Origin of the sequence: Streptomyces sp. S186 (genome assembly GCF_051603415.1) — a bacterium.
Lineage (GTDB): Bacteria > Actinomycetota > Actinomycetes > Streptomycetales > Streptomycetaceae > Streptomyces.
This window is the reverse complement of sequence record NZ_CP193932.1, coordinates 3487994-3711282: the sequence shown is the minus strand read 5'-3', so window position 1 is coordinate 3711282 and position 223289 is coordinate 3487994. Positions and strand designations below refer to the sequence as shown.

Here is a 223289-nt window from a genome sequence, read left to right as displayed (position 1 = left end):
GTGTCGCTGCGGGCCCGGCTGCGGGCGCAGCGCGAGCGGCGGCCCGGCGCCAAGGGCGTCGATCCGCTGGTGGCCGCGCGGGCGGTGGTCTTCGGCCAGGCGAGCGCCCTGGTGGCCTCGCTGGTCGCGGGCCTGTACGGCGGCGTCGGGGTCTTCCTGGTGACGGCGGGGGTGGACGGCGCGCGGCGCACCCAGGCGGTGTACGCGGGCTTCTCGGTGCTGGCCGGGGCGGCCGTGGTCGCCGCGGCGATCTTCCTGGAGCGGGTCTGCAAGCTGCCGGAGGGCGAGGACGACGGCGAGGGCCCCGGGGCGGCGCGGACGTGACGGGTGCCCCGGCCGGGCCGCGCGGATCCGGCCGGGGCCCGGCCGCGGTTCTTCAGGTCCGCTGTCAGGCCCGCTTTCAGACCCGCGGAACGGTGTCCAGGGCGACCTCGTCGCGCGCGAGGTCGGCGGCGTCCGCGGTGGTGGCGCGGCGCAGCGCCCCGTGCAGTGCGGCGGGCGTGAGGACGCCGCGGTAGCGGTCGCCGTCGAGGACCGCGAGCCAGCCCGCGTCGTGCTGGAGCAGCGTGCTCAGCGCCTGCCGGAGCGGGGTGCCGAGCCGCACCGCCTCGGCCATCGGGCGGGCCCGGCCGCGGACGGTGGCGGGGCCGTCCGCGGCGTCGGTGAGCGCCTCGGCCGCCACCCAGCCGTAGGGCGTCCCGTCGGCGTCCAGGACGACGGCCCAGGGGGCGCCGGCGGCGGCGAGCGCCCCGGCGGCCCGCGCGGCCGGGTCGTCCAGGCGGACCACCGGCGGCTCTTCGAGGTCGGCGGCCTCCACGGGGGTGACCGCGAGCCGCTTCAGACCGCGGTCCGCGCCCACGAACTCCGCGGTGTACGGGGTCGCCGGGGCGCCCAGGACCGTCGCCGGGGTGTCCAGCTGCTCGATCCGCCCGGAGCCGTAGACGGCGATGCGGTCGCCGAGCCGGACCGCCTCCTCGATGTCGTGGGTGACGAAGAGCACTGTCTTGTGGAGCGTGGACTGCAGGCGCAGGAACTCGTTCTGGAGGTGCTCGCGGACGACCGGGTCGACCGCGCCGAACGGTTCGTCCATCAGCAGCACGGGCGGGTCGGCGGCCAGGGCGCGGGCGACGCCGACGCGCTGCCGCTGGCCGCCGGAGAGCTGGTCGGGATAGCGGTCGCCGTAGACGGACGGGTCCAGGCCGACCAGGTCGAGGAGTTCGGCGGCGCGGGCCCGGGCGGCCTTGCGCGGGCGGCCGAGGAGGTGCGGGACGGTGGCGGTGTTGTCCAGCACGGTCCTGTGGGGGAAGAGCCCGACCTGCTGGATCACGTAGCCGATGCGGCGGCGGAGTTCGACGGGGTCGGCGTCGGCGATGTCCTCGCCGTCGAGGAGGATCCGGCCTTCGGTGGGCTCGATGAGCCGGTTCACCATCTTCATCGTGGTCGTCTTGCCGCAGCCCGACGGGCCGACGAGGGTGATGAGTTCGCCCTCGGCGACCTCGAAGGAGAGGTCGTCGACGGCCGTGGTGCCGTCGGCGTAGCGCTTGGTGACGTGCTCGAAGCGGATCATGCATTCCCCCTGTGTGGACGGGCCCATTGTGTACGTGTCGTGCGCACGTGCCGTGAACGCGGTGTTGCGAGTGGAGACCGGGCCGCGGCGATTGTCAGTGGTGGGGGTTAGGGTCGCAGACAGTCACCACGGTATCGGCGAGCGGGGGAGGTGACGGCGGTGGAGGCACCGGTGCGTGCGGCCGAAGTGCTGACGGGCAATCAGGTATTGGCGCAGGGCGGTCCGGGCTGCCTGGAGCGGAACGACTGGATCTGCGGCGAGTATCTCCGCACCCGGAGCCAGGAGTTGATCGACGCCACGCTCCAGCACCTCGGCATCACGGTCGTGTCGGTGCTCCTCGGGTTGCTGGTCGCCTTTCCGCTGGCGCTGCTGGCGCGGCACCGGCGGGGCGTCGCGGGCCCGGTCCTGGGGCTGACGACGGTGCTGTACACGGTGCCGTCGCTGGCGATGTTCGCGCTGCTGACGCCGGTCTTCGGGGTCTCACCCTCGGTCGTCGTCACGGGCCTGGTGCTGTATTCGCTGACGATCCTGGTGCGCAACATCCTCGCCGGCCTGGACGCCGTCCCCACCGAGGTGCGGGAGGCCGCCCGCGGGATGGGATACGGCCCGGCCCGGCTACTGTTCGAGGTCGAACTCCCCCTCGCGCTCCCGGCGTTGGTGGCCGGCGTGCGGATCGCCACGGTCTCGTCGGTGGCGATGACGACCATCGGCTCGGTGGTGGGCTACGGCGGCCTGGGCAATCTCATAGCCAGCGGCCTGGAGGGCTTCTTCAAGGCCGAGGTACTGACCGCGTCGGTGCTGTGCGTGCTGCTGGCCCTGGTGGCGGATCTGCTCCTGCTCGGCGTGCAGCGACTGCTGACGCCGTGGACACGGGCACGGTCCGGGGGCCGCCGGGTGCGGCGCGGTGCGGCCGTGGCGAAGGCGGTGGGGTGAGCGTGGACGCGATCACGGGTGCCTGGCAGTGGCTGGCCACGGCCGCCAACTGGGCCGGGGAGAAGGGCGTATGGCACCGCCTCGGCGAGCATCTCTGGCTGAGCGGGCTCTGCCTGCTGCTGTCCTGCCTGCTGGCCCTGCCGGTGGCGCTGTGGCTCGGGCACCTCGGCAAGGGCGGCGCGCTGGCGGTCAACCTCTCCAATGTGGGGCGCGCGGTGCCGACCTTCGCGGTCCTGGTGCTGCTGACGCTCAGTCCGCTGGGGACGCACGGCGACTGGCCGACGATCATCGCGCTGGTGCTGTTCGCGGTGCCGCCGCTGCTGACCAACGTCCATCTGGGCATACGGGAGGCGGACCGCGACGTGGTCGAGGCCGCCCGGGGGATGGGCATGTCGGGGCCGCAGCTGCTGCTGCGGGTGGAGATACCGCTCGCCTACCCGCTGATCATGACGGGACTGCGGTCGGCGGCGGTCCAGGTGGTGGCCACGGCGACGCTGGCCGCAATGGCCGGCGGCGGGGGCCTGGGCCGCATCATCACCGCCGGCTTCGGCAACTACGACACCGCGCAGGTGGTGGCCGGCGCGGTCCTGGTGGCACTGCTGGCCCTGCTGGTGGAGGGGGTGCTGGTGCTGCTGGACCGGGCCTTCGACCCGATGCGGGGGCGGCGGCGCGCACCGCGCGGGAGCGCACCGGCCCCGGGGCCGGCCGTCAACCCTCAGGCCACGTCCGGCGTTTCCCCGGCCGAGGCCGGGAGTCACTCCCGGGCAGGCACGCTCGCCGCGGCGGGCGACGACGCCGGTCCGGCCGGTCCGTCCAGTAGGGCTGGTACGGCCGCGGCCGGTACGGGCGCCGCCGGCCGGCCCGCCGAGGGCGCGCACCGGACCCCGCCCGGCCCGCCTCCCGGGCGGACGACGGAAGTGTGACGACAGGGCCCGCCCGGCCCCGACCCGAGACGTCTCGACCGACCTGACCCCGAACGGACGGAGTGGATTTCCATGAGCAGCACAGCACGTACGGCCCGCACGGCGCGTACCGCGCTCGCCGCGGGGACGGTGGTGGCGCTGGCCGCCGGGCTGGCCGCATGCGGCGGGCAGAGCCTGGAGCAGAAGGGCGGCAAGGGCGGAGGGAAAGGCGAGATCGTCATCGGCTCGGCGGGCTTCACCGAGTCGAAGGTGCTCGCCGAGATCTATGCGCGGGTCCTGGCCGATGCCGGTTACCACCCACGGGTTCAGACGCTGGCCAATCGCGAGCTGTATGAACCGGCCCTGGAGAAGGGCCAGATCGACGTCGTTCCGGAATACGCCTCCACCCTCGCGGAATTCCTCAACGCGAAGAAGAACGGCCCCAAGGCGAAGCCCGTGGCCTCCAGTGACATCGGCAAGACCGTCACGGAGCTGAAGAAGCTGGCCGGGCCGCGCGGACTGAAGGTGCTGCCGGCAGGTGCGGCCACCGACCAGAACGCCTTCGCGGTGACCAAGGAATTCGCCGCCAAGAACACGCTCAAGACACTGTCCGACCTGGGCCGTTCTCATCAGAAGGTCAAACTCGCCGCGGGCGAGGAGTGCGAGACGCGGGTGTTCTGCAAGCCCGGTCTGGAGAAGGCTTACGGCATCACCGTCGCGGGCATCGACCCCAAGGGCGTGGGGACCCCGCAGGCCAAGCAGGCGGTCAAGGACGGCACCGACCAACTTGTGCTGACCACGACCACGGACGCCACTCTCGACAACTTCGGTCTGGTGCTTCTCCAGGACGACAAGAAGCTGCAGAACGCCGACAATGTGCTGCCGGTGCTGAATGCCAAGAGCGCCGGTGACAAGGAGATCGAGGCCGCGCTCAACAAGATCACGAAGACGCTCACCACCGAGGACTTGATCAACTTGAACCGCAAGATCGATGCCGAGCGCCTGAAGCCCGCCGATGTGGCGCAGGCGTATTTGGAGTCCAAGGGGCTGGTCAAGAAGTAACCAGCGGGGAACGGATCCGTATGCGGGGCCCCATAGGTCTCGCACGCACGGTAAGTTTCTGGCCATGCCACGAGGACGCCACCGCCATTCCCCACCCCTCCACCGGCTGCTTCCTCCATCGACGGTCGCCGGTGCGTCAATTGCCTGCGCCACGGGCGCGTGGTTCGTCGGCGACGACCTCGTGCAACGGGTGCTCGCCGCCGGTGCCGCGGCCGCCGCGGTCACCGGCGCCGTCCTGCTGCGGACCTGGGACCGCAAGGCCGGCAAGCGGGTCGCCGAGCTGACCCGGGCCCGGGCGCGCGACGAGTGGCGCACCGAGGAACGCATCGCGGAGCTGGAGACGGACATCGAGGAGGCGCGCGAGATCCGCGCCGCGCTGGACACCAAGCTCCGCGCCAAGCGCGCCGAACTCGCCCGGCTGCGCAGCGAGCACGCCGCTCTGCTGCGCCGCTACGCCAACGCCGAGACCGAGCGGGCCAGCGCCCTGGAGGGCCGCCGGCTGCTCGCCATCGAGACCGGGCAGCCGGGCGCCGACGGCGGGCTCGTCCCGGCCCGCCGCGAGCCGGCGACCGGCGGCGGCCGCCCGGTGCCGGACGCCAGGAAGGCGGACGGCGCGGCCGGGTCCCGTCCCACCGCCACGTTCGCGGAGGCGGACCGCGCGCTGCGCGAGCTGGCCCGCAACGCCGCCCGGCAGTGCGCCGCCGCACAGACCGCCGGCCGGCCCGACACCGGCGCTCAAGGACAACCCGAGGCCGCCGGCCAGGAGAAACCCGAGGCGACCGGCCAGGGGAAGCCAGGGGCGGCCGCCGCACAGGGGGTGGGCGGATCCGCGCTCCGCCCGGTGCCGGCCGCCGCCGCGATCGCCCCGGCCCGCCCCACCGTGCCCCGCACGCTCGGCGGCTTCGACTTCTTCGGCAACGCCACCGTCCCCCGCAACGAGCTGCCCGCGCCGCTGGAGGAGGACCTGGCGGACGTCGTCGGCGACGAGGCGGTAGCCGAGCAGTCGGCGCGCGCCAAGGCCCGTACGGACGCCCGCACGGAGGCTCGTACGGACGCCCGCGCGGTGCGTACGGAGACCGAGGGCTCTGAGGACTCCGGAGATTCCGGGGACTCCGCGGGCTCTGGCTCCGGGGACTCCGAGGACTCCGAGCACGGCGGCATAGACGGGCGCGAGGCATCCGGAGAGGAGACCTCCGGCGAAGCGGCCTCCGGCGATGACGCGGCGCCCGGTGGCGTGGTCGCCGACGGGGAGACGACGCACGGCGCCGGCGAGGTCATCGACCTGACCGCCCACGACGAGACCGAGCAGCTCGACCTCGCCGAACTGCGCAGCGCCATCTCCTGAACGCCGGAAGGCGGTAGCAGGAGAACGCAGGGCAGTCGAAGGCGGTAGAACGTAGCGAGCGGCGGGGAGGTGCCCGCCCATCCACAGCCTGTGGATGGGCGGGCACCTCCCCGCCGCCTACTTGTGCCTACTTGTCGATGTCGCCGACCACGAAGAACATCGACCCCAGGATGGCGACCATGTCGGCGACCAGGGTCCCCGGGAGCAGCTCCGTCAGCACCTGGATGTTGTTGTACGACGCGGAGCGCAACTTCAGGCGGTACGGGGTCTTCTCGCCCTTGGAGACCAGGTAGTAGCCGTTGATGCCGAGCGGGTTCTCGGTCCAGGCGTAGGTCGTGCCCTCGGGGGCCTTGAGGACCTTCGGCAGCCGCTGGTTGATCGGGCCGGGCGGCAGCTGCGCGATCCGGTCCAGGCAGGCGTCCGCGAGGTCGAGGGAGTTGTGCGTCTGCTCCAGCAGGCACTCGAAGCGGGCCAGGCAGTCGCCCTCCTCCCTGGTGACGACCTTGAGCGTGGACCCCAACTCGCCGTACGCGAGATACGGCTCGTCGCGCCGCAGGTCGAAGTCGACGCCGGACGCGCGGGCGATCGGCCCGGAGACGCCGTAGGCGTGCACCGCCTCACGGGCCAGCACGCCGACGCCCCGGGTACGGCCGCGGAAGATCTCGTTCCCCAGGACCAGGTTGTCGAAGACGTCCATACGGGAGCGGACGTCCGCGACGGCCTGCCGGGCCCGGCCGAGCCAGCCGGCGGGCAGGTCCTCCTTGAGGCCGCCGACCCGGTTGAACATGTAGTGCATCCGCCCGCCGGAGATCTCCTCCATGACGGTCTGAAGCTCCTCGCGCTCCCGGAACGCGTGGAAGACCGGAGTGATCCCGCCGAGCTCCAGCGGGTACGAGCCGAGGAACATCAGGTGGTTCAGGACGCGGTTCAGCTCGGCGAGCAGCGTGCGCGTCCACACCGCGCGCTCGGGCACCTCCATGCCCAGCATCCGCTCGACGCCGAGCACCACGCCCAGCTCGTTGGAGAACGCCGACAGCCAGTCGTGGCGGTTGGCGAGCATGATGATCTGGCGGTAGTCGCGGGCCTCGAAGAGCTTCTCCGCGCCGCGGTGCATATAGCCGATCACCGGCTCGGCATGCCGGATGCGCTCGCCGTCCAGGACGAGGCGCAGCCGCAGCACGCCGTGCGTGGAGGGATGCTGCGGGCCGATGTTCAGCACCATGTCGGTGCTCTCCGCCGCGCCGCCGATGCCGACCGTCGTCTCCGTCATGGGGACAGTGTCGCAGGGCGGGACGATGCGGAGCGGCGCGGTCCGTGGTGTGGAACGGGGGCGGCCGAGGGGTGGGCTGTGCAGGCGGGCCGTGTCTCTGGGGCGTGGTGGTGTTGTGCTCCGGGGCCTGGTGGTGCCGCGTGGTGGTCTCGCGTTCGGGGCGTCAGTCGGCGGTGCGGTCGGTGGTGCTGTCGGCGGTGCTGTGGGTGTTGCTCTCGGCGTCGGCGGCGAGCAGTCCCGCGCAGGCGGTGCCGCCGACCGGTTCCAGCAGCCAGCCGAAGGCGCCCAGGCCCGCCGGATCGGTCAGTTCCGCCGCGTCACCGGCCGCGCCGAGCGCGCGTACGTAGCCGGCCGGGTCGGTCGTGGCCAGGGAGAGCGGCGGGCGGCGGCCGGTCACCCCGAGGACGTGCAGCGCGGTGCGCTGGGTCAGCTGCTCGGCACCCGGGCCGGCACACGCGTCCAGCGCGACGTGCGCGGTGAGGTCGCAGCTGCCGTCCGGGACGGGCTGGACCTCGCGGCCCGCGCGGAAGCCGGTGAGGGTGCCGAAGGGCGGCCGGCCGGCGCGCCGGTGGGCGTAGTCGACGGCGACCGCGAGCCCGGCGCGCAGGGTGCGGCGGGCGCGCGCCCAGGCGGCGTCCCGGGGGCGGCCGATCTCGGCGCGCAGCCCGGGGGCGGGGCGGTCGGCAGCTCCCGGCGTGGCGCGCGGCCACCAGCGGGCGAGCCACTCCGCGTCCGGGCCGTCGACCGGCGGGCCGAGCCGTTCCGTGCCGTCGGCCCGTACCAGGACCCGGCGCGGTACGCCGTCGGCGTCGGTCTCGACGATGTCCAGCGGGACGTTGTCCAGCCATTCGTTGGCGAAGAGCAGTCCGGTGAGCGAGCCCGGTGCGGGCAGGTCGGCGCGCCAGGCGATGCGGGGGTCGAGGCCCTCGGGACGTGCGGCGCGTTCGACGGCATACGGGCGCAGCCGCCCGGCCGTCTCCTCGGGGAGGGCCGCCAGCACACCGGTCAACAGCTCGCCGTGGCCCGCGCCGACGTCCACCAGGGCCAGCTCGTCCGGATGCCCGAGGGCGGCGTCGACCCGGCGGAGGAGGGCGGCGACGGCGCCGGCATACAGCGGGGAGACGTGGACGGAGGTGCGGAAGTGGCCGGCGGGGCCGGGGCCGCCGGGACGGGTGTAGAAGCCGTCCGGGCCGTAGAGCGCCTGCTCGGCCGCCTCCCGCCAGCTACGCCAGGGGGAGTGGTGGGGGGTGGAGGCGGGTGCGGTGGGGGTGGCCGGTTCGGCGGGGGTGGCGGCTGTGGCCGGTCCGGCGGGGCGGGGGGCGTCGGCCGGCTCCCGTCGGGCCTGCCGGTGCTCGTTCGCCGCCGAACCGCGTCCCTGTCCCTGTCCCGCTGTCGTCCGTCGTCCCTCTGTCGTCACGGCACCACGGTACGGGGACCGGCGCGGCCCGTACGTGGAGGCAGGCACAGACCCGTACGGGGCGGTCGGCGGCACCGGGCGTCGACCCGTGGTGGGGCGGTCGGCCTGCGGTATGACCCGGTCCGGGGAGGAAACCCCTGGTCGTGGGCGTATTCCCGCGGACGGCACGGGCCCGCCGGGGCAGCGTGACCGCGGATCAACCCCAGGGCCGAAGCAATTGGCGCAGACCGCCTCCACCTAGCGGAGTAGGCCCCCTCGGAGAGGATCGCCCCTCCGGTTGACTCTTCTCTCTCCTCGCGCTGCCTACGCTGGGTTACGTGCAGCGCCTCTATGACTTCCTCCGCAGGCACCCGACGGGAGTGGACAGCTTCTGGGCTTTCCTCCTCTTCGGGATCACCGGGTTGTGGGTCATCTCCCAGCCGGGCCTCGCGGGCAAGGCCATCGGCCTGCTCATCGCCGTCGGCCTGTGCCTGGTCATCGCCCTGCGCCGGAAGTACCCGGTCAAGATGCTGCTGCTGACCATCGCCCTCGGCGTGGGCCAGCTGATCCTGAACGTCCCGCCCAACCCAGGCGACTTCTCGATGATGGTGATCGTCTACACCGTCGCCTCGGAGACCTCGGCCCGCCGCTGGGCCGCACGCCTCGCACTGGCCGCCGCGCTGATCGGCCCCGTGCTGTCCCAGCTCCGCTTCCGGGGCGGCCCCGCCCACCTGCCGCTCTGGGCCGTGCTCTTCTTCATGGCGCTGCTCACCGTGCCGTTCGTCCTGGCCTGGGTGCTCGGCGACTCGATCCGCACCCGCCGGGCCTACTGGGCGCAGCTGGAGGAGAAGGCCACCCGCCTGGAGAAGGAGCGCGAGGCCCAGGCCCGGATCGCGGTCGCGGCCGAGCGCGCCCGGATCGCCCGCGAGCTGCACGACGTCGTCGCGCACAACGTCTCGGTGATGGTCGTCCAGGCCGACGGCGCCGCGTATGTCCTCGACGCCGCGCCCGACCAGGCCCGGCAGGCGCTGGAGACGATCTCCGGTACGGGCCGGCAGGCGCTCGCCGAGATGCGCCGGCTGCTGGGCGTGCTGCGCACCGGTGAGCAGGCCGAGGGCGAGGAGTATGTGCCCCAGCCCGGCGTCGAGCAGCTCGCCGACCTCATAGACCAGGTCCGGGGCGCGGGACTGCCGGTCGACTTCCGGGTCGTCGGCGAGTCGCGCCCGCTGCCCAGCAGCGTCGAGCTGACCGCGTACCGCATCGTCCAGGAGGCGCTGACCAACACCCGCAAGCACGGCGGCCCCGGCGTCAGCGCCACCGTCCGCCTCACCTACCGGGACGACGACCTCGATCTGCTCGTCGAGGACGACGGCCGGGGCGCGCAGCACGAGCTCTACGAGGCGGGCGGCGCGGACGGGCTCGGCCACGGCCTGATCGGCATGCGCGAGCGGGTGGGCATGGTCGGCGGAATCCTCGACGCCGGTCCCCGCCCTGGCGGCGGATTCCGGGTCAACGCCGTACTGCCGCTCAAGGCGGAGCGGTGAGCAGGCCGCCCTCGGTACGGGCCTGGGTCCGGTGCACGGAGGATCGGTGCACGGATTCTCGGGCGGGCGGGGCCGGGGTCGAGGCCGGGACTGGGACCGGCGCCGGGGTCGAGTCCGGGTCGGGGGCGGGGGCCTGGGACCAGCGGCCTCAGGCCCGCCCGCTCCAGACCCGTCCATCCTGGCATCGTCCGCTCCAGACGCGTTCGCCCCAACCGCTTCAACGGCTCCAACCGCTCCGATCGTCCCAACGGCACCAGCCAGCCCAACTGCTCCTACCACCCCAGCCGACCCCGCCGGCCCCGCCGACCCGTGAAGGGATTCCCCTGCCATGACCATCCGCGTGTTGCTCGTCGACGACCAGGTGCTGCTGCGCACCGGCTTCCGGATGGTGCTGGCCGCACAACCGGACATGGAGGTCGTCGCCGAGGCCGGCGACGGGGCGGAGGCCCTGGAGGTGCTGCGTTCCACCGAAGTGGACGTGATCCTCATGGACGTCCGTATGCCGCGCCTCGACGGGGTCGAGGCGACCCGCCGGATCTGCGGGGGCGTTCAGCCGGAAGGCGCCCCGAAGGTGCTCATCCTGACCACCTTCGACCTGGACGAGTACGCCTTCTCCGCGCTGAAGGCCGGAGCCAGCGGCTTCATGCTCAAGGACGTCCCGCCGAACGAACTCCTCGCCGCGATCAGGGCGGTGCACAGCGGGGACGCGGTGGTCGCCCCGTCCACCACCCGCCGCCTCCTCGACCGCTTCACGCCCATGCTGCCCAACACCGGCGGCGAGCCCGCGCGGCCCGAGCTGGGGCGGCTGACCGAGCGCGAGCGCGAGGTGCTGCTGCTCGTCGCGCAGGGGCTGTCGAACGGTGAGATCGCGGCGCGGCTGGTGCTGTCCGAGGCCACGGTCAAGACCCATGTGGGCCGGATCCTGACGAAGCTGAGCCTGCGGGACCGGGTCCAGGCGGTGGTGCTCGCCTATGAGACGGGGCTGGTCCGGGCCGGGGGCGCCGGGGCGTAGCGCGTCGGGGAGGTGGCGGACGGGCGGGGCGGGCCGGCCAGTGGCGGCGGGTCGCCGGACCCGGCTGGGCAGTGCGCCGGCTGTTCGTGCCGGCGCCGCCCTGGGCCGCCCTGCGCTGCTCACGTCCCTGCGGCTTCTCTGCCCCCCCGCCTGGGCTGACGGGCTGGCTGCCGTCTGTCTGCCGGTGCCCACCCCTCAGCGCAGCACGCCCTCCAGGAAGTCGCTGCCCAGCCGGGCCACCACCTGGAGATCCAGCTGGTGGAGGACGTAACGGCCGCGTCGCCGGGTCTGCAGCAGCCCCGCCTTCTTCAGTACCGCGATATGCCGCGACACCTCCGGCGCCGTGATGCCGAACGCGGTCGCCAACTCGCCCGTGGTGTGCGGCCCGCGCGAGAGAGAGCGGCACAGCCGCATCCGCATCGGGTGGCCGAGCGCCTCCAGCCGCTGCTGGACGAGTTCCAGCGTGGCGTGCGCGGGCAACTCCGGGCTGGCGACCGGGTATTGGATCACCGGACGCCAGCCGGGGGCATGGCTGAACAGCAGGTGCGGCCAGCCGAACGACGTCGGCAGGAAGGTGACGCCGGGGTCGGCGGGGTCGGCATAGGCCGTCGTGCGCCCGCTGGCCAGCTTGTCGACCAGGATCCGGGTGCTTCCGCCGCCGTCCTGTGCCTCGTCCAGCGTCAACGCCCGCGAGGTCGCGGTCAGTGTCTCGGCCAGGCCCTTGCGGCGCAGCAGTTCGGTCTTGTGGCGGGCGTCGGTGGCCAGTTGGATGCCCACCCGCCGCCAGATGTCCCCGAAGAAGGCGTCCTCGCAGTCCTGGAACAGACGGCGCAGCCACACCCGCAGGCCGTCGGGGTCGGTCAGCATACGGTCCGTGAAGGCTGCCTGGCGCGGGCCGCGAGCCGCCGCCATCTCCCGTACGCGCGCCCGCTCACCCGCGTCGACCAGGGGCGACGGCGTGGGGCGGGTGTACCGGGGCGAGCAGTTGATCTCGAAGAAGGCGGCCACGAACCGCTCGTCGTCGATCTGGTCCAGCTGGTCCAGCTCCTCTGCCAGCGACGCCCCGGGGTGGGCGGGCAGCAGGATGTCGGAGCGGGAGGACCGCCACAGGAAGTCCGCCTCGCACAGCCGGTCCGCGAGGTCGGTCTTCAGCCCGGCGTTGGTCGCGGTGACCCAGCCGTGCAGGCCCGGGTGGTGGCCCGGCTCGGACAGCGCGTGCAGCGCCGCACTCAGCTCGGCCAGCGGCGAGGGCGCGAAGACGAGACGCTCCGGCGGCAGCCCGGTGATGTCGATGACGTTGGCCATGTACCCATCATGCGCGAGGCCGTGACCTGCGGTGTCGTCGATTGACGGCTCTCGTCAATCGACGCGCCAGGGGCGGCCCGGCCGCCCCACAGTGAGAGCCATGAACGCCATGCAGCAGCACCTCCTCGACAGCTACCGCGCCGCCCAGCGAGGCGAGGCCGCCCCGCCCGCCCCGGACGCGGCCGTCGTCCGTACCGCCCGGGAGATCCGGCAGTGGCGCCGCTTCCAGGCCGTGGTCACCGACCCCGCGGAACGCTGGTGGGGCCGCGAGGGACGGCTCGCTCGCCGGGGGGCGGCACTTTTCGGCCGCGGCTTCCGAACCTTGAACGCCGGCCCCGCCGCCCCCTCCCGCCCCGCCCCCGCCCCCTCCCACCCCACCCCTGCCCACCCCACCCCCACCAAGCCCCACGCCGAGCACATGCACACGCACCACGCAGGAACGCCCTGCACCTGAGCCCCGCCTCAGACACCGGCCGTACCCGCGCGCCGACAATGCAACGGCCCTCACCAGGCGAAACAAGCCCAAGCCAAGCAATCCCAGACCGGACAAGCTCAGACCAGGCAAGTCCTGGACCAGACCAGCCCAGACCGAGCCACGCCGGACTCGACCAGGCCACGCCGGCACAAGCGGCCAGTCTCGACTCGGCAGATCAGGCCCAACGCACCGGGCGACGACGCATCGCACCACGCCAACACCGCCCGCCCGGCACCGCCCCACCCCGGCACCGGCCCACGTACTCACCGGCTGCCGAAGAAGTCGACCGTCACCCCAACTCCAGGCCGCGGCCGGTCACATCACGTCGTATCGCCCACCATCCCTCCCCCCATCGTCCATCACCGCACCATGTCCCGACCGCCTTTCTGTCCCCCCCCGCACCGCATCCCTGACAGGGCCCCGCTATGCCGGGGCCTGCCCCTGGGGCGGATGTGGGCAGGCGCCCTCACCCTCCTTCGATATCTGGCTGTGGGCAGGTGCCCTCACCCCTTCAATCCGCAATGCGTCGGACGAAGTCGCCCACTGCCGTGCGTATGTCCTCCGCGGTCCATTCGAGTGCCGGCGAGGTGACCGTCACCTCCGTCATCGCCACGCCCGGCGGTCCGGGCGGGGCCGGCTCGTGCCACTTGCGGAAGAGCGTCGTCCGGGTCTCTTCCGCCTGACGGATGGCGGCCTCGTTCAGGACCTCCGGCGGGTGTGGCAGCCATACCTGGAACTCGTGGGTGTGCGGCTCCTCGGGGTGCACCCGGAACCACGGCACGCCGGCCTCCGTCAGCCCCTCCCGCAGTGCCCGGGCGACGACCTTGGCCTGGGCCACATACGCCGGCAACCGGGGCAGCTCGCGGTCCAGCCCGACCAGGGCGGCGAGCGCGATCGGCCACTGCTGGAACAGCTGGCCGCCGTAGCGGTGGCGCCAGGCCCGGGCCTCCGCGACGAACTCCTCGGTGCCCGCCAGCGCGGCGCCCGCCATGCCGTTCAGCGATTTGTAGAAGGAGACATAGACGCTGTCCGCGAGGGCGGCGATCTCCGGGAGCGGTCTGCCGAAGTGCGGGCCGGTTTCCCAGAGTCGGGCGCCGTCGAAGTGCACCACCGCGTCCAGTTCCCGCGCCGCGGCCACCGTCGACTCCAGCTCCTCCCAGCTGGGGAGGACGTATCCGGCGTCGCGCAGCGGGAGTTCGAGGGCGAGGGTGCCGAACGGCTCTTGGAGGTCGTAGATCTCGGCGGCCGTCGGCAGACGCGGGGCGTTCGTCGGATGCACCATGCGCAACCCGCTGACGACCGCGTAGGCATCGCGCTCGTGCACCTCCAGATGGGACAGCGGATGGCCGGCGACCGTCGTGTTGCCCGTGCGGCCCGCCCAGCAGCGCAGGGCCACCTGCTGCGCCATCGTGCCCGTCGGGAAGAACACCGCGGCGGCGGTGCCCAGGGCCTGGGCCGTCCGGCGCTCCAGTTCGCCGACGATGCCGTCGTCGTTGCCGTAGAAGTCCGGCCAGTCGTCGAGGTCGTACACGCCGGGGGCGTCAGCGGTCAGACGGGACAGTTGCTCGGCGAGGGTCTCCGGAGGGCGACCGCACAGCGTCCGCAGCGAACCCCGGTAGGCCGCGAACCGCCGCGCCCGATCGTCCCTCTCGTCCCACGTCCGCTCGCCGCCACCGCCCGTCTGCTCCCCGTCCTCGGTCGGCTGCTTTGCGGCCTCTGCTGTGTGCTTCCCGGCCTCGGTCATGATCCCCCGCCTCCGCGTCGCCCCGCGCCGTCCGCGCGGGCTGTGGCATCGATCATCACCCGGCCGCGGTCACCGCCGCGAGCCCTGTGGATAACTCTCCGAGCCGAGCCGGAGCGGAGCGTTTCGGCGTTCCGGCTCTGCTCCGAGACCCTCGTCTCACCCTCCGTGCAACTCTCAGGGCGGCGGGGCCTCCTCGCGTAGCATGGCGACGAATCGTCCGGTACCCCTCGCGGACTGGAACGGAAGGCCGTCGCCGCGTGAACCAACATTCCTCCATCGAGGCCCAGGACCGGCCCGCCCGGCTCACCGTCGGAGTCGTCGGGGCGGGCCGCGTCGGCCCCGCGCTCGCCGCGTCGCTGCAGCTCGCCGGCCACCGCCCGGTGGCCGTCTCGGGGGTCTCCGACGCCTCCCGCCGGCGCGCCGGTGAGCTGCTGCCCGGCGTCCCGCTGGTCCCCCCGGCCGAGGTGCTCGCCCGTGCGGACCTCGTGCTGCTGACCGTCCCCGACGACGCCCTGGCCGACCTGGTGAGCGGTCTCGCCGAGACCGGTGCCGTGCGGCCGGGCCAGCTGCTGGTGCACACCTCCGGCCGTTTCGGGACGGCGGTGCTGGAGCCGGCCACCCGGGCCGGTGCGCTGCCGCTGGCCCTGCACCCGGCGATGACGTTCACCGGTACGTCCGTGGACGTGCAGCGGCTGGCCGGCTGTCCGTTCGGGGTGACCGCGCCCGAGGAGCTGCGGATGGCCGCGGAGGCGCTGGTCATCGAGATGGGCGGGGAGCCGGAGTGGATCGCGGAATCCGATCGTCCGCTGTATCACGCGGCGCTCGCGATCGGCGCGAACTACCTGGTCACGCTGGTGGCGCAGGCCAAGGAACTACTGGCGAAGGCCGGTGTGCGGGCCCCGGACCGGATGCTCGGCCCGCTGCTCGGCGCGGCCCTGGACAACGCGCTGCGGTCCGGTGACGCCGCTCTGACGGGCCCGGTCGCCCGGGGGGACGCGGGCACCGTCGCGGTCCACGTGGCGGAGCTGCGCAAGCACGCCCCGCAGGCCGTCGCCGGCTATCTGGCCATGGCTCGTATGACGGCCGACCGGGCGCTGGCGCACGGCCTCCTCAAGCCGGAGCCGGCCGCGGAGTTGCTGGACGTGCTCGCGGGCCCGGCTCCCGACGGCGCCGCCGGCCGATCCGCTGCCGGCCAGGCCACGACCGCCGGAGAGCGGCTGCCGTCCGACGAGTCCTCCGGCACGCCCACCGACGCGCTCTCCGATACGCCCACCGACACGTCCTCCGGCACGCCCACCGAGGACGAGCCTGAGCACGACACCCCCCACGACGTCGACGCCCCGGACGACGACCCCGGCCAGCCCGGCACCCCCGACTCCCCCAACCCCGGCCCCCACGGAGGCGACTCATGACCTCCTCGCCCGTCAGCCCGACCCCCGACGCCTCCCGAGCGGCGTCCGGGCCCCAGCTCGTGCGCACTGCCGCCGATCTGCGGGCGCTGCCGCGCGGCGGCGGTGCACGGGCCGTTGTCATGACCATGGGCGCGTTGCACGAGGGGCACGCCGCCCTGGTCCGGGCGGCCCGGGAGCGGGTGGGGCCGCAGGGCCAGGTCGTGGTCACGGTGTTCGTCAACCCGCTGCAGTTCGGGGCGGGCGAGGACCTCGACCGGTACCCGCGGACCCTGGACGACGATGTGGTGCTGGCCGGCCGGGCGGGCGCGGACGCCGTCTTCGCGCCGTCGGCCGAGGAGGTCTATCCGGGCGGGGAGTCGCAGGTCCGTATTTCCGCGGGCCCCATGGGCACCGTCCTGGAGGGCGCCAGCCGCCCCGGCCACTTCGACGGGGTGCTCACCGTCGTCGCCAAGCTGCTCCATCTGACCGCGCCGGACCTGGCGTTCTTCGGGGAGAAGGACGCCCAGCAGCTCGCCGTGATCAGACGGATGGCCGCCGACCTGAATTTCCCCGTCGAGATCGTCGGCGTCCCCACTGTCCGGGAGACCGACGGACTGGCCCTCTCCAGCCGCAACCGCTATCTGTCCGGCCCGGAGCGGCGCACCGCGCTCGCGCTCTCGGCGGCGCTCTTCGCGGCCCGCGACCGGCTCACCGCCGAAGAGGCGCTGCGCGCCCGCGCCGCCTCCGCCGGGTACCCCGTACAGGACCGCTCCGCGGCGCTGGCCGCGCTCGGGGAGGACCGGGCGGCCGCCGACGCGCACGCCGTCGCCTACGCCGCCGCGGGCCCGCCGCACGGCCCGTCCGTGGCCCGCGCCGCGGCCGGCGCCGTACTGGAGGACGCCGCCCACCTGGACCCGCCGCTCCACCTGGACTACCTGGCCCTGATCGACCCCCGGGACTTCACCGAGGTCCCGGACGGGTTCGAGGGCGAGGCGATCCTCGCGGTGGCCGCCAAGGTCGGCACCACCCGGCTCATCGACAACATCCGGCTCGTGTTCACCCCGAGCACGGCCCTCACCGCGAGCACGGCCCCGCACCCGGACGCCGCCCAGGGACGGCGCACCGGCCCCCAGGGCGGGCCCGCCTCCGGCGCCACCCGGAAGACCAGGAAGTCCACCCCACCCCCAGGCCCCCTCGGAGCGACCCGATGACCGCTACCGGAACCGCCGCCGGCCCCACCGGCATACGTCTCAGCGCCCCCGCCCCCGGATGGTCCATCACGGCCGACGTCGTCGTGGTGGGCTCCGGCGTCGCCGGGCTGACCGCCGCGCTGCGCTGCGCCGCCGCCGGCCGCCGGACCGTCGTCGTCACCAAGGCCCGGCTCGACGACGGCTCCACCCGTTGGGCACAGGGCGGGATAGCCGCGGCACTGGGGGACGGCGACAGCCCCGAGCAGCACCTGGCCGACACCCTCGTCGCGGGCGCCGGACTGTGCGACGAGGAAGCCGTGCGGACCCTGGTCACCGAGGGCCCGGCCGCCGTCCACCGGCTGATCGCGGCCGGGGCCCGCTTCGACACCGCCCCCGGGAGCGACGAGATCGCGCTCACCAGGGAGGGCGGCCACCACCGCCGCCGGATCGCGCACGCCGGCGGCGACGCCACCGGGGCGGAGATCTCCCGCGCACTGGTCGCCGCGGTCCGCGCCGCCGGACTCCGCACCATCGAGAACGCCCTGGTCCTCGACCTCCTCACGGACGCCGAGGGCCGCACGGCCGGCGTCACCCTGCACGTCATGGGGGAGGGCCAGCACGACGGCGTCGGTGCCGTCCACGCGCCAGCGGTGGTGCTCGCCACCGGGGGCATGGGCCAGGTGTTCTCCGCGACCACCAACCCGGCCGTCTCCACCGGCGACGGGGTGGCTCTGGCGCTGCGTGCCGGCGCCGAGATCTCGGATCTCGAATTCGTCCAGTTCCACCCGACCGTGCTCTACCTGGGGCCGGAGGCCGAGGGCCAACAGCCGCTGATCTCCGAGGCGGTGCGCGGCGAGGGCGCCCACCTGGTCGACGCGGACGGCACCCGTTTCATGGTCGGACAGCACGAACTCGCCGAGCTGGCCCCGCGCGACATCGTGGCCAAGGCGATCACGCGCCGCGCCCAGGAGCAGGGCACCGAGCACATGTACCTGGACGCCCGCCACTTCGGCGCCGAGATGTGGGAGCGCCGCTTCCCGACCATCCTGGCCGCCTGCCGGGCGCACGGCATCGACCCGGTCACCGAGCCGATCCCGGTCGCCCCGGCGGCCCACTACGCCTCCGGCGGCGTCCGCACCGACCTGCACGGCCGGACCACCGTCCCCGGCCTGTACGCGTGCGGCGAGGTGGCCTGCACCGGTGTGCACGGCGCCAACCGGCTGGCCTCCAACTCCCTGCTGGAGGGCCTGGTGTTCGCGGAGCGGATCGCCGAGGACATCACCGCCGACGGGCCGCCGGCCCCGGCCACCGCCCCCGTGGAGGCCCGCGCCCCGCTGCCCCTCCTGGTGCCCGAGGCCCGTACCGCCGTCCAGCGGATCATGACCGCCGGCGCCGGGGTGCTGCGCAGCGCGGCCAGCCTGGCCCGGGCCGCCGACGACCTCGACCGGCTCCACCGGGAGGCCGTCGAGGCCGCCTCGGACCCCGCTCCCGCTTCTGTCAAGGCTCCCGAGCCGGGTGTGGAAGCCTGGGAGGCCACCAACCTGCTGTGCGTCGCCCGGGTCCTGGTCGCCGCCGCGCGGCGCCGCGAGGAGACCCGCGGCTGCCATTGGCGCGAGGACCACCCCGACCGCGACGATGCCTCCTGGCGACGGCACTTCCGCATCACCCTCGGTGCCGACCGCACCCTGGGTGTCCACACCACCGAGACCGCCGGCTTCCCGCCGACCGCCGGCCCCGCCCCTCAGTCCGCCCCCCTTCCCGATACGGAGCGCACCCCGTGAGCAGCACCCCCGACCTCCCTCTCCTCCAGATCGGCCGGCCCGGCGCCGCTCCCGAAGGTGGCTGCGGCGACGCCTGCGGGTGCGCCGCCGGCGACGGCGACGCCTACGAGCTGGACCCGATGACCTGCGGTCTCGACCCGGACCTGGCCGCGCTCCTGGTGGCCGCCGGCCTCGACCCCGTCCAGGTGGAGGACATCGCGCACATGGCCATCGAGGAGGACCTCGACCAGGGCGTGGACGTCACCACCGTGGCGACCGTCCCCGAAGACGCCGTCGCCACCGGGGACTTCACCGCCCGTGAGGACGGCACGATCGCCGGGCTGCGGATCGCCGAGGCGGTGCTGTCGGTGGTGTGCACCGACGAGTTCGCGGTCGAGCGGCACGTGGAGGACGGCGAGCGGGTGGTGGCCGGCCAGAAGCTGCTGTCCGTCACCACCCGGACCCGCGACCTGCTCACCGCCGAGCGCAGCGCGCTGAACCTCCTGGGCCGGCTGTCCGGGATCGCCACCCTGACCCGCGCCTGGGCCGACGTCCTCGAAGGCACCAAGGCCAGCGTCCGCGACACCCGTAAGACGACGCCGGGCCTGCGCGCCCTGGAGAAGTACGCGGTGCGCTGCGGCGGCGGCGTCAACCACCGGATGTCGCTGTGCGACGCGGCGCTCATCAAGGACAACCACGTCGTGGCGGCGGGCGGCGTCGCCGAGGCGTTCACGGCCGTGCGCGACGAGTTCCCCGGGGTGCCCATCGAGGTGGAGGTCGACCGGCTCGACCAGATCCCGCCGATCCTCGCCGAGGGCGCCGACCTGATCCTGCTGGACAACTTCACGCCCGAGCAGACCCGCGAGGCCGTGGAACTGGTCGCCGGCCGCGCGATGCTGGAGTCCTCGGGCCGGCTCACCCTCGACAACGCCCGCGCGTACGCGGAGACCGGCATCGACTACCTGGCGGTGGGCGCGCTCACCCACTCCGCCCGGGTCCTCGACATCGGCCTGGACCTGCGCGAGAGCGACGAGCCGGCCGACGCCCCGGCCGCCGCCCACGACGACGAGAGCCGCTGACCCCATGCTGCTGACCATCGACGTGGGCAACACCCGCCCACCCGTCTCCCCGCCCACCACCCCAGGCGAGCCCTTCGTGCGCGACGTGAACCGGAGGCGGTGCGGACCATGCTGCTGACCATCGACGTGGGCAACACCCACACCGTCCTGGGTCTGTTCGACGGCGACGAGATCGTCGAGCACTGGCGGATCTCCACCGACGCCCGGCGCACCGCCGACGAACTGGCGGTGCTCCTCCAGGGCCTGATGGGCATGCACCCGCTGCTCGGGGAGGACCTGGGCGACAACATCGAGGGCATCTCCATCTGCTCCACGGTCCCCTCGGTGCTCCACGAGCTGCGCGAGGTCACCCGCCGCTACTACGGGGACGTCCCGGCCGTCCTGGTGGAACCAGGCGTCAAGACGGGCGTGCCGATCCTCATGGACAACCCCAAGGAGGTCGGCGCCGACCGGATCATCAACGCCCTGGCGGCCGTCGAGCTGTACGGCGGCCCGGCCGTCGTCGTCGACTTCGGCACCGCGACCACGTTCGACGCGGTCAGCGCCCGCGGCGAGTACGTGGGCGGGGTGATCGCCCCCGGTATCGAGATCTCCGTGGACGCCCTCGGGGTCAAGGGCGCCCAGCTCCGCAAGATCGAGCTGGCCCGGCCGCGCAGCGTCATCGGGAAGAACACCGTCGAGGCGATGCAGTCCGGCATCCTCTACGGCTTCGCCGGCCAGGTGGACGGCGTGGTGCACCGGATGGCCCGGGAACTGGCCGACGACCCGGACGACGTGACGGTGATCGCCACGGGCGGGCTGGCCCCGATGGTGCTCGGCGAGTCCTCGGTGATCGACGAGCACGAGCCCTGGCTGACCCTGATCGGCCTGCGCCTGGTGTACGAGCGGAACGTCGGGCGCCTGTAACGGGGCGGCGGCGGAGGGGCGCGGCGGTTGTGTACTGGCGCGCCCGTGTGACAGGCGGCCCGCTGCCGCGCCATTGCGTGGCGAATTAAGCGGCTTTTGTCCGAATAGGTCGTAAAGTCGCCCCATGCCAATGCCATACGGATCCCGCGGCGGCATGGCCTTCGGCGCCGATGAGTTGCGTGTGCTCCGTCGCGCCCTCGCCCATGCCCTCCAGACGACCTCCTCCGCCGCGCCCCAGGGCGACTCCGGCACGGACGCGTCGCAGGACGTCCAGGAATACCTCCGGCTGGCCGAGGCGGTGGACGAGGCGGTCCGCGAAGGCGCCCGCCTGCGCGCCTTCCTGCTCGCCGACCTCGCCCGCTACCGCGACGCCCTGCCCGGTGCCGCCGCCGGCTATCTCACCCGGCTCAAGGAGGCGCTGGCGGCCGGCCACGTCCCCGCACCCGACGACCTCGCCGCACTGCGCTCGCTGCTCGCCCGGCCCGCCGCCGAGACCGAGCGCAAACGCCGCAGCGCCCTGCTGCGGCACTGCGAGCGAGTGGCCGACAAATCCGTACGGGTCCGCCTGCGCGCGCTGCCAGGCGGCCGCTCAGGGGCCTCCCTGGACGCCCCGGCGGGCGGCCGCACCGGCAGTCGGCCGCGGCCGACTGCCACCGCCTCGCGCGGCGTGGACTCCGGGGCGGACTCGGGAGCGGAACCCGGGGCGGAACCCAAGCGCGAGCCCCGGAGGGAGCCGCGCCCGGAGCCCCGACGGGAGCCGCCCAGGCCCGCGCGGCGCCCCCAGGCGCCGCGGCCGGACCGGCCCATCCCCACCCCCGGTGAGGTCTTCCCGCCCCGCCGGAAGCCCGCCCCGCCCCCGGAGACCCGGACCGCCTGAGCGCTGCGTACTCTGGCCCGGTATCGTCGCGGGCTCATGCCTTGAAGGAGGCCCATGCCATGGATTACGTCGCCGCGCTGCTCCCGCCCGTAGTGATGGCCGTTGCCTTCACCTGCCTGATCGTCACGATGATCAAGAGTCAGGGCGGCCAGAACAAGTCGAAGGAGGACGCGGCCGTCGACGAGGCGTTCGCCCGCGCCGAGGCCGCCGGGCAGGACCCCAAGCCCTTCGGCGCCTGAACCCCCGCCATTTCCGGCGGACCACCCGCACAGTACGGCCCGGGATTGCCCGTCCCGGGCCGTACTTCCTTTTTCCGGACCAAACGCAACGAGATCAACCGGCATTCGCGACATCTCCCACTATTCTTCTTGTGTGCCGAGACGCTTGGGTGATCTGGAAGACGCGGTGATGACGCGGGTGTGGGAGTGGAACCGCCCGGTCACCGTTCGAGAAGTTCTGGAGGATCTCCAGAAGGAACGGTCGATCGCCTACACCACCGTCATGACCGTATTGGACAACCTCCATCAGAAGGGCTGGGTGCGCCGCGAAGCCGAAGGCCGCGCCTATCGATATGAGGCGGTCTCCACTCGCGCCGCCTACTCGGCCGCACTGATGAACGAAGCATGGTCCGCCAGTGACAACCCCGCGGCCGCGCTGGTGGCCTTCTTCGGCATGATGTCGCCGGAACAGCGGCAAGCGCTCCGCGATGCCGTGCGGATGGTGCAGGTCGACGATCCCGCCGACGCGCAGCAAGAACAGACGGCGGCCCGGGAAGAACAGCCGGAAGCGCCGGTCGGCGAAGGAGATGAACCCGGAGCGGAGGCCGGCGGCAAGGGGCGATAGCGTCCGGGCATGCCAGCGCATTCAAAAGGGCTCACGGTCCGCCGGGCCCGGACCAGTGATGTACCGGCGGTACGTCGCCTCATCGACGCCTACGTGCGCGACGGGATCCTGCTCGACAAAGCGACCGTCACGCTTTACGAGGACATCCAGGAGTTCTGGGTGGCCGAGCGGGACACCGACGGCGAGGTCGTCGGCTGCGGAGCACTGCACGTCATGTGGGAGGACCTGGCCGAGGTCCGCACTCTGGCGGTGGACCGGAGGGTGCTGGGCACCGGGGTCGGCCACCAGGTCCTGGACAAGCTCGTGGCCACCGCGCGGTGGCTGGGAGTGCGACGCATTTTCTGCCTCACCTTCGAAGTCGACTTCTTCGCCAAGCACGGCTTCGTGGAGATCGGCGAGACTCCCGTAGACCGGGATGTCTACAGCGAACTGCTGCGTTCCTATGACGAGGGCGTTGCGGAGTTCCTGGGCCTCGAACGAGTGAAGCCCAACACCCTGGGCAACAGCCGCATGCTTCTGCACCTGTGATCAGCGTTCTATGTCCGAATCGCTCCCCTATCCCATGGCCGCGGAAGCATGCGTTCCCCGCTCTGTGGGCAAGTGAACCCTACCCAAGGGTTTGTGTTTTTCCCGGAAAAGCGGTTTGCTTTCCGTCGTAATCCACATTCGATGAAAGGGAATCCTGGTGGCACAGAAGGTTCAGGTTCTTCTTGTCGACGACCTCGACGGTGGCGAGGCCCACGAGACCGTCACGTTCGCTCTCGACGGTAAGTCCTACGAGATCGACCTCTCCGACGCCAACGCGGACAAGCTGCGCGAGTCGCTGGCCGACTTCGTGAAGGCCGGCCGCAAGACCGGTGGCCGTTCCGCGGGCCGCGGCAAGGCCCGTGCGGCGTCCGCCGGCTCCCCGGACACTGCGAAGATCCGTGCCTGGGCGAAGGAGAACGGCTACAACGTGAATGACCGGGGCCGCGTCCCCGCCGACATTCGCGAGGCATTCGAGAAGGCCAACGGCTGATCGCCGTACGCGCGATCCGATTGGCGATTACGAGCACGTACCAACCGGGCCCGGAGGCACTCGGTAGCCGCCGCGCTCACGAGCCGTACGAGGTCGGGGGCGCCCCCACCGTCCCCGATTCCTGTCCCGACCCCCGTGGTGGGCAGGCGATTTTCCGCCTCGTACCCAGGCCGGGGAGGCCGCACCCATCCCGCGGCCTCCCGCGCGCCGCAGCCGCCGGACGCCGGGCCCCCTGAAGGCGGCGCCGGTGCGGGCATCCGCCCCCCGGCCCCGCGGGCCGTGAGATCCGCGGCGAGTGCGCCCCACTCCAGCCATTCCAGGATTTCCGGCAGCTCCTCCGCGCCACCGGCCGCGATCAGCAGGAGCAGTTTCGGCCGATCCTCCGCCTGCTTCCCGCCCCGTGCGGGCCGCAGCAGCGCGACCGGGCCGGTGCGCGGCATCCGCCGCAGCACCGCACGCCCCGCGTCCGCGGGCATCTCCAGAACGTCGAAGCGCAGCCCCGTGAGCAGTTCCACCGGCTCCGTGCCGGTGGTCGGCCAGCCGAGCTCGTCCTCGTACCACCGGCGGACGGTGGAGAAGGGGGAGCGGGGTCGCGGAAGCGCGGTGGCCATGTCCGGTGCAACTCCCGACCCTGCGGAAGGTTACGTAGGGTGCAAGGGCTGTTGCGTTCCGTGTATTGCGGAGGGGGTGTGGAGGTATTCCGGGATGCGCGGGTGTTCGCCCGTAGCGGAGGGAAAGGGCCCGCGCCGCATGGAGTGTCAGTGGCGGCGGGTAAGACAGTCTCAGTGGGAAGAGACGCTGTGACCGGCGCCCTCGGCAGTTCGCCGCCGCCTTTGGCCGGCGGTGGACGGCGTGCCGGCAGGGCTCGCGTTCGCCACGGGCGTAGTGGCGGCATGCGTATATGCCTGGCCTGCGGGAACATCGTCTCGCACCATCGAGTTGGAGCAGATGTCAGCTGTTCGGCAGTAAATTTCCCCGTCGGAGCGGGGTGATCCGGACGGGTGTCGGCAGTTGGAATGAGCTGTCCCGCCCTGCGGGACTAGCATGCGGAAGGACAGGGAGGGGACCGACCCCTTACTGCCTGACCGCTCTGAGGAGCGATTAACGATGTTCGAGAGGTTCACCGACCGTGCGCGGCGGGTTGTCGTCCTGGCTCAGGAAGAAGCCCGGATGCTCAACCACAACTACATCGGCACCGAACACATCCTCCTGGGTCTGATCCACGAGGGTGAGGGTGTCGCCGCTAAGGCCCTGGAGAGCCTCGGCATTTCGCTCGAGGCGGTCCGCCAGCAGGTGGAGGAGATCATCGGCCAGGGCCAGCAGGCCCCGTCCGGCCACATCCCCTTCACGCCCCGTGCCAAGAAGGTCCTGGAGCTGTCGCTCCGCGAGGCCCTCCAGCTCGGCCACAACTACATCGGCACCGAGCACATCCTGCTCGGCCTGATCCGCGAGGGCGAGGGCGTCGCCGCCCAGGTCCTCGTGAAGCTGGGCGCCGACCTGAACCGGGTGCGGCAGCAGGTCATCCAGCTGCTCTCCGGCTACCAGGGCAAGGAGGCCGCCACCGCCGGCGGCCCCGCCGAGGGCACGCCCTCGACCTCCCTCGTCCTGGACCAGTTCGGCCGCAACCTCACGCAGGCCGCCCGGGAGACCAAGCTCGACCCGGTCATCGGGCGCGAGAAGGAAATCGAGCGGGTCATGCAGGTGCTGTCCCGCCGCACCAAGAACAACCCGGTCCTCATCGGCGAGCCCGGCGTCGGCAAGACGGCGGTCGTCGAGGGCCTGGCCCAGGCCATCGTCAAGGGCGAGGTGCCCGAGACCCTCAAGGACAAGCACCTCTACACCCTCGACCTGGGTGCGCTGGTCGCCGGCTCCCGCTACCGCGGTGACTTCGAGGAACGCCTGAAGAAGGTCCTCAAGGAGATCCGCACCCGCGGCGACATCATCCTGTTCATCGACGAGCTGCACACCCTGGTCGGCGCGGGCGCCGCCGAGGGCGCCATCGACGCCGCCAGCATCCTCAAGCCCATGCTGGCCCGCGGCGAGCTGCAGACCATCGGTGCCACGACGCTCGACGAGTACCGCAAGCACCTGGAGAAGGACGCGGCCCTGGAGCGCCGCTTCCAGCCGATCCAGGTCGCCGAGCCGTCGCTGCCGCACACCATCGAGATCCTCAAGGGCCTGCGGGACCGCTACGAGGCGCACCACCGGGTGTCCATCACGGACGCCGCGCTGGTCGCCGCGGCCACCCTGGCCGACCGCTACATCTCCGACCGCTTCCTGCCGGACAAGGCGATCGACCTGATCGACGAGGCCGGTTCCCGGATGCGGATCCGCCGGATGACCGCGCCGCCGGACCTGCGCGAGTTCGACGAGAAGATCGCCGACGTCCGCCGCGAGAAGGAGTCCGCGATCGACTCGCAGGACTTCGAGATGGCCGCCGGCCTGCGCGACAAGGAGAAGCAGCTCCTGGCCGCGAAGGCGAAGCGGGAGAAGGAGTGGAAGGCCGGCGACATGGACGTCGTCGCCGAGGTCGACGAGGAGCTGATCGCCGAGGTCCTGGCCACGGCCACCGGCATCCCGGTCTTCAAGCTCACCGAGGAGGAGTCCAGCCGGCTCCTGCGGATGGAAGACGAGCTGCACAAGCGCGTCATCGGCCAGAAGGACGCCATCAAGGCGCTCTCGCAGGCCATCCGCCGCACCCGCGCGGGTCTGAAGGACCCCAAGCGCCCCGGTGGCTCGTTCATCTTCGCCGGCCCGTCCGGTGTCGGTAAGACCGAGCTGTCCAAGACCCTCGCCGAGTTCCTCTTCGGCGACGAGGACGCGCTGATCTCCCTCGACATGTCGGAGTTCAGCGAGAAGCACACGGTGTCGCGGCTCTTCGGTTCGCCCCCCGGCTACGTGGGCTACGAAGAGGGCGGCCAGCTGACCGAGAAGGTCCGCCGCAAGCCGTTCTCCGTCGTCCTCTTCGACGAGGTCGAGAAGGCCCACCCGGACATCTTCAACTCGCTGCTGCAGATCCTGGAGGACGGTCGCCTGACCGACTCCCAGGGCCGGGTCGTGGACTTCAAGAACACGGTCATCATCATGACCACCAACCTCGGCACCCGGGACATCTCCAAGGGCTTCAACCTGGGCTTCGCCGCCCAGGGCGACGTCAAGACCGGCTACGAGCGGATGAAGGCCAAGGTCAACGAGGAGCTGAAGCAGCACTTCCGCCCCGAGTTCCTCAACCGTGTCGACGACACGGTGGTGTTCCACCAGCTCTCCCAGGACGACATCATCCAGATCGTCGACCTGATGATCGCCAAGGTGGACGAGCGCCTGAAGGACCGCGACATGGGCATCGAGCTCAGCGGCGAGGCCAAGTCGCTGCTGGCCAAGCGGGGTTACGACCCGGTGCTCGGCGCCCGTCCGCTGCGCCGCACGATCCAGCGCGAGATCGAGGACGCCCTCTCGGAGAAGATCCTCTTCAACGAGCTGCGTCCGGGCCACATCGTCGTCGTCGACGTGGAGGGCGAGGGCGAGACCGCCACGTTCACCTTCCGCGGCGAGGAGAAGTCGGCGGTGCCGAGCGCCCCGCCGGTCGAGTCCGCGACGGGCGGGCCCGGTCCCAACCTGAGCAAGGACGCGTAAACGCATAGCCGGCGATATACGCAAAGCCGCCCCGGAACCGTTCAACGGTTCCGGGGCGGCTTTGTGTTGGGCCAGGGCGGCGTCGTGGGGCCCGTTGCGGCTGTGCGGGAGGCAGCCGCGGCGGCCGACGTCGCTTGGTGCAGACGGCGGTCAGCGGGGGCTGCTCATAGGTGTCCAGGCGGGCGGGGCCCGGTCCGTCGGCGGTCCGTCGGCGTCGTGGCGGGCGGGGACCGGGCTGGCGTTTTTTTGGATTCGCATCCGCCCGCCCATTCCGAATTGCGTAACGCAGGTCACAGATTTTCTCGTAACGCGGGTCACAGCGCTTCCCGGAATTGTGTAACGCGGGTCACTTCAAGGCGCTGAATAATCGTGACATGGCGCACAGGAATTTGCGTCCTACTAGTGGGGGTAGGGGTATTCCCGGGGGTGGTCGGGAAGTGCTCCGGAGGAGCAAAGTTGCAGGTCAGAGGCTCAGTGGCGGGCCGTCGTAAGCGACGCGACCGCCGCCTGCGGTCCTTCTCCTCTTACACGCTTCGGTAGTAGAAAGCGGCCCTTGGCGGGGCGGCGGAGGCGGGTTACCAAGGAATGGCTCTCCCGGGCCGCAGCCGGGAAAACCCTTTCACTTCTCTCCGGAGGAAAAACCCGCATGTCGAAGTTCGCCGCGATACGTAATTCCAGGAAGTCCGCCAAGGCCGGTAAGTACGCGCTGCGTCATCGGGTGGCCGTTGTGGCCGCCGGTGCGGGTGTCACGGCCGCGCTGGGCGCCGGTGTCGCCACCGCCGCCGACGGCGGGCTGCTGCACCTGACCGCGGGCGCGAGCAAGGCCGTGGCCGCACAGGCCGACGCGCAGGCCAAGGCCGCCACCGACGCCAAGGCCGACGCGGCGAAGAAGGCCGACGCCTGGGTGAAGCCGGTCGAGAAGTACGTACTCGGCGAGCCCTTCGGTATCGCGGGCAGCCACTGGGCGCACAAGCACAGCGGCCAGGACTTCGTCGTGCCGACCGGCACCCAGGTCCACGCCGTCCACGAGGGCACCGTCGTCAAGGCCGGTCCGAACGGCGGCGGCGACGGTCCCGCCTACGGCAACGCGATCGTGATCAAGCACGCGAACGGGATCTACACCCAGTACGCGCACCTGTCACAGATTCAGGTCCAGGTGGGGCAGCAGGTCTCCACCGGCCAGCAGATCGGCCTGTCCGGCAGCACCGGCAACTCCACCGGTCCGCACCTGCACTTCGAGGTCCGCACCGGCCCCAACTACGGGTCGGGCATCGAGCCGACCGGATTCCTGCGGGCTCACGACGACGCCGTCTGAGTCGAGTCCGGCCGGGCTGGCCGGCGGCCCGGCGGGTTGGCCGCCGTGACCAGCTCCGTGGCGACCCTGAGGATGGCCTCGCGCTTCTCCTCGGGGTCGCCCTCCATGTCCTGCATCGCGAACATCCCCGCGTGCATGGAGAACAGCGCCGTGAGGCAGCGCACCTGGTCCACCAGCTCCGCGTCGTCCTCCCTGAGCAGGCCGTAGAGGGTCAGCATCCGCTCCTTGAAGCGCTGGCCGATGGTCAACTCCCGTACCGTGGCCTGGTTTTCCTGCATGAAGCGGAAAAGGGGCTCGGCGGACCGCAGCGACTCGTGATACCGCCGGATGACCTCCTGCTTGTTCTCCAGGGTGCGCGGCTGCTCCTGCGCCCAGGCGATCAGCTCGTCGATGGGCCGCCCCAGGTCCTCGAAGAGGCCGATGACGATGTCTTCCTTGGTCTTGAAGTGGTAGTAGAGCGCGGCCTTGGTGACGTCGAGCCGCTCGGCGATCTCGCGGAGCGAGGTCTTCTCGTAGCCGTGTTCGGAGAACAGCTCCAGGGCGACGTCCTGGATGCGCTGGCGGGTGTTCCCCCGGCGCGGCTGTGGTGCGCTGCTCATGCTGTTCTCCTGCGTGACTACGGCGTCGGTGCGGGCCTCGGTACGGACCGGGCCCGGCCCGTTTCCCGGCAATCATCTGTTGCCCCGCTGGTCACGGACCTACCCACCCCCGCGCAAAGAAACTTACTTGACGCCCGGCTAGTAGCTAGCTTACCTTCTGCACGGTACGAAACTAGCCGGGCGGCAAGTAAGTAAGAAGCGATGGGGAAGTGATAGGGGATGTCGCGGAAAGCGGCCCCGACGGGGGAAATACCGGAGCCGGCGCAGGGCGCGGGCAGAGGCTCGGCCAGCGTGCGGATGGTGGTCTTCGCGCTGATGATCGCGATGCTCCTCGCGATGCTGGACAACATGATCGTCGGCACCGCGATGCCGACGATCGTCGGTGAACTGGGCGGGCTGGAGCACCTGTCCTGGGTCGTCACCGCCTACACACTGGCCACCGCGGCATCCACGCCGATCTGGGGCAAGCTCGGCGACATGTACGGCCGCAAGGGCGTCTTCCTGACGTCCATCGTGCTCTTCCTGATCGGCTCCGCGCTGTCCGGAATGGCCCAGGACATGGGCCAGTTGATCGGCTTCCGCGCCGTGCAGGGCCTGGGCGCCGGCGGTCTGATGGTGGGCGTCATGGCCATCATCGGCGACCTCGTCCCGCCGCGGGAGCGCGGCAAGTTCCAGGGCATGATGGCCGGCGTCATGGCCATCGCGATGATCGGCGGACCGCTGGTCGGCGGCACCATCACCGACCACCTCGGCTGGCGCTGGAGCTTCTACATCAACCTCCCGCTCGGCGCGATCGCCCTGGTCATGGTCACCGCCGTGCTGCACCTGCCGAAGAAGCGGTCCCAGACCCGCATCGACTACGCCGGCGCGGCCCTGCTGACCATCGGCATCACCTCGCTGGTGCTGCTCACCACCTGGGGCGGCACCGAGTACGACTGGCTGTCGAAGCAGATCGTGGGCCTGGGCGTCCTCGCCCTCGTCGCGCTGATCGCCTTCGTCCTCGTCGAGCGCAAGGTCAGCGACCCGGTCCTGCCGCTGCGGATCTTCCGGAACGGCAACTTCTCGCTCGTCACGGTGATCGGCTTCCTGGTCGGCTTCGTGATGTTCGGCTCGATGACCTTCCTGCCGCTGTTCCAGCAGACCGTCCAGGGCGCCTCGGCCACCAACTCCGGCCTGCTGCTCCTGCCGATGCTGCTGTCGATGATGGCGGTGTCGCTGGTCGCCGGCCGGGTCACCACCCAGTCCGGCAAGTACAAGATCTTCGTCACCGGCGGCGGCGCGCTGATCACCCTCGGCCTGGCCCTGCTGTCCCTGATGGACGTCGGCACCACGCGCTTCACCTCCGGCCTCTACATGGCCGTACTCGGCGCCGGCATGGGCTTCCTGATGCAGACCACGATGCTGATCGCGCAGAACAGCGTCGAGATGAAGGACATGGGCGTCGGCTCCTCGTCCGCGACCCTGTTCCGGACGATCGGCGGCTCGTTCGGCGTCGCCGTCCTCGGCGCGCTCTTCACCAACGAGGTCACCTCGACGATGACCGCCCGACTCGGCGCCGCCGCCGGCAAGATGACCGGCGGCGCCCAGATGGACCCGAAGAAGCTGCCGACCCTCCCGGCGCCCGTGAAGGACGCGTACGCGCACGCGGTGGCGTCCGGCGCGCACCAGGTGTTCCTGTGGGGCGCGATCATCAGCGTCGTCGGCTTCGTCGCAGCCTGGTTCCTCAAGGAGGTCCCGCTGCGGGGCGGCCCGTCGTCCGCCAAGCCGAACGAGGCTGACGCCTCGGCTGATCGGCCGATGGTGGCCGAGGCCGTCTGACGGCCCGCCCGTCTGCGACGGCGAACGGCCCCTGGTGCACGTGCGTTACGTGCGCCAGGGGCCGTTTCCGTTAGGCGCTGGGCAGTTGGCCGCTCTTGACGGCCGTGACGAATGCCGACCAGTTGGTGGCCGGGAAGACGAGCGCCGGGCCGTGCGGGTCCTTGCTGTCGCGGACGGGAACAAGGTCGGGGAGAACGTCGGATACCTCGATGCAGTGGCCACCGTCGCCGTTGCTGTAGCTGCTCTTGCGCCACGTGGCGGCCGCGAGGAAGTCGTCTGATACCTCGATGCAATTGCCGCCGTCAGGGTTGCTGTAGCTGCTCTTGCGCCAGGTGGCAGTGCTCAGGTCAATCCTGTAGCTGCGCTTCATGTCGATAGCCCTTCGCCGCTTCTTCGATCATGGGCAGGGACGCCTCAGGCGGCAGTGCGGCAGCCCTGAGCAGATCGTACGACCTCCGATACTCCGTCACGAGCGGGGGGAAGTCGATGATTTGGCCGCTGTGGACGTTCTCGGTGTAGGCGATGGTGGGCGCATCAGGGAAGGCCATGACTCGCAGGTCGCCCATCATGTTGGGGCCTGTTGCCGCTGCTTCGGGCAAGAGTTGAAGAACGCTCCCGCTGTTCCGGATCACTGCGACGATGTGGTCCAGCTGGTCGGCCATCTGGTCGGGCGGCAGAGTGGGTCGACGAATGAGCGATTCATGCAGGATGCCCCAGTAGTAGGCGTGGTCGTCGCGCTTCCAGAATTCGGCGCGTGCCATTCGTGCGCGGACAAGCTTCTCGACCTCCTTGGCCTTCAGCCAGGGTTTGCCCATCCGTACGAGTTGCCGGACGTAGGCGTCGGTCTGCAAGAGTCCAGGGAAGACGCCGGGTGCCCACTCCTCGATCGTCGTCGCGCGGACTTCCATTTCCACGACGTCTGCGAAGTACGCGGCGATGCCGGAGCGTCGCGCCTGTTGCACGTTCTCACAGTGGCGCTGGAAGAAGCCGCCCGTCTTGAGCCTCTTGTCGATGTGCACCGCAAGGTCCATCGGCATGCCGAGTTCGCCGCGCTCAATTCGGCTGAGCAGTGGTGCGCCGCGGAAGCTTCCCTCTACCAACTGGTCGAGTGTGAGGCCCGCGCTCTCCCGCAAGTAGCGCAACTCGGCGCCGTAGAAGGACGGGACACTCGACGACGGGTCGGGATCCTTGCGCGGGGACATGACTCACCACCACCACTTGTCAGTTGGGCGTTAAACGCCGATTCCCTTCCGAAGGTACGCCGCATCACGTCACGCTGTGAGCGTTTCGTCACGATGCGCCACTGGAAGGTGAAGGACCATGAACGACGTGCACGAATGCGCCGAGGAACTCAGGGACGCGCTGAAGGTCCACGGCATCACGCTCCCTTCCCTCGGCATCGAACTCCCCTCGTTCGCAGGGGCGTATCCACCACCCCTCGTCGCGCTCGGCAACTGCAACATGGCCACCGCCCGCCAGTTGGCCGAGGTGCTGTGGAAGGCGGCGGCGCGGTGATGACCGTACGGCTGCTCGCCGTACCGAAGGAGGTCCCGCTGCTGCGGCGGGCCCTCCGCGCACATCTCGGCACGGCGGCGACCTGCGAGGTCGAACTGTGCGTCAGCGAACTCGTCGGCAATGTGATCCGGCACGTGGGCGAGGGCACGCCCGTCACCGTCCACGTAGGCCGGACCGGGGACGGGCGGATGCGGATCGAGGTCATCGACCCCGAGCCGCGGGCCCTGCCCGTACTGCTCCGGGCCGCCGCGGACGACGAGGGCGGGCGCGGGATAGCGCTGTTGGACGCCGTCGCGCTGCGGTGGGGCGTGCGGCAGGAGGAGGCCGGCAAGACGGTCTGGTGCGAAGTGGCGGGAGAGTCGGCGACGGCGTAGGCCGGAGGGGATGTCCCGGGGTGCGCCCGCAGGATCTGGAGCGAACGCCGGGGTATTCGTCATCTACGTACCAGATGCGCCCGCACCGAGGACGTACCCCGGGGCAGCCCCTCCGGCCCCACCCACGGCGGGAAACCGAGGCCACGCCCGCCCCCACCGGACGGAAGCCGGAACCCGTAACGAGGCCCGCCAGCAGCCCTCAGCGCTCCGGCAGCTGAATGACCGGAAAGCTCCCGGTCGACGTAGGCGCGTTCTCCGGGAGCCACAGCACGGAGACCGCGCCCGTCGACCCGTCCGTCAGCTGGTCCGCGTTGCGGAACGTCAACCGCGCGCCCAGCACCCGCGCCTGGCCGACCGCGATCGTCAGCCCCAGACCGTGACCGACGCCGGCCCGGTCGCTGCTGCCGGTACGGAACCGGCTCGGCCCCTCCCGCAACAGAGCCTCCGGAAAGCCGGTGCCGTGGTCGCGGACCCGGATGACGCGGCCCTCCACCGTGACCTCGATGGGCGGCTTGCCGTGCCGCGACGCGTTCGCGATGAGGTTGCCGATGATCCGCTCCAGCCGGCGCGGGTCGGTGGAGACCTCCGCGTCGCGGATGACCTCGACCGCGACGCCGGGGTCGAGGGCGCGCACCCGCCGCGTGACGAACTCGCCCAATGCGACGTCCTGAAGCTCGGCACGCTCGGCGTGCCCGTCCAGCCGCGCCACCTCCAGCACGTCCTCGACGAGCGTCCGCATCGCCTGGGCCCGGTCGCGGACCAGCTCGGACGGCCGCCCGGGCGGCAGGAGTTCGGCGGCCGTCAGCAGCCCGGTCACGGGCGTACGCAGCTCGTGCGCGATGTCCGCCGTCACCCGCCGCTCGGCCTCGATGCGCTGCTGGAGGGCGTCGGACATGGCGTCCACCGCCCACGCCAGATCGTCCGTCTCGTCATGGACCCGGCCGCCGCCGACCTCGTCGCGGATCCGGACGGAGGTGTCACCGTCGGCCAGCTTCCCGGCCGCCGCGGCCGCCTTCCGCAGCCTCTTGGAGAGCCGCCCGCCCACCAGGACGCCCAGCGCGCAGCCGCCGACGACCACGGCCGTGGAGCCGATCAGCAGCGCCTGGTCGAGGTCGTCGAGCACCGCGAAACGGTCCGGGAAGCGGTCGTGGAGGGACAGTACCCGGCCGTTGCCGAGCGGCGAGGCGGCCCACACGTCGGGCGCGGTCTGCCCGGTGTCCTCCAGGTACGTCGCCTTCTCGCCCTGGGCGACCTCCTTGCGGAGATCCTTCGGCAGCCTCGGATCGTCGATCTTCGCCCCGAACTGGAGACGATTGGTCGACTCGAAGATCTTCTGGGTGAAGTTGAGCCGCTCTATCTGGACGTCGCGGCTGTTGTCGAGCATGGACACCCGCGCGGCGTTGTGCACGACAAGGCTCAACGCCACCGCGACCAGCGCCCCGACGAGCGCGATCGCGGCGCTGAGTTTCCATCTCAGGCCCGTTCGCAGGGCCAGTCTGACCACCGGAGGTGTCAGCCTCTCAGCTTGTATCCGAAGCCGCGGACCGTCTCGATCCGGTCCTGGCCGATCTTGCCGCGCAGCCGCTGGACGTGGACGTCCACGACCCGGGTGTCACCGCCCCAGCCGTAGTCCCAGACCCGCTCCAGCAGCCGGTCGCGGGAGAGGACGGTGTTCGGCGCGGTGGAGAACTCCAGCAGCAGCCGCATCTCGGTCGGCGTCAGCGCGACGTTCTCGCCGCCCTTGCGGACCTCCATGCCCTCGGTGTCGACCTCCAGGTCGCCGAAGCGCAGCACGGTCTCCGCCAGGTCGTCGGCGTCCGCCGCGCCGGCGCCGGCCCGGTCCGGGCCACTGGCGTGGCCGAAGCGGCGCAGCACGGCGCGGATCCGGGCGACCAGCACCGCGCCGTCGAACGGCTTGGTGACGTAGTCGTCGGCGCCGGCCTCCAGCCCGAGCACCACGTCGATCGAGTCGGCGCGAGCCGAGAGCATGATCACGGGGACGGTGGACTCGTCACGGATGCGGCGGCAGAGGCTGACGCCGTCCAGCCCGGGGACCATCACGTCGAGCAGCGCGATGTCGGGACGGTTGGCGCGGAACGCCTCCAGGCCCGCGAGCCCGTCGGGCATGGCGGTGACCACGAAGCCGTCCCGCTCCAGTGCGAGCTGGGTGGCCTCGCGGATGACGTCGTCGTCCTCGACGAAGAGCACGTGGGTGTCGGCCATGTGGTTCTCTCAGCCCTCCGGTGCCGTGGTTCCGTCGGCGGTCTCGGTGGTCGGGTCGGTGGTCGTGTCGGGGTCGGCGCCGGTGGTGGCGTCGTGGTCCGGCGTGCCGCCGACGGTGGTCTTGCTGTAGTCGGTGTGGTACCGGTCGTACTCGGTGAAGTGGTCGTTCGCCCAGTGGTACGTCATGACATCTTCCCCCGAGGGGCAGCACACCTTGTCGGCCGCCGCGTAGGTCTGCTTGGAGACCTCCAGCTCGCCCTTGCTCACTCCGGCGTAGACCGACGGCTGCTCGTTCGCATACACGTTGTCATACCCGTTCCGGGCGCCCGCCCGCTCACGGTAGACGTACGCGCCGAGTCCGACGGAATCCGCGCAGGTCATGACGTTGACGATCACGTCGGGGGCCTTGTTGCCGGTCAGTGAGGCGTAGGTCACCTCGATCGGGTACTCGTCGGCCGCGCACGGCTTGGCGACCGCCCGCTTCACGTCCGCGCCCACCTTCGGGTCGGCGGTGAGCAGCTTGACCGCGTTGACCTTCTTGTAGTGCGTGCCGGACGTGGGCGCCGGCGCGGACGTCACCGCGCCCCGGGGCACGGGGGTGTGACTCGCGGAGCCCTCCTTGCGTATGCCCTCGCCACCGGGATTGCAGCCGGCAAGCAAAAGGCCGACGGCGGCCACACCCGCCGTGGCCGCGCCGCCCTTGGTCCATCCGTTTCTGGCCAGGCTTCTGGTCAGCCTGTATCTGGACAATCCGCTCCCGCTCACCGTGCCGCTCGCACAGCCGCCGTTCCCGCTGCCGCCGTGGGCCCGGGCGCTGCTCCTGAGGAGATTGTCGCGCGCCGAGCTGTGAGCCGGGCTGTGGGCTTGGTTACGCCGCCGGCCGGGCCGGCGGAAGTGCTCGCCGTCGCGCCGCCGGTCAGGCCGCGCACCGCTCCCGCTCCTGCTCCCCGCGCTCCAGGATGCGGGCGTCTATGTCGCGGTTCTCCAGCTCCTGGCGGAGGCGGGCGAGGGCCCGGTGCAGAGTGCTCTTGACGGTGCCGGTGGACATGCCGAGCGCGGCCGCGGTCTCCTCAGTACTCATCTGCTCCCAGTGGCGCAGCACGACGACGCTGCGCTGCTTGGGGGCGAGCACGCCGAGGATGTCCATCAGCAGGGCCCGGTCGGCGCGCTGCTCGGTGCCGTCGTCGACGCTGGCGTCCGGGAGCTGCTCGGTGGGCACCTCCTCCAGCTTGCGGGCGCGCCACCACTCGGTACGGGTGTTGATCATGACGCGGCGCAGGTAGGCGTCGGCCAGCGACTTGTCCGCGATGCCGTCCCAGCGGCCGTAGGTGCGGACGAGGGCCGTCTGGAGCAGGTCCTGGGCGTCGACCGGGTCCGGCACCAGGCGCCGGGCGCTGCGCAGCAGGGCATCCTGCCGGGTCCGCACGTACTCTTCGAAGTCCAGTACCTTGCCGCCGCTGGTCGCCATTCCGACGCCTCCGATCCGCTTTCGTTTCCCCGCGTTGTCCGTGCCGGCAGTCATCTCCAGCACGGGAATGACGCTACGGAGGGGGTGTTGCGGCGTAATGTGCGTCGGCCCCTCAACGAGTGCACGGAAAACCCTCGGTTGTGTAACAGCCCGCCGGGCGTCATACCTCGGACGGACCGGGGCCGGGACGGCGTCATACTCGCGGCGGATGTACGGCCCGGGGGAGAGGGACGAAGGTCCCCCGGGAACCGCGTGCGGTTCCGGCGGCCGCCGACGGGACGCGGAACGCGTCGTATAGGGGCGCTTTCCGGCCATTCTGCTGGCGGTCGGTTTCCTTCGGTGAGCCGAAGCCGACGGGCGCGGCCCCCGGGGAAGGGGGTCGCGCCCGTGAAGACGAAGGGAACGGCGAAGTCGTTACATGACGGGACCGTGACATAGATGACGGTCGACGGGCCGGGGGCCCAGTGCGGCGGCGTCCTGGTGCCGCCGCGGCGGGTCAGGCGTGCGGCAGGCGGTAGCGGCCGCCGCCCAGCGGCTCCACCAGGCCGTCCGACACCAGCCCGTCGAGCGCGCGGGCCCGCTGCACCGGCTCGTCCCACACCGCGTCCAGCGCGCCCTGCGGAACGGGCGTGACCGCGTCCCGCAGGACCGCCAGCAGCTTGCCGCGCACCTGGCGGTCGGTCCCCGCGTACGCCTGGGTGCGGCGCGGCGGACCGTCGTGAGCCGGCGCCCCGGCCAGCCGCCAGGCGCACTGCGCGGCGATCGGGCAGCGGTGGCACTCCGGGGCGCGCGCGGTGCAGAGCAGGGCGCCCAGCTCCATCGTGGCCGCCGCCCAGCGGGCCGCGAGGCCCTCGTCCTCGGGGAGCAGGGCGCGGGCGAGCTTGCGTTCGGCGGCGGTGGTGGCGTTCGGCGGGTACTGGCGGCCGGTGACGGCGCGGGCGAAGACCCGCCGGACGTTGGTGTCCAGCACCGCGTGCCGCTGCCCGTAGGCGAAGGAGGCGACGGCCGCCGCGGTGTACTCGCCGACGCCGGGCAGCGCCAGCAGCTGGGCGTGTTCACGGGGGACGTCGCCGCCGTGGCGCTCCTGTATGGCGGAGGCCGCGGCGTGCAGACGCAGCGCGCGCCGCGGATAGCCGAGCCGGCCCCAGGCACGCACCGCCTCGCCCGGCGGCTCCGCGGCGAGGTCGGCGGGCCGCGGCCAGCGGGCCAGCCACTGCTCGTACACCGGCAGCACACGGCTCACCGGGGTCTGCTGGAGCATGAACTCGCTCACCATCACACCCCAGGCGCCCGCCTCAGGGCGGCGCCAGGGCAGGTCGCGAGCGTGCTCGGCGAACCAGTCGGTGACCGGGCCGTGCAGCCCGGTCCCGTCCGTGGCCTCCGCGGCCGATGCGGCGGCGGAGGCGTTCTCGGCGACGGCGGTCATGGCACTGGGAATGGCAGGCGTGGAAGTCATGGCACTGCCGATCCTGGCACGCCCGCCCGCCCCCGGGAAACGCACCCGCCCCGCCCCGCCGCGCGCCCACCCGCACGCAGGAAGGCCGGCCGGCGGCGGGCGGGGGATACCGGCGGTCGCACCCGTCCGGAGGTCCCGGGCCGGTGCGCGTGGGGCGGCGGGGGCGTACGAGGATGCAGATATGGAGGAGACGAGCGATTCACAGGGTGCCGGAGGCCGGGCGGACGCGGGCGGGAAGGCGGCCGCGGACGCGGTGCGGGACGTGGTCCGGGACGGAGGAGGGGACGTGGTGGGGGACGTGGCCGGGGACGGAGGCGGGGGCACGGGCGCGGTCGGTGGGGTGATCGGTGGAGTGACCGGCGCGGGGGCCTGCCCGGCCGGTATCCGGCGGGCGCTGGACGGGCACACCACGGTGACGCTGGCGTACGTGGACGAGGACGGGCCGCAGGCGTGCGCGGTGCTCTACGCCGCCGCGGCGGCCGCCGACGGGGCGCCGGTCCTGTACTTCGTCACCGCGGCGAGCACCCGGCACGGCCGGGCCCTGGGGAAGCCGGGCGCGCGGGTGGCGTTCACGGTGCAGCGGGACGGCCAGGAGTGGAGCGGGCTGACCGGGATTCAGGGGCGCGGCACCTGCCGCCCGTTGAGCGGGGACGAGCGGGCCGCCGGCTGGCGCGCCTACACCGCGCGCTTCCCGTTCGTCGAAGCCGACGACCGGCTGCGCGCGGCCCTGGAACGCACCGCGCTGTGGGAACTGCGCCCGGACTGGCTGCGGCTGATCGACAACGCGCGGGGGTTCGGGCACAAGGAGGAGTGGCGGGGGTAGGGCGATACGGGGGTGGGGGTGCGGGGGAGTGTCAACTGGCGGCGAGTCAGTTTGGCGGCTGTCGAGCTGAGGTCGGGGCCGGGACCAGGACCAGGACCAGGGTCGGGGCCGTAGGGGCGGAGGCCGGCGGGGTGGCGGGCGCGATGGCGGGTACCGGTGCCCGGGTCGGGGCCGGGGACGCCGGTGTGGTGCGAGCAGCCGTGGACGGGCTATCACCGGACCGATGATGTGAAAAGTTGCAGCCCGATGCGGCGGGTACTGGCCGGTGCCGGTGCGGATCTCTCGTAGAGTTTTCGCGTGGGATCACTGCGCAATCCGATCGGGCCGCTTCCCTCCTCCATCTACTGGCGGCGGAGGGCCGTTGCGCTGGCCGTCCTCGTCCTCCTGATCGCCCTGGTGGTGTGGGTGCTCACCATGGGCGGGGACGACGAGAAGACGGCCAACGAGGGCAAGGGCGCGCAGGGATCCGGGCCCGCCGCCTCCATCACGCCGGGGCCCGCGCCCACGGGCCCGGTGAATGACCAAAAGCCCGGTGGGCGCGACGAGTCGGGCGCGGGAGGCGCGTCGGGGTCGGACGGCGGCTCGGGCGCCGGATCGGCGGGCGGCGAGGGATCGGACAGCGGGAGCGGTGGCGTCAGCGGGGGCTCCGGTGGCCGTTCCGGAACGGGCGGTGCCGGTTCCGGTGGCGCGGCGATCGGTGTGCCCGCGGGCGGCGACGTCGTCGCGGCGGGCCCGTCACTCCCCAAGTGCGGCCCCGGAACGGTGAAGTTGACGCTGAAGAGCATCAAGGACAGCTACCCGCCCGCCGACAAGCCGAAGTTCCGGCTGACGGTGGAGAACTCCGGTGGCGCGGCCTGCAAGGTAGACCTCGGGCGCAAGGCGGCGGTGCTCACCATCACCGACACCGCGGGCGACGACCCGGTGTGGGCCTCCGACGACTGCGCCACCGGTGCCGCCCCGGCGTTGCTCCAGGTGCCCGCCAAGGGCGCGGTGACCCGCACCGTCGAGTGGGACCGCCGGGCCAGCGGCCCCCAGTGCGCGACGCCGAGCACGGCGGTGGTGCCGGCCGGCGAGTACCTGATCCAGGCGAAAGTACCGGGGCTGGCCCCGGCCCACACGACGTTCGAACTGGCCCAGGACTGAGACGGGGGCGAGGTCGGGGCCCTCGGACACGCCCTAAGGGGCCGAAGGAGGCCCCAGGGAACCCCACCGGGGGTATCGAAAGTGGATCTTGTTGATGCGCTTGCCTTACCTCGGAGGTAATCGTCTCGGTCTGCCTGTGCAGGCAGGGTTGGTGATCTCTCCGCGTCGGCATGACGCGGACCAGGACGGAGGGGCAGTCGTGTCGATAGCCGCGCCCATGAACACGCGCAGTGTGGTTGAGGAATTGCTGCACAGGATTGGCGAGGGCGATCCCGAGCGCATCGCTGAGCTGTATGCCGAGCGGGGCGATTGGAAGCTGGATTGGCCGGAGGCCGAGCACGGTCGCCCCGCCACGCCATGGATTCGTCACCGGTCCACCCGGACCGACGCGGCTGCCCACTATCGCGAGCTTGCCGAGCACCACGTGCCGGAACACGTGGCGACTGAGATCGAGCGCATCCTCGTCGACGGAAACGATGCGGTCGTGCTCGGGGAGATCCGCCAGACCGCCCGGTCCACCGGACGTGCGTATCGTGCCCGGTTCGCCCTGCACCTGACTGTCGAAGACGGCCTTGTCACCCGGCACCATGTCTACGAGGACAGTCTCGCCGTCGCCCAGGCATTCGAGGCAGGGCATCAGTAAGGGCCACCAGGCCGCTGGTCACAGCCACTTGAGGAGCCGCCGGAAGAGGCGCCTCCAGATGTTCCGCTCGTAGGGGATTCGCTCAGAGCGTGGCCCGGTGGTGGCGGGTGGGCCGCTTGGGCACAGTCCCCGGCATGAAGCTACTGATGCTGGGCGGTACGGAGTTCGTGGGGCGGGCGCTGGCCGAGGCGGCGCTGGCCCGGGGATGGGACGTCACGGTCTTCCACCGGGGGCGGCACGCGGCGCCCGAAGGGGTCGCCGTGCGCCACGGCGACCGGTTGGCCGAGGGCGGGTTGGCCGCCCTGGAGGACGGCGAGTGGGACGCCGTCGTGGACACCTGGAGCGCCGCGCCGGTGGCGGTCCGGGACACCGCCCGGCTGCTGGCCGGCCGGGTCGGGTCCTATGCGTACATCTCCAGCGGCTCGGTGTACGCGTACCCGCCCGGCCAGCGGATCAGCGAGTCGGCGCCGCTGGTGGCGGGCTCGCCGGACGCCACCGACGCCGACGACTACGCGCAGGCCAAACGGGGCGGCGAGCTCGCCGCGGTCGAGGCGTTCGGGGACCGCGCGCTGCTGGTCCGCGCGGGGCTGATCCTCGGCCCGTACGAGAACAGCGGGCGGCTGCCGTGGTGGCTGAAAAGAATCGCCCGCGGCGGCCCGGTCCTCGCGCCGGGGCCGCGCGACCTGCCGCTGCAGTACATCGACGTGCGCGACCTCGCGGAGTGGACCCTGGACGCCGTACGGGACGGGCGCTCCGGCGCGTACAACCTGGTCAGCGAGTCCGGGCACGCCACGATGGGCGAGCTGCTGGAGAGCTGTGCGCGGGTGACCGGCGCATCGGCCGAACTGCGGTGGACGGCGCCGGAGGACGTGCTCGCGGCGGGCATCGAGCCGTGGACGGAGCTGCCGGTCTGGCTGCCTCCGGGCGAGCTCCACGACGCGCTGCACGGCGGCGATGTCGCCAAGGCGGTGGCGGCCGGGCTGCGCTGCCGGCCGGTCGGCGAGACGGTGGCGGACACGTGGGCGTGGCTGCGCGGCATCGGCGGGACCGCGCCCCAGCGGCCGGACCGGCCGGCACCGGGCCTGCCGGCAGAGAAGGAGGCGGCGGCGCTGGGGTAGACGGGGCGGGGCGGTGGGCGGGGGGCCACGGGGGCGGGGCCCTAAGGGGGATGCGAACGGATCCCGTAGGGGTCGCGAGCGCCCCCTGCGGGGCCTCAACGCGCCGGCGGGGGCAGGGTATTCCCGCGGGGCGGGCACATGCACCACCCCGCGGGCCATGCGTACTGCCCCGTGGGCCATGCGTACGGCGCGCCTCAGACCCGCAAGGCGCCGGTCTCCGGTCGCCTACACGTACCGTTCCAGGATCGAGGATTCCGCCAGGCGGGAGAGGCCCTCGCGGACGGAGCGGGCGCGGGTCTCGCCGACGCCCTCGACGGCCTGGAGGTCGTCGACGCTGGCCGCGAGGAGCTTCTGGAGGCCGCCGAAGTGGTCGACCAGGCGGTCGATGACCGCGCCGGGGAGACGGGGGACCTTGGCCAGCAGCCGGAAGCCGCGCGGCGAGACCGCCGAGTCCAGCGTCTCGGGAGAGCCGCTGTAGCCCAACGCGCGGGCCACGATGGGGAGTTCGAGCAGCTCGGCGTGGCTGAGGGCGTCCAGCTCGGCCAGCGCCTCGGCGACCGTGCGGGAGCGCTTGGCGGTGGGCTCGGGGACGTAGTCGCGGGCGACCAGTTCGCGCTCCGGCTCCACCCCGGCGATCAGCTCCTCCAGCTGGAGGGCCAGCAGGCGGCCGTCGGTGCCCAGTTCGACGACGTACTCGGCGATCTCGGTGGCGATCCGGCGGACCATCTCCAGGCGCTGGGCGACCGCGGAGACGTCGCGGACGGTGACCAGGTCCTCGATCTCCAGGGCGGAGAGGGTGCCGGCGACCTCGTCGAGGCGGAGCTTGTAGCGCTCCAGGGTGGCCAGCGCCTGGTTGGCGCGGGAGAGGATCGCCGCGGACTCCTCCAGGACGCGGCGCTCGCCGTCCACGTAGAGCGCGATCAGGCGCATGGACTGGCTGACCGAGACGACGGGGAAACCGGCCTGGATGGAGACCCGCTGGGCGGTGCGGTGGCGGGTGCCGGTCTCCTCGGTGGGGATGGAGGCGTCGGGGACGAGCTGGACCCCGGCGCGGAGGATCTTGGTGATGTCCTTGTCCAGCACCAGTGCGCCGTCGAGCTTGCACAGCTCGCGGAGGCGGGTGGCGGTGAACTCGACATCGAGCACGAAGCCGCCGGTGCACATCGACTCGACGGTCTTGTCGAAGCCGAGGACGATCAGGCCGCCCGTATTGCCGCGGAGGATGCGCTCCAGGCCGTCCCGCAGGCCCGTACCGGGCGCGACGGCGCTCAGCGAGGCGCGCATCAGGCTCTCGGTGCCGCTCCCCGCGGACCTGCCGGGAGACGACGCCCGGTCGTTCGCTGCCACTGCACTCCTCCGTCGCATGGTCTGTCGGTCCGGGCCGCCCGGCCGCTGCCGCGGTGCGTACCACTCGGAGCGTACGTGGCCGGCGGCGGAACGGCGGTGCGGGGCTGGGCCCTGGGCCCGCCCCATCGGACACGCCCTAGACCGGGGCAAAGTCTACCGGCGCGCTTCCTCCTCCCGCGGGGCCTCCCGGCGGACCCGCTTGGGCAGCACGGACAGTGCCTGGCCGACGTCGGCGACCTCCAGCACGCGCATTCCGTCGGGGATCCTGCCGGGGTCGGAGGGAACCAGGGCGTGCGTGAAGCCGAGCCGGGCGGCCTCCGACAGGCGGCGCTGGACGCCGGTGACCCGCCGGACCTCGCCGGCCAGGCCGACCTCGCCGATCGCGACGAGGTTCTTCGGCAGCGGGGTGTCGCTGGCGGCGCTGGCCAGGGCGAGGGCGACCGCGAGGTCGGCGGCCGGTTCGCTGAGCTTCACCCCGCCGACCGTGGCGCTGTAGATGTCGCGCTTGCCGAGGGCGCTGATCCGGCCGCGCTGCTCCAGGACGGCGAGCATCATCGAGACCCGGGAGGTCTCCAGGCCGGAGGTGGTGCGCCGGGGGGAGGGGATCTGGGAGTCGACGGTCAGCGCCTGGACCTCGGCGACCAGCGGGCGGCGGCCCTCCAGGGTGACCGTCAGGCACGTCCCGGGCACCGGCTCGTCGCGGCGGGTCAGGAAGAGGCCGGAGGGGTCGGCGAGGCCGGTGATGCCCTCGTCGTGCAGTTCGAAGCAGCCGACCTCGTCGGTGGTGCCGTAGCGGTTCTTCACGCCGCGGACGAGGCGGAGCCGGGCGTGCCGGTCGCCCTCGAAGTGCAGGACGACGTCGACCAGGTGCTCCAGGAGGCGGGGGCCGGCGATCGCGCCGTCCTTGGTGACATGGCCGACCAGGAGGGTGGACATGCCGCGCTCCTTGGAGGCCCGGATCAGGGCGCCGGCGACCTCGCGGACCTGGGCCATGCCGCCGGGGGCGCCGTCGATCTCCGGGGAGGCGACGGTCTGTACGGAGTCCAGGATCAGCAGCGAGGGCTTGACGCCGTCCAGATGGCCGAGGACGGCGGAGAGGTCGGTCTCGGCGGCCAGATAGAGATCCTCGTCGAGGGCGCCGATGCGGTCGGCGCGCAGCCGGACCTGGCTCGCGGACTCCTCGCCCGTCACATAGAGCGTGCGGTGCTCGGCGGAGGCGGCCTTGGCGGCGACATCCAGGAGGAGGGTGGACTTGCCGACGCCGGGCTCGCCGGCCAGCAGCACCACCGCGCCGGGGACCAGCCCGCCGCCCAGGACGCGGTCCAGCTCGGGCACGCCGGTCGAGCGGGCGGTGGCCTGCCTGCCGTCGACCTGGCCGATGGGCAGGGCGGCGGTGGTGACCCGGCCGGGCGCGGTGGTGCGCACCGCGGGGGCGCCGCCGAACTCCTCGACCGTGCCCCACGCCTGGCACTCCGGGCAGCGGCCGAGCCACTTGGCGGTGGTCCAGCCGCACTCGGTGCAGCGGTACGAGGGGCGCTCCTTGGCCGACGATTTACGAGTTGCCATGACGCCACCGTAGCGGCGGGGTATGACAGCGGGTGCGGCAGCGGACGTTCCCGAGGGCTCCTGACGGGCGGAGCGGACGCCGTGGCGGGAGATTGCGCCGTCCGGGTGGCGTGCGCCGTGCGCGTGCGACCGGCATTTAGCAGATATGTGTCCCCTTTTGAGGGAGATGGTCACCCGTACGGGTTAAAAGTGGGCCCGCTACACAGGAGCGGCTGCATCATCCGCCTACCGTCGCCGGGGTGATGAGCAGCAGGCCCGAGCACCGTACGCACACCACCGGCGCACACCGGTCGCGCATCGCCGCGCCGCGCCGGCACCGGACGCAGACGCCGACCGACGGGCTGCCCGCCCGCCCCGAGCACCAGGACCGCTACGAGCCCCATCTGGACGGGTTGTTCACCTACTGCCTGTCCGTGCTGTGCGAGCACGACGCGGCCGCCGCGGTCCTCGGCGAGACCCTCGCACTCGCCGAGCGCCAGCACGGCCGCCGCCCCGGCGACCCGGCCCTCTTCCGCCCCTGGCTCTACGCCCTGGCCCGCTGGGCGTGCCTGCGGCGGCTCGCCGAGCAGGCCGCCCCGGACGCCGTCGGCCCGCCCGATCCGGACCGTACGCCGGCGCGCCGGCGCGAACTGGCCGCGCTGGCCTGGCCGGAGGCCGCCGGCACCACCCCCGAGCAGCGCGAGGTGCTGGAGCTGTCGGTACGGCACCGGCTGGCACCGGAGGAGATCGCCGCGGTGACGGGCGCCGACCCGGCCGCCACCAGGACGCTGCTGGGCGCCGCGTCCTGCGAGGTGGAGCGGACCCGGGCGGCGCTGGCGGTGGTCGAGTTCGGGCGATGTCCGGACGTGGCCCGGCTGGCCGGGGACAGTCAGATGCTGCTGGGCGCGGCGCTCCGCCGGGAGCTGGTGCGTCATGTCGACGACTGCGCGGAGTGCCGCCGGACCGCCGAGCGGGCCACCGCCGCCGGGCCGTGGCCGGGCACCGCGCCCGCCGGCCAGGGCGCGCTGCCGCTGGTCACCGCGGACCGTTCGGCGGTGTGCGCGGCGCTGGCGGCGGCGACGGAGTCCCGGTCGGGGCGGGCCGAGGGCGTGCCGGGGGCCGCGCCCGTGAAGGGCGGCCGGAGCGGGGGAGCAAACGGTTCTCCACGCTACGACCGCAGGGGTTTCCCGGTCGCCCCCACGGACCGCTCGGCCCGCCGCCGGCGGCGCCGCAACCGCGTGCTGACCAGCACCGTCGTGGCGACGGTGCTGGCGGCGCCGGTGCTCGCGCTGTGGGCGGCGTACCACAGCGCCCCGGAGACGGGCGAGGCGGACGTGCTGCCGGCGGTGGCGGCCAACGAGGTCGCGGGGCCGGGACCGGGGGACGGCAAGCGGCGCGGCCATCCGTACGAGAACGCGGGCAACGCCCGGCCGTCGGCGCCGCGTCTCCCCGGCCTGCCGTTCGGTGACGGGCCGGGCGACGGGCTGTCGGACGTCTCCGTCGCGGTGCTGGGCGCGGGCGCCGGCCCGACGCCGCCCGGCGGCCAGGAGGAGAAGAGGGGGCCGGGCCGGCTGACGGTCGACGCGCAGCCGGCCGAGGGCCCGACCACCGTCATCACGATCCGTGCCTCCGGCGGCACCCCGGTGCACTGGCAGGCGTCGACCGGTGCGCCCTGGCTCCAACTCAGCCGCACCGCGGGGCAGTTGGAGCCCGGCCAGACCACGAAGGTCACGGTCTACGTGGACCACGACCGGGAGCCGGACGGGAACTGGCGGTCCGCGATCGCCATCGAGCCCGGCGGTACCGTCGTCAACCTCAAGGGGCACGGGGCGACCGAGCCCACGCAGGAGCGGGGGCCCTCGTCCGGCAGTTCGCATCCGGCGCGGCCGCGGCCGCAGGCGTCGCAGTCGCCGCAGCCGTCGTCGCGGCCGAGGCCCGGCGGGTCGACGCGGCCCGCGCCGACGCCGGCCCCGACGCGTCCGACCCATCCGGCGTCGTCTCCGTCGGCTCCGTCGTCTCCGGCGCCGACGCGTCCCGGGTCGACCGGGGGACCGGCGCCGGCGTCGACGCCGAGCGCGAGGGCGACCCCGCCGTCGGATTCGCCGAAGCCGCCGAAGCCGTCGCAGACCGCTCGGCCGCCGCGATGAGGACCGCTGTGGCTACTGTGCGTCGGCCCGCCGCAGCCCCGGGTCGGCCGGGTGGGGGGCCAGCGGGAGTTCGGACGCCAGCCGCTGCTCGCACAGTTCGGCGAGCTTGGCGTAGCCGGCCTTGCCCATCAGCTCGGTCAGCTCCGGCTTGTACGTGACGTAGACCGGTTCGCCGGCGCCGTGCGCGGAGGTCGCGGAGGTGCACCACCAGTGCAGGTCGTGGCCGCCGGGGCCCCAGCCGCGGCGGTCGTACTCGCCGATGGTGACCTGCAGGATCTGGGTGTCGTCGGGCCGGTCGATCCAGTCGTAGGTGCGCCGCACCGGCAGCTGCCAGCAGACGTCCGGCTTGGTCTCCAGCGGCTCGCGGCCCTCGCGCAGCGCGAGGATGTGCAGCGAGCAGCCGGCGCCGCCCTTGAAGCCGGGGCGGTTCTGGAAGATGCAGGAGCCCTGCCAGCGGCGGGTCTGCCGCTCGCCGTCCTCGTCCTCCTCGATCCACCCGGTCTCGGTGCCGACGTCGTGGAACTGCCACAGGTCGGGGGTGAGCCGCGCCACGTGCTGTGCGACCCGCTCCTCGTCCTCCTCGTCGGAGAAGTGGGCGCCGAGCGTGCAGCAGCCGTCGTCCGCGCGGCCGGCCTGGATACCCTGGCAGCCGCTGCCGAAGATGCAGGTCCAGCGGGACGTCAGCCAGGTCAGGTCGCAGCGGAAGAGCTGCTCGTCGTCGCCCGGGTCGGGGAAGGTGACCCAGGCGCGGGCGAAGTCGAGGCCGACCTCGTCGGCCGTGGCCCCGTCGCCGGACCGCGCGTCGCCGGACTGCGCGGCGGATTCCGCGGCCGCGGCGGCCTTGGCGCGCCGCTTTTCTTCCTTCTTCAGGGCCTTTTCGTGCTTCGCCTGTTTCGTCTTTGCCACGGGTCCAGCGTACGGCCGCCGCCGATTGTCTCCCGTCGCGGCAGTAGGTTTCCCCGTATGAGACTCGGTGTCCTCGATGTGGGTTCGAACACGGTCCACCTCCTGGTGGTGGACGCACACCCCGGCGCGCGCCCGCTGCCCGCCTACTCGCACAAGGCGGAACTGCGCCTGGCCGAACTCCTCGACGAGGACGGCGCGATAAGCGAGGCCGGCATCCACCGCCTGGTGGTCACCATCCAGGAGGCGATGCAGGTCGCGGAGGACAAGGGCGTCGAGGACGTGCTCCCGTTCGCCACCTCCGCGATCCGCGAGGCCAGCAACGGCGAGGGGGTGCTGCGCCGGCTCGCCGACGAGACGGGCGTCACCCTCCAGGTCCTCTCCGGCGAGGACGAGGCGCGGCTGACCTTCCTGGCCGCCCGCCGCTGGCTCGGCTGGTCGGCCGGCCGGCTGCTGGTCCTGGACATCGGCGGCGGTTCGCTGGAGATCGCCTACGGGCTGGACGAGGACCCGGACGTGGCGGTCTCGCTGCCGTACGGAGCCGGCCGGCTGACCGGTACGGACCTGCGGGACGATCCGCCGGACGCGGAGGACGTGCGGGCGCTGCGGCGCCGGGTGCGCGCCGGGATCGCGCGGGTGGTCAGCGAATTCTCCCGGCACGGCACGCCCGACCAGGTCGTGGGGACGTCCAAGACGTTCAAGCAGCTGGCCCGGATCGCGGGGGCGGCGCGTTCCGCGGAGGGGCTGTACGTCCAGCGTGACCTGCCGCGCAAGAAGCTGGAGGAGTGGGTGCCGCGGCTGGCCCAGATGAGCGCCCGGGAGCGGGCCGCGCTGCCCGGGGTGTCCGAGGGGCGGGCGCGGCAGCTGCTGGCGGGGGCGTTGGTGGCCGAGGCGGCGATGGATCTGTTCGGGGTGGAGAGTCTGGGGATCTGTCCTTGGGCGTTGCGGGAGGGGGTTATTTTGCGGCGGTTGGATCATCTTCCGTAGGGGTTGGCTTCCCGCGAGGGGTGGCTTCCCACGTTGTCTTCTGCGGGGCCGTGCCGGCTGGGGTGGCCTCGCCCACGGCTGGTGGGTGGGGTCGGAGGGGCTGCCCCGGAACCCGTCCTCGGTGCGGGCGCATCTGGTCCGTAGATGACGAATACCCCGGCGTTCGCTCCAGATCCTGCGGGCGGGCTCCGGGACATCCCCTCCGACCTGGCCGGCACGCGGCTTTCCCGCCGTCTCGGTGCCGGGCGGGCGGCTGACGTGGGGCGTCCCCGGAGGTCGGTGGCCGGGTGCGGTCCGGTGGGGATGCGTGGGCCCTCCCTGTGGATGCGGCGGAGATCACACGGGGGGCGTGGAGCGGGACGTCACACGCGTCGCAGAGGTTCTCGGGGGTCACAGGGGTTGCGTGGGGGAGTCGTGGCGGTGCTCACGTCCTGGCCCTGTGCCGGAATTCGGCCCGTACGCTGTCCCTCGTGACAGAGCCAGTGGTGCGCATCCCTGACGCGAAGGTCGCGCTGTCCACGGCTTCGGTCTATCCGGAGTCGACGGCGACGGCCTTCGAGATCGCCGCGCGCCTGGGCTACGACGGCGTAGAGGTCATGGTGTGGACCGACCCGGTCAGCCAGGACATAGAGGCGCTGCGCCGGCTCTCGGACTACCACGGTGTGCCGGTGCTGGCCGTCCACGCGCCGTGTCTGCTGATCACCCAGCGGGTCTGGTCCACCGACCCGTGGGTCAAGCTCCAGCGCGCCCGCACCGCGGCGGAGAAGCTCGGCGCCTCCACGGTCGTGGTGCACCCGCCCTTCCGCTGGCAGCGCAGCTACGCGCGGGAGTTCGTCCGCGGCATCTGGCGGATGGAGGGCGAGACGGACGTCCGGTTCGCGGTGGAGAACATGTACCCCTGGCGCTACCGCGACCGCGAGATGCTCGCCTACGCACCCGACTGGGACCCCACCAACGACGACTACCGGCACTTCACCGTCGACCTGTCGCACACCGCCACCGCCCGCCACGACGCGCTGGCGATGGTCGGGCGGATGGGCGACCGCCTGGCGCACGTCCACCTCGCCGACGGCAACGGGTCCGCCAAGGACGAGCACCTGGTGCCGGGCCGCGGCAGCCAGCCCTGCGGTGAGCTGCTGGAACGGCTGGCCGCCAACGGCTTCGACGGGCATGTGGTCGTCGAGGTCAACACCCGCCGGGCGATGTCCGCCGCCGAACGCGAAGCCGACCTGTCCGAGGCGCTGGCCTTCACCCGCCTTCATCTGGCGTCCCCGACCTGGGTTCCCGGCAAGTAGCCGCAAGTAGCGCCTTGTCCGCACTGCGGTCGGGCGTCTCACATGCCGGAGACGGTGTCCGGATCTTGGATCAAGAGCGTAATCTCGGGGACAGCTGCTGTATGGCCTCGCCGTACCTGCTGAGCCTGCTGTGCCTGGCGCAGGGCGGCGCGCCGTACGTCCGTTTCCCGAGGGAGTGACCATCGTGCCCGAGCTGAGGTCCCGCACCGTTACCCATGGCCGCAACATGGCGGGCGCCCGCGCCCTTATGCGAGCCTCGGGCGTAGCGAGCGAGGACATCGGCAAGCCGATCGTCGCGGTCGCCAACTCCTTCACCGAGTTCGTGCCCGGCCACACCCATCTCGCCCCGGTCGGCCGGATCGTCTCCGACGCCATCCGGGCCGCGGGCGCCGTGCCGCGTGAGTTCAACACCATCGCGGTGGACGACGGCATCGCGATGGGCCACGGCGGCATGCTGTACTCCCTGCCCTCCCGCGACCTGATCGCGGACAGTGTCGAGTACATGGTGGAAGCCCACTGCGCCGACGCGCTGATCTGCATCTCCAACTGCGACAAGATCACCCCCGGCATGCTGATGGCCGCGATGCGCCTGAACATCCCGGTCGTCTTCGTCTCCGGCGGCCCGATGGAGGCCGGCCAGGCCACCCTGGTGGACGGCACCGTCCGCAAGCTGGACCTGATCAATGCCATCGTCGACTCGGTCAACGACAGCGTCTCCGACGAGGACGTGCTGCGCATCGAGGAGAACGCCTGCCCGACCTGCGGCTCGTGTTCCGGCATGTTCACCGCCAACTCCATGAACTGCCTGACGGAGGCCATCGGCCTCTCCCTGCCCGGCAACGGCTCGGTGCTCGCCACCCACACCGCCCGCCGTGCCCTCTACGAGAACGCCGGCCGCACGGTCGTGGAGATCACCAAGCGCTACTACGAGGACGGCGACGAGTCCGTCCTGCCGCGCAACATCGCCACCCGCGCCGCCTTCGAGAACGCCATGGCCCTGGACATCGCCATGGGCGGCTCCACCAACACGATCCTCCACCTGCTGGCCGCCGCCCAGGAGGGCGGTCTGGACTACGACCTCAAGGACATCGACGCGGTGTCGCGCCGGGTGCCGTGCCTGGCCAAGGTCGCCCCGAACGTCGCGCCCGGCGGCACGTACTACATGGAGGACGTGCACCGCGCCGGCGGCATCCCCGCCATCCTCGGTGAGCTGTACCGCGGCGGGATGCTCAACGAGGACGTGCACTCCGTCCACTCCGCCACCCTCGCCGAGTGGCTCAAGACCTGGGACGTGCGCGGGGGTTCGCCGTCCGCCGAGGCCGTCGAACTGTGGCACGCCGCGCCCGGCTGCCAGCGCTCGGCCACCGCGTTCTCGCAGTCCGAGCGCTGGGACACCCTGGACGTGGACGCCGCGGGCGGCTGCATCCGCTCCGTCGAGCACGCCTACTCCAAGGACGGCGGCCTGGCCGTCCTCAAGGGCAACATCGCCGTCGACGGGTGTGTGGTGAAGACCGCCGGCGTCGACGAGTCCATCTGGACCTTCGAGGGCCCGGCCGTCGTCTGCGAATCGCAGGAAGAGGCCGTCGACAAGATCCTGAACAAGCAGGTCAAGGAGGGCGACGTCGTCGTCATCCGCTACGAGGGCCCCAAGGGCGGCCCCGGCATGCAGGAGATGCTCTACCCGACGTCGTTCCTCAAGGGCCGCGGCCTGGGCAAGGCATGCGCCCTGGTCACCGACGGCCGTTTCTCCGGCGGCACCTCCGGCCTCTCCATCGGCCACGCCTCCCCCGAGGCGGCCTCCGGCGGCACCATCGCCCTCGTCGAGGACGGCGACCGCATCCGCATCGACATCCCCAGCCGCTCCATCGAACTCCTGGTGGGGGAGGGGGAGTTGGCCGCCCGCCGGGAGGCTCTGGGCGGCGTCTACGCGCCGAGGAACCGCGACCGCAAGGTCTCGGCCGCCCTGCGCGCGTACGCGGCCATGGCGACCAGTGCCGACAAGGGCGCGGTCCGGGACGTGAGCAAGCTGGGCTGAGCGCCGGGGCGCGCCTCCGTCGTACGGGCCCCGCCCGCCGTGACTTCCGGCAGGCGGGGCCCTTCGCTACGCCGATTACATCGGTCTTTCATGGCGGTCGTCCAGGATGGCGTCGAGCCATCGCCATCCTGAACATCCCGAAAGGAACGACACGTGATCGGTAGGACCGGAAAGTCTGGAAAGTCCGGGAAGGTCAGGAAGATTCGTACGGCGTCGGGGCTCGTCGCGGCCCTGGCGCTCACCGGCTCCCTCGGCGCCGTCGCGGCCACCGCACACGCCGACGCGCCGTCGGCCCACCGCCAGGCGGCCGAGCAGCCCCAGACCAAGCGCGTCTACAACGGCATGCAGATCGCGTTCCCCCCGAACTCGACCGATCTCTTCTGCACCATCGGGGCCGTGGGGACCGACGACCACCAGCGCAAGATAGCCATCTCGGCAGGCCACTGCATTCGTGACAAGTCGGGGAAGTACGCCGACCACGAGATCCCGGACAACATCATCCCCGTCGTCGACCGCAACGACCCGAAGTACGGCCCCATCGGCTATGTCCGTTACTTCAAGGACCCCGAGGGCTCACAGACCGGCCACGCCACCAAGGACTACATGGTCATCGAGCTGGTTCCGCAGGTGACGCTCTCCTCGCAGGGGCCGCACCTGAAGCAGACCGGCGTGCTGAAGTACCCGAAGGGGCCGGTCAGCCCGAACGCCATGAATCCCGCGCGCGACGACGAGCGCCTGCTGACGACCGGCAACAACGAGATCATCACGTCCGGGCAGACGGGCACGTGGTACGGCACCGTCATGAACAACGACAACGGCATCTACCGGGCGCCGGCCGTGAACAAGGCCGGCGACTCGGGCGGCCCGGTCATCTGGCACGTCCCGGGCACCGATCTCCCGTCCCAGGCCAACAAGTTCCAGGCGGCCGGCCCCTGGGCCGGAATCACCAAGGCGGTGACTCTCCAGTTGCCGCCCTTCAACTACACCAGCTCGGCGAACATCCTGGCCGACCTGCGCACCCGCGAGGCCGCCGCCCCCAACCACGACATCTACGGCGCGGGCTTCGAGGTGACCCCCAACCCCTAACGCCCGTAACGCCCCTTGACGCCGGCGACGAAGGCCCCCCAGGCCGCCGCCTCGAAGACGAGCGCGGGGCCCTGGGGGTCCTTGCTGTCACGGACGGGCACGAGGGCGGGGGAGGCGGTGACGTTGTCGGCGACCTCGATGCATTGGCCGCCGTCCGGATTGCTATAGGTGCTCTTGCGCCAGGTGGCGGTGCTCAGGTCGATGGATCGCACGGCACTTCCTCCAACATCCGCATGACGAACTTCCGCGATTCGACCGGGCTCAAGGCCAGGTCGCGAACGGCATCGTACGCTTGTTGCAGACGTTCAACCGAGGCCGTTTCTTGGATGAGTTCGCCTTGATACGCGTTCTCCGTATAGGCGACGGTGCGACCGTCCGACAGCCGGAGGAACATCACGTCGGTGCTCACCAAGCCATGGGGCCCCGATCCGTAAGGCAGCACCTGAACGGTGATGTTCGGGCGCTCCGCAGCCTCGATGAGGTCTTCGAGCTGCGTCCGCCATTGCTCAGTGTCCGCCAGTGACATACACAGCACGGCTTCGGACAGGACGGTGCGGAAAGGTGGCGCGTCTTCACCCACTAGCAACTCACGGCGCCCTGTCCGTGCTTCGACTTGTTGCATCAGCTCAGAGCCCTTGGTTCCGCTCGCAGCGAGTACCTCGTGTGCGTAGCCTTCGGTCTGAAGCATGCCGGGCAGGATGCTGACGCCGTAGTGCCACAAGCTCACCGCCTCGGCCTCCAGGGCCATGTAGCGCCGGTACTGCTCCTTGAACTGCGAAGGGTTGGCCGCCGCCAACTCCCATAGCGCCAGCAGCAGTCCAGGCGTCCCGTAGTAATGGTCAAGGGCCTCGGCGACCTCTGGGCTGCCCAAGGTCTGGCCCTTCTCCATCTTGCCGAACAGGGACCAGTCCCAGCCGAGCGCCTCCCCGAGCTGCCGCAGGCTGTCGCCCTTCTGCAGGCGCAGTCTGCGCAGTTCCTCCGTGAGCCGCTGGCGTGGTTCCTGGCTCCGTCCGCTGATTGCTCGTCGCGGTGGCATGGTTTCTGCCCTCCGTGGAAGGTGTGGCACGGTCCGGCTCGGGGCGAAGCAACGCAGTCCGCAGACGGTGTCCGCACGCCTTTCCTTCGCCATTCTCGTAATGGCCGGAACACGTACGGTAGTCGTGCTCCGGCGTCTCCGGCAGGGAAACGGCAGAAGGAGCAGCCCCATGACGAAAGAGAAGATCGCCGACGCCGAAGCGGCGCTCGACGTGTTGGCCGCCGCGCTGGAGCGGTGCGGCATCGTGCTGCCGTCGCTCGGTCTCGACCTGGTGACGTACTGCGGTCAATCGCCGCGCCCGCTCATCGAGTTGGGGCGCTGCAACCCGCAGACCGCGCGGCGGCTGGCCGCCGTCATCGGGGATGAGGGTGCGCCGTCGTGAGCGACTGCGGCCCGGCTAAGGGCGAGATCGTGCGGGACCGGCTGAGGGACCGGGTCGGGCGGGTCATGGATCGGGAGGGGGCGTGTTTCCAACTCCGGCCGCTGGGTGGCGGGGTGGAGTGGGACGCGGCTCCCGAGGACATCGAGCCGGTCGCGGTGTCCGCCGCGCTGAGCGGCCACATCGCGGAACTCAACCGGCACAGCACGCGGCCGGTCTGACGGGCAAAGTATCCGGCGATCACTGATTCAGGTGCGCTAGGATTTATCTAAGTAGATAAATCCTAGCGGGGAAGGTCATGGCGCAGACCGGGAAGACGGAGCGGACGTTCACCAACGCGGCGCGGAGGGCGCAGATCGTGGCGGCGGCGATCGAGACGATCGCCGAACTCGGCTACGCCAAGGCGTCGTTCGCCAAGATCACTGAGCGGGCCGGGCTGAGCAGCCCGCGGATGATCTCGTACCACTTCGCCGACAAGGACGATCTGATGCACCAGATCGTGCGGGAGGTGTTCACGGCCGGGGCGGAGTTCATCGGCGCCCGGATGGCGGCGGAGGAGACGGTGGCCGGCAAGCTGCGCGCGTATCTGGAGGCCAATCTGCAATTCCTGCGCGAGCACCCGCGGGAGATGGTGGCGCTCACCGAGATCGGACCGCATGCACGTGATGCGGGCGGAGCGCCGTACACGTCGCAGGGCGCGCAGGAACCGAGCGTGCGCGGGCTGGAGGAGCTGCTGGTGGCGGGGCAGCGCAGCGGTGAGTTCCGCGACTTCGACGTCCGTTCGATGGCGGTGTTGATCCGCGGTGCCGTCGACGCTGCGGCCCAGCGGCTGCGCGGGGAGCCGGGGCTGGACTTCGATGCGTACACCCGCGAGCTGGTCACCGCGTTCGCGCTGGCCACCCGCTCCGCCTGACCCCGCCGCTCGGACACCCGCCCTTGAGAATCCACGTTCAGGAAGGTTGTGTTGTGGCAGAGAGCTCAGTCGCGCAGCGCCCCGCACGGTCCGGCGGGGGCTTGAGCCGCGTCCTGCTGGTCCATGTGATCGTTCCGCTCGCCCTCTTCTATGGTCTGCGCTGGTTGGGGGTGAACCAGTTCCTCGCGCTGCTGGCCGGTGCCGTGATTCCCGCAGCCGGCATGGTCCGTGGCCTCGTCACCGAACGCCGGATCGGTGGGTTGCAGCTCTTCATGCTCGGCGCGATGGGCCTGAGCGTGGCGATGTCGTTCGTCACCGGCAGCCCGCGGCTGCTGCTGATCCGCAACGGCTGGGGCATGGCCGCGATCGGGTTGTGGATGCTGTGCACCCTGCTGTCCCGGCGGCCGTTTCTCTACGAGGCGACCCGGATCGTCGTGGACGAGGACAAGCAGCGGACGCTGAAAGCCTGTTGGGAGCGGTTTCCGGCGTTCCGCCGGATGCTGTGGATCTGCAGCGCGGTCTGGGGCGTTGCCTGCCTGATCGACAGCGCGGTGCGGGTCGTCTTGGCGATGACCCTGCCCGTCGACCTGGTGCCGCTCCTCGACGATGTGCTGCTGGGGGTGACCCTGCTGGCAATCCTGGCCTTCCAGCGGTTCTACGGGCGTGCCTACCTGCGCCGCAACGGGCTGCACAGCCGCGGCCTGACGATCACGCCCATCGCCGCCACCGCCGGGCAGACGGCGTGATGGCCGAACAGACCGAGGGCAGGGTCGCGCTGATCACCGGCGGCGCCTCGGGCATCGGAGCCGCCACCGCGCGGCGGCTGGCTTGCCGGGGATGGCGCGTGGTCGTCGCCGACACCGACACCACCCGCGCCACAGCTGTCGCCGGAGAGTGCGGCGCACTCTTCGTCGCCACCGACGTCGCCTCGCCCGACGACAACGAGCACGTCATGGCGCGCACCGTCGAGGAGTTCGGCCGACTCGACGCGGTCATGCTCAACGCCGCGATAGCGGGCCAATGCGGGCTGGACGACTTCACGCCGCAACGCTACCGAGACACGATGCGTACCGACCTGGACAGCGTCGTCTACGGTCTGCACGCCGCCCTGCCCCGGCTGCGGCAGCAGGGTGGCGGGCACATCGTCGTCACCGGCAGCATCGCGGGGCTGACCGGCTCACCCGACGTCTTCTACGCCACCGCCAAACACGCCCTCATCGGACTGGTCCGCTCAGCCGCACCACTACTGGAAGCGGACCATATCCGCCTCAACATCGTCTGCCCCGGACTGGTGGACACCCCCGCCCTCACGTGGCTACGCACCGCCCTGCTCACAAACGGACTACTGCTCGCTGATCCCGACGAGGTCGCCGCCACCATCGAGGCCCTCCTCGACGACGAACACACCGGCCGCGTCTGGACCGTCCAGGCGGGCCTACCCGCTACGCCCGTCGAGTGGCCCACGATCCCGCTCGCAACACGGTAAAGACCACAGCTGCGACCGGCCGGCTTCAGGGGCATCCTGGCTCACGGCCGCCCCGGCTCGTTCCGCACCCGCCACATTCCCGTGTGCCTTTAACTCCACACGTCCGCCGGAAACTCGCCGACGATGTCTGCCATCGTCTCCGCGAGCCCGACGACTCGGTCGAATGGCTTGTAGTCGTGGATCCAGCCGATCATTTGGTTCTCGTGCAGTCGCCATCCCATCTTGGCTTCGGCCGTCATGCGGACTACTCGTTCCGTGACGACCGACTTGGCGAAGGCGTGGTCGACGGAGCACATGATCATGCGGGGTTTGCGGCGCGGGGGCAGGTAGACGGGGGGGCCGGCGCGGGGCGGGAGGGGGTCCGTATTGAGGCTGTAGACCAGCCTGCCTAGGGTGACTGCCGTGTCGGGGAGGTGTCCCAGGAGGGTCAGCACCGCGACCGAATAGTAGTAGGTGCCGTGTTGGCTGGCCCGGCACACAGCGGCGAGGTGGAAGAGCGTCGCCTCATATCCCCGTACCTGCCCTTGCAGTACGTGTCTGGTGTAGTTGCGTTGCGCGCCGAAGGGATAGGCGGGTCGCCCGAACTGGCGGTACCAGTCCGCGGATTCCCACTTCCGGTAGCCGTACCACGCGGGGTCCTGGCGATACTGACGAACGCTCTTCCACACTCGCCCCCACATTGCTGTCTGCTCCCCTCAGCCGTCGTAGGCGCCGTTGGGATCGGTCAGTGGAGAGCGAGGATTGTCGAACGGGTTGTCCGGATGGTCGGTGGTCTGATCAGTCTCGTTGGCGTTGAAGTCTCCGTACACCACGCCACTGGTGGCCGCTTGTCGTCCGCGATCGAAGTTCGGACCGGTATCGGGGTCGCGGTGCCGCCCCACTGCGCCGAATCCGCCGCGCTCGTACCAGGATTCGCCGGCGTGTCCTGCCCCTCCAGCCACCGCGCCGCCGAGGGCACTGGTGATCAGATCGGGGATGAGGCTGTCGGGTGTCTTGTCGCCCGCGTGGTTGTTGGCGATATCGACCCCGTCGGCCGCCATCTGGCCGGCCCCGCTGGTGACCGCACCGTGGGCCGACTGCCCCCAGAACCCCTCATTCCTGAAGGCCCTGCCGAGCCCGCCGGTCATATTGCGGCCCAGCGCCTTGCCGCCCGCTCCCAGCAAGGTGCCCGTGCCGCCGGCCATCGCCGCGTCCAGGAAGTCCTGCCCCACGTCGATGTCTTGGCCGGTGAACGCCTGGTTCAGCACGTTTCCGACGAAGTTACCCGCGGTGTTGGATGCGAAATCCAGGCCGATTTCCAGGAGTTTGTTGCTCTTCTCCAGTTCCCGAAGGGTCTTCAGGGCCGTTTCGATCTGCTTGAGCAGCCTGCCGAGCCGGGCAACGATGGTGCCCGCCTCGGCGACTTCGGCTGCGGCGCCGGCGGCAGCCACCGCGTCGGAAAAGCCAGCGGTGATGACGGTCAGCCCAAGGCCCACGGCCGCGGTGACCGCGAGTTCCTCCAGGACGTGCTCGACCTGTTTGTTGGTGTCCTCGATATGGTCCGCCGCCTGATCCAACTCCTTTGCCACTTCGTGGAATCTGGGCAGCGAGTGATCGAGCTGCTGTTTCGTGTGCGCCCAGTGCGCGCGGAATCCGGCGGCGGCCTGGCCGTCCCAATCGGACTTGTCCAGATCCTCCACCTGCCGGTTCAGATCCGCGCCCGCCGTCCGAAGGTCATCGGCCATCTCCCGCCAGGCCGCCGCGCACTTCCGCAGTACCTCGGGATTCCCGCCGGGCTTGAGGATGTTGAAGCTTTTCTCGATGTGCTGCTGCTGTTCCTCCGCCACGTCCGCTACGCCCCCTTGAACATGGTCGCGTGCTGCGCGTCGGTGAACTCGTACCCGGCGGCCGAGTGGTCGAGACCGCCGGCATATCCGGCCAGTTGCTTACGGAGCTGCTGGAGGCTGTGCACCGTGGCCTTCGTCATCTCCACGTACTGCGCCAGGGCTTCGGTGGATTCGCTGAGTACTCCGAACGCGTCGTCCACGTTCTCCGCCTTGTCGGCGAAGCGCGCGACCTGTTCGTCGAGCCGGTCGCCCGTGTTCGTGAAGTCCTTGGACAGTGCCCGGAGTTTGTCCGGGTGCACGGTGAAGTGTTCGTGCGTCATGAGTCGCCCCCCACTGGCTCTCCGCGATGAACGTGCTCTTCGTTGGCCTGCTCTGCGTTGGGCTGCTGGAGGGTGTCGGCGGTGTGGTCCAGCCGCTCGGCGACGATGGCGAAGTGCGGCAGGAGTTTCTCCGCCTGCCTTCTGGTGTTGGTCCAGCGGGCGCGGAAGGAATCGGAGGCCGCGCCGGTCCAGTTGTCGCCGAGGCGGGCGACCTCCTGGTCCTGGCCTTCGATCGTGGCCTTCAGGTCATGGGCCATGCGCCGCCAGGCTTCGGCGTAGGTCCGCAGGACGGACGGGTCGGCGCCGGTGGTGAACAGGTCGAGGGCCTTCTCGATCTGGTCGGTCTGGTCGGCCTGGCGGGTCCGGTCGTGCTGTTCGTGTTGCTTCTCTTGCTGCTGCTGGGTGGCCATGTCACTTCCCCCAGAGCTGGGTGCGCGCGTCTTCGGTGACCTGGTAGGAGGCGACGGCATCGTGCAGACCGGCGGTGTGGTCCCGTAAGGCCACGGATATCCCTTTGAGGGTTGTCGCCGTACGGCGGGTCAGCTCCATGTACGGGGAGAGGCCCGCGGCAGATTCGGGCGTCGCGTCGAGGGCATCGGTCATGCTCGCGGCTTGCGTGGCGAACTCGGCGACGCGACCGTCGAGTTGGTCGGCGGAGGAGGTGAAGCCCCTGGCCAGTGCGGTGACTGGTGCGGGACGGAAGGAGTAGGGCTTATGCGTCATTACCGGCCCCCGTGATGACATCGTAAACGATCATTACGACTGGGAGGCTAGGCCGGTGGACAGCATGGACGGGGCCCACCGGCGGTGGAATTCACGGACCCTTGACGCTGTGCCCAACTGCTGGGCGCGGCGGGTCAGGACTTCTTGACCACGCTGGACTTGAGCTGCATCGCGCCGAAGCCCTCGATCTTGCAGTCGATGTCGTGGCCGGCCACGCCTGACACGAGGCGGATGTTGCGCACCTTGGTGCCGGCTTTGATGCCGGTTGGGTGTCCCTTGACCTTGAGGGTCTTGACGACCGTGACGGTGTCGCCGTCGGCGAGGACGTTGCCGACCGCGTCCTTGATCACCTGGTCACCGCCCTCGCTGTCGCCGGCCGTGGGCTCGCCGGCCGCCGGCGACCACTCATGGCCGCACTCGGGGCATACGAGGAGTGCGCCCATCTCGTAGGTATACCCGCCGGAGCACTGGGGGCACGGCGGCAGGTTCTCGCTCATACCTGCAGTTTATTCCGGTTTTCCGGCCCTGGCCTCGGCTCCGGCTCTGGCCTCGGCTCCGGCCCTCGTCCCTGCCCGGGCCGTGCTGGAGGGAGGGCTTCACCAGCGTGCCGGGTTCTCACCACCGTGCCGGGTCCGCCGTCGATACGCCGAAGACCGTGCCGTCCGGGGAGGACGCGTAGATGTGGCCTTGGGCGGCGTCCAGGGTGGGGGCCGGGACGGCCTGGAGGAAGCCGTTGCGGCGGGTGGCGGTCAGGCGCGGCGGGGTCTGGCCGAGGAGGGCGCCGGAGGTGGTGTCGACGGCGAGCAGGCGGCCGTCGGCGGCGGTGAAGTAGAGGCGGTCGCCGCTGATGACGGGGGCCGAGCCGCGGCTGACGGACGTCTCGGTGTCCCAGGTGCGGGCGCCGACGGCCTGGAGGTCGCCGCCCTCGGCGAGGAGGTAGGCGGTTTCGCCGTGGACGGCGGCGGAGACACCGTGCAGGGGCGCCGCGAGCGGGAGCTTCCGGGTGCGGCGGGTGGCCGGGTCGAAGCGGAGTACGCCGGTGACGGAACCGTCGTAGGTGGGGTCGCCGATAGTGAGGAAGAGGGCGCCGGTGGTGGTGGGGCCGGCGAGGGTGAGGGTGCCGGGGAGGCGGTGGGACCAGTGGACCGCGCCGTCGGAGGGGTTGATGGCGGTGAGTTGGGTGGTGGGGGCGGGGCCGGTGGTCAGGGTTTCGGCGGCGTAGGCGGTGTGCGGGTCGCCGTAGAGGGTGAAGTGGGGGAGGCGGTGGCCGGGGAAGCGCTTGCGCCACCGCTGGGTGTGCGTGGTGGTGTCCAGGGCGGTGATCGTGCCGTCGACGGCGGTGAGGAGGATGCGGTCGCCGACCACCGCGGCGCCGCCCTCGTAGGGGGAGACGTCCAGGCTCCAGCGGAGGGCGCCGTTGCCGTGCGGCGACGGGTCGAGGGCCAGCAGGCGCTTGCCGTCGGCGGTGAAGACGTAGAGGAAGCCGCCGGAGAGGACGGGAGCGGTCGGGGAGACGGCTACCGGGCCTGCGGGGGCGCCCTTGTGACGCCATGTCACTTCGCCGGTGCCGGGGGCGAGGCGGGCCGCCGGCATGCCGGACTGGCCGCAGAAGACGGCGTCGGCGCCGGCCGTGCAGTAGGGCATCTCGGCGTCATGACCGGCGGGCCGTTCGACGATCGTGGTGCGCCAGGGGTGGAAGGTGGTGCGCGGGACGCGTGAGGCGTGGGTCTGGAGGGCCGGGTCGTCGTCGGAGGAGGGGGCCAGGGCCCAGGTGGCGGCCGCCGCGACGGCGACGGCGGCGGCGAGGGCCGTGGCGGCCCAGAGGAGGCGTCGGGCCTTCCGGGAGCGGCTGGTCGGGGGGCTCTTGCGGGGGGTCTTCCCGCGGGCGTTCCCGGAGTCGGGTCCGGCGTCGCGTCGGGCGTCTCGTACGGAATCTCGGCTGGGGGCTTCCCCGGCGACGGTCCCCGCGGCTTCCTCTGTAGGGGACGGGCCCCCTGTACGGGCCGGGCCCGCACTACGGGAAACGTCCGGGTTACGGGAGACATCCGGCGTACGTGCGCGGACATGGGTCGTCTCGGCGCGCGGCGGGGTGGACTCGGCGCGGACCGGCTGCCACGGTGCGGGTATCCGGGTGCCGGTGACCGTCTCCGGCAGCGCCTCGCCGTGGGACGCGAGGTCGGCCGGCAGCGTCATCGGCGCGTCCGTGCACAGCAGTTGCATCAGCCGGTCCGGCGTCGGGCGGTCCGCCGGGTCCTTGGCCAGGCAGCTCTCGACCAGCGGGACGAGTTCGTCCGGTACGCCGGACAGCTCCGCCTCGTCGTGCACCACCTGGTACGCGACGAGATACGGGCTCTCGGAGTCGAACGGGCCGCGGCCGGTGGCGGCGTGCACCAGCACCGAGCCGAGCGCGAAGACGTCCGCGGCGGGGCCGACCTCGCGCGGCCGCTGGAACTGCTCGGGCGCCATGAACGGCGGGGTCCCGATCAACTTCCCGGTCTCGGTGCGCATCTCGCTGTCGTTGGGGCGCGAGATGCCGAAGTCGATGACCTTGGGGCCGTCGGCGGCGAGCAGCACGTTGCCGGGCTTGAGGTCGCGGTGCACCACGCCCGCGCGGTGGATGTCGCGCAGCGCCTCGGCGAGCCCGGCGCCCAGCTGCCGCACCTCGGCGGGGGCCAGCGGGCCGTTCCGCTTCACATGGGCGGAGAGGGTCGGGCCGGCGATGTGGAGGGTCGCCATCCAGGGGCGTTCGGCGTCCGGGTCGGCGTCCACGACGGGGGCCGTGAAGGCGCCGCTGACCCGCCGGGCGGCGGCCACCTCCTGGCGGAACCGCCCCCGGAACTCCGGGTCTTGGGCGAACTCGGCGTGCACGACCTTGACCGCGAGCAGCAGTCCGGAGGAGGACCGGGCCAGGTGGACCACGCCCATTCCGCCGGAGCCGAGCCGCGCCTCCAGACGGTATTGCCCGGCGTATTCCGGACGCTCCGCTTCCGGGCCGGACCCGGAATCGCGCAGCGGCGGCATCGTTCCACCCCCGTGTCTCCCCGTGCGAAGCGCTGTGCTGTTCGCTGTTGCTTTTCGGCGTGCGTTTCGGTGTGCGTTTCGGTGTGCTTTTCGGTCGCAAGTGCGACGCGCGGAGCCTAGTCCATGGCACGTCCGGGACGGGTGAGGCTTGCTAGCGTGCGCGTCGTGGGCATCGAACGGATGCCCGGCTACGCACTGCCCCCGGCAACGGCGGGCAGCCATCCGTCAACGGGGGGAAGCAGCATGACCACGCAGGATTTCCAGGGGAGCGCCGGATCGGACGCGGGGACGACCTACCCGGTCGCGCCCGGCTACCGCGTCAACGTCCGCCAGGGCGCGGGCACCAACACCGCGCTGGTCCGGCAGCTGCCGGTGGGCGCGCGTGTCCAGATCCGCTGCCAGATGCGCGGCCAGTGGGTCGTCGGCCCGTACGGCACCTCCAACCTCTGGGACAACATCGGGCCCGGCGAGTACGTCTCCGACACCTATGTCCACACCGGCAGTAGCGGGATGGTCGCGCCCAGCTGCGTCAACTGACGCCGTCCGGCGCCCGGGGATAATCGAGGGCATGAGCGACACGCAGCGGTCCGTGGCCCCGGGCGAGCCGGAGCCGGAGGAGATCCGTTTCTTCGGCACCACCTGGGTCGAGCACGACGGCGGCTACGGGCTGCGCCGGGTCGGTGTCGCGGTGGGGTCGCTGGTGCTCGCCGCGCTCGGCGGGCTGGTGCTGCGGTTCGCCTTCCAGGGGCTGGAACAGGCTGCCGTCGGCGGGTTCGTGAACGTGCTGGTGGTGGTCGGCGTCGCGGTGTGCAGCGCGCTGGCGTTCCGCCGCACCTGGGACGGGTTCGCGCGCCGCTCGGACCTGCCGGCCGACAGCGCCTCCGAGCGCTCCATGCAGAGCCTGATGCTGATCGGCTTCCTCGGCGCGCTGCTCGCCTACTTCTGCCGCAGCCTGACCGAGGCGCCAGGTGAGAAGCTCCGCCGCGCCGAGTACGAGGCGGCGCGGGAACGGCACGCCCGCCGCCGCGAATCCCGCGCGGGGAACCCGGCGGCGCGTGCGTCGAGGGGCACGGGGACACCGAAGGGCAAGGGGACGGGGAAGAAGCGCCGTTAGGGGCCGTTAGGGGCTGGGCTCGGCGCCCGGCTGGGCTCGGCGCCCCGAAGCCGCCGTGCCGTTCTTCCGGGCGCCGCCGTGGGCAGGATGCCTGCCATGACGTCACCGCAGTCGCCACAGCCACAGTCGTCATCACAGTCACAGTCACAGCCACAGGCGCAGCCGCAGCAGTCGGCACGGCAGATGTCCGGGCCGCCCGAGCGCACCACCCACGCCTTCGACTCCGTCGCCGCGCAGTACGCGGCCGCCCGGCCCGGCTATCCGCCGGCCCTGTTCGACGCCGTCGAGGAGCTGGCCGGGTGGCCGCTCGCCGGCGCCCGGGTGCTGGACGTCGGCGCCGGGACCGGGATCGCGAGCGGGCTGCTCCGGGCGCGCGGCGCACGGGTCACGGCCGTCGAGCCGGGCGCGGCGATGGCCGCCGAACTGCGTGCCGGGCACCCGGGGATCCCGCTGGTGCGGGCCGGCGGCGACGCGCTGCCGTTCGCCGACGAGGCCGGCTTCGACCTCGTCGGCTATGCGCAGGCGTGGCACTGGACCGACCCGGCCCGTTCGGTCCCGGAGGCGATGCGGGTGCTGCGGCCGGGCGGTGCGTTGGCGCTGTGGTGGAACGTGCCCGACCCGGACGTCCCGTGGGCCGCCGCCCAGGAGGCCCGGCTCGCCCGCCGGCTCCCCGGTTACTACGCCCACGGCGCCGCGCCCGAGGCCCCCGAGGTGATCCGTGGCCTGGGGCTGGGCCTGCGCCCGGAGACGAGGGTGCTGCACTGGACCCGTACCGTCCCGCTCGCCACCCATCTCGCGATGCTCGGCAGCCGCTCGTACTTCGCCGTGCTCGGGCCGGAGGCCGCCGCGCCCGTTCTGGCGGACGAACGGGCCGCGCTCCTGGAGGTCTTCTCGGACGGCCGGGTCGAGGAGGCGTACGCGCTCGACCTCACCGTCGTCCGGCGGCCTGGCCCCTGACCTCCCAGCCCTGAGCTTTCACCCCTGGCCCCCCGCCCCTGATCCCCCGTCAGTTCGCACCCGGCCCCGGACCCCGCTTGTCACACTCCACCCCGTAGCGTCGTCCCCGTCCCGGAGGCCGCCGGTGAACGGGCCGCGGCCGAGGGCCAGGGAGGCGGGAGCAGACGATGGCGGAGCGGGGACGCGGGGCGGCGGACGAGCGGGTCCGGGCGGAGCGGCTGGCGCAGTTCGAGGAGCACCGGGGCCGGCTGTGGGCCGTGGCGTACCGGATCATGGGGACGGTCAGCGACGCCGACGACGCGGTGCAGGAGACCTGGCTGCGCTGGCAGGCACTGCCCGCCGAGCCGCCGGTGGAGAGCCCGCGCGGCTTCCTCACCACCGTGGTCAGCCGGATCTGCTACGACCTGCTGGGCTCGGCCCGGGCCCGCCGCGAGCTGTATGTCGGGCCGTGGCTGCCGGAGCCGGTGTTCGGGGGCGCCGCCGGCGGGCCCGCGGGGGTGGGCGGCACCGGTGTGCCGGACGGCCCCGAGGACCGGGTGACCCTCGACGAGTCCGTGGGCATGGCGCTGCTGACCGTCCTGGAGCGGCTCACCCCGGCCGAGCGGACCGCGTTCGTCCTGCACGACGTTTTCGCGGTGCCGTTTCCGGAGATCGCCGAGGCGGTCGGCCGCACTCCGGACTCGGTGCGGCAGCTGGTCTCCCGCGCCCGCCGCCGGGTGCGGGCCGAGGCGCCGCGCCGCACCGTCGACGCGGCCGAGCACCGGCGCACCGTCGAGGCGTTCCTCTCCGCCGTCATGGGCGGGGACTTCGAGGCGCTGCTGAACGTCCTCGACCCGGAGGTGGTGTGGCGCTCGGACGGCGGCGGCAAGGTGTCCGCGGCACGCCGGCCGGTGCTGGGCCGGGAGAAGGTCGCCCGCTTCGTCTGGGGCCTGGTCACCCGCGGCTTCGACCCGGCGGCCATGCGGCTGGACGTCCGGGAGGTCAACGGGGCACCGGGGATGGTCTTCACCGACGGGACGGGGGCGTACTCGGCCGGGGTGCTGTCCTTCACGGTGCACGGCGGGCTGATCACCGAGGTGGACGCCGTGCTCAACCCGGACAAGCTCGGGCACCTGGACCTCGGGGACCTTTGAGCCGGGTGGGCACGGGCGGGGCGCCGGTCGAGCGCCACGGGGCCGCCGCCCGCCCGCTCCTCGCGCTCAGGCCGCCTCGTACTCCCAGTCCGGCCGGCCCTCCCCGTAGAGCCAGTCGTCGAACAGGTCGGTCAGATCCTCGTCCGTGCGCTGCTCGCAGAAGGAGACGAAGTCCTCGCTGTCGGCGTTGGTGTGCCGGTACTTCTCCGGCCACTCCTTGAGGATCGAGAAGAACGTCTTGTCGCCGACGGCGTTCCGCAGCTGCTGAAGCACCATCGCGCCGCGCTCGTAGACCGGTGTCTCGGTGACGTCCCCCGGCGACGGAACCAGGCCCGGCGGGAAGTCCCAGCGGTCGTCGTTCTCGTCGGAGTCGTAGAGCGCGTCGAACTGCTGCTGCGGGGTGCGGCCGCCCTCGTGCTCCTCCCACAGCCACTCGGCATACGTGGCGAAGCCCTCGTTGAGCCAGGTGTCCCGCCAGGTCTTCGGCGTCACCGAGTCGCCGAACCACTGGTGGGCGGTCTCGTGCACCACCGTCGAGGTGTCCGGCGCCCCGGCGTAGACCGGCTTGGTCTGGGTCTCCAGCGCCCCCCAGTCGATCCGCTCCGGGGTGTGGTCGACTATCGCGCCGGCCGACGAGAACGGGTACGGGCCGAAGAGCTTGCTCTCCCACGCGACGATCTCCGGCAGCCGGGACAGCGGCTCCTTGCTGGCCTTCGCCTCCCGCGGGTCCACCGCGAGGTAGACGGGCAGCCCCTGCGGCGTACGGGACTCCTGGACGTCGAACCTGCCGATGGTCGCGGTGGCGAGGTAGCTGGCCATCGGTTCGGCGTTGTGCCACGCGTAGGTGGTCCGCCCGCCGGTGGTGCGCTTCGACTTCAACTCCCCGTTGGCGACTGCGGTGTAACCCTCCGGCACGGTGATCCGGAAGTCGTAGGCGGCCTTGTCGCTGGGGTGGTTGTTGCCGGGGAACCACGTCATCGTCCCGGCCGGCTCCCCGGAGACGAACGCGCCGTCGTCGGTCTTGACCCAGCCCTCCGAGCCGCCGCCCACGTCGTGCATCTCCTCCGGCGTCCCCCGGTAGCTGACGGTCGTCCGGAACTCGTCGCCCTTGCCTATCCCGGCGGACGGGCGGACCACCAGTTTGTGCCCCTTACGGCTGAAGTCGGCTTCCCGGCCGTCGACCCGGACGCCGGTCACCGTCATCCCCTGGAGGTCGAGCTGGAAGGAGCGCAGGTTCTCGTCCGCCTTGGCGGTGATCGCCGCGGTCCCGTCCAGGTGCCCCTTGGCCACGTCGTAACTGAGGTCGAGCCCGTAGTGGCGGACGTCGTAGCCGCCGTTGCCGAGCGCCGGGAAGACCGGATCGCCCACTCCGCCGCCGCCCGCCTTCCCCTTGACGGCGTTGCCGGCCTCGCTCCCGGACGTACAGGAGGACAGCAGCAGGGCGGCCGACAGCGCGGCGACGGCACCGCAGACACGGATGGGACGACGCTTCAAGGGGCTCCTCGGGCCGGGGACGGTGTGGACGGTGTGGACGGACAAGTTCACCGACCTTACGGTCAATTCCGGCAAAACCGAACGCCGCGCCTTACGAATGCGACGCGAATCACGCCGCGGAGCGGGGCGGACCGACGCATGAGGGCCGCCGGCGCCCGTCAGGACCACCGACGGCCGCGGGACCGCCCGCTCCATGGACGCCCACCACACGCCCCTCCCTTCCGGTCCCTTCCGGTGCGAGGATGACCCCGACAGCTCACGCACCACCGGCGAGGTGAACGCATGACCCAGAAGGTCGCCGTACTCGGCACCGGAAAAATCGGCGAAGCCCTGCTCAGCGGCATGATCCGCGGCGGCTGGGCACCCTCCGACCTGCTGGTCACCGCCCGCCGCCAGGAGCGCGCCGATCAGCTCCGCACCCGCTACGGCGTCGAGGCGGTCAGCAACGCCGAGGCCGCCAAGGCCGCCGACACCCTGATCCTCACCGTCAAGCCCCAGGACATGGGCGCCCTGCTGACGGAGCTGGCCCCGCACGTCCCCGCCGACCGCCTGGTGATCAGCGGCGCCGCCGGCATCCCGACCGCGTACTTCGAGGAGCGGCTGGCCCCCGACACCCCGGTCGTCCGGGTCATGACGAACACCCCCGCCCTCGTCGACGAGGCGATGTCCGTCATCTCCGCCGGCACCCACGCCACCGGCGCGCACCTCACCCTCGCCGAGGAGATCTTCGCGACCGTCGGCAAGACGCTGCGTGTCCCGGAGTCCCAGCAGGACGCCGCCACCGCCCTCTCCGGCTCCGGCCCGGCGTACTTCTACTTCCTCGTCGAGGCGATGACCGACGCCGGCATCCTGCTCGGCCTGCCCCGCGACAAGGCCCACGACCTGATCGTCCAGGCCGCCATCGGCGCCGCGGTGATGCTCCGCGACAGCGGTGAGCACCCCGTCAAGCTCCGCGAGAACGTCACCTCCCCCGCGGGCACCACCATCAACGCCATCCGCGAACTGGAGAACCACGGCGTACGCGCCGCCCTGATCGCCGCCCTCGAAGCCGCCCGAGACCGCAGCCGCGAACTAGCCACCGGCAACGGCAACTAACCCCCGGCTCCCTACACCTATGGGACCGGCCCCAGCAGCCCGGACCTCCTGCACCTCTCGGACCCCGCAGCCCCGGTTCCCTGCCCCCGCCGGTCCCGTGCTCCCGCCGGCTCGCTGCCGCCCCGGCCCCTGCGTAACGCCCTGGCCCCCTGCGGGAATACGCCCCGACCCCTCACCGTTGTGGCCCCGCAGGGGGCCCTCGCACCCCTTACGGGATCCGTTCCCCTTCCCTTACGGGCACGACAGCCGCGGCGGCCGTGGTCATGCATGCCCTACCCCTGCGGCCGCAGTCAGACGGATCACCACAGCTGTACGAGCACATGCGGTCAAGCCCTCAACGCACCCAGCCGCCCCTTCTCCCACAGGGGTTTGAAGCACCCCATCCGCTCGTGTAGTGTTCTCCGAGTTGTCACGGAGCCGACGGCCCCGGACAGCCATCCCGCCGCTTCGCGGCAACCCACTACTGCACGGCCCCTCAACGGGACTGAATTCCGCATGCCGAAATTCGTTCCGGACACCTGATTAGGCGTCACCGAGGAATTCCGCTAAAGTAGTGAACACCCCGCCGACAGGGGAATCGGATCGAAATTCGAACCGCCCGCAACTCACCGAGAAGCGGACCGGAACGGAAAGAAGATCTGATAAAGTCGGAAAGACCGGAAAGCGAAAGCGAAACGGCCGACCCCGCTCCAGCAGGGGGCCAGAGACGGAAACGGATCTGGTAAGGTTGGAACCGCGAGAAAGCCGAAAGGCCGGATCGCACCGGCGAAAATCAGAGCCGAAAGGATCTGATAGAGTCGGAGACGCAAGACCGAAGGGAAGCGCCCGGAGGAAGCCCGCAAGGGCAGGCCGAAGGAAGCGTCCGTTCCTTGAGAACTCAACAGCGTGCCAAAAGTCAACGCCAGATATGTTGATACCCCGTCTCCAACATCACGTTGGGACGAGGTTCCTTTGAAAGACCTTCCGACCTGTTCGGGAGGCACACACAGCGAGGACGCTGTGAACCGTCGGGATTATTCCTCCCGACGGTTCCGCTCTCGTGGTGTTTTACCCCGATCACGGGGAAGCATTCACGGAGAGTTTGATCCTGGCTCAGGACGAACGCTGGCGGCGTGCTTAACACATGCAAGTCGAACGATGAACCGGCTTCGGTCGGGGATTAGTGGCGAACGGGTGAGTAACACGTGGGCAATCTGCCCTTCACTCTGGGACAAGCCCTGGAAACGGGGTCTAATACCGGATATGACGCGCGACCGCATGGTCTGTGCGTGGAAAGCTCCGGCGGTGAAGGATGAGCCCGCGGCCTATCAGCTTGTTGGTGAGGTAATGGCTCACCAAGGCGACGACGGGTAGCCGGCCTGAGAGGGCGACCGGCCACACTGGGACTGAGACACGGCCCAGACTCCTACGGGAGGCAGCAGTGGGGAATATTGCACAATGGGCGAAAGCCTGATGCAGCGACGCCGCGTGAGGGATGACGGCCTTCGGGTTGTAAACCTCTTTCAGCAGGGAAGAAGCGCAAGTGACGGTACCTGCAGAAGAAGCGCCGGCTAACTACGTGCCAGCAGCCGCGGTAATACGTAGGGCGCGAGCGTTGTCCGGAATTATTGGGCGTAAAGAGCTCGTAGGCGGCTTGTCGCGTCGGATGTGAAAGCCCGGGGCTTAACCCCGGGTCTGCATTCGATACGGGCAGGCTAGAGTTCGGTAGGGGAGATCGGAATTCCTGGTGTAGCGGTGAAATGCGCAGATATCAGGAGGAACACCGGTGGCGAAGGCGGATCTCTGGGCCGATACTGACGCTGAGGAGCGAAAGCGTGGGGAGCGAACAGGATTAGATACCCTGGTAGTCCACGCCGTAAACGTTGGGAACTAGGTGTGGGCGACATTCCACGTCGTCCGTGCCGCAGCTAACGCATTAAGTTCCCCGCCTGGGGAGTACGGCCGCAAGGCTAAAACTCAAAGGAATTGACGGGGGCCCGCACAAGCAGCGGAGCATGTGGCTTAATTCGACGCAACGCGAAGAACCTTACCAAGGCTTGACATACACCGGAAACGTCTGGAGACAGGCGCCCCCTTGTGGTCGGTGTACAGGTGGTGCATGGCTGTCGTCAGCTCGTGTCGTGAGATGTTGGGTTAAGTCCCGCAACGAGCGCAACCCTTGTTCTGTGTTGCCAGCATGCCTTTCGGGGTGATGGGGACTCACAGGAGACTGCCGGGGTCAACTCGGAGGAAGGTGGGGACGACGTCAAGTCATCATGCCCCTTATGTCTTGGGCTGCACACGTGCTACAATGGCCGGTACAATGAGCTGCGATACCGCGAGGTGGAGCGAATCTCAAAAAGCCGGTCTCAGTTCGGATTGGGGTCTGCAACTCGACCCCATGAAGTCGGAGTTGCTAGTAATCGCAGATCAGCATTGCTGCGGTGAATACGTTCCCGGGCCTTGTACACACCGCCCGTCACGTCACGAAAGTCGGTAACACCCGAAGCCGGTGGCCCAACCCTTTGTGGGAGGGAATCGTCGAAGGTGGGACTGGCGATTGGGACGAAGTCGTAACAAGGTAGCCGTACCGGAAGGTGCGGCTGGATCACCTCCTTTCTAAGGAGCATCTAGGCAGTCGCAAGACTGTCCAGAGCCACTACGTCGGCGAGTGTTCGACGGTGGTTAGCTCATGGGTGGAACGTTGACTATTCGGCGCGATTGGTGAGGGTTCATTAGTACTGCTTCGGCGTGGAACGTGAGCTGTGAACTGGTCGGGTCGGGCACGCTGTTGGGTGTCTGAGGGTACGGACTACGGTCTGAACCTTCGCGATGCCGGCCCCAGTGAACTCAGCCTTCGGGTTGGGGTGGTGGGTGGCTGGTCGTTGCTTGAGAACTGCACAGTGGACGCGAGCATCTGTGGCCAAGTTTTTAAGGGCGCACGGTGGATGCCTTGGCACCAGGAACCGATGAAGGACGTGGGAGGCCGCGATAGGCCCCGGGGAGCTGTCAACCGAGCTTTGATCCGGGGGTGTCCGAATGGGGAAACCCGGCAGTCGTCATGGGCTGTCACCCGCTGCTGAACACATAGGCAGTGTGGAGGGAACGCGGGGAAGTGAAACATCTCAGTACCCGCAGGAAGAGAAAACAACCGTGATTCCGGGAGTAGTGGCGAGCGAAACTGGATGAGGCCAAACCGTATTGGTGTGATACCCGGCAGGGGTTGCCAGTGCGGGGTTGTGGGATCTCTTTTTTCTGCAGTCTGCCGGCTGTGGGACGAGTCAGAAACCGTTGATGTAGGCGAAGGACATGCGAAAGGTCCGGCGTAGAGGGTAAGACCCCCGTAGCTGAAACGTCAGCGGCTCGTTTGAGAGACACCCAAGTAGCACGGGGCCCGAGAAATCCCGTGTGAATCTGGCGGGACCACCCGTTAAGCCTAAATATTCCCTGGTGACCGATAGCGGATAGTACCGTGAGGGAATGGTGAAAAGTACCGCGGGAGCGGAGTGAAATAGTACCTGAAACCGTGTGCCTACAAGCCGTGGGAGCGTCGCGTTGAGTCTTTGGCTCAACGTCGTGACTGCGTGCCTTTTGAAGAATGAGCCTGCGAGTTAGCGGTGTGTAGCGAGGTTAACCCGTGTGGGGAAGCCGTAGCGAAAGCGAGTCCGAAGAGGGCGGTTTGAGTTGCACGCTCTAGACCCGAAGCGGAGTGATCTAGCCATGGGCAGGTTGAAGCGGAGGTAAGACTTCGTGGAGGACCGAACCCACCAGGGTTGAAAACCTGGGGGATGACCTGTGGTTAGGGGTGAAAGGCCAATCAAACTCCGTGATAGCTGGTTCTCCCCGAAATGCATTTAGGTGCAGCGTCGTGTGTTTCTTGCCGGAGGTAGAGCACTGGATAGGCGATGGGCCCTACCGGGTTACTGACCTTAGCCAAACTCCGAATGCCGGTAAGTGAGAGCGCGGCAGTGAGACTGTGGGGGATAAGCTCCATGGTCGAGAGGGAAACAGCCCAGAGCATCGACTAAGGCCCCTAAGCGTGTGCTAAGTGGGAAAGGATGTGGAGTCGCAGAGACAACCAGGAGGTTGGCTTAGAAGCAGCCATCCTTGAAAGAGTGCGTAATAGCTCACTGGTCAAGTGATTCCGCGCCGACAATGTAGCGGGGCTCAAGTACACCGCCGAAGTCGTGTCATTGCAGCATTACTCCTAACGGAGGCTGTGATGGGTAGGGGAGCGTCGTGTGCCGGGTGAAGCAGCCGCGGAAGCGAGTTGTGGACGGTTCACGAGTGAGAATGCAGGCATGAGTAGCGATACAAGAGTGGGAAACTCTTGCGCCGATTGACTAAGGGTTCCTGGGTCAAGCTGATCTGCCCAGGGTAAGTCGGGACCTAAGGCGAGGCCGACAGGCGTAGTCGATGGACAACCGGTTGATATTCCGGTACCCGCTTTGAAGCGCCCAGTACTGAATCAGGCGATGCTAAGTCCGTGAAGCCGCCCTGAGCTCTTCGGAGTGTAGGGGAGTGGTGGAGCCGACGGACCAGACTTGTAGTAGGTAAGCGATGGGGTGACGCAGGAAGGTAGTCCAGCCCGGGCGGTGGTTGTCCCGGGGTAAGGGTGTAGCCCGAGAGATAGGCAAATCCGTCTCTCATGTAAGGGTGAGACCTGATGCCGAGCCGATTGTGGTGAAGTGGATGATCCTATGCTGTCGAGAAAAGCCTCTAGTGAGTTTCAAGGCGGCCCGTACCCTAAACCGACTCAGGTGGTCAGGTAGAGAATACCGAGGCGTTCGGGTGAACTATGGTTAAGGAACTCGGCAAAATGCCCCCGTAACTTCGGGAGAAGGGGGGCCATTTCCGGTGATCACTCTTGCAGTGTGAGCTGGGGGTGGCCGCAGAGACCAGCGAGAAGCGACTGTTTACTAAAAACACAGGTCCGTGCGAAGCCGTAAGGCGATGTATACGGACTGACGCCTGCCCGGTGCTGGAACGTTAAGGGGACCGGTTAGCTCCATTTCGGTGGGGCGAAGCTGAGAACTTAAGCGCCAGTAAACGGCGGTGGTAACTATAACCATCCTAAGGTAGCGAAATTCCTTGTCGGGTAAGTTCCGACCTGCACGAATGGCGTAACGACTTCTCGACTGTCTCAACCATAGGCCCGGTGAAATTGCATTACGAGTAAAGATGCTCGTTTCGCGCAGCAGGACGGAAAGACCCCGGGACCTTTACTATAGCTTGATATTGGTGTTCGGTTCGGCTTGTGTAGGATAGGTGGGAGACTGTGAAGCGCCAACGCCAGTTGGTGTGGAGTCGTTGTTGAAATACCACTCTGGTCGTGCTGGATGTCTAACCTGGGTCCGTGATCCGGATCAGGGACAGTGTCTGGTGGGTAGTTTAACTGGGGCGGTTGCCTCCTAAAGGGTAACGGAGGCGCCCAAAGGTTCCCTCAGCCTGGTTGGTAATCAGGTGTTGAGTGTAAGTGCACAAGGGAGCTTGACTGTGAGACTGACGGGTCGAGCAGGTACGAAAGTAGGGACTAGTGATCCGGCGGTGGCTTGTGGAAGCGCCGTCGCTCAACGGATAAAAGGTACCCCGGGGATAACAGGCTGATCTTCCCCAAGAGTCCATATCGACGGGATGGTTTGGCACCTCGATGTCGGCTCGTCGCATCCTGGGGCTGGAGTCGGTCCCAAGGGTTGGGCTGTTCGCCCATTAAAGCGGTACGCGAGCTGGGTTTAGAACGTCGTGAGACAGTTCGGTCCCTATCCGCTGTGCGCGTAGGAGTCTTGAGAAGGGCTGTCCCTAGTACGAGAGGACCGGGACGGACGGACCTCTGGTGTGCCAGTTGTTCTGCCAAGGGCATGGCTGGTTGGCTACGTTCGGAAAGGATAACCGCTGAAAGCATCTAAGCGGGAAGCCTGCTTCGAGATGAGGGCTCCCTCCCACTTGATGGGGTAAGGCTCCCAGTAGATGACTGGGTTGATAGGCCAGATATGGAAGACCGGTAACGGTTGGAGTTGACTGGTACTAATAGGCCGAGGGCTTGTCCTCAGTTGCTCGCGTCCACTGTGTTGGTTCTGAAGCCACGAACAGACCAACGGTTGTTCTAAGTTTCATAGTGTTTCGGTGGTTTTAGCGTTAGGGAAACGCCCGGTTACATTCCGAACCCGGAAGCTAAGCCTTTCAGCGCCGATGGTACTGCAGGGGGGACCCTGTGGGAGAGTAGGACGCCGCCGAACAAATTTTGATAAAGCCTCGTTCCCCGAGTTTCGACTCGGGGGACGAGGCTTTTTTGCGTTGTGCCGCAGGGAAGCCCGGGTGGGTCAGGCGGGGCGGGGGACGGTGGTGGCGGTGAGGAGGATGCCGTGGGCGGTGTGCCAGCGGCCGGGGAGGACGGGAGCGGGGATGCCGGCCGTCCAGGGGAGGAGGAGACGGGCGGTGAAGGTGCGGGTGTCGGGGGTGAAGGTGATTTCGGCGTCATCGAACTGGAGAGGGCGGGGGGAGAGGGGGGCGCAGGTCTTGTAGACGGATTCCTTGGCGCTGAAGAGGAGGCGGTCCCAGGGGATGTCGGGGTGGGTGGTGGTGAGGTCCTGGAGGTGGGTGCGTTCGGTGGGGGTGGTGATGCCGTCGCGGACGACGGGGGGCAGGGGGGCGTGGGGTTCGGCGTCGATGCCCAGGTGGGGGAGGTCGGCGGTGCGGGCGACGGCGGCGGCGCGGTAGCCGTCGCAGTGGGTGATGCTGCCGGTGATGCCGGGGGGCCAGGCGGGGGCGCCGGTGGGGCCGGGCGGGACCGGGGTCGGGGGGAGGCCGAGGCGGGTGAGGGCGCGGTGGGCGCACTGGCGGGCGGTGACGAAGTCGCGGCGGCGCTTTTCGCCGGCGTGGGCGATCTCGCGTTCCTCGACGGGGAAGAGGCCGGTGGGGTCGGTGGGGGGTGGGTCACCGAGGGCGTCCTCGCCTACGGCGTGCGGGGGGAGGACGTGCTCGATGAGCATGGGGGGCTCAACTCCTCGGGTGGGGGCCGGAGGTGATGGCCCGTGGGGTGACGACTCTATGTGACGGGGGCGACAACGGCGGACGTTGCCGATTCTAGGTCGCGTGACCTAGTGTCTGCGGTGTGGACGATGACCTCCAGCTTGATGTGAATGGTCCGGTGCTCGTGGTCGGCGGTTATGGGACCGTCGGCGGCGATCTGACTCGGCTCGCCGCCCCCTCGTGGCCGTTACTGCTCACCGGGCGTACGCCCGGGAAGGGGCAGGTGCTGGCCGACGAGGTCGGGGCGGAGGTGCGGCGCTGGGACCTGAGCGATCCGGAGCCGTTCGCGGCGAAGGTGCGGGCCGTGATCAGCACGGTGAACGACCCGGACGACCGGGTGATGCTGGCCGCCATCCGGGGCGGGGTGCCGTATGTGGACATCACGCGGTGGACGGCGCGGTTGCAGCGGGCCACGGCGGTGGCGGCGGTGCATCCGCCGACCGCGCCGGTGCTGCTGTCGTCGAGCTGGATGGGCGGGGTCAGCGCACTGGTGACCGCGGCGCTGGCGGCCGAGCTGGGCGGGGCGGCCGGGGTGCAGATCGCCATCCGGTACGACCTGAAGGACCGGGCCGGCACCGACTCGGTGGAGTTCATGGACCGGCTGGGGCTGGACTACGAGGTCACGGAGAACGGCGAGCGGCGGATGATCATGCCGCTGAGCGATGCCGGGTTCGTGCAGATCGGCGAGCACCGGACCAAGGTGGCGCGGATCGACACGCCGGAGCAGTTCACGCTGCCGCTGGTGCTGGGGGTGGACACGGCGATCACCCGGATCGGGTTCAGTGCGAACTCGTCGACGTCCACGCTGCTGGCGCTGAAGAAGACCGGGTTCTTCCGGTGGGGGCGGGGCGACTCGTTCGAGAAGACGCGGCGCGGGATGCTGTACTCGCCGGGTGAGGGCGGCTGCGCGCTGCTGCGGATCGATGTCCGCGGGCGGGGCGGGGAGCGGCGTACCGCGGTGGTCAGGGATGACGCCGGGCAGGCCCATCTGACCGCGCTGGGCGGGCTGTTGGGGCTGCGTCGGGTGCTGGGTGCGGACGGCGCGAAGGCGCCCACCGGGGTGGTGTTCCCCGAGATGACGCCGGTGCCGCAGGATGTCCTCTCCGCGCTGGAGAAGGCAGGAGTCGAGGTCACGGTGTCATGAGCGAGGAGAAGGGCGGCGGCAAGCCGCAGCTGACGCGGCAGGGGAACCTGCGGCGGACGAGTCTGCTGGATGCCGCCGAGTCCGTACTGGTCGCCAAGGGCAACGCGGATGCGTCGCTGCGGGCCATCGCCGGTGAGGCGGGGGTGCGGGTCGGGCATCTGCAGCACTACTTCCCGACCCGGGCGGATCTGATAAAGGCCGTGCTGGAACGGGCGTTGGACCGCTCGCTGGAGCGGCTGGCGGAGACCACCGGGCTGCGGATGAGCCGGGCGGACCCGTCGGTGATCGAGGTGCCGGAGGGCGGCCGGGCGGAGCCCGCCGAGGTGGTCGCGGTGGTCCTGGCCGAGCAGGAGGACCCCCAGCTCGTCCGGCTGTATGTCGAGGTGTGGGCGCTGGCGGCGCGGGACGACGAGATCGCCGCGGTGGTCCGGGAGTTCTACCAGAAGTACGTGGCGCACGTTGAGGCGTATGTGCAGCAGGGGCGGCCGGAGTGGTCCGCCGGTTTCTGCCGGGCGCGGGCCGAGACGTTCGTGGCGTTGGTCGAGGGGGCGGCCCTGATGCGGTCGGGGATCGCCGGAAGCCGGTCGGGCGCGATGGACGAGCAACTCGCGCGGCAGGCCGTTCAGTTGCTGCGGGACTAGGTACGGCTGCTGCGGGACCAGGCACGTCCTGGGGCCCGGGCGTTTGTTTCAGCCGCCGGACGTCGGTGGCCGGTGTGTTTCAGCCGTCGGACAGCGGTGTCCGGGGCGGTTTTCTCGGGGTCGGTCGGCTCATCGCTGTGGCGTGTGTGCGCCGCGCGTGGGCCGGCGGCCCGTCATTCATGGCACGTCCAGAAGGCACATCCAGAGGGCACATCCAGGGGGAGTTCGTCATGTCCGAGGCAATCGATCTGGCCGAGCTGGCGGCCACGGCGGGTCTGGAGCGGGAGCTCGCACGGCTCGCCGCGGACCACGACATCATCCGTACGCGGCAGTTGAGCGGGCAGGAGACCTGGACGGTGCTGAGCGCGCCGCTGACCCGGGAGCTGCTGAGCGATCCGCGGCTGTCCAACGACGTGCACACGCACGCGCCGCACGGGGCGCTGGTGCCGGGGCTGCAGGTGATGCTGCTCGAACAGGACGATCCGGGGCACGCCCGTTACCGGCGGCTGGTGACCGCGGCGTTCGCGTCGAAGGCGGTGCGGCAGCTGGAGCCGCGGATCGTGGAGATCAGCCGGCAGCTGCTGGAGAAGCTGGGCGACAGCGGGACGGTGGACTTCATCGACGCGTTCACCTACCCGATGCCGCTGGAGGTGATCTGCGATCTGCTGGGGGTGCCGCACGAGGACCGGGATCCGTTCCGTAAGTGGGCGATGGACATCTCCGCGGCGCCGTCGCTGGAGGCGATGCAGGCGTCGGCGGGCGAGCTGTTCGCGTACTGCATCGGGCTGATCGGGGCCAAGCGGGCGGAGCCGACGGAGGACCTGCTCGGTGAGCTGATCGCGGCGGGGTTCGAGGACGGCAGCGGGCTGACGGACGAGGAGCTGTCGTCGTTCGCCGCGGTGCTGCTGATCGCGGGGCACGACACGGTGACGAACCTGCTGGCCAACGCGCTGCACGAGCTGCTGACGCATCCGGAGCAGCTGGCGGCGCTGCGCGCGGACCGGTCGCTGGTGGGGGCGGCGGTGGAGGAGGCGCTGCGGTTCCGGGGGTCGGCGATGACCACGGTGAACCGGGTGGCGCTCACGGACATCGAGGCCGGTGGGGTCACCATCCGTAAGGGCGAGCTGGTGCGGTTCCTGCTGAACGCGGCCAACCGGGACGCGGAGGTGCGGGCGGACGGCCACACCTTCGATCTGGGGCGGGCCACCGCGCAGCATGTCGCGTTCGGGATGGGGCCGCACTTCTGCCTGGGGCAGCGGCTGGCCCGGCAGGAGGCGACGATCGCGCTGACCGAGATCCTGGACCGGTTCCCGACGCTGGAGCTCGGGGTACCGGCGGACCAGGTGCGGTGGCTGGCTTCGGATGCGATCCGGGGGCTGGAGGAGCTGCCGCTGCGCTATGCGCGGGCGGCGGTGGCGGAGTAGGGACGTCGACGATGGTCGGCGGGGTCGTTCTTCTGTCGCGTAACTGACTTGATATACAGGGGAGTTGGGGGACATGGCGGTGCGGATCACGGTCGATTACGGGCTGTGCGACGGGCTGGGGCAGTGTGCGCTGGTGGCGCCGGAGGTCTTCGCGCTGGACGACGACGAGCAGTTGGTCGTCGCGCCGGACCCGGCGCCGGAGCTGGCGGGGAAGGTGGCGGCCGCGGCGCGGGCGTGCCCGGTGCGGGCGATCTCGGTCGAGGGGGCCTGAACCTTGCGTGAGGTCGTGGTGGTGGGCGCGGGCCTGGCCGGCGTCCGGGCCGCCGGGGAGCTGCGGGCCCGGGGGTTCTCCGGGGCGCTGACCGTCGTGTCGGACGAGGCGGAACTCCCTTACGACCGGCCGCCGTTGACCAAGCAGGTGGTGGCCGGGACGCTCACCGCTGACGACATCCGGCTGGCGGGCGCCGAGGACTTCGGCGCCCGCTGGGTCCGGGGGACCGCGGCCGTGGGGCTGGACCGGGAGCGGCGCCGGGTGCGGCTGGCCGGCGGTGCGGAGCTGGCGTACGACGGGCTGGTGCTGGCGACCGGGGCGCGGGCGCGGGCCTGGCCCGGGGAGGTACCGGCCGGGGTGCTGACGGTGCGGGGGCTGGGCGACGTCCGGGCGCTGCGTGCGGCGGTCGACGGCGGGGCCCGTGAGGTGGTGGTCGTCGGGGCGGGGTTCGTCGGGGTGGAGCTGGCGTCGTCGCTGGCCGGGCTGGGGCTCGGGGTGCGGGTGACGTTGGTGGAGCCGTTCGGGCGGCCGTTGCGGGCGCTGGGCGGGACGGTGCCGGATGTGGTGGCGGGGGCGGCGCGGCGGGCCGGGGTGGTGCTGCGGCTGGGCACGGGCGTGACGGGTTTCCGTGCGGAGGGGGCGCGGGTCGCCGGGGTCGGGTTGACCGACGGGAGCGTGCTGCCGGCCGAGGTGGCCGTGGTGGCGATCGGGATGGCGCCGGCCACGGGGTGGCTGGCGGGGGCCGGGCTGGCGCTGCCGGGCGGGCGGGTGCACTGCGACGAGCGGTTGTTCGCGCGGACGGCGGGGGAGGCGGGGACAGCAGGGGCGACGGGTATGACGGGAGCGGCGGGAGTGGCGGGGGCGGCCGGGGTGGTCGATCCGCGGATCGTGGTGGCCGGGGATGTGGCGCGTTGTGATGCGGTGCGGTCGGCGGACGGGCCGGTGGCGCTGGAGCACTGGAGCAATGCGGCGGCGCAGGGGGAGTTGGCGGCGCGGAATCTGCTGGCGGGGCCGGCGGCGGCCGAGTCGTATGCGCATGTGCCGTCGTTCTGGACGTCGGCTTTCGGACTGCGGATCAAGTCGGTGGGGCTGCCGGGGACCGGGGACCGGGTGGTCGTCGAGGAGGGGGAGCCCGGGGCGGAGAAGTTGGTGGAGGCGCACTACCGGGCGGCCCGGCTGGTCGGTGCGGTGAGTGTGAATCTGGGGAAGCGGCTGGCGGGGTATGCGCGGCGGCTCCAGGAGGAGCGGGGGCGGCGGAGGTGGCCGGCTGAGCGGTATCCGGCCAGTGGCCGGAAAGCGATGGGAAGTAGGGGGGTTTATGGGGGGTAACCCCCGACGCCTCTGGTTCGAACAGTGAACCCCTATCAATATGAATGGCGCGTTAAGTTTTCCATTATCACGGAACATTTATTGCCGACCTCTTCCTGTGCGCTCTGGGTCAAGTGACCTATCGCACAAACGAGTGACGGTCATGGGTGGCTCTGGTAGCGTTTTTAGTGCGCCTCCAGGAGAGGCGGAGCAGGCTTTGTGAGTGCGTCACGACGAGGTGACCGCCGACGATGGACAGCCTGTTCTTGTGCAAGCAGGTGTCGGGGGATCATTTGCTATCGGGGGATGGTCATCATGTGTAACGCCTTCTGCGGCGTGTGAATCGCGGCTTCCGCATCTCCGGAAGCGTTTCCTTTCTCTTGTGCCCGTAGGGTGCGTCCTTCGTTCTTGACGGCGCCGAATCCTGCCTCGGGCGCGTCATTCATCATCAATCGTCCGCCGAGCGGACTTCCTTCATCGCATCCGTCATCGCATCCACGGTGTCCTGTGCATTTCCGGGGCGCTGGTGCGAGCTTTCGGCAAAACCCTGCCGGGTAATTTCTGCTGCCGTTTTCCGCGAATTTCCATGGCTGGTGGACGATTTCCATGGCCGGTCGACGGTGGTCTTCAGAGTGCTCAGAAACGAGGAGAGAATCATGCAGAACCCCTACGAGCCGCAGCAGATCCAGGAGATTGTGCGGGAGGGACTCGCCCAGGTCCTGGGCACCGGGACCGACGAGATCACCCCGGACGCCACCCTCGTCGGCGACCTCGGCGCGGAATCCCTCGACCTGGTCGAATTCCGCTTCGAAATGGAGACCAAGCTCGGCGTGGCGCTGCCGAAGTCCAATGTCCTGGACCAGCTCGCCGGTGTGCTCGGCGGCTCCGAGCGGCTCTACGACGAGCGCGGCGGCATCACCGAACTGGCCGCCGAGGTGCTGCGCCGCAGCGCGTTCGGCTACTCCGCCGAGCAGGTGCACGCCGGCCAGCGGCCCTACGAGGTCGCCGCGGCGGCCACCAGCGCCCACTGGGCCGCCTTCACCCACGCGATCTTCGACCACCTGCCCGAGAACTGCACCGAGTGCGGCGCCGACAAGGCCGAGCCGGCCGCGTCCGGCAAGGCGGTCTGCGCCGGCTGCGGTGCCGCGCTGGAGGCGGCCACCGGCGACGAGGTGATGGCCGAGGGCGTCCGCAGTGCGCTGGCCGCCCTCGGGCACGCCCAGCCCGTCGGCTGACCGGCCGGCGGCCGGTGCGGAAGGCGTCGCTCGTCGTGCGAGTCGTGCGAAAGGAATGCAAGTGACACCCCAGATATCCGAGATATCCGACGGGGCCGAACACGAGGTCGTGGTGACCGGGATCGGCCTGGTCGCCGGGCAACTGACCGACCCGGAGGCGCTGTTCGACCACATCGCGGAAGGACGCACGCTCATCGCCGAGCACCCCCTCCACAAGGAGTGGGGCGTCCCCTGTGCCGTCTCCGCCCACATCGACCCCCACGTCCGGCAGGCGCTCGCGGACGCGGCGCCCGAAGAGGCCGGGCCGCTGGGACCGGCCGGCGTCCTCGCCTGGCACGCCGCGGCACAGGCATGGCAGCGCAGCGGACTGCCGCGGCGGCTGGACAGCGAGCGCGGCGGCCTCTTCCTCGCCTGCAACCGGATGGTCATGGAGCCGGGCGAACTCACCGCGCTGGCCGCCCATGTGGACCACGAGGCCGGGGCCCTGGACCTGGACGGCTACCTGGACGCGCTCGACGGCGCCGCGGCGGCCGGCGGAGCCGACGCGGCCGGCGCCGGCGGGCTCGACCCGGACCGGCACACGCGGATCCAGCCGGACACCGCCACCGCCGCGCTCGCCGACTACTTCGGCGCGGCCGGCGTCCTGGAGACCCACGCGGACGCCTGCGCCGCCGGCGGCATGGCGATCGGCAGCGCCTACCGCTACATCCGCAGCGGGGCGCTGGACGTGGCGCTCGCCGGCGGCGCCGAGAGCCTGACCACGCTGACCTCGATCACCGCCTTCCACGGGGTGGGCGCGCTCGCCCCGGTGGACGGGCGGGACCCGGCGCGGATCAGCCGCCCCTTCGACAAGGACCGCTCCGGCTTCGTCATCGGGGACGGCGCGGCCTTCCTCGTCCTGGAGTCCCGGGCGCACGCCGAGGCGCGCGGCGCCCGCATCCTGGCCAGGGTCGCCGGGTACGCCGGGGTGACCGAGGCGGTGAAGATGACGTCCAGTTCGCGGGACGGCTCGGACTACGCGGAGTGCATGCGGGCCGCGCTGGCCGACGCCGGGCTCGGGCCGGACGACATCGACCACGTCAACGCGCACGGCACCTCGACCGAGGCCAACGACACCTGCGAGGCGGCGGCCCTGCACACCGTCTTCGGGGCGCGCGCCGCGACGCTCCCGGTCACCGGCAACAAGTCCGCCATGGGGCACTCGCTGGCCAACAGCGGGGCGGCCGAGGCGGTGCTGTCGGTGCTCAGCCTCCGGCGGCAGACGCTGCTGCCGACGCTGAACTTCACCGAACCGGACGAGGTGACCGCCGGGCTGGACGTCGTCACCGAGCGGCGCCCGGCACGGGTGACCACGGTGCTGTCCAACTCCTTCGGATTCGGGGGCCAGAACTGCTCCCTGATCCTGGCCGAGGCGGGGTGAGCGCGGCGATGACGGCGATGACAAGGCATCACGTACGGCTGACCGCGCCCGGCCTCTACACCGCGGCCGGCACCGGGCCGGGCGACCTGTGGGAGGCCCTGGTCGCCGGCAAGGAGACCCGTGGTCCGGTCGAGGCGCTGGCGGGCCCGTGGCCGGAGTTCGACACCGCCTTCCTGGTGGACGACCCGGACGCGGCCACCCTCGGGGTGCACCGCAGGGTCCTGCGCACCTCGGAGAAGCAGGCCCGGATGGCGCTCTACGGGGCGCGGCTGGCGCTCGCCGGACCGACGGAGCGCGGCCCGGTAGGCGGCCCCGGGTGGGGGCTCTACCTCGGACTGCCCACCGTGGACGAGGAGTTACTGCGGTTCTCCGCGCTGGACCGGCTGCACCAGGCCGCCGGTTCGCCGGCGGAGGTCGCCGCCCTCTACGGGCGGGAGGTGCCCCCGTTCAGCGGGCTGTCCCACCTCAACAGCACGGCGGCCGCGCACATCTCGGCGGTGTTCGGGCTGACGGGGGCGATGGCCGCGTACTCGCCGTTCTCCGACGCGGGGCTGCAGGCCCTGGTCGACGGGGCGCTGTCGGTCGCGGAGGGGGAGAACGAGGCGGCGCTGGTCGGGGCGGTGAGCCCCAAGGTGCATCCGCTGCTCTTCGCGCAGTACGAGGAGCTGGGCTGGAACGGGGCGGTGCCGGGGGAGGGGGCGGCCTTCCTGCTCGCCGAACGGGCCGGCGGCGGCGCCGTGGGCTCCGTGGCGGGCGAGGACGCTCCCGGGGCGCGGCTGGCCGGTTACGGGCGGGCATTCGGCGCCGGGCCCGAGGACCGGGCCGAGGCGATCGCCGAGGCCGTCCACGCGGCCCTGGAGACGGCCGGCACGGACGCCGGCGGGATCGGCTGGGTGCTGCCCGACGCCGCCTGGACGGCGGACACCGCACGGGCCCAGGACGCAGCCCTGGACCGGGTCTTCGCGGGCACCGCGGACCGGCCCGCCGCGTTCACCGCCGAGCGCGCCACCGGGGTGCTGGGCCCCGCACACCCGCTGGCGCACACGCTGCTGGCGCTGCACGGCCTGGCCACCGGGCGGCGGCTGGCCGCCGACGGCGACGCGGTGCGCGAGGAGGCGCTGCCCGCCCCGCGGGCCCTGGTGCTGGCCTGCGGCGCGCGCGGCCAGGTGTGCGCCGTCGTACTGGAAGGAGTCGGGAAATGAGCCGCCGCGTCGTGGTGACCGGGCTGGGCGCCGTCTGCGGACTGGGGCTCGACTGGCAGACCATGTGGGAGGGGCTGACCGCGGGCCGGTCGGCGATCCGCGCCTGGCGGCCGCCCGGCGTCGACGACTTCCCGGTGCGCTACGCCGCGCCCGTCGACGACGCGGAGTTCGCCGCGCGGTACGGCGCCGAGGCGGACCCGGACCGGCCGCTGGAGCGGCGCGCCCGCTTCGGGCTGGCGGCCGCCGCGCAGGCGCTGGCCGACGCCGGCATCGACGCCCCGGGCGCAGTGGGCCGGATCGGCACCGCCGTCGGCTCGGGCGTACCGGAGCGGGACCCCTACGAGCTGCTGCACGCGATCGGCGAGGACGGCCGACCCAGTTGGCAGACGCTGTTCGCCCGGCGCGACCGGCTGGACCGGGCCAGCGGCCTGTTCTGCACCAACGACGCGCTGGCCGCCGGGATCGCTTCCCGGCACCGGCTGCGCGGCCCGGCGCTGAACTTCTCCACCGCCTGCGCCGGCGCCACCCACGCCATCGGCCACGGCCTGCGGATGATCCGGCGCGGGGAGGTGGACGCGATGGTGGTGGGCGGCGCCGACTCGGTGCTGAACCTGCCGACCATGACCGGGCTGTACCTGCTGGGCGCGCCGTCCACCTCCGAGCTGTTCGGGGACCGGCTGTGCCGGGCCTTCGACCGGGACCGCAGCGGGCTGGTGGCCGCCGAGGGCGCGGCCATGCTGGTGCTGGAGAGCGAGGAGAGCGCCCGCCGCAGGGGTGCGGCCGTCTACGCCGAACTGGCGGGTTTCGGCAGCTCGTTGGACGCCTACCAGGTCACCGCCCCGCACCCCGAGGGGCACGGCGCGGCGCTGGCGATGAGCCGGGCGCTGGCGGACGGCGGGGTGGCGCCGGACGCGGTGGACTCCGTCAACGCGCACGGCACCTCCACCCCGCTGAACGACCCGATCGAGACCCGGGCGATCAAGGATGTGTTCGCGGCCGGCGAGCACTACCGGAAGCTGGCGGTGACCGCCAACAAGACGATGCTCGGGCACCTGATCGCCGCCGCCGGCGCGCCCGAGCTGATCGCCACCGTGCTGTCCGTCCGGGACGGCATCGTGCCCCCGACGCTGAATCTGGAGAACCCGGATCCGGCCTGCGACCTGGACTACGTGCCGGACAAGGCGCGGTACCAGGAGGTGTCGGCGGCTGTGAGCAATTCCTTCGGCTTCGGCGGACTCAACGCCAGTCTGGTGGTGCGTGGTTATGAGCACTGACATCGTTTCGAGCACTGACAGCGCTTCGAGGACCGACACGGTTTCGAGCACCGGCATCGTCCCTGACACCGTCCCCGGCGCCGCGCCCGGCGCCTTCGACCCCGACGCGATCGTCGTCACCGGCATCGGCGCTGTGCTGCCCACCGGGCGCGGGCCCGAGGCCCTGTGGACGGCGTGGCGGGAGGCGCGGACCGCGCTCTCGCCGTACCAGGACCCCTACGTCCGGACGAGCAGGATCACCCACTTCGGGCACGTCCCCGCCGAGCTGCAGCGGCTCAGCCGGGACAGCGTCCCCCACAAACTGCGGAAGTTCGGCACCGCGTTCACCTTCAACGCGGTGCTGGCCGCCGAGGACGCCATGCGGCAGGCCGGCGAGAGCTGGCAGGCCGTCCCCGAGGAGCGGCGCGGCCTCTACGTCGCCCAGGACGACTCCACCGAACTGAGCGTGGCCGCCTTCCACAAGGCGCTCGACCAGGCCCGTACCGACCCCTCGCCGCAGGTCGGCGCGGACCTCACGCGGGTGGTGGCGGAGGCGTTCGGCAACGCCGCGACCTTCAATCCGTTCACCGTCATCCGGGCGCTGAACAACAACACCCTGGCGCTGGTCAGCATCGCCCGGCGGTTCCGCGGCGACTGCGCGGCCTTCGTCCAGGACGCCGGGGCCGCGCTGGGCGCCCTCCAGCGGGCCGCGTTCAGCCTCCGCCACGGCGACTGCGACACCGCGCTGGTCGTCGGCGCCGGCAGCTACAACGAGCCGCTGAAGCTGGCCGCGCAGTACCGCGCCGGCCACCTCACCGCCGGCGCCGACGGCGCCGCCCCGCTGCGCAGCTTCGACGCCGGCCGGGACGGCACGGTGCTGGCCGAGGGCGCGGTGGCGCTGGTCCTGGAGCGGGCCGGGGACGCCGCGGCGCGCGGGGCCCGCCCGCTGGTCACGGTGCTCGGCGCGGCGCTGCGGCCGGCCGTGGACAGCGGCGTCGGCCCGGCCACGCTGGCCGAGAGCGCCCGCGGGCTGATGGCCGCGCACGGGGTGACGCCGGACACCCTCGGCGCCGTCCTCGCCGACGGCAAGGGCACCGTCCACCACGACGCCGCCGAAGCCGAGCTGCTGCGGGCGCTGCTGAAGGACAGCGGTGTCCCGGTCAGCTCGGTGCGGCCGGTCACCGGCACCCTGGGGGCCGCCGGGCCGCTGGCCGAACTGGCGCTGGCGCCCAGCCTGTTCGCCGCCGGCGAGCTGCCGCCGATCGCGCACCTGGCGGCCCCGCCGGACGACGGCACCGACTTCGTCACCGGCACGGCCCGCAAGCGGCGGATCGACACCGTCCTCAGTCTGCACAGCAGTTTCAACGGGTTCGCGGGCGCTCTGCTCGCCGAGCGGCCGCACCTCGTCTAGGAGACCACCAGTCATGTCCACCACGTCAGCGTTCACCGAGTTCGTGCAGCCGCAGATGGGACGGGTGTTCACCGCCCTGGGGCTGGACGTCGAGTACGAGCGGGCCGAGGGCAACACCCTCTACCACCGCGACGACCAGGGCGAGTTGGTGCCGGTCCTGGACCTGATGGGCGGCTACGGCTCGCTGATCCTCGGCCACAACCACCCGGAGATCGTCGCGCACGCCAAGGAGCTGCTGGAGCAGAACCGGGCCGTGCACGCGCAGTTCTCGCTGCGCGGCGAGGCCGGCCGGCTCGGCGCGGCGCTCAGCGACGTCGTCCGCCGGGAGACCGGTATCAAGGAGCCGTACCTGGCCACCTTCGGCAACAGCGGCGCCGAGGCCGTCGAGGCGGCCGTCAAGCACGCCGAGCTGGTCCGGGTGCGTACGGCCATGGCGCTGGCCGAGGAGGTCGCCGCGCACCTGGAGGCGGCCCGGGACGCGGTCCGCCGCGGCGCGGCCACCGTCGACCCGGACGCCTACCAACTGCCGGCCCTCCAGGGGCAGGCCGCTCCGGCCGCCGGCACCGAGGCGCTGCTGGCCGCGATCGGCGCCCACAACGCGGCGGCGCTGGCGACCAAGCCGCTGTTCCTGGCCCTGGAGCGGTCCTTCCACGGCAAGCTCGTCGGCAGCGTCCAGCTCACCTACAACGCCGGCTTCCGCGCCCCGTTCCAGAACCTCGGCACCCGGGTCCGCTTCGTCCCCATGGACCGGCCGGAGCTGCTGGACCGGATCGCCGAGGACGAGCGGGTGGTGCTGCTCGACACCGAGCTGGCCGACGGCCGGGTGCGGGTCGTCGAACGGGACTTCCCGGCCATCACCGCCTTCCTCGTCGAGCCGGTGCAGGGCGAGGGCGGCATCCACGCGCTCACCGCCGAACAGGGCCGCGCCATCCGGCTGTTCTGCAACAAGGTCGGCACCGCGCTGATCGTCGACGAGGTGCAGAGCGGCATGGGCCGCTGCGGCGCCTTCCTGGCCAGCTCGCTGATCGGGCTGCGCGGCGACTACTACACGCTGTCGAAGTCGCTGGGCGGCGGCCTGGCCAAGATCTCCGCGATGCTGGTCCGCCGGTCGCTGTACCAGGGCGAGTTCGACCTGATCCACAGCTCGACGTTCGCCATGGACGACTTCTCCTCGTCCGTCGCCCGCAAGGTCGTCGAGATGCTGGAGGCCGACGACGGGAAGGTGTACCGGCAGGTCGCCGAGCGCGGCGAGCGGCTGGTGGAGATGCTGGCCGACCTCAGGTCCGCCTATCCGGACGTCATCGAGGACATCCGCGGCAAGGGCCTGTTCGTCGGCGTCCAGCTGCGCGAGCAGGGCGAGGCACGCTCCATGGTGCTGCGCGGCAGCGCCTACACCGGGGCGCTGGGCTATCTGCTCTCCGGCTATCTGCTGCGCCAGGAGCGCATCCGGATCGCGCCGACCGGCAGCGCCGGCAACGTGCTGCGCATCCAGCCGTCCGCGTTCCTCACCGACGAGGAGATCGAGCGGCTGCGCGGCGCGCTGGACCGGCTCTGCCGCATCCTGCGCTACGAGGACACCCTGCACCTCGTGCACCCCGCCAGCGACCGGACGATCCCCAAGCCGCGGGCCGAGATCCGCGACTTCCGCGGCGCCATGGAGGGCTACGAGCAGCCCGCGCCGCGTGCGGTGACCGGCCCGGTCCGCAAGGTGGCGTTCGTCAACCACCTGATCACCCCGGCCCATCTGCGGCAGGTGGACCCGGCGCTGGCCGACCTGAGCGACGCCGCGCTGCGCTCGTTCGTGCTCGGCATGGACCCGGTGAAGAAGGCGGCGCCCTACCCGGGCGTGCGGATCGACTCGCCGCTCGGCAGCGCCGTGGAGTTCGCGCTCTACCCGCTGATGGTGGGCTCCGAGCAGATGGGCGGCTATCTGGCGTCCGGGGATGTCGCCGGGATCCGGGCGGACGTCGAGGAGCGGGTGCAGGCGGCTCGGGAGGACGGCTGCGAGGTCGCCGGACTCGGCATGTACACCTCGATCGTCACCCATAACTGCACCTCGCTGAACGTCCCCGGCATCGCGCTGACCTCCGGCAACGCGCTGACCGTCGCCATGGGCGTACGAGCCATGGAGCGCGGCGCGCGGGACCGCGGCTTCGCGGTCGCCGACGCCACGCTGGCGGTGGTCGGCGCCGCCGGCAACATCGCCTCCGTCTACAGCCAGCTGTTCGCCGAGCGGCTCAGCCGGATCGTGCTGGTCGGCAGCCGCCGGGACGGCTCCGCGCGGCGGCTGCGCACCACCGTGCACGGCATCTACCAGGAGGCATGGGCGCGGATCGTGGAGGGCGGCGAACTGGCCGGCATCCCGGCCCGGCTGGCCGAGGAGCCGCTGATCGCCAAGTGGCTGGCCGACGGCCCGTCCGCCGAGGACCCGGCCGACGCCGACCGCGGCAAGGAGATCGCCGCCTACCTGGAGGAGCGGTACGGCCAGGACCCGTTCCTGACCGTCACCCAGGACACCGAGGCGCTGCACAAGGCGCAGCTGGTGCTGTGCGCCTCCAACAGCCCCGAGCCGTTCCTGACCGGCGAGGACTTCGCGCCGGACGCGGTGGTCTGCGACATCGCGGTCCCCAACAACGCGGTGCCGGAGCTGACATCGCAGCGGCCCGACCTGGCGTACATGCTCGGCGGCATCGTCGCCACGCCCCACGGCGAGAGCCTGCACCCCTCGGCGCGGGCCTTCCTGGAGGCCGGCCAGCTCTTCGCCTGCATGGCGGAGACCGCGCTGATGGGCCTGGCCGGCATCGACCGGCACTACTCCTACGGGAACATCAGCCGCCGGCAGGTCATCGACATCGCCGCACTGGCCGACGCCCACGGGCTGCGGTTGGCCGACTACAAGAGCGCGCACTCCGTATGAGCCCCGGGCGCCGCACGCGACCCGTCGCAGGTATCACCGCGTGCGGCGCCCGGCCCTTCGTGCCGTACCGCCCAAAGGACTTGACCCCAAAGGGCTGGGACCCCAAAGCACTTGAGAGGACGTCAGCGTCATGGAATTCGCAGGCCAGGTGGCACTGGTGACCGGCGGCAGCCGGGGCATCGGGCGCGCCATCGCCGTCAGGCTGGCGGAGGAGGGCTGCGCCATCGCCCTCAACTACCGCAGCGCCACGGCGGAGGCGGAACAGGCCGCCGAGCAGATCGCCAAGCTGGGCCGGAAGGTCGAGCTGTTCCAGGGGGACCTCGCCGACCCCGAGGTGCCGCAGCGGATCGTCTCCGGCGTCCGCGCCGCCTTCGGACGGATCGACGTCCTGGTCAACAACGCCGGGATCACCCGCGACGAACTGCTGGTCAACCAGCGGCTCGCGGACATCGAGGACGTACTGCGCACCAACCTCGTCGCCCCCATGCTCACCGTCCAGGCGGTGGCGCCCGCGATGCTGCGGCAGCGGTACGGGCGGATCGTCAACATCTCCTCGTCGTCCGCCTCCAAGCCGGGTCGCGGCCAGTCCAACTACGCGGCGGCCAAGGGCGGTCTGGAGTCCTTCACCAAGGCGATGGCGGTGGAGCTGGCCTCCCGGAACATCCTCGTCAACGCGGTCGCCCCCGGCGTGATCAACACCGAGATGACCGACACCATCCGCGCCCACGGCGAGGACGAGATCATGAGCCGGCTGCTGCTGAAGAAGTACGCCGAACCCGAGACGGTCGCCGACGCCGTGGCGTACCTCGCGAGCCCGCGCAACACCTACACCACGGGCGAGGTACTGCACGTCGACGGCGGCCTGAAGATGGCGTGAAGGGGCCGGCCATGAGTGACATGAATGACATGAGTGAACTGGACGCCCCCGTCCTGGCCCCGGTACCGGGCGAGCTGGCCGGCCGGACCGCGGTCGTCACCGGCGCCGCCCAGGGCATCGGCCGCGAAGTGGCCCTGCTGCTGGCCGAGTCCGGCGCCGCCCGGCTCGTCCTGCTCGACCGGGACGCCGCACAGCTGGACACCGTCGCCAAGGAGGTGCGCGACCTCGGCGCACAGGCCACCGCGCTCGCCGCCGACCTGCGCGACCGGGCGGCGGTCCGCGGCGCCCTGCGCACCGCGCTGCGCGCCGCCGGGCCGCTGCACATCCTCGTCAACAACGCCGGCGTCGCCGACGAGAACGGCCCGGACGACGAGGAGACCTGGCTGCGGGTGCTGGAGATCAACCTCCACGGCACCTTCGCGGTCACCGCCGCCTGCCTGGAACACCTCGTCGACAAGGGCCGGATCGTCAACGTCTCGTCGATCCTCGGCAAGGCCGGCAAGATGCGGAACACCGCCTACTGCGCCTCCAAACACGGCCTGATCGGCTACACCAAGGGCCTCGCCCTGGACCTCGCCGCCCGCGGCATCACCGTCAACGCCGTGCTGCCGGGCTGGATCGACACCCCGATGCTGCGCCGCGAGATCGCCGCCTCCGCCGAGGAGATCGGCGCCGACCCGGCACGGATGCTGCGCCAGGCGCGCAAGTCCATCCCGCTGCGGCGGCTGGTCGAGGCGCGGGAGGCCGCCGAGCTCATCGGCTTCCTCGTCTCCGACCGGGCGGCCGCGATCACGGCGCAGTCCCTGACCGTCGACGGGGGCTACACCCGTGGCATGTGACACCACCACGACGATCACCCTGCCGCGGCCCCGCCCGGCCCCCGCCGCCGACCCGTGGCTGCGCCGGCTGCGCCCGGGCCCGGTGCACCCCGCCTCCGCCGCCGCCCGGATCGTCTGCTTCCCGCACGCGGGCGGCGGCGCCGGCACCTACCGGCCGCTGGCCACCGCCGTCGCCGCCCGCACCGCCGGCGGCCGCCCGTACGAGGTGCTGGCCGTCCAGTACCCGGGCCGCAACGACCGGATCCGGGAGGCCCGCGTCGAGGACCTGCGGGCGCTGGCGGCCGGCGTGCACCGGGCGGTGGCGCCGCTGGCCGGCCGCCCGCTGATCCTGCTGGGGCACAGCATGGGCGCCCTGGTGGCCTACGAGGTGGCCCGCCTCCTGGAGCGCGACGGGAGCGGCCCGGCGCATCTGCTCGTCTCCAGCGCCTGGGCGCCGTCCCGGGTGCGCGGCGGCACCGTCCACCTCCGGGACGACGACGGTCTGATCGACGAGATCCGGCGGACCCGGGGCACCGACCCGCGGCTGCTGGACAACCCGGACGTGCTGGCCATGGCGCTGCCGGTGGTCCGCAGCGACTACCGGGCGGTGGAGACCTACCGGCACCGGGCCGCCCCGCCGCTGGCCGCCCCCGTCACCGCGCTGACCGGCGACGACGACCCGCTGGTCGACGTCGGGGACGTGGCCGCCTGGCAGGAGCACACCGCCGGCGGCTTCCGGCTGCGGGTCTTCCCCGGCGGCGACCACTTCTATCTCTCCGGCCACTGGGCGGAGTTGGCCGACCACCTCGTCAGCGCGCCGGTGCGAAGTCCTGCGGCCAGCGGGCCCGGGCCTGCTCGCGGGAGCGCATCGTGGCCAGCGTCAGCAGCCCGCGCGCCCGGCCCGTCTCCAGCAGGCCCGGCAGCGCGGGCAGCGGGGCCAGCGCCGCGATGTCGTCCAGGACGAGGGTGAGTGGTGGGTCGAGCCGACCGTCGGATGACCGTTCGGCCATGCGGCGGCCGTGCTCGACCACGTGCGAGAGGAGTGCGGTGAGCAGCGGCATCGCACCCGGGTCGGTACGCGGGTCCTCAACGGACTCGCCCACCACGTACAGCGTTCCCCCCTCGGCGATGAATGATTCGAGAACGAGCACATCCGATCGAACCGGATTGCTGGCGTCACGGATATGGAGCGAGGAGAGCGCGGTCAGTGCCCGGCCGACCAACTCCACTGCCAGTTCCCGGCGTTCGGCGTACGCCGTGAGCACCGACTCCAGCTCCCCGGCCTGCCCGGCGGCCGCCTTGGCGTGGGTGCGCAGGATGCGGACCGGCTCCTGGGCGCCGCCCGGCGCGTGCGCCCAGCGGTGCAGCTGACGGAACGGCCGGCCGTCCAGCGCGGCGGCGTGCAGCCAGCAGCGCAGCAGGGTCTGCGCGGCGTCCGCGACGGCCGAGTCCAGGGCACTGGCCGGCCGGACCGGCGCCAGCAGCGCCACCGCCCGGGCGGCCGCGGTGCCGATCTCCTCACAGCCCGTGGTGGGCGACCAGCGCAGCCGGGCCGGGGTGTCCAGGCGGTGCGTGGGGTCGTAGACCGGCACCGGGCCCAGTTTGGCGCGGGCGTCCTTGGTCTCGGCCCAGAGCGCCGGATCGGTGGTGGCGACGACCAGCGGGCCGGGGGCGGCGGTGGCGACGGCCAGCGCGGCGGCCCGGGCGGCGGCGCGGTCGGGGGTGAACGCGAGGCGGGGGAGGGTGGGTTCCGGCCCGGCGGGCGCGGGCGCCGCGGCCTCGAACGGCCCCTGCGGGACGACGGGCGCGGGGGGCGCGGTAGGCGCGGCCGCGGGCACGGGAGCCGCCGGCGCCGCCGGCGCCGCGGTCGGCTGTGGCGCGGCCGGGACGGCGGCCTGCGGACCGATCGGCGTGACCGGCACGGCCGGCGCGACAGCCGCCGTCTCCGTACCGCCCGTCTCCGTACCGCCCGTCTCCGTACCGCCCGTCTCCGTCCCCCGCGCCCGCCGGGCCGCCCGGACGGCGCGGTACCGCGCGACCGTCCCCAGCACGAAGATCCCCAGCACCAGCAGCACCAGCAGCTCGCCGACGAAGAGCCCCCAGAACAGCCCGTAGCCCGACAGCTCCTGCTTCGGGGTGTGCGGCCAGGCCGCCGCGATGTCGTGCGGCGCGGCGACCAGATGCCGCAGCGCCACCGGCGTACCGCCGAATGTCACCCCCGACGGCCAGCCGCCGTGTGCGAACAGCCCGGCCAGGCCGGTCGCCGTCCACACCACCACCGTCAGCCCCAGCAGAAAGCCGATTACCCCCACCAGCAGGGCGTCGGGCACGCCCCGGCTCCTGGGACGGCCACCGCCGCGGCCGTCCCCGCGGCCGTACGCGTACCCGTCCTCGTCGTCGTATCCGCGACCCACGCCGTATCCGCGACTCACGCCACCGTCTCGCTCGACTCGTCCCGCAACTGCCGTTCCAGCGCGATGGCTTCGGCACGCGCCTCGGCCTCGGCGTCCGCCGCCAGCGAGAGGGCCCGGGCCTCGTCCGTCGGCAGGGAGGCCGACTCGGTCATCGCGCGGTCGGTGTAGACCAGCGGCCGCTCGGCCTCGGTGATGAGGTGCTTGACCACCTGGACGTTGCCGTTGACGTCCCAGACCGCGATGCCGGGGGTCAGGGTCGGAATGATCTCCACCGCCCAGCGCGGCAGCCCCAGCACCAGCCCCGTGGCGCGCGCCTCGTCGGCCTTCTGCGCGTAGATCGTCCGGGTGGACGCCATCTTGAGGATCGCCGCGGCCTCCCGCGCGGCCGCGCCGTCCACCACGTCGCTGAGGTGGTGGACGACGGCCACGAACGACAGGCCCAGCCGGCGGCCGAACTTCAGCAGCCGCTGGAAGAGCTGGGCCACGAACGGGGAGTTGATGATGTGCCAGGCTTCCTCGACCAGGAAGATCCGCTTTTTGCGGTCCGGGCGGATCCAGGTGTGCTCCAGCCAGACGCCGACGATCGCCATCAGGATCGGCATCGCGATGGAGTTCCGGTCGATGTGCGAGAGGTCGAAGACGATCAGCGGCGCGTCCAGGTCGATGCCGGCCGTGGTCGGGCCGTCGAACATGCCGCGCAGGTCGCCGTCGACCAGCCGGTCCAGCACCAGCGCCACGTCCAGGCCCCAGGCGCGGACGTCGTCTATGTCGACGTTCATCGCCTCGGCGGACGCCGGCTCGGGGTGCCGCAGCTGCTCGACGATGTCGGAGAGCACCGGCTGCCGGCCGCGGGACGCGCTCCGCGCCCCGCCCTCCCCGTCGTCCCCGGCAGCCCCGTCGTCGTATGCGTCCTCGTACTCGTCCTCGTAGGTGCTGAGCACCGCCGCGTGCGCCACTTTCAGGGCGAAGCCGGAACGTTCGTCCAGACCGTGCCCCATGGCGACCTCGATGATCGTGCGGAGCAGGGCCAGTTGGCCGGTGGTGGTGATCGACGGGTCGAGCGGGTTGAGGCGGATACCGCCGTTGAGGGCGGCGGCCGGGTCCAGGCGGATGGGCGTTATTCCCAGCTGCTGGGCGATGAGGTTCCACTCGCCGACGCCGTCCTCGCCCTGGGCGTCCAGGACGACGACCTGCCGGTCCCGGAAACGGAGCTGCCGCAGGACGTACGTCTTCTCCAGCGCCGACTTGCCGTTGCCGGACTCGCCGAGGACCAGCCAGTGCGGCGCCGGCAGCTGCTGCCCGTACAGCTGGAACGGGTCGTAGATGTACCCCTTGCCGGAGTACACCTCCCGGCCGATGATGACGCCCGAGTCACCCAGGCCCGGCGCCGCCGTCGGGAGGTAGACCGCCTGCGCCTGGCCGGTGGAGGTGCGTACGGGCAGCCGTGTCGTCTCCACCTTCCCGAACAGGAAACTGGTGAAGGCTTCGGTGAGGGCACCGAGCGGATCGAACATGGCCATGACGTACGCGCCTCCCAGGGCTTACAGCGGCGTTGGCGGCGACCAGCCGCGCTAGCGGCGGATACCGGTCGCGAACGGAAGGGTGTTCACAAACGCCCGGTGGTGTTCCCGGTCGCACCACTCCAGCTTGAGGTAGGACTTGCCCGCCGAGGCGCGGATGGTCCGCTTGTCGCGGGCCAGCGCCTCGGGTGAACGGGACGAGACGGTGAGGTAGCCGACGAGGTTGACCCCGGCCGCGCCGGACGCCAGGTCCTCGCCGCGCTGGTCCACCCGCCCGTGGTGCGCGACGTCCCGCGGGTCGACGACCCGGTTCATCTTCGCCGCCCGGCTGGCCTCCGCGTCGTCGTTCGTCTTCTCCGTCAGCATCCGCTCGATGGCCACCTCGGTGGGCTCCAGGTCCATGCAGACCGCGACCGTCCGGATCACGTCCGGGGTGTGGACGAGCAGCGGCGCGAGGAAGTTGACGCCCACCGGGGTCAGCGGCCACTCCTTGACCCAGGCGGTGGCGTGGCACCAGGGCGCCCGCGTCGACGACTCCCGGGTCTTGGCCTGGAGGTACGTCGGCTCGGTCGCGTCCAGCTCGGCCGGCCAGGCGTTGCGCCGGCTCATCGCCTGGATGTGGTCGATCGGGTGGTCCGGGTCGTACATGGAGTGCACCAGCGACGCCAGCCGCGCCTGCCCGAGGGGCTGCCGCACCCGGATGTCCGCCTCCGTCAGCCGGGCGCAGATGTCGGTCAGTTCACGCGCCATCACCACCGCGAGACCGGCGTCCCGGTCCAGCTTCCGGCGCAGCAGCCCGGTGTGCTGGGCGGCCGCGGCCCGGGCCATGGTGACCGCCTCGGCGGCCAGTTCCCGGGTGTAGTGCATGCACGCGACCAGATAGGCCCGGTGCTGCTCGGAGGAGGTGGACACCATCGACTGCAGCTGGTCGTAGGACTCCTGCAGCCACCGCGGGGAGTCGGCCGCGCCCCGCTGTGCGACGTCCTTGGCGTGTGCGTCCGGATCGGCGGGCAGCGTCCGCGCCAGCATCTGCAGCCGCGTCACGAAGCCGTCCCCGTTGGCGACGTGCTTCAGCAGCGTGCCGAACCGGTCGACCAGCGCCTCCTGGTCCTCGCTGTCCCGCAGCCCGACGCCCGGCCCCTCGATCTCGATCGCCGCGGTCACCGTCCGCCGGTCGGCGTGCAGCAGCACCGCGATCTCGTCCGGCCCGAACGGCGCCGACAGCCAACTGATCCGCCCGATACCGGGCGGCGGCCCGATCTCCACTTCCCTCCCGTCCAGTCGAACGCCGGCTTCCATCGCCCCGGAGCGGTACACGGCCCCTCCCTTGCGCACCGTCCGCCGGAAACTCCGCCGGATCTCGAACCACTTGTAGTACGTGCGCCCCCGGTACGGCACGTAGACCACGGCCAGCCCCAGGAGCGGGAAGCCGGTCAGCGAGGCGATCCGCAGCGGGAGCGAGGGGACCAGCAGCCCGCACATCATCCCGAGGAACGCACCGGCGATGATCAGCGCGACCTCGCCGGTCTCCCGGTTCTTGCCGATGACGGCGTGGGGCCGGGCGCGCCCGATCAGATACGTGCGCCGCGGCGCGATCGGCTGGGACGGGGTGCTCAACGCCCCTCACCTCCAGGTGCCTTGCCGGGGCGGGCGCCGCCGCCGGTAGTGGGGTTCGTCCGGGGCGACGGGACCGCCGGGGCCGACGGCGCCGAACGGGAGCCGTGCGCGGCGACGCCGCCGGAGACCGCGTCGGCCGGCCGGGACTGCCCGCCCTGCACGCCGCCGCCATCGCCGCCCGACCGGCGGGAGCTGTGCGTCTTGATGCCCTGCGACACCAGCGCCGCCGGCGACGAGATCATGGCGGCGGCCTGACTCCCGTCCGTCGCCCGCCCCTTGCTGCTGCGCGCCGACACCATCTCGTCGCCGAAGCCCGGCACGAAGCGGTAGATCACCGCACTGGCGAAGATCGCCAGAACAATGATCGCCAGCCCGGACACCACCGCCGAGAAGGCGTTCGGCCCCTTGTCCCCGGACAGCGCGCCGGCGATGCCCAGCACGATCACGATGACCGGCTTCACCATGATCACCGCGATCATGATGCCGGCCCAGCGCCGCACATGGCCCCACATGTTCTTGTCGACCAGCCCGGCGTACACCACCGTCCCCAGCAGCGCCCCGACGTACAGCAGCGCGGCCCGGATGACCAGTTCCAGCCACAGCACACCGGCGGCCAGCACGGACACCAGCGAGACCACGATCAGCATGATCGGCCCGCCGCCGATGTCGGTCCCCTTCGTCAACGCCTGCGAGAACGCCCCGAAGAACGTGTCGGTCTGCGCCCCCGTCCCCTTCGCGATGATCTCGGTGACCCCGTCCGTCGCCGACACCACCGTGTACAGGATCAACGGCGTGAACGCGGACGCCAGCACCGTCAGCCACAGGAACCCGACCGCCTCGCTGATCGCCTCCGTCAGCCGCACCCCCCGCACCGCCCGCTTGGCGACGGCCAGCAGCCACAGGACGAGCGTCAGCACGGTGGACGCGGCGAAGACCACCGCGTACTGCCGCAGAAACGCCGAATTGGTGAAGTCCACCTGCGAAGTGGCCTTCACCGCCTCCGACAACTTGTCGACAATCCACGCGGCGGCTTTGGCACATCCCTGCGCCAGGGATCCGAGGGGGTCGAGGGGGTTGGAACTCGTGAGGCCGCCGCCCGTGTCGGAGGCGCCGGTCCCGCCGCCCGTTCCGCCGCCCGTACTCCGCTGCAGGCAGAGCTCCTTGGCCTTGTCCGTGAGCAGGTCGCAGGGGCCGTCGGAGGGTTGCGGCGAGGGCGACGGCGAAGGCGCCGCGAAGGCCCGTGCCGACAGCACCACGAGCGCGGCCTGCACCCCGGCCAGTGTTGACGCGACCCCGAGGATCCGACGCCGGTTGTCACCTCGCATAGGTCAACCCTCCGAACCCTTGGACGGCCTTGGAAATGGCGTCGGCCGTGGCGGCGGCCTGGTCCCCGCCGACCGGGGCCGGCCCGGCGCCCGTCGTGAGCCCGGCGATCTTCCAGTCGCCGTTCACCCACTGCAGCTGCATCGTGGCCGTGTACCAGCTCTCCGCGACCGGATTCTGGGAGCCCTGGCCCGCGAGGCCGAACAAGAGGGAGTACCAGACCGAGATCTTGGCGGTCGCGCCCTCGAACGCCTCGGTCCTCGTGCCGACCGGATTGGCCCTGGAGACGAAGGTCATGCCCTGCGGGGCACTGCCGTCGGCCTTGAGGCCGGCCTGGGCGAGGAACTTCGGGTCCGTATAGGACTTGCGCAGGCTCTCCTTGCGGGCCGTCGCCGCGGAAGGGGTGTAGACCGCGTCCACGATCGCGTCCCGCCGGTCGGCCTGGTACATCCCGTCGCCGGACAGCGCCACCACATAATTCGCCGCCGCCGACTGGGCCCCCTGTTCCGTCTTCGGGAAACCCGTGGCGATGCCCGCGGACTTGCCGGTGACCGGTTTGGTGCCGGTGGGGGCCGTGGGCCGGGACGCGGCCTGGTCCTTGGGGGAGCCGGTGGAGCCGGTGTCGGTCTCGCTGTTGCCGCTGCCGCCGCGGTTGGCGAAGGCGATGGCCGCGATCAGCAGGACGACCACGCCGACGACCGTGACGAGGTTGCGGCTGGAGAGGCCGGACCGGCCGCGGCGGGGCGTGCCGTAGGTGTCGCTCTCGCCGTCCGGGAGTCTGGTTCTGGTCTGGCCCGTGCCGGAGCCGCGGCCGTCGCCGTAGCCTCCGTCGTCGCCGATACTCATCGCGCCTGTGCCCCCTCTGCCGCCATCGCCGCTGCCGCCCTCGCCGTCCGTGCCGTTGGTGTGCCGCCTTCATATGACCGTAGCCGCGCGGGCGGCGGCTCGGGTGAAGTGGTACGAGTACATCTCACCGTGACGGTTCCTCAGTTGCTGGGCGACGGGGGCGAATGGGGGACTCTGGGCGGTTTGTTCCCATGGTCCGTCGCGCGCCCGCCGCGGACTGCCGGTCTCCGGAAGCACCTGTCCCCGCGACGCGGGCGGCCCAATCGGCCCGCTGGTGGCGGGCGTGGTCACGGCGCGGCTCAGGGACCCGCGGGCCGGGGTGTGGGGGCGTCAACATGGGGCCTCGGGCAGGGGGGTGGGACATGTGGGGGGTACGGGAGGGCACGGGACGGCGGAGAGAGGAAGGGCGGGGGCGCACGCGGTGCGGCGCCGGGACGGACGCGTGCCGACGTGCGCGGTGTGGCGACCGTTGGCGGCGGGCAGGGGCGAGGGATGTGGCCCCCTGCGGCCTTCCCGTACGCCTGGACCCGTACGCCTGGACGGCGCGGAGTCCGGGCCGGGTTGTCGGGGCGGGTCGGTGGGACGAGTCGGCGGGCGGGGTGTCCGCCGCGCCGGACCGGCCCCGCGCCGGCCGACTGGACCGCCATCCCGTAGACGATGCCGGCTAGTACGGCGTACTAGACCGCCATCCCGTAGACGATGGTGAACAGCGTGCCCAGTGAGCCGATGATGAAGACGCCGGTGAGGCCGGCCACGATCAGGCCCTTGCCCTGTTCGGCGCTGAAGGTGTCGCGGAGCGCCGTGGCGCCGATGCGCTGCTTGGCGGCGCCCCAGATGGCGATGCCGAGGCAGAGCAGGATCGCCACCGCCATGATGACCTCGACCATCACACGGGCCTCGTTGCCCAGGCTGCCGAACGGCCCCCAGTTCGGGGCGATTCCGCCGATGATGGTGGTGATGTCGCCCTTTTCGGCCGCAATGAACATGTGTGAACTCACCGCCCCATTATGGGTAGTTGCTGAACCGTGCCGTTCGGCACGGGATCAGTCTCCGTCTTCGCCCTCTATCTTCGCCGACGAAGGCACCATCAGGCATCGACTCGGCGGCAGACTCGGCGGCATTCTTCGACGGATCCGGTGGGGGAGTGGTGTCCGCGCGTCCCCGCGTCGCCTGCCCCCTCCTCCTTCTCACCGTGTGTATCACGGGCTGTAACGCTGAGCAATGACTGCCGGGTTGGGCGGTAGCGGTGGGGCGGCGGCCCGGTGGCGGTGGGGCGGCGCTCCGGCCGCGCCGGAGCGCGGATGTGACGGGAATCGCACACCGTTCGAAGCGCCCCGTGCGCCGTCCCGTGCGCCGCGGTGCGGCCGCCCCCTGTCCGACGGCCGGCGAAAGGGCTGTGAACCGCGCCTGAATGGGGGAGGGTTGGGGGGTGCGGAAATTCTGGGTGGGCGGCGGGATCGGGGTGGGGCTGATGCTCTGCCTGGTAGGGCTGCTTGTGATCGGTACGTACGGGGCGGCGGCCGGACTGGCGGGGGCCGCCGGCCGGGCGGTGGGCCTGGCCAAGGGCGCGGTGCCGGCCGCGTACCAGTCGCTGGTGCAGAAGTGGGGCACGCTCTGCCCGGCCATCAACCCCGCGCTGCTGGCGGCCCAGCTCTATCAGGAGAGCGGCTGGAACGCGCGGGCCCAGAGCCCCGCGGACGCCCGCGGGATAGCGCAGTTCATCCCCGGGACGTGGGCCACCCACGGCATCGACGGCAACGGCGACGGCAAGAAGGACATCTGGGACCCGGAGGACGCCATCCCGTCCGCCGCGTCGTACGACTGCGAGCTGGCGAGCTATGTGAAGGGCGCGGCGGGCGACGCCACCGCGAACATGCTCGCCGCGTACAACGCCGGCGCCTACCGCGTCATCCAGTACAACGGCGTGCCGCCGTACCGCGAGACGCAGGACTACGTGAAGACCATCACGACGCTGGCCAGGAGCTTCGAGGCGCCCACCGGCCCGGTGGCGCCCTCCCGGCAGGCCGCGGCGGCCATCTACTACGCGCAGAGCAAGCTCGGTACGCCGTATCTGTGGGGCGGCAACGGCACCGCGGACCAGGGCGGGCGGTTCGACTGCTCCGGGCTGACCAAGGCCGCGTACGAATCGGTGGGCATCGGGCTGCCGCGGGTGGCCAACGACCAGTGGAACGCCGGCCCGCACCCCAGGCGGAACGAACTGCTCCCGGGCGACCTGGTGTTCTTCGCCCACGACCTGAACGACCCGCGCTCCATCCACCACGTGGGCATCTACGTCGGCGGCGGGTACATGATCAACGCGCCCTACACCGGAGCCGTCATCCGGTTCGACAAGATCGACACGCCGGACTACATCGGCGCCACCCGCGTCACGTCCGATGGCGCGAAAGCGCTCCCCACCGGGAACGGCGGGTGAACATAAGTCCTGAACTGCGGTGACGTGTCAAGCTTCGATAACGTCCTGGTGATCATCCCGTGGAGAGTGGAACGCCGGGGGTGCGCGGCGCGTTTCCCTGGCGTGGGGACACAGCAGCGCGCACGGCGGCACGGGCTCGACGGCCACACAGATCGGCAACGGGGGTTGGTAGCACTAGGCGGCGCTCGCGTGGCGCGCGGAAGATAAGGGGCCACGGTAGATGGCTGGACTCGCATTCGAGGGGCCGAACCCCGACGTCGACGTGCTCGACGGCATCAACGGCCTCGCGAAGGACGCCCCGCACTGGGTGAACGGCGCGATGGAGTTCATCGGTGAGTACGGCATCATCGCCGCCCTCGGAGTGCTGTGTCTGCTCGCCTGGTGGGGCGCCCGCCGCCGGCCGGACGGGGCGGCCGCGATCGCCGGGCTGGTCTGGGCGCCGCTGGCCGCCGGGCTGGCGCTGCTGGCCAACATCCCGATCCGCGGATTCGTCGAGCGGCCGCGGCCGTTCAAGGACCACGCCGGGCTCGCGGTGCTGATCCCCGGCAAGAGCGACTTCTCGTTCGTCAGCGACCACGCCACGCTCACCATGGCCGTCGGCGTCGGGCTGTTCATCGCGCACCGCCGCTTCGGACTGGCCGGGATCGGGCTGGCGCTGCTGGAGGGCTTCTGCCGGGTCTACATGGGCGTGCACTACCCGACGGACGTGATCGGCGGGTTCGCGCTCGGCACGGCCGTCGCGCTGCTGCTGGCCCCGCTCGCGCAGGCGCTGCTGGTGCCGCTGACGACGGCGGTCGAGCGCTCGCCGCTGAGCCGGCTGGTGCGGGCCGGGGGCCGCCCGGCGGAGCCGGCGGCGGACGGCGCCGAGGACGAGGCCGGGGCCGGCCCGGTGGTCGCCGCGGAGCCGGCGCCGCACCACCCCGAGCGCGACAAGGACCTGGCCGCCTGACGACGGACCGAACCGACGGTCCTGACGGAACGCAGGACGATGGCCCGGCCCCTGGGAAGGGGGCCGGGCCATCGGCTTGTCGCGGGGCGTACGCGACGTACGCGACGTCAGAGGGCCTGGGCGAAGGTGCTGAACAGCCGCTGGGGGTCGTAGGTCTGCTTGACCTTGTCGAGGCGGGCGCCGGCCGCCCCGTAGTAGGCGGACTTCCAGTCGGACAGGCCGGGGTCGGTGTAGTTCTGGTACGCCGCGCCCGAGGAGTGGCGCTGCATCGCGGTGTGGAAGCCGTTCAGCCAGGCGGTGCGGGTGGCGCCCGAGCCGCCGGCCTGCCAGGACGTCAGGTACTGGGCGAGGAAGCGGGAGCGGCGGTGGACGAAGGCGGTGTCGCCGGTGCCGACGCGGTTGATCGCGCCGCCCAGCGCGGTCAGCGCGACATTGCCGGCGACGCCCTTGCGGCCGCCGGCCTCGATCTGCGCCAGCAGGGTGTGGATGCCGGCCGCGGACAGCGAACGGTCGAAGAAGTGCGAGCGGGCGGCGTAGGTCTCCCGGCCCAGCGTGCCGGCGCCGGTGTGGCCGGGCAGCGTGCCCGGCATGTGGCACTGGGCCTGGGACTTCTTCGAGCAGCCCGCGTACGACTCCATCGCGTCCAGGTAGCCGATCGGGGTCAGGCTGACATGGGCGGCCGGGCCGGGGCCGCCGGGCTGGTCGGCGAGCTTGTCGAGGGCGTTCTTGAGGTCGCCGTACGAGCCGAGGGAGAAGGCCGCGACGGAGACGGCCGGTGTGCCGCCGGGGCGGGCGTCGAAGTGGGCCGCGGACCATATCTCGTCGGCCTGGTCCGGGCCCCACTTCTGCCAGGAGCCCAGGACCGCCGCGGCCTTCGACCACGGCCAGGTCAGATACGCCATCACGGCGCGGGGCGCCGGGTGGGTGCGGAAGCGGAGTTCGGTGACCACGCCGAAGTTGCCGTTGCCGGCGCCGCGCAGCGCCCAGAAGAGGTCGGGGTGGTGGTCCTTGTCGCAGTCGACGGTCTTGCCGTCGGCCGTGACGACGGTGGCGCCGACCAGGCTGTCGCAGGTCAGCCCGTACGCCCGGGAGACCACACCATGGCCGCCGCCCAGCGTCAGGCCGGATATGCCGACGGTGGGGCAGGAGCCGCCCGGCACCGTGACGCCGTGCGGGGCCAGGCCCTCGTAGACGTCGATGAGCTTGGCGCCGGCGCCGATCCGGGTGACGCCGCCGGAGGGCGCGCCGACCTTGTTCAGCGCCGAGACGTCGATGACGAGCTTGCCGTCGCCGCTGGAGTAGCCCGCGTAGGAGTGGCCGCCGCTGCGGATGGCGACCGGGGCGTTGTAGCGGCGGGCGAAGGCCAGGCACTCGGCTATGTCGCCGGGGTGCTTGACGTAGGCGAGGGCGGACGGCTTGAGGGTGTCGAAGCGGGTGTTGTAGAGGCGCCGGGCGGAGGCGTAGGAGGCGTCGGTCGCGCGTATCAGGTCGCCGTCCAGGCTCTTGCCGAGCGCGTTCCAGGCGGCCTGTGTGGCGGGGCTCTTGGCGGCGGCCGCGCTGTTCATGGCGTTCCCGGCCGTGCCGGTGGCCGCCGCGGCGCGCTCGCCGCCCGGGCCGTCGCAGCCGGTCGCCCAGGCGAGGGAGGTGGCCGCGAGTCCGCCGCCGGCCGTCAGGAGTGTGCGCCGCTTCACTGGGATGAATCCCCCTTGGTTGTCGTACGGTCCGGCCCCGGCCCGCCGGTCGTCCGGCCGTCGGTCGCGGGGCGTGTACGGGGCACCGCACCGGGTGGGACAACCGCACCCGGCGGGACCGGCCGGGCACGCCCCCGTTGTGCCGTTACGTCCGATACCGCAAGTGAAGTCCGTTGTCGCACGGTGCTGTTGTGACCCTCACTACCTCATGAGGATGCGCCGCGGGGGGTGCGGGGTTCCGGAACGGACCGGGTCATTCCGCCGGATGTTCGAAGCCGGTGCCGGAGTCGTCCCGCACGGCGGCCAGATGCCGCTCGGCGTCGGCCCGCGCCTGGGACCGGGCCCGCCGGGCCATCCCCGTCCACCCGCAGTCGCAACGGGCCAGACAGAAGGAACCGCGCTCGGTGGTGAAGGTGCGGTGCACGACGGATTCAGGCACCCCGCCACGCTACGCGCTCCCTTCCCCCGTGCGTGACGAGGCCCCCCAACGGTCGTTGAACGGAGCGGTCGACGCACCGTCAGACGAGTCGGGGCGGGACGTCCGACCGTCCCGGGGGGACCGGCCGGCCCAGGCGGTCCCGGACACAGCGGCCGAGGGGGCTCGTACGCATGGTGGTGCAGGACAGGCGAGGGGGCGCGGTCGCCGCGGCCGTGGCGTGCGGGACGGGTCTGATGGCGGGGCTGCTGGTGACGACGGGCTGTTCCCCGGACGGGGCGGCGGCGGACGACCAGGTGGTGCCCGGTCCCGCGGCGGCCGCGGTGCAGCTGCGGCGGAGCGTGGAGGCGCTGGTCCGGGCCGGCACCGCCAAGGTGCGCACGGTGATGGAGACGGTCAGCGGCGGGACGCGGGTGGCGATCCGGGGCGCCGGGGGCTATGACTTCGGGGCCGCGAGCGGGCAGCTGCGGGTGGTGCTGCCGGATCTGAAGGGCAAGCCCAGCGGCGGCCACCAGCCGATCACCGAGATCCTGGCGCCCGGCGCGCTGTTCATGAAGAACCGCGGGGCGGGCGTGCCGGCCGACAAGTGGGTGCGGGTGGACACCGCGACGCTCTCCGACGGGAATCTGGTCACCGGCGGGGCCACCGATCCGCTGGCCGCCGCCGAACTCCTGCGCGCCGCACGGGAGGTGACGTACCAGGGGGAGGAGCGGCTGGGCGGTTCGGTGGTGCGGCACTACCGCGGGACGACCGAGCTGACCGCGGCCGCCGGTGCGGCGTCGGCGCGCAGCAGGCCCGCGCTGGTGGCCGCGGAAAAAGGGTTCACCACCGACGTGGTGCCGTTCGACGCGTATCTGGACGACGCCGGGCGGCTGCGCAAGGTCCGCCAGCGGTTCCACTTCGCCAACGGGGCGCCGGCGGGGGCGGCGGTGACGTCCACGACCGAGCTGTACGGGTTCGGCTCCAGGGTCGCGGTGCGGCTGCCGGACCGGCGGGACATCTACACCGGGAAGATCGCCTCGGCGTCCTCGTAGGCGCGGGAGGCGGGGGGAGCGCCGGGCCGCCGGCGCGGAAATGGTCCTTCCGTGCCATGTGCGCGGCGGGCGGCCCTCCCTACGCTGGCGGTAACCACCGCGGCGTGGGAAGGCGCTCGAAGGGAGGAGGTGTCGGACGTGCCCGCCCATCGCCATCCGACGGTTCAGGAGCAGGTGGCCCTCGCCGAGATCGATCTCACCGGTGAGTTGATGATCGCGGCGGCGGCCGCGAGCGAGGACCGGCTCAGCACCGACCGGATCGACGAACTCCTGCACGTGGCCGGGCCTCCGTGGGACGGCGGGGCCGAGCGGGAGGCCCCGGACCCGCCGTGACGTGCCGGCTCCGCGGCCGTCAGCTCCGCAGCATCCGCTCGATGGCTCGGGTCGCCTCCTGGACCTTGGCGTCGATGGCGTCCGGCCCCTGGGCGGCCGCGTCCGCGACGCAGTGCCGCAGGTGCTCCTCCAACAGCTGGAGGCCGAAGGACTGCAGGCCCTTCGTGCTCGCCGAGACCTGGGTGAGTATGTCGATGCAGTAGACGTCTTCTTCGAGCATGCGCTGCAGGCCGCGGATCTGGCCCTCGATGCGGCGCAGTCGCTTGATGTGCGCGTCCTTTTGCTTGGCGTAGCCGTGGCCGCCCGGCGCCGGAGTGTCCACAGCGGTATCGGTCACAGATTCCGGCCCGGTGCGGGGGGCGGATTCCGGCTGGGGGCCGTGGCAGGCCGGTGCGGCTGCGGTGCCGCCGCCGGTGCCCGCGTCCGTGGTCGTCATGGCCATCTCCCGTGGTATTCAGGCGATCCGTATACCCCCGGCGGGTATATCGTACCGAAGTTTGCGGGCACCCGCGGTACCCCGTGCAGAGCATGCTGCCCGATGGGCGACACTGAAGGAATGCCGGTTAGCCGGGTTAGCTGTGGCCGGATGATGCGCCTAGCATCAACTCGACCGAATCCGATGTACCCCGAGGATTACACGTGCGCTTTCGTCTGACCCCCAGGGAGACGAGCTTCTACGACATGTTCGCGGCGTCCGCGGACAACATCGTCACAGGCTCCAAGCTCCTGATGGAACTGCTCGGGGCGGACGCCTCCGCACGGGCCGAGATCGCCGAACGGATGCGGGCGGCGGAGCACGCGGGGGACGACGCGACGCACGCGATCTTCCACCAGCTCAACTCCTCGTTCATCACGCCGTTCGACCGCGAGGACATCTACGCCCTCGCCTCGTCGCTCGACGACATCATGGACTTCATGGAGGAGGCCGTCGATCTGGTCGTCCTCTACAAGATCGAGGAACTCCCCAAGGGCATCGAGCAGCAGATCGAGGTGCTGGCGCGGGCGGCCGAGCTGACCGCCGAGGCGATGCCGAACCTCCGCACGATGTCGAACCTCACCGAGTACTGGATCGAGGTCAACCGGCTGGAGAACCAGGCCGACCAGATCCACCGCAAGCTGCTCGCGCACCTCTTCAACGGCAAGTACGACGCCATCGAGGTGCTCAAGCTCAAGCAGATCGTGGACATCCTGGAGGAGGCGGCGGACGCCTTCGAGCATGTCGCCAACACCGTCGAGACCATCGCGGTCAAGGAGTCCTGAGCCCTAAGCCATGGACACCTTCGCGCTCATCGTGACCATCGGGGTCGCGCTCGGATTCACCTATACCAACGGCTTCCACGACTCGGCCAACGCCATCGCGACCTCGGTCTCGACGCGGGCGCTGACGCCGCGGGCCGCGCTGGCCATGGCGGCCGTGATGAACCTCGCCGGTGCCTTCCTGGGCAGCGGCGTCGCCAAGACGGTCAGCGAGGGGCTGATCGCGACCCCGCACGGTGACAAGGGGATGGGCATCCTCTTCGCCGCGCTGCTCGGCGCGGTGGTCTGGAACCTCGTCACCTGGTACTTCGGTCTGCCGTCGTCCTCCTCGCACGCGCTGTTCGGCGGCATGGTCGGCGCGGCGCTGGCCGGCGGGACGGAGGTGATCTGGTCGGGGGTGATCTCGAAGGTCGTCCTCCCGATGTTCATCTCGCCGGTGATCGGGCTGGTGCTCGGCTACCTCGTGATGGTCGTGATCCTCTGGCTGTTCCGGAAGGCCAACCCGCACAAGGCCAAGCGCGGTTTCCGCATAGCGCAGACGGTCTCGGCGGCGGGCATGGCGCTCGGGCACGGCCTCCAGGACGCCCAGAAGACCATGGGCATCGTGGTGATGGCGCTGGTCATCGCCGATGTCGAGAAGGCCGACGACGCCATTCCGCTGTGGGTCAAGCTGGCCTGCGCGATCACCATGTCGCTGGGCACCTACGCGGGTGGCTGGCGCATCATGCGGACGCTGGGCCGGCGGATCATCGAGCTGGACCCGCCGCAGGGCTTCGCCGCGGAGACCACCTCCGCCTCGGTGATGTACATCGCGTCCTTCATGTTCCACGCGCCGATCTCCACCACGCATGTGATCACCGCCTCGATCATGGGCGTCGGCTCGACCAAGCGGCCGCGGGCGGTGCGCTGGGGCGTGGCCAAGAACATCGTGATGGGCTGGTTCATCACCATGCCGGCCGCGGCGCTGGTCGCGGCCCTGGCGTTCTGGCTGATCAAGCTGGCCTTCGGCTGACGGCTGACGGCTGACGGCCGGTGCCCGGCCACTCGTAGCGCGGCGAAAGGGCCCGCCCCCACTGGGAGGGGGCGGGCCCTTCGTCCCGCGGTGGCACCGCCATGCAGCACCGCGGGACACCGGGGGCGGCCGCCGGCAGTCGCGCCCGACCGGCCGGGCCGGAGCCGGCCTAGCCGAAGCGGCCGGAGATGTAGTCCTCGGTGGCCTGGACCGAGGGGTTGGAGAAGATCCGCTCGGTCTCGTCGATCTCGATGAGCTTGCCGGGCTTGCCGACCGCCGCCAGGTTGAAGAACGCGGTGCGGTCCGAGACGCGGGCGGCCTGCTGCATGTTGTGCGTCACGATGACGATCGTGAAGCGCTCCTTCAGCTCCCCGATGAGGTCCTCGATGGCGAGGGTGGAGATCGGGTCGAGCGCCGAGCAGGGCTCGTCCATCAGCAGCACCTGCGGCTCGACCGCGATGGCGCGGGCGATGCACAGCCGCTGCTGCTGGCCGCCGGAGAGGCCGGAGCCGGGCTTGTTCAGGCGGTCCTTGACCTCGTTCCAGAGGTTGGCGCCCTTCAGGGACCGCTCGACGATGTCCTTCAGCTCGCTCTTGCGGTACTTGCCGTTCAGCCGCAGCCCGGCCGCGACGTTGTCGAAGATCGACATCGTGGGGAACGGGTTGGGGCGCTGGAAGACCATGCCGACGGTGCGGCGGACGGCCACCGGGTCGACGCCCGAGCCGTAGAGGTTCTCGTCGTCCAGCATCACCTTGCCCTCGACGCGACCGCCGAGGGTGACCTCGTGCATCCGGTTCAGGGTGCGCAGGAACGTCGACTTGCCGCAGCCGGAGGGGCCGATGAAGGCGGTCACCGAGCGGGGCTCGATGGTCATGGAGATGTCGTCGATGGCCTTGTGGGCACCGTAGTACGCGTTCAGGCCGCTGACGTCGATTCGCTTGGCCATGGGATCACTGCTTCTTTCGTGTCGCTGAGCGGCCGCGTCAGCGACCGGCTTTGGGGGCCTTCCAGCGGGCTATCCCGCGGGCCACCAGGTTCAGGACCATGACGAAGGCGATCAGCACGAGTGCCGCGGCCCAGGCCCGGTCGTAGGAGGCGTCGGAGCCCTGCTGCCACTGCTGGAAGACGTAGAGCGGCAGGGACTGCTGGGCGCCTTCGAAGGGGTTGTTGTTGATCGTCTTGGCGCCCCACACCAGCAGCAGCACCGGAGCGGTCTCGCCGGTGATGCGGGCGATGGCGAGCATCACGCCGGTGGTGATGCCGCCGATCGACGTGGGCAGGACGACCTTGAGGATCGTGCGCCACTTGGGGACGCCGAGGGCCAGGGACGCCTCGCGCAGCTCGTTCGGGACGAGCTTGAGCATCTCCTCGGTGGAGCGGACCACGACCGGCATCATCAGGATCGCCAGCGCCATCGAGCCGGCGAAGCCGGACGGGCCGAAGCCGAGGATCAGGATCCAGACGGAGAGGACGAACAGGCCCGCGACGATCGAGGGGATGCCGGTCATCACGTCGACGAAGAAGGTGACGACCTTCGCGAGCGTGCCGCGGCCGTACTCGACGAGGTAGATCGCGGTCAGCAGCCCGAGCGGGGCGGCGATCAGGGTCGCCAGGCCGACCTGTTCCAGGGTGCCGATGATCGCGTGGTAGACGCCGCCGCCGGGCATCGCGTCGGGGAGCGTGCCCATCGAGTGGGAGAGGAAGTAGCCGTCGAGGACCTTGGTGCCGCGGGCGACGGTCTCCCACAGCAGCGAGGCGAGCGGGACCACGGCGAGCAGGAAGGCGGTCCACACGACGCTGGTGGCCAGCCGGTCCTTGGCCTGGCGGGTGCCCTCGACGGCCGCGGTCAGCACGAACGTCACGACGACGAAGAGCAGCGCGGCGATCAGGCCCCACTGGACGGTCGAGTCCAGGCCGGCGGCCAGCCCGGTGCCGCAGCCGGCGCCGACGGCGGCCAGGGCGAGGACCGGCAGGGTCCAGCGGGGGAGCCGGGACTGCTTCAGGCCGAGCGAGAGGTGGCGCGGCTCGGCGACCTTGCGGTGGCGGTGGCTGGTGGCGACGGTCATGCGGAGGCCCCCGAGTACTCCTTGCGGCGGGCGATGATCAGCCGGGCGGCGCCGTTGACGAGCAGGGTGATCACGAAGAGGACGAGGCCGGAGGCGATCAGGGCGTCCTGGCCGAAGGTGTCGGCCTCGCTGAACTTGCTGGCGATGTTCTGGGCGAAGGTGCCGCCGCCCGGGTCCAGCAGGCTGGCGCTGATCAGGAAGCTCGGGGAGAGGACCGTGGCCACCGCCATCGTCTCGCCCAGCGCGCGGCCGAGGCCGAGCATGGAGGCGCTGATGACGCCGGAGCGGCCGAAGGGCAGCACCGACATCCGGATGACCTCCCAGCGGGTGGCGCCCAGGGCCAGCGCGGCCTCCTCGTGCATCCGCGGGACCTGGAGGAAGACCTCCCGGCTGACGCTGGTGACGATCGGCAGGATCATGATCGCGAGCAGGATGCCGACGGTGAACAGCGAGCGGGCCGCCCCGTTGCCGTAGCTGAAGATCCCGGTCCAGCCGAGGTAGTCGTTGAGCCAGCCGTAGAGGCCGCCCAGGCGCGGGACGAGGAAGAGCGCGCCCCACAGGCCGTAGACGATGCTGGGGACGGCGGCGAGCAGGTCGATGACGTAGCCCAGCGGCGAGGCGAGTCTGCGGGGCGCGTAGTGCGAGATGAACAGCGCGATGCCGACCGCGACCGGCACCGCGAGGAGCATCGCGATCAGCGAGCTGACGACCGTGCCGAAGGCCAGCACCGCGATGCCGAACCTGGGCTCGGTGCCGGTGGCGTTCCAGTCGAGGGTGGTGAAGAAGTTGCTCTTGTCGCCGGAGATGGCGAGGACCGAGCGGTAGGTGAGGAAGGCCGCGATGGCGGCCATGATCACCAGGAGGGCGATGCCGGAGCCCCGGGAGAGCCCGAGGAAGATCCGGTCACCGGGGCGGACCGCCTTGCCGGAGACCGGGCTCGCGGCGGGTGGCGGTGCGGGTGTGTCGGGTATCGGCGAAGTCGAGTAGTCCATGGGTTTCTCCGGTCTGCGGAGCCCGCGGGGGGCTCCGGCGCGGCGGTGCACCGGAAGGGCGGCGGCCCGGGGGAACCGGGGCCGCCGCCGGCGGGTCAGGAGAGCGTCGCGACGGTCTTGCGGACCTTGTCGGCGATCTCGGTCGGGAGCGGGGCGTAGCCGAGGGCCTTGAGGGCGTCCTGGCCGTCCTTGCCGGCGACGTAGGTGAGGAAGGACTTGGTGGCGGGCAGGGTGTCGGCCTTGTTGCCCTTGTCGCAGACGATCTCGTTGGTCACCAGGGTGATCGGGTAGGCGCCCTCGGCCTTGGTGGCGTAGTCGAGCTTGAGCGCGAGGTCGTTGCCCTGGCCGGCCGGCTTGGCCGCGGCGATCGCCGTGGAGGCGTTGTCGACGGTGGCCTCGACCGGGGCCTTGGCGCCGGTGGCGACCTTGACCGTCGGGATCTTGCCGGCGGTGGCGTAGGACAGCTCGAAGTAGGAGATCGCGCCGCTGGTCTGCTTGACCTGCGAGGAGACGCCGGCCGAGCCGGACGCCGCCTGGCCGCCGGTGCCCTCCCACTTCTTGCCCGGCTCGTGCTTCCAGGCGCCGCCGGAGGCCGCCTTGAGGTACTTGGTGAAGTTGTCGGTGGTGCCCGAGTCGTCGGAGCGGTGGAACGCCTGGATCTTCAGGTCGGGGAGCTTGGCGCCCGGGTTGAGCTTCTTGATCGCGGGGTCGTTCCAGTTGCTGATCTGCGAGTCGAAGATCTTCGCCAGGGTCGGCGCGTCGAGGACGAGGCTGTCCACGCCGGGGACGTTGTAGCCGACCGCGATCGGGCCGCCGACCATCGGCAGGTCGATCGCCTGGCCGCCCTTGCAGAGCGTCTTCGACTTGGTGATCTCCTCGGGCTTGAGCGGGGAGTCGGAGCCGGCGAAGGCGGTCTGGCCCTGGAGGAAGGTGGTGACACCGGCGCCGGAGCCCGTGGGCTGGTAGTTGATCTCGGTGCCCTGGCAGGCGCCCGCGTAGTTCTGCACCCAGACGTCCATCGCGTTCTTCTGCGCCGAGGAGCCGGAGGCGAGCAGCTTGCCCTTGCCGTCGCACTTGATGTTGGCGGCCTTGGCGGAGCCGGCGCCGCCGCCGCTGCCCCCGGAGGTGTTGTCGGAGCCGCACGCGGTCAGGGCCAGGGCACCGGAGACGGCGAGAGCGCCAACGGCGAGGGCGCGAACCCGGTTCTTGCGCTGAAGCTTCACTGTCGAGAGTTCCTTCCTGGTGCGCGCCGATTCCGCGGCGTGCGGGGTGTGACAGGACGAGGCGGTGCCGCCTCGCCGCTTCCGGCGTGACGCGCACCGAGCACGGCCGAAATTAGGCACATCAGGTGAAGCGGCCGATGGGGCGGAGTGAACGTGCGGTGAACCTCGGCCGTCGTCTGAGTGCGGTGCCAGGGCCTGCCCTGGGCAACCGGCGCGGGCGGCCGTTTCCGGGGCGTGTGCAGGGGCGGGGCGCGGTCGTGAAGCGCCGCCGGGGAGCGCCCGGTTCCCGGTGGGCGGCGCCGCCCGGAGTGCCTGGTTCCGGGTGGACGTCCCCCTTTCCCCTCCGCCAACCGGCCCGTCGCTCTGTTGGATTACCGGCCGGTATGGCAGCATCCGCGCCGAAGGCGAGCACACGAATCGGTGCGGAACGACCGGAGGTGACTGGTGGGGAGCCAGGGGGCACAACAGGGCGTTCGGGACGCGGGTGAGGGGTGGGGCCTACGGGGCGGCCGGCTGGCGGTCTGCACCGCGGTCGTCCTCTGCGCCACGGGACTGCTCGGCGGGACGGCCACGGCGGCGCAGCGGTCCCCGGACCCGGTGCCGCCCCCCGACGGCGAGGCCCGCCACCTCGACCAGGTGCGCAAGGAGATCGAGGGCCTCTACCGCACCGCGGAGCGGGCCACCGAGGACTACAACGCCGCCGAGGAGCGGGTCCGGCTCCAGCAGAAGAAGATCGTCCAGCTGGCCCGCACCATCGACTCCGGCCAGCAGCGGCTGGCCGCCCTCAAGCGCCGCGCCGGTGCGCTGGCCAGCGCCCAGTACCGCACCGGCGGCATTCCCCCGGAGGCTCAGCTGCTGCTCAGCCCCGACCCCGAGACCTTCCTCGCCAATGCCGATCTGGCCCGCAAGGGGCAACAGGCCGTCAAGGGCGTGATCAGCCAACTCGCGCACCTCCAGAACGACTTGCAGGGCTACGCCCGGGACGCCAGTCACCGCTGGGAGCAGCTGGAGGCCGACCTCAGGAAGAAGGACGCCGCCCGCACGGAGATCAACAACCGGATCGACGCGGCGAAAGAGCTGGAATCCCGGCTGGCCGCCAAGGAAAAGGAACGGCTGCGGAAACTGGAGGACGACCAGGCCCTGCTCGCCCAGCAGAAATGGCTCGACTCCGGCGTACTCCGGGATATCACCAGCAAAGCCTCCGAGCAGGGCAAGAAGGCGATTTCGTACGCCACTTCGCAGATCGGCAAGGATTACGTCTGGGGTGCGGTGGGCCCGGACACCTTCGACTGCTCGGGACTGACCCTGCGGTCCTGGCAGGCCGCCGGGCGGACGATTCCGCGCACCTCGCAGGAACAGTGGCGGCAGCTGCCCCGGGTGGCACTCAAGGATATGCGGCCGGGCGACCTCATCATTTATTTCTCCGACGCCAGCCATGTCGGGATGTACGTCGGTGACGGCGCGATCGTGCACGCCCCGCGGCCCGGCCGGCAGGTGACGCTCACCGGCGCCGGCTCGATGCCCATCCTGGGCGTCGTCCGCCCGGACGGCGACCGGGCCCGCTGAGCGGACGCCGCCCATGCCGCCCCGACGGCCGCAGGGAAAGATTCCGGACATTCTCCGGCCGCGCCTTCCGTGCCCTCCGCCCCTTCCGTTCCACCCACCGCTTCCGCGCTTTTCCGTTCCGGGCGAGCGGAATGCGCGGAATGCGGGGCGGCGCCGGATGGCGTAGCGCGGCCGGATTGTTGAATTCCGAAGAGCGGGTCCGTGGAAGCGGCCGCAGGATGTCTTTCCGTAGTGCCGTGGTAGCTGTCCGACAGCGGAATGCGTCCGGCCGGGGTGATGTTCGTCATTCCCCCTCCCGGCCTTCGCAGGTGAAATGCCCGCTCGGCTCTGGCATATGACGAAGGCCGCGTGCCAAAGGGCATTCCATGCCCCGTGGTCCGGACGCTATGGTCGCCCTTCGATGCCCGATGGCGCCCCCGCTCAGCCGACCGACGAGCGGGAGCGGACCGGGCACGGCGGTGTGCCGGTCGGCATGCCGCCGCACCCCTCGGGGGGAGGGAAGGAAGCAGACCCATGCCCGTACCCGTACCGCGCCCGCGGACGGACGTGCTGCCGCACCAGGCAGGACCGGTGGACCCCGGCTGCGCGGAGACCGCCCGCGCCGCCGCCGTCGGCATGCCGGCGCACGGGGGCTGCTCCGGGGCTTCCCACCCGCCGCGGACCGTGCCCGAGGCGCCCCGGACGCCCGTCGCCTCCGCCCCGCTGCCCCGGGACCTGCCGGCGGCCGAGCTGCCGCGCCCGGCCGCGGACCACCGGCTCCCGGCCGGACGGACCGCTGCCCGCCCGGCGCCCGGTCATGCGCCCGACCCGGCGAACGGCACCGTGTTCTCCGCCACATCCGCCACATTCGACGCCCCGGCCGCCGCCGAGCCGCTGCCGGTCCCCCCGTCCGAGCCGCCCGCCCAGGGGCTGACCCTGCTCCTCATAGGCGAGGACCCGAACAGCCACGTCCCGGAGATGTGGGACTGGGCCGGCCGCAAGGTCCGGCTGCGCACCGCCCGCAACCTCACCGAGGCCGAGCGGCTGCTCACCGACGACGTGCACTGCATCCTGCTCGACCTCACCCCCACCGAGCCGCACGGCCGCGAGGAGCCCAATGCCGCCGGCGCCTCCGGCGACGAGCTGGCCGCCCTGCGGGCCGTGCTGCGCCTGGCGCCCTCGAAGGCCGTCGTCGTCCTCACCTGCGAGACGGACGCCGAGCGGGCCGCCGACGCGGTGCGGGTGGGCGCCCAGGACTACCTCTTCCGCGACGAACTGGACGGCAAGGTGCTCAGCCGCGCGGTGCGCTACGCCGTGGAACGCAAGCGCGCCGACCTCGCCCAGCGCCAGCTCACCGAGTCCCGGCTGCGCGCCGAGGAGAACGCCCGCCTGGAGCGTGGCCTGCTGCCCACCCCGCTGCTCGACGGCTCCGAGCTGCGCTTCGCGGCGTGCTACCGGCCCGGCCGCAGCCGTGCCCTGCTCGGCGGCGACTTCTACGACACCGTCCGCACTCCGGACGGCACCGTCCACGCCATGATCGGCGACGTCTGCGGCCACGGCCCCGACGAGGCCGCGCTCGGCGTCGAACTCCGCATCGCCTGGCGGGCGTTGACCTTCGCCGGGCTGTACGGCGACGAGCTGCTGGCCACCCTCCAGAAGGTGCTGGAGAACGAGCGCTCCGACGACGAGATCTTCGCGACGCTCTGCACCGTCGACATCTCCGAGGACGGCCACCGGGCCGGGGTGTGCCTGGCCGGCCACCCCGCGCCACTGCTGGCCCGCGCCGGGGAACGGCCCGAACTGCTGCCGTACGAGTTCGGCGGCCCGGCGCTCGGGCTGCTGCCGGAGGCCCGCTGGCCGCGGCGCCAGGTCGAGCTGGGCGCCGCCTGGAGCCTGCTGATGTACACCGACGGCCTCATCGAGGGCCGCATCGGCGAGGGCAACCGGCGCCTGGGCCAGGAGGGCATGACCGAGCTCGTCGCCCGCCAGATGGCGAACGGCCTGCACGGCGAGGAGCTGCTGGCGGAGTCGGTGCGCGAGGTCCGCGCCCTCAACGGCGGCGAACTCACGGACGATGTGGCGGTCCTGCTGCTGGACCGGCGCTAGCCGACCCGGTCCGGCCGGGCCCGGAGCGGAGACGGGCCCGGCCGGACCGGGGGGACGACGGCTCTGGATGGCTCACTCATCCAGGGGTGAGTCATCTACCGGCCGCCGTTGTACGGCCCGTAGGGGCCGTCCGAGCTGGAGCCGCGGCGCGGGCCGCGGCCGCCACCGGCCACCGCGCGCAGCGCCGGCCGGACGTCGACGGTGTAGACGATCACCGCGATCACGCCGATGATCGGCAGGAACGAGAGCATCGGCAGCAGGAACAGCAGCGCGGTGGCCAGGCCCAGGAAGATCAGCCACATGCCCTTGTTCTGCTTGTCGGCCGCGCGGTAGGCGTCCTCGCGGCGGGTTGCCGCGTCGATCAGCATCACGGCGGAATAGACGCCGAGGGCGAGCTGAACCCAGCTCAGAATGCTCTGGAATCCGTCAATCAGCACGCCGTCCACCTGCCGTTAGCCGTTCGCCCTGGGAGTCGGGCTGTCATCGGGGTCGTGTGGGTCCTGGAGCCCCACCGTACCGGGACAACGGGCCGGGCACGTGGGAAGTGCCCGGCCCGCCCGATGGCCGCTGCTCACCGGCGGCTCACTTCGCCGACGACGGCGGGGTGCTCTTCTTCGCCGGGCCCGCGGCGGGCTTGCGCTGGGCGGCCGGCTTCTTCGCCCCGGCGGCCTTCGGCTCGGTGGAGGCGGTGGCCTTCGCCTCGGGGCGGGTGCCGTTGGCCGGCACGGTCTTGGCGCGGCCGCCGGTCTCCGCGCCGTTCTTGGTCTCGGCCTTGCGCGCCGGCTCCGGCTCGATCGCCACCGCCAGCTCCTCGACCTGCTCGGCGGCGCCGCCGCGCCAGGTCTGCACCGCACCGCGGCCGCGCTCGGCCAGCTCGTCGTAGGTCTCGCGGGCCTGCACGGCGACCTCGGCGGCCCGGCCGACGCCGCGCAGCGCCAGCTCCTGTGCCTGGTCGCGGACCTTCTTCACGTCCCCGTCCAGCGACCCCAGCAGCTGGGTCAGCCACTCCTGGGCCTCCTTGGCCTGCTTGGTGACCAGGGCCTGGATGTCCTTGGGGTCGGTGCTGCGGACGGACTCGATGCGCTTGGGCGCCTCGGCCTTGATCTTCTCGACCAGCTGCGGCACCTCGCCCAGCTTCTCGGCGGCCAGGTCGGCGGTACCGGCCAGGACGTACAGCGGGGTCGCGTCGGTCAGGGCCTTGCGGAGGTCATCGGTGGTGATGGCCATGACGTGGTTCCTCCTGGAAACGAATGGGGTTGCTCAGGTGGCGTGCGGGCCGCCGTCGGCCTCTGTCTCATGGGGGTGGTCGCCGTCCTCGGGCCCGTCTCCGGACCGGGGCGCGGTGCCGCCGTCCGGGACGCCGCCGCCGAGCCCGTTCTCCTTGCGGAAGGACTCGTAGATCTGCAGCAGAACCTGCTTCTGCCGCTCGTTCAGCGACGGGTCGGTGAGTATCGCGGTCTGCACCCCGGAGCCGTCCGGGACGCGCCGTTCGTCCAGGATTCCGGCCTGGACGTACAGCGTCTCGGCGGATATCCGCAGTGCCTTGGCGAGCTGCTGGAGGATCTCCGCACTCGGTTTGCGCAGACCGCGCTCGATCTGGCTGAGGTACGGGTTGGACACCCCCGCGGCATCCGCCAGCTGCCGCAGGCTCAGCTGCGCGGTGCGCCGCTGCTCCCGCAGGAACTCGCCGAGATTGCCGACGTTGAGTGATGCCATGTATCGATACTGCACGGTAGTGCTAACTATTGCAAGCAAGCGCTAGCAAGAGTGGCGTGTTCCTCACGGACGGGCGCCGGCCCGCTGCCCCGGACTGCCTTCTTCTTCGATCAGCGGACGAAGCACTCGTTCAGTGTCTGCGTCCGTGGGCGCCGGACGATCCGCCACGCGTTCACCGAGGCGCGGGGCTGATGGCGTCGGCTCGGCAGGCTCCACAGACCTGTGCGGGGCCGCCTTCCGTACGCACCAGGGCAGCGGCGGCGGCGACGAAGGCGCGGATCCGGGCGTTGTCCGCCGCTGTCCGCCATACCGCACCGAACTCGGCGGGTGGCGCGTCCGGATAGGGGACAAAAGCGATCGTCGGGCGGGTCTGGTACACCGCTGTCTGGCTCGGGACGGGATGGACGCCATGGCCGGCGCCGACCCGGGCCAACGTCTCCTGGAGCGAGCCGGCCGGCAGCACGCTCTCGCCGGCGAGGTCGCCTGCGCCGACCGCGTCGCGGCGGGCCAGCCGGTGGCGGGCGGGCACGGCGAGCATCACGGCGTCGGATATCAGCACCGGCCCGGCAGTCAAGTCCGGCTCGCTGACGGGGAATCGGACGATGGCCAGGTCAGCCTCGCCGGACCGGAGAGGGCCGTACGGATCGCCTTCGGGGACCTCATGGAGTCGCACCTCGCACTCGGGGTTGCCGGCGCGCAAGGCGGCCTGGACGGAGAGCACCAGGTCACCCTGGAGCGCCCCGGAGAAGCCCACATGCAGCGGTCCGGCAACACCCCGACCGGCCTCGGTCGCACGCGCGATACCTTCCTGGATACGTGCGAACGCCGGGCCGATGTCGTCCTGGAGGCGACGGCCTACCGGGGTGAGGGCGACCCGCCGGCTGGTCCGCTCGAACAGCGCGGTGCCGAACCGGCGCTCCAGCTTCTTGATGGTCTGGCTGACCCGGGCCTGCGAGACGAGCAGCCGCTCGGCGGTGCGCGCGAAGTGCAGTTCCTCGGCGAGCGTCAGGAAGATCTCGATCTCACGGCTTTCCATAATCCTCAGGTTATCGATCGTTGCGGGGTTCGGCATTGTTCGGAAGTCGCCGCACGAGCAGGGTTGATGACGTCACCTCCGCAGGTCCCGCCCGGAGGCGGTATCCAGAAGTCATGAGGAATGGAGCACGCCATGGCACAGCCGCTCATCGTCATCACCGGCGCCGGTTCGGGCATCGGCGCGGCCACCGCACGCGCCTTCGCCGACCGCGGTCACCCGCTCCTGCTGCTCGGCCGTCGTCTCGACCGGCTCACCGGCCTGGGCCTACCCCACGTGCTGGCGCGGGCGGTTGATGTCACCGACCGCTCCGCGGTGGCCGCCGCGGTCGCCGAGGCTGAGGCCGCCTTCGGTCCCGCCGATGCGATCGTGAACAACGCCGGGACGATGCTGCTCGGCGAGGTCGCCGCCCAACCAGCGCAGCAATGGGACCAGATGGTGGACGTGAACGTGCGCGGCCTGCTCAACGGTGTTGCCGCGGTACTGCCCGGCATGGTCGACCGTGGAACCGGCACGGTGATCAACATCGGCTCGGTGGCAGGTCTCAAGAGCTACCCGAAGCACACCGTCTACAGCGGCACCAAAGCCGCGGTGCACGCGATCTCGGAGAGCCTGCGCGAGGAGGTCGCCGCGCACGGAGTGCGGGTGGTGACCATCGCCCCGGGCGCGGTCCGTACGGACCTGCTGTCGCACACCACCGACGAGGCCGCCAAGGCCGATTACCAGGCATTCAAGGACGCGGTAGAACTGCCGACGGCCGATGAGATCGCGGAGGCGGTGCGTTGGGTCTACGAGCAACCACAGCGGATCACCGTCCGCGAACTGGTACTGGCCGCGACCGGGCAGGCCGCGTGACAGGCCGGGAGGGGGAACCGTCGAGCGTGCGGAACCGGCCCGCCGGCCGACACCACCGGCAAGACCCGATCTTGGTGACAACAAGCGCGCAAAGTGCGAGAAGACGGCAGACAGAACGACCGAATGGTGACAACCACCGCGCTCAGAACTGCCTGAAACTCCAGGTCGGCCACCACCCCGAGTGACAACTACCTCGACCGGTCACATCCTCACGGACGGGCGCCGGACCGCTGCGTCGGGACGGGTACCGGCCCGCCGTATCGGGCCGCGGGGCGGGCGCCTAGGGTGGCGGGCGACAGGGATCGTTCGCGTACGGACAGACGGGGGTCGCCATGGTGCGCAAGGCGGAATCAGGACAGATACGGCGGCGGCTGCGCTCCGGCACGGTCGTCCTCGGTGGCATGGGGGCGCTGGCTGCGGCCCTCACCTCTTGCGGATCGGAGCCGGACAAGCGCTGCGTGGACCCCAGGAGCTACGACAGCGCCCACGGATACCGCGTGCTCAGCCCGGCGCAGTGCTCCTCGCCGGGCGGGACCACCGCGTCCGGCCGCTGGTACTACGGCTCCGGCGGCTCCGGCCGCTACGCCAAGGGCGGCACGTTCGACAAGAGCGCCGCCGTCACCCGCGGGGGCTTCGGCTCCGGACACGGCTCCTCGGGCGGCTGACGCCGGATGCGCCGCCGCACCATCGAGCCCCGCCCCGACTGGCAGAACATCGTCGAGGCCCAGGGGCTCATCTACCCGCTCACCCGTTACCCCGACGACTCGCTGCGCCCCTACTGGGACGAGAGCGCGTACTACTCCTTCTCGGCGGCCGAGATCGACGCCCTGGAGGAGGTCGTCGAGGAACTGCACGGCATGTGCCTGGCCGCCGCCGAGCACATCGTCGCCCACGACCGGTTCGCCGACCTCGGCCTCACCGATCCGCGCCTGACCGCCAAGGTCGCCGAGGCATGGCACCGCCGCGCCGAACTCCCCTCCGTCTACGGCCGGTTCGACCTCCGCTACGACGGCACCGGCCCGGCCAAGATGCTGGAGTACAACGCCGACACCCCCACCTCCCTGGTGGAGGCCGCCAGCCCGCAGTGGTTCTGGATGGAGGACCGCTTCCCGGCCGCCGACCAGTGGAACTCGCTGCACGAACGGCTGGTGGCCGCCTGGAAGCGGCAGGCGGCGCTGCTGCCGCCCGGCGCACCGCTGCACTTCGCGCACTCGGCCGCCGACGAGCTGGGCGAGGACCTGATGACCGTCGCCTATCTGCGCGAGACGGCCGAACAGGCGGGCCTGGCCACCGAGGCGATCGCCATGGAGGAGATCGGCTGGGACCGGCTCTCCGGCCGCTTCGTCGACCAGCGGCTGCGCTTCGTCCGTGCCTGCTTCAAGCTCTACCCCTGGGAGTGGCTGACCACCGACGCCTTCGGCCCGCACGTCCTGGACACCCTCGACAACGGCGGCGCCACCGGCTCCACCCTCTGGATCGAACCCGCCTGGAAGATGCTGCTCTCCAACAAGGCGCTGCTGGCGGTCCTCTGGGAACTCTTCCCCGGCCACCCCAACCTCCTGCCCGCCTATCTGGACGGCCCCCGCGACCTGCCCGCCGGCCCCGGTTACGTCGCCAAACCGCTGCTGGGAAGGGAAGGCGAAGGGGTCACCGTCCACCCCCCGGGGACCGCCGCCGTCCGGCGCGACGAACCCTGCTGCTACCAGGAGTTGGCGCCGCTGCCGGACTTCGACGGCAACCGGGTGGTGCTCGGCGCCTGGGTCGTCGACGACGAGGCGGCCGGGCTCGGCATCCGCGAATCGGCCGGGCTGGTCACCGACGCGTACGCCCGCTTCGTGCCGCACCTCATCGCCTGACCGCGCCTCATCGCCTGACGGACCTCATCGCCTGACCGCACCTCGTCGCATGAGAAATCCGGTGCGGGCGCCGGGGGTGCCCTGCTACGGTCTGCCGCATGCAGCGCGCAGGTCTGTTCTTCACGACGACGCCGGAGCCAGTCCCGGCGCGCTGACCGCTGACTTCCGAGTCGTCAAGCCCCGGGGCGAGTGCCCCGGGGCTTCGCCGTGTGGTCACTCGCCGCCCGTACACCACGCGAGGAGACCACGATGAATGCCACCCCCGTCCACGACCACCGTCGGCTCGGCCGCGAGCTGGACCTCTTCGACACCGATCCGCTGATGGGCGCCGGACTGCCCTACTGGCTGCCGGACGGCGCCGCGGTGCGGCACGCCCTGGAGGAGTACATCCGCGAGACCGAGCGCCGCGCCGGATACCGGCACGTCTACTCGCCGGTCCTCGGCAAACGCGAGCTGTACGAGATCTCCGGGCACTGGGACCACTACCGCGACGACATGTTCCCGCCCATGGACCTCGGCGGCGAACAGGTCGTACTGCGCCCCAGCCTCTGCCCCCACCACGCCCTCATCTACCGCGCACGCTCCCGCAGCCATCGCGAACTCCCGCTGCGCATCGCCGAGTTGGGCGGAATGTACCGCTCGGAGCGCTCCGGGGTGCTCGGCGGCCTCACCCGCGTCCGCGCCATCCAGCTCAACGACGCGCACATCTTCTGCACCCTCGACCAGGTCGCCGACGAGGCCCGCGCGGCCCTGGACCTGATCCGCCGCGCCTACGCCGACCTCGGCATCCGTGCTGCCCGATACCGCCTCTCGCTCCCCGGCGAGGGCGGCAAGTACGTCGCCGATCCCGCGATGTGGCGGCGCGCGTCGGCCCTGCTGACCGAGGTCCTGGACGGCTCCGGGGTGGACTACGAGGCCGCCGGGGGCGAGGCCGCCTTCTACGGGCCCAAGATCGATGTGCAGATCGCCGACCGCGCCGGCCGCGAGGCCACCCTCTCCACCGTCCAGGTGGACCTCCACCAGCCGCGCCGCTTCGACCTGTCCTACGTGGGCCCCGACGGCGCCCGGCACCGGCCCGTGATGGTCCACCGCGCCGTCATCGGCAGCATCGAACGCGCCGTCGCCCACCTCATCGAGGAGCACGGCGGCGCCTTCCCGGCCTGGCTCGCCCCCGTGCAGCTCGCGGTGCTCCCGGTCTCCGAGGACGAACTGCCGCACGCCGAAGGGCTCGTGCGGCGCTGCCTGGAACGCGGCCTGCGCGCCGAACTCGCCGGCCCCGCCCAGGGCACCCTCGGCGCCCGGATCCGCGCCGCCCGGCACGTCCCCTACCAGGCCGTCATCGGCCCCCGCGAGGCCCCCGCCGACCTCGTCGCCCTCCGCCTGCGCGACGGCCGCCGCCCGGCACCGCTCCCCGCCGCTGAGGCGCTGGCCCGTATCGCGGCCGTGGTGGCGGACCGCCAGGGAGAACTCTGGCCTGATGCCTGATGCCTGATGCCTGATGTCTGATGCCTGACGTCCTGTCGCGCGGCCCCGCGCCCTCTCACTCCCCGTGCCCCCTCACTCCCTGAGCCAGCAGCCGACGGCCTCCAGCCAGGCGTCGAGCAGCGGGGCCTCGCCGAGGATCTCCACCGGTCCGGTGCCGGCGGCGACCGGGGCGGGGGCGGGGCCGCGGGCGGGGAGCCGGCCGTAGACGAGCAGCAGCAGATCGTTCAGCGCGCCGCGGACGGTGGTGGTGGCCGGTGTGGCGAGAAGGGCGGGGGAGGGCGGCCGGTGCCAGGTGAGGGCGTCGGCGTCGAAGCCGACCAGCCAGTCCGCGGCGGCCTCGGGGGTGCCGTCGGTGGCCTGGAGGCGGAGGGTGCGGCCGGTGCCCAGGAAGGCGGATATGCGGGGACCGCGCTCCAGCACCGCCGGCAGGGAGCCGAAGGACATCCACTCGTCGAGGGCGTCCACGGCGACGTCCTCCACGACCGCGAACGGGCGGTCGGCGATGGCCGGGCCGTCCGGGGCCTGTGCGGTGGCGAAGGCGGCGTCCGCGCGGTGCACCACCGTCTCGTGCGCCATCCGCCGGGCCCAGAACGCCGGCGTCCCGCCCGGGCCCGACGCCGGCACTGCCGACTCGGGGCCGGCGGCGCGCAGGGTGTCGGCCAGCCGTCCGGCGCCCTCCGTCAGCCAGGCGCCGAGTGTCGACCCGTCCCCGTCCCCGGTCCCGTCCCCGTCGACGGGACCGGGGACGTCGCAGGCCGGGGGGCCGTAGGGGACCGGCCCCTCGGGAACCAGACCCTCGGGGACCGGGCCGGTCGCTCTCGTCCGGACGAGCGTCTCCGCCCGGCGGTGCGCCCCGCCCAGATGGCGCAGCAGCCGGGCGAGGGTCCAACCAGGGCAGGTGGGCACCGGCGCGGAGAGGTCCGCACCCTCGACCCGGGTCCTCAACAGGGCGGTCTGGGCGACGATTTCGGCACAGTGGCGGTCGTAGCTCATCGAAGCCATACGACCACCGTACGGCGCGCCACCGACAATGCTCAGAGGGTTTCCACTCCGGCCGCGGCGGGCGGGCGGGTGCCGATCACGACCGTGGCGCAGAACTCGTCGGAGGCGGCCACGCGGGGGAGCAGCCCGCTGCGGCGGAAGGCCGCGACGGCCCGCTCCGCCTGCCGCTCACCGGTCTCGACGAGCAGGTGGCCGCCCGGTGCCAGCCACCGGGGCGCCTCCGCCGCCACCCGCCGCAGCACGTCCAGCCCGTCCGCGCCGCCGTCGAGCGCCACCAGCGGCTCGTACTCCCGGGCCTCCGGCGGCAGCAGGCCGACCTCCTCGGTGGGGACGTAGGGGACGTTCGCCGTCAGGACGTCGATCCGTCCCCGGAGGCCGACGGGCAGCGGGTCGAACAGGTCGCCCTCGTGGACCCGGCCGCCGGCCGCGGCCACATTGTGGCGGGCGCAGCGCACCGCGGCCGGTTCGATGTCGCAGGCGTGCAGTTCGACCGTGCCCAGTGCCGCGGCCAGCGCGGCCCCGACGGCGCCGGAGCCGCAGCACAGGTCGACCACGACGGGGCGCCGCCCGCGCCGCGCGGCGGCCCGCCCGAGGGCGACGGCCCGCCCGAGCAGGAACTCGGTGCGCCGGCGCGGCACGAAGACCCCGGGGTCCACGCGCACCCGCAGGCCCCCGAACTCGGCCCAGCCGAGGACGTGTTCCAGGGGATGGCCGGCCACCCGCCGCTCCACCATGGCGGCCAGGCACTCCGGTGTGCGGGCCGCGGCGACGAGCAGCGCGGCCTCGTCCTCGGCGAAGACGCAGCCGGCGGCACGGAGTCGGGTGACGACGGCGGACGGGAGCGCGGGCAGGGGCGACGACAGGGATGACGACCGGAACGACGATGGGGATGACGACGGGGACGACGACATGGTGGTGAGCCTTTCGGGATGCCGAGGGCGCTTCCCGGGTCACGGATGTCGGGCGGTCACCTGAGAGGGACGGAGGCACGGACGTGAGCCGGGAGCACCTGCCGGAACTGGCGGGAAATCGGTCTCACCTCCTCGGGGCCGCTGCGTACACGGGCGAACGCGGAACCCGCCGGCAACCACACCCGGGCCGCCGACGGCCGGAGCCACAGTACCCGACCTGGTGATCAACGGTCAGAAGGGGAGCGGCCCGCCCGTCGCAGCGTCAGGCCGGCTTACGCAGAAAGTACTTGTCACTTTGGAAAGTTCTTGTCAGCATGGTGAGTGTCGAAAGCGTGAGCGATGGCAGGGGGCAGGGCTGATGAGGGGGATGGGCATGGGTATGGGGGAGTGCGCGTCCGGCGATGCGGCGGCGGCGCTGGCCCGCGCGGCGGAGTTGGGGGCAACGGTCCGCAAGAGCGCGAAGTGGTTCGTGTGGTATCAGGTCGGATTCGGCTGTGCCACGGGGCTGCAGATGCTCGCCGCAGGGCTGCTGAAAGCCCCGTTCGGGGCGTCGTTCAGCGGTGCGATCTTGGGTGTGTCCATGGCAGGACTGGGGGTCTACGCGGGTCGGCGGCCCGTCGTCCGGCAAGGGTACGGAAGGCGGATGGCCGCCATGATGGGCTTCTGGGGCCTGCTCTATGGGGCGGTGTTCATCCCCGGACTCATCTTCTTTCAGGGAGTGGCGGCTTGGTGGGTGCCAGGCGCCGTGGCCGTTGCCCTCCCCGGCCTCATAGGCGGATATCTGGAGGCCCGGAGGTGACGGAGGCGCACAAGACTTCCGCTGCCGGCAGCCATCCGCGCCACGGCCTGGACGAGGTCATCCACGCCCCGGTCCGCTTCTCCATCGTGGCGACCCTGGCGGCCGCCGAGAAGGCCGAGTTCGCGTTCGTCCGCGACACGGTCGAGGTGAGCGACTCGGTGCTGTCGCGGCAGGTCGCCACCCTGGAGAAGGCCGGCTATGTCGCCGTCACCAAGGGCTATGTCGGCAAGCGCCCGCGCACCTGGCTCGCCCTCACGGCGGACGGCCGGACCGCCTTCGCCGCGCACTGCCGGGCTCTGCGCGCCATAGCGGGCGCCGACGACTGACCGGGCGCCGACGGCTGATGTGCCCCATCAAGATCGGTTGACTTCGAGTGCACTCCAACTCCTACCGTCATGAACGGGTCGAGGGGCGGCGGCAGTCCGTTCCCTCCTCGGCTCTTCCCGTTCGTCGTACGGCCAGGAGGCAGCAGCATGATGGAGATTCCCACCCGCCACCTCGGGGGGCTCGCGGTGTCGGCGCAGGGGCTCGGGTGCATGGGGATGAGCCACGGCTACGGCGCCTCGGACGACGCCCAGTCGATCGCGACCCTCCACCACGCGCTCGACCTCGGCATCACCCTGCTGGACACCTCCGACTTCTACGGGGCGGGCCACAACGAGGAGTTGATCGGCCGGGCGATCGCCGGGCGGCGCGACGAGGTGGTGCTGGCCACCAAGTTCGGCTTCGCCAACCGCCTCGGTGAGCCGACGAAGATCCGCGGTGACGCCGCCTATGTACGCGAGGCGTGCGACGCCTCGCTGCGCCGGCTCGGCGTCGACCACATCGACCTCTACTACCAGCACCGCGTCGACCCCGACGTGCCGATCGAGGAGACCGTCGGCGCGATGGCCGAGCTGGTCGCCGCGGGCAAGGTGCGCCACCTCGGCCTCTCCGAGGCGAGCGCGGAGACCGTCCGGCGGGCCCACGCGGTCCACCCGATCGCCGCGCTGCAGAGCGAGTGGTCGCTGTGGACCCGCGAACTGGAGCAGGAGATCGCGCCGGTCTGCCGTGAGCTCGGCATCGGTCTGGTGCCGTTCTCGCCGCTCGGCCGCGGGTTCCTGACGGGCCGCTACACCTCGGTGGAGGGCCTGCCGGAGTCGGATCTGCGCCGCACCCAGCCGCGCTTCGCCGACGGCAACCTGGAGCAGAACCTCGCGATCGTGGCGACGCTGGAGAAGCTGGCCGCCGAAAAGGGCGTCACCACCGGCCAGTTGGCGCTGGCCTGGGTGCAGCATCGGGGTGAGGACGTCGTGCCGATCCCCGGCACCCGTCGCCAGAAGTACCTGGAGGAGAACCTCGCGGCCCTGGAGGTGCGGCTCTCCACCGAGGAGCTCGCCGCCATCGACGCCGCGGCCCCCGCCGACCGGGTCGCCGGCACCCGCTACGACGCGACGAGCCTGTCCTTCGTCAACAAGTGAGCCAATGGGCCGGTGACATCACCTCGTAGAGATGGCCGTCGGCGTCGCGGAAGAACAGGCCGCGGGCGCACAGCGGGTGGTCGGTCCGGCCGTTGTCCGGGTGGCCCGGCTCGTTGCCGAAGGGGATGTCCGCCGACCGGAGGCGGTCGAGGATCCCGTCGAAGGTCTCGGGATCGACGTCGAAGGCCAGGTGGTGGCCCTGGGCGTCCGGGACGGCCATGAAGTCCAGGGTGAGCGTCTCGTTCACCCGGACCGGGGCGAAGTGGCCGTCGCGGCCGTCCGGCGGAAGCTCCGGCAGGCCCATGACCGAGGCGAAGAAGCGGGCCGCCGCGCGGTGGTCGGCGGCCGGGACGATGGTGTGGTTGAGGGTGACGGGCATCAGGCGCTCCGGGGGTCGGTGAGGGTGCCGTGGAGCAGCACGGAGACGAGTTCCTCGGGGGCGAGCGGTCCGTGGGCCGGGCCGGCGGGTGACGGCAGCCGGCTGAAGAGCAGGCCCAGGAAGGCGGCGGCGACCCGCTCGGGGCTCAGCCGCAGCGCCTCCCGGTCCGGTTCGATCAGCTCGACCACCGCGTCCCGCATGGCGAGGAAGGACCGGGTCCGGGGGTCCTCCGGTGGCGCCTCGCCCGCATCGGGCTCCGGCGGATGCGGACGCTCGCGGCGGTGCCCGGTGGCGTAGAGGCTGCGGACGACGGTGCCCATGCGCTCCATGTGGGCGCAGAGGGCGTCGGCGGCCTCGGTGAGACGGGCGGTCAAGGGCTGGTCGAGGGGGACGGAGGCCAGCTCGCGCAGGACGTGGTCGACGCCCACCGCCTCGGCCACACAGGCGTCCAGCAGCTCGTCCTTGTCCTTGAACGCGCGGAAGACCGTGGCCTCGCCGATCCCGGCGGCGCGGGCGACCTGGCTGGTGGTGACGGCCGCGCCGTGCTCCGCGATCAGCGGGAGGGCGGCGGCGACGATCATGGCTCGGCGCTGCTCGACGCTCATACCGGGGGCGCGGCGGCGGGGTGGACGACTGTCTGTTGGCCGAGTGTCTGCTGGCTGGCTGTCTGTGGATGTCGATGTGGATCGGTTCGCTGACGACATGACGCCAGAGTACGGAGTGAGTACTCACTCCGTCAATGGTTCGGGCGTGCCGAGGCCGGTCAATGGCCGGTGTGCGGAAGCCCGTCAATGGTCTGCGTCGGAGTCGGTGTTGGCGTCGGAGTCGGTGTACGGGAGGCGTGGCCGCGCGGCCCTCCCTAGACTTCTGAAAAGGCGAGAGACCTCAGAAAAGGCGAGCGGAGACCTCTCAAGGGCGGGCGGCCCAGGGTGGGCGACCGACACACTCCGGCCGAGGCGGGCGACACACCATGAAATGGAAGCTCGAACTGGTGCCGATTCCGGTGAGCGACGTGGAACGCGCGAAGCGCTTCTACAGCGAGCAGGTGGGCTTCGCCGTCGATCTCGACATCCGGCTCGACGACGGCGTGCGGATCGTCCAGCTCACCCCGCCCGGCTCGGCCTGCTCGATCGTCCTGGGCGCGGGCGACGGCGTGACCCCGGCGCGGCCCGGCTCGGTGCAGGGGGTGCAGCTGGTGGTGCCCGATGTGGCCGCGGCGCGTGGGGAGTTGCTCGCCCGCGGGGTGCCGGTCGGCCCCGTCCGGCATGTGGAGAACGGGGCGCTCGCCGACGGCCCCGGCGGCGCGTGGAACTCGTTCGTCTACTTCAGCGACCCGGACGGCAACGGCTGGGCGGTGCAGGAGGGGCCTGGGGAGGCGCCTGGGGAGCCGACCGGCGCGCAGCCCGCCGGGCCCGTCGGCGACGCGTCTCGCCCCTCGTTCACGCCGCCCCGTCCGGGTGCCGCCGCGGATGGGTGGCCTCCAGATGGGCCATGTGCCGCAGACCCCAGGCACCCAGCGGCACCAGTGCCTCGTTGAGCGAGGTGCCCAGCTCGGTCAGCGTGTACTCGACCTTCGGGGGGACCTGGTCGAACACCTCACGGTGGACGATGCCGTCCGCCTCCAACTCGCGGAGCTGCTGGGCGAGTACCTTCTCGCTGACCCCCGGCAGCTCCCGGCGCAGCCGGCCGAACCGCCGGGGCCCCTGGGCCAGCGCCCACAGCAGCAGCACCTTCCACTTGCCGCCGATGACGTCCACGGCGGCGTCCAGGCCGCACTCGTAGGGGCCCTTCCGCCCGCCCACGTCGATCCCCCTCGCGTTCCCGCGCGGACCGCGCCGCGCCACCGGGCGCGCCGGTGCGCGCGCCCCCGCGTCCAGTATCGGCGATCGGCGATCGGTGATCGAGGGCGGAGCCGGACGCCCGCCCGCGCGGCGTCCGGCGCGAGGACGCCGGCTCAGTTGCCGTACGGGCGGGCTAGGCGCGCCTCCCGCAGGGCCACCGCCCACCAGGCCAGCTGGTTCAGCAGGGCGTCGGCGGCCTGGGCCGGCGGGACCGGGTCGTGCAGCCGGCCCGCCTCGTCGAAGAGGCCGCCGGAGAGTGCGAAGCTGACCGTCTCCCGGATCGTCGTGGCGTGCAACTCGGCGAACACCAGCCGCAGTTGCTCGACCGCGCGCAGGCCGCCGGAGATCCCGCCGTACGAGACGAAGCCGACCGGCTTGGCCTGCCACTCGGAGTGCAGCAGGTCGACGGCGTGCTTGAGCGGGGCCGGGAAGGAGTGGTTGTACTCCGGTGTGACGACCACGAACGCGTCCGCCTGCTCGACGCGCTTGGCGTAGGCGAGGAACTCCTCGCTGCCGTACCGGAGTTCGTAGGGCCGGACCTCGTCCAGATCGATGACGTCGACGGTCAGCTGCGGGTGGGAGGTGCTGATGTGGCGGGTGAACCACTCGGTGATGACGGGGGCGAAGCGGCCCTCACGGGTGCTGGCGACGATCACGGCGAGGGTGTAGCGCGGTGCGGACATCTCGGGCCCTTCGTGGCGGGGTGAGTGCGACGCCGATGACGCTAAGACCTCAATCGAGCTTGAGGTCAAGCGGCCGGGGAACGGCGGGGCGAGAGGGGGTGACTCGCCCCGGTACCGTCCGTCGCCCCGCGCCGCGGACCGCCGTCACTCCGCCCCGAACGGCTGCCCTCACTCCGCCCCGAACAGCCGCCGTCACTCCGCCCCGAACTGCTTCAGCAGCTCCGTCTTCTGGAACATCCGGGCCGTGTCGATCGCCGACGGCGTCCCGGCGGCCGGATCGGCACCATGCGCCAGCAGCACCTTCACGACCTCGTCCGCGCCCTTGAACACCGCGCCGGCGAGGGGCGTCTGGCCCCGGTCGTTGGCGCGGTCCGGGTCGCCGCCGCGCTGCAGGAGGGCCTCCACGGTGGCCGGATGGTCGTGGTAGGCGGCGAGCATCACCAGGGAGTCGCCCCTGTCGTTGGTCAGGTTGGCGGGCACGCCCGCGTCCACATAGGCGGCGACGGTGTCGGTGTCCCCGTGCCGTGCCAGGTCGAACACCTTGGCCGCGAGCTGCAGCACTTCGGGGTCGTGCGCGTGCTCGATCGCCTCGGGTCCCCGCGGCTCGGAATTCGCGTCGCTCATGGTCGCCGGCCTCCTGCTGTGGTCGTGGGTACGCGTGATGCGTTACGGATGCACGGCCACTGTAGGTTTTCCCGGCCCCCCGCGGGGTGGATGCGGGGGGCGCGGATTCCGCCGGGTCGGGGCCGGCGACCGGTCGCCCGACCAGGGCCGCGGCGGGCCGCCGGCCACCGGATCACCGGCCCGCGCGAGCCCTCGGCCCGGGCTCCGACCCGGTTGAGCACCGGCCCAGGGCCGCCCGCCCGGCGCCCTCCGGCCTCAGAACGCCGCCCGGATCTCCCCCACCCGGCTGCCGCCCCCGTGCAGCGGCACGTCCTCGATGCGCGCGAGCACCGGGTCGTCGACGCCCAGGCCCCGAAGGACCCGCGCCAGGACCGGCCCCAGGGTGCGGCCCGCACCGTCGTCGATCTTGAAGGCCACGGCCCGTCCGTCCGGCAGGGCCAGCGCCTGCACCGCTTCGGCGCCCATCTTGGAGAGGGTGCCGGGGAGGGCCCGCATCAGCCAGGTGTCGGGCCGGCGGGTGCCCGCGACGTACTCGGGGTGGGCCCGCATCGCGTCGGCCACCCGCCGCTCCGGCGTGCCCGGCTCGGCGAGGACGAAGTGGCGGTAGGCCCGCGCCAGCCCGGTCAGCGACAGCGACATCAGCGGCGCCCCGCAGCCGTCGGTGCCTATGTGGGCCACCTCCTCGGCGGCCGCGGTGCGCACCATGTCCAGAACCAGCTGCTGGAGCGGGTGGTCCTGCTCCAGGTACGTCTCCAGCGGCCACCCGTTCAGCGCGCAGGCTGCGAGCATCGCGGTGTGCTTGCCGGAGCAGTTCATGGCCAGCGGCTCGCGGACGTGGCCGGCGGCGAGGTAGCGCTCCGCCTCCTCCGGGTCCAGCGGCAGGTCGGGCGGCGTCTGGAGGTGCTCGGTGGTGAGCCCGTGCTCGGCGAGCATGGTCCGTACCAGATCGAGGTGGAACGATTCGCCGGAGTGGCTCGCCGCGGCCAGCGCCAGCCGCTCCCCGGAGAGCTCCAGGCCCGCCCGCAGGATCGCCGCCGCCTGCATCGGCTTGTTCGACGACCGGGGGAAGACCGGCGCGGCCACGTCGCCGAGCGCCTGCTCGACGCTCCCGTCGGCCGCCAGCACCACCAGCGACCCCCGGTGCCGCCCCTCGACGAAGCCGGAGCGGACGACCTCGGCGAGCACCGGCGACGGGATCGCGGGACCCGACGGGACGGCGGTCGCCGCGGACGGCGCCGGCTCGGATATCGGGGTGGACGAGGACGAGGTCTGCGACGAGGTCACGGCCGGCCTTCCGGGAGACGGGGACCCGCTCCCCCGGAGGCGGCTCGTGACCGGTCAGGACAGCAGGTCGTCTACTTGTGCTTCGCCTTCACGGTACCTTCGCGCGATTTCCGCACTGCAATCGTCGGTCGTGCGCTGAAGGGACTGCCGGCGCAGCGAGATCTGCCGCTCGTAGCGGATCAGCCGCCCCATCCCGTCCTGCAACTCCTCGTCCGTACGGGCCGTGAGGTCCGACAGCTCGACCTCGCCCAGCATCTCGTCGGCGAGCCGGCGGTACTCCTCGCTGTGCGGGGTGCCCAGCGTCACATGGCGCGCGGACGAGCGCTGGCGCGACGGCAGGTCGGTGAGGATCTCCGGCAGCCGGTCCAGCAGCGGCGAGTGCGAGCCGGTGCGGCGGGCGGTCTCGGCGCGCAGGATGTCGATCCGGCCCTGCAGCAGCCGCCGCAGATAGCTGAGGTCGGCCTCCTCCTGCTGGCAGTCGCGGCGCACCACGCGCAGTTCGGGCAGGCTCAGCCCGGACAGCTCGGGCGAGCCGGCCGGCCGGAAGCGGTCGCGCTGCTGCGGGGGGCGGGCACTCGGTGCCTGGCCTGCCTGGAGCATGGGGTCGTCCTTGGTACGGGCGGGCGCGGCGGGAGCCGGCGCCGGGGTGGTGGTGGTCGGTGCGTGCGGGGCCTCCGGGGCGGTCGGGGTCTCCGGGGCTGCCGGTCTCGTACCGCCGGACGGCGGGGCGGGGCGGGCCGGCGGCGGGCTGCCGGCCGGTGCAGTACGGGCGGTTGGCACGGGGCCGGGTGTCCGGCCGGCGCCGAGTGTGGTCATGGATCGTTCCGTCCCCTCGTCCGGTGCCGCATCCAGGGCATGGTGTCCGTGAAACGCACCGCGTGCACGCATCGTGCCACTGTGTGCGGGCCGTGTGCAGGGCCATGGCACTCGAACGGCCCTTGTGGGGGTACCCGCGCGGGGCGCCCGGGACGGCCGGGCATCATGGCGGGTATGCGAGCTGTGGTGCAGAGGGTGAACGGCGCACGCGTCGACGTGGCGGGCGAGACGGTCGGGGAGATCGTCGGGGAGGGGCTGTGCGCCCTGGTGGGCGTCACGCACGACGACACCCCGGAGAAGGCCGCACAGCTCGCCCGGAAGCTGTGGACGCTGCGGATCCTCCAGGGCGAGAAGTCCTCCTCGGACAACGGGGCGCCGCTGCTGGTGATCAGCCAGTTCACTCTCTACGGTGACGCGCGCAAGGGCCGTCGCCCCACCTGGCACGCCGCCGCCCCCGGCCCCGTCGCCGAACCGCTGGTCGACGAGGTGGTCGCCCAGCTGCGGGCGCTGGGCGCGCAGGTGGCGACCGGACGGTTCGGCGCGGACATGAAGGTGTCGCTGACGAACGACGGGCCGTTCACGGTGCTCGTCGAGGTCTGAGGGGGCGTGGGGGGCGGGCGGCTCGTAGGGGGAGGGGGAACGGATGCCCTAGGGGACGCGAAGGCCCCCTGCGGGGCCACAACGGGGCAGGGGCGGGCGGTATTCCCGAGCCACAACGGGGCGAGAGGCGGTGCGGGGCGAGGCGGGGCGGCGGTTTCCTCGGCTCGTAACGGAACGGGCCCGCAACGGCACGAACCGCGGCGGCACGAACCGCGGCGGCACGGCCCGCAACGGGACGGAGCGGGCGGGCCGGACCGATTCCCGGAGGCCTGCCCCCCGTCATGGCTCGACCACGACCTCCTGGGATGCCGCGGTGGTGCCCGCGATCAGGGGGGCGTCGGTCGGTACGTTCCGCTTGACCAGGGCCAGGGCGATCGGGCCGAGTTCGTGATGGCGGGCCGAGGTGGTGACGAAGCCGAGCTGGCGGCCCTCCTCGCCGTCCGCGGCCAGCCGGATCGGCGTCCCGTGCGGCGGGAGGTGGACCTCGCTGCCGTCGAGGTGGAGGAAGACCAGACGGCGCGGCGGCTTGCCGAGGTTCTGGACCCGGGCGACGGTCTCCTGGCCGCGGTAGCAGCCCTTCTGGAGATGGACCGCGCTGCCGATCCAGCCGACCTCGTGCGGGATGGTGCGGTGGTCGGTCTCCAGGCCCAGCCGCGGGCGGTGCGCCTCCACGCGCAGCGCCTCCAGCGCCAGGACGCCGATCGCGGGCCCGTGCGCCGCGGCGAAGGACTCCAGCTCGGCGCGGGGCAGGAAGACGTCGCGGCCGTGCGGGGTCTCCCGGACGACGGTGCCCTCGGGGGCCTCGGTGATGGAGCCGGCCGGGAGGTGGACGACGGCGAACTCCCCGGTGCGGTCGGCGACCTCGACCCGGTAGAAGAACTTCATGCTCTCCAGATAGGCGAGCACCGCCTCCTGTTTGCCGGGCTCGGTGTGCATCCAGGTCGTCGCGCCGTCGTCGACCAGGTAGAGCGCGTGCTCGACATGGCCGTGCGCGGAGAGGATCAGCGCCTCGGTGGCCTGGCCGGGCGGGAGTTCACTGACGTGCTGGGTGAGCAGCAGATGGAGCCAGCTCAGCCGCTCGGGTCCGCTGACGGTCAGCACGCCGCGGTGCGAGAGGTCCACGAAGCCGGATCCGTCGGCGAGGGCGCGCTGCTCCCGGAACAGGTCGCCGTAGTGCGCGGCGACGCCTTCGTCGGGGGCCTCGGCGGGGACGGCGCCGGGCAGCGACAGCAGAGGGCTGGCGGATGAATGTCGCAGCATGGGGCCAGCCTACGACCAGCGGCGCCGGTCCTACTCGTTCCCCTTGGCGCGCTCGCCGCCCTGCGCCGCCCGGTCCGTGCAGGCCGTGCACCGGCCGAAGATCGCGAAGTGCTTCAGGTCGGTGTCGAAGCCGAACTGCTCGCGGAGGGTGGCGGTGAACGGCGCGGCGACCGACACGTCCGCCTCGATGACATCGGTGCAGTCCCGGCACACCAGGTGGAGGTGGTGGTGGCGGTCGGCGAGGTGGTAGGTGGGCGCCCCGTGCCCGAGGTGGGCGTGGCTGACCAGCTCCAGCTCCTCCAGCAGCTCCAGCGTGCGGTAGACGGTGGAGATGTTGATGCCGCCGGCGGTCTTGCGCACCTCGGTGAGGATGTCGTCCGGCGTGGCGTGCTCCAGCCTGTCGACCGCCTCCAGGACGAGTTGCCGCTGCGGGGTCAGGCGGTATCCGCGCCTGCGGAGGTCGCTCTGCCAGTCGGTGGTCACCACACGGCCAGTGTAGGAGGGCGGCCGGGCGCGGCGCATGCCCCCGAGTCGGCCATCCCTGCCGTGCCCCCGGACCGCCTCCGCGCCGCCCCGGGATCAGCCGGTGTGCACGCCCCGCAGATAGCGGGCCAGGTCGCTGATGGCGGTGGGGTTGCGGGGGCTCTCGACGAGTTCGGCGTAGTCCATGACGTAGATGCGGTGGTTGCGGATCGCGGAGACGTCGGCGAGCGGGGGGTAGGACTCCAGGAACGCCTTCTTCTGTGCGGCGGTGGTGTCCCCGTAGTTGTTGATGACGATGACGTCGGGGTCGCGGGCGACGACGGTCTCCCAGCCGACGGCGGTCCAGGAGTCCTTGAGGTCCTTCATGACGTTGTCGCCGCCGGCCTTGGTGATGATGTCGTGCGGGCCGGCGTACCGGCCGGCGGTCAGCGGCTTGTCGCGGCCGTCGTCGTAGAGGAAGACGGTGGGGCGGTGGGCCGGGGCGTGCGCGGCGGCCTCGGCGACCTGCTTCTTGTACGTACGGATCAGGGCCTGGGCGCGGTCCTCGACGTCGAAGATCTTCCCGAGGGCGGCGAGGTCGGCGTAGAGCGCCTCCAGGGGCGGCATCACGCCGCGGGCGCCGCCGTCGGTGCCGTTGTGGCAGGACTCGGTCAGCACATAGGAGCCGATGCCGAGCTTCTTCAGGGCGGCGGGGGTCAGGCCGTTGCCCTCGCCGAAGCCGTAGTTCCAGCCGGCGAAGACCAGGTCGGCCCTGGCGTCCAGGGCCATCTCCTTGGTGAGGGCCTTGTTGGAGAGCCGGGGGACTTTGCCGTAGGCGGCCTTCCAGGGGACCTTGGACAGGTCGCCCTTGTCGTCGGGCATGGCGTAGCCGGCCATCCGGCCCTCCAGGCCCAGCGCGAACATGATCTCGGTGATGCCGACGTCGTTGGTGACCACGCGGCGCGGGGCGTGCGTATAGGTGGCCGGGGTGCCGCAGTTGGTGACGGTGACGGGGTAGTGCCCGGAGGCGCGGTCGCCGGTGTCGTCGCCGGCGACGCGCTCCTTGGCGACGTGGGCGCCGCAGCCGGTGAGGGCGAGGGCCAGGGCGGCGAGCAGGGCGGCGGGGCGCAGGCCGCGGCGGGCGGCGCGGGAGGCGTTCGGCATGGGGGCTCGGGTTCCTCGGGGGCTCAGGAGGCGGGCAGGCGGTCGAACAGCAGCTGGACGGCGCCGGTTTCGGGGTGGCGCACGCGGTGCGCGCGGACGCCGAAGACTGAAGCGAGCAGCTCGGCGGTGAGGACGTCGTGCGGCGCGCCGGAGGCGACGATCCGGCCGCCGGCGAGGACGTACAGCTCGTCGCAGTGCACGGCGGCGAGGTTGAGGTCGTGCAGCGCGGCGAGCACCGTCGGCCCGCTGTCCCGGACCAGCGCCAGGACCTCCAACTGCTGTGCGATGTCGAGGTGGTTGGTGGGTTCGTCCAGGACCAGCACCCGCGGCTCCTGGGCCAGCGCGCGGGCGATCAGCACCCGCTGCTTCTCGCCGCCGGAGAGCCGCAGGAAGCCGCGTTCGGCGAGGTGGGCGGCGCCGACCCGGGCCAGCGCCCGGTCGCAGATCCCGCGGTCCGCGGCGCTGGGCCGGCCGGAGCCGCGCTGGTGCGGCAGCCGTCCCATCGCGACGACCTCGGCGGCGGTGAAGTCGAAGTCGGTGCCGCCCTCCTGGGGCAGGGCGGCCAGCAGCCGGGCGGCCTCGCGGGCGGTGAGCCCGTGCAGGTCGGTGCCGTCGAGCCGGACGGTGCCGGCGGCCGGGCGCAGCGCGCGGTAGACACAGCGCAACAGGGTCGACTTTCCACTGCCGTTGGGGCCGACGAGCCCGACGATCCGCCCGCTGTCGGCGGTCAGGCCGATGTCGTGGACGAGGTGCCGCCCGGCCACCGCCACCGACAGCCCGGTGATGTCCAGCCGCATCAGGCACCGCCTCCGAAGGTGTAGCCGCGCCGCCGCATCAGCAGCACGAAGCAGGGGACGCCGACCACGGCGGTGAGCACCCCGACGGGCAGCTCGACGGGGGCCAGCAGCACCCGGGAGAGCAGATCGACCCAGACCAGCAGCACCGCGCCGAGCAGCGGCGCGACGGCCAGCACCCGGCGGTGGTCGGCACCGACCAGCATCCGGGTGGCGTGCGGCACCATCAGCCCGACGAAGCCGATCGCGCCGCTGACCGCGACCACCGCGCCAGTGGCCGCGGCCGCCACCACGAACAGCTCGCGGCGCAGCCGCTCGGGGTCCACGCCCAGCGCCGCGGCGGTCTCGTCCCCCATGGCCAGGGCGTTCAGCCGGCCCGCGGAGAGCAGCAGATGGGCCAGGGCCGCGGCGACCGCCACGGCGGCGATCGGGACCGAGCCCCAGCCGGCCCCGCTGAGGCTGCCCAGCAGCCACATCATCGCCGAGCGGGCCGCCTCGCCGCGGTCGGCGGTGAACACCATCAGGGTGGTGATCGCGGAGAAGCCGTAGTACATCGCGGTGCCGGTCAGCACCAGCCGCATCGGGGTCAGCCCGTGGGCGGTGCGGGCGGCCGCGTAGACGAGGGCCATGGCCAGCAGCGCGGAGACGAAGGCCGAGGCGGACAGCGCCCAGATGCCGAGCGCGCCCAGCGCCCCGAAGAGCAGGACGGTGTTGGCGCCGACCGCGGCGCCGGAGGAGATGCCGAGCACGAAGGGGTCGGCGAGGGCGTTGCGGACCAGGGCCTGGACGGCGACGCCGATGGCCGAGAGGCCGGCGCCGACGACGGCGGCGAGCACCGCGCGGGGGAACCGCAGCTCCCAGACGATGGTGTAGGCGGAGACCTCGTCGGGGCGTATGGTGCCGCCGGTCAGGCCGGCGCCCAGATAGCGCAGGACCTGCGGCCAGCCGATGCCGGCGGCGCCCAGGGCGGTCCCGCACAGCAGCGAGGCGAGCAGGACGGCGGTGAGAGCCGCGGCCAGGGGGAGGGTGCGGGCGGGACGTGCCAAGGGTGGTCGGACCTTCGGCTCGGGCCGCGTGTGTACGTAAGGAGCGGCGGCCCGTGCCGGGCGTCGGCGGCGTCCCCTCGCAGTCCACGGCGAGTCGGTGCGGATGCGGCGCCGCCGCGGGCGATCGGGCTTGCGGAACGCGCCCCGTGCGGGGCGTCCGCTTACCGTTGCGGGTCAGCGCCGGACTCTCACCGGACTTCCCCCGCGGGGCGCGTCATGCGTGATGGTTGCGGGCCGGGCGGCCCCGGGCGTCAGCCCTCGTACGGCGTGCCGTCCGGGCGGAAGAAGGCGACGCCGTCCGGCATGTCGTCGGGCAGGCTCTCGGCCCACTCCTTGAGGTCGGTGACCTTCTTCAGCTGCGCGGACATGTACGGGCGCAGCGGGACCTCCGGCGTGGACTTCTCGCCGACCCACATCAGGTCGCCCTTGACGTAGCCGTAGAGCCGCTTGCCGCCGCTGTACGGGCTGGCCGCGGCGGTCCGTGCGATGGCGTCGGTGGCCAGGTCGATCTGCGGCTTCTGGTCGGCCAGCTCGCCGTACCAGATCTCGACGACGCCCTGGTCGCGGGTCATCACGACCTCGACCTTGCGGTCCGCGTCCACGCGCCAGAAGCCGTTCTCGGTCTCCAGCGGGGCGACCTTCTTGCCCTCTTCGTCGAGCACCCAGGTGTGCGAGGTGTACTCGAGGAAGTCGCGGCCGTCGTGGGAGAAGACGACCTCCTGGCCGAAGTTGCACTTGTCGACGCCGGGAGCCTGTGCATCGGCGTCTCCGACACGGGCGAAGACGCCGGCGCCCTCCCAGCGGCCGAGGAGGAAGGCCAGCGGGACCAGCGACGGGTTCAGGTCGGACGGGATCTCGATCATGAGCTCAGGCGATCTGTGGGGCGACGGGTGGGCGGGGTCAGCGCTGGCCCTGGTACAGCTTCTTCCAGGTCAGCCCGGCGAACGCGATCACGCCGACGGCGACCAGAACCAGCAGGGTGGTGAAGAATGCCTCAAGCACGAGCGCGCTCCTTGGGCGGAGTGAGGTGTTACGGACCGCCTGCGAGTCTAGTCGGCGCCCCCGGCGGCGGCGCTGTGAGGTCCGCGTGAGGTCCGCCGCGCCTACGCTGGGCCCATGGCGAAGAAGCTGGTGATCAAGGTGACGGCGGGCGCGGACGCGCCCGAGCGGTGCTCGCAGGCGTTCACGGTGGCGGCGGTGGCGGTGGCCAGCGGTGTCGAGGTGTCGCTGTGGCTGACCGGGGAGTCGGTGTGGTTCGCGCTGCCGGGCCGGGCGGCGGAGTTCGAGCTGCCGCACGCGGCGCCGCTGCCGGAGCTGATCGACGGGATCCGCGCGGGCGGCGGGGCGATCACGGTCTGCACGCAGTGTGCGGCGCGGCGCGGCATCGAGGAGAAGGACCTGATCGAGGGGGCGGGCATCGCCGGCTCCCAGCTGTTCGTCAGCGAGATCATGCCGGACGGCGTGCAGGCGCTCGTCTACTGACGCCAGGGGGCGCGGGCTCTAGCTCCGGCGGCGGTCCGCTAGCTCCGGCGGCGGTCCTCGTCGTCGCGGTCGTCCAGCTCGCGCCACCAGCGGTCGGACTCCGGGTCGCCGGACTCGTCCCACCAGCGCTCACCGGGCTCGCGGCGGTTGCCGACGACGGCCGCGCAGGGCGGGATGACCATGGCGACGACGCACATCGCGACCGCGGCCGGCACGGACCACAGCCGCACCACGCTCCACGCCAGCACGAACAGCATCAGGCACACGCCCATCAGGACGAAGTACCTGCGGTGGCGGCGCTGCGGCGGGGTGAGCCGGCGGTGCGCATGCGCGGACATACCTCCACGGTAAGTCCGCCGTGCCCCGGAAAGAAGCCCGGAGGAGGGCCCGCGCGGGCGGCCCGCCGCACCGCAACAGCACGGAGGGCCGCACCCCACAGCCAAGGCGTCCAAACCCCTGGGGTGCGGCCCTCCGGCCGTACGGACCCGGATCGCGGGTCCGTCGCGCGCGTGCCGTCAGACGGCGATGGCGACCTCCGCCACCCCGCCCTCCTGGACGACGACCTTACGGTCCGCGGTGCCGCCCGGCACGAGGGCGCGTACCGTCCAGTCGCCCTCGGCCGCGTAGAAGCGGAACTGTCCGGTCGCGGAGGTGGGGACCTCGGCGGTGAACTCGCCGGTGCGGTCCAGCAGGCGGACGTAACCGGTGACGGGCTGGCCGTCGCGGGTCACGCTGCCCTGGATGGTGGTCTCACCGGGCTTGATGGTCGAGGCGTCCGGGCCGCCGGCCTGTGCTCCACACATGGGGGTACTTCCTTGAGGGGTAGGGAGGGGGCTCTCGGGATTACTTGTTGGCGCCGAGCTCGATCGGGACGCCGACCAGCGAGCCGTACTCGGTCCAGGAACCGTCGTAGTTGCGGACGTTGGTCTGGCCGAGCAGCTCGTGCAGCACGAACCAGGTCAGCGCGGAGCGCTCACCGATCCGGCAGTAGGCGATGGTGTCCTTGGCGAGGTCGACGGCCTCCGCCTCGTAGAGGGCCGTGAGCTCGTCGTCCGACTTGAAGGTGCCGTCGTCGTTGGCGTTCTTCGACCACGGGATGTTGCGGGCGCCGGGCACGTGGCCGGGGCGCTGCGACTGCTCCTGCGGCAGGTGCGCGGGGGCCAGCAGCTTGCCGCTGAACTCGTCGGGCGAGCGGACGTCGACGAGGTTCTTGGTGCCGATCGCGGCGACCACGTCGTCACGGAAGGCGCGGATCGAGGTGTCCTGGGCCTTGGCCTTGTACTCCGTCGCCGGGCGCCTGGGGACCTCGGAGCCGTCGACCAGGTCGCGGGAGTCCAGCTCCCACTTCTTGCGGCCGCCGTCGAGCAGCTTGACGCTGTCGTGGCCGTAGAGCTTGAAGTACCAGTAGGCGTACGCCGCGAACCAGTTGTTGTTGCCGCCGTAGAGGATCACCGTGTCGTCGTTGGCGATGCCCTTCGCGGAGAGCAGCTTATCGAAGCCCTCCTGGTCGACGAAGTCGCGGCGGACCGGGTCCTGGAGGTCCTTCTTCCAGTCGATCCGGACGGCGTTCTTGATGTGGTTCTTGTCGTAGGCCGAGGTGTCCTCGTCGACCTCGACGAGCACGACCTTCGGGTCCTCCAGGTGGGCCTCGACCCAGTCGGCGTCTACGAGGACGTCGCTACGGCTCATGGTCTTCTCTCCTCCGGGGCAGTTGCGGGGGGGCGGGCTTGAGGGGTGCACGCGTACGCCGGACGGCGCGGCGCGATCGGGCGCGCGGCGCTGTACGGGGGACCGGTGACGGGGAGGCGGGCGGCCTCAGAGGGCGGCCGGCCGGCTGGGGTGACGGGGACGAACGGCCCGTCAGACAGGGCGACAGAGCATGGCGGCGACGCGGCACAGGTCGACTGCCCGCCGCTTCGTCAGTACCGCCTGTCCCCGTGGACGGAGACCGCTCAATGCGCTCTGCATGGGGCCGATGGTAGGGAGGCGGAGCGCGGCATGTCACCGGTGTGTCAAATGGCGAGATGTGATTGTCCGCGATGCGGGATGCGTGCGCCGGGAGGAGCGGCGCGGAACGCGCGGCGGAGCGCCGCCGCAGGTGGGGGTCTGGCGTACGGACCGGGGCGTCTCAGGAAATGGACCGGGGCGGTGGGCCCGGGCGGCGGCCGGTGGGGCGGTCCGCCACCCGGGGGCGGCTCAGTGGGTGAGCTTGACGTCCGTCCCGGACGCGGTGACCGTGATGCCCTGCGCGGTCGTGGTGACCTTCTCCAGCTTCAGGCTGCCCGGCAGTTGGTCCAGCTTCCAGCCGTGGTCGGTCTGGTCCCGCACCTTGCGCTCGCAGCCGGGGAGCGCCCGGCACATCGCGGGGATGGCGCCGGCCCGCACCTGGACGGTGTCGCCGTGGACGATCTCGATCGAGCCGGTGATGTCGAACGAGCTGAGCAGCGGGATGTTGGGGGAGATCTTGACCTGCGCGCGGCCGTTCTTCTCGCCGCCGTAGGAGATCTTCACGCCGCCGCCGGCCGCGGCGGTCATGTCCGCGAAGCTGATCTGGGCGGTGGCGGTCGCCGAGGCGGCGCTGTCGATGGAGGTGTAGTCGCTGGTCAGCGCGACGTCGTGGAACTGCGCCGAGAGGTGCTTCAGGGTCAGCGTGCGGCCCTCGGAACGCGCCGCCACGTGGTCGAGCTCGGCGTCCACCTCGTCGAGGTTCCGCCCGGCGACCTGGGTCAGGAACGGGAAGCCCTTGATGGAGACCTCGGGCGTCGAGGTGATCCCGTTCATGCTGCGGAGCTTGTCCGCGGCCTTGCTCTCGGCGAGATTGACCGCCACGCGGTCGGCCGCCACGAACAGCCCGCCGAATATCACGACGAGCACCAGCAGCACTTTGAGTGCGCGCATCGAATCACTACCCCCACTTGTGACAGCAGCCGGACCGGGGCCCGCCCCGACTGCGTGGCGTCAAAATCCGTCAAATCCGTCAAATCCGTACGCGGGCCCCCAGCCCGCGCTTCCGGGGAACCCTAGACGACCCGGTCCCCGGAACGGCAGCGGCGGCCGTGCCGGGGCGCGGAACCCTGCGCTCCGTACGGCCGCCGCGGCGCTGCGTGGTGGCGGGCCCGGGCTATCCCAGCGCCCGGCCCAGGACGTAGACCGCGGGGGCCGCGAGGGCCAGCGGCAGGGCGACGCCCGCGGTCATGTGGACGAACTTCGACGGGTAGTCGTAGCTGGCCACCCGCAGGCCGATCAGGGCGCAGCCGCCGGCGGCCAGGCCCAGCAGGGCGCCGGCGGTCCCCATGCCGGTCAGCTGGCCGGCCGCGATGCCGCCGCCGACGCCGGCCAGCAGGCCGAGCACCAGGGTGAGCGGGCCGGGCAGCGGCAGTGCCCGGGCGAGCGCCGCCAGGGCGACCGCGGTGGCGCCGACCACCACCGCGTCCGGGTCGGCGGCCAGCTGGCCGGCGGCGAGCACTGCCAGCGCGGACGCCGTCAGGCCCGCGGTGAGCGCGTACATCCGCTCGTCCGCGCCGGAGCGGTTGCGCAGCTGCAGGACGATGACCAGCAGGCACCACACGCCGAGCGTGCCGATGGCCACCAGCGGCGCGTCCTCGTGCGGGGTGGCCAGCAGCCCGGCGTCGGTGGCCAGTCCGCCCAGGAAGGCCAGCGCGATGCCCTGACGGGCCGGCCACATGCCGTTGAGCCGGAACCAGCCGGCGGCGGTGACGGCCTGGAGCAGCACCACCGGAACCGCCAGGACCGGGCGGGCGACCGGGGCGGCCAGCGCCAGCAGCAGGGCGAGCAGCGCGGTCAGCGCGGCCGGCTGGATACCGGGCGGGATGATCGGCGAGCGGCCTTCGAGGCGGGCGAGCTGGTTGGGCTTCAGCGGGGCCGTAGGGGCGGCGGCCGCGGCGGCCGGCGGCTCCGGGTGGCCGGCCGGCACCGGCTCGGCGGTGGCGGTGGCCCCGTGTGTGATCCCCTGCGTGGCCTCGGCGGCCTCGTAGGGGGGCTGGGGTGCGGCGTGCCTGCCCTGGTGCGGTGGGGGCGCCGGGGCGGCGTAGGCGTCCTGCCCGTAGGTGTCGTGCCCGTGTCCGTAGGCGTCCTGGCCTTCGTAGGGCGCGGTGGGGTGGTGCGGCTGCTGCTGCCCGAATGCCTCGTAGCCGTACGGCTGTTGGGGCTGGTGCTGTTGGGGCTGGGGCTGCTGGGCCTCGGGGTGCTGCGGCTGCTGGGGCTGCTGCAGATAGGGGTCGTAGGGCTGCTGCCCGTACGAGGTGCCATAGGGGGCCTGAGGGTCGTACTCAGGCGTAGGAGCGTAGCGGGAGGTGTCGCCGTGCAACGGTGTCGTTGAGGGGCGGTGGTCGGGTGACGGGTGGGCATACGGGTCGTACCCGTCGTACGGGTTCTGGTGCTGCGGCTGGTTGTCGCTCATGGCCCTCTGCTCATCCTCCGGCGAACGGCGGCAGGACCTCGACGGTGCCGCCCTGGGTCAGCGGCACCTCCGCATGATCGCGGGAGCCGACCTGGGCGCCGTCCACCAGGAAGGAACAGCGCAGCAGGACGCGCGCGAACTCCGGGTTCGCGGCGTGCGCGGCGCGGGCCGCGTCCAGCGCCTCGGCGAGCGTCGCCGCCGCGTACGGCTCCTCTGCGGCGCCCGCGGCGGCCTTGGCCGCGGCCCAGTAGCGCACGGTGCCAGTTGTTGTCACGGCGGCCTCTTCATGTCGGGGGCTCTTGCCGCCTCCATGATGGCGTACGCGGCGGCCGGTCCGGTTCCGGGCAAGTCCGGGCAAGTTCGAGTAAAGACTTTCCGGCGATCCGTGCCGATACCTGCGCTGTTCGGAGAAATTCGGTTGCCGAAGGCAAGCGTTCGCATAGGCTTTCAGGCTGTGTTGCTCCGACTCGCGCGGGCGCATCTGCGGCCCTACAGGCGCTCCATATCCCTCGTCGTCCTGCTCCAGCTGATCCAGACACTGGCCACGCTGTATCTGCCCACCCTCAACGCCGACATCATCGACAACGGTGTCGTCAAGGGGGACACCGGCCACATCCTCCGCGTCGGCGGCTTCATGATCGCGGTGACGGTGCTCCAGATCGCCTGCGCGATCGGCGCGGTCTACTTCGGTGCCCGTACGGCCATGGCGCTCGGCCGGGACGTCCGGGCCGCCGTCTTCGACCGGGTGCAGTCCTTCTCCGCCCGCGAACTGGGCGGCTTCGGCGCCCCGTCGCTGATCACCCGCACCACCAACGACGTCCAGCAGGTCCAGATGCTGGTCCTGCTGACGTTCACGATGATGGTCTCGGCGCCGATCATGTGCGTCGGCGGCATCGTCATGGCGCTCAACCAGGACGTGCCGCTGTCGGCGCTCCTCCTGGTCATCGTCCCGGTACTCGGGATCCTCGTCTCACTGATCGTGCGCCGGATGCGTCCGCTGTTCCGCGGGGTGCAGGAGCGCATCGACACCGTCAACCGCGTGCTGCGCGAGCAGATCGCCGGCATCCGCGTCATCCGCGCCTTCGTCCGCGACGGCTACGAGCGCGAGCGGTTCGCCGGGGCCAACACCGATCTCTACGACGTCTCGATGCGCGCCGGCCGGCTGATGTCGATGATGTTCCCGCTGGTCATGCTGATCGTGAACCTCTCCAGCGTGGCCGTCGTGTGGTTCGGCGGACTGCGCATCGACGCGCGGGAGATGGAGATCGGGGCGCTGACGGCCTTCCTCAGCTACCTGATGTACATCCTGATGTCGATCATGATGGCGACGTTCATGGTGATGATGCTGCCGCGCGCCGAGGTCTGCGCCGAGCGCATCCAGGAGGTGCTGGCGACCGAGTCCAGCGTCACCCCGCCCGCCGAGCCGGTCACCGCGCTGCGCCGGCACGGTGAACTGGAGCTGCGGGGCGTGGAGTTCCGCTTCCCCGGCGCGGAGCAGCCGGTCCTGCGGGACATCGACCTGATCGCCCGCCCCGGCGAGACCACCGCCGTCATCGGCTCCACCGGCGCCGGCAAGTCCACTCTCCTCGGGCTGGTGCCCCGGCTGTTCGACGCCACCGGCGGCACGGTCCTGGTCGACGGCGAGGACGTGCGCACCCTGGCCCCGGAGACGCTGGCCTCCGTGATCGGCCTGGTGCCGCAGAAGCCGTACCTCTTCTCCGGGACGGTCGCCAGCAACCTGCGGTACGGCAACCCCGACGCCACCGACGAGGAGTTGTGGCACGCGCTGGAGATCGCGCAGGCCAGGGACTTCGTCGAGCGGATGGCGGGCGGTCTGGACGCGCCGGTCGCGCAGGGCGGCTCCAACGTCTCCGGCGGTCAGCGGCAGCGGCTGGCGATCGCCCGCGCCCTGGTCCGCAAACCGGAGATCTATCTCTTCGACGACTCCTTCTCCGCCCTCGACTACGCCACCGACGCGGCCCTGCGCGCCGCGCTGGCCCGGGAGACCGACCGGGCCACCGTGGTGATCGTCGCCCAGCGGGTCGCCACGATCCGCGGCGCCGACCGGATCGTGGTCCTGGACGAGGGCCGGATCGTGGGGACCGGCACCCATGCCGAGCTGATGGCCGGCAACGAGACCTACCGGGAGATCGTGCTCTCCCAGCTCACCGAGCAGGAGGCGGCATGACCAGCGCGGGCAAAGCAGACGAACAGGGCCCGATAGCCGACGCGGACGGGGCTTCCGAGGGGCCGCCCGCCGGCGCCGCCGGCCCGGCCCCCGCCTCGGCGCCCCGCCGCGGCCCGGCCCCCGGCGCCGGCCCGATGGCCCGCATGATGGGCGGCCCGATCGACAAGTCGATGGACTTCAAGGGCTCCGGCAAGCGCCTGCTGGCCCAGATGCGCCCGGAGCGCGGCATCATGGCCGTCGCGCTGCTGCTGGGCGTGCTCAGCGTGGCGCTGACCGTCGTCGGGCCGAAGGTCCTGGGCCGGGCCACCGACTTGATCATGGCCGGCATCGTCGGCCGTCATCTGCCCGAGGGCCTGACGAGGGCGCAGGCCGCCGAGTTCCTGCGGGCGCACGGTCAGGGCGGGCTCGCGGACCTGGTCGCCGGCATGCCGGTGGACCCGAGCCCGCACACCGACTTCGGCGCGGTCGGCACGGTCCTGCTGTGGGTCGTGCTGATCTACGCCGGCTCGGCGCTCTTCGGCTTCGTCCAGGCCCGGATCGCCACCCGCGTCGTCCAGCGCACCGTCTTCCGGCTGCGCGAACAGGTCGAGGAGAAGCTGGCCCGGCTGCCGCTGAGCTACTTCGACCGGCAGCAGCGCGGCGAGGTGCTCTCCCGCGCCACCAACGACATCGACAACATCCAGCAGACGCTCCAGCAGACCCTCAGCCAGATCGTGGTCTCACTGCTGACGATCGTGGGCGTGCTGGTGATGATGTTCTGGATATCCCCGCTGCTGGCGCTGGTCGCGCTGCTCACGGTGCCGGTCTCGGTCGTGGTCGCCACCAAGGTCGGCAAGCGCGCCCAGCCGCAGTTCGTCCAGCAGTGGAAGACCACCGGCAAGCTCAACGCGCACATCGAGGAGATGTACACCGGGCACTCGCTGGTCAAGGTCTTCGGCCGGCAGAAGGAGTCCGCCGAGCTCTTCCGCGAGCAGAACGAGGCGCTCTACGCGGCGGGTTTCAAGGCCCAGTTCATCTCCGGCATCATCCAGCCCGCGATGATGTTCATCGGCAACCTCAACTACGTGCTGGTGGCCGTGGCCGGCGGCCTGCGCGTCGCCTCCGGCGCGCTGTCCATCGGCGACGTCCAGGCGTTCGTCCAGTACAGCCGCCAGTTCAGCCAGCCGCTGACCCAGGTCGCCTCGATGGCCAACCTCGTCCAGTCCGGCGTCGCCTCCGCCGAGCGGGTCTTCGAACTCCTCGACGCCGACGAGCAGGACCCGGACGCGGCGGCGCCGGCCCGCCCCGGGCAGGTCACCGGCAAGGTCGCCTTCGAGCACGTCTCCTTCCGCTACGACGAGAGCAAGCCGCTCATCGAGGACCTCTCGCTCACCGTCCGCCCCGGCCAGACCATCGCCGTCGTCGGCCCGACCGGCGCCGGCAAGACCACCCTGGTCAACCTCCTGATGCGGTTCTACGAGGTCCGCGGCGGCCGGATCACCCTCGACGGCGTGGACATCGCGCAGATGTCCCGCGAGGAGCTGCGCGGCCATATCGGCATGGTCCTCCAGGACACCTGGCTCTTCGGCGGCACCATCGCCGAGAACATCGCCTACGGCGCCCCCGAGGGCACCTCCCGCGACAAGGTCGTCGCGGCCGCCCGGGCCACCCATGTCGACCGTTTCGTGCGCACCCTCCCCGACGGCTACGACACCGTCATCGACGAGGAGGGCGGCAATGTCTCCGTCGGCGAGAAGCAGCTGATCACCATCGCCCGCGCCTTCCTCGCGGAGCCGGCCATCCTCGTCCTGGACGAGGCGACCAGCTCCGTCGACACCCGCACCGAGGTCCTCATCCAGCAGGCCATGGCCCAACTCCGCAGCGGCCGCACCAGTTTCGTCATAGCGCACCGCCTCTCCACCATCCGGGACGCCGACCTCATCCTGGTCATGGAGGACGGCTCCATCGTCGAACAGGGCACCCACGACACGCTTTTGGCCGCGGACGGGGCGTACGCCCGCCTGTACGCGGCCCAGTTCGCGGAGGCGGTCGTGGAGACGGGCTGACGCGCGGCGGGCCGGCTCCCTGCCCCGAGCTCCCCCGAGCTCTCAAGGAGCAGGGGGCGGGGGCACCCCCGTCCCGGCCCGCGCCACCGCCCACGCGCCGATCCGCCGCAGCAGCTCCGGCCCGGCGGCGTTCTCCGCGTGGCCGAAGCCCCGTTCCAGCCAGAGCGCGGTGGTGGCGGGGTCGGCGGCGGCCATCAGCATGCGGGGGTGGTCCACCGGGAAGTAGGGATCGCGGTCGCCGTGGACGAGGAGCAGCGGGGTCGGGGCGATCAGCGGGACGGCCTCGGTGGGGGAGAGCGGCACCGGGTCCCACTGCTCGGGGTGGATCCGGGTGCGCAGGCCGACGCGGGAGACCAGGCGGCCGGTCGGACGCGTGACGGCCCAGTGGAGGCGGCGCATCGACGCGGTGCCCCGGTAGTACCACCGGGCGGGGGCACTGACCGCGACCACTGCATCGGGGCACGCACCCGTGCGCTCCCCGTGCTCCCCCCGGCCGCCGTCCGGCCCCCGCCGGCCGTGCAGGGCGGCCTGCCGGAGCACGACCGAGCCGCCCATGGAGAAGCCGACGGTGACGATCCGGCGGTGGCCCAGGGAGCGGGCCCAGCGGATCGCGGCGGTCAGGTCGTGGACCTCGCGGTCGCCGACGGTGGAGCGTCCGCCGGACCCGCCGTGTCCCCGGAAGGAGAACGTGATCACGTCCGCATGCTGGGACAACGCGGCCGCGGTGCGGCGCAGCGCGGGCCGGTCGAGGGAGCCGGTGAAGCCGTGCGCGAGCACCAGGGCGAGGTCGCCCACGGGCGCGGACGGCGGCCCCGGGGAAGGCGCGAAAGGGGCCTGTTGAAGCGGGACACGGGGGGTGCGCGCGGCCTCGATGCGCACGCCGTCGTCCGTCAACAGCACCGCCCGCTGACCACTCGAAGTGATCGACGGAACACAAGAAGGTGCGAAGTCGGCCTCGGGTCCGCAGCTCATGTGAGCTATTCTGCTGGGCAAGAAGGATCCGGGCAGCGTCGCCCCCGGGTCCTTTTGTGCTTTCACGCACGCAAAGCGTGTGACCGGGAGCACCCGTACGAAGCAGTGCCGCAGACCCCCGGCCAGGGCCGGGTGGTGCCCCCGTCGCAGGGACCGAGGAGGAACCAGACGTCATGGGCAAGCGAAGCGTGCAGGACAGCGAGCCTTTCAGGATGAAGCTCGCCGGAAATCGGGTAGGTGGTCGGAAGTGAGTTCGCTTCTGCTGCTGACCAACGCCCTCCAGCCATCGACGGAGGTGCTTCCGGCGCTCGGCCTGCTGCTGCACAGCGTCCGGGTGGCCCCCGCCGAGGGCCCGGCCCTGATCGACACCCCAGGGGCCGACGTCATACTGATCGACGGCCGCCGTGATCTTCCGCATGTGCGGTCCCTGTGCCAGCTGCTGCGCTCCACCGGGCCCGGCTGTCCGCTGGTGCTGGTGGTCACGGAGGGCGGACTGGCCGCCGTCACCGCCGACTGGGGCGTCGACGACGTGATGCTGGACACCGCCGGGCCGGCCGAGGTGGAGGCGCGGCTGCGGCTGGCGATGGGCCGCCAGCAGATCACCACCGACAACGGCCCGATGGAGATCCGCACCGGCGATCTCTCCGTGGACGAGGCCACCTACAGCGCCAAGCTCAAGGGCCGGGTCCTGGACCTGACCTTCAAGGAGTTCGAGCTGCTGAAGTACCTGGCGCAGCACCCGGGCCGGGTCTTCACCCGCGCCCAGCTCCTCCAGGAGGTGTGGGGCTACGACTACTTCGGCGGTACGCGCACGGTGGACGTGCACGTCCGGCGGCTGCGCGCCAAGCTCGGCCCCGAGCACGAGTCGCTGATCGGCACGGTCCGCAACGTCGGCTACCGCTTCGTGGTGCCGGAGAAGGTGGAGCGGGCCGCCGCGGAGGCCAAGGCACAGGAGGACGTCGCCCAGGGCGCGAAGAAGGACGGCGGCGCGGACGAACCGGCCGCCGGCCGCGCACCCGCGCGTTCTTCCACGTCGGACGGGAAATCCGCGTCCGCGCAGCCTGCCCGCCGGTAGGACCACCCGCGTAGACTGCCGCGCGTGGCCAAGGTGACGCGGGATGATGTGGCAAAACTGGCGGGGACGTCCACCGCCGTCGTGAGTTACGTCATCAACAACGGACCGAGGCCGGTCGCCCCGGCCACGCGCGAGCGGGTGCTCGCCGCCATCAAGGAGCTCGGCTACCGGCCCGACCGGGTCGCGCAAGCCATGGCGTCCCGCCGCACCGACCTCATAGGTCTGATCGTGCCGGACACCCGGCAGCCGTTCTTCGCGGAGATGGCGCACGCCGTCGAACAGGCCGCGTCCGAGCGCGGCAAGATGGTGCTGGTCGGCAACGCCAACTACATCGACGAGCGCGAGGTGCACTACCTCCGCGCGTTCCTCGGGATGCGGGTGGCCGGGCTGATCCTGATCAGCCAGGGCCCCAGCGAGCACGCCGCCGCGGAGATCGAGGCGTGGGACGCCAGGGTGGTGCTGCTGCACCGCCGGCCGGACGCCATCGACGACGTCGCGGTGATGACCGACGACATCTGGGGCGCGCAGCTGGCGACCCGGCACCTCCTGGAGCACGGCCACGCCTACGTCGCCTTCCTGGGCGGCACCGAGGAGACCCCGAAGTCCGGCGACCCGGTCACCGACCACGTCGAGGGCTGGCGGCGGGCCATGCTGGAATCCGGGCGCTCGCCGGAGGGCCGCTACTTCCAGGCGCTCTACAACCGCTACGACGCCTACCAGGTCGCGCTGCGGCTGCTCGCCGGGCCGGACCGGCCGCCGGCCATCATGTGCGCCACCGACGACCAGGCCATCGGCGTGCTGCGGGCCGCCCGCGAGCTGCGCATCGACGTCCCCGGCGAGCTGGCGGTGGCCGGCTTCGACGACGTCAAGGAGGCCGCGCTCACCGATCCGCCGCTGACGACGGTGGCCTCGGACCGGCAGGCGATGGCCCGGGCGGCGGTGGACCTGGTGCTGGACGACGGCCTGCGGGTGGTCGGCTCGCGCCGCGAGCGGCTGCGGCAGTTCCCGTCGCGACTGGTGGTGCGACGGTCCTGCGGCTGCGGGGGCTAGATCAGGGGTGGGGCCGCCTGTCCGTCGCCGGACGGGACCGGCCCAACGGCCTTCCAGGTGCGCGGCCTTATACCGGGCATACCCACTTCTGTTGGGTCTCTCAGGGCGTTCTCAGACGGTTCTCATGCAGCGGCCGCAGAGTCGTGGGCATGACCGAGAGCTACCGCCGCAGCGGCGATGAGATGCCCCAGGACCGGCCGTACGCCTACGGCACCGAGTACGGCACCGGCCACAGCAGCGACCACGGCGCGGACCGCTTCCGCGGTGACGTTCCGCCGCCGCCCCCGTACACGCCGGACGCGTCGGCGGCGGGCGCTCCCGGTGCGCCGGAGCCGCGGCGCCGGGCCCGGCGGCCGATCGCGCTGATCGCCGCGGTGGCCCTGGCCTCGGGTCTGATCGGCGGCGGCAGCGCGGCGCTGATCGCCGGTGCCACGCAGCAGGGCGGCACGACCGGCGGCGTCTCCACCCCGCTCGTCAACGCCGGGCAGAACACCGGCGGCGGCAGCGGGGTCGCGGGGGTGGCCAAGGCGGTCAGCCCGGCCATCGTCGAGATCAAGGCGCGCACGGCGGGCGGCCAGTCCACCGGCTCGGGCGTGGTGATCACCAGCAGCGGCGAGATCATCACCAACAACCACGTGGTGGCAGGCGCGCGCCAGGTGAGCGTCACCTTCAGCGACGGCAGCAGGAAGACCGCGACGGTCGTCGGCACCGACCCCGGCAAGGACCTGGCGCTGATCAAGGTCGCGGGCGCCAAGGGGCTGACGCACGCGGTGCTCGGTGACTCCAGCAAGCTCGTGGTCGGCGACCCGGTCGTCGCGATCGGCTCGCCGGAGGGCCTCACCGGCTCGGTGACCAGCGGCATCGTCTCCGCGCTCAACCGCGATGTCTCCGTCCCCAAGGAGGACGGCCAGAGCCAGGGGCAGGGCCAGGACCAGGGCGGCGGTCGCGGCTTCTTCGGTGGTGGCGGTGGCTGGCCGTTCGAGTTCGGCGGCAACCAGTACAACGGCGACCCCGGCCCGTCCAAGACCACCTACAAGGCGATACAGACCGACGCCGCGCTCAACCCGGGCAACTCCGGCGGTGCCCTGATCAACATGCAGGGGCAGATCATCGGCATCAACTCGGCCATGTACTCGCCGAGTTCGTCGGACAGCAGCCAGGCGGGCAGCGTCGGCCTCGGCTTCGCCATACCGATCAACACCGTCAAGGCCGACCTCGACACGCTGCGCAGCGGGGGCAGCGGCAGCGGTGGCAGCGGCGGGAACAGCGGGGTCTGAGCGGGGGCGGGAGCCGGCCAGGGGCGCCGGCCGGTGGATATCCACAGGCGGCTGTCCACGACGGTTATCCACAGGGCGACCGTCCGCGCGGCATCCGTGTCAGGCTGAAGCCAGCACAGGTCCAGCCGGTCGTCAGCAACGTCAACCGAGGTAGTCACGCACATGAGCCCCGCCGAGCACGGTGATCACCCCGCCCGCATCCTGATCGTCGACGACGAGCCCGCGGTCCGCGAGGCGCTCCAGCGCTCCCTCGCCTTCGAGGGGTACGGCACCGAGCAGGCCGTCGACGGTCTGGACGCGGTGGAGAAGGTCGCCGCCTACGACCCCGAACTCATCGTGCTGGACGTGCTGATGCCCCGGATGGACGGGCTGACCGCCGCCCGCCGCCTGCGGGCGAGCGGGGTGACCGTGCCGATCCTGATGCTCACCGCGCGCGACACCGTCGGCGACCGCGTCACCGGCCTCGATGCCGGCGCCGACGACTATCTCGTCAAGCCCTTCGAGCTGGACGAGCTGCTGGCCAGGATCCGTGCCCTGCTGCGCCGCAGCTCGTACGCGGCGGCCGGCACCGCCCGGCCCGACGAGAGCGAGCTCCTGGGCTTCGCCGATCTGCGGATGAATCTCGCCACCCGCGAGGTCACCCGCGGCAACCGCCCGGTCGACCTGACCCGCACCGAGTTCACGCTCCTGGAGATGTTCCTGGCCCACCCCCGGCAGGTCCTCACCCGCGAGCAGATCCTCAAGGCCGTCTGGGGCTTCGACTTCGAACCGACCTCCAACTCCCTGGATGTGTACGTGATGTACCTCCGCCGCAAGACGGAGGCGGGCGGCGAGCCGCGGCTGGTCCACACCGTGCGCGGGGTGGGCTACGTCCTGCGGCTGGAGGGCGGTGCGGAATGAGCGGCACCGGCGACGCCCACGCGGCACACGGCCGTCCGGAGGACGAGCCTGCGACGGACGAGCGGGCGACGGGCGGCCGTCCGGCGCGGGGCCACGAGGTGCAGGGCCATGAGGCGCACGGCCATGAGAGGCAAGGCGCGTCCGGTGGCGAGGCGTCGCCCCCGACCGGCGGCGTGCCCGGGCTGACGCGGTTCCGGCAGCTGCCGCTGCGCTCCCGGCTGGCGCTGCTCATCGCGGTCGCGGTGGCCTTCGCGGTGGCGCTGTCGGCCGCCGCCTGCTGGCTGATCACCCGCGACCGGCTCACCGAGCAGCTCGACACCACCCTCAGCACGGTCGACGTCCCCGGCGACTACGTCCAGGCGCTCGGCGCCCGCTGCGCCGGCACCCCGCTCAACGTCCGCTTCCAGCCCACCCCGTACACCATCCAGCTCGTCACCCCCTCCGGCTACGTCTGCACCTCGCCGAACAAACAACCCATCCCCGCCCAGCGGATGGACGAGGCGGTCGCCGACGGGCGGCTGGCCAGCGCCGTCCACACCACCAAGGACGAGAACGGCACCCCGATGCGGGTCTCGACCGTCCCCTACCGCGGCCCGCTCACCGACATCCAGGGAAACCGGCTGGCGGTCTCCGTCGCCGCGCCGATGGACCAGATCACCGACCCGCTCAACCAGCTCGCGCTGGTGCTGCTGGTCGTCGCCGGGGTCGGGGTGCTGGGCGCGGCGACGGCCGGCCTGTGGGTGGCCAGGGCGGCCCTGAAGCCCGTCGACCGGCTGACCGCCGCCGTCGAGCAGGTCGCCCGCACCCAGGACCTCACCATCCGCATCCCCACCGACGGCGAGGACGAGATCGCCCGCCTCTCCCGGTCGTTCAACGCGATGACCGCCGCGCTGGCCGCCTCCCGCGACCTCCAGCAGCAGCTGATCGCCGACGCCGGCCACGAGCTGCGCACGCCCCTGACGTCGCTGCGGACCAACATCGACCTCCTGGAGCGCAGCGAGCGCTCCGGCCGCCCGATCCCGGCCGCCGACAAAGAGGCCCTGCTCGCGTCGGTGAAGGCCCAGATGGGGGAGCTGGCGGCGCTCATCGGCGACCTCCAGGTCCTCTCGCGCCCCCCGGAGACGGGCACCACCGGCGGCACCGCGTCCGTCCGCGTGGTCGCCCTCCACGACATCGTCGGCACCGCGCTCGAACGAGCCCGGCTGCGCGGCCCCTCGCTCACCCTCACCGCGGCCCTCGACCCCTGGTACGTCCGCGGCGAACCGGCCGCGCTGGAGCGCGCGGTGGTCAACCTCCTCGACAACGCCGTGAAGTTCAGCCCCTCCGGCGGCACGATCGAGGTCCGGCTGACGGGCGGCGCGCTGACCGTGCGGGACCACGGCCCTGGCATCCCGCCCGAGGAACTCCCGCACGTCTTCGAGCGCTTCTGGCGCTCCCCGTCCGCCCGCAGCCTGCCCGGCAGCGGCCTGGGCCTGTCCATCGTGGCCCGCACGGCCGAGCAGTCCGGCGGCGGCGTACGCCTGCGCAACGCCCCCGGCGGCGGCACGGAGGCCCTGCTGACCCTGCCGGGCGCACCTGTCCCGCCGCCGGACATACCGGGGCGGGGCGGCACGCCGGACGCGGCGGGGGAGGCGAACGCGGCGGGTGCCTCCGGCCGCCCGGCGGGCGAGCCGCGCGAGCGGACGGCCCCTGGGGAGAAGGAGACGCCGCCGGACGGCTAAGGGTTGGGCCTGCCTGATGGGCGGCCTGCCCGAGGGGCCGGCCGCGGGGCCCGGCTCCCTCGGCTACTTCCCCTTCTCCCCCTTCTCCCCCTTCTTCCCCTTCGCCGCGTCGCCGAACGGCAGGTCGGTGCCGGTCAGGTCGGCCCGGATGCCGTCGCTCTGCACGGTGATGTTGCGCAGCCGCACGTTCCCCGGCGTCTTCGGGAGCTGGAAGGAGAGCGACAGCCGGTCGGCCAGCTGAGGCTTCGTCAGGTCGGTGAGGGCGCCGAGCATCTTCGCGTCGATGCCGACCTTCTGGAGCAGCCAGGGGTGGTCCATGACCACGTCGACGAGGTTCACCTGCATCAGCTGGTGGACGAAGCGCGGCGAGCCGATCAGCTCGTGCAGCTTGTCGTCGTCGCGCAGGGCGCCGTCGAGGTACTCCTTGGGGATGCCGATCCGCTCGACGATCGCCGGAATGCTGAGCATCGCCTTGACCTTGGCGACCTGCCGGCTGAGTTCCGCGGCGCCCTTCCGGGTCAGCCGCAGGCCCTCCTCCTTGCCGGTGCCCGGCCGGTAGACCGCCACGTCGCCGATGTCCAGCCGCATCTGCCCGATCTCGGTGGAGATCCCCCGCTCGCCGTTGCGCCGGATGCGTGCCTCGGCCCGTACGCGCAGGGTGTGCCCCGCGATGGGCAGCTCGCCGACCGCGCGCACGCCGTCTTGCCCCATCTCGCTGAACTTCACCTGCGAGGCGCCCAGTTCGCGGTTCATGTCATCGAAGGCGAGCAGCACGCTGCCGTGCATCTGGCCGATGGTGGCGCCCTTGATGGCGGTCGGCAGGTCGCCGTCGAGCCGGATGTCCCGGGCCGTGGCCTCCACCTTCGCCAGCGAGACCCGGTCCGCCGCGACGTCCGGGATCACCACGTCGACCTGGTCGAGCCGCTTGTCGAAGACCTGGGTGAGGAACGGGAAGCCGTGGATGTCCACCTCGGGCCGGGCGTGCAGGTGCAGGGCCGTCTTCACCTGATCCTCGGCCTTGTTCTGCGCGTACAGCACGGCGAACCGGTCGCCGAGCGCGAGGATCCCCGCGCAGGCCGCCAGCGCGACCAGCGCCTTGATGGTGCGCGGGACGGCGGCGAAGCGGCTGATGCCCCGCTTCAGCTTCCGGTGGTTCGGGGGCGACCAGACGTCGTCGTCCTCGTCGTCCGAGCGCAGGCCCAGGCCCAGCGGATCGTCGCCGTCGGCCCGCTCGCCGTAGCCGCGCCGCCGGTGCGACGGGTCGTAGCCAGCCCCGCGCCCCGCCCCGTATCCCGCCCCGTTCCCCGGGCCGTCATGGCCGTCATGGCCGTCCTCCGTACCCGGCTCCGGATCGGCGAGCGCGGCCAGATCCGCGTACGGATTGGCCGGGTTGACCTGCGGGAGCTCTCTGGTGTCGCGCTGCTGCGGACCGTACGCGTGCCCGGCTATGTGGGGCTGGTCGCCGGCCTCGGACGCGGGGGCGGAAGCGGCCGGACGAGCCGGGGGGACGAGGGTGAAGCCATGCGTATGGAGGTTCGCATCAGCACATCCCACCATGAGCGGGACCGGGCCGCGCAAGTCGCGCCCGCGGAATGTGAGAAACGCGAAAGACGTCCGGCCGTCCTTGGCGAAATCTTGCCGCGCTCTTGTGCCCCGGTGAACTACCGTCGCTGAACCACCGTCGATCTCCTCGACCGAATCTCCCGGCGGGCTTCCGCCACCACCACGTCCACGCCCCTCTGGAGGAACCCGTCATGCCCGCGATGCCCGCGATGCCCGTGATCGTCGTCACCGGAGCAACCGGCAATATCGGCCGCCGTCTTGTGGACCGTCTGCTGGAGGAAGGCGTCGCGGTCCGCGCCCTCACCCGCGACCCCGCCCGCGCCGCTCTCCCCGACCGGGCCGAGGCGGTCCGCGCCGACCTCACCGAGGACAGCGACCTCGCCCCGCTCCTCGCCGGTGCCGACGCCCTCTTCCTCAACCTCGCGGCCGGCGGCGGCGAGTCCGCACAGCGGCTGATCGACGCCGCGGTGAAGGCGAACGTCCCGCGCGTCGTCCTCAACTCCTCGCTCGCGGTGAGCGATACGCCCGCCGACGAGACCAACTTCATCGCCCGCTCGCACGCCGCCGCGGAGCGTGCGCTCCGCGCGTCCGGCCTGGAGTGGACCTTCCTCCGTGCGGGCAACTACGCCACCAACGCCCTCGGCTGGGCCCCGGCGATCCGCGCGACCGGCGTGGTGCGCGAGCCGCACCCGGCCGCCCAGGGCGCACCGATCCACGAGGCCGACCTCGCGGACGTCGCCGCCGTCGCCCTCCTGGACCGCACCGGCACCCACGCCCACCAGGTCCACCGCCTCACCGGCCCCGAGGTGGTCACCAACGCCCAGCAGGTCGCCGCCATCGCCGAGGCCATCGGCCGCCCGGTGCGGATCGAACAGATCTCGGAGGACGAGGCCGCAGAGGCGATGGCCGGCCCGCACTTCCCGGTGGAAGCCGCCCGCCAACTCGTCCGCCTCTTCGGCCAGTCCGTGGACACCCCGGCCTTTCCGGTCACCGACACCGTCGAACGCGTCACCGGCCACCCGGCCCGCCCCTTCACCCAGTGGGCCCGGGAGCACGCGGGGGACTTCGCCTGACGGCGGCGTTTACGCCGATGCTGATGCACGGGCTGTCCAGGGGATCCGCCCCGGACGGCCCGTTTCCTGACGGGCGCCACGTCACCGCGTCCGATGACGCCGACATCGCCGACACCGGCACGGCGGAAGCGTCGGCCCGAGAGCGTACGGATCGGGCATCTCCCCGGGCATGACCCGCACCTCGCCCCGCTCTCGCGTGACGACACCCCGCCCGTCCACCTCATAGACGCGCAGCGTCATACGGGGCAACTCCGGTACCCGGCCTCCTTCCGAGCCGTTCATGCGTGCGCCTCCCGCAGATGCCGGCGCAGCATGACGTTGCAGTCGGACTCGGCACTGCGGTCGTACTGCCGACGGGCCGTGGCACGGCGGTTGTCGAGGTCGGCGCAGTGTGCGCAGCCTGCCTGAGGCTGGGGCGGGGCGGGGCGGGCCAGGGGACAGGGACGGGGGATGGGGGTTTCGGCATGGAGGTGCCCTTCTGTGAAACGGGGCTGTTCGTGAATCGGCGGCCCGTTGGCCGGCCCGTCGAGAGCTGATCCTGGCTGCCCATACGGGGCATTTGTTGAGCAAGGCACGGACAGTTGGGCCGTCTCGGCAGTACCGTGAAGAACGCCCAAATGTCCGTGGGGAGTGCCTTGAACGCGACATTGAGGTCTGCTATGCAGGCCGCTGGTTTATCGCCCCGTCAGCTCGCCGTGAGGGTAGGTGTGTCCGCCAAGACCGTTGAACGGTGGCTGGCGGACTCCGAGCTGATACCGCATGCCCGAAATCGCGAAGACGCCGCTCAGGCGCTTGGAGTTGACGTTGAGATGCTGTGGCCGAAGTCCGTCGCGGAGAGAGTGAAGACCGGCGCCGACCGTGAGATCGTCCGCAGCTATCCGTACCGTTCGGCATGTCCGTCCACGGTCTGGGGGGATCTGGTCGGCCGGTCGAACAGCGAGTTGTTCTTCGCCGGCTACACGAACTACTTCCTGTGGACGCAGCAGCCCGCGTTCGCGGCGACGCTGCGGGCCAAGGCCGAGGCCGGCTGCCGCGTTCGCTTCCTGGTCGGGGATCCGGAGGGGGAGGCGACGCGTCGGCGTGAGGCGGTGGAGGACGTCGCCCTCTCGGTTTCCACGAGGATCAGGATGACGCTGGACGAGCTGGCGAAGTTGGGCCCGGTGGACGGCGTCGAGGTGCGGACCTCTGCCGCCCCGGATGCGGCGTCGCACATCGCGCTGTCGGTCTTCCGGTTCGACGACGAAGCGCTGGTCACCCCACACCTCGCCCGTCTGGTCGGCCACGACTCACCGCTGCTGCACCTGAAGCGGTACGAGTCGGGCGGGATGTTCGACCGGTTCGCGGAGCACGCGGAGGAACTGTGGGCGGGGGCAGCGGCGGTTTGATTTCGATGCGCTGGAAGTGCGGGGTGGGGGGCGTCGGCGGCGCGTTCGACGTGCCGTAAGCGGGCTACCGATAAGCAGCGATGCCCCCACACAGCCCGTGCGGGGGCATCGGCGCGTACTACCCCGTCACTTCACCACCGTGATCCGGTCCGCCTTCGGCGGAGCCAGCGGGCTGCTCGGCGACGAGTGGGCCGTCAGGTACGCCGTGAGGGCGTCCAGGTCGGAGGGGCCGACGTACTTGTGGCTGCCCTGCTTCAGGGCGGGGAAGCCGTCGCCGCCGCCGGCCAGGAACTCGTTCATGGCGACGCGGTAGGTCTTGGTGGGGGAGAGCGGGACGCCGCTGAGCTTGACGGAGTCGGCGACGACGCGGGCGGCGCCGGCCTTGGTCAGGTCGAGGGTGTAGGTGAGGCCCCGGGAGACCTGGAGGATCTTGGGGGATGCCTCGTTGGGGCCGCTGACCTGCTGCTGGAGGGCGGTCAGGAGCTGGGCGCCGGTCAGGTCCACGACGTTGGTCATGTTGGTGAACGGCTGGACGGTGAACGCCTCGCCGTAGGTGACGACGCCGTCGCCCTCGCTGCCCGACGCCTTGTAGGCGAGGTCGGAGCGGATGCCGCCGGGGTTCATCAGGGCGAGTTGGGCGCCGCCCTTGTCGGGCGCCGTGGTGGCCGTCAGCTGGGCGTCGGCGATGAGGTCGCCGAGGGGCTCCTCGGGGGTGCCGGCGCCGCGGCCGTTGATGTCGGCGGAGATGTAGCCGACGGGCTTGTTGGCGATGGGGGCGGCCAGCTTGTTCCAGCGGGTGATGAGGGAGGTCATGTCCGCGGCCTTGGGCCGGGTGCGGTCGACGACGTGGTTGGCGGCGTGCGGGGCGTGGACCGCGGTGCGGACGATGTCGTGGGTGCGGCGGTCGTAGGTGAGGGTGGTGTCGGTGTACAGGCGGCCGTAGGAGGCGGCGGAGGTGACCGTGCGGGGGTGGCCGGCCGGGTCGGGGATGGTGCAGGTGTAGGACTGGTGGGTGTGGCCGGTGACGAGGGCGTCGACCTTGGGCGTGACCTGCTTGGCGATGGCGGCGATGGGGCCGGAGATGCCGTCGCCGGGGCCGGGGCTGTCGCAGTTGTAGTTGTAGGAGGTGGAGGCGGGTTGGCCGCCCTCGTGGATGAGGGCGACGATCGCCTTGACGCCCTGGCGGTCGAGGATCCTGGCGTACTTGTTGATCGTCTCGACCTCGCCGTGGAAGGTCAGGCCCTTGACGCCGTCGGCGTTGACGATGTCCGGGGTGCCCTTGAGCGTCACGCCGATGAAGCCGATCTTGACGCCCTTGTGCTGCCAGACCGTGTACGGCCGGAGGATCGGCTTGCCCGTCTTGTCGTCGGTGACGTTGGCGGCCAGGTAGGGGAAGGCCGCGCCCTTGAAGGTCTTGCCCTTCTCGTAGCAGCCGTCCTTGGGGTGGCAGCCACCGCGCTGCATCCGGGTCAACTCGGCCCGGCCCTCGTCGAATTCGTGGTTGCCGACGGAGGTGACGTCGAGGCCGAGCCGGTTCATCGCCTCGATGGTCGGCTCGTCGTGGAAGAGCCCGGAGAGGAGCGGACTGGCGCCGATGAGGTCGCCGGCCGCCGCGGTGACCGAGTACGGGTGGCCCTTGCGGGCCGTGCGGAGGGACTGCGCCAGATACTCGACGCCGCCGGCCGGGATCGTCTTCCTGGTGCCGTCGGCCTGGAGCTCCTGGACGGTGCCGGAGGAGCCCTGCGGCGGTTCGAGGTTGCCGTGGAAGTCGTTGAAGGAGAGCAGCTGGACGTCGACCGTGCCGGCCGGGCGGTGGCCGCGGCCGCTGTCGGCGCCGGCGGGCCCGGCGGTGGCAGCAGGGGTCGCGGCGTAAGCCGCTCCAGTGGAGCCGGTGCTCGCAACGGGGCCCGCGGCGGTGGCGAGCACGGCGGCGCCGGCCGCCAATCTGCGGGCGAGACGGTGCCGTTGAGGTGTCGGTGGCATGGTTCCCCTCCGTGGATGGTGCTGAGCGGAGGGCAGCATATTGTCGACGCGCGTAGAGGAATAGGGGTCGCGGCTTACGGCTCGGTGGCCGGGCGGTGGCGATGCGGGGCGGCCGGGCGGTGGCGATGACGGGCGCGACGGCGTCCGCGCCGCCTCCGTGACGCCGCGGCAGCGTCGTACGCTTCAGACATGACTGACGCTGCACAGGAGATGGGCCGGGCCGGACGCAGGATCCAGGTGGTCGACGAGCTCGCGCCGGAAGGGGCCGCGGCCGTCCTCGAACTGATCGAACGGGCCGCGCGGACGGACGGGCAGCCGGCCGTGTCCGAGCAGGGGCGGCTCCAGCTGCGGGGTGGGCGACGGGTGGGCGTACGGCATCTGCTGGTGTATGTGCCGGGGGAGAGTGGCGAGGAGCTGGTCGGGTACGGGCAGCTGGAGGACACCGACCCGGTGGAGGCGCCGGCCGCCGAACTCGTCGTCCACCCGGGGTACCGCGGCCGTGGCCACGGCCGGGCGCTCGGCGGCGAGCTGCTCGCCCAGTCCGGGCGCCGGCTGCGGGTGTGGGCGCACGGCGGGCACCCGGCCGCCCGGCACCTGGCGCAGACCCTGGGCCTGACGATGTTCCGCGAGCTGCGGCAGATGCGACGTTCGCTGGCCGACCTCGACCTGCCGGAGCCGGTGCTTCCGGAGGGCGTGACGGTGCGGACGTTCCAGCCGGACGCCGACGACGCGGCCTGGCTGGAGGTCAACGCCGAGGCTTTCGCGCACCACCCCGAGCAGGGCTCGCTGACCCAGCGCGACCTCGACGACCGCAAGGCCGAGCCGTGGTTCGACCCCAAGGGCTTCTTCCTCGCCGAGCGGGACGGCCGGCTGGTCGGCTTCCACTGGACGAAGGTGCACGCCGAGGAGGGCCTGGGCGAGGTCTACGTCCTCGGGGTGCGGCCGGGCGCGCAGGGCGGCGGCCTGGGCAAGGCGCTGACCTCGATCGGGCTGCGGCACCTCGCGGCGCAGGGGCTGGCGACCGCGATGCTCTACGTGGACGCGGACAACGCGGCCGCGGTGACGGTGTACGAGCGGCTGGGGTTCGTCACGCATGAGACGGATCTGATGTACCGGTCGGAGACGTGATCCCGGGGGCGTGATCTCAAGGGCGGGGCGGTCCCGGCGGCCGCCCCGCCGTCGTCATGCCTCCCGGGCCCGGTGCCCCTGCTCCTGCCCCTGCTTCTTCTGGTCGCGCCACTCGCGCGCCAGCATCGCGTAGATCACCTCGTCGCTCCACTCGCCGTCCAGGAACTCGTTCTCCCGCAGATGGCCCTCGCGGCGCATGCCCAGGCGCTCCAGCAGCCGGGCGGAGGCGGTGTTGCGGCCGTCCAACTCGGCCTGGATGCGGTGCAGTCCGAGCTCCTCGAAGCCCAGCCTCAGCAGCGCGCGGGCGGCCTCGGTGGCGTAGCCGCGGCCGGCGTGGTCGGGGTTGAAGACGTAGCCGATGCGGCCCTGGCGGTGCTCGCGGCGGGTGTAGACGAACGTCACGTCGCCGACCAGTGTGCCGGTCTCCCGCAGGACGACGGCGAGATGGAGGAAGTCGCCGGACTCGCGCAGCGTGGTGCGGGTCGCCCTCTCGGCGACGAAGGCGCGGGAGGCGGCCTCGTCGTGCGGGTCCCCGTAGAGATAGCGGAAGACCTCGGGGCGGCGCCGGTAGGCGTGGAGGGCGTCTGCGTCGTCGTGGCGCACCGGGCGGAGGTCCAGGCGCTCGGTGCGCAGCGGGTAGTCGGGGGTGAACGGGAGGGGCGGCAGCGGGGGTATGGGAGACGTGGAAGAAGCAGCGGGTCTGGGCACGGGCTCAGCGTAGGCAGCGGGCGCGGGCGGCGCAGCGGAGTTTCCCGGATGCGGCCGCGGGACCGGTCCGGCCGCGGCATCGGCCCGGCTTCCAGCGCTTTGCCCGGATTGGCGGCCGTGAAGATCGTCGAGGGGCGGGCCGGCCGGGCGGCACCCGGGGGTGGTGTCCCGCTTGCCCGGCCGCCATGTCCTCGTTACCGGCGGTTCAACATCACTTGCGAGCATCACTGAATGCAGCCCGCTGTGCCGAACGTCCCCGCTCCGCGGTTCGAAGTCGCGCCGCCGCTTCTTGGCGCGCCTGGAAGCGCCCGAACGCGGAAGAATAAGGACATGAAGCAGCAGCGCGGTGCTCAGGCCCCGGTCCAGCCCGAGATGCCGGCCGAGGAACCGCCGAGGGCGGCAGGTTCTTCGACGCCGCAGCCCCCGGCGCAGCAGTCCCCGACGCCGCAGTCCCCGGTGCAGCCCTCCGTGCAGCCGTCGGTCGGCTCGATCGCGGCGCACCGCCCGCACGCCGTCCGGCGCGCCGTCTCCGGGCTGGAGCCCGACCTGGACGCCGATCCGGACGCGTACGACGACCACGGCGTCCCGGGTGCGAACGGCGAGGAACTGCCCGGCGGCCGCTTCCTGGACCGCGAGCGCAGCTGGCTCGGGTTCAACGAGCGGGTGCTGGAGCTGGCCGAGGACCCGGCCACCCCGCTCCTGGAACGCGCCAACTTCCTGGCGATCTTCGCCAGCAATCTGGACGAGTTCTTCATGGTCCGGGTCGCGGGCCTCAAGCGCCGGATCGCCACCGGGGTCGCCACCCGCTCCGCCTCCGGGCTCCAGCCCCGCGAGGTGCTGGACCAGATCTGGACGCGCTCCCGCGAGCTGATGGCGCGGCACGCCGCCTGCTTCCAGCAGGACGTCGCGCCGGAACTGGCCGACCAGGGCATCCACCTGATCCGCTGGCCCGATCTGACCGAGAAGGAGCAGGCCCGGCTGTTCACGCTGTTCCGGCAGCAGATCTTCCCGGTGCTCACGCCGCTGGCGGTGGACCCCGCGCACCCCTTCCCGTACATCTCCGGGCTGTCGCTGAATCTCGCGGTGGTCGTCCGCAATCCGGTCAGTGGGCATGATCACTTTGCGAGAGTGAAGGTTCCGCCGCTGCTCTCGCGCTTCCTGGAGGCGTCCCCGCAGCGCTACGTCCCCATCGAGGACGTGATCGCCGCCCACCTGGAGGAGCTGTTCCCGGGGATGGAGGTGCGGGCGCACCACATGTTCCGGGTGACCCGCAACGAGGACCTGGAGGTGGAGGAGGACGACGCCGAGAACCTCCTCCAGGCCCTGGAGAAGGAGCTGATGCGGCGGCGCTTCGGGCCGCCGGTGCGCCTGGAGGTCGAGGAGACCATCGACCCGGCCGTCCTGGACCTGCTCGTCCAGGAGCTGAAGGTCTCCGAGGCCGAGGTCTATCCGCTGCCCGGCCCGCTCGACCTGACCGGACTGTTCGGGATCGGGGCGCTGGACCGCCCGGAGCTGAAGTACCCCAAGTTCGTGGCGGGCACCCACCGCGACCTGGCCGAGGTGGAGTCGGCGTCCGCGCCCGACATCTTCGCCGCGCTGCGCAACCGCGACGTCCTGCTGCACCACCCCTACGACTCCTTCTCCACCTCCGTGCAGGCATTCCTGGAGCAGGCCGCCGCCGACCCGAACGTGCTCGCCATCAAGCAGACCCTCTACCGCACCTCCGACCACTCCCCGATCGTGGACGCCCTGATAGACGCCGCGGAGTCCGGCAAGCAGGTGCTGGTCCTGGTGGAGATCAAGGCGCGCTTCGACGAGCAGGCCAACATCAAGTGGGCCCGCAAGCTGGAGGAGTCCGGCTGCCACGTCGTCTACGGCCTGGTCGGACTCAAGACGCACTGCAAGCTCTCCCTGGTGGTGCGCCAGGAGGGCGAGACCCTGCGCCGGTATTCCCACGTGGGCACCGGCAACTACCACCCCAAGACGGCCAGGCTGTACGAGGACCTCGGGCTGCTGACCGCTGACCCGCAGGTGGGAGCCGACCTCTCCGACCTCTTCAACCGCCTCAGCGGCTACTCCCGGCGGGAGACCTACCGCCGGCTGCTGGTGGCGCCCACGTCGCTGCGCGACGGGCTGGTCAAGCGAATCAACAAGGAGGCCGCGCACCACCGCGCCGGCCGCCCCGCCTACATCCGCGTCAAGGTCAACTCCATGGTCGACGAGGCGGTCGTCGACGCGCTCTACCGGGCCTCGCAGGCCGGGGTGCCGGTCGACATCTGGGTGCGCGGCATCTGCGCGCTGCGCCCCGGGGTGCCCGGACTGAGCGAGAACATCCGGGTCCGCAGCATCCTCGGCCGCTTCCTGGAGCACTCCCGGGTCTTCGCCTTCGGCAACGGCGGCGAGCCCGAGGTGTGGCTGGGCAGCGCCGACATGATGCACCGCAACCTCGACCGGCGGATCGAGGCGCTGGTGCGGGTCACCGACCCGGCCCACCGGGCGGCCCTCAACCGCCTGCTGGAGACCGGGACCTCGGACACCACCTCGTCCTGGCACCTCGGCCCGGACGGCGACTGGACCCGGCACGCGGTGGACGCGGACGGCACCCCGCTGCGGAACGTACAGGAAATGCTCATCGACGCCCGGAGGCGCCGGCGTGGCCCAGCGACATGACCAGCCGGCCGGGGGGCCGCGACCAGGTCTCCTCGGCACCGGCACGGGAATCGGAAGCGCAAGCGGAACCGGAACCGCGATCGGGACCGGAAGCGGAATCGGATACGAGCCCGGCCGCGCGCCGGGGGCCTGCGCCGCAGTGGTGGACGGGCCGGGGGACGGTGTGTACGGGGACGGGGCGTACGGGGCGGCGCTGCACGGGACGGACGGGGGTCCATACGGGGACCCCGGTCCTGGGCCCGGGCTCGCCGGGCGGACGGCCGAGGAGGTGCTGGCCGGGTATCTGCACCGGCAGTCCACGGACTTCCTGCGCAGTCTGCGACTCCACCGGGAGGCCGGGCCGGACGCGGCGGGCGCGGACGAGGCGGCCCGGCAGCTGCGCCGCGCCGCCCGCCGGATCAGCGCCACGCTCTACACCTTCCGCCCGCTGACCGACGAGCCCTGGGCCGATCAACTCCGCGCCGAACTGGGCTGGTTGAGCGGGGCGCTGGCCCGTGAGCAGGCGTGCACGGCGCGCCGCGACCGGCTGATGGCGGCGCTGCAGCGGCTGACCGGGCGGGGCGAGCGGAGCGAACGGCCGGCGGAGCGGGGCGGCCGGGGCGCCCGGGGCGGCGGCCGGAGCGCCCGGGACGCCCGCTCGGCCACGTCCCCCGGTGCAAGCACCGGCTCCACTGGAGCGGCTTACGCCGCGCCCCTTGCTGCCGTCGCCGAGCCGGACGAGGAGAGCGCGCTGGCCGTCGGCGCGGCGCGGGCCGGCGCGCTGCTCGACCGGCAGCTCACCCTCGCCCGTACGCGCGCCCACTCCGCCGCGCTCCAGGCGCTCGGCTCGTCCCGCTTCCACGCCGTCGCGGACGCGGTCGCGGTGCTGGCCTCCGAGGCGCCGCTGGCCCGCCGGGCCGCCGAGCTGTCCGCCGCGGACGCGCTGCCGCCGCTCGCCGAGCAGGCGCACCGCCGGCTCGCCGAGGCGGTCGCCGCCCTGCCGCTGGCCCGCGCCGGCCACCCGTACAACGCCGCCGCGCTCGCCGTGGACCAGGACCAGGACGTGCCCTGGCACCGGGTCCGGCAGCTGATCCGGCTGAGCCACTACGGCCAGGAGGTGGTCGCCCCGGACGCCCCCGACCCCCGGCTGACCGCGTCCGGTCGGGCCCTTGAGCAGCACCGCGACGCCGCCGAGGCCGCCGCCGCGGCCGCCGCCGCGGCCCGTACGCCCCGGATCGCGCCGGCCACCGCGTACGCACTGGGCGTGCTCCACGCCGACCAGCGGCACGAGGTCGAGGCGGCCCGCTACGCCTTCGGCCGGGCATGGCTGCCGGGCCCGTCCGCCGAGCGCTCCGGATGAACGAGGGAGCCGGGAGAGCCGAGGGAGCAGGGAGAACAGGGGGAACGATGGGCAGGACGACGGGCGGCAAGGACGGCGGAGCGGCCGCCGGCCGGACGCCGGCGATCGGACCGATCCGGGCGGCGGGCTGCGTACTGTGGCGCCCGGCACGCAGCGGCGACGGCATCGAGCTGGCCCTGGTGCACCGCCCGAAGTGGGACGACTGGTCGCACCCCAAGGGCAAGCTGAAGCCGCGGGAGGACGCGCGCCGGGGCGCGGTGCGCGAAGTGCTGGAGGAGACCGGTACCACCTGCGAGCCGGGCCCGGAACTCCCCACCGTCCGCTACGAGGTCGGCGGCCGGCCCAAGGAGGTCCGCTACTGGGCGGCCGAGGCCACCGGCGGCGGGTTCGTCCCCAACAAGGAGGTGGACCGCGTCCTGTGGCTGCCGCCCGCCGCGGCCCGCGCTCTGCTCACCCAGGAGCGCGACCGGGACCTGGTGACGGCGCTGCTCGGCGCGCTGCATGCCACCGGCCGGACCCCGGGCGGGGACGGCTGAGCGGGGACGGTTGAGCGGAGACGGCTGAGCGCCGTGCGGAATCCCGCCCTCCGCCGACCGGCGCATACTGGAGTGATGCTCCACGGGGAAATCGAGATCAGTGCCTTCCTCAAGGCGCGCCGTGCCGCGCTCGACCCGGCCGAGGTCGGCCTGCCCGACGGCTTCGGCCGCCGCCGGGTGCGCGGGCTGCGGCGCGAGGAGGTCGCCCGGCTCGCCGGCGTCAGCGTGGACTACTACACCCGGATCGAACAGGGCCGGGCGCCGGCCGTCTCCGACGCCGTCCTGGACGCCATCGCGCGGGCCCTGCGGCTGTCGGACGGCGAGGTGACGTACCTGCGGAACGTCGCGGTGCCGCGCCGCCGGACCGCCGCCGGCCCCGGCGGCTGCCGGCCGATGCCGGCGCAGACCGTACGGCCGGAGATCCGGCAGCTGATGGCGGCCATGGACCCGTGCGTCGCCGCCGTGCTGCTCGGCCGCGGCCTGGACATCCTGGCCTGGAACGACGCCGGCGGCCGGCTCTCCTTCGACCTCGGCGCGCTGCCGCCGGAGCGGCGGAACACCGCTCTGCTGGTCTTCCTCGAACCGGCGGCGCGGGAGCTGTACCCGGACTGGGAGCGGAAGGCCGAGGAGGTCGTCGGCAATCTGCGCGCCGACAGCGGCCGGCACCCGGACGACCCGCGGATCTGCGAGGTGGTGGGCGAACTCCTCGACCGCAGCCCGGAGTTCCGCCGGATGTGGGCGGCGCAGGGGGTGTACGAGTGCCTGCGCGGCACCAAGCGGATCCGGCACCCGGAGGCCGGGGAGCTGACCGTCTCCTTCGAGAGCTTCCGGCTGGCCGCCGACCCGGACCAGGTGCTGATGACGTACACCGCGCCGCCCGGCTCGCCCTCCGAGGCCCGGCTGCGCGCCCTGCCGGCCGCCACACCGGTCCCGGCGGGCAGCGCGTCCTAGGGGCGCGTTCGGCCCCTCCGGCCCCTCCGCGAAGTCCCGCCTGCCGTAAGGCCGTACGGCGGTACGGGCACCGGACTCAGGCCGCCGCGCCGCCGCGCGGGGCCACGGCCTCCCAGCGCACCGTGACCTCGCCCTGGCGCCGGCGGCGCGGGTCCCCGGCCAGCGGCCAGTCCGCGGCGAGGGCGGCGACGGCGGCGCGCCAGCGCTGACGGGCGCCCAGCGCGCCGAGCGGCGCGGCGCTGGCCCAGGCGCGGTCGAAGTCGCGCAGGAAGGCATGGACCGGCTCGCCCGGCACATTGCGGTGGATCAGCGCCTTGGGGAGCCGTTCGGCCAGGTCGGACGGGGTGTCGAGGGAGCCGAGCCGGGCCGCGAAGGTGACCGTGCGGGGGCCCTCGGGGCCCAGCGCGACCCAGACGTGGCGCCGCCCGATCTCGTCGCAGGTGCCCTCGACCAGCAGCCCGCCCGGCGCCAGCCGGGCACACAGCCGCGCCCAGACGGCGGCGACCTCGTCCTCGTCGTACTGGCGCAGCACGTTCGCGGCCCGGATGAGGACCGGGGCGCGGCCGGGCCCGCCGGGCAGCGGCACCTCGAAGCCGCCGTGGACGAAGTCCAGCCCGGCGCCGGCGTACGGCAGCGCGGCGGCGACCCGGGCCGGATCTATCTCGATGCCGACGACCCGGGCGTCCGGCCGCACCGTGCGCAGCCGCCCGAGCAGCTCCAGCGCGGTCCACGGGGCGGCGCCGTAGCCGAGGTCGACGGCCACCGGGTCGGGGGTGCGGCGCAGTTCCGCGGCGTGTTCGGCGGCGATCCAGCGGTCCATACGGCGCAGCCGGTTCGGGTTGGTGGTGCCGCGGGTGGCGTTTCCGACCGGCCGGGACGGCGCGGGGGCCGGGGCGACGGCGGTGCGGGAGGCGGAAACGGGGGAGCGGCGGGCCATGCATCGAGGGTATGGGGTCGCGGCGGAAGGGCCGTCCCGGTGCCCTGACCAGGGCCGCTCTCCGGCGCGGGATCACGCTTTGGCAAAGTACGAAGAAAGTTCGAAGGCGGCGGGCCGGACGGAAATGGATACCGGTCCGCCGTTGTTGCAGGGGACCGGAGGCGCACCGCCCGCCCGCCTAGGAGGTAGCTCGCAGTGAGCCAATATGTGCCCAGGCTCCGCAGCCGGCACGGGGGACCGGCCGCGCCGTCCAAGCGCGCGGGCGGCCAGTTCGCGGGCCCGGCGCGGCTGCGCCTGCCCGGAGGGGCCCGCCGCCCCCGCCGGGTGGCGATGCTCAGCGTGCACACCTCCCCGCTGCACCAGCCCGGCACCGGCGACGCCGGCGGGATGAACGTCTACATCGTCGAGCTGGCCCGCAAGCTCGCCGCGCTCGGCATCGAGGTGGAGATCTTCACCCGGGCCACCACCGCCGCGCTGCCGCCCAGCGTCGAGCTGGCCCCCGGCGTCCTGGTCCGGCACGTCGCCGCGGGCCCGTACGAGGGGCTGGCCAAGGAGGAGCTGCCGGCCCAGCTGTGCGCCTTCACCCACGGCGTGATGCAGGCATGGGCGGGCCACCGCCCCGGTTACTACGACCTCGTCCACTCCCACTACTGGCTCTCCGGCCATGTCGGCTGGCTGGCCGCGGAGCGCTGGCGGGTCCCCCTCGTACACGCCATGCACACCATGGCCAAGGTGAAGAACGCCGCGCTGGCCGCCGGCGACACCCCCGAGCCGCCCGCCCGCGTCATCGGCGAGACCCAGATCGTGGAGGCCGCCGACCGCCTGATAGCCAACACCGCCGAGGAGGCCGACGAGCTGGTCCGGCACTACGACGCCGACCCCGGCAAGGTCGCGGTGGTCCACCCCGGCGTCAATCTGGACCGCTTCCGGCCGCTGGCGGACGGCGCCGCGGAGTCCCTCGGGGCCGCCGGGGCCGCCGACGCCGTCGCGGTCAGCCGGGCCGCCGCCCGGGCCCGCCTCGGCCTGCCCCAGGACGCGGTCATACCGCTCTTCGCCGGCCGCATACAGCCGCTGAAGGCCCCCGACGTCCTGCTGCGCGCCACCGCCGCACTGGTCGACGGTGATCCGTCGCTGCGCTCCCGGCTGGTGGTCCCGGTGGTCGGCGGGCCCAGCGGCAGCGGCCTGGCCAAGCCGGAGGGCCTGCAGAAGCTGGCCGCCCGGCTGGGCATCGCCGATCTGGTGCGGTTCCACCCGCCGGTCGGCCAGGAGCAGCTCGCCGACTGGTACCGCGCCGCGTCCGTGCTGGTCATGCCCTCGTACAGCGAGTCCTTCGGGCTGGTGGCGATCGAGGCCCAGGCGTGCGGCACCCCGGTCGTCGCGGCCGCGGTCGGCGGCCTGCCGGTGGCCGTGCGGGACGGCGTCAGCGGCTTCCTGGTCGCCGGCCACGACCCGGCCGACTACGCCCGGGCGCTGCGCCGCTTCCTGGACGACCCGTCGCTGGCGGCCCGGATGGGCGGCGCCGCGGCCCGGCACGCCCAGTCCTTCGGCTGGGGCACCGCCGCCGCCGCGACCGCCGACGTCTACACCGCCGCGATGCAGGAGCGCCGCCGTCCCCTACGATCACTGCATGGCTGAGGAACGGCGGCCCTCCGGGGGCGAACGGCAGGCGGCGGACGCCGGTGCGGTCATCGAGCGCACCCTCAAGGACGCGGATCTGGAGTGGGAGTCGCCGGCCGCGGGCACCTACGTCGTCAAGCTGCCCGGCACCCGCAAGCTCTCCACCACCTGCTCGCTGATCGTCGGCCGCCACTCGCTCTCCATCAACGCCTTCGTCGTCCGCCGCCCGGACGAGAACCACGAGGCCGTCCACCGCTGGCTCCTGGAACGCAACACCCGCCTCTACGGCGTCGGTTACGCGCTCGACAAGCTCGGCGACATCTACCTCGTCGGCCGGCTCCCGCTGGCCGCCGTCACCCCCGCCGAGCTGGACCGGATCCTCGGCACCGTCCTGGAGAACGCCGACGGCAGCTTCAACACCCTCCTGGAGATGGGCTTCGCCTCGGCGATCCGCAAGGAGTACGCCTGGCGCGTCGCACGCGGCGAATCCACCCGCAACCTCGCCGCCTTCGAGCGCCTGACCCGGGACGCCGCGGAGGAACGGCCCGAGGACTGACGACCCGCGTCACGCACCGCAACTCCCGGTGGCCGGCGGCCACTTCACGACGTAGGCGTCGATGTCGATTTCGACGTGGGCGCCGACGCGGACGCCGACGACACGTCGCCCGCCCGCCCCGGCAGTCTCCGCAGCAGCAGCGCGTAGCCCGCCGCGGCCACCGTGCCGACCACCGCGCAGCCGGCCCAGAGGACGTCGGCGCCGTAGTGGTCGATGACCGTGCCGCCCAGCAGCGGAGCGGTCAGCGAGGCGACGGACCAGGACAGCGCGTACATCCCCTGGTAGCGGCCGCGGCCGTGCAGCGGCGACAGGCGGACCACCAGGCCCATCTGCGTAGGGGAGTTGATGATCTCGCCGAGGGTCCAGACGGCGACCGCGACCGCGTGCATGGCGACCGAGCCGGCCAGTGCCGTCATCCCGAAGCCGTAGCCGGCCAGCAGCGCCGAACCGACGAGCAGTACGGCCGGGCTGCGGTGCTCGATGAAGCGGGTGACCGGGATCTGCAGCAGCACGATCAGCACGCCGTTGGCCGCGATGACCACCCCGAAGTCGGCGCTGGAGAAGCCGTCCTGCCCCATCGTCACCGGCATCGAGACATACGCCTGCTGGAACAGCAGCGCCAGCAGGAGGTTGAGCCCGACGACGGTCATGAAGCGGCCGTCGCGCAGCACGGTCAGCATCGAGACGTGTGCGGCGCCGGCCGCCTCCGCCGGCGCGTCCGCCGCCCCGCCCGCCTCCGGCCGGGACTCCGGCAGCTTGAAGAACACCACCAGTGCGCAGGCCAGTACGAGCGTCGCCTCGCCCAGGAAGAGGGTCAGATAGCCGTGTTCGGCGATCAGGCCGGCGGCGGTGGAGGAGAAGGCGAAGCCGAGGTTGATCGCCCAGTAGTTCAGGGAGAAGGCGCGCACGCGATCCTTGGGGGCGACGATGTCCGCCATCATCGCCTGCACGGCCGGCCGCGAGGCGTTCGTCGCCATGCCGACCAGACCGGCCACCGCCGCGATCGCCACCGGATCGGTCATGAACCCCAGCAGCGCCACGGACGCCGCCGCGGACAGCTGCGCGATCAGCATCGTCGGCCGCCGCCCGAGCCGGTCGGTGAGCACCCCCGCGCCCACCGACGAGATCACCCCGCCCAGCCCGTACAGCGCCCCGACCAGGCCCGCGTACGAGGCGGAGTAGCCGCGCTCGACGGTGAGATAGAGGGCCAGGAACGTGGCGACGAACGCACCCAGCCGGTTGATCAGCGTGCTGGTCCACAGCCACCAGAACTGCCGGGGCAGACCGGAGACGCTCTCCACGGCGGCCCGCCGGATCCGGGACAGGCCCCCGGGCCGGGACTCGCTTGCGGGCGCGGACATGACATTTCCCCCTGGATGCCGGGCCGCGCCCGTCGGACGGACGGGCGGGCGTGCTGCGGTGACGGCGCCGGACGCACACAGTGCGACGCCGGACGGTGCGCTGCGCGGCGCTCCGCCGCGGTAAGTGGCGAAAGCGCCAGACGCACACTACAAACCGGGGGGTCGGCCAGCCACCCAATTGACGGGAAGCGTCAAACGTCACCGGCCGCCCCGCACCCCCGTCCGCGCAGGTGGCGGCCGCGCGGACGGACACCCTCCGGCGTCGATTACGCTCGACCGCATGGCCACCGCACCGTACAAGCTGATCCTGCTCCGCCACGGCGAGAGCGAGTGGAACGCGAAGAACCTGTTCACCGGCTGGGTGGACGTCAACCTCAACGAGAAGGGCGAGAAGGAGGCGGTCCGCGGCGGAGAGCTGCTCAAGGAGGCCGGCCTGCTCCCCGACGTCGTGCACACCTCCCTCCAGAAGCGCGCCATCCGCACCGCGCAGCTGGCCCTGGAGGCCGCCGACCGCCACTGGATCCCGGTCCACCGCACCTGGCGGCTGAACGAGCGCCACTACGGCGCGCTCCAGGGCAAGGACAAGGCGCAGACCCTGGCCGAGTTCGGCGAGGAGCAGTTCATGCTCTGGCGCCGCTCCTACGACACCCCGCCGCCCGCCCTGGAGGACGGCACCGAGTTCTCCCAGAGCGACGACCCGCGCTACGCCTCGATCCCGCCGGAGCTGCGCCCGCGGACCGAGTGCCTCAAGGACGTCGTCGTCCGCATGCTCCCGTACTGGTACGACGGCATCGTCCCGGACCTCGTCGCCGGCCGCACGGTGCTGGTCGCCGCCCACGGCAACAGCCTCCGCGCCCTGGTCAAGCACCTCGACCAGATCTCCGACGCGGACATCGCCGGCCTGAACATCCCCACCGGCATCCCGCTCTCCTACGAGCTCGACGCCGACTTCCGCCCCGTCAACCCCGGCGGCACCTACCTCGACCCGGAGGCTGCCAAGGCCGCCATCGAGGCCGTGAAGAACCAGGGCAAGAAGAAGTAACGCACGCCCCTGCCGGGGGAACGTGCCGCGGCCCCGGCCGACCGATCAGGGCGATCGGTCGGCCGGGGCCGCGTTGTCACCGGGCCGTCGGGCCGCGGTGGGAGCCGTTCGTCAGCAGCTGCCGCCGCACTGGCACGGGCCGCCCGACTGGCAGCCGCAGCCGCAGCCCGGCCCGCAACTGCATCCGCTGAGCAACGGGAGCAGCGGCCGACCGGCAGCCGTCGGCTCGGTCTGGGACGTGGGGTTCGGGGAGTCCGCCGTGAGTGCCATCTATTCGCCTCCTAGGGGTCACCTGGTGCCTATTGCAAGCCCGGGTGCACAGGCGCGTCAACGGCGCGTGGGCGCACGTTACGCGCCCTCCACCGTCGCCGACGGGGTGATCTCGTCCGCGTGCTCGCCGGTCACGAGGTAGACGACGCGCTTGGCCACGGACACCGCGTGGTCCGCGAACCGCTCGTAGTAACGGCCCAGCAGGGTCACGTCCACGGCCGTCTCGATGCCGTGCTTCCAGCGGTCGTCCATCAGGTGCTGGAAGAGCGTGCGGTGGAGCAGGTCCATGGCGTCGTCGTCCTGCTCCAGCTGCAGCGCGAGATCGACGTCCTTGGTGATGATGACCTCGCCGGCCTTGGCCATCAGGCGCTGCGCCAGCTGCCCCATCTCCAGGATGGTGGCGTGCAGATCGCGCGGCACCGCCCGTTCCGGGAAGCGCAGCCGGGCCAGCTTGGCGACGTGCTGGGCCAGGTCGCCGGAGCGCTCCAGGTCGGCGCTCATCCGCAGGGAGGTGACGACGATCCGCAGATCGGTGGCGACCGGCTGCTGGCGGGCGAGCAGGGTGATGGCCCGCGCCTCCAGGTCGCGCTGGAGGTCGTCGACCTTCTCGTCGGCGGCGATGACGTTTTCGGCCAGCTTCAGATCCGCGTCGAGTATCGCCGTGGTGGCGCGCCCGATCGCGGAGCCGACGAGCCGGGCCATCTCGACCAGGCCCTCGCTGATCGAGTCCAGCTCCTCGTGGTACGCGTCCCGCATCAGTGACCTTCTCTCGCTTCGATGGTTCCGAGTGCTTCCGGGGGTTCCGGTGATTCGGGGGGTTCGGAGGCTTTGTGGCTTGTGGGGTGGTGCGGTGCGGAGGGGGAGGCGGCCTTGCGCCCACGCTCCCACGGACCGGCCGCCGGCAGCTCCCGCACCCTCAATGTGCGGCCGGATCGCGACCTGCGGTCCCACCCGGGGTGAACCGCCACCGTCCTGAAGGTGAACTCTGGGAGTCGCCACCGAGGCCGCCAGGGCTCCCGCCCGGCCCGGCCGGCGCGATCGGTGAACCGTCCCCGACGTCCCGGTGAACTCTGGGCGAAGGGTGCCCGAGCAGCGGCTCCGAGCGCTGGGGGAGTGTCGGACCCGGCACATACTCTGGATTCATGAACGTGGACGCGGCCGTCGCCGCGATGGCAGCGATCGCCGGGCTCTGCACCGGCGTCTTCGCCATGCTGGCGTTCCGCTGGAGCGAGCGGGACCAGGCCAAGCCCACCCGTACGTCCCTGCACACCGAGGCGGTCCTGCCCCCCGGTGTCGACACCGTCCTGTCCGTGCTGCGCTCCTCCGCCGTCGTCCTCGACGAGGCCGACACGGTGGTCAAGGCCAGCTCCGCGGCGTACGCCCTCGGGCTGGTCCGCGGCGGCCGGCTCGCCGTCGAGCCGATGCTCCAGATGGCCCGCGACACCCGCCGGGACGGCGAGATACGCCAGGTGGAGCTCGATCTGCCCCGGCGCGGCACCGGCCGCGGCGACGCCCTCGCGGTCTCCGCCCGGGTCGCCCCGCTCGGCTCCCGGCTGGTCCTGCTGCTGGTCGAGGACCTCACCGAGGCCCGCCGCATCGAGGCGGTCCGCCGGGACTTCGTCGCCAACGTCAGCCATGAGCTCAAGACCCCCGTCGGCGCCCTCTCGCTCCTGTCGGAGGCCGTGATGGACGCCAGCGACGACCCCGAGGCCGTCACCCGCTTCGCCGGCCGCATGCAGAACGAGGCCACCCGCCTGACCAACCTCGTCCAGGAGCTCATCGACCTCTCCCGGGTGCAGAACGACGACCCGCTGGAGGACTCCGAGTCCGTCCCGGTCGACGAACTGGTCGCCGAGGCGGTCGACCGCTGCCGCCAGCAGGCGGGCACCAAGCAGATCACCATCGCCGCCGGAGGCACCGGCGATCTGACGGTCTGGGGCAACCGCGGCCAGCTCGCCGCCGCCCTGGGCAACCTCGTCGAGAACGCCGTCAACTACTCCCCGGCCCGCACCCGGGTCGGGATCGCGGGCCGCCGGGTCCCCGCGCCCGGCGGCGACCTGATCGAGATCGCGGTCACGGACCAGGGCATCGGGATATCCGAAAAGGACCGCGACCGCATCTTCGAGCGGTTCTACCGCGTGGACCCGGCGCGCTCCCGCGCCACCGGCGGGACCGGCCTCGGCCTCGCCATCGTCAAGCACGTGGCCGCCTCGCACGGCGGGGAGGTCACGGTGTGGAGCGCTGAGGGACAGGGCTCCACCTTCACCCTGCGTCTCCCGGAAGCCGGGGCCGTACGCACCCGCGAGCGGCGCCCGGACCTCACCGCCGAGGGCCTCGACGACGAGGACCGCTCCTACGAGACCTTCAACGACCCGCTCCCCGCTCACCCAGCCCCGGAGGTCCTTCCGTGACCCGAGTGCTCGTCGTCGAGGACGAGGAATCGTTCAGCGACGCACTGTCGTACATGCTCCGCAAGGAGGGCTTCGAGGTCGCCGTGGCGGCCACCGGCCCCGACGGCCTGGACGAGTTCGAGCGCAACGGCGCCGACCTCGTCCTGCTGGACCTGATGCTGCCGGGGCTGCCCGGCACCGAGGTCTGCCGCCAGCTGCGCGGCCGCTCCAACGTCCCGGTCATCATGGTGACCGCCAAGGACAGCGAGATCGACAAGGTCGTCGGTCTCGAAATAGGGGCCGACGACTACGTCACCAAGCCCTTCTCCTCGCGCGAACTGGTCGCCCGGATCCGCGCGGTGCTGCGGCGCCGCGGCGAGCCGGCGGAGGAGATCGCCCCGCAGGCCCTGGAGGCCGGCCCGGTCCGGATGGACGTGGACCGCCATGTCGTCACGGTCTCCGGCGGCAAGGTGGACCTGCCGCTCAAGGAGTTCGACCTCCTGGAGATGCTGCTGCGCAACGCCGGCCGGGTGCTGACCCGCATGCAGCTGATCGACCGCGTCTGGGGCGCCGACTACGTGGGCGACACCAAGACCCTCGACGTCCATGTGAAGCGGCTGCGCGCCAAGATCGAGCCCGACCCGGGCGCCCCGCGCTATCTGGTGACGGTCCGCGGCCTGGGGTACAAGTTCGAGCCGTAGGCCGCCACCGCGACCGGTGTGCGTGAAGGGGTGCCCCTCCGGCCGGAGGGGCACCCCTTCACGTGGTGCGTGCGTCAGTGCCCGGCGTGCGCCGACTCCGAGGACGAGGCGGAGCCCGACGGGGAGGCGGAGCCCGACGGGCTGCCCGACTCCGAGGGCTTGCTGCTCGCGGAGCTGGACGGCTGCGGCGTCACCGACGGACCGTAGCTCTCGAAGATGTTCTTCGCCGGGACGACGAAGGCGCTCAGCTTCACCTTGCCGGTGGAGCTGAAGGTGAAGGTCAGCGGCTGGGCGTTGCCGTCCTGGACGGCCTCCCGGCCGCTCTCCAGAAGGGCGCTGGCGTTGCCCTTGCCGCCGATCACGACGGACCCGCCGGCCGGCACGGTGATCTTGCCGGGCGACAGCTTGGCGGACTGGCCGGTGCCGTCGAGTGCGATCCCGGTCAACTGCTGGTCCTTGTCACCGGAGTTGAACACCGTCGCGGTGATCGCGGCCGGCCCCTTGGCGTTGACGTCGGGCTGGGTGACGACGTTGGCGTTCTGGACCTTGATGGCGCCGACGCTGATCTCGGCGTTGTCCGGCTTGACCCCCAGCGTCTGGGCGTCGTTCCCGGCCGCGCACGCGGACAGGGTGGCGATCGAGAGCGAGAGGACGGTGGCGGCGAGGACGCCGCGTCGAAGGCTGCGGCTCACGGCGGCGGCATCTCCTTGACGAGCTACGGCGGCCGAACTTGCGTGCCCGGTCGCGGATGGACGGCTGGGGCGGGCCCTGCGTGCGCGTCATGGCGACGGGCACGTAAAGCCGCCCTAAGGGTTGGTCAGCGCCGCTAGGTTACCGAGCCGTCCTCGCGGTCCCGCACCCGACCCGCCCCCTGCGCGATCACGCCCCCGCCGCCCGGCCCGGCGCGCCCGCGGCGGGGCACCGGGCGGACGGTCCGAACCCCGGCACGCGATTTCCGGAGCGCGAACCCGAACCCGTCCCCGATCCCGGTCCCGTTCTCGGCGTCGTTCCCGGCGTCGATCTCGTCCCGGAACTCGTCGCGGATCCCGCCGTCGATCTCCGGAGAACTGGGAGGCATATTCGGCACGCGGCTGTTCGAGTGGTGGCCAGGGTGTTTCCCCTCGTGAAAAGCGGTATTCACAAGGAATGCACATGCCGCCCGAAATTGATCACGCACCGGCGCGCGGGAGTGTTGATCAATTCCGGGAATCGCGCCCGAGTCGCCCCAAGCGTCCGAACGGAGTAGCGGAACTCGCTCATGTGGATCGGTGCAAATCGGGACGTTCGGCTCATTGATCATTGGGATTCCGGTGTGCGGCGGGCGGCATTCCGGGTGCCCGAGAAGCGCCTCCGACCTGCGAATACCTGTGCCGCGAGCCCCTTCGCAGCACGTCACGGGCGCTGTTGTCAAGCCCCGAGATATGCCCTGACCTGCGAAAACGCCATTCAGAACGGCCCGTTCCCGTGTTAGCATGGATAGCCACGGAAGGGGTACCTGTCACATGACGTTCAAGGTTGGCGACACCGTGGTCTATCCCCATCACGGGGCCGCGCTGATCGAGGCCATCGAAACTCGCCAGATCAAAGGCGTGGACAAGACCTACTTGGTGCTGAAGGTCGCCCAGGGCGACTTGACTGTTCGTGTGCCAGCGGACAACGCGGAGTTCGTCGGCGTACGCGATGTGGTTGGTCAGGACGGGCTGGACCGGGTCTTCGAGGTGCTGCGCGCACCGTATGCCGAGGAGCCGACGAACTGGTCCCGTCGCTACAAGGCAAATCTTGAGAAGCTCGCCTCCGGTGACGTGATCAAGGTCGCCGAGGTCGTGCGCGACCTGTGGCGGCGGGAGCGTGAACGCGGTCTCTCCGCCGGTGAGAAGCGGATGCTCGCCAAGGCCCGCCAGATCCTGGTGAGCGAACTCGCCCTCGCGGAGAACACCAACGAGGACAAGGCCGAGGCCCTGCTCGACGAGGTCCTCGCGTCCTGACGACGCGCACGCCGACTGCGGCGAGCCGCTGACTCCGACGAGCCACAGCGACGACGCAGCGGCAACGCAGCAATGCCGCGGTGCCCGAGTGACGACCGCCTCCCGAACGGGCGGGTCTGTTGCCGGGCGCTGCGGCATATCTGCGGCGCGGAACATCTCCGGGGCGGTATCTGCGGGTGGTGCGGGAGAAGGCCGGACACCGAGCCGGCGGCAGCTTCGTCTTCGTCGTTGAAGCTCGCTGAAGCCCGCCGGACCCTCCCCGGACTCGACGAGCGGGGAAGCCTTGGGTGGCGTGCCGGGCTCGGGCTGCTGCCCCGACCGGCGTCACGGAAGGGTTCCGGTCAAGGCGTAACGCCCGGCACTCCCCAGGCCATACCCACCTCGCCCGAGGAAACAAACCTGTCTGCCCCAATTCCGGGCTCGCCCGGACTCCGGAGCCATCGATGTCAGATCCTTCTTCCCCGGCCCGTACCACCCCGGCGCGTACCGCGGCGGTCATCCCGGCCGCCGGCCGCGGTGTCCGGCTCGGTCCCGGCACCCCCAAGGCCCTGCGCACCCTCGGCGGCACCCCGATGCTGGTCCACGCGGTCCGCGCGATGGCCGCCTCGCGTGCCGTCACGCACCTCGTGGTGGTCGCCCCGCCGGACGGCGCCGACGAGGTGCGTCACCTGCTCGACGCCCACCCGCTCGCCGACCGCACCGAGCTGACCGTCGTCCCCGGCGGCGCCACCCGCCAGGAGTCGGTCCGGCTCGGGCTCGCCGCGCTGCCGGACGGCATCGACGTGGTGCTGGTCCACGACGCGGCCCGCCCGCTGGTGCCGGTCGAGACCGTGGACGCGGTCATCGAGGCGGTCCGCGCCGGCGCCCCGGCGGTGGTCCCCGCGCTGCCGCTGGCCGACACCGTCAAACAGGTCGAACCGCGTCCCCAGGGCACCCCGGAGCCGGTGGTCGGCACCCCGGAGCGCTCGCAGCTGCGCGCCGTGCAGACCCCGCAGGGCTTCGACCTGCCGACGCTGCTGAAGGCGCACCAGGCCGTCGTGGAGGGCGAGGGCGCCACCGACGACGCCGGACTGGTGGAGCGGCTCGGGGAGCCGGTGGTGCTCGTCCCGGGCCACGAGGAGGCGTTCAAGGTGACCCGGCCGCTGGACCTCGTCCTGGCCGAGGCCGTACTCGCCCGGAGGAGGGCCACCGATGGCTATGTCTGACCCGTCCGCGCAGCCCGTTCCCGCGCTGCCCGGCATCCCCCTCGTCGGGGTCGGCACCGACGTGCACGCCTTCGAGCAGGGGCGCGAGCTGTGGTGCGCCGGGCTGCTCTGGGACGCCGCGGAGAGCGACGGCTACGGCCTGGCCGGGCACAGCGACGGCGACGTGGCCGCGCACGCCGCCTGCGACGCGCTGTTCTCCGCGGCCGGCATCGGCGACCTCGGCGCGCACTTCGGCACCTCCCGCCCGGAGTGGTCCGGCGCCTCCGGGGTGACGCTGCTGGCCGAGGCGGCACGGATCGTCCGGGCCGAGGGCTTCGCCATCGGCAACGTCGCGGTGCAGGTCATCGGCGTCCGCCCGAAGGTCGGCAAGCGCCGGGCCGAGGCACAGCGGGCGCTGTCGGCGGCCGTCGGGGCGCCGGTCTCGGTCTCCGGCACCACGACGGACGGACTGGGGCTGACCGGCCGCGCCGAGGGGCTGGCCGCGATCGCCACCGCCCTGGTGGTGCGCACCGCCTGAGGGAGCCGAGCGGGCCGGAACGGTGCGTTCCGCCAATTGGCCGCAGAGCGCGGGAATGCCGGGCGCCACAAGGGAGTTGGAGGGGAAAACGGGTACTCGTCTCCATCGGAAGCCATCGGTTCGGCCCCCGGGAAGGATCCTTCGTGACTGCAACGCTCTCCGACAAGCTCAAGGAGCTGCTCGACTCCCCGGTCTTCGTGACCGTGGGGACGATCCAGCCGGACGGCAGCCCCCAGCTCTCCCCGGTCTGGGTGAAGCGGGACGGCGACGACCTGCTGTTCTCGACGACCGTCGGCCGGCGCAAGGAGCAGAACATCCGCCGGGACCCCCGGGTCTCGGTCGTCCTCCAGCCCTTCGACGCGCCGTACAGCTACGCCGAGATCCGCGGCGAGGCCACCCTCAGCACCGAGGGCGGCCAGGAGCTGATCGACGAGCTGTCGCTGAAGTACACCGGCAAGCGCTACGCCGAGTTCAACCCGGCCTCGGCCGATGACGATCAGCGCGTCGTGGTCCGGATCACCCCGCGGAAGGTGGTCGGCCGCGTCTGAGCCCGGGCCCCGGGCGGCGTCACCCCGCCGCCCGGGAGGAAACCGTACGAATCAGCCGGCGGACCAGGCGGCCGCGACGCTTCCGTGTCCCCGTGTTCCACAGGGCACGGGGCACCGCCGCGTTCCGACTACCCTGGTCCCGTGACAATTCGCCTGTACGACACCAGCGCCCGGAAGATTCGCGATTTCACCCCGCTCCGGCCGGGCTGTGTCTCGATCTACCTCTGTGGTGCGACCGTGCAGGCCGCTCCGCACATCGGGCACATCCGGTCCGGACTCAACTTCGACATCATGCGCCGCTGGTTCGCCCACCGCGGCTACGACGTGACGTTCGTCCGCAACGTCACCGACATCGACGACAAGATCATCCAGAAGTCGGCCGAGCAGGGCCGCCCGTGGTGGTCGATCGGCTACGAGAACGAGGTCGCCTTCAACGCGGCCTACGACGCCCTCGGCTGCCTGCGCCCCACCTACGAACCGCGCGCCACCGGCCACATCCCCGAGATGATCGAGATGATGCGCGGCCTGATCGAGCGCGGCCACGCCTACGCCGCCGACGGCAACGTCTACTTCGACGTGCGCTCCTTCCCGGAGTATCTCCAGCTCTCCAACCAGGAGTTGGCCAATCTCCTCCAGCCGTCCGGCGAGGGCGAGACCGGCAAGCGGGACCCGCGCGACTTCGCCATGTGGAAGGCGGCCAAGGAGGGCGAGCCCAGCTGGGAGACCCCCTGGGGCCGCGGCCGCCCCGGCTGGCACCTGGAGTGCTCGGCGATGGCCCACAAGTACCTGGGCGCCGCCTTCGACATCCACGGCGGCGGCGTCGACCTCGTCTTCCCGCACCACGAGAACGAGATCGCGCAGGCCAAGGCGTACGGCGACGACTTCGCCCGGTACTGGTCGCACAACGCCTGGGTGACCATGAGCGGCGAGAAGATGTCCAAGTCGCTGGGCAACTCCGTGCTGGTCTCGGAGATGGTCAAGCGCTGGCGGCCGATCGTGCTGCGCTACTACCTCGGCACCCCGCACTACCGCTCGATGATCGAGTACAGCGAGGAGGCGCTGCGCGAGGCCGAGTCGGCGTTCGCCCGGATCGAGGGCTTCGTCCAGCGCGTCGTGGAACTGGCCGGGAAAGCCGTCGAGCCCGCGGCCGACGTGCCGCCGGCCTTCGCCGAGGCGATGGACGACGACCTGGGCGTCCCGCAGGCGCTGGCGATCGTCCACACCACCGTCCGGCAGGGCAACTCCGCGCTGACCGCCGACGACAAGGAGGCCGCGGTGGCCCGGCTCGCCGAGGTGCGGGCGATGCTCGGGGTGCTCGGCCTGGACCCGCTCGACGAGCGCTGGTCGGGCGGCGGCGCGGACCGCGGCGCCGACCTGCACGGCGTCGTGGACTCCCTCGTCCGCCTCGTCCTGGAGCAGCGGCAGAGCGCCCGGGCCCGCAAGGACTACGCCACCGCCGACGCCATCCGCGACCAGCTCCAGCAGTCCGGCCTCAGCATCGAGGACACCCCGTCCGGCCCCCGCTGGTCGCTGTCCTGAACCCGGGCCCGGGGCCCGCCCCGGGGACCGGCCGCACCCCCGGCCACCAGCCGGATTCGCCCTTCCCGGTGGCCGCGGGCGACACTCAATCCATACGTACGTACCCACTCCACGTCGCGAGACGTCGAGAGCAGTGAAGAAACAGGTGACCCATGGCCGGCAACAGCCAGCGCAGGAACCGCCGCACGTCGAACAAGAAGGGCGCTCAGGTCGGCAGTGGCGGTAAGCGGCGCCGGTCCCTGGAGGGCAAGGGCCCGACCCCGCCCGCGTCCGCCCGCAAGGGGCACGTCAAGAACCGCCTCGCCAACGCCAAGGCCAAGCAGGCCGCGAACCGCCGGCCTGCCCCGCGGCGCGGCGGCGCCAAGGGCACCGCGGAGCTGGTCGTGGGCCGCAACCCGGTCGTCGAGGCGCTGCGCGAGGGCGTCCCCGCGACCACCCTGTACGTGCAGCAGTTCATCGACAACGACGAGCGGGTCCGCGAGGCGCTCCAGCTCGCCACCGAGCTCGGACTGAACCTCCTGGAGGCGCCGCGCGCCGAGCTGGACCGGATGACGAACGGTCTCAACCACCAGGGCCTGGTCGCCCAGATCCCGCCGTACGACTACGCGCACCCCGAGGACCTCTCCGCCGCCGCCTTCGACGCCGGCGAGGACCCGCTGATCGTCGCGCTGGACGGCGTGACCGACCCGCGCAACCTCGGCGCCGTCGTCCGCTCCGTCTCGGCCTTCGGCGGCCACGGCGTGGTCGTGCCGGAGCGCCGGGCCGCCGGGATGACAGCCGGCGCCTGGAAGACCTCCGCGGGCACCGCGGCCCGTACGCCGGTCGCCCGGGCCACCAACCTGACCCGGGCCCTGGAGACGTACCAGAAGGCCGGGATGACGGTGGTCGGCCTGGCCGCGGACGGCGAGGTGGAGCTGCAGGACCTTCAGGCCCTGGACGGCCCGGTCGTGATCGTCGTCGGCAGCGAGGGCAAGGGCCTGTCGCGGCTGGTCGGCGAGACCTGCGACCTGCGCGTGCGGATTCCGATGCCGGGCGGCGCGGAGTCGCTGAACGCCGGTGTCGCGGCCGGCGTGGTCCTGTGGGAGGCGGCGCGCCGCCGCGGCTGACCGAGGCCGCCGGGCGTACCCGGCCGCTGCCCTGGGGCCGGGCGCCCGGCCCCAGGGGCACAGCATGACGCTCCGTGCGTCCCCGCCGTATCACGTGATCTTTTGACGGGTCTCGGACAGATCGGGCCGGTCAAGGCAGTGTCTTAACCGCGGGTCACTCGGTTAGATGAGCGTGGACACCAGAACACCCCGCACGCCTACGGGGGGACGCTCGTCGTCGACCTTCGACGACGAGCCGGTCCTGAGCTCGGTCAAGGTGCCGTGCGATCCCGCGCAGGTCATCGTCAACCACGCCAGCTTCCGCGTACAGCTCGCCGCTCCCGTGGCCGCCGGCGCCCTGGCCGAGACCACGCGCGTCCCCGCCCTCAGGGGATCGCCGCCCAGACGCCGCACGCCCGTGGTCTGGAGCGGCCGTACCGAACCGGGCGGCACCGCCGGCGCCACCACCCAGCTCCTGCACGCGGTGCGCGACGCCAGCCAGGGCCAGGGCCTGGACCGCGGCCCGGCCGAGGACGTCGGCACGACCCAGGTCCTGCCCCGGGTCCGGCTCGGCGACGCCCCCGCCCCCGCCTCCACCGTCGTCGGCCAGCGCGGCCCCGTCGACGACGAGGACACCCTGCCGCGCGGCACCCGCGCCGTCTCCGCCCGGCTCCCCGGCCAGCGGTACGGCGCGGAGGGCCGGGCCGACGACCGGTTCGAGGACCGCGAGCCCTACGACCCCGCGGCCCGGCGCCGCGGCGGCGACGCCGTCCGGCACGCGTACTACCCCGGCCGCCGGATGAACCTCGGCGTCGTCCTCCTCCCGCTGCGGATCTTCCTCGGACTGATCTCCGTCTACGCCGGCATGGGCAAGCTGTGCGACCCCGTCTACTTCGACGGCGGCCAGCGCGGCTCGATGGTCACCTGGCTGCTCTCCCTCCACCCCTGGGAACTGACCGTTCCGCTCCGGGACTTCGCGGTCGCGCACCCGGTCGGCGCCGGCCTGACGGTGGCCTTCCTCCAGGTCGTGGTGGGTGTGCTGACCATCTGCGGACTGTGGCAGCGGGTCGCCGCCATGTTCGGCGCGCTGCTCTCCGCGGCGCTGCTGATGACCGTCAGCTGGCGCACCGTCCCCGCCTACGACGCCCCCGACATCATCTACCTCGCCGCCTGGAGCCCGTTGATCATCGCGGGCGCTCCGGTCTACTCCATGGACGCCCGGCTGGCCGGCGAGGCGTGGCGGCGGCTGGGCCCGCGCGTCGAGGTCGGCGCGCTGCGCCGCCGGGTGCTGCGCCGCGGCGCCGTGATGACCGCGGTGGTGGCCGGTCTGACCCTGCTCATCGGCTCCCTGCTGGGCGGCGCCGTACGGACCGCGCGGGTGCCGACGGTGCCCCGGCCCGGTGAGCCCGCGATCAACAACCTCCCCGGCTCCCCGCTGCCGCACCCCGGCCACCACGCCCCCCGCCCCGGCCACCGTCTCCCCGGCCGCCCCGGCGGGCCGGCCACGGGCGCCTCCCACAAGCCGCACCGGCCCGGCACGCCGTCGGCCTCGTCCGCGGGCACCCCGTCGACGGGCGGCCGCACCGGCGGCTCGGCCCGCCGGCCCGGCGCGACGACCAGCGCCTCGCAGCAGTCGGCGCCGACCCGGTCCCCCGGCCGCACCCAGTCGCCGGCCGGCTCGGGCGGCACCGGCGGCGGCACGACCGGCAGCTCCAGCTCCGGCTCCCCAGGCGGCGACTCCGGCCACGGCAGCACCCTCGGCGGCCTGCTGGGCTGACCCGCCGGGCACACTGCACCGCACCGCACCTTCCGTCCCCGATCTCCCAACTCCCGCAGGGCCACCGGCCGCAGGGGGCGGGGGTCGGGGACGGCGGCGTTGGGGGCGGTTGCCATCAGGGGCGGGGAGGAGGGGGAGAGGGGCGTGCGGCGCCCGTTGACGGGGCCGGGCCGAGCCGCGTCGGGCCGAGTCGAGTCGAGTCGAGTCGAGCCGGGTGGGCAGGGCGCGGCGGAGCCAGGGCGGCAGGTGGGTTGTCGCGTTGTCGCCAGCGGGAACGGCAGCGGCTACGCGGGCCGGGGGCTACGCGGGCCGTCAGCGGCGCTTCTACGGCGCTTCTACGGCGCTGCTACGGCCTCTCAACGGCCGTGTGCGGCCAGCTCCTTGGCGGCCTCGGAGAGGTCCTTGGCGGTGTCGATGGCGCGCCAGTAGGCCCCCTGGGGGAGCGGGTAGCCGGCCAGCCGGCGTTCCCGGGCCAGGCGCGGGAAGGTGGTGCGCTCGTGATCGCCCCGGGTGGGCAGCAGCGCGGTGAACGCCGGGGCGAAGACATAGACGCCGGCGTTGATCAGATACGGGGAGGGCGGGGCCTCGATGAAGTCCAGGACGTGCCCGAAGGCGTCGGTTTCGACGGCGCCCCAGGGGATGCGCGGACGGGCCAGCGCCAGAGTGGCCACGGCGTCGCGCTCCTCGTGGAAGGCGGCCATCTCGCGGAGCGGGAAACGGGTCCAGATGTCGCCGTTGGTGGCGTACCAGGGCTCGTCCGGGCGGGCCAGGGAGCCGGCGGCGTGCTTCAGGCCGCCGCCGCGGCCCAGCGGCTCGGTCTCGACAACGGTCGTGACACGCAAGGGGAGTTGGGCCCGGTCCAGCCATTCCTGGAGGACTTCGGCGAGGTGCCCGCAGGAGATGACGACGTCGGTGACGCCCTCCTCGGCGAGCCAGTTCAGCTGATGGCCGATGATCGGGGTTCCGGTGCCGGGAATCTCGACCATCGGCTTGGGGCGGTCGTCGGTGTACGGGCGGAGACGGGAGCCCTGGCCGCCGGCCAGGACCACGGCCTGTGTGGGGTGGGGATGCGGGGCGCCGGTCATGGTCGCACCCTAAGCGGTGCGAGCAACGGTCACTGGCCGGCGGCCACACCGGAGGCGAAGGAGGTGTCGCAGACCGGGCGGGAGAACTCCTGGGCGCGGTGTGCGGCACCGTACTTGGCGACCGCGGCGCGGCCGAGGGCACGGGCGATGGAGGCGCAGTGCTTGGCCAGCGACGGCCGGGCGGTGGTGGCCTCCTGGAGGTGCGTCAGGGCGACGCCGGGGTCCTTCTCCTGGAGTTCCACGAGGAGGCGGTCCCTGAGGACGTCCTGGGCGGCGCGGGGGCCGGCTTTGGTGGAGACCTTGCCGGAGGACGCGGTGAGCACCTGCGACTCGGTGGTCTTCGCGGCCCACGGGACGCGGGTGACCGCGAGGGTCCCGGAGAGCACGAGGACGACGGGCAGGACGAGGGCGAGAGTTCGGCCGATACGGCGGGCTGCGGAGTTCACGGTCGAGATGGTAGCGACGAGTGATGATTTGGCGACATTTCGTCACCTTATCGGGGGACGGAATGGCTCGTCGGTGCGGTTGCTGTGTTGACGCACTGGTCCGAAAAGCCGTTTCCGGGGCGGGGTGTGCCGGGACCGGCGGGGCGTCCGCGGTGGGTGCGGCGAGAGGGCCGTCGCCCCGCTCCCGGGCTTGCGGGAGCGGGACTCCCGAGGGGCCGCACGGCCCGGAGCCGGCCCTGAGGCGATGCGCCGACGGCCCGGCGGCAGTGCGGGGCCCGCAGTACCCCACACGGCCGCCGGGGTAAACCCCGCGGGGGCGTGTGGGGCCCGCGCCGGCCGCCCCCGGCCGTCCGGTATGGGCCGGCCCGCCGGCCCGTCCGTCGGGCGGTCAGTCCGTCAGCCGCTTGCCCGTCGACGTGGAGAAGACATGCGTCTCGCCCGGCTGCGGGACGATGTGCAGCTGGGTGCCCTTGGCCGGCACCTGGCGGCCGTTGACCCGTACGACCAGGTCCTTGACCGCCCCGCCGACCTCGGCCGTCCCGTAGACGTAGCCGTCGGCGCCCAGTTCCTCGACGACGTTGACCGTCACCGCCAGGCCGGCCGGGGCGTCCGCGGCCTCCTTGGACAGCGACGCGGCGGCCGCCCCGTTCTGCTCGACGATGTCGAAGTGCTCGGGCCGGATGCCGACCGTCACGGTCGAGTCGCCCTCGGCGCCGGCGAGCGCCTCCCGGCTGACCGGCACCACGCTGTTGCCGAACTTCACCCCGCCGTCGGTGACCGGCACCTCGACGAGGTTCATGGCCGGCGAGCCGATGAACCCCGCCACGAACAGATTCGCCGGCCGGTCGTACATGTTCCGCGGCGAGTCGACCTGCTGGAGCAGCCCGTCCTTGAGGACCGCGACCCGGTCGCCCATCGTCATCGCCTCGACCTGGTCGTGCGTGACGTACACCGTCGTGATCCCGAGCCGGCGCTGCAGGCCCGCGATCTGCGTACGGGTCTGCACCCGCAGCTTCGCGTCCAGGTTGGACAGCGGCTCGTCCATCAGGAACACCTGGGGCTCCCGGACGATCGCCCGCCCCATCGCCACCCGCTGCCGCTGACCGCCGGAGAGCGCCTTCGGCTTGCGCCCCAGGTACTCCGTGAGGTCCAGGATCTTCGCCGCGTCCTCGACCTTCTGCCGGATCTCGGCCTTCGGCACACCGGCGATCTTGAGCGCGAAGCCCATGTTGTCGGCGACCGTCATGTGCGGGTACAGCGCGTAGTTCTGGAACACCATGGCGATGTCCCGGTCCTTGGGCGGCAGGTGGGTGACATCCCGCTCGCCGATGCGGATGGCGCCCGCGTCGACGTCCTCCAGCCCCGCGAGCATCCGCAGCGAGGTGGACTTGCCGCACCCGGAGGGCCCGACGAGCACGAGGAACTCGCCGTCCTCGATGGTGATGTCGAGCTTGTCGACGGCGGGCTTGTCGGAACCCGGGTAAATGCGGGTTGCCTGGTCGTAGGTGACCGTAGCCATGGTGATATGTCCCTTCACCGGCAGGAACGTGCCGGACGATCCGAGTAAAGGAATGAATGGGCGGCCGCCACCGGGACGCCCCCACTCGAAGTGGTGTAGTCCACAGCGGCAAACCGCTGGTGACGCTACCCGTGCCGAGGCCGGGTGTCAGCAGGCCGACGGTCACGAAATGCGGTCGTCCGGCCGGCCGCGCCCGCCCCTGAACCGGCCGGTCCCGAATAAGGCAACGGGCACCGGGCGCGCCTGGGTACACTTCTTCCGGCACGCCTCCTTAGCTCAGCTGGTCAGAGCACCGCTCTTGTAAAGCGAAGGTCGTCGGTTCGAATCCGACAGGGGGCTCTGGGAACAGCCAGGTCAGAGGCTGTATGAGTGCGAGGAAGGCCCTCCGTGATCTTCACGGAGGGCCTTCCTCATGCCGGGCGGGAACACTCTGGGAACCTGCCGTCGGGCGGCCTTCCCCGGACTCATCGGGCTCGTCGCTGGGAAATTCGGCCTTCTTGGGCTGTTCGCCGGCCATGACGTGCTCGGCCGCGGCTTCTTGCGGCTTCCGGGCACGCGGTACGAGGGCGACGGGGCTTCGGTCTCGGCTTTCTCGAACTGCGGCAGCGCCCGGGTGTAGGGGGAGGGCGGCAGGTCGAGCTTCCTGATCAGTCGCTTGAAGATCTGAGATAGGTACTACTCGGGGTGGTACGCGCGGCCGTCCTCCCAGGTGAAGGCGACCGGTCTCTTTCCACGGCTCCTTCTTGTCGACCTCGCTGTCGGGCTCGTTCGCCTGGCGGTGCTGCCGTTGGCCGAACTCCGCGCGAGGGTGGAGCGCTTACTGGACCGCATCGCGTCCAACTCGCGTACCACGGCGGCCGGTTTGGGGACGTTGGACGGCTCGCAGGTGCCGTCGGGGTACGCGCTGAAGCTGGCGTTGGGCCCGCTGGATGCGTTGGTGGGGGCGAGGCGGCTGGACACGGAGCACAAGTACCAGCTGCTGCTGAAAATGGTGCCGCGGCTGTATCAGGCCGGGCGCGCCGAGGGATGGCCGGCGGGGGGAGTCGCTTCCGGTGCGGCTGGTATGGGCGCCGCACACGCCGACCGGCCGGGTGGCGGTGCTCGACGAGGTCACCCAGGCGTACGGGGCGGGGTGCTGTCGTTGGAGACGGCGGTGGGGATGCTGATGGACGCGGGATACCCGATCAAGGACGCATCCGAGGAGGTGGCGCGTATGCGATCGGCCGGTGGTGCGTCGTGGGTGTGGTGTCGGTGTTCTTCTCGACGACGGCCGCCCGCACGCGCGCCTTCCTGCTGATTCTCGCCGGGGAAGGCGCGCGTGCGGGTTTCACCCGCTACTCCGCGCCGTTTCGGCGTAGCGTCAGCGGGTGTTCGGTCCGGTGCCGTCCGGTCGGAGCCGGCGGTAGCGTGTGTGCCTGCTGTTCGGGGTCGGGTGGATTCCTGCGGCGCAGTCTTCAGGGGGCGTTCGGGCTGTCCCGCTCCGTAGTATCAGGAGCGTCCCAGTGGCGAAGACCACCAGGAACAGCGCGATCGCCCCGGTGGCAATCAGCACGGCAGGGGCGTTGAGCAGCTGGTTGGCCAGGGCGAGCACCACGGCCGGCACGCTGCTTCCCGCGGACAGCAGCAGCATGGCGATGCCGATCGCGGAGGGGGACGTCGACTGAGCCTCATCGGTGGCGACCTCCACCTTGGCGGGGCCGAGTTCCCACTTGAAAGTCAGCCCTGTGCTCTCCTTGAGCACGGCTGAGTCCGCGCGGCTGCTGGGTCGTTCCACGCTGAGGTCGAGATTCCTGGTCGTCATCTCTCCCCTTTCCCCAGCTGTCCCCCGTCACCTAATCCGCTCATGACGCGACGTTATCGACCATGTGCGATGTGCATCAACTCCGGTTCCCTCACGCTTACGTGACTGTTACTCGGCTCGGACAGGGTGGTGACGGAACGGGGTAGGGGCCATACGTGCGGCATGCTGTGCGCGCGCATGAGGCATGCGACGTACATACGATTGCTTGACGACGTATGGTAGATAGGGCACTCTGGGTGCTGTAGTGGTCTGGCCGGGCCAGGCCGCGGATGGATCGGACGAAGGGGAATCCGCGCATGTCCACCTCACACATGGGTGCCACCGCCCAGGAGTGGCAGAGTTCCGGCCCGACTCGCGTCACCGTCAACCTCGCTCCGAAGGCGGCTGCCGCGCTGGATCAGGCCGTCAAACTCACCGGCGACACCAAGACGGACACCATCAACCGGGCTCTGCAGATCTATGCCTACCTGGAAAAGATCACGCAGGAGGGCGGCACCCTGTACACAAGGTCGGTCGGCCGCGACGAACTTGAACGTCTGTACTTTGTCTGACTGCTCCCTCTCAAGGACGGGCCCCGACTGCATCGCAGCAGCCGGGGCTATTTCGTCTTCGGCGAGGTGATCCCATGTCAGCGGAGAGGGAGCCGCCAGCGATCGGCGTGATCGCGTCTTGACTTGAACGGGTGGGCAGGTGGATCTCGGGCTCTGAGGTCGTGAGGTGGCCACACTGTGCCGGCTGAGTTGGGACCGCCTGATCGCCTGCCGCACAGCACCGTCCGGTACAACGCCCTCGGTATCGCCCACTACCTCAAGGGTGAGCCGTTCTCCAGCCACTGGTACGAATGGAAAGACCAACTGAGCAGAAGGTTCTCCGGTAGGGCCCCGGGCCCACGCAGCCGAGAGTGTCCGGTGGCGCGCCCTGTGCTGTCCGCGAACCTGATGGTCCGACGGCGGGTGAGCGAAGGCGAGTTGTTGGACCCCGAGATCGGTAATCCGAAGCGCCGTTGGGGGGGGCGTTATGGGAGTGTGTGTCATTGCCGGTAAGCAGCGATCGGTGAAGCCCGAGCTACGCTGAACCGTCCCTTTGCTTCTTGCGGTCTTCGAGATGCCTGATGGCCACGTTGGCCAGGGCTACCAACAAAGTGGCCAGCAAGGCGGGGAGCCAGGGATGTTGTACGCGCAGCCCCGGCGTGAAGTACTCGACGAGCAGCACGGCGAGGAACGTCGTAGCTGCCGACAAGCCCATCTCAGCGCCGCGTTGGGTCCTTCCGGAGACCGAAGAGAGACGCATCGCGAGCCGCAAGGGATAGATGAAGATTCCGGCGAGCAGTCCGCAGGGCAGGCACAGCAATGCACCCCAGAACAGGGGAGCCACACCGTCGGAGTCGATCAGGTTGCGGGAGAGCACCGCGACGAGGAAAACACCCAGCAGGACAACAACGGCCACGACGGTTGCAATGCCGAGCCCCAGTCCGGTCATGCCGAAGACGGCGAGAACTTTTTCGCGGGGGGACAGGGAGGCCCAGGTGGGCTCTTCGTCTGCTTTCTGTTGGTCCTTCATTGCGCACTCCTTGCTGCGCCGGAACGGTGGTGCGGGCGGCACCCCGGCGGAGTGCCGGGGTGCCGCCCGCGGAGTCGATACCTCAGAGGGCGATCATCATGATGGCCTTGGCGATGTCGTAGGCGACATCGGTGGGGACGCCTGCCTTCACCATGGCGACGGCGAGGGCGGTCTCGCTCCAGCCTTCGACCTCTTCGATCGCGTCGGCAATCTTGTTGCCGTTGCGGGAGAGGAAAGCGCCGCTCTTCTTGCTGACCTTGCCGACGATCTTTCCGGCCCAGCTTCCGCCGTGGCGCAGACCGGCGACGATCAGCTTGCGCACGATGGTGCCCATGCCCAGGGCCCGCTTGGTGCGCTTGTGGGCGTCGGGGTTTTCGAGCTGCTTGGCGTACTCCTCGAACTCCCGGATCTGGTTGGCGTCGGCGCCATCGGCGCGCATGCGGGAGATGAGGTCGCGGACGTCCTCAGCGGTGGGCTGCAGCGACTCTGCCGCCTGCGCCGCGACCGCACGGTCGCGGTGGGCCTCGACCGCGCTCGCGGCGGGAGCGGCGACGCCGATCGCGACGGCGGTCACGGCGGTGGCTGCGGCTATGCGGATGTAATTGTTCTTCACGTACACTTTCCCCTTGTAGGCAGGGGGGAGAGGGCATACGGATACGCCGCTTGGCGTGGAAACTGAACGGCCCCCGATTTCCTTCTTCCCCCTGGTTTTCTTTCTTCTTCCCCCGGTTTTCCCCTGCTGCCACGGCAGGTCCGGCCGGGCGGTGCCAAGACGTTAACTCACACCATTCATAGATCCAAAACGCGAAACAGCCCACCAGGATCGCTATGTGATGGCGTTTATGGATATGTCCATTACGCCCGGACGGGTGGTGGATCCATCAGCACATCCCAGTGAGTCGTCGTTCAACATTGCACAAACTTTGGTGCATTTATGTGAAGACGCCAGGGGATGCGCCATGGTTGAGTGCGGGTTCGGCGAGTCGTGCTGGACGATCTCGGCATCGACGCCTGGAGGGCCGTCGGCCTGTTATGGCCCACGACGGGCGCTGCAGCCTGGAACGGAACTGGCCTCGCCCGGACCGATCCCGAATGCATCCGGGCTTGTTTTGCTTGCCTGTCGCATGAGCCAGAACAGCGAGCGAGGTATTCGGATCACCGCTCTGGGCGCCCGAGCGCGCATCGAAAGAGACGGAGAGCGCATAGACCCAAGTTCACTGACCGGCTACACCATCAGCCACCACGACGGCGAGTCGTCCAACGTCCTTCTGCACGTCGGGAACTATGGCGCCACAGAGTTCGAGGGGCTTGCCCAAGTGGTGGTCGCCCACGCTCGCAGGCGGATAGCCACTGGCAGCCGAATTTCTTGAGGCCGTCGACGCCGACGAATTGGAGCGCGCGGTCCCGGCCAGGCCCGACCTGGACACGAGCCCGTACTCGCTGAAAAGGGCGATGCTCACTCGGCTCAGAGAGTGGGCTCGTGGCGATTGACGTGGAAGGGGCGCGGCGTGTGGTGGCCACCTCTCAACCCGCGAGGGTAGATCTTGGTGTTCGTCCACTCCTTGTGGCCGATCACGGATGCGGCCGACCAGCCGTAGGCGCGGCACAGGGCGGCGCCGACGCGCTCGATCGCGTCGAGCTGTGCCTCGGGCCACGGGGCCGACGTTGATGCCGCACACGTAAAGCTGCTGGGGCGCAAGGAACTTGGCCGCAGGGTTGGCGACCGTGTACGGGTCGCACGGCCATGCCTGGAAACCAAGACCTGCGGAGATCAGATTTTGCGGGTGCCGGTCGCCGTCGGGAGTTGCACGGCGGGCCCGCTTCGCCATGGGGTCCGGCCGGGCCGGCGCTCGCCCTCGGGGGCCGCGGGGCCCGGTCAGAGAAGCGAGCCAGTCGGCGCCGCCGCGCGTCGGTGGCGGGCAGGGGCGCGCTGATCTGCCCCTGCGCGTCGAGCTGCGCGGTGGCGGGACTGCCGAGGATGACGTCGGCAGCCGGGAACGTGAGCTGGGCCGGCGCGCGGAAGACCACGCTGCCGGACAGGGGCTGGCCGTCGAGGACGAGGCAGCGGGCGGTAACAGTGACGGTTGGTACGGATTCACGCTCACCCGAATGGGCTAATTGAATATGACCGAGGCAGGGGTGCATGGGAATTCTGATGACGTAGATGTCGTCGAAGTGCGTGAAAAAACAGGAGGAGGGCGGGTCATGTCGAATCCGGATCCGATGATGGAAGCGCTGAAGATGTACAAGGAAGAGAACGAAAGGCTGAAGAGAGAGAACGAAGAGCTGAGGAAGCAGCAGGGTTCTTCGGGTCAGTCAGGCCAGTCAGGCCAAGCCAGCCAGTCGGCCGAAAAAATACCGACCAGGCTCAAGGCCGGAGACGCGACCGGCCACATCGGTCGGCTGGCCGGCGATACGGTCCTCGTACGCCTTACGACGTCGGACGGCGAGGGCATCGAGGGCCAGACGGTCAGGTTCTACGTCGGCGGCAAGGAGGTCGGTTCCGACCTCACCGACGCCAATGGCGAGATACGGACCAACGCCGGGCAGCACGCCGGACAGCCTCTCAACTGGATCAACGCGCTCGCCAGTGGCTATACGGCCGAATTCGAGGGCTCCAAGAAGTACAAGCCCTCACATACCCAAGCCGGTGTCCACGTTGGTGCATAGGCGGCAGGTCCCGGGTCAGTCTGGCCGCGTCCCGTCTGTGGCTCCGAGCTATGACCGGGCTTGGGCTGCCTCGGCGCGGTGTGAGGCGTTGACGCCCCAGATGCCCTGACACCAAGCAGTCGCGGCACCAGCGCCGTTGATGCGGCGGGCCTGGATGAACAGGACCGCCGCATCGCCATGCGAGAGGGCGGGAACGCCGGGGGTGATGCCCTGCGAGGCGAAATCTTTCGGCCTGCGGCTGCGATGGTGGTGTTGCCGCTGATTTCCAGGGCGACGCCGGTCCCGTCCTCGCGGGCCATGCTCACGCCGTAGCGGCCGGTGGCGAACTGGGCGTGCCCGCGATAGGAACTACGCCTCGGCAGCTGCGCCGGTGTGCTTCCGTTCTTTTGCGGGTTGGGAGTTCCCCGTATGGCACGGTGGTTTGCAATCCGTTCGGGTAAGCAGGAGTGACGCCATGAAGCAGTCGCAGAAGGCCCTCATAGCGAGGGGCGCACTCGCAGTCCTGTCTGTCGCAACGATTGCGTCAGCGGTCCTGCTCTTCGTACGTCCGCAGTCCAGCGCGATACCAACTCTCGCGCTGTCGACGCTGACCGTCGCTGTGACCGCTGTACTGCGGTTCGCAGGCTGGTGCGTGAGAGGGAGAGCGGGAGAGCATGCGAACCCGTGACTCGGCCGCTGTCGGGCTTGCCGTTGCGGTCTTTGCGTTCTTCTTCATCCTGCTGATCGACCCTGACTTCAGGGCCGAGGGCGGCAGCGTCGTGGAGTCGGTTCTGTACTTCCTGGCCGTCGCAGTACCGGGTGGATTGTTCTGTCTCTGGCTCGCGACCAGGGGCCGACGCTGACGATCGTTGGCGAGCTGCCGGCGGCGGGCAGTCGAAGCCTCCAGGGGCTGCCCGGCGAGATCGGGCCCGATCGTCAAGGGGGCCGGGTAGTTTGACGAATGGCGAATGGTCATGGCCGACGCCGCATCTGCTGGTCCATGACCGGAAGGCGGAGCGGCGGACGCCGGGCCGGTCACCGCAAGATGCCGCTTCGCTTGCGTGAGTGTTGGCTTGGCAGCAGGCAGAGCGGGAGCAACGCAGAGCGTGGTCGTTGCTGTCGAAGTAGCGTTCACGCCGACCGTGACAGGAGCTGTTGTGGACCACCGACTTATGGCATACCTGGACGCCTTGTATCAGGAAGGGCGTACACACGACGAGCCGCTCGACGACCGGTTGCTGCGGCTGCGCAATATGACGCCGGCGGCGGCAAGCCTGATCGCCCAGCTCATCCGCATCCAGCGCAGCGCACAGGTACTGGAGATCGGCACCTCCAACGGGTACTCGGCGATCTGGTCAGCCGACGCGCTGCGGGACACCGGTGGCCGGCTGACCACGGTCGAGATCGACCCGACCCGGGTGGAGGCGGCTCGACGCAACATCGAGCAAGCCGGACTGGCGGCTCACGTGAGCGTCGTACAAGGCGACGGCGCCGAGGTCCTGGCGCGTACACCAGATGCCTCGGTCGACCTTGTGGTGCTCGACGCCGAGCGGCCTGCCTACCCGCAGTACTGGCCGCAGCTTCGCCGGATACTGACCGCCCATGGCGTGGTGGCGGTTGACAACGCCGTGAGCCACCGTGACCAGCTTGCCGGATTCCAGCGGCTGTTGGCGGACGACGGGGACTTCGCCGTACACCTTCAGGAGGTGGGCGACGGGGTGCTCACGGTGGTCAGGACGCGTGAGGAACAACCGGGGAGAGGGGCGGCTCCCGGGGTGGGGAGGCGCCCCTTTGGGGTGGGGTCGGGGGTCAGCGGGTGACCTGGCGGTTGAAGACGGCGCGGGACCAGAGGTAGCCGGCCAGGCTGAGGGCCGTGCACCAGGCGAGGGCGAGCCAGCCGTCGTTGCCGATCGGGGTGCCGAGCAGCAGGCCGCGCAGGGTCTCGTTGATCGGTGTGAAGGGCTGGTACTCGGCGAACCAACGCAGGCCGGTCGGCATGGAGTCCGGGGGGACGACCGCGCTGCCGAGGAAGGGCAGGAAGGTCAGCGGCAGCGGGGCGTTGGACGCGGACTCGACGGTCTTGGCGCCCATGCCCATCGCGGCGGAGATCCAGGCCAGGCCGAAGGACAGGAAGACCAGCAGGCCGAACGCGGCGAGCCACTCGACCGGGGAGGCGTCGGGCCGGAAGCCGATCGCGAGGGAGACACCCATGACCAGGGCGAGGACCGCCGTGACCTGGATGACGCTGCCGAGGACATGGCCGGTGAGCACGGAGCCGCGGGAGATCGACATCGTCCGGAAGCGGTTGATGATGCCTTCCGTCATGTCGGTGCAGACGGACACGGCGGTCGCGACGGCCCCGGAGGTCGCGGACATCAGGATGATGCCGGGGACCACGTAGTTGATGTAGTTGCCGCGGCCGGCGCCCGCCCCGATGCCGGTGCCGAGGGCCCCGCCGAAGACGTACACGAACAGCAGCAGCATCAGGATCGGCATGACGACGATCGAGATCGTCATCGACGGGTAGCGCTGCATGTGTTTGAGGTTGCGGCGCAGCATCGTCATGGCGTCGCGCAGGGCGTACGAGCGGGTGGGGGTGGCCGGTGCGGTGGCGGCCACGGTGGCGGTGCTCATCGGGCGGACTCCATCTGCGAGTTGGTGTGGGTGGGGGCTGGGGCGGGTGCGGCGTTCTGCCGGCCGGTGAGGGTGAGGAAGACGTCGTCGAGGTCGGGGGTGTGCACGGTGAGCGACTCGGCCCGTACGCCGGTGCTGTCGAGGGAGTCGAGGACGGCGCGGAGGTGGGGGAGGGTTCCGTCGCCGGGGATCCGGAGGGTGAGTGACTCGTCGTCGGCGGTGGCGATGCCGAAGAGGTCGGCTGCCGCGGTGAGGTGGGCCTCGTCGGCAAACCGGAGGCGGATGTGGCCGCCGGGGATGGTGCGCTTCAGTTCGTCGGCGGTGCCTTCGGCGACGAGCTTCCCGTGGTCCAGTACGGCGATGCGGTCGGCGAGTTGGTCGGCCTCCTCCAGGTACTGCGTGGTGAGGAAGACGGTGACGCCCTCATCCGTCACCAGGTCCCGGATGAGTCCCCACATGACGCGGCGGCTGCGCGGGTCCAGGCCGGTGGTCGGCTCGTCGAGGAAGATGATCCGCGGCCGGCCGACCAGGGTCATCGCCAGGTCGAGCTTGCGGCGCATACCGCCGGAGAAGGTGGCGACGTTCTTGCGGGCCGCCTCGGTCAGCTCGAACCGCGCCAGGAGCTCGGCGGCGCGGCGGCGGCCCTCGCGCCTGCTCAGGTGGTGCAGGTCGGCCATGAGGAGCAGGTTCTCCTGGGCGGTCAACAAGCCGTCCACGGCGGCGAATTGACCGGTGACGCCGATCTTGCGGCGTACCGAGCCGGCGTCGGCGGCCACGTCGTGGCCCGCGATCCGGGCCTGGCCCGCGTCGGCGGTGATCAGCGTGGAGAGGATCTCGACGGTGGTGGTCTTGCCGGCGCCGTTGGGGCCGAGCAGGGCGAAGATCGTGCCTTCGGGGATGCGCAGGTCGATGCCGTCGAGCACCACCTTGTCGCCGTACGACTTGCGCAGGCCGGTCGCGGAGATCGCGTCCGGTGGGGTGGTGGCGGATGCCTGGGGTGTGGGTGCGGTGTTCATGGTGGGTGGGCCTTTCTGGGACGGTGGGCGCGACGACTGGACGTGGGCATGACAGGAGCGCGTGCGGCGCCCGCCCGTTCGGCGGCTGGAGCGGCTGGAGCGGCTGGAGCGGCTGGAGCGGCCGGAGCAGCTGGGGCAGCTGGAGCGGTTGAAGTGGCCGAGTGGCTGACTGGCTGACTGGCCGAGTGGCCGAAGTGGCCGGGGGTGTGGGCCTGTTCGCCCGTGTGCGAGTGCGTGCGGTCGGGGTCGGTGGTCAGGGGCGGGTGTGGCGGATGTCGATGTTGCCGTAGCGGCTGCGGGCGCGGACTTCGACGGTGTCTTCGGTTTCGTGTGGGGTGTCCGAGGCGTCGAGCGTGTTGCGGACCTGGCCCCATTCGGTGCTGACGTCGAGCCAGGCGGCGGTGCCTGCGCGGATGCCGATTTCGATGGCGCCGTAGGCGTTTTCCAACTGGGTGGTGCCGCGGGCGACTTCGGCCACCCGCAGGATGCCGTGGGCGGCGGTGGCGGTCACGGAACTCTCGGCGCGCTGGATGTCGACGTCGCCGTTGGCGGCGCTGATGTGGACCTCGCCCAGGGCGGTGCCGAGCAGGGTGGAGCCGTTGGAGTTCTTCAAGGTGGCGGTACCGTCGAGGGTGCCGATGCGCAGGCTGCCGGAACTGGTGGTGATCTCGGCCGGGCCGTGGATGTGGTCGACGGTGATCGAGCCGTGGGTCACCTTCAGATGCAGCGGCCCGGTTTCGTCCAGGCGGACGTCGCCGGAGGAGATCTTGTTGACGCGGACCTCGTCGAGGCGGCCCTCGCCCAGGAGTTGGGCCCAGTCGCCGGTCATCTCCAGGCGGGAGGCGGTGGGGAGTTCGACGGTGATGTCGACGGTGCCGGTGCGGCCCACGAGGTAGCGGGCCTTGGGGGTGCGCAGGGTCAACACGCCGCCGGTGTAGGTGACCTCGGTCTGTTCGGCGGCCCGGACGTCCGCGTCCTTGTTCGGGTCACGGGGCCGCGTCTGTACGACGGTCTCGGCGCGGTCGCCGGCAATCAGGCGCAGGGAGCCGGCTACGACGTGGGCGCTGACCGCAATCGGCTCAGGGGTGTCGAAAGAAGGCATGGCTGTACCGTCCTCATGAGTCCTTGAAGCGTCCCTGTGGGTGGGACGTGATGTGACGTGAAGTGTGGGTGGGGGCGTACGGCGTGCGGGTACGGGCCTGAAGTACGGGGGCGGGTGGGGTCAGCGGACCCAGCCGGTGAAGCTTTGCCCCGTGGTGCGGGTGCGTTCGGCAGTACGGGGCTGGGCGCCGGTGCCCGTGCCGACGGCAGCCGAGACCGCGCGCACCAGCCAGGCGTTGACCGACAGACCCTCACGGCTCGCGGCCTCCTCGGCACGCGCCTTGAGGTGGGCCGGCAGCCGCAGATTGACCCGCGCGGTGCCGCCCTCCTCCCCTTCGGCCGGAGCCAGGGCCGGGAGCGACTCGGCCGGCGCCATGGCCGCTTCCGCGGGGCGGCTGTCGGCGGGCGGGGGCGTGACCACGAAGTCCGGGTCCAGTCCGCGCAGCCGTACGTCGACCGAGCCGGGGGCGAGTTCACGGGTGATCTCGTCCATCGCGGCGGAGAGCACATGGAGCATGGTCAGGCGCGTCGCCGACTCCAACGGAGCGGTCAGCCGCTCGGCCAACGCACGGGCATCATCCCCGCCGGCCTCGGCGGCCACCGCGAGTTCACGGCGAAGAGAGTCGACATACGGCGTGAGATCCATGACGTCATCATGGCATCACCATGGCGCCATACGCAAGCGTGAGTGGTGTCTCGTGGGGGCGGGGTGGCGCAGATCTGCGTAAATCCGGCCCTGAGCTGCAGAAACGCGTTGCGAGTGGTCTGTGTCATGGTGGCGCCGTGCACGCTGCCCCGCTCTTTGGGGTGCGGAATGGTGTCGGATGGTGCCGTGTGGCGCCTGCGTGGCGCCGCGTGGCACCCGCGTGGTGTCGGAGGGGTTCCGGGTGGCGCCGGGTGGTGCCGGACGATGCCAAGCCGGTCGGGTGCGTGCGGGGCCAGTGCGTGGCCGGCGGGGCGGCGTAGATTCGCGCCATGGTGACTTCGATGACGTGCGAGGCGTACGAGGAGCGGATGGCGCGGGCCGGGCACGCCGCCGCGGCGGCCGGGCTGGCGGGGTTGATCGTCACGCCGGGGCCGGATCTGGTGTGGCTGTGCGGGTACCGGCCGACGGCCGTCACCGAGCGGCTGACGGCGCTGGTGATCGAGCCGGGCCGGGCGGGCCGGCTGCTGGTGCCCGTACTGGAGCGGCCGGACGCGGAGCGTGCCGCCGGGGCCGGGGCGCTGGAGGTGACGGGCTGGACCGACGGGTCGGACCCCTGTGCCGAGCTGGGCAAGTGGCTTTCTCCGCAGGGGCGTTACGGGGTGTCGGACGGGATGTGGGCGCTGCATCTGCTCGGGTTGCAGCGGTCGCTCCCCGGGGCCGGGTACGCGGCGCTGACGGAGGCGCTGCCGATGCTGCGCGCGGTCAAGGACGCGTACGAGGTGGAGCGGCTGGCGGCGGCGGGGGCGGCCGCGGACGCGACGTACCAGGACATCCTGGGGGTACGGTTCGCCGGGCGGCGGGAGTGCGACGTGGCGGCGGATCTGGCGCGGCTGCTGACCGAGCACGGGCACAGCCAGGTGGACTTCACGGTCGTCGGGTCGGGGCCCAACGGGGCCAACCCGCACCATGAGGCGGGGGAGCGGGTCATCGAGGACGGCGACATGGTCGTACTCGACTTCGGCGGGCTGAAGGACGGGTACGGGTCCGACACCACGCGGACCGTGCACGTCGGGCAGCCCGGTGCCGAGGAGCGGACGGTGCACGAGATCGTCCGGGAGGCCCAGCAGGCGGCGTTCGAGGCGGTGCGGCCCGGTGTCGCGTGCCAGGAGATCGACCGGGTGGCGCGGCAGGTGATCAAGGCGGCGGGCTACGGCGAGTACTTCATCCACCGGACCGGGCACGGCATCGGGGTCACCACGCACGAGCCGCCCTACATGGTGGAGGGCGAGCATCTGCCGCTGGTGCCGGGGATGTGCTTCTCGATCGAGCCGGGGATCTATCTGCCGGGGCGGTTCGGGGTGCGGATCGAGGACATCGTCGTGTGTACGGAGGACGGCGGGCGGCGGCTGAATGTGACGGGGAGGGAGTTGGCGGTGGTGGCGTAGGGGGCGCGCCCAGGCCGCCAACTCTGCCCGCCTGGCCCCGTCTACGGCATCTGCGTCTACGGCACCAGTACCGCCTACGGCTACGGCACCAGTACCACCTTCCCCATCGTGCCGCGGGACTGCAGGGCGCGGTGGGCGGCCGCGGCCTCGGCGAGAGGGAAGCGTTGGACGGTGGGGACGAGGCGGCCGGCGGCGGCTTCGGTGAGGGCGGCGGTCTCCAGGGTGCGGAGGGGGTTGAGGCCGCCGACCCGGGCCAGCATCGGGGCGCCGAGGACGGATTCGGAGGTGATGCCACGTTCGGCGAGTTCGGCGTCGGTGAACTCCAGCGGGCCGCCGGAGAGCAGGCCGCCGGAGGACCAGCCGAAGACCAGGTGGCGGCCGCCGCGGGCGAGCAGGTCCACGGCGGCCCGGCCCGGGGCGCCGCCCACCGAGTCGAAGACGAGGGTGGCGCCGGGGGCGCCGCGCTCGTCGAGGAAACGGCGGGCGCGGGCCGGCCAGTTGGCGTCGGTGTAGTCGAGGGCGAGGTCGGCGCCCAGGTCCTGGACGTGGGCCACCTTGACGGGGCCGCCGGCCAGGCCGATGACCGTGGCGCCGGTGTTCTTGGCGTGCTGGACGAGGAGTGAGCCGATGCCGCCGGCAGCCGCCGGGACGATCGCGATGTCGTCGGGGGTGAGGGCGGCGAAGAGCAGGATGCCCAGGGTGGTGCGACCGGTGCCGATCATGGCGACGGCCTGGGCCGCGTCCAGCCCGTCGGGGATGGTGTGCAGCCGGTCGGCGGTGGTGACGGCCCGTTCGGCGTAGCCGCCCGGAACCATGCCGAGGTGGGCGACGACGCGGCGGCCCAGCCAGGCGGGGTCGGTGCCCTCGCCGACGGCGTCGACGGTGCCGGCGACCTCCCGGCCCGGCACCGTCGGCAGTTCGGGCAGCGGTGCGGGGCCGCCCTCCAGGCCCTCGCGGAGGGCGGTGTCCAGGAGGTGGACACCCGCCGCGGCCACGGCGATACGGACCTCGCCCGGCCCCGGGGTGGGGTCGTCGAGGGTTTCGCAGACGAGGTTTTCCGCGGGACCGAAGGTGTGCAGCCGTATTGCGCGCATGGCGGAGTCGTCTCCTCTGAGGAGGGCGGGCCGGGGCGGTCGCCAAGGGAGGGCGACCGCCCCGCCGGCGGGGGTGGTCAACTGCCGCCACTCTCGTACCTCAAGTTGGATTGAGGTCAACTCGGTGGTGGTGCGGGTGCATTGCGCGGATGCATTGCGGATGCATTGCGGATGCATTGCAGGGTCAGCGGACGCGGTCGGCGGGCCCGGTGGTCCTGGCAGCCCCTGTGGTCTTGGTCGTCCCGGCAGCCCTGGTGGCCCCGGTGGCCCCGGTGGCCGTCGTGCGGTGTGGGTGCGGGGCCGTGCCGTGGTGGCCGGTTCCCAGGGCGAGGGAGACCGCCTCCAGGGCACTGGTGAAGGACACCTCGCACAGCACACCCGGGGCCGCGACCTGATCGCCCGCCAGATAGACGCCGTCGCCGCGGTCGATCGCCGGGCGGTCGCGCCAGCACGTGCCCGGCAGGTCCACCGCTCCCGAACGGCAGTTGGAGAGGGAGGTGCGGCGCCAGGTGGTGCGTTCGCGCCAGTCGGGGTAACCGGCGTCCAGGAGGCGTTCGGCGCGGGCCACGCCGTCGTCGCGGGTCTCGTCCGGGCCGATGCCGACCTGGCTCTGGAGGAGCTGTTCGCCACCCGGGGCGAGGCCCGGGTCGGGGCCGGTGAACCGCTCGATCCAGCCGGGGAAGTCCAGCCCGGAGAGCGCGAACGGGTCGCCGCGCCGGGTCCGGACGGCGAGGTCGAGCAGCACCGCGCGGGCGCCGGTCCAGCGGAGCCGGTCGTCGCCGAGGAGGGCCCGCGCGGAGTCCAGATGAGTGGCGACGATGACCGGGCGGTCCTCCGGGAGGGCGTCGACGCGCGCCCCGGTCTCGATGCGTACGCCCAGGTCGCGGGCGTGGCGCGCCATCCGCTCGATGAGCCTGCCCCAGCCGCCGGCGACGTAGTGGGCCTCCGGCGGCAGGGCGGTGGTGCGGCGCAGACGTTCCTGGACGAAGGCGGCGGAGAGGCTACCGGGGTCGTGGTGGAAGGTGGCGACGCCGACGAAGTGGGCCGCGGCGCGGACGGTGCTCTCGCCGGCGCGGGTGCGTGCCCAGGTGAGGAAGTCCTGGTCGACGGGGGCGTCGCGGTGGGCGCGCAGCTTCAGCATGCCGAGCGGGGGCAGTCGGCGCAGGGCGCCGCGGTGGAAGAAGCGCAGCCGGGCGGCGTCCCGGAGGGGCAGCGGGGCGAGCGGTCCGAGCAGGCCGCGCTGCCGGAGCCAGGGCCAGTGCGGGCCGCGGTTGTAGAGGGCGTGCGGGCCCTCGTTGGTGAGGTAGGGGCCCTCGGTGGTACGGGCGCGGCCGCCGAGCGTGCGGTGCGCCTCGTAGAGGGTGACGGCGGCGCCGGCCTCGGCGGCGGAGATGGCCGCGGTCAGGCCGGCGAAACCGCCTCCGACGACGGTGAGCGGGAGCGGGCGGCGGGTCATGGCGGCTCCTTCGGTGGTTCGGGTCGCGCCCGTCGTGGCGGCGGGCGCTCGTCGAGGGGACGGATGGGGGTGCCGCGGATGTGACATGCCTCCGCGAGAGGGAGGGTTTTCACAGGTCAGGTGGGGTGTCAGAGGGGATTGTCAGTGGGGTGGTTGAGGATGGGTGACGTGGCGTGGAGAGGTCCGCGGAGTGCGGGGCCGAGTTGGCCCGCGGCGGCAGGGAGCAGGCCGGGCCCGGGGTCCGGAATGGACGGGAGGCGGTGAGCGCGTGGTAGGGCGCGGGCGGGAGACGGTGCGGGCGGTGCGGCGGCCCGAGGTGCGGCTGCCGGAGCTGCGGGTGTACGACGGCGGGGAGCTGGAGCCCGAAGGGGATTACGACGGGCTGGAGTTCACCGACGCGGACTGGGCCGGGCAGTCGGCGCGCGGTGCCCAGTTCATGGACTGCGCGCTGCGGCGGTGCGCGCTGGACGAGACGGTGCTGAGCCGGGCGCGGATCATCGACAGCGTGCTGAGCGAGGTGCGCGGGGTGGGAACGGACCTGTCGCGGGCGTCGTTGCGGGATGTGGAGGTGGTGGACGCCCGCCTCGGCGGGATACAGCTCCACGGTGCGACGCTGGACCGAGTGGTGGTGCGCGGCGGGAAGATCGACTTCGCCAATCTGCGCAAGGCCAGTCTGCGGGACGTCGCCTTCGAGGGATGCGTGCTGGTCGAGGCGGATTTCGGGGGCGCGCAGCTGGAGCGGGTGTCGTTCGAGGACTGCACCCTGGCGCGAGTGGACTTCTCGGCGACGCGGATGAAGGACGTCGATCTGCGCGGGGTCGCCGCGCTGCAGATCGCCCGGGGCATCGACTCCCTGGGCGGTGCCGTGATCAGCATGGCCCAACTCATGGATCTGGCACCGGCGTTCGCGGCTCAGGTCGGCGTGCGGGTGGAGTGAGACAGCGGCAGGAGAAGGGGGAAGGGGGAAGGGGGAGATGGGAGGGGCGGGCGTGGGAGGGGGGAAGGGAGAAAGGAGTAACGGGAGGAGGCGACGGAGATGATGGCTCAGACGCGGGGGAAGCGGGCCTGGAGGGCCCAGATGGTGGGGTTGTCGGCGAGGCCCTCGTGCATATCGGCGAGGTCGGCGACCAGGTCGTGCAGGAAGTCGCGGGCCTCACGGCGCAGCGCGGCGTGATTGAAGGTCAGGGGGGCGTCCTCGGCCGGCATCCAGTCGGCGGCGATGTCGACCCAGCCGAAACGCCGCTCGAAGAGCATCCGGTCGGTGGACTCGGTGAAGTCCAGCTCGGCGTGGATCGGACGGGCGGAGCGGCTGCCGCGGGGGTCGGTGTCGAGCTGCTCGACGATGTCGCACAGTGCCCAGGCGAAGTCGAGTACCGGCACCCATCCCCAGGCTGTGGACAGCTCGCGATCGGTCTCGGTGTCCGCGATGTAGACGTCGCCGCAGAAAAGGTCGTGGCGCAGGGCGTGCGCGTCCGCGGTCCGGTAGTCCGTCTGGGGCGGGTCCGGGAAGCGGCGGGACAGGGAATAGCCGAGGTCGATCACGCCTTGATGGTGCCACGCGCGGCGGCATGCGGGGGCGGGCGGGGCCCGCGGCTCGTTCCCTGCCGTGCCCCGCTAAGGCAGGGTGAGCACCCGCGGCCCGTCGTCCGTCACCGCGACGGTGTGTTCGAAGTGCGCGGCGCGGCTGCCGTCGGTGGTACGCAGGGTCCAGCCGTCGGCGTCCGCGGCGTAGTGGTCGCCGCCGCCGGCCAGGAACATCGGCTCGATGGCGATGACCAGGCCGTGGCGGAGCACGAAACCGCGGCCCGGCCGGCCCTCGTTGGGGACCGGCGGGTCCTCGTGCATCGCCCGGCCGATGCCGTGGCCGCCGAAGTCCTCGGGTATGCCGTAGCCGGCCGCGCGGCCGACGCTGCCGATGGCGTGCGAGACGTCGCCGATCCGGGCGCCTACGACGGCGGCCGCGATGCCTGCCTCCAGGGCCCGCAGGGTGGTCTCCTTCAGCCGGCGGTCCTCGGGGTGCTCGGTGCCGACGGTGAAGCTGGTGGCCGCGTCCCCGGCCCAGCCGTCGACGACCGCGCCGCAGTCGATGCTCACCAGGTCGCCGTCGCGCAGCCGGTAGCCGTCCGGGACGCCGTGCACGATCGCGTCGTTGACGGAGGCGCAGATCACCGCGGGGAAGGGGGTGGGGGCGAAGGACGGGCGGTAGCCGAGGAACGGCGAGGTGGCGCCGGCCTCGTGCAGCACCGTGCGCGCGACCTCGTCCAGCTCGGTCAGCCGCACGCCGGGTGCGGCCGTGGTGCGGACCGCGGCCAGGGCGTCCGCGACCACCCGGCCCGCCACCCGCATCGCGTCCAGCGCCGCGTCGGTCTTGATCTCCACCATTGGATACGCCTCCCCAATTTCCGTTTCACGGCGCGCCACGCGAGCGCGCCGCCTGAGCACGCTGTCCGAGCACGCCCGCCCGAGCGCGCTGCCCAGGCGCCGCGCAGCCGTGACGGCGGACCGACCGACCGGTATTTCTTTACCGGTATTTGTTTACCGGTATTAGTATCACGGGCATGGTGCGGACTCCACTGACCCCCTGGGAACGCGAACGCGGTGAGCGGCTGGGCGCGCTGCTGCGCGCGGCGCGCGGCGCGCGGAGCATGGTCGAGGTCGCCGCGGCGGCCGGACTCTCCGCGGAGACGCTGCGCAAGATCGAGACCGGCCGGGCGCCGACCCCGGCGTTCTTCACCGTCGCCGCGCTCGCCGGGGCGCTCGGGCTGTCGCTGGACGAGGTCGTCGTGCACGCCACGCCCCCGGACGTGGCACCGGACGCGGCACGGGACGACGTCCCGCACGCAGCGCAGTCACCACATCCCGGTCGCCCACCACGCGCCACCCACCCCACCCACGGCAGCGCGGCCGCCTGAGACCGCCGCCGGCTCCCCCCGCACACACCAAGGGCCGGCCCCCTCCTGGGGACCGGCCCTCGTGGCGACGGTGGCGGCGCCGGGACTTAGACGCTGACGCCGAAGTCCTGCGCGATGCCCCGCAGGCCGGAGGCGTAACCCTGGCCCACGGCGCGGAACTTCCACTCCGCGCCGTTGCGGTACAGCTCGCCGAAGACCATGGCGGTCTCGGTGGCGGCGTCCTCGCTGAGGTCGTAGCGCGCGATCTCGGCGCCGCCGGCCTGGTTGACGATGCGGATGAAGGCGTTCCGCACCTGGCCGAAGTTCTGGCCGCGGTTCTCGGCGTCGTAGATGGAGACCGGGAAGACGATCTTGTCGATCTCGGCCGGCAGCGCACTGAGGTTGACGTTGATCGACTCGTCGCCCTCCCCCTGCGGCGGCGGCCCGCCCGGAGCGGAGCCGCCGTCATCCCCCTCAACGCCCCGGGGGGACCAGGTGGTTCCAGCCCCCTTTACTTTCTTTGCCCAATCCTGATGGCGAGCCACGCCTGCTCCTGATGGCGAGCCGTGCCCGCTCCCGGTGGTGCGCCATGCACGCTCCTCATGGCGCGCCATGCCCGCTCCCGAAGGCTGCGGTCCGCTTCGGCCGGGAAAACGGAGGTGACGGGCGGCCGCGGGCGCGGGATCATGGGGGCATGTCCGGGCCGCATGTCATCCGAGGTTCGGTCGTCCTCCCGGAGGCCGAGCTGGTCTGGCGGTTCTCGCGCTCCTCCGGCCCGGGCGGCCAGCACGTCAACACCAGCGACAGTCAGGTCGAGTTGCGCTTCGACCTGGCGCGGACGACGGCGCTGCCCCCGGTGTGGCGGGAGCGGGCGCTGGAGCGGCTGGCGGGCCGGCTGGTCGACGGCGTGCTCACCGTACGGGCCTCCGACCACCGCTCCCAGTGGCGCAACCGCGAGACCGCGGCCGTCCGCCTCGCCGCGCTGCTCGCCGAGGCCACCGCCCCGCCGCCCAAGCCCCGGCGCAAGACCCGCATCCCGCGGGGGATCAACGAGCGCCGGCTGCGCGAGAAGAAGCAGCGCGGCGACACCAAGCGGGGCCGCTCCGGCCGCGATTGGGGCTGAGGCCCGGCCCGGAGCCCGGCCTGGCACCCGGCACCCCGCCCGGCGCCGCCCCCCGCCCCCTTCACCCCAGCTGCCGGTACTTCCCCCGGAAGTACGTCAGCGGCCCGTCGTCCCCCTCGGACGTGGTCGCCGCCAGGACGCGGCCGATGACGAGGGTGTGGTCGCCGGCCACCACCCGCTGCTCGGTCCGGCACTCCAGCGTCGCCAGTGCGCCCCCGATGAGCGGCGCACCGGACGCTTCGCCCCGTTCGCTGGGAATGTCCTGGAAGAGCAGCCGGTCGCTGATCCGGCCCTTCATCGCGAATCGTCCCGCTACGTGCCGCTGGTGGCCCGACAGCACCGAAACCGCCCACAGCGGCTGCTGCGCCAGCAGGTCGTCCATCCGTGAGTCGTTGCGAACGCTCACCATCACCAGCGGCGGATCGAGGGACACCGAAAGGAACGCCGTGGCGGTCATGCCGACGTCCTCGCCGCGCGCTCCGGCGTCCGGATCGTGGGCGGTGATCAGGACCACGCCGGCGGCGAGGCGGGACAGGGCGGCGCGGAACTCGTCGTCACTCACCCCCACAGCATGCGCGATCGGCCCGTCGCCCGGCAGGGAGGCGAGGGCGACGGTGGCCGTGGTGGCGGAGCCGGCGGCCGGGGTGGCGGCAGGAGTCTTCGTGAACACGCCATGCACGCTAACGTCGCCCGGGCGCGGCGCGCATCGGGCCCCGGGACCAGCCGCGGCCTAGGTCCCGCGGCGGAGGCGCCGACCGCCGCGACGGGGCGGAGGAACCGGCCGCGGGGGTGGCCAGCCGGCCCCGGGTTGGCCGGAATTTGCGTTCAGGAAGTTTTCAGAAGGCGTCCGGACGGCGTTCGCGCGCGCCGTGGCGCCGCTGGTCGACGAGAGGTAACGACCCGTCACGGACTGTGACTTGAGTCACATGAGGCGCTAATTGTTGACCCTGTGTACCGGGTGAACAGCTCACTGTGATTCAGTGAGCGTGGAATCGGACGACAAAGAAATCGGTGGAGTTGCTGTCGAGGTCTCAGGGAGAGCGAGCGATGGAGACCGAGTCGGAGCCCTATGTCCGTCTTGCGACCCTGCGGCAGCTGCACCAAGTGGTCGCCGAACTGAACACCGCGCGCAGTCTCGCGGACACCCTGCAGACCGTCGCCGACGGGGCGATCGCCGGGCTCGGCTTCGAGCTCGCCGCGGTCAACCTCGTCCGGCCGGACGGCGACCTCGTCGTCGCCGCGGTGGCCGGCAGCGCGGGCGCGGAGGCGCTGATGGCCGGACGGGTCGGCTCGCGCGCCTCGTGGGAGCGCCGGCTGTCCATGGGCGAGCGCTGGGGCGACCTGTGCTTCATCCCGCACACCGAGGGCTGGGTGCTGGACGACGACGACGTCCCGCAGTGGCACACCGCCGGGCCCGCCCCGCGGTTCCCCGACGAGTGGCACCCGATGGACCGCCTCTTCGCGCCCATGTACACCGCCGCCAACGGCAACGGCGAACTGCTCGGCGTGCTCTCCGTGGACCGGCCGCGCAACGGCCGCCGCCCGGGCCCCTGGGGCCAGGAGGCGCTCCAGATGTACGCGTTCCAGTCCGCCATCGCGATCAGCAACGCCCGGCTGCGGGCCAACATGCAGCGGGCGCTGGTCCGCCTGGAGCGCGAGCAGCAGGCCCTGCGGGCAAGTGAGGAAAGCTTCCGGCAGGCGTTCGAGTACGCGCCGAGCGGGATGGCCGTCGCCGAGATGGGCGGCGACCAGCACGGACGGCTGCTGCGCACCAACGACGCGCTGTGCCGGCTGCTGGGCCGCCCGGCCTCCGCGATGCGCCGGCTGTCGTTCTCCGACATCTGCCACCCCGACGACATCGGCACACTGCTGCGCACCTCCGCCGAGGGCGGCCGCGCCGAGCTGCGGCTGGCCCGCCGCGACGGCTCCTACGTCTGGGTCTCGCTGCGCAACTCCGTCGTCGCCGACACCGCCGACGGCCCCCGCTTCCTGCTCACCCACGTCGAGGACATCGAGGAGCGCAAGCGGCACGAGCTCCAGCTCGCGCACCGGGCCAGCCACGACTCGCTGACCGGCCTGCCCAACAGTGCCGAGCTACGGGCCCGGCTCTCCGCCCGGCTGTGCTCCCGCCCGCCCAGCGCGCTCGCCGACGCCTATGCCTACGCCTCCGCCGGCGCCGGTGCCGATCCACGCGCTCCGCTCGGCTTCGCCGGTGAGGGGCCGGAGCCGTTCGACGGCCTGGACGGCTTCGAGGGCGAGAAGCCCCGGCCGATGCCCCGCGGCGCCCTCCCCTTCGACCACCACGTCCACCTCTCCGCGCCCGCCGACGGCGCCGAGGACGACGGCGCCAAGGGCCTGGCGGTGCTCTTCTGCGACCTGGACGGCTTCAAGTCGATCAACGACCGCTTCGGGCACAACACCGGTGACGCGGTGCTGATCGAGGTCGCCCGCCGGCTGACCAGCGGCGTCCGCGACGGCGACACCGTCGCCCGGCTCGGCGGCGACGAGTTCGTGGTGCTCGCCGACGGACTGGGCACGGCCGACGCCCAGGACCTCGCGGTCCGGTTGCGGAACGCGATCACCCCGCCGATCCGGGTCGAGGGCCGGGCCGTCCGGGTCGGCGCCAGCTTCGGCATCGGCTGGGCGAGTTGCGGCATGACCGCCGAGGAGGTGCTGGAGTCCGCCGACCAGCGGATGTACGTCGAGAAGCGGCGGTCGAAGAGCAACCGGCGGGCGGCCGGCTGAGCCGCGCGGCACATCCGGCACCGCCCGCCCGGCAGATGCCGCGCATCTCACATCCGCGGCGTCCTGCCTGGGCATCGCGCGTTCACCGATCCGTAGCGATCTCGTGAACGTCCGGGGACGGCGTGGCCGCGCGCCGACGGGGTAGGCTGCGCCGATGCGGCGCGGCGGCGCCGGAGGCCCGGAAGAGGCAGTTCGCGCGGAGCCCCGCGCACGCGTACGGACGCGCACAGACGCGTAGAGACCGCTTGGGAGTGACACGGAATGACGGCCGGCAACAACGGCGCGGACACGCCGGAGAACGACGACCCGTTCGCCCACCTCTACCGCTCGGAGGGCGGCGAGGGCGGCGGGACCGCGTCGGGTGCCGGCGCCGCGCGGCAGCCCGGCGTCCCGCGGACCTCCTACAACCAGGTACGCACGGTCGGCCAGCGCCAGTACGGCAACCAGGGCCCGTCGGCGTACGGCCGGCAGAACGCGCACTACGCCGCGCCCGAGACGCTGCCCGGCGGCGCCGGCGCCGACCGTACCCGCCCGGCCCCGCCCGCCCCGGCGCCCCGCAAGAGCCGCAACGGCCTGCTGATCGGCGCGGTCGCGGTGGTCGCGGTGGTCTGCATAGGCATCGGCGTGGCCATGCTGACCAACTCCGGCCAGTCCCAGGGCGACACCGCCGACAAGCCGGGCCCCACGGCCGCCGACTCCGTCCAGCCCAGCCAGCAGCCCTCCACCAAGCCCACCCCGGGCGCCCTCCCCAAGGACGACGCGGGCGCCCTGCGCCTCGAAGGCGGCGCGACAACCGCCAAGGACGTCCCCGGCGCCCGCTCGGCCAGCGGGTCGTACGTCGGCGGGATGAACACCCCTGGCGCGTCGGCCACTTGGACCCTCAACGTGGACGCCCCCGGCCAGTACAAGCTCTGGGTCGGCTACGGCGTACCGGGCAAGGACGCCAACCTCACGCTCACCATCAACGGCCAGGCGCTGACCCGGCCGATAAGCCTGCACAACTTCGCCCACGCCCCCGAGGGCGCCTGGGACAAGGGCTGGACCAGGTCCTGGTCGCTCATCCAGCTCAACAAGGGCACCAACACCGTCAAGATGTCCTGCGAGAAGGGCAACCAGTGCGAGGTCAACCTCGACCAGGTCTGGCTCGAACGGCCCTGATGCGGAGAACGCGGCCTCAGCCCCTTCACGCCGCCGTCGGACGTTCCGTCACCGTTACCTGCGGCAGCAGGTCGTTGTAGGTCGTGGGGTCGAAGTCGCCGGCGGTGGGGGAGCGGACGGTGGCGGCGGAGAGGGCGACGGCGCGGCGGAGGCGGTCGGGCCAGGGGAGGTTCTCGACGAGGCCGGAGAGCAGGCCGGCGACCGCGGAGTCGCCGGCGCCGGTGGGGTTGCCGGTGAAGCGGCGGGGCGGGGCGGCCTGCCAGGCGCCGTCGGCGGTCACCGCGAGTATGCCGTCCGGGCCGAGCGAGGCGGCCACCGCGTGGGCGCCGCGGCGGCGGGCGTCGCGGGCGGCGCGCAGCGGTTCGGTGCTGCCGGTGAGGGCGGCCAGTTCGTCGGCGTTGGGCTTGGCGAGGTCGGGGCGGGCGGCCAGGCCGCGGCGCAGGGGCTCGCCGCTGGTGTCGAGCAGGACGGGCACTCCGGCCGCGCGGGCGGCGCGGGTGAGGCGGGCGTAGACGTCCACCGGGACGCCGGGCGGCAGGCTGCCGCAGAGCGCCACCGCCCGTGCCCCGCCCAGCAGTTCGCGGTAGGTGGCGAGGAACGCGGCCCATTCGGCGGGGGAGACGGTGGGGCCGGGCTCGTTGAGCTGGGTGGTGTCGCCGGTGGCGGCGTCGACCACGGCGACGGTGCGGCGGGTGGCGCCGCCGACCGGGACCAGGGCGTCGGTGACGAGGGTCTCCTGGGCGAGCAGGGCGCGCAGCGCGTCGCCGGTGCCGCCGCCCGCGAAGCCGGTGGCGACCGTGCGGTGGCCCAGCGCGGCCAGTACGCGGGCGACGTTCAGGCCCTTGCCGCCGGGGCGTTCGGTGACCTCGGTGACGCGGTGGGTGGTGTGCGGATGGAGCCGGGGGACGCGGTAGGTGATGTCCAGGGCGGCGTTCAGCGTGACCGTGAGGATCATGGTCTCCCCTCCAGGAGGAGGCCGGCCGGACGGCCGTGGGTGAAGGCACCGCGTTCCGCGGTGGCATACGGACAGCGGTGGCATACGGACAAGTGCGCGAGCGATCATGCCATCGCGAACGGCCGTAGGCCCAGACCCGCGTCGGTCAACCCCGCGCACCCGGCCGCCACTGCGGACGGCCGGGCGGCTCGGGCGCGCCTGACGGCCCGTCAGACACCGGGCGGGCGGCGCAGCCAGGTGCCCTGCCGCAGGACGCCCACGACGTCGTGACCGGCGTCCAGGACGACCAGGTCGGCGTCCTTGCCGGCCTCCAGGGAGCCGGTCCGGTCGGCGATGCCCAGCAGCCGCGCGGGGGTCGACGAGAGCGCCTGCACGGCCTGCTCGACGCTGAGCCCGTCGACGGTGACGGCCCGTTTGAAGGCGCGGTCCAGGGTGAGCGTGGAGCCCGCGATGGAACCGGCGGTGGGGCCCTCGCTGATCCGGGCGACGCCGTCCCTGACCTCCACCCGCATCGGCCCGAGCGGATACATCCCGTCGCTCATGCCGGCCGCGCCCATCGCGTCGGTGATGAAGGCGACCCGTTCGGCGCCCGCCTCGCGGAACGCCATCTGGAGGACCGCCGGGTGCAGATGGGTGCCGTCGTCGATCAGCTCGACGGTGATCCGCTCGTCCTCCAGGAGCGCGGCGACCGGTCCGGGTGCGCGGTGGCCGAGCGGGGGCATCGCGTTGAACAGGTGGGTGGCGACGGTGGCGCCCGCGTCGATGGCCCGGCGGGTGGCGTCGTAGGTGGAGTCGGTGTGGCCGATGGCGGCGATCACCCCGGCGTCGGCGAGCAGCCGGACGGAGTCCAGGCCGCCCTCCAGCTCGGGGGCGATCGTCATCATCGCGGCGGTGCCGCGGGCCGCCTCGACCAGCCGGCGGACCTCGGCCGGATCCGGGTCGCGCAGCAGCTCCGGCTGGTGGGCGCCGCAGCGGTGCGGGGAGATGAACGGGCCCTCGAAGTGGATGCCGGCCAGCTCGCCCTGCTGCACCAACTCCGCCAGCACCGCGGCCTGTCGGGCCAGGTCGGCCAGGTCGCCGGTGACGGTGGAGGCCACCATCGTGGTGGTGCCGTGCCGGCGGTGGGTCTCGACGACCTTCAGGCACTCCTCGGGGTCGGCGGACGAGAAGGAGCCGCCACCCCCGCCGTGGACGTGCATGTCGACGAAGCCGGGGACGATCAGGTGCCCGGCGAGGTCGACGACGGTCGCCGCGGGATCGTGCTGTTCGGCGGCCTCGGTGGCGTCCGGTGTCCGGCCGCGGTCCTTGTCCCGGCTGTGGACGGCGACGATCCGGGTGCCCTCGATGGTGATCCGGCCGTGGTCGGCGACGCCGGAGGGCCGGGCGATCCGGGCGCCGGCGAGGACGGTGCGCCGGGCGTCCGAGGGCCGCCCCGTGGACTGTTGGTGTGCCATCAGGCGGTTACCTCCGTTGCGAGAAGATCCCAGGCGAGCAGTCCTGCGCCCAGGCAGCCGGCGGCGTCCCCGAGGGCCGCCGGGACGATCGAGGGGAGTTGCTGGAAGGTAACGCGCGCCGCGACCGCCGCCCGCAGCGGCGCGAACAGCGTGTCGCCGGCCTCCGCGAGCCCGCCGCCGATGATCAGCGTGCGCGGGTCGAGCAGGGTGAGCCCGGTGACCAGGCCGTCGGCGAGCGCGTCCACGGCGGCCTGCCAGACCTCCCGGGCGCGCGGGTCGCCGGACGCCACGGCCTGGGCGCAGTCGGCGGCGCCGGCCCGCGGATCGCCGCTGGCCGCGGCCCAGTCGCGGCCCACCGCCGCGGCCGAGGCGACCGTCTCCAGGCAGCCGCGCTGCCCGCAGCCGCAGGCCGGGCCGCCGGGCCGGACGACGATGTGCCCGATCTCGCCGGCGCTCCCGTGGGCGCCGGCCTCGATGCGGCCGCCGATGCCGATGGCGCCGGCGATCCCGGTGCCCAGCGGGACGAAGAGGAAGCGGTCGGCGTCCCGGCCGGCGCCGATCCGGCCCTCGGCCAGGCCGCCGGTGCGGACGTCGTGGCCGAGCGCGACCGGCACCCCGCCCAGCCGCTGCGAGAGCAGTGCCCGCAGGGGGACGTCGCGCCAGCCGAGGTTGGCGGCGTAGACGGCGGTGCCGGTGGCCTCGTCGACGATGCCGGGGACGGCGAGGCCGGCGGCCAGCGCGGTGCCGCCGAACCGCTCCCGGCCGAGGTCGCGCAGCTCGGCGGCGAAGCCGAGGATCGTCTCGACGACCGCCTCGGGTCCGCGCTCGCGCCCGGTGGGGCGCCGCGCCTCGTACAGGAGGGTGCCGTCCGCCCCGGCGAGGGCGGCCTTCATGCCGGTGCCGCCCACATCAAGGGCGATGACGTGTTTCACGGGGGACAGTGTCGCGCGACCGGACAATAAAGGTCTAGTCCACTCACCGTGCTGACACCGTGCTGATCGCCACGTGGGGGCAGGTGTCCTCCGATCCTCCGACCGCCGCCGGCGGCGGGAGGTGCGTACGCGCCGGTAGCCTGCTCTGTGCACCCGTCTCCATGGCCTCTGACCTGCGCGAGCGGCGGCCCGGCAGGGAGGGCGTGGGGAGGGTGGTGTAGACCTTGTGGGGGACGGTGCAGGATGCGCTGTTCTCGGTCGATCGAGGGCGATCCCCGAGACGACGGTGGGAACACCCGCAAGCATGGAATTTTCGGGACAAAGGGGCGGTAACAGCGGTGCGACGGCGGTACGTGAGCCTGGCGGCGGGACTCGCCGCAGCCATGACACTGACTCTCACCGGCTGCGGCAGCGGCAGCGGGGGCGGCGGCGTCACCCTGTCACTGATCGCCGCCGACTACGGCGACAGCAAGGCCAACAGCTCCCAGCACTACTGGGACGACCTCGTCCGCGCCTTCGAGGAGAAGAACCCCGGCATCAAGGTCGACGTCAAGGTCTACAGCTGGACCGACGTCGACAAGAAGGTCGAGGACCTGGTCGACGCCGGCAAGGCACCCGACATGGCACAGATCGGCGCCTACGCCGACTACGCCGCCCGCGGCAAGCTCTACAGCGCCGACGACCTGCTCTCCATCCCCGTCCAGGCCGACTTCACCCCCTCCCTCGCGCAGGCCGGCGAATACCAGCGCAGGCAGTACGGCATGCCCTTCGGGGCCAGCACGCGGCGCCTCTTCTACAACAAGAAGCTGTTCGCCGACGCCGGCATCACCGCCCCGCCGCAGAACTGGAACGACATCGCCAGTGACGCCCAGAAGCTCAAGGACAAGGGCGTGAAGATCCCCTTCGCGCTGCCGCTCGGCCCCGAGGAGACCCAGGCCGAGACGCTGGAGTGGCTGCTGGCCGGCGGCGGCGACTACACGGACCAGATCGGCAAGTACACCCTCAACTCGCCCGAGAACGTCAAGACCTTCGAGTGGCTCCAGAAGGACCTCGTCGGCAAGGGCCTCACCGGCGGCGACCCCGCCAAGCTCAACCGCGGGGACGCCTTCGCCGGGTTCGCCGCCGGCGACGTCGGCATGCTCAACGGCCACCCCACCCTGATGAAGCAGGCCGAGGCCAAGGGCATCGACTACGGCACCGTCGAACTCCCCGGCACCACCGGCAAGGCCAAGGCCACCATGGGCGTCGCCGACTGGATGACGGCGTTCAAGCAGAACGGCCACCGCGCCGAGGTCGGCAAGTTCCTCGACTTCGTCTACAGCAGGCAGAACGTCCTGAAGTTCTCCGCCGACTACAACCTGCTGCCGGTCACCACCTCCGCCTCCCAGGCGATGCTCGCCGACGACCGCTTCAGCAAGCTGCACGGCTTCCTCAACCAGCTGCCCGCCGCCCACTTCTACCCGGCCGCCAAGACGTCCTGGCCGCTGGTCTCCAAGACCGTCAAGTCCCGGATGGGCGCCGCGGTCGGCCCTCAGGGCAACCCCTCCGCGATCCTCACCGACATCCAGAACACCGCGGAGACCGCCGACAACAGCGCCGAATAGTCCCGGACGGCGCCGGGACGATGCCGGCCGCAGGGCCCGGAGGACCACCCCCGGGCCCGCCCCGGCGGTGGGCTTATCGTGGGAACGTGACGACGGACGGCGGAGTGGCATGACGGACGGCACCGGTGAGGGCATCGGTGACGGCATCGGTGACGGCACCGAGCGCGGGCTCTCCGCCCGCGACGAGGCGGTGCTCGCCGTCGAACGCCGCTCCTGGCCCGGCCCCGGCGCCAAGGAACGCGCCATCCGCGAACAGCTCGGCATCTCCCCGACCCGCTACTACCAGCTCCTCAACGCCCTGCTCGACGACCCCCGCGCCCTCGCCCACGACCCCGTGACGGTCAACCGGCTGCGCCGCGTACGGGAGGCGCGGCGGGCGCGTCGCTGAGCCCGGCCTGCTCGCACCCCGACGACCGCCGCCCCGATGCCCCCGTACACCCGGCATGCGCCCGTGCGCCGCCGGTAGGGTCGGCGTCATGGGCACCCCGAACGCCGCGCCACCTCCCGAACCGGCACCGGACCCCGCGCCGGCGCCGCACGCCGTCCCGCTTCCGGTCACCCCCGCCGGCCGCGCGGGCCTCGCCGCCCTGCTGGCCCACCCCGAACGCGCCGTCGTCGCCCTCGACTTCGACGGCACGCTCGCCGACATCGTCCCCGACCCGGCCAAGGCCCGCGCCCACCCCGGCGCCCCCGAGGCGCTCGCCCGGCTCGCCCCCCACCTCCGCGCGGTCGCGGTGATCACCGGCCGCCCGGCCGGCGTCGCGGTCCGCCTCGGCGGCTTCGACGGACTCCCGGGCCTCACCCACCTCGCCGTCCTCGGCCACTACGGCGCCGAACGCTGGGACGCCGCGACCGGCGCCCTGCACGCCCCCGCCCCGCACCCCGGCATTGCCGCCGTACAGGCCGAACTCCCCGGCGTACTGGACCGCTCCGGCGTCTGGCACGGCACCTGGGTCGAGACCGCCGTCGAGCGCAAGGGCGGCCGCGCCATCGCCGTCCACACCCGCCGCGCCGCCGACCCCCAGCGCGCCTTCGAGCAGCTGCGGGAACCGCTCACCGCGCTCGCCGAACGCCACGGCCTGATCGTCGAACCGGGCCGGCTGGTGCTGGAGCTGCGCCCGCCCGGCATGGACAAGGGTGTCGCGCTCGCCGAGTGGGTCGAGGAGACCGGCGCCGCCGCCGTTCTCTACGCCGGCGACGACCTCGGCGACCTCGCCGCCTTCGCCGCCGTCGAGCGGCTGCGCTCCGACGGGACCGGCGGCGTCCTGGTGTGCAGCGGCAGCAGCGAGGTCGCCGAGCTGGCCGACCGTGCCGACCTGGTCGTCGACGGGCCGAAGGGCGTGGTGGCCCTGCTCGACGCCCTCGCCGACCGCATCGAGAACCCGCCGCGGGAGGCGCGGGGCGCCGAGGGAGCCGACGAGGGGGCCGGCGAGGAGGGTTCGGCTACTCCTTGAGGCCCAGGGAGGACAGCGCCGTCGTCCAGTCGTGCGCGATGGCCTGCTGCGCCTTGCCCAGATCGGCCTTGCCGGAGCAGATGGCGGCCTTGAGCTTGTTCTCCACGCCGTCCTTGGGGTTGTTGGGCCCGGCGCCGGGCTTGTGCCCGGGGGACGGCGGCTCGACCCAGAGGTTGCGCGGGTCGTTCGGGTCGCCGCCCAGCTGGAGGCTGATGAGGTGGTCGTACTCGGCGTCGTGCAACGGGCCCGTATAGCCGTAGGACTTGGCGTTGGCGGTCTTCTCGCGGCTGGTGATGTTCACCGGCGGCCGGATGCCCTTGGTGTAGCCGCTCTGGCAGATCGTGGTCTTCAGCGTCTGCGGGGTGACCTTGGGGTTGGTGGCCCCGGGGGTGCACTTGGGGTCGGGCAGCGGCTGCTTGTCGGCGGTGTACTGGAAGTGGCAGGAGCCGGGGGCGGGTTGGCGCTGCACCGTGTACGCCGACTGCGGTCCGGGGCCGACGGGTATGGACCCGGACCCGGACGGCGGGGAGACGGACGAGGACGCCGCCCCGGACGCCGACGGGCTGCCCTTCGCGTCGGTGCCGCCCTTGCCGGACGAACATCCGGCGACCGTGGCCGCCAGGAGGGTGGCGGCCGCAACCGCGGCCCACCGTGCGGAAGGTGACCGTCTTGCGGAGTGTGACCGCCTTGCGGAATGGGACCGTGCGCTGATTGACATGCACAAGAAATACCCCGTTCCAGCGCGCCACAGCCATGCCGCGGGCGCGCGCCGCGGCATCCGGGGGCGGACAACGGGGAGCGCGCCGGCCCTCCCTACCGCCCCCGCCGGAACCGTTCGCCGACCTCGCCCTGGTCGGTCTCCCACCACGGCCGCATCAACTCCGGCGCCGGAACGGCCGCTTCGCCCGTCGTCGCGCCCGTCGTCGCGCCCGATGTCGCGGGCGCCACCGCCGCGGACGCGGCCACCGCCAGCTCCCGGTCCAGCCGGGCGTCCAGCGCCCGCGTCCGCCGCCGCTCCTCGCGCACCCACTCCGCGAACACTGCGATCAGGAACGGCAGTCCGACCAGCTCGGCGATGGTCAGCATCAGCCCGCCGCCGATCATCTGGTCCTGCTGCGGGCTCGGATCCCACGGCCGGTGCTGCGACGCGTACCAGCCGCCCGCGATCAGCGTGCCGCTGGTCATCACCACCACCCCGGGCACCGCGTCCACCAGCCCGTCCACCAGCACCAGCAGCGCCCGCACCGGATGGCTGCACCACGACGGCAGCAACTCCTCCCGGGTGAGCACCGGCAGCACGAACAGGCTTCCGGTGACGAGCAGTTGCAGATACATCAGCTCGTGCAGCGGACCGTGCCGCAGCGCCGTCGGAAAGTACGGCGTGAAGTAGATCGCCAGCTCGGAGGAGAGCACCAGAACCGTGCTGACCAGGGGGAACGTCAGGAAACGGACGAGCCGGCCGGAGATCGCCGCGCGCAGCCGGCGGGCCGTCCGCCCCTCCTGCGGCAGCGCCCGCAGCGCCAGCGACAGCGGATCGCCCAGCGCCAGCCCCAGCGGCGCCACCAGATCCAGCACGATGTTCTGCACCGCCGCCGGCCAGAACAGCTCATGGTCGTAGACCGCCAGCCCCGACATGGTCGCCACCGCGACCGCACCCAGCCCCAGCCCCGCGAACGCCACCACACGGGCCACCGGCCAGCGCTCCCCGCGCCCGCACACGGGCCACCGGAGCCAGCGCCGCCAGCTGCCCAGCGCCCGCGTCAGCACCAGCCGCGGACGATCGTCTTCCGCGCCGTCCCGTCGGCCTGCCCGCCGATCTGCTCCCGCAGCGCCGCCATCCGCTCCTCGACGTCCGGCCGCCGCGACCGCTCCCGCAGGAACTCCGCGTCCGCCCCCAGCCCGTGGACCCCGATCCGGGTCCGGTGCGCCGCCCGGTCCGACGGCACCACGGCCACGCTGGGCGGCTCGTGCCGCGGCCAGTGCGTGGTGTAGTCCGGCCCCAGCGTCCGCGCGCAGCACGCCGTGAACGCCCGCGCCCACCGCTCGGTCAGGAAGTTCGCCCGGTCGGCGCCCAGGATGCCCAGCAGCAGCTGCCGCCCGACGTCGTCCGGTAGCATCGCGAAGTACTCCGGCGGCGCCCACGGGGTGTGCGAGAAGTGCGCGATCCGGACGTCCGGCCGCAGCCCGCGCAGCAGCCCCGGCACCAGCGCCAGGTGGTAGTCCTGCACCAGCACCGCCGCCCCCGGGCCCGCGGCGTCCGCCAGCGCCGTCGCGAACGCCGCGTTGTACGCCTCGTACGCGGCCCACTGCCCCCGGAAATCCGCGTCGAACACCGGCTCCAGCGGCGTCTGGTACAGCATGTGGTGGACGAACCACAGCACCGAGTTGGCGACGCCGTTGTAGGCCGCGGCGTGCACATCCGCCGGAATGTCCAGCATCCGGACGCGCTGTCCACCGGTGTCCGCGACATCCAGCAGCCCCCCGGTCCGCCGCACCGCCTCCCGGTCACCGTCCCCCAGCGCGGAACATACCCACTCGGCATCTGCCCGCCCGTCGCCCGACCACCGCCCCTCATCGAGGCGCTCCGCGCCGCGTGTCGACTGCCCGATCGCCGAGAGGCCCGACACCAGCCCCCCGCCGCCCCGTTTGGCGGTCAGCTCACCGCCCGCCCCCAGGGCATACGAAACGGGCCCGCGGTTCGACGCGACGAGGACCTCGGCACCTGGCTGGACCGCACTGCGCTCGGAGACCATGTCGCGACATTAACCCGTCACCGATCCGTGCAAACGTACGTATCCCGGCCAGGTCCCGGCCGGGCCCTACGGACAACCCCTAGGCCGCCCGCCGCTCCGCGTATTCCGGGATTTCGGCCATCGGCGGCCGCTCCTCGGTGTCCACCTCCGTCGTCCGCGGCACGAATCCGCTCTCGCCCCGCTCGAACTGCGTCAGCCGGGGGCGGACCAAGTGGCCGCGTGCCAGCCGGAGTTGGGCGGTGCGGTAGATGGCGGCGGCCATCCGGCCGAGCGCCTGGCCGCCCTGGTGCCGGTGCCGGCGCACCCCCACGTCCACCTGGGCGAGGGCATCCAGTCCGACCGTGTGCAGGGAGTCCACCAGCAGCCCCAGCTCCACCCCGTAGCCCACCGGGAACGGCAGCCGCTCCAGCAGCGAGCGGCGCGCCGCGTACTCCCCGCCCAGCGGCTGCACGAACCCGGCCAGCTGCGGCCAGTGCAGATTGAGCAGCGGCCGGGCCACCAGCTCGGTGACGCGTCCGCCTTGCTCGCCTCCGGCAAGACGTCCGCCCTGCTCCGCCACCGGCGCCCGGCCCTCCCCGGTGTCCAGCGGCCCGGTGTCCAGCGGCCGGTCGTACATCGCCTTGACGAACTGGATCTCCGGATCGGTCAGCAGCGGCCCGACGATCCCCGAGACGAACGTGGCGGAGAACTCCCGCAGATCGGCGTCGACGAAGCAGATGATGTCGCCGCCGGTCACCAGCAGGGACCGCCACAGCACCTCACCCTTGCCGGGCAGCGCCGGGATCCGCGGCAGCACGCTGTCCCGGTGGACCACCCGGGCGCCGGCCGCCGCGGCGACCTCGGCCGTCCGGTCGGTCGACCCCGAGTCCAGCACCACCAGTTCGTCGACCAGCGGCACCTCCGGGGTCATCAGCTCGGCGCGGATCGCCGCGACGATCGTGCCGACCGTCGCCTCCTCGTCGAGCGCGGGCAGCACCACACTGACCGTCCGCCCCGTCTGGCGCTTGGCCTCCAGCAACTGCTCCAGGGGGCGGTCCGCGGCGGACCAGGAGCGTCCGGCCAGCCAGCGCTCCACTTCTTCCAGCACGTCTACGACTCTCCTCGGTGGGCCCCGAACGGAGGCCCGTTATGTGATCCATCTCGCGGACCGGACGACTATCTCAACGGCGAGCGCCTTCGGTTACAGTCTTGAACAACGTGCACGACCACCGCATGTCGGGGTCACCGCGCGACAAACGCCTGGGTCCGCCCAGCGCCATACCGCTCATCCAGAGGGGCAGAGGGACACGGCCCGTTGAAGCCCCGGCAACCCTCCAGCCGATCTCCGCAGCCGCAGCACGGCGCGCGCGAGGCTCCCGGCTAGGGAAGGTGCCAAATCCGTCTCAC

Annotated in this window: 208 protein-coding genes, 1 tRNA gene, 3 rRNA genes, 7 pseudogenes and 1 riboswitch (2 of these 220 running past the window's edge); of the genes and pseudogenes, 118 read left to right on the top strand and 101 right to left on the bottom strand. The window is 71.9% G+C overall.

The window, feature by feature from the left end; translation table 11 throughout:
* Positions 1–324 carry the 3' portion of a DUF3180 domain-containing protein gene (locus tag ACRAS8_RS15665; protein WP_438486667.1) on the top strand. It extends 165 nt beyond the left edge of the window, so the window shows 324 of its 489 coding nt (coding positions 166–489); the start codon falls outside the window, past its left edge; its stop codon occupies positions 322–324.
* A gap of 76 nt (positions 325–400) precedes the next feature.
* On the opposite strand, the gene ACRAS8_RS15660 is transcribed toward ACRAS8_RS15665, so the two are convergent.
* Positions 401–1567, bottom strand: coding sequence for an ABC transporter ATP-binding protein (locus ACRAS8_RS15660; RefSeq protein ID WP_438486666.1), 1167 nt, complete (start codon positions 1565–1567; stop codon positions 401–403).
* A gap of 171 nt (positions 1568–1738) precedes the next feature.
* On the opposite strand from ACRAS8_RS15660, the gene ACRAS8_RS15655 reads away from it, so the two are divergent.
* From ACRAS8_RS15655 to ACRAS8_RS15640, 4 genes and pseudogenes are all read left to right on the top strand, one after another.
* Positions 1739–2500, top strand: coding sequence for an ABC transporter permease (locus ACRAS8_RS15655; RefSeq protein ID WP_438486665.1), 762 nt, complete (start codon positions 1739–1741; stop codon positions 2498–2500).
* Positions 2501–2502: 2 nt separating this feature from the next.
* Positions 2503–3255 (top strand): annotated as a pseudogene (locus ACRAS8_RS15650) (ABC transporter permease); the annotation flags it as partial.
* A 240-nt stretch (positions 3256–3495) separates the two neighbouring features.
* A complete protein-coding gene (locus tag ACRAS8_RS15645; protein WP_438486664.1) occupies positions 3496–4464 on the top strand; it encodes an ABC transporter substrate-binding protein in 969 nt (322 codons plus the stop codon).
* Positions 4465–4528: 64 nt separating this feature from the next.
* Complete coding sequence (locus ACRAS8_RS15640; protein WP_438486663.1) at positions 4529–5809, top strand: hypothetical protein; 1281 nt, start codon at positions 4529–4531, stop codon at positions 5807–5809.
* Between the two features lie 127 nt (positions 5810–5936).
* Here ACRAS8_RS15640 and ACRAS8_RS15635 read toward each other — a convergent pair whose 3' ends face one another.
* Complete coding sequence (locus tag ACRAS8_RS15635; RefSeq protein WP_438486662.1) at positions 5937–7079, bottom strand: NADH-quinone oxidoreductase subunit D; 1143 nt, start codon at positions 7077–7079, stop codon at positions 5937–5939.
* Positions 7080–7242: 163 nt separating this feature from the next.
* Complete coding sequence (locus ACRAS8_RS15630) at positions 7243–8496, bottom strand: SAM-dependent methyltransferase (RefSeq protein WP_438486661.1); 1254 nt, start codon at positions 8494–8496, stop codon at positions 7243–7245.
* A gap of 317 nt (positions 8497–8813) precedes the next feature.
* Between ACRAS8_RS15630 and ACRAS8_RS15625 the strand changes: the two genes are divergently transcribed.
* Together ACRAS8_RS15625 and ACRAS8_RS15620 are read left to right on the top strand one after the other, a co-directional pair.
* Positions 8814–10019, top strand: coding sequence for a sensor histidine kinase (locus ACRAS8_RS15625; RefSeq protein WP_438486660.1), 1206 nt, complete (start codon positions 8814–8816; stop codon positions 10017–10019).
* Between the two features lie 328 nt (positions 10020–10347).
* The gene (locus tag ACRAS8_RS15620; protein WP_438486659.1) at positions 10348–11031 is read left to right on the top strand and encodes a response regulator; all 684 of its coding nucleotides are present in this window, start codon (positions 10348–10350) and stop codon (positions 11029–11031) included.
* 195 nt (positions 11032–11226) lie between these two features.
* Here ACRAS8_RS15620 and ACRAS8_RS15615 read toward each other — a convergent pair whose 3' ends face one another.
* Positions 11227–12336, bottom strand: coding sequence for a DUF5937 family protein (locus ACRAS8_RS15615; RefSeq protein WP_438486658.1), 1110 nt, complete (start codon positions 12334–12336; stop codon positions 11227–11229).
* A gap of 100 nt (positions 12337–12436) precedes the next feature.
* On the opposite strand from ACRAS8_RS15615, the gene ACRAS8_RS15610 reads away from it, so the two are divergent.
* Positions 12437–12790: a hypothetical protein gene (locus ACRAS8_RS15610; protein WP_438486657.1), complete on the top strand. Its 354-nt coding sequence runs from the start codon at positions 12437–12439 to the stop codon at positions 12788–12790.
* A gap of 532 nt (positions 12791–13322) precedes the next feature.
* Here ACRAS8_RS15610 and ACRAS8_RS15605 read toward each other — a convergent pair.
* A complete protein-coding gene (locus ACRAS8_RS15605; protein ID WP_438486656.1) occupies positions 13323–14555 on the bottom strand; it encodes a threonine aldolase family protein in 1233 nt (410 codons plus the stop codon).
* Between the two features lie 257 nt (positions 14556–14812).
* Here ACRAS8_RS15605 and ACRAS8_RS15600 point away from each other — a divergent pair, with 257 nt between their 5' ends.
* The 10 genes from ACRAS8_RS15600 (at position 14813) to ACRAS8_RS15555 (ending at position 23619) form a co-directional block, all read left to right on the top strand.
* Positions 14813–15967: a DUF2520 domain-containing protein gene (locus tag ACRAS8_RS15600; RefSeq protein WP_438486655.1), complete on the top strand. Its 1155-nt coding sequence runs from the start codon at positions 14813–14815 to the stop codon at positions 15965–15967.
* Positions 15964–17157 carry a pantoate--beta-alanine ligase gene (gene panC / locus ACRAS8_RS15595; protein ID WP_438486654.1) on the top strand — a complete coding sequence of 398 codons (1194 nt, stop codon included), beginning with the start codon at positions 15964–15966 and terminating at the stop codon, positions 17155–17157. Before ACRAS8_RS15600 ends, panC begins: the two co-directional genes overlap by 4 nt.
* Positions 17154–18917 carry an L-aspartate oxidase gene (locus tag ACRAS8_RS15590; RefSeq protein WP_438486653.1) on the top strand — a complete coding sequence of 588 codons (1764 nt, stop codon included), beginning with the start codon at positions 17154–17156 and terminating at the stop codon, positions 18915–18917. The genes panC and ACRAS8_RS15590 overlap by 4 nt, the downstream gene beginning before the upstream one ends.
* Positions 18914–19975, top strand: coding sequence for a carboxylating nicotinate-nucleotide diphosphorylase (gene nadC / locus ACRAS8_RS15585; RefSeq protein ID WP_438486652.1), 1062 nt, complete (start codon positions 18914–18916; stop codon positions 19973–19975). Before ACRAS8_RS15590 ends, nadC begins: the two co-directional genes overlap by 4 nt.
* 108 nt (positions 19976–20083) lie before the next feature.
* Positions 20084–20881 carry a type III pantothenate kinase gene (locus ACRAS8_RS15580; protein ID WP_438486651.1) on the top strand — a complete coding sequence of 266 codons (798 nt, stop codon included), beginning with the start codon at positions 20084–20086 and terminating at the stop codon, positions 20879–20881.
* Positions 20882–21005: 124 nt separating this feature from the next.
* Positions 21006–21758 carry a hypothetical protein gene (locus ACRAS8_RS15575; protein ID WP_438486650.1) on the top strand — a complete coding sequence of 251 codons (753 nt, stop codon included), beginning with the start codon at positions 21006–21008 and terminating at the stop codon, positions 21756–21758.
* Between the two features lie 59 nt (positions 21759–21817).
* Positions 21818–21997 (top strand): hypothetical protein, encoded by a 180-nt coding sequence (locus tag ACRAS8_RS15570; protein ID WP_438486649.1) that lies wholly within the window; start codon positions 21818–21820, stop codon positions 21995–21997.
* A 169-nt stretch (positions 21998–22166) separates the two neighbouring features.
* On the top strand, positions 22167–22601 hold the full coding sequence (locus ACRAS8_RS15565) for a BlaI/MecI/CopY family transcriptional regulator (protein WP_438490498.1): 435 nt from the start codon (positions 22167–22169) through the stop codon (positions 22599–22601).
* 9 nt (positions 22602–22610) lie between these two features.
* Positions 22611–23129, top strand: a complete 519-nt coding sequence (locus ACRAS8_RS15560) for an amino-acid N-acetyltransferase (protein WP_438486648.1) — start codon at positions 22611–22613, stop codon at positions 23127–23129.
* Between the two features lie 157 nt (positions 23130–23286).
* Entirely contained in the window at positions 23287–23619 is a 333-nt protein-coding gene (locus tag ACRAS8_RS15555; RefSeq protein WP_018540421.1) for a histone-like nucleoid-structuring protein Lsr2, read from the top strand.
* On the opposite strand, the gene ACRAS8_RS15550 is transcribed toward ACRAS8_RS15555, so the two are convergent.
* Positions 23550–24230, bottom strand: coding sequence for an SCO3374 family protein (locus tag ACRAS8_RS15550; RefSeq protein WP_438486647.1), 681 nt, complete (start codon positions 24228–24230; stop codon positions 23550–23552). The two genes, ACRAS8_RS15555 and ACRAS8_RS15550, sit on opposite strands and share 70 nt — an antisense overlap.
* A 496-nt stretch (positions 24231–24726) precedes the next feature.
* Here ACRAS8_RS15550 and ACRAS8_RS15545 point away from each other — a divergent pair, with 496 nt between their 5' ends.
* A complete protein-coding gene (locus tag ACRAS8_RS15545; protein WP_438486646.1) occupies positions 24727–27252 on the top strand; it encodes an ATP-dependent Clp protease ATP-binding subunit in 2526 nt (841 codons plus the stop codon).
* 646 nt (positions 27253–27898) lie between these two features.
* Positions 27899–28567, top strand: coding sequence for a M23 family metallopeptidase (locus ACRAS8_RS15540; protein ID WP_438486645.1), 669 nt, complete (start codon positions 27899–27901; stop codon positions 28565–28567).
* Here ACRAS8_RS15540 and ACRAS8_RS15535 read toward each other — a convergent pair.
* A complete protein-coding gene (locus ACRAS8_RS15535) occupies positions 28549–29166 on the bottom strand; it encodes a TetR/AcrR family transcriptional regulator (protein WP_438486644.1) in 618 nt (205 codons plus the stop codon). The two genes, ACRAS8_RS15540 and ACRAS8_RS15535, sit on opposite strands and share 19 nt — an antisense overlap.
* A 297-nt stretch (positions 29167–29463) precedes the next feature.
* On the opposite strand from ACRAS8_RS15535, the gene ACRAS8_RS15530 reads away from it, so the two are divergent.
* Entirely contained in the window at positions 29464–30984 is a 1521-nt protein-coding gene (locus ACRAS8_RS15530; protein WP_438490497.1) for an MDR family MFS transporter, read from the top strand.
* Positions 30985–31054: 70 nt separating this feature from the next.
* Here the strand turns inward: ACRAS8_RS15530 and ACRAS8_RS15525 are convergent, their stop codons facing one another.
* On the bottom strand, positions 31055–31354 hold the full coding sequence (locus ACRAS8_RS15525) for a DUF397 domain-containing protein (RefSeq protein ID WP_438486643.1): 300 nt from the start codon (positions 31352–31354) through the stop codon (positions 31055–31057).
* Entirely contained in the window at positions 31332–32186 is an 855-nt protein-coding gene (locus ACRAS8_RS15520) for a helix-turn-helix domain-containing protein (protein WP_438486642.1), read from the bottom strand. Before ACRAS8_RS15520 ends, ACRAS8_RS15525 begins: the two co-directional genes overlap by 23 nt.
* A gap of 118 nt (positions 32187–32304) precedes the next feature.
* Between ACRAS8_RS15520 and ACRAS8_RS15515 the strand changes: the two genes are divergently transcribed.
* Both ACRAS8_RS15515 and ACRAS8_RS15510 read left to right on the top strand, forming a co-directional pair.
* Positions 32305–32499, top strand: coding sequence for a hypothetical protein (locus ACRAS8_RS15515; RefSeq protein WP_438486641.1), 195 nt, complete (start codon positions 32305–32307; stop codon positions 32497–32499).
* Positions 32499–32873, top strand: coding sequence for an ATP-binding protein (locus ACRAS8_RS15510; RefSeq protein WP_438486640.1), 375 nt, complete (start codon positions 32499–32501; stop codon positions 32871–32873). The genes ACRAS8_RS15515 and ACRAS8_RS15510 overlap by 1 nt, the downstream gene beginning before the upstream one ends.
* A 199-nt stretch (positions 32874–33072) precedes the next feature.
* Here ACRAS8_RS15510 and cseC read toward each other — a convergent pair whose 3' ends face one another.
* From cseC to ACRAS8_RS15485, 5 genes are all read right to left on the bottom strand, one after another.
* Positions 33073–34377, bottom strand: coding sequence for a two-component system sensor histidine kinase CseC (gene cseC / locus ACRAS8_RS15505; protein WP_438486639.1), 1305 nt, complete (start codon positions 34375–34377; stop codon positions 33073–33075).
* 8 nt (positions 34378–34385) lie between these two features.
* Positions 34386–35096, bottom strand: coding sequence for a two-component system response regulator CseB (gene cseB, locus ACRAS8_RS15500; RefSeq protein WP_438486638.1), 711 nt, complete (start codon positions 35094–35096; stop codon positions 34386–34388).
* A gap of 9 nt (positions 35097–35105) precedes the next feature.
* Positions 35106–35774 (bottom strand): hypothetical protein, encoded by a 669-nt coding sequence (locus ACRAS8_RS15495; RefSeq protein ID WP_438490496.1) that lies wholly within the window; start codon positions 35772–35774, stop codon positions 35106–35108.
* A 238-nt stretch (positions 35775–36012) separates the two neighbouring features.
* On the bottom strand, positions 36013–36564 hold the full coding sequence (locus tag ACRAS8_RS15490; RefSeq protein ID WP_018540435.1) for a SigE family RNA polymerase sigma factor: 552 nt from the start codon (positions 36562–36564) through the stop codon (positions 36013–36015).
* Positions 36565–37060: 496 nt separating this feature from the next.
* Complete coding sequence (locus ACRAS8_RS15485) at positions 37061–38020, bottom strand: A/G-specific adenine glycosylase (protein WP_438486637.1); 960 nt, start codon at positions 38018–38020, stop codon at positions 37061–37063.
* Between the two features lie 181 nt (positions 38021–38201).
* On the opposite strand from ACRAS8_RS15485, the gene ACRAS8_RS15480 reads away from it, so the two are divergent.
* From ACRAS8_RS15480 to ACRAS8_RS15465, 4 genes are all read left to right on the top strand, one after another.
* Positions 38202–38843, top strand: a complete 642-nt coding sequence (locus ACRAS8_RS15480; RefSeq protein WP_438486636.1) for a pyridoxamine 5'-phosphate oxidase — start codon at positions 38202–38204, stop codon at positions 38841–38843.
* Positions 38844–39140: 297 nt separating this feature from the next.
* Entirely contained in the window at positions 39141–39986 is an 846-nt protein-coding gene (locus tag ACRAS8_RS15475; RefSeq protein WP_438486635.1) for a hypothetical protein, read from the top strand.
* Positions 39987–40203: 217 nt separating this feature from the next.
* Positions 40204–40629 carry a nuclear transport factor 2 family protein gene (locus tag ACRAS8_RS15470; RefSeq protein ID WP_438486634.1) on the top strand — a complete coding sequence of 142 codons (426 nt, stop codon included), beginning with the start codon at positions 40204–40206 and terminating at the stop codon, positions 40627–40629.
* 134 nt (positions 40630–40763) lie between these two features.
* A complete protein-coding gene (locus ACRAS8_RS15465; protein ID WP_438486633.1) occupies positions 40764–41747 on the top strand; it encodes an NAD-dependent epimerase/dehydratase family protein in 984 nt (327 codons plus the stop codon).
* 225 nt (positions 41748–41972) lie between these two features.
* Here the strand turns inward: ACRAS8_RS15465 and disA are convergent, their stop codons facing one another.
* Positions 41973–43094, bottom strand: a complete 1122-nt coding sequence (disA, locus tag ACRAS8_RS15460) for a DNA integrity scanning diadenylate cyclase DisA (RefSeq protein WP_438486632.1) — start codon at positions 43092–43094, stop codon at positions 41973–41975.
* A 153-nt stretch (positions 43095–43247) separates the two neighbouring features.
* A complete protein-coding gene (radA, locus tag ACRAS8_RS15455) occupies positions 43248–44660 on the bottom strand; it encodes a DNA repair protein RadA (RefSeq protein WP_438486631.1) in 1413 nt (470 codons plus the stop codon).
* A 242-nt stretch (positions 44661–44902) separates the two neighbouring features.
* On the opposite strand from radA, the gene ACRAS8_RS15450 reads away from it, so the two are divergent.
* Positions 44903–46786, top strand: a complete 1884-nt coding sequence (locus ACRAS8_RS15450; RefSeq protein WP_438486630.1) for a BACON domain-containing protein — start codon at positions 44903–44905, stop codon at positions 46784–46786.
* A gap of 12 nt (positions 46787–46798) precedes the next feature.
* Here the strand turns inward: ACRAS8_RS15450 and ACRAS8_RS15445 are convergent, their stop codons facing one another.
* Positions 46799–47692: a hypothetical protein gene (locus ACRAS8_RS15445; RefSeq protein ID WP_438486629.1), complete on the bottom strand. Its 894-nt coding sequence runs from the start codon at positions 47690–47692 to the stop codon at positions 46799–46801.
* Positions 47693–47749: 57 nt separating this feature from the next.
* Here ACRAS8_RS15445 and ACRAS8_RS15440 point away from each other — a divergent pair, with 57 nt between their 5' ends.
* The 4 genes from ACRAS8_RS15440 (at position 47750) to ACRAS8_RS15425 (ending at position 53092) form a co-directional block, all read left to right on the top strand.
* Positions 47750–48676, top strand: coding sequence for a Ppx/GppA phosphatase family protein (locus ACRAS8_RS15440; RefSeq protein ID WP_438486628.1), 927 nt, complete (start codon positions 47750–47752; stop codon positions 48674–48676).
* Between the two features lie 470 nt (positions 48677–49146).
* Entirely contained in the window at positions 49147–49971 is an 825-nt protein-coding gene (locus tag ACRAS8_RS15435; protein ID WP_438486627.1) for a sugar phosphate isomerase/epimerase family protein, read from the top strand.
* A 184-nt stretch (positions 49972–50155) separates the two neighbouring features.
* A complete protein-coding gene (gene ilvD, locus ACRAS8_RS15430; protein ID WP_438486626.1) occupies positions 50156–52006 on the top strand; it encodes a dihydroxy-acid dehydratase in 1851 nt (616 codons plus the stop codon).
* Between the two features lie 153 nt (positions 52007–52159).
* Positions 52160–53092: a hypothetical protein gene (locus tag ACRAS8_RS15425; protein ID WP_438486625.1), complete on the top strand. Its 933-nt coding sequence runs from the start codon at positions 52160–52162 to the stop codon at positions 53090–53092.
* On the opposite strand, the gene ACRAS8_RS15420 is transcribed toward ACRAS8_RS15425, so the two are convergent.
* Entirely contained in the window at positions 53089–53304 is a 216-nt protein-coding gene (locus ACRAS8_RS15420) for a DUF397 domain-containing protein (protein ID WP_438486624.1), read from the bottom strand. The two genes, ACRAS8_RS15425 and ACRAS8_RS15420, sit on opposite strands and share 4 nt — an antisense overlap.
* Positions 53286–54128, bottom strand: a complete 843-nt coding sequence (locus ACRAS8_RS15415) for a helix-turn-helix domain-containing protein (RefSeq protein WP_438486623.1) — start codon at positions 54126–54128, stop codon at positions 53286–53288. Before ACRAS8_RS15415 ends, ACRAS8_RS15420 begins: the two co-directional genes overlap by 19 nt.
* 169 nt (positions 54129–54297) lie before the next feature.
* Between ACRAS8_RS15415 and ACRAS8_RS15410 the strand changes: the two genes are divergently transcribed.
* The 5 genes from ACRAS8_RS15410 to ACRAS8_RS15390 all read left to right on the top strand — a co-directional run bounded on the left by ACRAS8_RS15410 (position 54298) and on the right by ACRAS8_RS15390 (position 56906).
* On the top strand, positions 54298–54510 hold the full coding sequence (locus ACRAS8_RS15410) for a hypothetical protein (RefSeq protein ID WP_438486622.1): 213 nt from the start codon (positions 54298–54300) through the stop codon (positions 54508–54510).
* Positions 54507–54728 (top strand): hypothetical protein, encoded by a 222-nt coding sequence (locus tag ACRAS8_RS15405; protein WP_438486621.1) that lies wholly within the window; start codon positions 54507–54509, stop codon positions 54726–54728. The genes ACRAS8_RS15410 and ACRAS8_RS15405 overlap by 4 nt, the downstream gene beginning before the upstream one ends.
* A 77-nt stretch (positions 54729–54805) precedes the next feature.
* Positions 54806–55420: a TetR/AcrR family transcriptional regulator gene (locus ACRAS8_RS15400; protein WP_438486620.1), complete on the top strand. Its 615-nt coding sequence runs from the start codon at positions 54806–54808 to the stop codon at positions 55418–55420.
* A gap of 53 nt (positions 55421–55473) precedes the next feature.
* Positions 55474–56166, top strand: coding sequence for a VC0807 family protein (locus ACRAS8_RS15395; RefSeq protein WP_438486619.1), 693 nt, complete (start codon positions 55474–55476; stop codon positions 56164–56166).
* Complete coding sequence (locus ACRAS8_RS15390; RefSeq protein ID WP_438486618.1) at positions 56166–56906, top strand: SDR family NAD(P)-dependent oxidoreductase; 741 nt, start codon at positions 56166–56168, stop codon at positions 56904–56906. Before ACRAS8_RS15395 ends, ACRAS8_RS15390 begins: the two co-directional genes overlap by 1 nt.
* An 89-nt stretch (positions 56907–56995) precedes the next feature.
* Here the strand turns inward: ACRAS8_RS15390 and ACRAS8_RS15385 are convergent, their stop codons facing one another.
* The 7 genes from ACRAS8_RS15385 to ACRAS8_RS15355 all read right to left on the bottom strand — a co-directional run bounded on the left by ACRAS8_RS15385 (position 56996) and on the right by ACRAS8_RS15355 (position 62796).
* The gene (locus tag ACRAS8_RS15385) at positions 56996–57574 is read right to left on the bottom strand and encodes a hypothetical protein (protein ID WP_438486617.1); all 579 of its coding nucleotides are present in this window, start codon (positions 57572–57574) and stop codon (positions 56996–56998) included.
* A gap of 27 nt (positions 57575–57601) precedes the next feature.
* Complete coding sequence (locus ACRAS8_RS15380; protein ID WP_438486616.1) at positions 57602–58732, bottom strand: WXG100 family type VII secretion target; 1131 nt, start codon at positions 58730–58732, stop codon at positions 57602–57604.
* A gap of 5 nt (positions 58733–58737) precedes the next feature.
* Positions 58738–59052, bottom strand: coding sequence for a WXG100 family type VII secretion target (locus tag ACRAS8_RS15375; RefSeq protein ID WP_438486615.1), 315 nt, complete (start codon positions 59050–59052; stop codon positions 58738–58740).
* Entirely contained in the window at positions 59049–59462 is a 414-nt protein-coding gene (locus ACRAS8_RS15370) for a WXG100 family type VII secretion target (protein ID WP_438486614.1), read from the bottom strand. Before ACRAS8_RS15370 ends, ACRAS8_RS15375 begins: the two co-directional genes overlap by 4 nt.
* Before the next feature lies 1 nt (position 59463).
* Positions 59464–59775, bottom strand: a complete 312-nt coding sequence (locus tag ACRAS8_RS15365; RefSeq protein WP_438486613.1) for an ESX-1 secretion-associated protein — start codon at positions 59773–59775, stop codon at positions 59464–59466.
* Between the two features lie 134 nt (positions 59776–59909).
* The gene (locus ACRAS8_RS15360) at positions 59910–60272 is read right to left on the bottom strand and encodes a zinc ribbon domain-containing protein YjdM (RefSeq protein ID WP_438486612.1); all 363 of its coding nucleotides are present in this window, start codon (positions 60270–60272) and stop codon (positions 59910–59912) included.
* A gap of 118 nt (positions 60273–60390) precedes the next feature.
* On the bottom strand, positions 60391–62796 hold the full coding sequence (locus tag ACRAS8_RS15355; protein WP_438486611.1) for a protein kinase domain-containing protein: 2406 nt from the start codon (positions 62794–62796) through the stop codon (positions 60391–60393).
* 243 nt (positions 62797–63039) lie between these two features.
* Between ACRAS8_RS15355 and ACRAS8_RS15350 the strand changes: the two genes are divergently transcribed.
* The 4 genes from ACRAS8_RS15350 (at position 63040) to sigJ (ending at position 66000) form a co-directional block, all read left to right on the top strand.
* Positions 63040–63333, top strand: a complete 294-nt coding sequence (locus tag ACRAS8_RS15350; protein ID WP_438486610.1) for an SH3 domain-containing protein — start codon at positions 63040–63042, stop codon at positions 63331–63333.
* A gap of 31 nt (positions 63334–63364) precedes the next feature.
* The gene (locus ACRAS8_RS15345; RefSeq protein ID WP_438486609.1) at positions 63365–63910 is read left to right on the top strand and encodes a hypothetical protein; all 546 of its coding nucleotides are present in this window, start codon (positions 63365–63367) and stop codon (positions 63908–63910) included.
* A 183-nt stretch (positions 63911–64093) separates the two neighbouring features.
* Positions 64094–64867, top strand: a complete 774-nt coding sequence (locus ACRAS8_RS15340; protein ID WP_438486608.1) for a class I SAM-dependent methyltransferase — start codon at positions 64094–64096, stop codon at positions 64865–64867.
* A gap of 167 nt (positions 64868–65034) precedes the next feature.
* The gene (gene sigJ / locus ACRAS8_RS15335) at positions 65035–66000 is read left to right on the top strand and encodes an RNA polymerase sigma factor SigJ (protein ID WP_438486607.1); all 966 of its coding nucleotides are present in this window, start codon (positions 65035–65037) and stop codon (positions 65998–66000) included.
* Positions 66001–66066: 66 nt separating this feature from the next.
* On the opposite strand, the gene ACRAS8_RS15330 is transcribed toward sigJ, so the two are convergent.
* On the bottom strand, positions 66067–67494 hold the full coding sequence (locus tag ACRAS8_RS15330) for a M1 family metallopeptidase (protein ID WP_438486606.1): 1428 nt from the start codon (positions 67492–67494) through the stop codon (positions 66067–66069).
* A gap of 282 nt (positions 67495–67776) precedes the next feature.
* Between ACRAS8_RS15330 and proC the strand changes: the two genes are divergently transcribed.
* From proC to rrf, 4 genes are all read left to right on the top strand, one after another.
* Positions 67777–68589, top strand: coding sequence for a pyrroline-5-carboxylate reductase (gene proC / locus ACRAS8_RS15325; RefSeq protein WP_438486605.1), 813 nt, complete (start codon positions 67777–67779; stop codon positions 68587–68589).
* Positions 68590–69658: 1069 nt separating this feature from the next.
* A 16S ribosomal RNA gene (locus tag ACRAS8_RS15320) occupies positions 69659–71187 on the top strand.
* A gap of 302 nt (positions 71188–71489) precedes the next feature.
* A 23S ribosomal RNA gene (locus ACRAS8_RS15315) occupies positions 71490–74616 on the top strand.
* A gap of 71 nt (positions 74617–74687) precedes the next feature.
* Positions 74688–74804 (top strand): 5S ribosomal RNA (gene rrf / locus ACRAS8_RS15310).
* The 16S, 23S and 5S rRNA genes sit together here, the layout of an rRNA operon.
* An 84-nt stretch (positions 74805–74888) precedes the next feature.
* Here rrf and ACRAS8_RS15305 read toward each other — a convergent pair.
* Entirely contained in the window at positions 74889–75557 is a 669-nt protein-coding gene (locus tag ACRAS8_RS15305; RefSeq protein WP_438486604.1) for a 4'-phosphopantetheinyl transferase family protein, read from the bottom strand.
* A gap of 158 nt (positions 75558–75715) precedes the next feature.
* Here ACRAS8_RS15305 and ACRAS8_RS15300 point away from each other — a divergent pair, with 158 nt between their 5' ends.
* From ACRAS8_RS15300 to ACRAS8_RS15280, 5 genes are all read left to right on the top strand, one after another.
* Positions 75716–76741, top strand: coding sequence for a saccharopine dehydrogenase (locus tag ACRAS8_RS15300; RefSeq protein ID WP_438490495.1), 1026 nt, complete (start codon positions 75716–75718; stop codon positions 76739–76741).
* Positions 76738–77382 (top strand): TetR/AcrR family transcriptional regulator, encoded by a 645-nt coding sequence (locus tag ACRAS8_RS15295; RefSeq protein WP_018541459.1) that lies wholly within the window; start codon positions 76738–76740, stop codon positions 77380–77382. The genes ACRAS8_RS15300 and ACRAS8_RS15295 overlap by 4 nt, the downstream gene beginning before the upstream one ends.
* Positions 77383–77612: 230 nt before the next feature.
* Positions 77613–78806: a cytochrome P450 family protein gene (locus ACRAS8_RS15290; RefSeq protein ID WP_438486603.1), complete on the top strand. Its 1194-nt coding sequence runs from the start codon at positions 77613–77615 to the stop codon at positions 78804–78806.
* Positions 78807–78879: 73 nt separating this feature from the next.
* Entirely contained in the window at positions 78880–79077 is a 198-nt protein-coding gene (locus ACRAS8_RS15285; RefSeq protein WP_438486602.1) for a ferredoxin, read from the top strand.
* A 3-nt stretch (positions 79078–79080) separates the two neighbouring features.
* Positions 79081–80406, top strand: a complete 1326-nt coding sequence (locus tag ACRAS8_RS15280) for an NAD(P)/FAD-dependent oxidoreductase (protein WP_438486601.1) — start codon at positions 79081–79083, stop codon at positions 80404–80406.
* Between the two features lie 427 nt (positions 80407–80833).
* Here the strand turns inward: ACRAS8_RS15280 and ACRAS8_RS15275 are convergent, their stop codons facing one another.
* Positions 80834–81043: a hypothetical protein gene (locus ACRAS8_RS15275; RefSeq protein WP_438486600.1), complete on the bottom strand. Its 210-nt coding sequence runs from the start codon at positions 81041–81043 to the stop codon at positions 80834–80836.
* Here ACRAS8_RS15275 and ACRAS8_RS15270 point away from each other — a divergent pair.
* From ACRAS8_RS15270 to ACRAS8_RS15230, 9 genes and pseudogenes are all read left to right on the top strand, one after another.
* Complete coding sequence (locus tag ACRAS8_RS15270) at positions 81042–81620, top strand: acyl carrier protein (protein WP_438486599.1); 579 nt, start codon at positions 81042–81044, stop codon at positions 81618–81620. The two genes, ACRAS8_RS15275 and ACRAS8_RS15270, sit on opposite strands and share 2 nt — an antisense overlap.
* A 61-nt stretch (positions 81621–81681) precedes the next feature.
* The gene (locus ACRAS8_RS15265; protein WP_438486598.1) at positions 81682–83040 is read left to right on the top strand and encodes a beta-ketoacyl-[acyl-carrier-protein] synthase family protein; all 1359 of its coding nucleotides are present in this window, start codon (positions 81682–81684) and stop codon (positions 83038–83040) included.
* Positions 83041–83057: 17 nt separating this feature from the next.
* Complete coding sequence (locus ACRAS8_RS15260) at positions 83058–84242, top strand: beta-ketoacyl synthase N-terminal-like domain-containing protein (RefSeq protein ID WP_438486597.1); 1185 nt, start codon at positions 83058–83060, stop codon at positions 84240–84242.
* On the top strand, positions 84239–85516 hold the full coding sequence (locus tag ACRAS8_RS15255) for a beta-ketoacyl-[acyl-carrier-protein] synthase family protein (RefSeq protein WP_438486596.1): 1278 nt from the start codon (positions 84239–84241) through the stop codon (positions 85514–85516). Before ACRAS8_RS15260 ends, ACRAS8_RS15255 begins: the two co-directional genes overlap by 4 nt.
* Positions 85506–86906, top strand: coding sequence for a beta-ketoacyl synthase N-terminal-like domain-containing protein (locus ACRAS8_RS15250; protein WP_438486595.1), 1401 nt, complete (start codon positions 85506–85508; stop codon positions 86904–86906). The genes ACRAS8_RS15255 and ACRAS8_RS15250 overlap by 11 nt, the downstream gene beginning before the upstream one ends.
* Before the next feature lie 13 nt (positions 86907–86919).
* Complete coding sequence (locus ACRAS8_RS15245) at positions 86920–89823, top strand: aminotransferase class III-fold pyridoxal phosphate-dependent enzyme (protein ID WP_438486594.1); 2904 nt, start codon at positions 86920–86922, stop codon at positions 89821–89823.
* Positions 89824–89953: 130 nt separating this feature from the next.
* Complete coding sequence (locus ACRAS8_RS15240; protein ID WP_438486593.1) at positions 89954–90700, top strand: 3-oxoacyl-ACP reductase family protein; 747 nt, start codon at positions 89954–89956, stop codon at positions 90698–90700.
* Positions 90701–90711: 11 nt separating this feature from the next.
* Positions 90712–91539, top strand: a complete 828-nt coding sequence (locus tag ACRAS8_RS15235; protein WP_438486592.1) for an SDR family NAD(P)-dependent oxidoreductase — start codon at positions 90712–90714, stop codon at positions 91537–91539.
* Positions 91529–92314 (top strand): annotated as a pseudogene (locus ACRAS8_RS15230) (thioesterase II family protein); the annotation flags it as partial. The gene ACRAS8_RS15235 and the pseudogene ACRAS8_RS15230, both read left to right, overlap by 11 nt.
* Before the next feature lie 13 nt (positions 92315–92327).
* Here ACRAS8_RS15230 and ACRAS8_RS15225 read toward each other — a convergent pair.
* The 6 genes from ACRAS8_RS15225 to ACRAS8_RS15200 all read right to left on the bottom strand — a co-directional run bounded on the left by ACRAS8_RS15225 (position 92328) and on the right by ACRAS8_RS15200 (position 100224).
* The gene (locus ACRAS8_RS15225) at positions 92328–93932 is read right to left on the bottom strand and encodes a TraM recognition domain-containing protein (protein ID WP_438486591.1); all 1605 of its coding nucleotides are present in this window, start codon (positions 93930–93932) and stop codon (positions 92328–92330) included.
* Positions 93933–93946: 14 nt separating this feature from the next.
* Positions 93947–95446 (bottom strand): ATP-binding protein, encoded by a 1500-nt coding sequence (locus ACRAS8_RS15220; RefSeq protein ID WP_438490494.1) that lies wholly within the window; start codon positions 95444–95446, stop codon positions 93947–93949.
* Between the two features lie 57 nt (positions 95447–95503).
* Positions 95504–97069 carry an SCO6880 family protein gene (locus tag ACRAS8_RS15215; RefSeq protein ID WP_438486590.1) on the bottom strand — a complete coding sequence of 522 codons (1566 nt, stop codon included), beginning with the start codon at positions 97067–97069 and terminating at the stop codon, positions 95504–95506.
* On the bottom strand, positions 97066–98394 hold the full coding sequence (locus tag ACRAS8_RS15210; RefSeq protein WP_438486589.1) for a hypothetical protein: 1329 nt from the start codon (positions 98392–98394) through the stop codon (positions 97066–97068). Before ACRAS8_RS15210 ends, ACRAS8_RS15215 begins: the two co-directional genes overlap by 4 nt.
* Entirely contained in the window at positions 98384–99238 is an 855-nt protein-coding gene (locus ACRAS8_RS15205; protein ID WP_438486588.1) for a hypothetical protein, read from the bottom strand. The genes ACRAS8_RS15210 and ACRAS8_RS15205 overlap by 11 nt, the downstream gene beginning before the upstream one ends.
* Before the next feature lie 677 nt (positions 99239–99915).
* On the bottom strand, positions 99916–100224 hold the full coding sequence (locus ACRAS8_RS15200) for a hypothetical protein (protein WP_438490493.1): 309 nt from the start codon (positions 100222–100224) through the stop codon (positions 99916–99918).
* 443 nt (positions 100225–100667) lie between these two features.
* Here ACRAS8_RS15200 and ACRAS8_RS15195 point away from each other — a divergent pair, with 443 nt between their 5' ends.
* Positions 100668–101672: a C40 family peptidase gene (locus ACRAS8_RS15195; RefSeq protein ID WP_438486587.1), complete on the top strand. Its 1005-nt coding sequence runs from the start codon at positions 100668–100670 to the stop codon at positions 101670–101672.
* Between the two features lie 220 nt (positions 101673–101892).
* Positions 101893–102621, top strand: a complete 729-nt coding sequence (locus tag ACRAS8_RS15190) for a phosphatase PAP2 family protein (protein ID WP_438486586.1) — start codon at positions 101893–101895, stop codon at positions 102619–102621.
* 107 nt (positions 102622–102728) lie between these two features.
* Here ACRAS8_RS15190 and ACRAS8_RS15185 read toward each other — a convergent pair whose 3' ends face one another.
* Together ACRAS8_RS15185 and ACRAS8_RS15180 are read right to left on the bottom strand one after the other, a co-directional pair.
* Complete coding sequence (locus ACRAS8_RS15185; protein WP_438486585.1) at positions 102729–104312, bottom strand: FAD-binding oxidoreductase; 1584 nt, start codon at positions 104310–104312, stop codon at positions 102729–102731.
* A 253-nt stretch (positions 104313–104565) separates the two neighbouring features.
* Positions 104566–104751, bottom strand: a complete 186-nt coding sequence (locus ACRAS8_RS15180) for a hypothetical protein (protein ID WP_438486584.1) — start codon at positions 104749–104751, stop codon at positions 104566–104568.
* A 170-nt stretch (positions 104752–104921) separates the two neighbouring features.
* Here ACRAS8_RS15180 and ACRAS8_RS15175 point away from each other — a divergent pair, with 170 nt between their 5' ends.
* Together ACRAS8_RS15175 and ACRAS8_RS15170 are read left to right on the top strand one after the other, a co-directional pair.
* Positions 104922–105782: a hypothetical protein gene (locus ACRAS8_RS15175; RefSeq protein WP_438486583.1), complete on the top strand. Its 861-nt coding sequence runs from the start codon at positions 104922–104924 to the stop codon at positions 105780–105782.
* 129 nt (positions 105783–105911) lie between these two features.
* The gene (locus ACRAS8_RS15170; RefSeq protein WP_438486582.1) at positions 105912–106115 is read left to right on the top strand and encodes a hypothetical protein; all 204 of its coding nucleotides are present in this window, start codon (positions 105912–105914) and stop codon (positions 106113–106115) included.
* A gap of 19 nt (positions 106116–106134) precedes the next feature.
* On the opposite strand, the gene ACRAS8_RS15165 is transcribed toward ACRAS8_RS15170, so the two are convergent.
* The gene (locus ACRAS8_RS15165) at positions 106135–106551 is read right to left on the bottom strand and encodes a metal-sensitive transcriptional regulator (RefSeq protein ID WP_438486581.1); all 417 of its coding nucleotides are present in this window, start codon (positions 106549–106551) and stop codon (positions 106135–106137) included.
* A gap of 203 nt (positions 106552–106754) precedes the next feature.
* Between ACRAS8_RS15165 and ACRAS8_RS15160 the strand changes: the two genes are divergently transcribed.
* Complete coding sequence (locus ACRAS8_RS15160; RefSeq protein ID WP_067348233.1) at positions 106755–107375, top strand: DUF47 domain-containing protein; 621 nt, start codon at positions 106755–106757, stop codon at positions 107373–107375.
* A gap of 10 nt (positions 107376–107385) precedes the next feature.
* Positions 107386–108384: an inorganic phosphate transporter gene (locus ACRAS8_RS15155; protein WP_221906057.1), complete on the top strand. Its 999-nt coding sequence runs from the start codon at positions 107386–107388 to the stop codon at positions 108382–108384.
* Positions 108385–108553: 169 nt separating this feature from the next.
* On the opposite strand, the gene pstB is transcribed toward ACRAS8_RS15155, so the two are convergent.
* The 4 genes from pstB to pstS all read right to left on the bottom strand — a co-directional run bounded on the left by pstB (position 108554) and on the right by pstS (position 112665).
* Positions 108554–109330 (bottom strand): phosphate ABC transporter ATP-binding protein PstB, encoded by a 777-nt coding sequence (pstB, locus tag ACRAS8_RS15150; RefSeq protein ID WP_438486580.1) that lies wholly within the window; start codon positions 109328–109330, stop codon positions 108554–108556.
* A gap of 37 nt (positions 109331–109367) precedes the next feature.
* Positions 109368–110450: a phosphate ABC transporter permease PstA gene (pstA, locus tag ACRAS8_RS15145; protein WP_438486579.1), complete on the bottom strand. Its 1083-nt coding sequence runs from the start codon at positions 110448–110450 to the stop codon at positions 109368–109370.
* Complete coding sequence (gene pstC, locus ACRAS8_RS15140) at positions 110447–111442, bottom strand: phosphate ABC transporter permease subunit PstC (RefSeq protein ID WP_438486578.1); 996 nt, start codon at positions 111440–111442, stop codon at positions 110447–110449. The genes pstA and pstC overlap by 4 nt, the downstream gene beginning before the upstream one ends.
* 95 nt (positions 111443–111537) lie before the next feature.
* Positions 111538–112665 (bottom strand): phosphate ABC transporter substrate-binding protein PstS, encoded by a 1128-nt coding sequence (gene pstS, locus ACRAS8_RS15135; protein WP_438486577.1) that lies wholly within the window; start codon positions 112663–112665, stop codon positions 111538–111540.
* A 444-nt stretch (positions 112666–113109) separates the two neighbouring features.
* Here pstS and ACRAS8_RS15130 point away from each other — a divergent pair, with 444 nt between their 5' ends.
* Together ACRAS8_RS15130 and ACRAS8_RS15125 are read left to right on the top strand one after the other, a co-directional pair.
* The gene (locus ACRAS8_RS15130) at positions 113110–114231 is read left to right on the top strand and encodes an NlpC/P60 family protein (protein WP_438486576.1); all 1122 of its coding nucleotides are present in this window, start codon (positions 113110–113112) and stop codon (positions 114229–114231) included.
* A 513-nt stretch (positions 114232–114744) separates the two neighbouring features.
* Entirely contained in the window at positions 114745–116316 is a 1572-nt protein-coding gene (locus ACRAS8_RS15125) for a SpoIIE family protein phosphatase (RefSeq protein ID WP_438486575.1), read from the top strand.
* A 95-nt stretch (positions 116317–116411) separates the two neighbouring features.
* Here the strand turns inward: ACRAS8_RS15125 and ACRAS8_RS15120 are convergent, their stop codons facing one another.
* From ACRAS8_RS15120 to ACRAS8_RS15105, 4 genes are all read right to left on the bottom strand, one after another.
* Positions 116412–116753, bottom strand: a complete 342-nt coding sequence (locus tag ACRAS8_RS15120; RefSeq protein WP_438486574.1) for a DUF2516 family protein — start codon at positions 116751–116753, stop codon at positions 116412–116414.
* 145 nt (positions 116754–116898) lie between these two features.
* Entirely contained in the window at positions 116899–117543 is a 645-nt protein-coding gene (locus ACRAS8_RS15115) for a hypothetical protein (protein WP_438486573.1), read from the bottom strand.
* A 33-nt stretch (positions 117544–117576) separates the two neighbouring features.
* Positions 117577–118032 carry a helix-turn-helix domain-containing protein gene (locus tag ACRAS8_RS15110; protein WP_438486572.1) on the bottom strand — a complete coding sequence of 152 codons (456 nt, stop codon included), beginning with the start codon at positions 118030–118032 and terminating at the stop codon, positions 117577–117579.
* Positions 118033–118204: 172 nt separating this feature from the next.
* The gene (locus ACRAS8_RS15105; RefSeq protein ID WP_438486571.1) at positions 118205–119068 is read right to left on the bottom strand and encodes a LysR family transcriptional regulator; all 864 of its coding nucleotides are present in this window, start codon (positions 119066–119068) and stop codon (positions 118205–118207) included.
* 132 nt (positions 119069–119200) lie between these two features.
* Here ACRAS8_RS15105 and ACRAS8_RS15100 point away from each other — a divergent pair, with 132 nt between their 5' ends.
* The 4 genes from ACRAS8_RS15100 (at position 119201) to thrS (ending at position 123261) form a co-directional block, all read left to right on the top strand.
* Positions 119201–119920 carry an SDR family oxidoreductase gene (locus ACRAS8_RS15100; RefSeq protein WP_438486570.1) on the top strand — a complete coding sequence of 240 codons (720 nt, stop codon included), beginning with the start codon at positions 119201–119203 and terminating at the stop codon, positions 119918–119920.
* A gap of 332 nt (positions 119921–120252) precedes the next feature.
* Positions 120253–120585 (top strand): hypothetical protein, encoded by a 333-nt coding sequence (locus tag ACRAS8_RS15095; protein WP_438486569.1) that lies wholly within the window; start codon positions 120253–120255, stop codon positions 120583–120585.
* A 6-nt stretch (positions 120586–120591) separates the two neighbouring features.
* Positions 120592–121776, top strand: a complete 1185-nt coding sequence (locus tag ACRAS8_RS15090) for a glutathionylspermidine synthase family protein (protein WP_438486568.1) — start codon at positions 120592–120594, stop codon at positions 121774–121776.
* A gap of 249 nt (positions 121777–122025) precedes the next feature.
* Positions 122026–123261: a threonine--tRNA ligase gene (gene thrS, locus ACRAS8_RS15085; protein WP_438486567.1), complete on the top strand. Its 1236-nt coding sequence runs from the start codon at positions 122026–122028 to the stop codon at positions 123259–123261.
* A gap of 72 nt (positions 123262–123333) precedes the next feature.
* On the opposite strand, the gene ACRAS8_RS15080 is transcribed toward thrS, so the two are convergent.
* Both ACRAS8_RS15080 and ACRAS8_RS15075 read right to left on the bottom strand, forming a co-directional pair.
* Positions 123334–124263 carry a maleylpyruvate isomerase N-terminal domain-containing protein gene (locus ACRAS8_RS15080; RefSeq protein WP_438486566.1) on the bottom strand — a complete coding sequence of 310 codons (930 nt, stop codon included), beginning with the start codon at positions 124261–124263 and terminating at the stop codon, positions 123334–123336.
* Positions 124264–124295: 32 nt separating this feature from the next.
* On the bottom strand, positions 124296–125174 hold the full coding sequence (locus ACRAS8_RS15075; RefSeq protein ID WP_438486565.1) for a putative protein N(5)-glutamine methyltransferase: 879 nt from the start codon (positions 125172–125174) through the stop codon (positions 124296–124298).
* Between the two features lie 373 nt (positions 125175–125547).
* Between ACRAS8_RS15075 and ACRAS8_RS15070 the strand changes: the two genes are divergently transcribed.
* The 3 genes from ACRAS8_RS15070 to ACRAS8_RS15060 all read left to right on the top strand — a co-directional run bounded on the left by ACRAS8_RS15070 (position 125548) and on the right by ACRAS8_RS15060 (position 127433).
* Entirely contained in the window at positions 125548–125973 is a 426-nt protein-coding gene (locus tag ACRAS8_RS15070; RefSeq protein ID WP_438486564.1) for a hypothetical protein, read from the top strand.
* Positions 125970–126299, top strand: a complete 330-nt coding sequence (locus tag ACRAS8_RS15065) for a winged helix-turn-helix domain-containing protein (protein WP_438486563.1) — start codon at positions 125970–125972, stop codon at positions 126297–126299. Before ACRAS8_RS15070 ends, ACRAS8_RS15065 begins: the two co-directional genes overlap by 4 nt.
* Before the next feature lie 147 nt (positions 126300–126446).
* Positions 126447–127433 carry an aldo/keto reductase gene (locus tag ACRAS8_RS15060; protein ID WP_438486562.1) on the top strand — a complete coding sequence of 329 codons (987 nt, stop codon included), beginning with the start codon at positions 126447–126449 and terminating at the stop codon, positions 127431–127433.
* On the opposite strand, the gene ACRAS8_RS15055 is transcribed toward ACRAS8_RS15060, so the two are convergent.
* Entirely contained in the window at positions 127423–127812 is a 390-nt protein-coding gene (locus ACRAS8_RS15055; RefSeq protein WP_438486561.1) for a VOC family protein, read from the bottom strand. The genes ACRAS8_RS15060 and ACRAS8_RS15055 overlap by 11 nt on opposite strands.
* Positions 127812–128417, bottom strand: a complete 606-nt coding sequence (locus ACRAS8_RS15050; RefSeq protein WP_438486560.1) for a TetR/AcrR family transcriptional regulator — start codon at positions 128415–128417, stop codon at positions 127812–127814. The genes ACRAS8_RS15055 and ACRAS8_RS15050 overlap by 1 nt, the downstream gene beginning before the upstream one ends.
* Positions 128418–128782: 365 nt before the next feature.
* Here ACRAS8_RS15050 and ACRAS8_RS15045 point away from each other — a divergent pair.
* Positions 128783–129181 (top strand): annotated as a pseudogene (locus ACRAS8_RS15045) (VOC family protein); the annotation flags it as partial.
* Between the two features lie 70 nt (positions 129182–129251).
* Here ACRAS8_RS15045 and ACRAS8_RS15040 read toward each other — a convergent pair.
* The 5 genes from ACRAS8_RS15040 to ACRAS8_RS15020 form a co-directional block, all read right to left on the bottom strand.
* The gene (locus tag ACRAS8_RS15040) at positions 129252–129614 is read right to left on the bottom strand and encodes a winged helix-turn-helix transcriptional regulator (protein ID WP_438486559.1); all 363 of its coding nucleotides are present in this window, start codon (positions 129612–129614) and stop codon (positions 129252–129254) included.
* 152 nt (positions 129615–129766) lie between these two features.
* On the bottom strand, positions 129767–130336 hold the full coding sequence (locus ACRAS8_RS15035) for an NADPH-dependent FMN reductase (RefSeq protein ID WP_438486558.1): 570 nt from the start codon (positions 130334–130336) through the stop codon (positions 129767–129769).
* 192 nt (positions 130337–130528) lie between these two features.
* A complete protein-coding gene (locus tag ACRAS8_RS15030; protein WP_438486557.1) occupies positions 130529–130960 on the bottom strand; it encodes an ankyrin repeat domain-containing protein in 432 nt (143 codons plus the stop codon).
* A 255-nt stretch (positions 130961–131215) separates the two neighbouring features.
* Positions 131216–132208, bottom strand: a complete 993-nt coding sequence (locus ACRAS8_RS15025; protein WP_438490492.1) for an asparaginase — start codon at positions 132206–132208, stop codon at positions 131216–131218.
* A gap of 90 nt (positions 132209–132298) precedes the next feature.
* On the bottom strand, positions 132299–132844 hold the full coding sequence (locus tag ACRAS8_RS15020; RefSeq protein ID WP_438490491.1) for an RsiG family protein: 546 nt from the start codon (positions 132842–132844) through the stop codon (positions 132299–132301).
* Between the two features lie 390 nt (positions 132845–133234).
* Between ACRAS8_RS15020 and dtd the strand changes: the two genes are divergently transcribed.
* Complete coding sequence (gene dtd, locus ACRAS8_RS15015; RefSeq protein WP_438486556.1) at positions 133235–133660, top strand: D-aminoacyl-tRNA deacylase; 426 nt, start codon at positions 133235–133237, stop codon at positions 133658–133660.
* Positions 133661–133939: 279 nt separating this feature from the next.
* Here the strand turns inward: dtd and ygfZ are convergent, their stop codons facing one another.
* From ygfZ to ACRAS8_RS14985, 6 genes are all read right to left on the bottom strand, one after another.
* The gene (gene ygfZ, locus ACRAS8_RS15010; RefSeq protein WP_438486555.1) at positions 133940–134920 is read right to left on the bottom strand and encodes a CAF17-like 4Fe-4S cluster assembly/insertion protein YgfZ; all 981 of its coding nucleotides are present in this window, start codon (positions 134918–134920) and stop codon (positions 133940–133942) included.
* Positions 134921–134950: 30 nt separating this feature from the next.
* Positions 134951–135406, bottom strand: coding sequence for a Fur family transcriptional regulator (locus tag ACRAS8_RS15005; RefSeq protein ID WP_438486554.1), 456 nt, complete (start codon positions 135404–135406; stop codon positions 134951–134953).
* A 93-nt stretch (positions 135407–135499) separates the two neighbouring features.
* Positions 135500–136546: an ABC transporter substrate-binding protein gene (locus ACRAS8_RS15000; protein ID WP_438486553.1), complete on the bottom strand. Its 1047-nt coding sequence runs from the start codon at positions 136544–136546 to the stop codon at positions 135500–135502.
* 23 nt (positions 136547–136569) lie between these two features.
* Positions 136570–137343: an ABC transporter ATP-binding protein gene (locus ACRAS8_RS14995; protein ID WP_438486552.1), complete on the bottom strand. Its 774-nt coding sequence runs from the start codon at positions 137341–137343 to the stop codon at positions 136570–136572.
* Positions 137343–138386, bottom strand: coding sequence for a FecCD family ABC transporter permease (locus ACRAS8_RS14990; protein WP_438486551.1), 1044 nt, complete (start codon positions 138384–138386; stop codon positions 137343–137345). The genes ACRAS8_RS14995 and ACRAS8_RS14990 overlap by 1 nt, the downstream gene beginning before the upstream one ends.
* Positions 138387–138637: 251 nt before the next feature.
* Positions 138638–139249, bottom strand: coding sequence for an FABP family protein (locus ACRAS8_RS14985; protein ID WP_438486550.1), 612 nt, complete (start codon positions 139247–139249; stop codon positions 138638–138640).
* Between the two features lie 253 nt (positions 139250–139502).
* On the opposite strand from ACRAS8_RS14985, the gene ACRAS8_RS14980 reads away from it, so the two are divergent.
* Positions 139503–139868 carry a DsrE family protein gene (locus ACRAS8_RS14980; protein WP_438486549.1) on the top strand — a complete coding sequence of 122 codons (366 nt, stop codon included), beginning with the start codon at positions 139503–139505 and terminating at the stop codon, positions 139866–139868.
* Between the two features lie 38 nt (positions 139869–139906).
* Here the strand turns inward: ACRAS8_RS14980 and ACRAS8_RS14975 are convergent, their stop codons facing one another.
* The 7 genes from ACRAS8_RS14975 to ACRAS8_RS14945 all read right to left on the bottom strand — a co-directional run bounded on the left by ACRAS8_RS14975 (position 139907) and on the right by ACRAS8_RS14945 (position 144544).
* Positions 139907–140206, bottom strand: a complete 300-nt coding sequence (locus ACRAS8_RS14975; protein WP_352296649.1) for a DUF3099 domain-containing protein — start codon at positions 140204–140206, stop codon at positions 139907–139909.
* Between the two features lie 177 nt (positions 140207–140383).
* Positions 140384–140671 (bottom strand): DUF1416 domain-containing protein, encoded by a 288-nt coding sequence (locus ACRAS8_RS14970; protein WP_438486548.1) that lies wholly within the window; start codon positions 140669–140671, stop codon positions 140384–140386.
* Between the two features lie 40 nt (positions 140672–140711).
* Positions 140712–141557, bottom strand: coding sequence for a sulfurtransferase (locus tag ACRAS8_RS14965; RefSeq protein ID WP_438486547.1), 846 nt, complete (start codon positions 141555–141557; stop codon positions 140712–140714).
* Between the two features lie 171 nt (positions 141558–141728).
* Positions 141729–141836, bottom strand: a complete 108-nt coding sequence (locus ACRAS8_RS14960; RefSeq protein ID WP_363152786.1) for an Ms5788A family Cys-rich leader peptide — start codon at positions 141834–141836, stop codon at positions 141729–141731.
* Between the two features lie 228 nt (positions 141837–142064).
* Entirely contained in the window at positions 142065–142766 is a 702-nt protein-coding gene (locus ACRAS8_RS14955; RefSeq protein WP_438486546.1) for an LmeA family phospholipid-binding protein, read from the bottom strand.
* A 223-nt stretch (positions 142767–142989) separates the two neighbouring features.
* Positions 142990–144288: a hypothetical protein gene (locus ACRAS8_RS14950; RefSeq protein ID WP_438486545.1), complete on the bottom strand. Its 1299-nt coding sequence runs from the start codon at positions 144286–144288 to the stop codon at positions 142990–142992.
* A gap of 10 nt (positions 144289–144298) precedes the next feature.
* Positions 144299–144544 carry a MoaD/ThiS family protein gene (locus ACRAS8_RS14945; RefSeq protein WP_438490490.1) on the bottom strand — a complete coding sequence of 82 codons (246 nt, stop codon included), beginning with the start codon at positions 144542–144544 and terminating at the stop codon, positions 144299–144301.
* A 198-nt stretch (positions 144545–144742) separates the two neighbouring features.
* Here ACRAS8_RS14945 and ACRAS8_RS14940 point away from each other — a divergent pair, with 198 nt between their 5' ends.
* Both ACRAS8_RS14940 and ACRAS8_RS14935 read left to right on the top strand, forming a co-directional pair.
* Positions 144743–146476 (top strand): ABC transporter ATP-binding protein, encoded by a 1734-nt coding sequence (locus tag ACRAS8_RS14940; RefSeq protein WP_438486544.1) that lies wholly within the window; start codon positions 144743–144745, stop codon positions 146474–146476.
* Between the two features lie 134 nt (positions 146477–146610).
* A complete protein-coding gene (locus tag ACRAS8_RS14935) occupies positions 146611–148521 on the top strand; it encodes an ABC transporter ATP-binding protein (protein ID WP_438490489.1) in 1911 nt (636 codons plus the stop codon).
* Between the two features lie 42 nt (positions 148522–148563).
* Here the strand turns inward: ACRAS8_RS14935 and ACRAS8_RS14930 are convergent, their stop codons facing one another.
* A complete protein-coding gene (locus ACRAS8_RS14930) occupies positions 148564–149493 on the bottom strand; it encodes an alpha/beta hydrolase family protein (protein ID WP_438486543.1) in 930 nt (309 codons plus the stop codon).
* 247 nt (positions 149494–149740) lie between these two features.
* Between ACRAS8_RS14930 and ACRAS8_RS14925 the strand changes: the two genes are divergently transcribed.
* The 5 genes from ACRAS8_RS14925 (at position 149741) to ACRAS8_RS14905 (ending at position 155516) form a co-directional block, all read left to right on the top strand.
* Positions 149741–150568 (top strand): response regulator transcription factor, encoded by an 828-nt coding sequence (locus ACRAS8_RS14925; protein ID WP_438486542.1) that lies wholly within the window; start codon positions 149741–149743, stop codon positions 150566–150568.
* 24 nt (positions 150569–150592) lie between these two features.
* A complete protein-coding gene (locus tag ACRAS8_RS14920) occupies positions 150593–151618 on the top strand; it encodes a LacI family DNA-binding transcriptional regulator (protein WP_438486541.1) in 1026 nt (341 codons plus the stop codon).
* Positions 151619–151767: 149 nt separating this feature from the next.
* The gene (locus tag ACRAS8_RS14915; RefSeq protein WP_438486540.1) at positions 151768–152895 is read left to right on the top strand and encodes a S1C family serine protease; all 1128 of its coding nucleotides are present in this window, start codon (positions 151768–151770) and stop codon (positions 152893–152895) included.
* 162 nt (positions 152896–153057) lie between these two features.
* A complete protein-coding gene (locus tag ACRAS8_RS14910; protein WP_018540143.1) occupies positions 153058–153795 on the top strand; it encodes a response regulator transcription factor in 738 nt (245 codons plus the stop codon).
* Positions 153792–155516, top strand: coding sequence for a sensor histidine kinase (locus ACRAS8_RS14905; protein WP_438486539.1), 1725 nt, complete (start codon positions 153792–153794; stop codon positions 155514–155516). Before ACRAS8_RS14910 ends, ACRAS8_RS14905 begins: the two co-directional genes overlap by 4 nt.
* A gap of 63 nt (positions 155517–155579) precedes the next feature.
* Here ACRAS8_RS14905 and ACRAS8_RS14900 read toward each other — a convergent pair whose 3' ends face one another.
* Complete coding sequence (locus ACRAS8_RS14900; protein WP_438486538.1) at positions 155580–157073, bottom strand: LmeA family phospholipid-binding protein; 1494 nt, start codon at positions 157071–157073, stop codon at positions 155580–155582.
* A 197-nt stretch (positions 157074–157270) separates the two neighbouring features.
* On the opposite strand from ACRAS8_RS14900, the gene ACRAS8_RS14895 reads away from it, so the two are divergent.
* Positions 157271–158152 carry an SDR family oxidoreductase gene (locus ACRAS8_RS14895; protein WP_438486537.1) on the top strand — a complete coding sequence of 294 codons (882 nt, stop codon included), beginning with the start codon at positions 157271–157273 and terminating at the stop codon, positions 158150–158152.
* Positions 158153–158769: 617 nt separating this feature from the next.
* Positions 158770–159537 carry a helix-turn-helix domain-containing protein gene (locus ACRAS8_RS14890; protein ID WP_438486536.1) on the top strand — a complete coding sequence of 256 codons (768 nt, stop codon included), beginning with the start codon at positions 158770–158772 and terminating at the stop codon, positions 159535–159537.
* A 126-nt stretch (positions 159538–159663) separates the two neighbouring features.
* Here ACRAS8_RS14890 and ACRAS8_RS14885 read toward each other — a convergent pair whose 3' ends face one another.
* Positions 159664–161520, bottom strand: coding sequence for a bifunctional metallophosphatase/5'-nucleotidase (locus tag ACRAS8_RS14885; protein ID WP_438486535.1), 1857 nt, complete (start codon positions 161518–161520; stop codon positions 159664–159666).
* A 189-nt stretch (positions 161521–161709) separates the two neighbouring features.
* Between ACRAS8_RS14885 and mshD the strand changes: the two genes are divergently transcribed.
* The gene (gene mshD, locus ACRAS8_RS14880; protein ID WP_438486534.1) at positions 161710–162648 is read left to right on the top strand and encodes a mycothiol synthase; all 939 of its coding nucleotides are present in this window, start codon (positions 161710–161712) and stop codon (positions 162646–162648) included.
* Between the two features lie 54 nt (positions 162649–162702).
* On the opposite strand, the gene ACRAS8_RS14875 is transcribed toward mshD, so the two are convergent.
* Complete coding sequence (locus tag ACRAS8_RS14875) at positions 162703–163356, bottom strand: GNAT family N-acetyltransferase (protein ID WP_438486533.1); 654 nt, start codon at positions 163354–163356, stop codon at positions 162703–162705.
* Positions 163357–163686: 330 nt separating this feature from the next.
* Between ACRAS8_RS14875 and ACRAS8_RS14870 the strand changes: the two genes are divergently transcribed.
* From ACRAS8_RS14870 to ACRAS8_RS14855, 4 genes are all read left to right on the top strand, one after another.
* Positions 163687–166026, top strand: coding sequence for an RNA degradosome polyphosphate kinase (locus ACRAS8_RS14870; RefSeq protein ID WP_438486532.1), 2340 nt, complete (start codon positions 163687–163689; stop codon positions 166024–166026).
* 163 nt (positions 166027–166189) lie between these two features.
* The gene (locus ACRAS8_RS14865; RefSeq protein WP_438486531.1) at positions 166190–167365 is read left to right on the top strand and encodes a CHAD domain-containing protein; all 1176 of its coding nucleotides are present in this window, start codon (positions 166190–166192) and stop codon (positions 167363–167365) included.
* A gap of 47 nt (positions 167366–167412) precedes the next feature.
* Entirely contained in the window at positions 167413–167901 is a 489-nt protein-coding gene (locus ACRAS8_RS14860) for an NUDIX hydrolase (protein WP_438486530.1), read from the top strand.
* 75 nt (positions 167902–167976) lie between these two features.
* The gene (locus ACRAS8_RS14855; protein WP_438486529.1) at positions 167977–168852 is read left to right on the top strand and encodes a helix-turn-helix transcriptional regulator; all 876 of its coding nucleotides are present in this window, start codon (positions 167977–167979) and stop codon (positions 168850–168852) included.
* Between the two features lie 76 nt (positions 168853–168928).
* Here the strand turns inward: ACRAS8_RS14855 and ACRAS8_RS14850 are convergent, their stop codons facing one another.
* Entirely contained in the window at positions 168929–169789 is an 861-nt protein-coding gene (locus ACRAS8_RS14850) for a class I SAM-dependent methyltransferase (RefSeq protein WP_438486528.1), read from the bottom strand.
* Positions 169790–169984: 195 nt separating this feature from the next.
* Here ACRAS8_RS14850 and mshA point away from each other — a divergent pair, with 195 nt between their 5' ends.
* Both mshA and ACRAS8_RS14840 read left to right on the top strand, forming a co-directional pair.
* A complete protein-coding gene (gene mshA / locus ACRAS8_RS14845; protein WP_438486527.1) occupies positions 169985–171424 on the top strand; it encodes a D-inositol-3-phosphate glycosyltransferase in 1440 nt (479 codons plus the stop codon).
* Positions 171417–171962 carry a YbjN domain-containing protein gene (locus ACRAS8_RS14840; protein WP_438486526.1) on the top strand — a complete coding sequence of 182 codons (546 nt, stop codon included), beginning with the start codon at positions 171417–171419 and terminating at the stop codon, positions 171960–171962. The genes mshA and ACRAS8_RS14840 overlap by 8 nt, the downstream gene beginning before the upstream one ends.
* 44 nt (positions 171963–172006) lie before the next feature.
* Here ACRAS8_RS14840 and ACRAS8_RS14835 read toward each other — a convergent pair whose 3' ends face one another.
* Positions 172007–173323 carry an MDR family MFS transporter gene (locus ACRAS8_RS14835; protein WP_438486525.1) on the bottom strand — a complete coding sequence of 439 codons (1317 nt, stop codon included), beginning with the start codon at positions 173321–173323 and terminating at the stop codon, positions 172007–172009.
* 280 nt (positions 173324–173603) lie between these two features.
* On the opposite strand from ACRAS8_RS14835, the gene ACRAS8_RS14830 reads away from it, so the two are divergent.
* Positions 173604–174365, top strand: coding sequence for a phosphoglyceromutase (locus ACRAS8_RS14830; RefSeq protein WP_438486524.1), 762 nt, complete (start codon positions 173604–173606; stop codon positions 174363–174365).
* A 348-nt stretch (positions 174366–174713) separates the two neighbouring features.
* Here ACRAS8_RS14830 and phoU read toward each other — a convergent pair whose 3' ends face one another.
* A complete protein-coding gene (gene phoU, locus ACRAS8_RS14825) occupies positions 174714–175391 on the bottom strand; it encodes a phosphate signaling complex protein PhoU (protein WP_438486523.1) in 678 nt (225 codons plus the stop codon).
* Between the two features lie 386 nt (positions 175392–175777).
* Here phoU and ACRAS8_RS14820 point away from each other — a divergent pair, with 386 nt between their 5' ends.
* Together ACRAS8_RS14820 and ACRAS8_RS14815 are read left to right on the top strand one after the other, a co-directional pair.
* Positions 175778–177046: a sensor histidine kinase gene (locus tag ACRAS8_RS14820; RefSeq protein ID WP_438486522.1), complete on the top strand. Its 1269-nt coding sequence runs from the start codon at positions 175778–175780 to the stop codon at positions 177044–177046.
* Positions 177043–177726: a response regulator gene (locus ACRAS8_RS14815; protein WP_438486521.1), complete on the top strand. Its 684-nt coding sequence runs from the start codon at positions 177043–177045 to the stop codon at positions 177724–177726. The genes ACRAS8_RS14820 and ACRAS8_RS14815 overlap by 4 nt, the downstream gene beginning before the upstream one ends.
* Positions 177727–177800: 74 nt before the next feature.
* Here the strand turns inward: ACRAS8_RS14815 and ACRAS8_RS14810 are convergent, their stop codons facing one another.
* Positions 177801–178418 carry a DUF461 domain-containing protein gene (locus tag ACRAS8_RS14810; RefSeq protein WP_438486520.1) on the bottom strand — a complete coding sequence of 206 codons (618 nt, stop codon included), beginning with the start codon at positions 178416–178418 and terminating at the stop codon, positions 177801–177803.
* 134 nt (positions 178419–178552) lie between these two features.
* Positions 178553–178804 (bottom strand): hypothetical protein, encoded by a 252-nt coding sequence (locus tag ACRAS8_RS14805; RefSeq protein WP_438486519.1) that lies wholly within the window; start codon positions 178802–178804, stop codon positions 178553–178555.
* A 424-nt stretch (positions 178805–179228) separates the two neighbouring features.
* Between ACRAS8_RS14805 and ACRAS8_RS14800 the strand changes: the two genes are divergently transcribed.
* The 7 genes from ACRAS8_RS14800 (at position 179229) to ACRAS8_RS14770 (ending at position 186382) form a co-directional block, all read left to right on the top strand.
* Positions 179229–179711 (top strand): CarD family transcriptional regulator, encoded by a 483-nt coding sequence (locus tag ACRAS8_RS14800; protein WP_003953493.1) that lies wholly within the window; start codon positions 179229–179231, stop codon positions 179709–179711.
* 443 nt (positions 179712–180154) lie between these two features.
* The gene (ispD, locus tag ACRAS8_RS14795; protein WP_438486518.1) at positions 180155–180916 is read left to right on the top strand and encodes a 2-C-methyl-D-erythritol 4-phosphate cytidylyltransferase; all 762 of its coding nucleotides are present in this window, start codon (positions 180155–180157) and stop codon (positions 180914–180916) included.
* A complete protein-coding gene (ispF, locus tag ACRAS8_RS14790) occupies positions 180903–181433 on the top strand; it encodes a 2-C-methyl-D-erythritol 2,4-cyclodiphosphate synthase (protein WP_106731918.1) in 531 nt (176 codons plus the stop codon). The genes ispD and ispF overlap by 14 nt, the downstream gene beginning before the upstream one ends.
* A 143-nt stretch (positions 181434–181576) precedes the next feature.
* The gene (locus ACRAS8_RS14785) at positions 181577–181981 is read left to right on the top strand and encodes a PPOX class F420-dependent oxidoreductase (RefSeq protein WP_438486517.1); all 405 of its coding nucleotides are present in this window, start codon (positions 181577–181579) and stop codon (positions 181979–181981) included.
* 141 nt (positions 181982–182122) lie between these two features.
* A complete protein-coding gene (gene cysS, locus ACRAS8_RS14780) occupies positions 182123–183520 on the top strand; it encodes a cysteine--tRNA ligase (protein WP_438486516.1) in 1398 nt (465 codons plus the stop codon).
* Positions 183521–183672: 152 nt separating this feature from the next.
* On the top strand, positions 183673–184626 hold the full coding sequence (gene rlmB / locus ACRAS8_RS14775; RefSeq protein WP_438486515.1) for a 23S rRNA (guanosine(2251)-2'-O)-methyltransferase RlmB: 954 nt from the start codon (positions 183673–183675) through the stop codon (positions 184624–184626).
* A gap of 166 nt (positions 184627–184792) precedes the next feature.
* Positions 184793–186382: a hypothetical protein gene (locus ACRAS8_RS14770; protein ID WP_438486514.1), complete on the top strand. Its 1590-nt coding sequence runs from the start codon at positions 184793–184795 to the stop codon at positions 186380–186382.
* 356 nt (positions 186383–186738) lie between these two features.
* On the opposite strand, the gene ACRAS8_RS14765 is transcribed toward ACRAS8_RS14770, so the two are convergent.
* From ACRAS8_RS14765 to ACRAS8_RS14755, 3 genes are all read right to left on the bottom strand, one after another.
* Complete coding sequence (locus ACRAS8_RS14765; protein ID WP_438486513.1) at positions 186739–187467, bottom strand: nucleotidyltransferase family protein; 729 nt, start codon at positions 187465–187467, stop codon at positions 186739–186741.
* Positions 187468–187496: 29 nt separating this feature from the next.
* Positions 187497–187913 (bottom strand): hypothetical protein, encoded by a 417-nt coding sequence (locus ACRAS8_RS14760; RefSeq protein WP_438486512.1) that lies wholly within the window; start codon positions 187911–187913, stop codon positions 187497–187499.
* A gap of 388 nt (positions 187914–188301) precedes the next feature.
* Entirely contained in the window at positions 188302–189432 is a 1131-nt protein-coding gene (locus ACRAS8_RS14755; protein WP_438486511.1) for an ABC transporter ATP-binding protein, read from the bottom strand.
* A 265-nt stretch (positions 189433–189697) separates the two neighbouring features.
* Between ACRAS8_RS14755 and ACRAS8_RS14750 the strand changes: the two genes are divergently transcribed.
* Positions 189698–189771, top strand: a tRNA-Thr gene (locus tag ACRAS8_RS14750).
* A gap of 370 nt (positions 189772–190141) precedes the next feature.
* A complete protein-coding gene (locus ACRAS8_RS14745; protein ID WP_438486510.1) occupies positions 190142–190729 on the top strand; it encodes a hypothetical protein in 588 nt (195 codons plus the stop codon).
* Between the two features lie 63 nt (positions 190730–190792).
* On the opposite strand, the gene ACRAS8_RS14740 is transcribed toward ACRAS8_RS14745, so the two are convergent.
* Entirely contained in the window at positions 190793–191233 is a 441-nt protein-coding gene (locus ACRAS8_RS14740; RefSeq protein ID WP_438486509.1) for a hypothetical protein, read from the bottom strand.
* Between the two features lie 296 nt (positions 191234–191529).
* Here ACRAS8_RS14740 and ACRAS8_RS14735 point away from each other — a divergent pair, with 296 nt between their 5' ends.
* Entirely contained in the window at positions 191530–191784 is a 255-nt protein-coding gene (locus ACRAS8_RS14735) for a hypothetical protein (RefSeq protein WP_438486508.1), read from the top strand.
* A 514-nt stretch (positions 191785–192298) separates the two neighbouring features.
* Here the strand turns inward: ACRAS8_RS14735 and ACRAS8_RS14730 are convergent.
* From ACRAS8_RS14730 to ACRAS8_RS14720, 3 genes and pseudogenes are all read right to left on the bottom strand, one after another.
* Entirely contained in the window at positions 192299–192793 is a 495-nt protein-coding gene (locus ACRAS8_RS14730) for a hypothetical protein (protein WP_438486507.1), read from the bottom strand.
* Positions 192794–192875: 82 nt separating this feature from the next.
* The gene (locus ACRAS8_RS14725; protein WP_438486506.1) at positions 192876–193406 is read right to left on the bottom strand and encodes a hypothetical protein; all 531 of its coding nucleotides are present in this window, start codon (positions 193404–193406) and stop codon (positions 192876–192878) included.
* Positions 193407–194321: 915 nt separating this feature from the next.
* Positions 194322–194450: pseudogene (locus ACRAS8_RS14720) on the bottom strand (N-acetylmuramoyl-L-alanine amidase); the annotation flags it as partial.
* 548 nt (positions 194451–194998) lie between these two features.
* On the opposite strand from ACRAS8_RS14720, the gene ACRAS8_RS14715 reads away from it, so the two are divergent.
* From ACRAS8_RS14715 to ACRAS8_RS14705, 3 genes are all read left to right on the top strand, one after another.
* A complete protein-coding gene (locus ACRAS8_RS14715; protein ID WP_438486505.1) occupies positions 194999–195463 on the top strand; it encodes a hypothetical protein in 465 nt (154 codons plus the stop codon).
* Between the two features lie 653 nt (positions 195464–196116).
* A complete protein-coding gene (locus tag ACRAS8_RS14710; RefSeq protein WP_438486504.1) occupies positions 196117–196305 on the top strand; it encodes a hypothetical protein in 189 nt (62 codons plus the stop codon).
* Between the two features lie 309 nt (positions 196306–196614).
* A complete protein-coding gene (locus tag ACRAS8_RS14705; RefSeq protein ID WP_438486503.1) occupies positions 196615–197262 on the top strand; it encodes an O-methyltransferase in 648 nt (215 codons plus the stop codon).
* Here ACRAS8_RS14705 and ACRAS8_RS14700 read toward each other — a convergent pair.
* From ACRAS8_RS14700 to ACRAS8_RS14685, 4 genes are all read right to left on the bottom strand, one after another.
* Positions 197252–198076 carry an ABC transporter permease gene (locus ACRAS8_RS14700; protein ID WP_438486502.1) on the bottom strand — a complete coding sequence of 275 codons (825 nt, stop codon included), beginning with the start codon at positions 198074–198076 and terminating at the stop codon, positions 197252–197254. The two genes, ACRAS8_RS14705 and ACRAS8_RS14700, sit on opposite strands and share 11 nt — an antisense overlap.
* Entirely contained in the window at positions 198073–199092 is a 1020-nt protein-coding gene (locus ACRAS8_RS14695) for an ATP-binding cassette domain-containing protein (RefSeq protein WP_438486501.1), read from the bottom strand. The genes ACRAS8_RS14700 and ACRAS8_RS14695 overlap by 4 nt, the downstream gene beginning before the upstream one ends.
* A gap of 253 nt (positions 199093–199345) precedes the next feature.
* Complete coding sequence (locus tag ACRAS8_RS14690) at positions 199346–200194, bottom strand: DUF4097 family beta strand repeat-containing protein (protein ID WP_438486500.1); 849 nt, start codon at positions 200192–200194, stop codon at positions 199346–199348.
* A gap of 120 nt (positions 200195–200314) precedes the next feature.
* Positions 200315–200839, bottom strand: coding sequence for a toxin-antitoxin system HicB family antitoxin (locus ACRAS8_RS14685; protein WP_438486499.1), 525 nt, complete (start codon positions 200837–200839; stop codon positions 200315–200317).
* Between the two features lie 341 nt (positions 200840–201180).
* Between ACRAS8_RS14685 and ACRAS8_RS14680 the strand changes: the two genes are divergently transcribed.
* Positions 201181–202284, top strand: coding sequence for a M24 family metallopeptidase (locus tag ACRAS8_RS14680; protein ID WP_438490488.1), 1104 nt, complete (start codon positions 201181–201183; stop codon positions 202282–202284).
* 80 nt (positions 202285–202364) lie between these two features.
* Here the strand turns inward: ACRAS8_RS14680 and ACRAS8_RS14675 are convergent, their stop codons facing one another.
* Together ACRAS8_RS14675 and ACRAS8_RS14670 are read right to left on the bottom strand one after the other, a co-directional pair.
* Entirely contained in the window at positions 202365–203378 is a 1014-nt protein-coding gene (locus ACRAS8_RS14675; RefSeq protein ID WP_438486498.1) for a zinc-binding dehydrogenase, read from the bottom strand.
* A gap of 184 nt (positions 203379–203562) precedes the next feature.
* Positions 203563–204834, bottom strand: coding sequence for an FAD-dependent oxidoreductase (locus ACRAS8_RS14670; RefSeq protein ID WP_438486497.1), 1272 nt, complete (start codon positions 204832–204834; stop codon positions 203563–203565).
* 292 nt (positions 204835–205126) lie between these two features.
* Here ACRAS8_RS14670 and ACRAS8_RS14665 point away from each other — a divergent pair, with 292 nt between their 5' ends.
* Complete coding sequence (locus tag ACRAS8_RS14665; protein WP_438490487.1) at positions 205127–205771, top strand: pentapeptide repeat-containing protein; 645 nt, start codon at positions 205127–205129, stop codon at positions 205769–205771.
* Between the two features lie 107 nt (positions 205772–205878).
* Here the strand turns inward: ACRAS8_RS14665 and ACRAS8_RS14660 are convergent, their stop codons facing one another.
* Positions 205879–206376, bottom strand: a complete 498-nt coding sequence (locus ACRAS8_RS14660) for a hypothetical protein (RefSeq protein ID WP_438486496.1) — start codon at positions 206374–206376, stop codon at positions 205879–205881.
* Positions 206377–206448: 72 nt separating this feature from the next.
* Entirely contained in the window at positions 206449–207216 is a 768-nt protein-coding gene (gene map / locus ACRAS8_RS14655) for a type I methionyl aminopeptidase (protein WP_438486495.1), read from the bottom strand.
* 176 nt (positions 207217–207392) lie between these two features.
* Here map and ACRAS8_RS14650 point away from each other — a divergent pair, with 176 nt between their 5' ends.
* Positions 207393–207746, top strand: coding sequence for a helix-turn-helix domain-containing protein (locus ACRAS8_RS14650; RefSeq protein ID WP_438486494.1), 354 nt, complete (start codon positions 207393–207395; stop codon positions 207744–207746).
* Between the two features lie 86 nt (positions 207747–207832).
* On the opposite strand, the pseudogene ACRAS8_RS14645 reads toward ACRAS8_RS14650, so the two are convergent.
* Positions 207833–208159, bottom strand: a pseudogene (locus ACRAS8_RS14645) (TerD family protein); the annotation flags it as partial.
* 260 nt (positions 208160–208419) lie between these two features.
* Here ACRAS8_RS14645 and arfB point away from each other — a divergent pair.
* Entirely contained in the window at positions 208420–208848 is a 429-nt protein-coding gene (gene arfB, locus ACRAS8_RS14640; RefSeq protein WP_438486493.1) for an alternative ribosome rescue aminoacyl-tRNA hydrolase ArfB, read from the top strand.
* Between the two features lie 61 nt (positions 208849–208909).
* Here arfB and ACRAS8_RS14635 read toward each other — a convergent pair whose 3' ends face one another.
* Positions 208910–209410, bottom strand: a complete 501-nt coding sequence (locus ACRAS8_RS14635; RefSeq protein ID WP_438490486.1) for a flavin reductase family protein — start codon at positions 209408–209410, stop codon at positions 208910–208912.
* A gap of 485 nt (positions 209411–209895) precedes the next feature.
* Between ACRAS8_RS14635 and cdgB the strand changes: the two genes are divergently transcribed.
* The gene (cdgB, locus tag ACRAS8_RS14630) at positions 209896–211593 is read left to right on the top strand and encodes a diguanylate cyclase CdgB (protein WP_438486492.1); all 1698 of its coding nucleotides are present in this window, start codon (positions 209896–209898) and stop codon (positions 211591–211593) included.
* 261 nt (positions 211594–211854) lie between these two features.
* Positions 211855–212751, top strand: coding sequence for a carbohydrate-binding protein (locus ACRAS8_RS14625; RefSeq protein ID WP_438486491.1), 897 nt, complete (start codon positions 211855–211857; stop codon positions 212749–212751).
* 25 nt (positions 212752–212776) lie between these two features.
* Here the strand turns inward: ACRAS8_RS14625 and ACRAS8_RS14620 are convergent, their stop codons facing one another.
* The 3 genes from ACRAS8_RS14620 to ACRAS8_RS14610 form a co-directional block, all read right to left on the bottom strand.
* Positions 212777–213706: a 1-phosphofructokinase family hexose kinase gene (locus tag ACRAS8_RS14620; RefSeq protein WP_438486490.1), complete on the bottom strand. Its 930-nt coding sequence runs from the start codon at positions 213704–213706 to the stop codon at positions 212777–212779.
* 209 nt (positions 213707–213915) lie between these two features.
* Complete coding sequence (gene nagA / locus ACRAS8_RS14615; RefSeq protein WP_438486489.1) at positions 213916–215160, bottom strand: N-acetylglucosamine-6-phosphate deacetylase; 1245 nt, start codon at positions 215158–215160, stop codon at positions 213916–213918.
* Positions 215160–216092 (bottom strand): ROK family protein, encoded by a 933-nt coding sequence (locus ACRAS8_RS14610; protein ID WP_438486488.1) that lies wholly within the window; start codon positions 216090–216092, stop codon positions 215160–215162. The genes nagA and ACRAS8_RS14610 overlap by 1 nt, the downstream gene beginning before the upstream one ends.
* 383 nt (positions 216093–216475) lie before the next feature.
* Here ACRAS8_RS14610 and ACRAS8_RS14605 point away from each other — a divergent pair, with 383 nt between their 5' ends.
* The 3 genes from ACRAS8_RS14605 to otsB all read left to right on the top strand — a co-directional run bounded on the left by ACRAS8_RS14605 (position 216476) and on the right by otsB (position 219150).
* Entirely contained in the window at positions 216476–217696 is a 1221-nt protein-coding gene (locus ACRAS8_RS14605; protein ID WP_438486487.1) for an extracellular solute-binding protein, read from the top strand.
* 109 nt (positions 217697–217805) lie between these two features.
* Entirely contained in the window at positions 217806–218084 is a 279-nt protein-coding gene (locus ACRAS8_RS14600) for a DUF3263 domain-containing protein (protein WP_438486486.1), read from the top strand.
* Between the two features lie 88 nt (positions 218085–218172).
* Positions 218173–219150, top strand: coding sequence for a trehalose-phosphatase (gene otsB / locus ACRAS8_RS14595; protein WP_438486485.1), 978 nt, complete (start codon positions 218173–218175; stop codon positions 219148–219150).
* Here the strand turns inward: otsB and ACRAS8_RS14590 are convergent.
* From ACRAS8_RS14590 to ACRAS8_RS14575, 4 genes and pseudogenes are all read right to left on the bottom strand, one after another.
* Positions 219140–219868, bottom strand: coding sequence for a hypothetical protein (locus tag ACRAS8_RS14590; RefSeq protein ID WP_438486484.1), 729 nt, complete (start codon positions 219866–219868; stop codon positions 219140–219142). The genes otsB and ACRAS8_RS14590 overlap by 11 nt on opposite strands.
* A gap of 95 nt (positions 219869–219963) precedes the next feature.
* Positions 219964–220863: pseudogene (locus ACRAS8_RS14585) on the bottom strand (cytochrome c oxidase assembly protein); the annotation flags it as partial.
* A 59-nt stretch (positions 220864–220922) separates the two neighbouring features.
* Positions 220923–221903: pseudogene (locus tag ACRAS8_RS14580) on the bottom strand (trehalose-6-phosphate synthase); the annotation flags it as partial.
* A 79-nt stretch (positions 221904–221982) separates the two neighbouring features.
* On the bottom strand, positions 221983–222990 hold the full coding sequence (locus ACRAS8_RS14575; protein ID WP_438486483.1) for a glucosyl-3-phosphoglycerate synthase: 1008 nt from the start codon (positions 222988–222990) through the stop codon (positions 221983–221985).
* A 174-nt stretch (positions 222991–223164) separates the two neighbouring features.
* Positions 223165–223289, top strand: a riboswitch (SAM riboswitch) (it continues 29 nt past the right edge of the window).

Excerpts from the sequence above, each read along its gene's own strand:
- ACRAS8_RS15660 (WP_438486666.1), bottom strand. The coding sequence starts at position 1,567 with ATGATCCGCTTCGAGCACGTCACCAAGCGCTACGCCGACGGCACCACG.
- ACRAS8_RS15645 (WP_438486664.1), top strand. The coding sequence starts at position 3,496 with ATGAGCAGCACAGCACGTACGGCCCGCACGGCGCGTACCGCGCTCGCC.
- ACRAS8_RS15640 (WP_438486663.1), top strand. The coding sequence starts at position 4,529 with ATGCCACGAGGACGCCACCGCCATTCCCCACCCCTCCACCGGCTGCTT.
- ACRAS8_RS15635 (WP_438486662.1), bottom strand. The coding sequence starts at position 7,079 with ATGACGGAGACGACGGTCGGCATCGGCGGCGCGGCGGAGAGCACCGAC.
- ACRAS8_RS15620 (WP_438486659.1), top strand. The coding sequence starts at position 10,348 with ATGACCATCCGCGTGTTGCTCGTCGACGACCAGGTGCTGCTGCGCACC.
- ACRAS8_RS15615 (WP_438486658.1), bottom strand. The coding sequence starts at position 12,336 with ATGGCCAACGTCATCGACATCACCGGGCTGCCGCCGGAGCGTCTCGTC.
- ACRAS8_RS15610 (WP_438486657.1), top strand. The coding sequence starts at position 12,437 with ATGAACGCCATGCAGCAGCACCTCCTCGACAGCTACCGCGCCGCCCAG.
- ACRAS8_RS15605 (WP_438486656.1), bottom strand. The coding sequence starts at position 14,555 with ATGACCGAGGCCGGGAAGCACACAGCAGAGGCCGCAAAGCAGCCGACC.
- panC (WP_438486654.1), top strand. The coding sequence starts at position 15,964 with ATGACCTCCTCGCCCGTCAGCCCGACCCCCGACGCCTCCCGAGCGGCG.
- ACRAS8_RS15590 (WP_438486653.1), top strand. The coding sequence starts at position 17,154 with ATGACCGCTACCGGAACCGCCGCCGGCCCCACCGGCATACGTCTCAGC.
- ACRAS8_RS15580 (WP_438486651.1), top strand. The coding sequence starts at position 20,084 with ATGCTGCTGACCATCGACGTGGGCAACACCCACACCGTCCTGGGTCTG.
- ACRAS8_RS15575 (WP_438486650.1), top strand. The coding sequence starts at position 21,006 with ATGCCAATGCCATACGGATCCCGCGGCGGCATGGCCTTCGGCGCCGAT.
- ACRAS8_RS15570 (WP_438486649.1), top strand. The coding sequence starts at position 21,818 with ATGGATTACGTCGCCGCGCTGCTCCCGCCCGTAGTGATGGCCGTTGCC.
- ACRAS8_RS15565 (WP_438490498.1), top strand. The coding sequence starts at position 22,167 with ATGACGCGGGTGTGGGAGTGGAACCGCCCGGTCACCGTTCGAGAAGTT.
- ACRAS8_RS15560 (WP_438486648.1), top strand. The coding sequence starts at position 22,611 with ATGCCAGCGCATTCAAAAGGGCTCACGGTCCGCCGGGCCCGGACCAGT.
- ACRAS8_RS15550 (WP_438486647.1), bottom strand. The coding sequence starts at position 24,230 with ATGGCCACCGCGCTTCCGCGACCCCGCTCCCCCTTCTCCACCGTCCGC.
- ACRAS8_RS15545 (WP_438486646.1), top strand. The coding sequence starts at position 24,727 with ATGTTCGAGAGGTTCACCGACCGTGCGCGGCGGGTTGTCGTCCTGGCT.
- ACRAS8_RS15540 (WP_438486645.1), top strand. The coding sequence starts at position 27,899 with ATGTCGAAGTTCGCCGCGATACGTAATTCCAGGAAGTCCGCCAAGGCC.
- ACRAS8_RS15535 (WP_438486644.1), bottom strand. The coding sequence starts at position 29,166 with ATGAGCAGCGCACCACAGCCGCGCCGGGGGAACACCCGCCAGCGCATC.
- ACRAS8_RS15530 (WP_438490497.1), top strand. The coding sequence starts at position 29,464 with ATGGTGGTCTTCGCGCTGATGATCGCGATGCTCCTCGCGATGCTGGAC.
- ACRAS8_RS15525 (WP_438486643.1), bottom strand. The coding sequence starts at position 31,354 with ATGAAGCGCAGCTACAGGATTGACCTGAGCACTGCCACCTGGCGCAAG.
- ACRAS8_RS15520 (WP_438486642.1), bottom strand. The coding sequence starts at position 32,186 with ATGTCCCCGCGCAAGGATCCCGACCCGTCGTCGAGTGTCCCGTCCTTC.
- ACRAS8_RS15515 (WP_438486641.1), top strand. The coding sequence starts at position 32,305 with ATGAACGACGTGCACGAATGCGCCGAGGAACTCAGGGACGCGCTGAAG.
- ACRAS8_RS15510 (WP_438486640.1), top strand. The coding sequence starts at position 32,499 with ATGACCGTACGGCTGCTCGCCGTACCGAAGGAGGTCCCGCTGCTGCGG.
- cseB (WP_438486638.1), bottom strand. The coding sequence starts at position 35,096 with ATGGCCGACACCCACGTGCTCTTCGTCGAGGACGACGACGTCATCCGC.
- ACRAS8_RS15490 (WP_018540435.1), bottom strand. The coding sequence starts at position 36,564 with ATGGCGACCAGCGGCGGCAAGGTACTGGACTTCGAAGAGTACGTGCGG.
- ACRAS8_RS15485 (WP_438486637.1), bottom strand. The coding sequence starts at position 38,020 with ATGACTTCCACGCCTGCCATTCCCAGTGCCATGACCGCCGTCGCCGAG.
- ACRAS8_RS15480 (WP_438486636.1), top strand. The coding sequence starts at position 38,202 with ATGGAGGAGACGAGCGATTCACAGGGTGCCGGAGGCCGGGCGGACGCG.
- ACRAS8_RS15470 (WP_438486634.1), top strand. The coding sequence starts at position 40,204 with ATGAACACGCGCAGTGTGGTTGAGGAATTGCTGCACAGGATTGGCGAG.
- ACRAS8_RS15465 (WP_438486633.1), top strand. The coding sequence starts at position 40,764 with ATGAAGCTACTGATGCTGGGCGGTACGGAGTTCGTGGGGCGGGCGCTG.
- radA (WP_438486631.1), bottom strand. The coding sequence starts at position 44,660 with ATGGCAACTCGTAAATCGTCGGCCAAGGAGCGCCCCTCGTACCGCTGC.
- ACRAS8_RS15450 (WP_438486630.1), top strand. The coding sequence starts at position 44,903 with ATGAGCAGCAGGCCCGAGCACCGTACGCACACCACCGGCGCACACCGG.
- ACRAS8_RS15440 (WP_438486628.1), top strand. The coding sequence starts at position 47,750 with ATGAGACTCGGTGTCCTCGATGTGGGTTCGAACACGGTCCACCTCCTG.
- ACRAS8_RS15415 (WP_438486623.1), bottom strand. The coding sequence starts at position 54,128 with ATGCCACCGCGACGAGCAATCAGCGGACGGAGCCAGGAACCACGCCAG.
- ACRAS8_RS15410 (WP_438486622.1), top strand. The coding sequence starts at position 54,298 with ATGACGAAAGAGAAGATCGCCGACGCCGAAGCGGCGCTCGACGTGTTG.
- ACRAS8_RS15400 (WP_438486620.1), top strand. The coding sequence starts at position 54,806 with ATGGCGCAGACCGGGAAGACGGAGCGGACGTTCACCAACGCGGCGCGG.
- ACRAS8_RS15390 (WP_438486618.1), top strand. The coding sequence starts at position 56,166 with ATGGCCGAACAGACCGAGGGCAGGGTCGCGCTGATCACCGGCGGCGCC.
- ACRAS8_RS15375 (WP_438486615.1), bottom strand. The coding sequence starts at position 59,052 with ATGACGCACGAACACTTCACCGTGCACCCGGACAAACTCCGGGCACTG.
- ACRAS8_RS15370 (WP_438486614.1), bottom strand. The coding sequence starts at position 59,462 with ATGGCCACCCAGCAGCAGCAAGAGAAGCAACACGAACAGCACGACCGG.
- ACRAS8_RS15365 (WP_438486613.1), bottom strand. The coding sequence starts at position 59,775 with ATGACGCATAAGCCCTACTCCTTCCGTCCCGCACCAGTCACCGCACTG.
- ACRAS8_RS15360 (WP_438486612.1), bottom strand. The coding sequence starts at position 60,272 with ATGAGCGAGAACCTGCCGCCGTGCCCCCAGTGCTCCGGCGGGTATACC.
- ACRAS8_RS15355 (WP_438486611.1), bottom strand. The coding sequence starts at position 62,796 with ATGCCGCCGCTGCGCGATTCCGGGTCCGGCCCGGAAGCGGAGCGTCCG.
- ACRAS8_RS15350 (WP_438486610.1), top strand. The coding sequence starts at position 63,040 with ATGACCACGCAGGATTTCCAGGGGAGCGCCGGATCGGACGCGGGGACG.
- ACRAS8_RS15345 (WP_438486609.1), top strand. The coding sequence starts at position 63,365 with ATGAGCGACACGCAGCGGTCCGTGGCCCCGGGCGAGCCGGAGCCGGAG.
- ACRAS8_RS15340 (WP_438486608.1), top strand. The coding sequence starts at position 64,094 with ATGTCCGGGCCGCCCGAGCGCACCACCCACGCCTTCGACTCCGTCGCC.
- sigJ (WP_438486607.1), top strand. The coding sequence starts at position 65,035 with ATGGCGGAGCGGGGACGCGGGGCGGCGGACGAGCGGGTCCGGGCGGAG.
- proC (WP_438486605.1), top strand. The coding sequence starts at position 67,777 with ATGACCCAGAAGGTCGCCGTACTCGGCACCGGAAAAATCGGCGAAGCC.
- ACRAS8_RS15305 (WP_438486604.1), bottom strand. The coding sequence starts at position 75,557 with ATGCTCATCGAGCACGTCCTCCCCCCGCACGCCGTAGGCGAGGACGCC.
- ACRAS8_RS15295 (WP_018541459.1), top strand. The coding sequence starts at position 76,738 with ATGAGCGAGGAGAAGGGCGGCGGCAAGCCGCAGCTGACGCGGCAGGGG.
- ACRAS8_RS15290 (WP_438486603.1), top strand. The coding sequence starts at position 77,613 with ATGTCCGAGGCAATCGATCTGGCCGAGCTGGCGGCCACGGCGGGTCTG.
- ACRAS8_RS15285 (WP_438486602.1), top strand. The coding sequence starts at position 78,880 with ATGGCGGTGCGGATCACGGTCGATTACGGGCTGTGCGACGGGCTGGGG.
- ACRAS8_RS15270 (WP_438486599.1), top strand. The coding sequence starts at position 81,042 with ATGCAGAACCCCTACGAGCCGCAGCAGATCCAGGAGATTGTGCGGGAG.
- ACRAS8_RS15275 (WP_438486600.1), bottom strand. The coding sequence starts at position 81,043 with ATGATTCTCTCCTCGTTTCTGAGCACTCTGAAGACCACCGTCGACCGG.
- ACRAS8_RS15260 (WP_438486597.1), top strand. The coding sequence starts at position 83,058 with ATGACAAGGCATCACGTACGGCTGACCGCGCCCGGCCTCTACACCGCG.
- ACRAS8_RS15255 (WP_438486596.1), top strand. The coding sequence starts at position 84,239 with ATGAGCCGCCGCGTCGTGGTGACCGGGCTGGGCGCCGTCTGCGGACTG.
- ACRAS8_RS15250 (WP_438486595.1), top strand. The coding sequence starts at position 85,506 with ATGAGCACTGACATCGTTTCGAGCACTGACAGCGCTTCGAGGACCGAC.
- ACRAS8_RS15245 (WP_438486594.1), top strand. The coding sequence starts at position 86,920 with ATGTCCACCACGTCAGCGTTCACCGAGTTCGTGCAGCCGCAGATGGGA.
- ACRAS8_RS15240 (WP_438486593.1), top strand. The coding sequence starts at position 89,954 with ATGGAATTCGCAGGCCAGGTGGCACTGGTGACCGGCGGCAGCCGGGGC.
- ACRAS8_RS15235 (WP_438486592.1), top strand. The coding sequence starts at position 90,712 with ATGAGTGACATGAATGACATGAGTGAACTGGACGCCCCCGTCCTGGCC.
- ACRAS8_RS15220 (WP_438490494.1), bottom strand. The coding sequence starts at position 95,446 with ATGTTCGATCCGCTCGGTGCCCTCACCGAAGCCTTCACCAGTTTCCTG.
- ACRAS8_RS15210 (WP_438486589.1), bottom strand. The coding sequence starts at position 98,394 with ATGCGAGGTGACAACCGGCGTCGGATCCTCGGGGTCGCGTCAACACTG.
- ACRAS8_RS15205 (WP_438486588.1), bottom strand. The coding sequence starts at position 99,238 with ATGAGTATCGGCGACGACGGAGGCTACGGCGACGGCCGCGGCTCCGGC.
- ACRAS8_RS15200 (WP_438490493.1), bottom strand. The coding sequence starts at position 100,224 with ATGTTCATTGCGGCCGAAAAGGGCGACATCACCACCATCATCGGCGGA.
- ACRAS8_RS15190 (WP_438486586.1), top strand. The coding sequence starts at position 101,893 with ATGGCTGGACTCGCATTCGAGGGGCCGAACCCCGACGTCGACGTGCTC.
- ACRAS8_RS15175 (WP_438486583.1), top strand. The coding sequence starts at position 104,922 with ATGGTGGTGCAGGACAGGCGAGGGGGCGCGGTCGCCGCGGCCGTGGCG.
- ACRAS8_RS15165 (WP_438486581.1), bottom strand. The coding sequence starts at position 106,551 with ATGACGACCACGGACGCGGGCACCGGCGGCGGCACCGCAGCCGCACCG.
- ACRAS8_RS15155 (WP_221906057.1), top strand. The coding sequence starts at position 107,386 with ATGGACACCTTCGCGCTCATCGTGACCATCGGGGTCGCGCTCGGATTC.
- pstB (WP_438486580.1), bottom strand. The coding sequence starts at position 109,330 with ATGGCCAAGCGAATCGACGTCAGCGGCCTGAACGCGTACTACGGTGCC.
- pstA (WP_438486579.1), bottom strand. The coding sequence starts at position 110,450 with ATGACCGTCGCCACCAGCCACCGCCACCGCAAGGTCGCCGAGCCGCGC.
- pstC (WP_438486578.1), bottom strand. The coding sequence starts at position 111,442 with ATGGACTACTCGACTTCGCCGATACCCGACACACCCGCACCGCCACCC.
- ACRAS8_RS15125 (WP_438486575.1), top strand. The coding sequence starts at position 114,745 with ATGCCCGTACCCGTACCGCGCCCGCGGACGGACGTGCTGCCGCACCAG.
- ACRAS8_RS15115 (WP_438486573.1), bottom strand. The coding sequence starts at position 117,543 with ATGGCCATCACCACCGATGACCTCCGCAAGGCCCTGACCGACGCGACC.
- ACRAS8_RS15110 (WP_438486572.1), bottom strand. The coding sequence starts at position 118,032 with ATGGCATCACTCAACGTCGGCAATCTCGGCGAGTTCCTGCGGGAGCAG.
- ACRAS8_RS15105 (WP_438486571.1), bottom strand. The coding sequence starts at position 119,068 with ATGGAAAGCCGTGAGATCGAGATCTTCCTGACGCTCGCCGAGGAACTG.
- ACRAS8_RS15100 (WP_438486570.1), top strand. The coding sequence starts at position 119,201 with ATGGCACAGCCGCTCATCGTCATCACCGGCGCCGGTTCGGGCATCGGC.
- ACRAS8_RS15095 (WP_438486569.1), top strand. The coding sequence starts at position 120,253 with ATGGTGCGCAAGGCGGAATCAGGACAGATACGGCGGCGGCTGCGCTCC.
- ACRAS8_RS15090 (WP_438486568.1), top strand. The coding sequence starts at position 120,592 with ATGCGCCGCCGCACCATCGAGCCCCGCCCCGACTGGCAGAACATCGTC.
- thrS (WP_438486567.1), top strand. The coding sequence starts at position 122,026 with ATGAATGCCACCCCCGTCCACGACCACCGTCGGCTCGGCCGCGAGCTG.
- ACRAS8_RS15080 (WP_438486566.1), bottom strand. The coding sequence starts at position 124,263 with ATGGCTTCGATGAGCTACGACCGCCACTGTGCCGAAATCGTCGCCCAG.
- ACRAS8_RS15075 (WP_438486565.1), bottom strand. The coding sequence starts at position 125,174 with ATGTCGTCGTCCCCGTCGTCATCCCCATCGTCGTTCCGGTCGTCATCC.
- ACRAS8_RS15070 (WP_438486564.1), top strand. The coding sequence starts at position 125,548 with ATGGGTATGGGGGAGTGCGCGTCCGGCGATGCGGCGGCGGCGCTGGCC.
- ACRAS8_RS15060 (WP_438486562.1), top strand. The coding sequence starts at position 126,447 with ATGATGGAGATTCCCACCCGCCACCTCGGGGGGCTCGCGGTGTCGGCG.
- ACRAS8_RS15055 (WP_438486561.1), bottom strand. The coding sequence starts at position 127,812 with ATGCCCGTCACCCTCAACCACACCATCGTCCCGGCCGCCGACCACCGC.
- ACRAS8_RS15050 (WP_438486560.1), bottom strand. The coding sequence starts at position 128,417 with ATGAGCGTCGAGCAGCGCCGAGCCATGATCGTCGCCGCCGCCCTCCCG.
- ACRAS8_RS15035 (WP_438486558.1), bottom strand. The coding sequence starts at position 130,336 with ATGTCCGCACCGCGCTACACCCTCGCCGTGATCGTCGCCAGCACCCGT.
- ACRAS8_RS15030 (WP_438486557.1), bottom strand. The coding sequence starts at position 130,960 with ATGAGCGACGCGAATTCCGAGCCGCGGGGACCCGAGGCGATCGAGCAC.
- ACRAS8_RS15020 (WP_438490491.1), bottom strand. The coding sequence starts at position 132,844 with ATGCTCCAGGCAGGCCAGGCACCGAGTGCCCGCCCCCCGCAGCAGCGC.
- dtd (WP_438486556.1), top strand. The coding sequence starts at position 133,235 with ATGCGAGCTGTGGTGCAGAGGGTGAACGGCGCACGCGTCGACGTGGCG.
- ygfZ (WP_438486555.1), bottom strand. The coding sequence starts at position 134,920 with ATGCTGCGACATTCATCCGCCAGCCCTCTGCTGTCGCTGCCCGGCGCC.
- ACRAS8_RS15000 (WP_438486553.1), bottom strand. The coding sequence starts at position 136,546 with ATGCCGAACGCCTCCCGCGCCGCCCGCCGCGGCCTGCGCCCCGCCGCC.
- ACRAS8_RS14995 (WP_438486552.1), bottom strand. The coding sequence starts at position 137,343 with ATGCGGCTGGACATCACCGGGCTGTCGGTGGCGGTGGCCGGGCGGCAC.
- ACRAS8_RS14985 (WP_438486550.1), bottom strand. The coding sequence starts at position 139,249 with ATGATCGAGATCCCGTCCGACCTGAACCCGTCGCTGGTCCCGCTGGCC.
- ACRAS8_RS14980 (WP_438486549.1), top strand. The coding sequence starts at position 139,503 with ATGGCGAAGAAGCTGGTGATCAAGGTGACGGCGGGCGCGGACGCGCCC.
- ACRAS8_RS14975 (WP_352296649.1), bottom strand. The coding sequence starts at position 140,206 with ATGTCCGCGCATGCGCACCGCCGGCTCACCCCGCCGCAGCGCCGCCAC.
- ACRAS8_RS14970 (WP_438486548.1), bottom strand. The coding sequence starts at position 140,671 with ATGTGTGGAGCACAGGCCGGCGGCCCGGACGCCTCGACCATCAAGCCC.
- ACRAS8_RS14965 (WP_438486547.1), bottom strand. The coding sequence starts at position 141,557 with ATGAGCCGTAGCGACGTCCTCGTAGACGCCGACTGGGTCGAGGCCCAC.
- ACRAS8_RS14960 (WP_363152786.1), bottom strand. The coding sequence starts at position 141,836 with ATGCAGAGCGCATTGAGCGGTCTCCGTCCACGGGGACAGGCGGTACTG.
- ACRAS8_RS14955 (WP_438486546.1), bottom strand. The coding sequence starts at position 142,766 with ATGCGCGCACTCAAAGTGCTGCTGGTGCTCGTCGTGATATTCGGCGGG.
- ACRAS8_RS14950 (WP_438486545.1), bottom strand. The coding sequence starts at position 144,288 with ATGAGCGACAACCAGCCGCAGCACCAGAACCCGTACGACGGGTACGAC.
- ACRAS8_RS14935 (WP_438490489.1), top strand. The coding sequence starts at position 146,611 with ATGGCCCGCATGATGGGCGGCCCGATCGACAAGTCGATGGACTTCAAG.
- ACRAS8_RS14930 (WP_438486543.1), bottom strand. The coding sequence starts at position 149,493 with ATGAGCTGCGGACCCGAGGCCGACTTCGCACCTTCTTGTGTTCCGTCG.
- ACRAS8_RS14915 (WP_438486540.1), top strand. The coding sequence starts at position 151,768 with ATGACCGAGAGCTACCGCCGCAGCGGCGATGAGATGCCCCAGGACCGG.
- ACRAS8_RS14910 (WP_018540143.1), top strand. The coding sequence starts at position 153,058 with ATGAGCCCCGCCGAGCACGGTGATCACCCCGCCCGCATCCTGATCGTC.
- ACRAS8_RS14905 (WP_438486539.1), top strand. The coding sequence starts at position 153,792 with ATGAGCGGCACCGGCGACGCCCACGCGGCACACGGCCGTCCGGAGGAC.
- ACRAS8_RS14900 (WP_438486538.1), bottom strand. The coding sequence starts at position 157,073 with ATGGTGGGATGTGCTGATGCGAACCTCCATACGCATGGCTTCACCCTC.
- ACRAS8_RS14895 (WP_438486537.1), top strand. The coding sequence starts at position 157,271 with ATGCCCGCGATGCCCGCGATGCCCGTGATCGTCGTCACCGGAGCAACC.
- ACRAS8_RS14890 (WP_438486536.1), top strand. The coding sequence starts at position 158,770 with ATGTCCGTGGGGAGTGCCTTGAACGCGACATTGAGGTCTGCTATGCAG.
- ACRAS8_RS14885 (WP_438486535.1), bottom strand. The coding sequence starts at position 161,520 with ATGCCACCGACACCTCAACGGCACCGTCTCGCCCGCAGATTGGCGGCC.
- mshD (WP_438486534.1), top strand. The coding sequence starts at position 161,710 with ATGACTGACGCTGCACAGGAGATGGGCCGGGCCGGACGCAGGATCCAG.
- ACRAS8_RS14870 (WP_438486532.1), top strand. The coding sequence starts at position 163,687 with ATGAAGCAGCAGCGCGGTGCTCAGGCCCCGGTCCAGCCCGAGATGCCG.
- ACRAS8_RS14860 (WP_438486530.1), top strand. The coding sequence starts at position 167,413 with ATGGGCAGGACGACGGGCGGCAAGGACGGCGGAGCGGCCGCCGGCCGG.
- ACRAS8_RS14855 (WP_438486529.1), top strand. The coding sequence starts at position 167,977 with ATGCTCCACGGGGAAATCGAGATCAGTGCCTTCCTCAAGGCGCGCCGT.
- ACRAS8_RS14850 (WP_438486528.1), bottom strand. The coding sequence starts at position 169,789 with ATGGCCCGCCGCTCCCCCGTTTCCGCCTCCCGCACCGCCGTCGCCCCG.
- ACRAS8_RS14840 (WP_438486526.1), top strand. The coding sequence starts at position 171,417 with ATGGCTGAGGAACGGCGGCCCTCCGGGGGCGAACGGCAGGCGGCGGAC.
- ACRAS8_RS14835 (WP_438486525.1), bottom strand. The coding sequence starts at position 173,323 with ATGTCCGCGCCCGCAAGCGAGTCCCGGCCCGGGGGCCTGTCCCGGATC.
- ACRAS8_RS14830 (WP_438486524.1), top strand. The coding sequence starts at position 173,604 with ATGGCCACCGCACCGTACAAGCTGATCCTGCTCCGCCACGGCGAGAGC.
- phoU (WP_438486523.1), bottom strand. The coding sequence starts at position 175,391 with ATGCGGGACGCGTACCACGAGGAGCTGGACTCGATCAGCGAGGGCCTG.
- ACRAS8_RS14820 (WP_438486522.1), top strand. The coding sequence starts at position 175,778 with ATGAACGTGGACGCGGCCGTCGCCGCGATGGCAGCGATCGCCGGGCTC.
- ACRAS8_RS14805 (WP_438486519.1), bottom strand. The coding sequence starts at position 178,804 with ATGCCTCCCAGTTCTCCGGAGATCGACGGCGGGATCCGCGACGAGTTC.
- ACRAS8_RS14800 (WP_003953493.1), top strand. The coding sequence starts at position 179,229 with ATGACGTTCAAGGTTGGCGACACCGTGGTCTATCCCCATCACGGGGCC.
- ispD (WP_438486518.1), top strand. The coding sequence starts at position 180,155 with ATGTCAGATCCTTCTTCCCCGGCCCGTACCACCCCGGCGCGTACCGCG.
- ispF (WP_106731918.1), top strand. The coding sequence starts at position 180,903 with ATGGCTATGTCTGACCCGTCCGCGCAGCCCGTTCCCGCGCTGCCCGGC.
- rlmB (WP_438486515.1), top strand. The coding sequence starts at position 183,673 with ATGGCCGGCAACAGCCAGCGCAGGAACCGCCGCACGTCGAACAAGAAG.
- ACRAS8_RS14770 (WP_438486514.1), top strand. The coding sequence starts at position 184,793 with ATGAGCGTGGACACCAGAACACCCCGCACGCCTACGGGGGGACGCTCG.
- ACRAS8_RS14765 (WP_438486513.1), bottom strand. The coding sequence starts at position 187,467 with ATGACCGGCGCCCCGCATCCCCACCCCACACAGGCCGTGGTCCTGGCC.
- ACRAS8_RS14755 (WP_438486511.1), bottom strand. The coding sequence starts at position 189,432 with ATGGCTACGGTCACCTACGACCAGGCAACCCGCATTTACCCGGGTTCC.
- ACRAS8_RS14740 (WP_438486509.1), bottom strand. The coding sequence starts at position 191,233 with ATGACGACCAGGAATCTCGACCTCAGCGTGGAACGACCCAGCAGCCGC.
- ACRAS8_RS14735 (WP_438486508.1), top strand. The coding sequence starts at position 191,530 with ATGTCCACCTCACACATGGGTGCCACCGCCCAGGAGTGGCAGAGTTCC.
- ACRAS8_RS14730 (WP_438486507.1), bottom strand. The coding sequence starts at position 192,793 with ATGAAGGACCAACAGAAAGCAGACGAAGAGCCCACCTGGGCCTCCCTG.
- ACRAS8_RS14715 (WP_438486505.1), top strand. The coding sequence starts at position 194,999 with ATGTCGAATCCGGATCCGATGATGGAAGCGCTGAAGATGTACAAGGAA.
- ACRAS8_RS14710 (WP_438486504.1), top strand. The coding sequence starts at position 196,117 with ATGCGAACCCGTGACTCGGCCGCTGTCGGGCTTGCCGTTGCGGTCTTT.
- ACRAS8_RS14705 (WP_438486503.1), top strand. The coding sequence starts at position 196,615 with ATGGCATACCTGGACGCCTTGTATCAGGAAGGGCGTACACACGACGAG.
- ACRAS8_RS14700 (WP_438486502.1), bottom strand. The coding sequence starts at position 198,076 with ATGAGCACCGCCACCGTGGCCGCCACCGCACCGGCCACCCCCACCCGC.
- ACRAS8_RS14695 (WP_438486501.1), bottom strand. The coding sequence starts at position 199,092 with ATGAACACCGCACCCACACCCCAGGCATCCGCCACCACCCCACCGGAC.
- ACRAS8_RS14690 (WP_438486500.1), bottom strand. The coding sequence starts at position 200,194 with ATGCCTTCTTTCGACACCCCTGAGCCGATTGCGGTCAGCGCCCACGTC.
- ACRAS8_RS14685 (WP_438486499.1), bottom strand. The coding sequence starts at position 200,839 with ATGGATCTCACGCCGTATGTCGACTCTCTTCGCCGTGAACTCGCGGTG.
- ACRAS8_RS14680 (WP_438490488.1), top strand. The coding sequence starts at position 201,181 with ATGACGTGCGAGGCGTACGAGGAGCGGATGGCGCGGGCCGGGCACGCC.
- ACRAS8_RS14675 (WP_438486498.1), bottom strand. The coding sequence starts at position 203,378 with ATGCGCGCAATACGGCTGCACACCTTCGGTCCCGCGGAAAACCTCGTC.
- ACRAS8_RS14670 (WP_438486497.1), bottom strand. The coding sequence starts at position 204,834 with ATGACCCGCCGCCCGCTCCCGCTCACCGTCGTCGGAGGCGGTTTCGCC.
- map (WP_438486495.1), bottom strand. The coding sequence starts at position 207,216 with ATGGTGGAGATCAAGACCGACGCGGCGCTGGACGCGATGCGGGTGGCG.
- ACRAS8_RS14650 (WP_438486494.1), top strand. The coding sequence starts at position 207,393 with ATGGTGCGGACTCCACTGACCCCCTGGGAACGCGAACGCGGTGAGCGG.
- arfB (WP_438486493.1), top strand. The coding sequence starts at position 208,420 with ATGTCCGGGCCGCATGTCATCCGAGGTTCGGTCGTCCTCCCGGAGGCC.
- cdgB (WP_438486492.1), top strand. The coding sequence starts at position 209,896 with ATGGAGACCGAGTCGGAGCCCTATGTCCGTCTTGCGACCCTGCGGCAG.
- ACRAS8_RS14625 (WP_438486491.1), top strand. The coding sequence starts at position 211,855 with ATGACGGCCGGCAACAACGGCGCGGACACGCCGGAGAACGACGACCCG.
- ACRAS8_RS14620 (WP_438486490.1), bottom strand. The coding sequence starts at position 213,706 with ATGATCCTCACGGTCACGCTGAACGCCGCCCTGGACATCACCTACCGC.
- nagA (WP_438486489.1), bottom strand. The coding sequence starts at position 215,160 with ATGGCACACCAACAGTCCACGGGGCGGCCCTCGGACGCCCGGCGCACC.
- ACRAS8_RS14605 (WP_438486487.1), top strand. The coding sequence starts at position 216,476 with ATGACACTGACTCTCACCGGCTGCGGCAGCGGCAGCGGGGGCGGCGGC.
- ACRAS8_RS14600 (WP_438486486.1), top strand. The coding sequence starts at position 217,806 with ATGACGGACGGCACCGGTGAGGGCATCGGTGACGGCATCGGTGACGGC.
- otsB (WP_438486485.1), top strand. The coding sequence starts at position 218,173 with ATGGGCACCCCGAACGCCGCGCCACCTCCCGAACCGGCACCGGACCCC.
- ACRAS8_RS14590 (WP_438486484.1), bottom strand. The coding sequence starts at position 219,868 with ATGTCAATCAGCGCACGGTCCCATTCCGCAAGGCGGTCACACTCCGCA.